The organism is Streptomyces sp. NBC_00984 (genome assembly GCF_045162475.1).
Taxonomy (GTDB): Bacteria; Actinomycetota; Actinomycetes; order Streptomycetales; family Streptomycetaceae; genus Streptomyces.
In genome coordinates, this window is the sequence record NZ_CP108734.1 from 6753939 (window position 1) to 6982705 (window position 228767).

Here is a 228767-nt window from a genome sequence, read left to right on the forward strand (position 1 = left end):
CGCCGGACGAGGAGTGCGGCGGTGGAGACCGGACCCCGGGTCCGCCGCGGCTCCACGGCTCAGAGGCTGTCGGGTGACCTCCGATCGGGAAGCGTGCGTGCCAGACCGTGGCTGCCCGATTGGAGGTCACCCGACAGCCTCTCAGGTGCTGCAGTCCAGGACCGTCCGGCACAGCCCGCAGCGCGCCCGCACCCGGCCGCGTACCGGAACGCGGATGCGCTGGTGGCAGGTGGGGCAGGCGAAGGAGACGCGCAGTCCGTCCGGGCCGCCCTCGAAGGTGTACGGAACACCGGGGGCCGCGGGGGCGCCCGGATGGTCCCGGGCCTGCCGCCGGTCCTTCGCGTAACGGCGGCGGCCCGCCCAGCCCGCCGCCGCGAGCGGCGGCTGCCGGGTGTCCTGGAGGGCCTGTGCGCGCCCCTTCGTATAGGCCTCGTAGGCCTGCGGGCTGGTGAACCAGGGGGACGGGTCCTCGTCGAAGGCCGACGCCCGCTTGGCGAGGACGTATCCGAACTCCTCCGGGGTGAGATAGCCGAGCTTCTGGCTGGAGACCTGGTCCTCGCGGAAGGCGTCGAGCAGCAGCCAGCCCGCGCCCAGGTACGTGGTCACGGTGTCGGTGAGGATCTCGTTGTCGCGCGTACCGGGGAACTCCAGGCCGAGGCGGTGCAGCAGCACGTGGGTGACCTCGTGCGAGAGCGCGGCGCCGATGTCCCTGCGGTGGGTGCGGAAGCGGTCGTTGAGTTCGACGAAGTACTCGGGCCCCGCGGCCAGTTCGACACCGGCGGCGTGTTCCATCGCCCGGAAGCCGACGATCATGCGGGCGTCCGGCAGATGCAGATGCTGGACCACCGCCCGCGCCACCCGCTGGGCGCCGAGATGCAGATCGTCCTGGTCGGAGAAGGCGGCGTCGACCGGGGCGAGGCTCGTGGCGTAGCCGCGGACACCGTCGTACGAGAGCCGCCGGTACAGCGCGGTGATCGCGGACCGGACCGTTTCGAGATGCGGGAAGCCGTGGACCACCGGACTGCTGGTGCTCCGGCCGTGGTTCCGGTTGTCGTCCGCCATGTCCCACCCCCGTCCGCGAGGATCGACCGGCTTTCACTGTAGCCGCAACGCCGTGGGTGATCTTGGCCGGAAAGTGATCCTTGTGGGGGTCGTGATCATTTCCCGATAATCCGAACCATGCCTTTGTCGGGGGCATGACCATCGGTGCGGTGCTGTGCCGTCCGTGGTCAGAACCCGGCTCGGGCGCAGGTACTCCCCACAAGCGCACACGTACCCCCCACAAGCACCCCCCACGAAAGAAGGCAGTCCCTTGAAGCAGCTTCTGCGTGCCGTGAAGAGATGTTCCGTCATAGCCGCCGTCGTCCTCGCGGCCGTCAGCCTCCAGCCCGCCGGAGCGTCCGCGGCCCCCCAGCCGGTCGTCGGCGGGACCCGCGCCGCCCAGGGTGAATTCCCGTTCATGGTCCGGCTGTCGATGGGCTGCGGCGGCGCTCTCTACGCCAAGGACATCGTCCTCACCGCAGCGCACTGCGTGGACGGCTCGGGCAACAACACCTCCATCACCGCCACCGCGGGCGTCGTCGACCTGCAGTCCTCCAGCGCGATCAAGGTCAAGTCCACCAAGGTCCTCCAGGCTCCCGGCTACACCGGCGCGGGCAAGGACTGGGCGCTCATCAAGCTCGCCAAGCCGATCGACCTGCCGACCCTGAAGATCGCCACCAACACCACGTACAACAACGGCGACTTCACCATCGCCGGCTGGGGCGCGGCCAGCGAGGGCGGCGCCCAGCAGCGCTACCTGCTCAAGGCCTCCGTACCGTTCGTCTCCGACGCCGACTGCCAGGCCGCGTACGGCAGCGACCTCGTCCCCGGTGACGAGATCTGCGCCGGGCTGATCGACACCGGCGGCGTGGACACCTGCCAGGGCGACTCCGGCGGCCCCATGTTCCGCAAGGACAACGCCGGAGCCTGGATCCAGGTCGGCATCGTCAGCTGGGGCCAGGGCTGCGCCGAGCCCGGCTACCCCGGTGTGTACAGCGAGGTCTCGACGTTCGCCGCGAACATCGCGTCCGCGGCAGCCACGCTCTGACCCCGGCCCCGGCCGGGGCAGCCGTCCCGGCCGGTACCTGAGTCACACCTGAACATCCCCGGGGGTGCCCGTCCGGACGGGCACCCCCGCACCCAGCTCCGCGTACGGCGCGCCCGCACCCTCCAGCTCCAGCACCCACACCTCGTTGACACCCTCCCGCAGCACCGGCCCCGGCACGTACAGCGTCCGCTGCGCACCCACCGACCAGTACCGTCCCAGGCAGAAGCCGTTCACCCACACGAACCCACGCGTCCAGCCCGGAAGTTCGAGCCCCGCGTGCCCGGTACCGCCCACCCCGGCGACCTCGAACGTCCCCCGGAACAGACCGGTGGGCCCGGCCTCCCCGGCACTGCCGAACGCCACCTTCGCCACCGCGTCCGCCTCCTCGAACGCATCGAGACGCAGCGCCCGCGCCCGCACCCCGTGCAGGTACTGCCGCTCGTGCCGCACCCCGCCCGTGATCCCCTTGGGCTCACCGAGCCGCGGCCCGTAATTGACCCGGCCCAGCGACTCCACCCACAGCTCGACCTCCGCGGGCCCGGCCACCGGCTCGTCCAGGGCGCTGTCCTCCTCGGTCAGCACACCCTCCCGGACCCCGTTCACATACACCACGGCCCGGTCCCGGAGCCCCGTCACACTCAGCTCGTACGGCCGGCGCGGACCGGGCACCCCCACCCGGTAGCGCACCAGACCCCGGTCGACACCCAGCTCCTCGAAGGTCGGCGGAACACCGGACGGCGCCGCCTCCTCGTCACCCAGCGCCTCCAGCACGGCATTCAGCGGCGCCCACTCCGTCAGCTCGGCCCGCACCGGAACCGCAAGCCCGGCAGGCTCGGGCGGCAGCTCCGGAAGCGGCCCGTCCGCGTACTCGGCGAGCACCTCGCGGAACAGCCGGAACTTCTCCGTGGGACGGCCGTACTCGTCGATCGGAGCGTCGTAGTCGTACGAGGTCACCGTCGGCAGGAAGTCCTGGTCCTGGATCGGACCGGACCGGTTCGCCCCCGCCCACCCGGCGAAATTCGTCCCCCCGTGCGCCATGTAGATGTTCACCGACGCCCCGCACTCCAGGACCTCCCGCAGCGCCTCGGTGGCCTGCTCCGGCTTCCGCACGATCGGCTCGGCACCCCAGTGCTCGAACCACCCGCACCAGAACTCCATGCACATCAGCGGCCCCTTCGGCTGATGGCGGCGCAGCACCTCGAACGCCTCCCGCGCACCCGACCCGAAGTTCGCCGTGGCCAGCAGCCCCGGCACGGAACCGCCCGTGAGCATGTGGTCCTCCGGCCCGTCGGAGGTGAACAGCGGCACGGTCACCCCGCGCTCACGCAACATCCCGGCCACCCGCTGGAGGTAGACCTGATCGGAGCCGAAACTCCCGTACTCGTTCTCCGCCTGGACCATGATCACCGGCCCGCCGCGCCCGATCTGCCGCTGCACCACCTGCGGCAGCAACGCCGTGAACCACCGCTCCACGGCACCCAGGTACTCCGCGTCACGGGACCGCACCCGCCGGCCGAACCGCCCCGTCACCCAGGCCGGCAGACCACCGTTCTCCCACTCGGCACAGATGTACGGTCCCGGGCGGACGATCGCCCACAGCCCGGCCCGCTGCGCCGCGTCCAGGAACCGGCCGAGCGCCGCCACGTCCCGGAACCGGCCGGGCCGCGGCTCATGCAGATTCCACGGCACATACGTCTCGACACAGTTCAGCCCCATGGCGCGCAGCATCGACAGCCGGTGATCCCACTGGGCCTCGTGCACCCGGAAGTAGTGCAGGGCCCCGGACAGCAGCCGTACGGGCTTCCCGTCGAGCCGGAAGTGGTCGTCCCCCACGGTGAAGTCAGCCATCGTGCTCGTACTCTCCTGTGCGTGCGGTCCCCCGGAGCCGCACGGCCCCGGGCCCGTACGACGGCACGCACCACGGAGCGGGCGAACCCGGGGGGAATGTTGCGTCCCACCTTCGCCCCCTGGCGTCCTGCCGGTCCATGGACAAAGATCACTGCTGTTTGGACACAATTGTTCGGTTGAACTGTCCGGACCCACGCAAGGAGGGTCCGGACCCACGCAAGAAAGGGGAGGAAGGAAGCCCGATGTACCACACCTGGATGCGTTTCTTCACCCCCAGCCCGCTCCACCACCGGCTGGGCCTCGTCTGCCTGGGCGTGGGACTCCAGCACGGCGCACTGCCGACGGTCGGCCCGCGCACCCTGGACCACCACGTGGCCGTCGTCATCAGCTCCGGCAGCGGCTGGTTCACCGGCCCCGACGGCCGCCGGGTCCCCGTCGTCGCGCCCAGCCTGATCTGGCTCACCCCCGGTACCCCGCACCACTACGGAGCCGACCCCGGCACCGGCTGGGACGAGAGCTTCGTCGACTTCACCGGCCCCGCCACCACCACCTACACCGAACTCGGCTACATCGAGCCCGACCGCCCGCTCGTCCCGCTCGCCGACACGGCGGGCCCACGCGCCGCGATCGGGCGCATGGTGCGCGCGGCACGGCGCGGCAACCCGCTGCTGGAGGTCGAGACCGGCGCCGCCGTCCATGAACTCCTCGTCGCCCTGCGCCGGGCCCGTGCCGATGTCAGCCCCGACGGCGACCCCGTCCTGCAGGCCCTCGCCCGGGACGCCTTCCAGCCCCTGTCCGTCGCCGAGCACGCCGCCCGGCACGGCATGACACCCGCCGAACTGCGCACGGCGGTGCGGCGGGGCGCCGGGTGCAGCCCCAAGGACTACCTCCTCGGCATCCGGCTCGGCCGCGCCAAGGAACTCCTCGCCGCCACGGACCTGCCGGTCGCCGCCGTCGCCCGACGCGTCGGCTACGACGACCCGGCGTACTTCTCCCGCCTCTTCGCCCGCCGGGTCGGCACCGCCCCGGTCCGCTTCCGCGAACAGCAGGGCCGCAACGTACCGGGCGGCTGGAGCGACCAGGTCCCCGACCCGGAACACCCACCGACGATCACCCCGCTGGGCCCGGCCGTCCAGGGACCGACCGGCGGACCGGGGCCGGACAGGCCCTGAGGGCCGTCCGACCCCTAAGCTCGCTGACCATGACGACGAGGGACATCGACGAGTCCGTGAACGCGGAACTGAACCGGCTGCGCGAGAGCATCGACAACATTGACGCCGCTGTTGTCCACATGCTCGCCGAGCGCTTCAAGTGCACCCAGCAGGTCGGCCACCTCAAGGCCGCCCATCACCTCCCCCCGGCCGACCCGGCCCGCGAGAGCAGGCAGATCGCCCGCCTGAGACAGCTCGCGGAGAGCGCGCACCTGGATCCGGCCTTCGCCGAGAAGCTGCTGAACTTCATCGTGGCGGAGGTCATCCGCCACCACGAACGGATCGCGGAGGAATCGGCTACGAACGCGGAGGCGTGAGCGCCGGAGACCGGAGCTCCCCCGACCGGCGCGGCCTGCGCCACGACCACACCACCCAGGCACTCACCAGCAGCCCGAGCCCCGTGGCCAGTACGACGAGCCCGGCCGCCGCCGACTCGTCGACATGATCGCCGTTGCCCCGGGGCTCGGGCAGCCCGGCCGCCGCATAGTGGGGGAGGACCAGAAGGCCCACCCCCACCAGGGCCGGCACCACCCAGCCGAACCGCTCACGGCGCGAGGACCGGACGGACACCAGAGCACCCGCGGCCAGCAGCACCGCACAACCGAGCGCCGGCAGCACCGTGCAGGTCAGCCACTCGGACAGCAACGGCCGCCAGTACCACTCCGATTCCGGCCTCGGCCCGTCGAAGTAGTACAGGGTCCGCGGCTGCGGCTCACCCATGAAATCCCGCACGGTCCCCGGCACCAGGCCACCCAGCAGCCCTCCCGCGAAGACGAGCCCCGACAACCGCGCCGCCGCCCCACCGCCCTCCCTCCACCAGGCCACCGGGGCGACCCGAACCACCACCACGGCACACCAACCCGCCAGCAGCCCCAGGAACACCCCCTTGACCGCTCCGTAACCGACCGGAGTCCAGACGTTCCAGGGATAGTTCTCCAGGTGCGCGGCCCGCCAACTCCCCACAAGACACCAGGCGACCGCACCCCCGACCACACCCCACGGCGCGACCCCCACGACCCACCGCCGCTCACCGCCCGAGCCCCGCAGACCCGTCACCGCTCCGACACCCCCACCCGTCACCGGCCCGCACCACCCGTCGCAACGCGGGACGCGACAACCGCACGTACGGTTGCACGGGCCGGCCGGGTTGCCGGCGGCCCCGCGTACTGTCCAGCCATGCCGGTCGTCCGCCGACTGCCCGGAGCGGTCCGGTACCGGTCCTTCTGGGACCTCATGAACGACGAGTACCGGAGCTTCCGCGGCGACCAGGAGTGAGCGCCGTGCGAAGAGCCCCCGCGCACAACCCCCACGGAGAGAACGCCCCGCCGCCGCCCGGTCGTAGGAGAACCCGCCTGCGGCCCGGCCACCGCGTACGGCAGCATGGACGCATGTCCGTACTGACGCGCGACGAAGCGCAGACCCGAGCCCGGTTCCTCGACGTACACCGGTACACGATCGACCTCGACCTGACCGCGGGGGAGGAGACCTTCGACTCCCGCACCGTCATCCACTTCACCGCAGCCGCGGCCGGAGACACCTTCGTCGAGCTCAAGCCGGCCACCCTGCGCTCGATCAGCCTCGACGGACACCCCCTCGACCCCGCCGACCTCGCCGAGAACCGCTTCCCGCTCACCGCACTCACCCCCGGCACCCACGAACTGCGCATCGACGCGGCCATGAGCTACTCCCGCACCGGCGAAGGCATGCACCGCTTCACCGACCCGACCGACGGCGAGACATACGTCTACACCCAGCTCTCCATGGAGGACGTCCAGCGCGTCTTCGCCGCCTTCGACCAGCCCGACCTCAAGTCCGTCTTCGAACTCACCGTCACCGCCCCCGAAGGCTGGACCGTCCTCGGCAACGGCATCGCCGAACACCGCGGCGACGGCCACTGGACCCTGGCCGCCACCCCGCTGATCTCCACCTACCTCGTCGCCGTCGCCGCCGGCCCCTGGCACTCCGTGACCACCGAACACGCCGGACTGCCCTTCGGCATCCACTGCCGCCGCTCACTGGCCCCCCACCTCGACACGGACGCCGACGAGATCCTCGACATCACCCGGGCCTGCTTCGACCGCTTCCACGAGAAATTCGACGAGCCCTACCCCTTCGACTCCTACGACCAGGCCTTCGTCCCCGAGTTCAACGTCGGCGCCATGGAGAACCCCGGCCTCGTCACCTTCCGCGACGAATTCGTCTACCGCTCCGCCGTCACCGACACCGAACGCCAGACCCGCGGCATGGTCATCGCCCACGAAATGGCCCACATGTGGTTCGGCGACCTCGTCACCCTCGCCTGGTGGGACGACATCTGGCTCAACGAGTCCTTCGCCGAGTACATGGGCTACCAGACCCTCGCCGAAGCCACCCGCTTCACCGACACCTGGGTCGACTTCGGCGTCGCCCGCAAGGGCTGGGGCTACGACGCCGACCAACGCCCCTCCACCCACCCCGTCGCCCCCGACCCGGCCGCCGTCCCCGACACCGCGTCCGCGCTGCTCAACTTCGACGGCATCTCCTACGCCAAGGGCGCATCCGCCGTACGCCAACTCGTTGCCTGGCTCGGCGAGAAGGACTTCCTGGCCGGCATCAACACCCACTTCGCCCGCCACAAATTCGCCAACGCCACCCTCGCCGACTTCATCGACAACCTCGCATCGGCCACCGACCGCGACGTCCACGCCTGGGCCGACGCCTGGCTGCGCACCACCGGAGTCGACACCCTCACCTCCCACATCGAGGAATCCGACGGCACCTGGACCCTCCACGTCGACCACGACGGCAGCCGCCCCCACCGCATCGCCGTCGGCGCCTACGACCACACCCCGGACACCCGCACCGGCACCGACCGGCTCGTCCTGCGCGACCGGTTCGAGATCGACGTCCCCCTGGACGGCACACCCCAAGCACGCCCCGGCCACCGCCCCGCACTCCTCGTCCTCAACGACGGCGACCTCGGCTACGCCAAGATCCGCCTCGACGCCCGGTCCTGGGAAACCGCCGTCACCGGCCTCTCCGGCATCCCCGACGCCCTGACCCGCGCCGTCGTCTGGAACACCGCCCGCGACATGGTCCGCGACGGCGAACTCGCCCCCGCCACCTACCTCGAAGCGGCCCGCACCCACCTCCCGCACGAAACCGACCTCGCCCTCGCCCAGGGCGTACTCGCCTTCGCCGACACCCACATCACCCGCCGCTACCTCACCCCCGAGAACCGCCCCGCCGCCCTCGCCACCCTCACCGCCCTCTGCCGCGACCTCATCCGCCGCACCGAGGACGGCCACAACCCCGGCCTCCGCCTCATCGCCGTACGCCACCTCATCGACGCCGCCACCCAGCCCGACACCATCCAGGACTGGCTCAGCAACGGCACCGTCCCCGGCGGACCCGAACTCGACCCCGAACTGCGCTGGCGCATCCTCACCCGCCTCGCCGTCCTCGGCGCCATCGACGAAGCCACCATCACCGCCGAACTCGAACAGGACCCCAGCGCCACCGGACAGGAAGGCGCCGCCCGCTGCCGCGCCGCCCTCCCCACCCCCGAGGCCAAGGCCACCGCCTGGAACACCCTGTTCAACGACGACAGCCTGTCCAACTACCTCTTCACCGCCACCGCCCAAGGCTTCTGGCAACCCGAACAAGCCGACCTCGTACGCGACTACGTACCCCGCTACTACCCCGAGGCCACCGCGCTCGCCGCCCGCCGAGGCCCCGCCATCGCGGCCGCCGCAGGAAGCCACGCCTTCCCCGCGTACGCCGTCGACACCGACAACCTCCACCTCGGCGAACAAGCCCTGAACGACACGGCCCTCACCCCCGCCCTGCACCGCAAACTCACCGACCAGATCGACGACCTGCGCCGCACCCTCACCGTACGCAACACCCACTGACCCACACCCCGCACCCGCACCACCCGTGCCCGGCGCCACCCCCACCACACAGGGGGACGCCGGGCACAGCCATATCCGACGCCACGCCTATACCACCGGAACCCCCAACAACGCCCCCCACCCCACCACCCATCCCCCTTTCGAGTTCACATCGCCCCGCTCCACGGTCGCGCCCCCGGAAACCCGGACAAGCTGGCATGTCCACCCATGCCCCGCCACGCGCACCCGAAGGGCCCCACACCATGCCCACCCCACCCCCACCACGCGCACCCGAAGGGCCCCACACCATGCCCACCCCACCCCCACCCCTCGCCGGAACCACCACCGGCCCCACCGCCCTGCGCCCCCTCATCGACACCGTCCTCACCGCACTCCACGACGGAGCCCACCGACGCGACGGCCCCCTCCCCGCAGGCGGCCCCGACGCCGTCACCCCACGGACACGCACCGCCACCCACCCCGTCATCCCCGACCACGGCACCGGCCCCCACCACGCCCTGCGCACCCTCGTCACCGCCCTCACCGAAGGCGCCGCAGACCCCGCGGACCCCCTCTGCACAGCCCACCTCCACACCCCACCCCTCGCCCTCGCCACCGCCGCGGACCTCGCCGCCTCCGCCCTCAACCCCTCCATGGACTCCTGGGACCAGGCCCCCGCCGCCTCCGCCCTCGAAGCCGACACCACCGCCGCCCTCGCCGCCGAGATCTACCCCCACCGACCCACCCCCGACGCACTCATCACCACCGGCGGCACCGAAGCCAACCAACTCGCCCTCCTCCTCGCCCGCGAACGCAACGGCCCCGTACAGACCATCTGCGCCGCCAACGCCCACCACAGCATCACCCGCGCCGCCTGGCTCCTCGGCCTCCCCGCACCCATCGTCATCCCCGCCCCCACCGGCGTCATGGACCTCACCGCACTCGACGAAGCCCTCACCCGACACCAGCGCCCCCTCCTCGTCACCGCCACCGCCGGCACCACCGACACCGGCCAGATCGACCCACTCGCCGACATCGCCGACCTCTGCACCACCCACGGCGCCGAACTCCACATCGACGCCGCCTACGGCGGACCCCTCCTCTTCAGCCCCACCCACCGAGCCAAGGTCCACGGCCTCGACCGCGCCCACAGCGTCACCCTCGACCTGCACAAACTCGGCTGGCAACCCGCACCCGCAAGCATCCTCGCCGTCCCCCACCGCAACCACCTCGACCCACTCCACCACCAAGCCCCCTACCTCAACGCCGACGACGACACCGAAGCCGGCCTCCCCGACCTCCTCGGCCGCTCCCTGCGCACCACCCGACGCCCCGACGCCCTCAAGATCGCCGTCACCCTCCAGGCACTCGGCCGCACCGGACTCGCCGACCTCATCGACCGCACCCTCACCACCGCCCACCACCTCGCCGACCTCATCGCCGAAACCCCCACCCTCGACCTCTACGACCGCCCCACCATCAGCACCGTCCTCTTCCGCCCCACCGGCGCCGACGACAAGACCGTCGCCACCATCCGCCGCACCCTCCTCACCCGAGGCCAAGCCGTACTCGGCCGCGCCCACACCAGCGACCGCCTCTGGCTCAAAGCCACCCTCCTCAACCCCCACACCACCCCCGACCACCTCCGCACACTCCTCGACCTCGTCAACCGACTCACCAACGACCTCGCGGAAGGCAACACCCCCCGATGACCGACCTGCCCACCCCCGACACCGACCAGCCACACGACCTCATCGGCATCGGCATCGGCCCCTTCAACCTCTCCCTCGCCGCCCTCGCCCACGGCATCCCCGCCAACCCCCGCCCCCTCACCGCCACCTTCTACGAACAACGCCCCGCCTTCCACTGGCACCCCGGCCTCCTCATCGACGGAGCCAGCCTCCAAGTCCCCTTCCTCGCCGACCTCGTCACCCTCGCCGACCCCGCCAGCCCCTGGACCTTCCTCAACTACCTACGCAGCCGCGACCGGCTCTTCCCCTTCTACTTCGCCGAACGCTTCCACATCCAACGCGCCGAATACGACGCCTACTGCCGCTGGGTCACCGACCAGCTCCCCGGCCTCCACTTCAGCCACCAGGTCGACGCCGTCCGCTGGAACAACCAACGCGGTCTCTTCGAAATCGACTTCACCCAACTCGACAACGAAGGCGAAGCCGAAGCACTCGGCCGCGCCCACACCCGCCACATCGCCCTCGGCATCGGCACCGAGCCCTACATCCCCGAACCCCTCAAACCCCTCATCGAAGCCGAGAACGTCCCCGTCATCCACTCCGCCGACTACCTCCACCACCGACAAGAACTCCTCGACGCACCCCACATCACCGTCATCGGCTCCGGACAATCCGGCGCCGAAATCTTCCTCGACCTCCTGCGCGCCCGCCCCACAGGCCACGAAAACCTCCACTGGCTCGCCCGCACCCAGGCCTTCGCACCCATGGAGTACTCAAAACTCGGCCTCGAACACTTCACCCCCGACTACAGCCGCTACTTCCACGCCCTCCCCGAATCCGTACGCGACGAACTCGTCCCCCACCAATGGCAACTCCACAAAGGCATCGACGCCGACACCATCGCCGCCATCCACGACGAGCTCTACCGCCGCACCCTCCACGGCGGCTGGCCCGACACCACCCTCACCCCCGGCGTCTCCGTACGCACCGCAGGACGCATCGCCAACACCCGCATCGAACTCCACCTCGAACACACCCAGCAGAACACCCGCACCCGACTCACCACCGACGCCGTCATCCTCGCCACCGGCTACCGCGAACGCTCCCTCGACCGCATCCTCACCGGCCTCGACCCCTACCTGCGCCGCGACGCCTCCGAACGCCCCCGCATCGACGACCGATTCCGCCTCGTCCTCGACCCCACCGTCACCGGCAACGTCTACGTACAGAACGCCGAACGCCACACCCACGGCGTCGGCGCCCCCGACCTCGGACTCGCCGCCTGGCGCAGCGCCACCATCCTCAACGACCTCACCGGCACCAACCCCTACCCCCTCCCCGAACGCACCGCCTTCACCACCTTCGGCCTCACCCCCCACAACCCCCGCGTCCCCACCCAAGGCCCCGACCTCATCCCCCTCGCCCAGAACAACTGACCACCACCACACACAGAAAAGGCGGCCGCCCCTCCACGAGAGAGAACGGCCGCCCACCACAACACCGCCTAGAACACCGGCGTGCCCTCACGCGTCAGACGCCAATCCACCGACGCGAACTGCGAACCGTCCACCGAACCCTTCGCCTGCACCCAAGCGATGATCGTGTTACGGATCTCCTCCGAATTCGCCCACAACTGCTTGGCACCCGCCACATGCGGGAAATTCCCCCCACCACTGGCCCGATAATTATTCACCGCCAACACGAACTGCGCCGCCGGATCGATCGGCTTCCCCTCGAACGCAAGATTCACGATCCGCGAACCATTCGGCTTCGCGATATCGATCTCATACGTCAGACCCGACACCGCGTCATAGTTGTAATCCGGAGTGTTGTCCGCATTCGTCAACTTCGCCGTGTCCACCGGCGCACCCGCCGCCGTCTGCACGTAATACCGCGCCGAGAACTCCAGATAATCCTTCAGCTGCGCACCCGTCAGCAAACGCGCCTCAAGCGTGTTCTCGAACGGATACAGACCCGCCGCATCCTTGATCGTCACATCACCGGCCGGAATCTGCGCCGTACGCGAGAAGCACGACGCCTGCGAAAGCACCGGAAGCGCCGCATACGCACCACCCGCCAGAGCCGCCTTCACCGTCTCCGCCTGAACGACATTGATCAGATCGATGATCGGCTCGTCCTTCCACGCCGCCTCCGCCGTCGTCATCGCCGCCGTCGACGTACCGATCACCTGATTGACGTACGCCACAACCTTCTTGTGCTCGTCCGCCAACATCCTCGTGATCTTCGGGTCCTCTGCCACGGTGTTCGAGTTCAGCACCTGCGAACCCGCCTTCTCCACCACCCAGCGACCCTTCTCCCACACCAGATCGAAGTCGAACAGCGTCAGCCGCTGCCCCCACTTCAACGGCTCCGAGAGCACCACCTTCTTACCGGTCTGCTTGTTCTCCACGAAATACTCGGGGATCTCCAGATGCGCATGCCCGACCAGAATCGCATCGATACCCGGCACCTGCTCGGCCACCAGACCCGCCGCATTCTCCACATACGGGATCTGATCACCGTACGACGACGTACCACTGTTCCCCGAATGCGCCGAAACGATCACCACATCCGCACCCATCGAACGAAGCCGCGGCACAAACTTCGCCGCCTGCTCCTCCAGCCCCGGGAACACCATCTTCCCACCGACATTCGCCTTGTCCCAGATCGCAATACCCGGATTGGTCAGCCCCAGAATCGCCACCTTCACATCCCGGCCATGCGGAGTACGCAACCGCTTGATGACATACGGAGCGAACGCCGGCCGCAACGTCTTCGCGTCCAACGCATTCGCACCCAGCAGCGGGAAGTCGCACTGCTCCTCGAACTTCCGCAGCACCGGAATACCGTAATTGAACTCATGGTTGCCCAGCGCCGCCGCGTCGTACCCGATCGCATTCATCGCCTGCGCCATCGGATGCACCGGACCACGCTTCGCCGTGATCGGATCGATCTTCGCGTAGTAGTACGACAACTGAGTGCCCTGGATCGTGTCACCCGCATCGATCATCAACGTGTTACGACGACCCTTCTCCCGGCGCACCTGGTCCACCAGAGTCGAGATCTTCGCCAGACCGACATCGTTGTGCGCCTTGTCGTCGAACTCCTTGTCGGTGAAGTAGTCCCAGTTGAAGACATTCCCATGCAGGTCCGTCGTCCCCATCACGGTGAACGAGTACCGCTTCGGCGGACGCCCGTGGCCATGCCCATGACCATGGGCCGCGGCAGGCGCCGCGGAACCCCCCGCGATCGCCACACCCGCACCGGCGGCCGCCGATGTGCCCAGGAACGTCCTACGGTTCAGCGGCATTTCGTCTCCCACATCTCAGTTCTCACGCAGCTCGGTTCTCGTACGACACAGCACCCGCACAACAGGGCCCGCCGCACACAACGCGCGTAGATAATGACCCAGGAGCCGCGCCCGGCAACACCCCCTGCGGGTTTCGATCTGATGACCACCCGCTGTCGGCCCCGGATGCGACAGTGAACCCATGACCCACACCCCACCGCCCTACGGCACCCCCGAACACCCCCGCGTCGCAGTCCGCGGCGAAGCCCGCCTCGAAGTCGACCCCGAGACCGCCCGCATCACCATCACCGTCACCGCCCGCGGCAAGGACCGCCGTAACGCCCTCGAAGACCTCACCCGCCGCAACAACCACGTACTCGAACTCGCACGCTCCTACGGACAAGCCATGGAAGAACTCGAAACCGGCGCAATCTCCATCACGCCCGAACTGACCCAGAAAGGCCGCAACGAACAAATCCACGCCTACCACGGCCGCGTCCACGTCACCGCCGTCCTCAACGACTTCACCGCGCTGGGCGAATTCACCACCCGCATCGCCGACCTCGACATGACCCGGGTCAACGGCCCCTGGTGGGACCTGCGCCCCGACTCACCCGCCCACGCAACCGCCCGCCGCCAAGCCGTCCACGAAGCCGTCCAACGCGCCCGCGAATACGCCGACGCCCTCGGCGCCCAGCTCACCGCCCTCGTCGAACTCGCCGACCTCGGCGCCGAGAACACCGCCCCGCCCGCCCTCCCCGCCCCCGGCACCATGCGAGGCCGCGCCGCCTTCGGCGGAGCAGCACCCGAACCCGCCCCCGCCCTCGACCTCGAACCACAACGCCAGACCGTCTACGCCCAGGTCAACGCCCGCTTCATCATGTCACCGCCAAAACTATAGAAAACAATGCTCATCCGAGCACCCCGCCGCACAATTCAACACTTGTCAATAACCCTTCATCCAAAGGTCGTTGAGCAGTCACGGCACGCCAAATAACTACCCGTAGGTAAGGTCTAGGCTCGAACCATGCGCCGAGCAAAAATCGTCTGTACCCTGGGCCCCGCCGTCGACACATACGACCAGATCAAGGCATTGGTCGAAGCGGGAATGGACATCGCCCGCCTCAACCTCAGCCACGGCACCTACGCCGAACACGAAGAGCGGTACCACCGCGTACGCAAGGCCTCCGACGAGAACGGACACAGCGTCGGCATCCTCGCCGACCTTCAAGGCCCGAAGATCCGCCTCGGACGCTTCCGCGAAGGCCCCGTACTCCTCGAACGCGGCGACAGCTTCACCATCACCGTCGAACCCGTCGAAGGCGACCGCCACACCTGCGGCACCACCTACGACGGCCTCGCCGCCGACGTCACCACCGGCGAACGCATCCTCGTCGACGACGGCCGCGTCACCCTCGAAGTCACCGAAGTCGACGGCCCCCGAGTCCACACCACCGTCATCGAAGGCGGCATGGTCTCCGACCACAAGGGCCTCAACCTCCCCGGCGTCGCCGTCTCCGTCCCCGCACTCTCCGAGAAGGACATCGAAGACCTCCGCTGGGCCCTGCGCACCGGCGCCGACATCATCGCCCTCTCCTTCGTACGCAGCGGACGCGACATCGAGGACGTCCACCGCATCATGGACGAGGAAGGCCGCCGCCTCCCCGTCATCGCCAAGGTGGAGAAACCCCAGGCCGTCGAGAACATCGACGGCATCGTCGCCGCCTTCGACGGAATCATGGTCGCCCGCGGCGACCTCGGCGTCGAAATGCCCCTGGAGCAGGTGCCGATCGTCCAGAAGCGCGCGATCAAACTCGCCAAGCGCAACGCCAAACCGGTCATCGTCGCCACCCAGATGCTCGACTCGATGATCGACAACTCCCGCCCCACCCGCGCCGAGGCCTCCGACGTCGCCAACGCGGTCATCGACGGCACGGACGCGGTGATGCTCTCCGGCGAGACCAGCGTGGGCAAGCACCCCATCGAGACGGTCCGCACGATGTCCCGCATCGTCGAGGCCGCCGAGGAGGACATCCTCACCAAGGGCCTCCCGCCCCTGACCGACCGCAACAAGCCCCGCACCCAGGGCGGCGCGGTCGCCCGAGCGGCAGCCGAGATGGGCGACTTCCTCGGCGCGAAGTTCCTGGTCGCCTTCACCCAGAGCGGCGACACGGTCAGGCGCCTCTCCCGCTACCGCTCACCCATCCCGCTCCTCGCCTTCACCCCGGACCCGGCGACCCGCTCCCAGCTGAACCTGACCTGGGGCGTCGAGACCTTCCTCGGCCCGCACGTGGATTCGACGGACGCGATGGTCGCCCAGGTCGACGAGGAGCTGCTGAAGATCGGCCGCTGCCAGAAGGGCGACGTCGTGGTCATCACGGCCGGCTCCCCGCCGGGGGTCCCGGGCTCGACGAACCTGGTGCGGGTGCACCACATCGGCGAGGACGACAGCCCGAAGTAGGCCGGTCGTCAGTACTTCGGCCCGACGTGGGCGTCCATCAGCGCGACGGACGCCCGTCGGGCGACGGAGATGTTCCGGCTGTTGGCCTGCTTCCAGTGAACGCCGACGAAGTCCAAGGCGTCGGTGAAAAGCCGCAGGATGTCGGCCGACAAGTTGGTGAAGAAGTACCGGGGGTATTCGTAGCGCTTCTGCTCGTCGCCGATGAGTCTCGTGGTCCAGTTGGTGACTCGGCATCCGTCGGAGTGGACCAGACCGCGGATGAACTCCCAGGGGTGGGTACGCACGATCTGCTGCTGCCAGGGTTCGAGAGAGATCGTGCGCTCGTGCTTCTTGCCGGGGCCGTGCTGGGGGAAGAAGCACGGCCAGTGCTTGCTGTAGCAGGTCACGTTCTGGCAGCCCTGACGCTGAACTCGGAACACCTTGTTGCCGGGGCGCACGAGCTGCATGGCTTCGGCGCAAGCGTCGATGAGACCGGGCCAGCTGTCGGCGCAGGCGATACGGAGGAAATGCACGCCCCTCTTGCTGGAGCTGATGCAGCCGTCGCCGAGATAGAGGCCCAGCAAGTAGGCGTACGCAGCGGGGACTTCAGGATCACTCGGCATGTCGCTGCATCGCGGACAGCCCGCAGCGCGCCCCCTGCCGAGGGGATCTGTTCGTGTCTGCCACGAACGGATTGCGGCGCGCGAGATGCCGGTCTGTCTGCTTACGGAGTTCTGGCTGAAACCCTGCGCGACGAGGGCCAGAGCGCGCTTGCGCGTATCAAGGTCGTACACCAGGCCGAGCCTGTCCGGTATCCAGGCAACCTGGAGGCGGAACAAGCTGGCATTCACACGTTCACGTGAAGCCTAGCCATTCTTCGGCGGCCTTGGAATCGAAGGAAAAGTACCCCGAGTCGGACTCGAACCGACACTGTATGGGTTTTGAATCCATTGTCTCTAACCAATTGGACTACCGGGGCTCGCTGAATCGTAGGTTTCCCTCGACCCGCTGCCCGACCACCTTACCGCAGCTGGGTAGGCTCTTGGCAGCAGTACCCCTGCCTTGATCAAGGAGCCCCGTGACCACGCCCGAGTCGCCCCAGCCCGCCGCCGACGACGACAAGTCGCACGTTCCGCCGCTGACGACCCGCGTCGTCATCGCCGAGGACGAGGCGCTCATCCGTCTCGACCTCAAAGAGATGCTGGAGGAAGAGGGCTACGCGGTCGTCGGCGAGGCCGGGGACGGGCAGCGGGCCGTCGAGCTGGCTCGGGAGCACCGGCCGGACCTGGTCATCCTCGATGTGAAGATGCCGGTCCTGGACGGGATCTCCGCGGCGGAGAAGATCGCCGAGGAGTCCATCGCGCCGGTCCTGATGCTGACCGCGTTCTCGCAGCGCGATCTCGTCGAGCGGGCCAGGGACGCCGGGGCGATGGCGTATCTGGTGAAGCCGTTCAGCAAGAGCGACGTGGTGCCGGCCATCGAGATGGCGGTGTCGCGGTTCGCGGAGCTGAAGGCGCTGGAGTCCGAGGTCGCGGATCTCGCGCAGCGGCTGGAGACGCGGAAGCTGGTGGACCGGGCGAAGAGCATTCTGCAGACGGATTACGGGCTCTCCGAGCCGGCCGCGTTCCGGTGGATCCAGAAGACGTCGATGGACCGTCGGCTGTCGATGCAGCAGCTTGCGGAGGCGTTGATCGAGGATGCCGAGGAGAAGAAGAAGGCGGCCGAGTAGGCCGTACGCGAGTACGAGGAAGGCCCGCGTCCCGGATGTCCGGGACGCGGGCCTTCCTCGTGTGTGTCAGTCCTCGCCGAGGTAGGCCTTGCGGACGGACTCGTCGTGGAGGAGGTCCGCGCCGGTGCCGGAGAGGACGATCTTGCCGACCTCCATGACGTGGCCGTGGTCCGCGAGCGAGAGCGCTGCCTGGGCGTTCTGCTCGACGAGCAGGATGGTGGTGCCCTGGGCCTTGAGTTCGACGATGGTCTCCATGATCTTCTGCATCATGATCGGGGAGAGGCCCATGGAGGGTTCGTCGAGCATCAGGAGTTTGGGCTGGCACATGAGGGCCCTGCCCATGGCGAGCATCTGCTGTTCGCCGCCGGAGAGGGTTCCGGCGGCCTGCTTCCGGCGTTCCCCGAGGATGGGGAAGAGGTCGTAGGCGCGCTGGATGTCCTTTTCGATGCCTGCCTTGTCGTTGCGGAGGTAGGCGCCGAGCTGGAGGTTCTCGGTGATGGTCAGCCGGGGGAAGATGTGGCGTCCCTCGGGGGAGTGGGCGAGGCCCAGGGAGACGACCTTGTGCGCGGGGATGTCGGCGAGCGGTTTGCCGTCGAAGACGATGCGGCCGCCGACCGGTTTGAGGAGGCCGGAGAGGGTGCGCAGGGTGGTGGTCTTGCCGGCGCCGTTGGTGCCGATGAGGGTGACGACCTGGCCGGCTTCGACGGTGAAGGAGATGCCCTTGACGGCTTCGATCTTGCCGTAGGCGACGCGGAGGTCCTCGACCTCTAGCAGTGCGGTCATCGGGTGTCCTCCTCCTCGGTGCTGGTGCTGGTGCTGGTGCTGGTGTCGGTGGTGGCCGCGGTCCTGGCGGTGCTCGCTTCGGCGGCTCCGGCTTCTGCGGCTTCGACCTCGGCGGCTTCTTCGGCGCCGGGGGCGCCTTCGAAGGGGGTGCCGAGGTAGGCCGCGACGACGCGTTCGTCGCTCTGGACGATGTCGGGGGTGCCTTCGACGAGCTTTTCGCCCTGGACGAGGACGGCGACGCGGTCGCAGAGGTTGAAGATGAACCGCATGTCGTGCTCGATGACGAGGACGGCGATGCCCTGGTCACGGATGGCGAAGATGAGTTCTTCGGTGACGCGGGTCTCTTGCGGGTTCATGCCGGCGGTGGGCTCGTCGAGGAGGAGGAGTCCGGGGTCGCTGGCGAGGGCGCGGGCGATTTCCAGCTTGCGCTGGTCTCCGTAGGGGAGGTTGCGCGCGAGGTGGTCGGCCTTGTCCGCCAGGCCGATGAAGTCCAGGAGTTCCATGGCGCGTTCGCGGCTGGCGTTCTCGGCCCTGGTGAAGCCGGGGAGGCGCAGGAGGGCGGACCAGAGGCCTTCCTTGGTCCTGGTGTGGCGTCCGACGAGGACGTTTTCCAGGACGGTCATGTTGGCGAAGAGCCGGATGTTCTGGAAGGTGCGGGCGATGCCTGCCTGGGTGACGAGGTGGGGCTTGGGCGGCAGGACGGTGTCCTTGTAGCTGACCTTGCCCTCGGTGGGGACGTAGAGGCCGGTGAGGCAGTTGAAGAAGGTGGTCTTGCCGGCGCCGTTGGGGCCGATGAGGCCGACGATCTCGCCCGCGTTGACGGTGAGGTCGACGTCGCGTACGGCGGTGAGGCCGCCGAAGCGCATGGTGACGCCGCTGGCGTCGAGGACGGTGGTGGCGGTCTTCGTGGTGGTGGTCATGGTGGTCACGCCCCCGCCTTGGCGATGCCGGCGCCGGTCTCTTCGGACTGCCGTGGTTCCGGTACGTCGGGCTCGTCGTTCTCGTGGAACTCGAGCTGCTTCCTGCGGTCGGCGACCAGTCCTTCGGGGCGCAGGCGCATCAGGAGGATGAGTGCGATGCCGAAGAGGAAGAGCTGGTAGTCCTGCATGAACTGGAGTTTGGCCGGGATGAGGTAGAGCAGTGCGGCGCCGACGAGGGGTCCGCTGAGGGTTCCCATGCCGCCGAGGATGACGGCGGCGAGGAGGAAGGCGGAGTTGGGGGGTACGGAGCCGGCGAACTGGTACTGCTCGGGTGTCACGGTGTAGTTGACGTGTGCCTGGACGGTTCCGGCGAGTCCGGCGAGGGTGGCGCCGAGGGCGAAGGCGAGCAGTTTGAGCCGGAAGGCGTTGATGCCCATGGCGGTGGCTGCGGTTTCGTCTTCGCGGATGGCGACCCAGGCGCGGCCGATGCGGGATTCTCCGGAGCGGCGGAAGACGAGGACGACGACGGCGGTGAAGACGAGCATCAGCAGGTAGTAGTTGGCGGACCTGCCGAGGTCGAAGCCGAGGATGTTGTGCTTGAGGCCGAAGTCGAATCCGAAGAAGTTGAGGTCGGGGATGCTGGGGATGCCTTGGGAGCCGTTGGTGAGGTCGGGTCCGCTGTTGCCGTTGAGGTTGTTCACGGTGAGGCGGAAGATTTCACCGAAGCCGAGGGTGACGATGGCGAGGTAGTCGCCGCGCAGTCGCAGGGTGGGTGCGCCGATGAGTACGCCGAAGACGAGTGATGCTCCGGCGCCGGTGAGGACGGCGGCCCAGAAGGGGAATTCGACGCCGATGGCCGACATGGTGGAGCCGGAGACCAGAGCGGCGGCGTAGGCGCCGACGCCGAGGAAGGCGACGTATCCGAGGTCGAGGAGGCCGGCGAGGCCGACGACGACGTTGAGGCCGAGTGCGACGGTGCCGAAGATGAGGATGTTGGCGCCGATGAGCGCGTATTCCTCTTTCTGCTGGGTGAAGGGGAAGCAGACGGCTGCGACGAGGGCTGCGGCGAGGGTGATGTTGCGGTGCTTCGCGGTCAGTGCGGTGAGGCGGGAGATGAGTCCGGCTCGGTGGAGTGCGGTGAAGGCGAAGCCGACGGTGATGAGGAAGCCGATGAAGAGTTCGGTGTAGTCGGTGTCGATGCCGTAGGCGAAGACATGGAGGCCGATGCCGAACGCGGCGACGATGATGAGGATTTCGGCCCAGGAGGGGAGGGCTTTGGCGCGGGGGGCCTGGGGGGCGCCGAGGCTGTTGCGGAAGCGCTGCCAGGCGGTGGTTCCGGTGTCGAGTGGGTGGTCGCCGGGGAGTCCGAGTGCGGTGATGGTGGCGATGAGTGCGCCGATGCCGCTGACCCAGGCGCCGGGTTCCAGGTTGACGACGCCGCCGAGGTCGTAGGCGATGGCGCCGAGGGTGTAGCCGGTGGTGCCGAGGGTGCCGAGGGCGAGGAGGCGGACGGGGCTGTTGGTGCCGCCGGGGGTGAGCCAGCGCAGGCCTCGGATGCCGTATCCGGACAGTGCGAGGAGCAGGGTGAGTGCGGCGCTGATGAGGGTGAGGACCTGGAGGCCGCCGGGGTAGCCGGTGACGGTGAGGTCGCCGGGGAACTGGTCGGTCCAGGTCCAGGCGAGGAAGGTGCCGGCGAGTGTGACGGTGGCGCCTGCGACGGTGCCGATGCGGGCGGCTGCCGCGGGGATCGGCAGGAAGGGGGCGGGTGCGGGTGTGGTGGTGTGGTTGGTGGTCATCCGTATCACGCCCGATCCGCGACGCGTTCGCCGAGCAGGCCCTGGGGGCGGAGCAGCAGGACGATGATGAGGAGGACGAAGGCCCATACGTCCTTCCAGGCGCCGCCGCCGAAGAGTTCCATGCCGGGGACGTTGCTCATGTAGCCGGTGGCGAGGGATTCGGCGATGCCGAGTACGACGCCGCCGAGCATGGCGCCGTAGATGTTGCCGATGCCGCCGAGTACGGCTGCGGTGAAGGCCTTGAGGCCCATGATGAAGCCCATTTTGAAGCCGATCTGGCCGTTCTTGAGCCCGTAGGCGACGGCGGCGACGGCGGCGAACGCGGCACCGATGGCGAAGGCCATGACGATGATGCGGTCGGTGTTGATGCCCATGAGCTTGGCGGTGTCGGGGTCCTGGCTGGTGGCTTGCATGCCGCGGCCGGAGCGGGTCTTGGAGACGAAGAGTCCGAGGGCGAGCATGCAGATGGGTGCCGTGATGAGGACGAAGAGGTCACCGCGTTGGATGTGGGCGCCGAAGATGTCGATCGCTTCGCCCTTGAACTGGGGGAAGGAGCGGTCCTTCTTGGCGTCGGGGTACCACTTCCAGATGGCCTGCTGGAGTGCGAGGGAGAGTCCGATCGCGGTGATGAGCGGGGCCAGTCTGGGGGCGTTGCGCAGGGGCCGGTAGGCGAAGCGTTCGGCGGCTGCGCTGACGGCGACGGAGCATATGACGCCGCCGATGATCATGAGTGGGATGATTGCGAGGAGGGAGACACCGGCCGGCATCCAGAGGTACACGGTGAGAGCTCCGAAGCCTCCGATCATGAAGATCTCGCCGTGGGCGAAGTTGATGAGCTGGATGATTCCGTAGACCATCGTGTAGCCGATCGCGATGAGTCCGTACATCGCGCCGAGGATGAGTCCATTGGCCAGCTGTTGCGGCAGTTCGTTCACCGCAGGGCCTCCGTGGAGTGGTTCGGATATGGCACCGCGCGGGAGGGCTGGTAGCGCTCCCGCGCGGTCTGGTGTGGGTCAGGCGTGGGCCGGGGAGCTTGTTACGGCTTGTAGGCCTCGCTGAGCTTGGAGGTCCACTTGCCGCCGTCGACCTGGTAGGCGGTCATCATGGTGTTGGTGGTGTCGCCGTACTCGTCGAAGGAGACGGGGCCGGTGACGCCGTCGAACTTGACCTTGGCCATGGCTGCGAGGACCTTGGCGCGGGCGTCGTCGCCGCTGGGGAGCTTGCCGCCGTTGTCGGCGACGGCGATCTTGACGGCTTCGATGATCGACCAGGTGGCGTCGTAGGTGCCGCCGCCGTAGGCCTCGTAGGCGTCCTTGTATCCGGCGGTCTTGTAGTCCGCGATGAACTTCTTCGCCGAGTCGAGTTCCTCGACGGGCTTGCCGACGGAGGTGGCGATGTCGCCCTGGGCCTTCTTGTTGAGCTTGATGAAGTCGGCGCTGTACATGCCGTCGCCGCCCATGAGGGGGATCTGGACGCTGTCCTTGAGCTGCTGGCTCAGGGGTGCGCCGGCGGGGTATTCGCCGCCGTAGTAGACGGCCTTGGCGCCGGACTTCTTGACCTTGGTGACGACGGCGTTGAAGTCGCGGTCGTCGGGGTTGACGTGGTCGGAGCCGACGATCTTGCCGCCGAGGGTGGTGAAGGTGTTCTTGAAGGAGGCGGCGAGACCGGCGCCGTAGGGCTTCTGGTCGTCGATGAGGTAGACCTGCTTGATCTTCGCGTTGTTGAAGAGGTACTTCGCGGCGAAGGCGCCCTGGATCTGGTCCGTGGTGGCGGTGCGGAAGTAGGTCTTGAAGGGGCGCTTCTTGTCGCCGGTCTTCCAGTTCTCGCCCTGGGTGAGCTCGGTGCCGGTGTTGGCGGGGGAGACCTGGGTGAGGCCGGCGTCGTTGAGCGGCTTCTGCATCGACTGGGAGACGCCGGAGTTCAGGGGGCCGACGACGCCGACGACGGTGTCGTCGTCGATGAACTTCTGGGCGTTCTGCTGGCCGACGGAGGGCTGTGCCTGGTCGTCGAGCGGCTTGACCTCGAATTTGATGCCGGGGACGGTCTTGTCCTTGTTGGCCGTCTGGGCGGCGAGGTCGGCGGAGTTCTTGATGCCGAGGCCGAGGGCGGACAGGTCGCCGGTGATGGGCGCGTCGACGCCGATGACGACGGTCTGGGTGCCGCCGCTGTCGCTGCTCTTCTTGTTGTCGTCGCGCGACCCGCAGGCGGTGAGGGTCAGTGCTCCGGTCGTGAGCACGGTGGTGAGGATGAGCAAAGAACGGTGTCGCACGAAAGGTCCTTTCCCTGGCGCGGCCTCCTCTGCTTGAGGTGCCGTGTCGTTCGCCGGGCCGTACTGGTTGGTACAGGGCCGTGCTGCAGACGCGCCCGGCGGCGCGGTGACTGGCGGTGACTCTAGGCGCAGGTGTGGGGGTCGGGGATGGGTCCGCCGCAGGATGTGACTCTCTTGTTATGCCCTTGAGGAAGGCTTGAGGTGGCTGTGCGGACATGTACGGCTTTTTTACCGGACGGCGAAGTGACCGCATTCTGAGAACGCGCAGCTCTGCTAAGGGGCTTGAGCCGATCATGGTGCTGTCGCACGAGGTGGGGCGGGGTGGGGTGCGCGAGGGCTTGGTGAGGTGCCCGGCGGCTGTGGGGGCCGGGTCGGTGGGGCCGCGTGAGGGCGTCCGCGTATCGGATAGTGGTTACGCAGTGTCACATCGAGGGTGATGTGGTCGACGCGGTGTTGTGTGTGGGGGGTGCGGGGTCGGTGTGTGCGGGGTGCCGAGTGGGTCACACAACAAGGTTGCCGGTCAAGGGAGTTGGCGGGTTCGATTGTCAATCGTGAGTGGCGCGTGGGTGGTTGTGGACGGGTATGGCGATGCCCGGCCGGATTGTGTTCCGGCCGGGCATCGGTGTCGGGCGGTGGTGCCGCGTGGTGTGTGCGGTGTGTTTCCGGCCCGTCAGGCGGCGTCGGGCCGGGGGGCGTCGCGGAGCATGCAGGTGAGGCGTGCGGTGCAGACCCGCTTGTCCTGTTCGTCGGTGATGGCCATCTCGTACGTGGCGGTGGAGCGGCCGCGGTGTACGGGGGTGGCGACGCCGGTGACGAGTCCGCTGCGTACGCCGCGGTGGTGGGTGCAGTTCAGGTCGACGCCGACGGCGAGTTTGGTGGCGCCGCCGTGGAGCATGGAGCCGATGGAGCCGAGGGTTTCGGCGAGTACGGCGGAGGCGCCGCCGTGGAGCAGTCCGTAGGGCTGGGTGTTGCCTTCGACGGGCATGGTGCCGACGACGCGGTCCGCGGAGGCTTCGACGACGGTGACGCCCATGCGTTCGCCGAGGTGGCCGGCGGAGAAGAGGGCGGGCAGGTCGACGCCGAGTGCGGCGTATTCGTCGATGATCTCCTGGGGGAACTTGGGTGCGGTGTGCTCGCCCATGGGCCGGCTCCGATCGTCTGCGGTGGTTCACGGCTTCGTTGCTGTGTGCATCGTTCTTATCAGACGACTGAGCGGACGCTTAGGGCCTGTCCGTCGTGATCACGCGACGGTGTTCTCGAAGCGGACGACGACGGACTTGCTGGCCGGGGTGTTGCTGGTGTCGGCGGTGGAGTCGAGGGGGACCAGCACATTGGTCTCCGGGTAGTAGGCGGCGGCGCAGCCCCGGGCGGTCGGGTAGTGCACGATGCGGAAGCCGGGCGCGCGGCGCTCCACGCCGTCCTTCCATTCGCCGACGAGGTCGGTGTACGCGCCGTCGGGCAGGCCGAGGGCGTGGGCATCGTCGGGGTTGACCAGGACGACGCGGCGGCCGCCCTTGATGCCGCGGTAGCGGTCGTCGAGGCCGTAGACGGTGGTGTTGTACTGGTCGTGGGAGCGCAGGGTCTGCAACAGCAGCCTGCCTTCGGGGAGTTCGGGGTACTCGACGGGCGCGGCGGTGAAGTTGGCCTTGCCGGTCGCGGTGGGGAAGCGGCGTTCGTCGCGGGGGGCGTGCGGGAGGGCGAAGCCGCCGGGGTGCGCGACGCGGGCGTTGAAGTCCTCGAAGCCGGGGACGACGCGGGAGATGCGGTCGCGGATCGTCGCGTAGTCCTTCTCGAACTCCTCCCAGGGGGTGGTCGATCCGGGGCCGAGGACGGCGCGGGCGAGGCGGGCGACGATGGCGGGTTCGGAGAGCAGGTGGGGGCTCGCGGGGGTGAGGTTGCCGCGTGAGGAGTGGACCATGCTCATGGAGTCCTCGACGGTGACGAACTGCTTGCCGCTCGCCTGGACGTCCTTGTCGGTGCGTCCCAGCGTCGGCAGGATCAGTGCGCGGGTGCCGGTCACGGCGTGCGAGCGGTTGAGTTTGGTGGAGACGTGGACGGTGAGGCGGGCGCGGCGCATCGCGGCCTCGGTGACGTCCGTGTCGGGGGTGGCCGCGACGAAGTTGCCGCCCATGGCGAAGAAGACCTTGGCGTCGCCGTCGCGCAGGGCCTGGATGGAGCGGACGACGTCGTAGCCGTGGTGGCGCGGTGAGGTGATCCCGAATTCTTGGTCGAGGGCGTCGAGGAAGGCGGGGGCGGGGCGCTCGAAGATGCCCATGGTGCGGTCGCCCTGCACGTTGGAGTGGCCTCGGACGGGGCACACTCCGGCGCCGGGGCGGCCGATGTTGCCGCGCAGCAGCAGGAAGTTGACGACTTCGCGGATGGTCGGCACGGAGTGCTTGTGCTGGGTGAGGCCCATGGCCCAGCAGACGATGGTGCGCTTCGAGGCGAGGACCATGGTGAGCGCCTTCTCGATGGCGCCGCGGTCGAGGCCGGTGGCGGCGAGGGTCTGGTCCCAGTCCGCCTCGCCGGCCGCTCGGGCGAACTCCTCGTAGCCGTGGGTGTGCTCCCGTACGAAGGCTTCGTCGACGGCGCCCTCGGTCTCCAGGATCATTTTGTTGAGGAGGCGGAAGAGGGCCTGGTCGCCGCCGATCCGGATCTGGAGGAAGAGGTCGTTGAGCGCGGCGCCCTTGATCATGCCGAGCGGGGTCTGCGGGTTCTTGAACCGTTCCAGGCCCGCCTCGGGGAGCGGGTTCACCGAAATGATCTTGGCGCCCGCCGATTTGGCCTTCTCCAGGGCGGAGAGCATCCGGGGATGGTTCGTGCCGGGGTTCTGTCCGGCGACGATGATCAGGTCCGCTTGGTGGAGGTCCTCCAGGGAGACGCTGCCCTTGCCGATGCCGATGGTCTCCGTCAGTGCCGAGCCGGAGGACTCGTGGCACATGTTGGAGCAGTCGGGGAGGTTGTTGGTGCCGAATTCGCGGGCGAACAGCTGGAGCAGGAACGCGGCCTCGTTGCTGGTGCGGCCCGAGGTGTAGAAGAGAGCCTCGTCGGGGGAGCCGAGCGCGCCCAGCTCCTCGGCGATGACGGCGAAGGCGCGCTCCCAGGTGACCGCCTCGTACCGGTCGGCGCCCTCGGGGAGGTACATCGGCTGGGTGATCCGGCCCTGCTGGCCCAGCCAGTACCCGCTGCGCGAGGCGAGGTCGGCGACCGGGTGCGCGGCGAAGAAGTCGGGGGTGACCCGGCGCAGCGTCGCTTCCTCGGCCACGGCCTTGGCGCCGTTCTCGCAGAATTCCGCCGTGTGCCGCTTGTCGCCCTCGGGCCAGGCGCAGCCGGGGCAGTCGAAGCCGTTCTTCTGGTTGACCTTGAGGAGGGTCTGCGCGGTGCGCCGCACACCCATCTGCTGCTGGGCGATGAGCAGGCTGTGGGCGACGGCGGGCAGCCCGGCGGCGGCGTGCTGCGCCGGCTCGATTCGCGGCGCGTTCTGGACCGGATCTCCGGTGGGCGGCTTGGTGGCCATTTCGTGCTCCCCTTTGAGCCGACTGCGAGGCTGCGCGGTGCGTGGTGCGCATCGATGCTGTCCGTGTTTCTCTGCCGATCCTGTCACGCGGCACCGGCACGCGGCACCGGCAGGGAGGACGGCGAGCGAGGCCGGTCGGGAATGTCAGTGGTCCGTGGCAGGATCGGGGGCGTGGCTGAGACGGCATCGAAAAAGACGGCAGACAACCGACCGCGCCTGCTCCTGATGGACGGGCACTCCCTGGCGTACCGGGCGTTCTTTGCGCTGCCTGCGGAGAATTTCACGACAGGGTCGGGGCAGCCGACGAACGCGGTGTACGGCTTCGCGTCGATGCTCGCGAACACGTTGCGTGACGAGGCGCCGACGCATTTCGCGGTGGCGTTCGACGTCTCCCGCAAGACCTGGCGCTCGCAGGAGTTCCCGGAGTACAAGGCGAACCGTTCGAAGACCCCGGACGAGTTCAAGGGGCAGGTCGAGCTGATCGGCGAGCTGCTGGACGCGATGCACGCGGACCGTTTCGCGGTCGACGGCTTCGAGGCGGACGACGTCATCGCCACGCTGGCCACGCAGGCCGAGGCGGCCGGTTTCGAGGTGCTGATCGTCACCGGTGACCGGGATTCGTTCCAGCTGATCACGGACAACGTCACCGTGCTGTACCCGACCAAGGGCGTCTCGGAGCTGACGCGCTTCACCCCGGCGAAGGTCGAGGAGAAGTACGGGCTCACACCGCAGCAGTACCCGGACTTCGCGGCGCTGCGCGGTGACCCGTCGGACAATCTCCCGGGCATCCCCGGTGTCGGTGAGAAGACCGCCGCGAAGTGGATCAATCAGTTCGGTTCGTTCGACGAGCTGGTCGAGCGTGCCGAGGAGGTCAAGGGCAAGGCCGGTCAGAATTTCCGGGACCACCTGGACGCGGTGCGGCTGAACCGCAGGCTGACCGAGATGGTCCGTGACGTGGAGCTGCCGAAGACCCCGCAGGACCTGGAGCGCGCCCCGTACGACCGCACCGCGGTGACGGGTGTGCTGGATGTCCTGGAGATCCGTAACCCGAGCCTGCGCGAGCGGCTGCTGGCCGTCGACCCGGGGGCGGCCGAGGACGAGGCCCAGGCGCCCGCCGCGGGCATCGAGCTGGACGGCGCGGTGCTGGGCGCGGGCGAGCTCGCGCCCTGGCTCGCCGAGCACGGCGGGCAGCCGCTCGGCGTGGCCACGGTCGACGCCTGGCTGGTGGGCAGCGGCACGGTCACCGAGATCGCGCTGGCCGCGGCGGACGGCGCGGCGGCCTGGTTCGACCCGGCCCTGCTCGACGCGGGCGATGAGCAGGCGTTCGCCGCCTGGATCGCCGACGCGGACCGGCCCAAGGTCATGCACAACGCGAAGAGCGCCATGCGGGTCTTCCCCGAGCACGGCTGGCAGGTCGACGGCGTCACGATGGACACCGCGCTGGCCGCTTATCTGGTCAAGCCCGGCCGTCGTTCCTTCGCGCTGGACGCGCTGGCGGTGGAGTACCTGGGCCGTGAGCTGGCCCCCGCGGCGGCGTCCGACGGCCAGCTGGCCTTCGGGGCGGACGACCAGGCCGAGGCGGAGTCCCTGATGGCGCAGGCCCGCGCGGTCCTGGATCTGGGCGATGCGTTCACCGCCCGGCTGGCGGAGGTCGGCGCGACCGATCTGCTGCACGGCATGGAGCTGCCGACGTCCGCTCTGCTGGCCCGTCTGGAGCGGCACGGCATCGCCGCCGACCGGGCCCATCTGGAAGGCATGGAGCAGCAGTTCGCCGGTGCGGTGCAGCAGGCGGTGAAGGAGGCGCACGCCGCCGTCGGCCGCGAGTTCAACCTCGGTTCGCCCAAGCAGCTCCAGGAAGTCCTCTTCGGCGAGCTGGGCCTGCCCAGGACGAAGAAGACGAAGACCGGGTACACGACGGACGCCGACGCGCTGGCCTGGCTCGCCGCGCAGACCGAGCACGAGCTGCCGGTGATCATGCTGCGCCACCGCGAGCAGGCCAAGCTGCGGGTCACGGTCGAGGGCCTGATCAAGACGATCGCGGCGGACGGCCGTATCCACACCACGTTCAACCAGACGGTGGCGGCGACGGGCCGGCTCTCCTCCACCGACCCCAACCTGCAGAACATCCCGGTCCGTACGGACGAGGGCCGGGCCATCCGCCGCGGCTTCGTCGTCGGCGAGGGCTTCGAGACGCTGATGACGGCCGACTACAGCCAGATCGAGCTGCGGGTGATGGCGCACCTCTCCGAGGACGCGGGCCTGATCGAGGCGTTCACCTCCGGCGAGGATCTGCACACCACGGTCGCCTCGCAGGTCTTCGGCGTCGACAAGTCGGCCGTCGACCCGGAGATGCGCCGCAAGATCAAGGCCATGAGCTACGGACTCGCGTACGGGCTCTCCGCGTTCGGTCTCTCCCAGCAGCTGAACATCGAGGCGGGCGAGGCGCGCGGCCTGATGGACACCTACTTCGAGCGGTTCGGCGGGGTGCGCGACTATCTGCACCGGGTGGTGGAGGAGGCCAGGGCCACGGGGTACACGGAGACGGTCTTCGGCCGCCGCCGTTACCTCCCCGACCTCAACAGCGACAACCGCCAGCGCCGTGAGATGGCCGAGCGGATGGCGCTCAACGCACCGATCCAGGGCACGGCCGCGGACATCGTCAAGGTCGCCATGCTCCAGGTCGACCGGGCGCTGACCGAGGCGAAGCTGAAGTCCCGGATGCTGCTCCAGGTCCATGACGAAATCGTGCTGGAGGTCGCCGAGGGCGAGCGGGCACAGGTGGAGGAGATCCTCCGCCACGAGATGTCCACGGCCGTGCAGTTGCGCGCCCCGCTGGATGTCTCGGTGGGCGTCGGTACGGACTGGGAGTCCGCGGCGCACTGACCCGCCGACGGTGCCGGACGGGCCCGGGACGCGATGTTCCCGGGCCGTCCGGATTCCCGGGCCGTCCGGACCCCTGTGGCCTAGAGCGTGTCCGTTAAATCCGGGCCCAGACCAGCACCGCCGCGAGGACCGCAGCGGAGCGGTAGACGATCGCGAGCTTGTCGAACCTCGTGGCCAGGCCCCGCCACTGCTTGAGCAGGGCGAAGGATCGCTCGACGACGTTGCGGTTCTTGTAGGTCGCAGCGTCGAACTGTCGAACTTCGGTGGGCGGCCGCCCGCTGAACCACGGCGGCGACGGTGTTCCTGCTGGTCACGTCGTTCAGGGATGACTGCGGTGATCCCTCGGGCTTTCAACGTCCTGCGGATCGCCTGGGAGGAGTACGCCTTGTCCCCGAGCAGCATGGACGGGGTCGTGCGCGGGCGACCTGCCCCAGTCCTCGGGATGTGCAGGTCGCCCAGCAGTAACGGCAGGGATTGCCCGTCGTGGGCCTGCCCGGGTGTCACAACCACAGCCAGGGGGCGGCCTCGGCCGTCGACGGCGTGGTGGACCTTCGTGGTCAACCTGCCACGAGAGCGCCCGATCGCGTGCCCGACAGGCTCGCAGTGGGCACCGGGACCGCGGCGTGGGCCGCAGCCCGGCACGATTCAGGACGGTGGGTGTTCGTGGCGTGCTGGTGGGCCCGGTTGATCGTGGAGTCCACCGCGACCCGCCGGTCGACCTGCCCGGCAGCGTCCGCATCAGCGAGCAGCACGCCCAGGATTCGGTCCCAGGTCCCGTCCCCGGCCCACCGACGGTGGCGGGCCCACACGGTCTTCCACGACCCGAACCTGCTCGGGAGGTCTCGCCAGGGGATGCCGGTGCGGTACCGGTAGACGATCGCCTCCACCACACGGCGGTGATCAGCCCAGGGCCGGCCCCGCCTCCCGTTGCTGGTCGGCAGCAGCGGACGAATGCGGTCCCACTGCTGGTCGGTCAGCCGGGCGTGATGGGGCATCAGGATCAGAGTGCTGACGTGCTGCTCGCCCCGGGCCGGCGGCCCGGCCGGGCTCCGTCAATCGTCTTGATGGCCTGGGCGGGAACTCCCGCGACCAGGGTGCGGGGAGGAACATCACGAGTGACCACCGCGCCGGCAGCGACCACCGCGCCGGCACCGATAGTCACTCCCTGCGTGATCGTTGCTCCCGCACCGATCCAGACGCCGTCTTCGATGACGATCGGGGCGAGGGAGAGGTACTCGCGGCGCTCGGCGAGAGGCAGAGGGTGCCCCCCGGTGATGAGATTGACCTTCGGGGCGATCATGACACCGTTGCCGATGCGGATCCCGCCCCTGTCCATGAACGTGCATCCCTGGTTGACGAAGACGTTCTCCCCGAACGTCGTGTTCAGCCCGCACTCGGTGAAGAACGGCGGGTAGATCGTCACCGACTCCGGGAGCGGACCACCGAACACAACAGAAAGTAGTTCAGCACGACCTTTGCCGTCGTTGAACGGCAGCACGTTCAGCCGAGACGTCGCGTCGGTCACCTCCACGACTCGTTCCATATGACGCGCGAACTCGGGCTTCTGGACATACATGATCTGATCTGTGCGAGTAGACATGCGCTGATCCCACCACTCTGAAGAACCCGCAATCAAACAACCTCGAGACCAGCCAGCGACAACCAACCGTTGTGAAATTAGGGTGGGAGTGTGGATGTTGAAGCGATGCGGACGTTCGTGACCGTCGCCGAGACCGGCCAGTTCCAGGCGGCGGCGGACGAGCTCGGGATCAGCCAGCAGGCGGTCTCCAAGCGGATCGCGACCCTGGAGAAGCACCTCGAGGTCACGCTCCTGGTGCGCACCTCCCGCGGCTCCCGGATGAGCATGGACGGGCAGGTCTTCCTGCCGCACGCCAAGAAGGTCCTGACTACCATCGAGCAGGCCGAGCAGGCCGTGCGCCCCGGCAGCCGGCCCTTGCGCGTCGACGTCCTCAACCGGCGCATCGCTCCTGCCCAGGCCGTCTACCGGTTCTACCGCTCCCATCCCGAGATGAACCTCGACGCCGTCACACTGAGCAAGGAGAACGCCGCCCAGGCCACCCACGCGGTGCTCGATGGGACCGTCGACGCGTCCTTCCGCGCTCTGCCGGCAGGCCAGGTCCCGGCCGGGATCAGCGCCGAACGACTCCTGGACGGACCCCTGGAGCTCCTGGTCGGCCCCGGCCACCCGTTGGCGGACGCGCCCCGGGTCAGGCCTGCGGACCTGGCCGGCCACCGCATCTGGATCCCCGGGATCAGGCCCGGCACGGAGTGGGCGGCGTTTTACCAGGCGCTGTCCGAGGCCTTCGGTCTGAGCATCGACGCGCTCGGCCCCAACTTCGGGGACGAGGCCCTGATGGACGCGCTGGCCGACTCGGCCTCGCTGGCCACCCTCGTCGGCAGCGGGGACCGGTACGTGTGGCCCCAGACCCACGACCTGCGACGCATCCCGTTGCGCGAACCGACCCCGGTGTACACGCACGTGCTGCTGTCCCGCACCGGAGACCAGCACCCCGTGCTGACCGCGCTGCGCGACCATCTGCGCACCTCAAGGCTGCGCACCCCGGACGACGTGTGGGCACCGGACTGGATAGACCGCTGACCAGACGACCGATTTGACGGACAGACCCTAGGCCCGTCCGGCGACCGCGGGTGCGGCCGTGCGCGGTCGCCGCAGCCGCATCCACGCCCCGTACAGCACCAGGCCCACCGCCAGCCCCGCCCCGGCGCCGAAGCAGGCGGTCGGGATGATGTCCAGCGGGGTGTCGATGTGCCCGAAGTACGCGTACCAGCGTGCGCACCGGTGGGCGACGCCGAGCAGTACGCAGACGCTCAGCAGCACCCCCGCCGACCACCGTCCCCGGCGGTTCAGTACTGGCACGGACGGGGGGACCGGGCGCGCCCCGGTCCGCCGCAGCCCCGACGCCGTGAACCACGCGAGCACGGCCAGGGCCATCGCCGAACTGCCGTACTGCACCAGCTGGAACACCGGAAATCCGCCGACGCTCCCGTCGAGCAGCGGCACCAGGCGCACACCCCACCGGTCGTGGTGGGTGAAGGCGTCCCAGACGACATGGGTGGCGGCCCCGATCACCGCCGACAGCACGAACCCGGCGGCCTCCCGCACGCCCCGGGCGGTCCCGCGCCGTCCTCGTACGAACGCGTGCACCCGCCCCTGCCAGGCTCTCGGCAGCAGCGCCACCAGTGGTTCGCGCAGCAGCAGCCACAACGCCACCACGGCCGCGGTGATCAGCACATCGACCGTGAACACACCCCACACCGAGTGGGTGACCCGGCCGAACTCCATGGCGCCGGGAACCGCGGTGTCCGCGTAGTACGTCATGTCGGGGGCGAACGAACCCGAGACGAGGGCCGAGGCGAACAGCGGCCCATGTGCCGTCCCGTCCCGCCGCATCCCCGGGAGAACGGCGGCGGCATGACTGAGTGTGAACGGCATGGCGGCAAGTATGCGCGAGCCACCGTCGCCCGCCCGACCACTGCCGTACAACTTGCTGTCCGGAACATGAAAAACAGGTAAGAACCGGTCAGTGCACGGTGTCTTGGCGGCACAAGTTGCCGTAGGGTCGCCTGAGTCCTGCTGCTGGGGAGCGTGGACAGTCGTCGAAGGGGAGGGGCCAGAGGTTATGGCAGCGCAATTCGGTCGTCGGCTTCGCAAGGGGGCGACCACCACTGCTGTGGCCGCCGTCGCCGTGGCGGCGCTCTCCGCCTCGGGGGCCCCGGGCACATCGCTGGTCACCGAGAGCGGCGACCAGCAGTCCACCGGGTCGACGCCTCCGCCCGACGGCAGCGCGGCCACCGGCAACTCGCCGTACTACACGGACCTGCCCCCGCTGAACACCCCCGACAAGCCGGGCACGTCCACGAATCTGCCCGTCACCGGCAGTGCGGAATCCGGCATTCCGGCTTCGATCCTGGCCGCGTACAAGAAGGCCGAGCAGACCCTCGACGACACCGACGCCGCCTGCCGGCTGCCCTGGCAGCTGCTCGCCGCGATCGGCAAGGTCGAGTCCGGCCAGGCCCGCGGCGGCAGGGTCGACGCGAACGGCACCACGTTCTCGCCGATCCTCGGCCCGGTCCTCGACGGCCGGGGCTTCGCCATGATCAAGGACACCGACAACGGGGCGTACGACGGGGACTCGACCCACGACCGCGCCGTCGGCCCGATGCAGTTCATCCCGTCCACCTGGGCGACCTGGGGCCAGGACGGCAACGGCGACGGCCGCAAGGACCCCAACAACATCTACGACGCGGCGCTCGCCGCCGGACGCTACCTCTGCGCCGGCTCCCGCGATCTGTCCCTCGCCGCGGATCTCGACCGGGCGGTCCTGAGCTACAACCACTCGGACGCCTATCTGCGCACCGTCCGCTCGTGGTTCGACTACTACAACCGCGGGACCCACGAGATCCCCGACGGAACCGGCACCGTCCCGCCCGGCCTCGGCGGAGGCAGGGACCACAGCTCCGGCAGCCCGAGCCCGTCCCCCTCGCCGCACGGGACGACCAAGCCGAAGCCCGAGCCGAAGCCGAGCCCGGACCCCACGAAGCCGGGTGACGGCGGATCGACCGGCCCGACCTCGCCGACGACCCCGCCCACGACTCCGCCGGCCCAGACCCTCGCAGGCGTGGAGAACGCCGGTACCGGCACGCTGACCGCCACCGCGGGCGACGCCTTCGCCGAGCGGATCAAGGTGCGGGCCAGGAACAGCCTCGGCGGCCCGCTCGCCAAGGTGTCCGTGACCTTCACCATCGCCGGTGACACCGACGCCGCCTTCGACGGCGGGAAGAACGCGGTCACCCTCCTCACCGCAGCCGACGGCACGGTCACCGCCCCGGTGCTGAAGGCGGGCGAGAAGGCCGGGAAGTTCACGGTGCGGGCCACCGCCACCGGCCGTTCGCTGCCCCCCGTCGCCTACACCGCGACCGTCACCGCCCGTCGGGCCGACGAGATCGCGAGGACCGACGACAAGGCGCTGACCGCGGCACCCGGCACCGAGTTCGCCGACACCGTCGAGGTCGAGGCCACCTACAAGGACGCGGTCGCGGCCGGTGTCGCCGTCACCGCCACCATGATCACCGACGCCGAGGAGCCGGCCGAGAACGACAAGGGCCCCTACTTCAAGGACGCCGACGGCAAGACGGTCCGTACCCTCACGGAGCTGAAGACCGACGCCGACGGCGTCCTGAAGCTGCCCAGGATCTACGCCGACGACACCGCGGGCACCTACAAGCTGCGCCTCACCACCGAGGGTGGCGCCACGATCGTCATCGAGCTGAAGGTCGAGGCCCCCGAGGCATCCGAGACCCCCGAGGCGTCCGAGACCCCCGAGGCGCCCGCCGGCTGACCCCGCCCGTCCGCACGTCGGAGCAGCCCCTTTGCCACCACCCGGCAGAGGGGCTGTTCTACGTGTTCTCATCTCGCGCCCGCATTGCTACGGTGCCCCAACCCTGACGACCCATCAGATCCATGCTCTCCGGGAGGACCGGCATGCGTGCTCTCGTCGCCGCCGCCATCGGGCTGGCCGCAGCCCTCGCGCTCGTCCTCACCATCAGCGCGATCGGCGCCCCGCCGGGAGAGACCTCGCCCAAACCCCTGCTGACCACCGTGCCGGGCCCCAAGAACTAGTTCCGGAAAGCAGAAGCCGAGGGAGGGCACCACATGCGCCGCCGAGCCAGCCTCGTACTCCTGGCATTCGCCGTCTTCTTCGCCGCCATGTCGCCACTGCTGCGCTGGTACGCCTTCCCGAGGCTGGCGAAGATCCCGCCCAGTCAGTACCAGGAGACGGTGCTGGAGGCGAAGCCCGCCACCCTCCTCGACTACAACGACAACATGAAGGTGAAGACGGTCCCCAAGGTCACCATCGTGCAGACCCTCAAGGGCAACGTCGAGGAGTCCGAGAAGATCGAACGCAGCGCCGGCCGCGACGTCGTCGTCTGGGACGCCCTCAGCTACGTGGTGGGCCCGGACGGCAAGATGGTCTCCGAGATCCCCGAGCGCTACATCTTCGACGCCCACAGCCAGGCCCCCGTCCACGCCACCGGGGAATCCGTCGACGGCGACCCGGTCAGGCGCGAGGGCATCGAGTTCAAGTGGCCCTTCCTCACCCAGAAACGCGACTACGAGTACTTCGACGCCCAGGCCCGCACCAGCTCGCCCATCCACTACAAGGGCACCCGCACCTTCCACGGCATGGACGTCTACTACTTCGAGCAGACCATCCCGTGGACCGAGGTCCCGATGCCGAAGAAGATGCCGATCAAGGGCGTCACCCCGGAACAGATCGCGAAGACGGGCATGACCCGCTGGTACACCACCAAGCGGATGTTCTGGGTGGACCCGGTCACCGGAGCGCCGGTCAACGGCGAGGAGATCCACAAGGAGGAGCTGCGCAACGCCAGGAAGATGGGGATGCCCCAGGACACCATGACCGTGTTCGCCGGGCATGTGAAGATGCGCCCGGACTACGTCGAATCGATCGTCGACCTGGTCAAGTCCCAGCGCCTGCTGGTCCTGCTGCTCACCTCGTACCTGCCCTGGGGCTTCCTGGTCCTCGGTGTCGGACTGCTCGGGCTCGCCCTGTGGCTGGAGGCCCGCTCCCGCCGCCCGCACGGGCCACCGGCATCCTCGCCGGAACCCGCCCCTACTCCCGCTTGAGCCGAGCCTTCGTGAACCGGGTCGCCTCCACCGTCGTGGGGTCCTCCGGCCACGGATGCTTCGGGTAGCGGCCGCGCAGCTCCGCCCGCACGGCCCGGTAGCCGTCCCGCCAGAACGACGCCAGATCCGCGGTGACGGCTGCGGGCCGGCCGGCCGGGGAGAGGAGATGGACCAGGACCGGCACCCCGGCCACCCTCGGGGTCTCCCGCAGACCGAACAACTCCTGGAGCTTCACCGCGAGTACCGGCTGCTCCCCGCCGTACTCCACCCGGATACGGGAACCGCTCGGCACCTCGATCCGCTCCGGCGCCAGCTCGTCCAGCCGCACCGCCTCGCCCGTCGCCCACGGCAGCAGCCGCCGCAGCGCCTGCCCCGCGTCGATCCGCGCCAGATCGGAGCGCCGCCGGGCCCGTGACAGCTCGGGCTCCAGCCACTGCTCGGTACGCTCCAGCAGCGCGCCCTCCGACACATCCGGCCAGGGCGCCCCCAGCTCGCGGTGGAGAAAGGCGAGCCGCTCCCGCAACTGCTCGCTCTCCCGCGTCCAGGGCAGCAGCCCGAGCCCTTCGCGCCGCAGACCCTCGACCAGCGCCTCGCGCACCGGCCCGGGTGCCGGCTGCTTCAGCGGGCGCACCGACAGTTCGACGGCACCCAGCCGCTCCACCCGACGGGCCACCACATCGCCGCCGGCCCAGTGGACCTCCTCGCCGCCGCGGAGCAGATGCCCGGCGGCCGTTCGTGCCGTGTCCTCGTCGATGACGGCAGCGAGCCGCACCCGTGCGGACGCCGCGTGCGCCGGCCGGTCGGCGACCGCGACCGCCAGCCAGGGCGCACTGCGCAGCCCCGAGCCGTCCCGCAGCTCCGCGCCCGTCCCCGACGCCATCAGGAACGCTCCCTCGCCGCGGGCCCGTGCCACCCGCTCCGGGAACGCCAGCGCGGCCACCAGACCGACGGCCGCGTCGTCCGGACCGGAACCGCCGGCCGCGTCCTTCACCGACGAGGACAGCCGCCGGACCTCCTGCCGCCAGCGCGCCGCGTAGCCGTCCCCGCCCCGCCGCGCGGTACGCAGCGCGGCCGCCAGATCGTCCCCGTACTCCCGCGGCGGCTCCTCGCTCAGCAGCGCCACCACCTCGGCCGCCCGCCGACCGCCCACCTCGGCGGCGCCGTCCAGCAGCGCCCGCGCCAGCCGCGGATGCAGGCCGAGACGGGACATCCGTACGCCCCGGTCGGTCGCCCGCCCGTCCGTGTCCACCGCGCCGACCGCCGTCAGCACCTCGCGCGCCGCACTCATCGCACCCGCGGGCGGCGGGTCGAGCAGCGCCAGCCCCGACGCGTCCGGATCGCCCCAGCACGCCGCCTGCAACGCGAACGCCGCCAGATCCGCGACCTTGATCTCCGGGGACGGGAACCGGGCGAGCCGCCCGTCCTCCGCCTGCGCCCAGCACCGGTACACAGCCCCGGGCGCCTCCCGCCCGGCCCGGCCCGCCCGCTGCCTCCCCGCCGCCTGCGAGGCCCGCACCGTCGTCAGCGCGCTCAGCCCCCGCGCGTGATCGGTGCGCGGCTCCCTGGCCAGCCCCGAGTCGACCACGACCCGCACCCCGGGCACCGTGAGGGACGACTCCGCCACCGAGGTCGCCAGCACCACCCGCCGGCCGTCCGACGACCCGGCCAGCACCGCGTCCTGCACCGCCGCCGGAGCCCGTCCGTGCACCTGGAGCACCTCGGCGGCCACCCCGGCCAGTTGCCCCGCCACCCGGCCGATCTCGCCGACCCCGGGCAGGAAGCACAGCACGTCGCCGTCCCGCTCGGCGAGCGCCCGGCGCACCGTCGCGGCGACATGCGTCAGCAGCACCGGATCGACGCGCATCCCGTGCGGCGGCCGCACCGGAGCTGCGGGCGGCGCCCAGACCACCTCCACCGGATGCGAGACGCCCTGCGCCTCGATCACCGGGGCATCGCCCAGCAGCCGCGCCCAGCCCTGCGCGTCCGTCGTCGCGGACGCGGCGACCAGCCGCAGATCGGGCCGGATCGCCTCGCGCACATCGAGCAGGAACGCGGCGACCGTGTCCGCGTCGAGGTGCCGCTCGTGGCACTCGTCGATGATCACCGCGTCGACCCCGGCCAGCTCCTGGTCGCGCTGGAGCCGCTGGAGCAGCACACCGGTGGTCACCACCTCCACCACCGTGTCGCGCCCCATCACCCGCTCCCCGCGGACCGTGAACCCCACCCGGCCGCCGGCCTGCTCGCCGATGAGCCACGCCATCCGCCGCGCCGCCGCCCGCGCGGCGATCCGCCGCGGCTCGGCGACCAGCACCCTGCGTACCGGACCGCCCCCGGCCAGACCGGCCAGGACCAGCGGTACGAGAGTCGTCTTGCCGGTGCCGGGCGGCGCGCACAGCACCGCGACACCGCGGTCGTCGAGCGCCCGCTCCAGGGCGGGCACGGCGGTGCGTACGGGCAACTGGGCCAGGGCGTCGGTACGGATCACGCCCCCAGTCTCGTACGACGCGCCCCCGCCGGGCCCGGGGCCCCCGTGTGCGGGACCGTCAGTCCCGTTCGCAGACGAAGATCGCCGTGCCGGGGATCAGGTTTCCGCGCAGCGGGGACCAGCCGCCCCACTCCTGGTGGTTCCAGGCGGGCCACTCCGGTTCGACGAGGTCGACCAGCCGGAAGCCGCCGGCCACCACGTCCCGCACCCGGTCGCCCAGCGTGCGGTGGTGCTCGACGTACACGGCGTCGCCCCGCTCGTCCTGCTCGACATAGGGAGTGCGGTCGAAGTAGGAGGCCGCGACCGAGAGGCCCTCCGGCCCCGGCTCGTCCGGGAACGCCCAGCGGACCGGATGCGTCACCGAGAAGACCCAGCGGCCCCCGGGACGAAGCACCCGGTGGACCTCGCGGAACACCTGCACGGGGTCGGCGACGAAGGGCACCGCGCCGTAGGCGGAGCACGCCAGGTCGAAGGAGCCGTCGCGGAACGGCAGCACCCCGGCGTCCGCCTCCACCAGGGGGACCTCGTCGCCGATCCGCAGCGCGTGCTGCAACTGCCGGTGCGAGAGGTCCAGGGCCACCGGACGGGCGCCCCGTGCGGCGAGCCAGCGCGAGCACTGCGCGGCGCCCGCACCGATCTCCAGGACGTCCAGGCCCCGCAGCGACGCGGCGGGGCCCAGCAGACCGGCCTCCGCCTCGTCGAGCCCCTCCGGCCCCCAGACGAAACGGTCGTCGCCGAGGAAGGCGCCGTGGTCGCTCTGGTACTCGTCGGCGTTCCGGTCCCACCAGCCGCGACTGGCCCGGCTGCTCTCGGCTTCCGACGCGTCGCGGCGGGTCGCTTCGGGTTCGGCCGCGTAGATCTCTTGGCTCATCGTGTCCGTCGTTGTAGTTTGCCTTCACCCCGCCGCACGCGGTACGTACCGGGGGGTACCTGTGAGTACGGCTCCCGTACCCATGGATTGTCTCCTGGGGCCGATCTGGCCTCGGGGAACACGAGTTGTGCCGGATATGAGCCGTTGCGCCCCCGGTGTGCGCCTTCGCGCATTGACCGTGCCCGGCTGCCCCCGTATGCTACAAGTTGCGCTGCGAGCCTGCGCGCCTCAGACCTAGCAGGCCGCGCTCGCATCTGCTGTATGTCCCCTCGGTTCACGAGGCGCCTCCCGGTCCAGCGGGTTGGGTGTTTCCCGAGCTGTCCGGCTTCTGCAGAGGTGATACGGGCTCCCGGCGTAGCAGTACCTACGACTCACTGTCCGTACCGGAGCCCTTTCCCACATGACGAGCAGCACCGAGACCACCGCCACCACTCCGCAGGTTGCGGTCAACGACATCGGCGACGCGGACGCGTTCCTCGCGGCGATCGACGAGACGATCAAGTACTTCAACGACGGCGATATCGTTGACGGTGTCATCGTCAAGGTTGACCGGGACGAGGTTCTCCTCGACATCGGTTACAAGACCGAAGGTGTCATCCCGAGCCGCGAGCTCTCGATCAAGCACGACGTCGACCCGAACGAGGTCGTCAAGGTCGGTGACGAGATCGAGGCCCTGGTCCTCCAGAAGGAGGACAAGGAAGGCCGCCTGATCCTCTCGAAGAAGCGCGCTCAGTACGAGCGTGCCTGGGGCACCATCGAGAAGATCAAGGAAGAAGACGGCATCGTCACCGGTACCGTCATCGAGGTCGTCAAGGGTGGTCTCATCCTCGACATCGGCCTCCGCGGCTTCCTGCCGGCGTCGCTCGTCGAGATGCGTCGTGTCCGCGACCTTCAGCCCTACGTGGGCAAGGAGCTCGAGGCCAAGATCATCGAGCTGGACAAGAACCGCAACAACGTGGTCCTGTCCCGCCGTGCCTGGCTGGAGCAGACCCAGAGCGAGGTCCGCCAGACGTTCCTCACGACCCTGCAGAAGGGCCAGGTCCGCTCCGGCGTCGTTTCCTCGATCGTCAACTTCGGTGCGTTCGTGGACCTCGGCGGCGTCGATGGTCTCGTGCACGTCTCCGAGCTCTCCTGGAAGCACATCGACCACCCCTCCGAGGTTGTCGAGGTCGGCCAGGAAGTCACCGTCGAGGTTCTCGACGTCGACATGGACCGCGAGCGCGTCTCCCTGTCGCTCAAGGCGACGCAGGAAGACCCGTGGCAGCAGTTCGCCCGTACGCACCAGATCGGGCAGGTCGTTCCCGGTAAGGTCACCAAGCTCGTTCCGTTCGGTGCGTTCGTGCGCGTCGACGAGGGCATCGAGGGTCTGGTCCACATCTCCGAGCTGGCCGAGCGCCACGTGGAGATCCCGGAGCAGGTCGTCCAGGTCAACGACGAGATCTTCGTCAAGGTCATCGACATCGACCTCGAGCGCCGTCGCATCAGCCTCTCGCTGAAGCAGGCCAACGAGTCCTTCGGTGCCGACCCGGCCTCGGTCGAGTTCGACCCGACCCTGTACGGCATGGCCGCGTCCTACGACGACCAGGGCAACTACATCTACCCCGAGGGCTTCGACCCCGAGACCAACGACTGGCTCGAGGGCTTCGAGACCCAGCGCGAGGCGTGGGAGGGTCAGTACGCCGAGGCGCAGCAGCGCTTCGAGCAGCACCAGGCCCAGGTCATCAAGTCCCGCGAGGCCGACGAGGCCGCTGCTGCCGAGGGCGCTGCCGCCCCGGCCGGTGGCGCCCCGGCTGCCTCCGGCGGCAGCGGTGGCGGCTCGTACTCCTCGGAGTCCGCGGACAACTCCGGCGCCCTGGCGTCGGACGAGGCCCTGGCTGCCCTGCGCGAGAAGCTGGCGGGCGGCCAGAGCTGACGCTCTGCACCCCCTCCGGTCGATGATCGACCGCAGTAGCTGAAAAGTGAGGCCCGCTCCCTCCGGGGAGCGGGCCTCACTCGTTCTCGCGGCGCGGCTACGGCGTGACGGTGATGTTGGTCAGGCCCTTCCCGCCGGTCACCGTGTTGCTGCTGTAGACGGTGGCCGGGCAGCTCGCACCGTAGTTGGTGACGTTGATCGCGATCTGCTTGTCGCCCTTGGAACCGGTCAGGTCCGAGGTGTTGCCGCGGAAGACGGTGCCGCAGCCCCAGCCGCTCTGCTGGGTGTGGGTCTCATAGCCGTTGTTGGTCGTACGGGAGCCCTTGTTGCCCTCGACCAGGACGTCATTGCCCTTCACGTCGACCCAGGAGTCGTCGTAGTTGGCGCCGGTCAGCCCGCTGCCGTCGAAGGTGTTGCCGACGATCTTCGCCCCGGTGGTGCCCTCCTTGATGTCGACGTTCTCGCCGCCCACCCCCGGACCGATCGTGTTGTCCAGGATCTGGACCCGGTCGCTCCGGTCGGAGAGATCGCCGGCCGTGCCGACATAGACGCCCTCGCCCATGCCGCGGCCGTCGTGCCCGGTGTCGTAGATCCGTGAGTTCTTGATGACACCGTCCTTGCTGGATTTGCGGAAGTGGACGCCCTCCATGTCCAGATCGTGCACGGTCACCGAATCGATGACGACGCCGGTGGCGGTGTCGGCCATGATGCCTTTCTGGCCGCCGGTGACGGTGATGCCCTTGACGGTCAAGTAGGAGGCGCCGTCGAGGTGCAGTCCGTATCCCCCGCCCGCCGTGAGGATCGCCTTGGCGGAGCCCGTGAGGGTGATTCGGGCGGAAGCGGTGCCGGGGACGGTCGCCTTGAAGTTGCCGGTGTAGGTGCCGTCGGCGAGCCGGATCGTGTCGCCGGGGGCCGCGGCGGTGAGGGCGGACTTGAGCTGGGCGGCGGTGCTCACGTCGATGACCGTCGCCGCACCCGCCGCGGTGGCGGAGGCGAGGGCGAGACCGCCGGTGGCGAGCGCGGTGGCCAGCAGGGCCGGGAGCAGCGTGCGGGTGCGCATGGGGGTGCCTTCCCGTCGAAGGAGTTCGAGGTTCTCGTACATGAATGTGGGGCGAGTCCCTGAACTTGCTGCCCAGTGACGGTAGGGACGCGGTGTGGCCGTGTCAATGTCTGGGCCATTGCCCGTGAGGCGGGGGCGACGGGCCGGGCGAACGGGGGAACACCTGTGGGATGCACGGGAAACTGACGGCCCGTGACGCGTCCCGGCGAGGATCTCGGGGACCTCGGGCCCGTCGTGAACTCGGCTTCCCCGCCGAGGTGTTCACCGACATGAACGTCAACGCCCTTGTCCTCGGCGCGGATGCCGGTGCCTTCGAGGGGAGGGCGGGCGCCCGTCGCTGTGGTCGCACCCCGGGTTCTCGCGTGGCTTCCGGCATGAACCGGTGGCTGAAAGGGCACAGTCCGGGAATGCATGTCCCCTGCCGGACGTTCTTCTCGACGAACACGAGGAGGAGCGGTAACCGTGCCTGATCCGCAGAGTTTGTACGAATGGGAGCCGAAGGGCCTGGCCGTCGTCGACATGGCGCTCGCCCAGGAGTCGGCCGGCCTGGTTATGCTCTACCACTTCGACGGATACATCGACGCGGGCGAGACCGGCGAGCAGATCGTGGACGGCCTGCTCGAAACGCTGCCGCACCAGGTCGTGGCCAGCTTCGACCACGACCGTCTCGTCGACTACCGCGCCCGGCGTCCGCTGCTGACCTTCCGGCGCGACCGGTGGGCCGCCTACGAGACCCCGACGCTCGACGTCAGGGTCGTGCAGGACGCCACCGGAGCGCCCTTCCTGCTGCTGTCCGGGCCCGAGCCCGATGTGGAGTGGGAGCGCTTCGCCGCCGCCGTCGAGCAGATCGTCGAGCGCCTCGGCGTCCGCCTCGCGGTGAATTTCCACGGGATCCCGATGGGTGTCCCGCACACCCGCCCCGTCGGCATCACCCCGCACGGCAACCGCACGGACCTCATGCCCGGCCACCGCAGCCCCTTCGACGAGGCGCAGGTGCCCGGCTCCGCGGAGGCCCTGGTGGAGTACCGGCTGATGGAGGCGGGACACGACGTCCTCGGTGTCGCCGCCCATGTGCCGCACTACGTCGCCCGCTCCGCCTACCCGGACGCGGCACTCACCGCACTGGAGTCGATCACGGCCGCGACCGGCCTGGTCCTGCCGACCGTCGCCCACGCGCTGCGCACGGAGGCGCACCGCACCCAGACCGAGATCGACCGGCAGATCGGCCAGGGCGACGAGGAGCTCGTCTCGCTCGTCGAGGGCCTTGAGCACCAGTACGACGCGGTCGCCGGATCCGAGACCCGGGGCAACCTGGTCGCCGAGCCGGTGGACCTGCCGTCCGCCGACGAGATCGGCCTCGAATTCGAGCGGTTCCTCGCCGAGCGCGAGGGGGACGCCTGACCGGCTCCCGCCGCCCACCCGCGTACTAGGCTGCCAGGCATGCTGAAAGTGGGCCTGACCGGTGGGATCGGCGCCGGCAAGAGTGAAGTGTCACGGCTGTTCGTCGGATACGGAGCCGTGCTGATCGACGCGGACCGGATCGCCCGCGAGGTCGTCGAGCCGGGGACACCCGGGCTCGCGGCCGTCGTCGACGAGTTCGGCGCCGACGTCCTCACCGCGGACGGCACCCTGGACCGGCCGAAGCTCGGCTCGATCGTCTTCTCCGACACCGACCGGCTCGCCGCACTCAACGCGATCGTCCACCCGCTGGTCGGCGCCCGTTCCGCCGAGCTGGAGCGGGCCGCGGGGCCGGACTCGGTCGTCGTCCACGACGTCCCCCTCCTCACCGAGAACGGCCTGGCGCCGCTCTACGACCTGGTCGTCGTCGTGGACGCGCGCCCCGCGACCCAGCTCGACCGGCTGGTACGGCTGCGCGGCATGACCGAGTCCGAGGCCCGCGCCCGGATGGCCGCCCAGGCCACCCGGGAGCAGCGGCGGGCCGTGGCCGACCTGATCATCGACAACGACGGACCGCTGGAGGACCTGGAACCGCAGGTCCGCAAGGTCTGGTCGGAGCTGACCGAGCGGGCCGCGGCCGGCTGAACCCGGCACCGGGGGAGGGTCCGGGCGCCGCGCCCCGGGACACCGGTCCCGGTGCGGAATACCGGACCCCGGCCGGACGTTGGGGACCCGGTGAAGAAGGGAAGGATGAGACCGTGCCCGAGAGGACCCCGGAGACCGACGTCATCGACTTCCGCGCTGCCGAACACCTGCTGGCGGCGCGCGACCCCCGTGGCGCGGTGAAACTGCTGGATGCGGTGATCGCGGCCCATCCGGAGAACACCGCGGCCCGGCTGCTGCGTGCCCGCGCGTTCTTCGCCGCCGCCCAGCTGCGCCCCGCCGAGCTCGAATTCGAACTCGTCCTGGAACGCGAACCGGACAACGCCTTCGCACACTTCGCGCTGGCCCGTACTTTCGAGCGCTCCGGCCGCACGGACCGGGCCGCCCGCCACTTCCGGCTGGCCGCCGCGCTCGACCCGAACCCGGAGTATCTGAAGGCGGCCCGCTTCCCGGCCCCGGACTGACGTCCGGCGCCGGGCGGGGACGCCCCCGGCCCGGTTCAGTGCCCGTACCTGCCGCGCCCGCCGTGGTCGGGTTCGTACGGCGGGACATCGCGGCCGGGCTGGTAGTGCGGTCCCTGGTGGATGTGGTGGACGATCACTGTCAGGTCCACGAGGACCAGCACGAGCAGCAGGCCGCAGGCGGCGGCCCAGCCCGGTCGGTCGGTCATCGTGAAGGCGGCCAGGCCGAAGACGGCCCAGGCCAGCCCCCATAGACTCAGCCAGAGCCGCAGCCGCAGTGGACTGCGGGCAGTCGTCGGTTCATTGCCGGTACGCATGGCGATCGCCTCTCCTACCAGGATGGACCCGCGACGGCGTTTTGGGACATGTCGACGTCGGATTGAGGGGATCGTGCGTGAACGGCACATCGTGGGAGGACCGCACACGCCGCAGGGCGAGGGTCCGGGGCTGTCTGCTGGGCGGGGCGATCGGGGACGCGCTGGGGAATCCGGTGGAGTTCCTGTCCCTGGCCGGTATCCGCCGCGCGCACGGTGAGTACGGCGTACAGGGACTTCTCCCGGACGAGGAGGGGGTAGTCGGACGGGTCACGGACGATACGCAGATGACCCTGTTCACGGCCGAAGGGCTGATCAGGGCCCATTCCCGCGCGATATCGAAGGGCGGCGGCACCGAGGACGGCGGCGCCGAGGCCCGGATCGTGCGGAACGCCTATCTGCGCTGGCTGGACACCCAGAACCACCCCGCACCGCCTGCCCGCGGCGGCGACAACCCGGTGCGTACCGGTTGGCTCAGGCAGCAGCCCTGGCTCTACGCGCGCCGGGCCCCCGGCAATGCCTGCCTGACCGGGCTCGCGACCGGCCACGTTCCCGAGCCGACGGGCCGGCTCGGTGAGCCCGGACCCGTCAACACCGGGTCCAAGGGGTGCGGCACGGTGATGCGGTCCGCCCCCTTCGGACTGGTCGCGGAGGACGCCGAGGCGGGCTTCCGGCTCGCCTACTGGTGCGCGCAGATCACCCACGGCCACCCGACCGGTGCGTACGCGGCCGGCGCCCTCGCCGCGATCGTCGCGCACCTCCTGGAGGGCGACTCGACGGCGGGCGCCGTACTGAGGGCCATGGAGCTGCTGCGCCGCCACCCGGGGCACGAGGAGACGACCGCGGCGCTGCGAGCCGCCGTCGACCTGGCCGCCGGGGGTGCGCCCACCGGCGAGAAGGTGGAGACGCTGGGTGCGGGCTGGGTCGCCGAGGAGGCCCTTGCCATCGCCGTGTACTGCGCCCTCGTGTTGCCCGGCGCCGATCAGGTGGCCCGGTCGCTGCTGCTCTCGGTCAACCACTCGGGCGACAGCGACTCCACCGGCGCGATCTGCGGCAACCTGCTCGGCGCACGCCACGGGGACGTACACCTTCCGCCGTCCTGGCTGGTGTCGACCGAGGGCCGGGCCGTGATCACCGAGGTGGCCGACGATCTGTGCGTGGAGTTCGAGCACGCGGTCGACTGGCCGGCCGGCCGCTACCCGGCGTACTGACGGCGGGCCGTCCGCCGGTGAACGACGGGGCCACCACCGGTCAGTACACCGAATGTTGACGGTGCGTCAGTCCGTCAGCAGCCTGTTGCGCAGTGCGGCCACCGTCGCGTCGTCGAGCTTGAGGCCCTCGCGTACGTAGGTGCCGAAGTCGCCGTACAGATGGTCCACCTCGTCGAACGCCGCGCGCAGCCAACTCAGTTCGACGGCCTTCGGGTTGCCCAGGTAGTCGTTGCTGGCGAGGAAGTCCGCCTCGACGGTCTCGCGCGGGACGCCGAGCAGGGTGAGCAGGACGGCCGTGCTCCAGCCGGTGCGGTCCTTGCCCGAGCTGCAGTGGAAGACCGTCGCGCCGGAGTCGTTCGTCGCGACGGCCGTGAGCAGGTCGCGGAAGGCGTAGTCGGCGCCCACGAAGTTGACCATGAACGGGTAGCCGATGGACTGGCCGAGGTCGGACGAGCCGGAGAACAGCCCGGCCGCGATGGCCTCGGCCAGTGTCATCAGGGCCGAGTCGTGGAAGCGGACGCCGTGGCTGAGCGACACCACGTCGGCGACCTGGTACTTCACACCGGCGGGCACCCGGTCCGGGTCGTCGTGCCGCTCCACCGCGTTGCGCAGGTCCACGTCGAGGGTGAGGCGCTGGGAGAGCAGGCGCTGCTGCTCGGCGTCGGTGAGGCTGTTGATCTTGTTGGAGCGGTAGGCGAGACCGGGGCGCACCCAGCGTCCGTCGGTGGTGCGGTAGCCGCCGATGTCCCGGAAGTTGCGGGCGGACTCGATCCCGAGCGAGCGTTCGGCGACGACGAGCGGGGAGCCGCTGTCCGGCACCAGCCGAAAGTACCAGCGTCCCGTGTCGGCGAGGGTTCCGGCGGGGACGGTCAGCGAACCGGTGCCGGGGGCGGTGCCCACCGGGGTGCCGGTGGTGGCGTCGGGGGAGGTGGCGGCGGTGACGGTCACCGAACCGGCGGCGGAGGACCAGGAGAGCGTGTAACCGCCGTCGGCGGCGCGCCGGGCGGTGGCCGCGGTGAACGGCACGGCGGCGGCCCGCGCGGTGTCCCCGGCGCTCGCCGCGGGTGCGTCGGCGGGGGTGGCGGCGAGGGCGGGCGGGACCAGGACCGTACCGGCGAGCAGGGCGGCCGCGACGGCTGCCTGGGTGATGCGGTGCGTGCGCATGGTGCTCCTTGTCTGCATCCCTGTCGGGGAGTGGGGGGTGTCAGGAGGTGGGGGCGGCGGTGCACGGCATGGTGCCGCAGACATTGATGACACGGCCGGTGGTCAGGAAGGTGGCCTTCTGCTGACGGGCGGCCGACGAATTGCGGGGGTCCGAGTGCGGGTCGTGGCCGTACTGCGGCCCGACGGGCGGGGTGTTGGTCAGCGGCGGGGTGGGCGTGCCGCTGTCCCACACCGTCATCGCGGAGCCCCGGTACGGCAGTCGGTCGGGTGCGAGGGTCCCGATGCCCCAGTACGGGACGGTGTCCGGGCTGCGGCCCGGTGCGAGCGCGGGGGTGATCAGCCGGGCGCCGATGGTGCGCGCCTCCACGTCGGCCGCCGCGTTCGCGACCTGGTGGTCCCCGTACGCGATGTGCATCAGTACCTGATGGCGGTCGGTGAGGTGGTTCGCGTACGCGTCGGTCTCGCCGCGGTCCCACACCATCTGGAACAGCTGGAGGACGATCTGCTGGCGCAGCTTGTCCGGGTAGGAGACGTCCAGGACCTGCTGGAACGGTGCGAAGTCGACGCTGCGGTCGAGGAGCAGGCCGTAGTTCATGCCGGTGACGCCGAGGACCCCGCGCCGGATGTCGGGGGAGGCGGCGACCAGGGCGCCGCCGAGGATTCCGCCCTGGCTGTTCCCGTCGTACCCGATGCCGTGCCGGATGTCGACGAGCGGGCGGCCGTTCGCGTCGCGGAAGGCCGCGTCGGTGGTCAGCCCGTCGGCGTGGATCAGGGCGCGGGCGAGGAAGAGGGCGTTCAGCATGCCCTGTTCGCTGCGTTCGGGAACGGCGGGGAAGAGGGTCGGGTCGGCGAGCGCCCCGAGCACCACGGGGATGTCCTCCTCGGCCATCCCGATCCAGTCCGTCGCGCAGAACGTGAAGTCGTGCTCGGCCGCCATCGCCTTGACGTTGCCCGCGCCGACCTCGGAGCGGCGGCCGAGGAGGCCGTGCCCGTAGAGGGCGGGGTGCGAGGGGGCGCGGAAGGCGGAGTGCGGTATCTCGCAGCGGAACGTGGCGAGTCGGGTGCTCCCCGGGAGCCGCCGGGGCAGGCCGTCGCGGCCGCGGTGCAGTACGGAGCCGGGCGGGCCGCCGGGCAGGTCCAGATAGCCGGGCACGCTGATCTCGCCGGTGACCTCACGGGCGATCCGGGGGTCCTGATCGGCCGTGAAGTCGGTGACACCGGTGACGGCGAACGCGGGCGAACGGCCGCCGAGGCGGCGGAACGCGTCGTCGCGGACGGTGAAGAGGTCGCTGGTGAGACTGCGGGTGCTCGCGACGGTGAAGTCCCAGGCGAGGTACAGCCCTTCGGTCCGCACTCCGGCCCTGTGCAACGCCTTCAGGGCCGGACGGAGCCGTTGCTGGCGGGTGCGCAGCGGATGCCCGGCGGGCAGCGGCTGCCCGGCGACGGCGGCGAACGGCGCGGCGGCCGGGATCGTGCGCCCCGACGCGTCCTTGAGGTGTCTCAGCGCGACGGCGTAGTGGTGGCCGTCGCGGAAGTTGCGCGCGGGATGGATCAGCAGGGCCCGGCGCGCGGGGTCGGTGGCGTTGGCGTCCGCTTCGGCCCAGTACGGCCACCGCTCCCCGGTCCGGGTGTCCAGCAGTACGACGGGGGCGTCCGGGGCGAGGGAGCGGCCGATGTCGGTGAGCGGGGCGGTGCCGGTCGCCGCCGGGTCGAGGCCGGGGACGTGCGCGATCAGCGTCGAGCCGGGAGAGAAGCCGTCGGACCGGTTCCAGGCCGTCGGGTCGACGGGCCGGCCGGCCGTGGCGCGCGGCAGCGTGGTGGCACCGAAGGACACCCGGCGGCCGGTGTCGGTGGCCGGGTCGGGCCGGGTGTACCAGTCGTTCGGGAACGGCAGCAGGCACTCGACGGGCGCCAGCGGGTCGCAGCCGGGCCCGGACTGCCCGGCGGCCCGTGCCGCGGGGGCGTCCGGGACGAGCACGGCGGCGGCGCAGAGCGCCGCCGCCAGTACCCCGCGCAGCAGGCGGTGGCGCAACGGGGTCAGCTCCCCTGGAGGTGCGCGCCGATGACGGCGGCGTAGTTCGCCTCGCCGTTCCGGTTGGGGTGCAGCGGGGCGGCGGCCGCGGTCGGCACGTAGCCCTCGACCCACTTGTCCGACGGGGCCTGGCAGGAGTCGTGCCCCTTGCTGGGCGTGGCGAGATCGATGTACTCGGCGCCGTGCGCCGCGCTCTGCTCGGCGATCACCGCGTTCATCCGGTCGACGCTGCCCTGGAGGAAGTCGGCGTCCACCGGGAGGACCGGCTGCAGCGGCCAGCAGCCGCCGGGCTTGATGTAGAGGCCGTAACCCGTGACGATCACCCGGGCGTGCGGCGAGCGCTGGTGGATCGAATCCAGCACGACCCCCAGCTTCGGCGCGAACTCCGCGATGCGCTGACCCACCTGGTCCACGCCGCCCTCGTTGTACTTCTCCTTGCACGGGGTGGCGTTCGGGTCGAGGGTGGTGCACTTCTGCGCGATGCCGACCAGACCGGCGTCGTTGCCGCCGATGGTCAGCGTCACCAGGTCGGTGTCCGGGCGCAGCGCGTCGAACTGGGGCGGGGCCGAACCCATCGGGATGTCGAGCAGGGACAGCGACTGCTTCTCGGTCATGTGCTTGGACGCGGCACCGCTGCAGGTGACGTCGCGCAGCGACGCGCCGAGGCGCTCGGCGAGCTCGTGCGGGTAGTTGTGCGTCGAGCGACCGCAGGCCACCGGCCCCGTGATGTCCGGAATGAGCGGCCCGGAGGCCATCGAGTCGCCGAGCGCGACATAGGACGTGGTGCCGTCCTCGGCGGCGGCGGATGCCGGAACCGCGCCGGTTCCCACGGCCAGACCGGCCAGGGCGAGCGTGCCCACGGCAGTCCTGACGAATCGACAGAAGCCTTTGTTCTGCGGCAAGTTCACGAAATCCTCCGACGGTGGGGGGCGTACGTGGATGGCGTGTGACGCCGGTCATCATGCAGACTCAAGTGCCGTCGTTTAACTGGTGGGTAACGCAGACTTCTGCGGGGGAACTTGTGACGCGTGACAACCGGCCGCTCGTCATCACGGGGGAGCACGGTGTCCCGGGACGGCCGCAGGACCGGCCGCTGTCCATCGCCGGGCGCCCGGTGGCCGCGCATCTGCGCGCCCGTGTCCCGGCCCTGACCGGCCGTGTCGTCGCCCGGCTCCTGGCGGATCTGCCGGTCTACGCCGAACTGCCGCACGAGGAGATCTCCGGCGACATCGCCGACATCGTCCAGCACAATCTGCGGCTCTTCGCCGACGTCGTCGAGCACCGCCGCCCCGCCACCGACGCCGAACTCGACCAGCAGCGCGACTCCGCCGCCCAGCGCGCCGAGGAGGGCGTGCCGCTGGACGCGATTCTCACCGCCTACCAGGTCGGCACGGCGATGTGCTGGCAGGAGACCGCGAAGGGGGCGCTGCCCGGCGATCTCCCCACCGTCCTGGAGATCGTGGAGCGCATCATGGTCCTCCAGCAGCAGCTGACCTCCGCCGTCAGCAGCGCGTACCTGGAGGCCCGGCAGATCCTCGACAGCCAGGAACACGGCGGCCGGCACGCCCTGATGGCCGCCCTGCTGACCGGTGAACCCCTGGACCGCTTCACCCACCGCACCGGACTGCGCCCGGCCGCCCGGTACCTCACGATGACGCTCGCGCTGGCCCCGCACCCCGACGAGCTGGGCCAGTCACCGGGGCCGGGCGCCGGTGTGGCGGCCCGGCGCAAGATCCGGCGCGTCCGCACGGCCCTCGACCACTTCGCCGGTACGCCGGTGCTCACCGCCCTCGACGCCTCCGGCGGCACGGTGCTGCTGCCCGCCGCCGAGCCACCGCCGCCGTGGCGCGGACCGGGGGGTCTGTGCGCACTGGTCGAGGAGGCGGCCCGCGCGGCCGGTGTGCCCATCACCGCCGCCGCGGAGACCGCCGAACCGGAGGCGGTGCCCGCGGCCGTGGCCCGTAACGCCGAGATCGTCGGTCTGGTCGCCCGTACGGGCCGGCCTCCCGGCCTGTACCGGCTGGCCGATGTCCTGCTGGAGTATCAGCTCAGCCGGCCCAGCGAGGCCCTGCACGGGCTCGCGCAACTGCTGGGGCCGCTGGAGGTGAAGCCGGAGCTGCTGCGCACCCTGGAGACCTATCTCGAACTGGGCCTGGACCGGCGGGCCACCGCCGCCGCCCTGCACATCCACCCCAACACCGTCGACTACCGCATACGCCGCATCGACCGGCTGACCGGCCTCTCCCCGGCCCGCCCGGCCGACCTCCAGCACATCAGCGCGGCACTGGTCGCCCGTCGCTCGGTGTGAACGGGAAGCGGAGTCCGGTGCCGGTCACGGTTTCGCGGCCGGAACCACCGTCAACGGCTGGTCGTTCGTCCGTACATGAGCGGACAACTGGTGCGTGAGGGTTATTCAGGAACGGGCCCCGGCGCGATCACGCCGGACGGCTGCGCGGTCGAGCTGTACCGACGGCTGCCCGTCGGCGACGAACCGGAGGTGATCGCGGCCGCGGTGCCCGCCGGGGCGAGCATTCTGGAGCTGGGCTGCGGCGCGGGCCGGGTGACCCGTCCGCTGATCGAGCGCGGCTTCGAGGTCACCGCCGTGGACGAGTCGGCACAGATGCTGGAGCACATCCGGGGTGCCCGCACCGTGCAGAGCCCCATCGAGTCGCTGGACCTCGGCGAGGAGAGGTTCGACGTGGTGATGCTGGCGTCGTTCCTGGTGCACGCGAGCGAGGACCGGGTGCGTGACGGGTTGCTGCGGGCCTGCCGGAAGCACGTCAAGGACGGCGGCGTCGTACTCATCCAGCGCGAGGGCGCCGACTACCACACGAATCTGCCGCGGGAGAGGTCGTATCCGAGTGGACACACCGTACGGATCGTCTCGGCGGAGCCCGTGGGGAACGGGGTGGACTCGGTACATGTCGAGTACGTCTTCGACGACGCGCGATGGACCCAGACGTTCCTGTCGCGGGAGCTGTCGAAGGAACAGTTCGAGGGGCATCTGGAGGCGGCGGGCCTGACCGTCGACCGGTATCTCACGGACGACGGGGTCTGGGTGCGCGCCGTGCCCGAGCACCCCCGGAACGAGGCGCCGTCGCGGGCCGGCGGGCCGTGCTGATCGCGGCGGCCGGTCAATCGCGGCGGCCGGTCAGTGGACCGTGGTGTAGCTGCGCCACGGCAGGGCGGAGGTCCCGTTGACATCGCTGAACGACCTCGCGAGGTAGGTCGTGCCCGGACCGGTGCAGTCGCGCGTGCGGTACAGGATGATGTCGACCAGGGTGCCGTTGTCCACCGCCTTGGCGCCCGCGGGGGCGAGCCGGTGGCAGCCCTTCACGGACGGGCTGTTGACCATGATCACGGCGTCCCGTTCCGTCGTGTAGGTGATCGGCCCGACCGCGGTCCGGCCGAGGCCGGAACAGCCTGCGACGGTGAGGGTCAGGAGCGCGGTCCCGGCTGCGATGCCGAGACGGCGGCGTCGATGGGCGATCACGGGCATGGGCGGGTCCTCGTCTGTCTCGTCCGGCTCGTCGCACCGGGCACCGGTGCTGCGTATGCCACGGAGTACGTACGGCGTACGTGCTGACGCTGGTCACCCTGCCCCCTCCCCGGCGCCCCGGCATCCGGTGCGCCGCCGGGCGGGGGACAGTCATGACGGCACGGGGCCGATCCGTGTTCATATCGATTGATACTGGGCATACCGTGGTAGTAGCGTCTGATTCATCCGGTTCAGGCGGTACTGGGTATTTCCGGCTTTCAGGGGGCCGTCATGGTCCAGGAGCTCGTGATCGCGATAGTGGCGGCGGCCTCGGCGGGCGCGCTGTACACGGCGGCGGCGGCCAAGATCGTCAAGCAGTACGAGCGGGGCGTCGTGCTGAGGCTCGGCAGGCTCCGCGACGACGTACGGGGGCCCGGCTTCACCATGGTGCTCCCCGGCGTCGAGCGGCTGCGCAAGGTCAACATGCAGATCGTGACGATGCCGGTGCCGGCGCAGGACGGGATCACCCGGGACAACGTCACGGTGCGGGTGGACGCGGTCATCTACTTCAAGGTCGTCGACGCGGCGAGCGCCGTGATCCAGGTCGAGGACTACCGGTTCGCGGTGTCGCAGATGGCCCAGACCTCACTGCGGTCGATCATCGGCAAGAGCGATCTGGACGATCTGCTGTCCAACCGCGAGAAGCTGAACCAGGGCCTTGAGCTGATGATCGACAGTCCCGCGGTCGGATGGGGTGTGCAGATCGACCGGGTGGAGATCAAGGACGTGTCGTTGCCGGAGACGATGAAGCGCTCCATGGCCCGCCAGGCCGAGGCCGACCGTGAGCGGCGTGCCCGGGTCATCAACGCGGACGCCGAGCTGCAGGCATCGAAGAAGCTCGCCGAGGCGGCGAAGGAGATGTCCGCCCAGCCGGCCGCGCTCCAGCTGCGCCTGTTGCAGACGGTGGTGGCGGTCGCGGCGGAGAAGAACTCCACGCTGGTGCTGCCGTTCCCGGTGGAGCTGCTCCGCTTCCTGGAGCGGGCGCAGCAGCCCGTGCAGCAGCAGATGACGCCGCCACCGCAGGCGGTCCAGCCGCCGCAGCCGACGCAGCCGCCGCGCCATGCCCAGGCACCTCGCCCCGCACAGCCGCAGCGCCCCGCGCAGGCCCAGCGCCCCGCGTCGGCCCAGCCACGGCCGCCGCGGCCGCCGGCCGTGGCACCCCCGCCCGTGCCCGCGCCCCCGACCGCCGTTCCCGCACGGCCCTCCCCTTCGAAGCCGCTGGCCAAGCACTGAGGCGCACCGCCCGTTCATCGTTTCCCGCCTCGGTCCGGCAGGCACGGACCGAGGCGTTCCATATCGTGCCTGACCTGCTGAAATGCGGCCGGGCGACCGGCTGTCAGACCCCCCGCCTAGACTCGCAGGAGTCATGAGGATCAAGGCGATCAAGAGGACCGGGGCGGGAGGGGAGCGGGACCGATGACCACGGCACAACAGCAGCAGGACGCCTCCGCTGCCCGTCTCCTGCGCTGTGCCACCGTGTTCCTGCCCGCACCGCTGCCGCGGGGCGGGAGCGTCGCCTTCTGGGATCCCGACGGCGGTCCCCTCCCGGAGCCGGGCGAGGTCTGCGGACACCCCGTGGACCCGGGAAGCCCCGCACCCGGTGCGCGTACGGCCGAGATCACCGTCGTCCGTCGGCACGGGCAGGGGGACGACATCCGCAGGCGTACGGTGCCCGCGGTCCTGCTGCCCGTCGCCGATGCGCTGCCGTTGCTGGTCCGGGCCCGGCACCAGGAGTCCGCCCACCCCGCCACGCGATGCTGGGGCGCCGCCGCGCTCCACGCGCTCAACCTCGCGGCGCGCGGCAGACTGCTCCCCGGCCTGACGGGCGACGACCACGACGCCTGGCGGGCCGGGCCGCGCGACGCCGAGGACATCGCCCATCTCCGGGCGGTCGCCGCCGCCATGCCGGCCGAGGGGCACGCGGTCCCGCTGCCGGATCGCACACCGCTCCGGCTCCCCGACCCCGAGTGGCTGCTCGGGTCGTTCCTCGACGCGGTGGCCGACACCCTGCCCCGTACGCCCGCCGCGGCGTACGCGATGGGGGCCCCCTTCGCGGCCCGCGAGGCCCAGCACCTGCCGGGGGTCCGCGACTGGGCGGTCGAGGTCGCGGCCGGGCTCGACGCGGGCGTGCGGGTGTCGCTGCGCCTCGACCTGTCGGCGTACGAACTCTTCGACACGGCCGATGCGTACGACACCTCCGACGCCACCGGCTCCGCAGGGACCGATGCCACCGGCCCCGGCGGCCGCACCGGAGGCGCCGCGCGGCACGCCGCCGCGGCCGTCACCCAGGTGCACAGCCTCGCCGACCCGACCTATGTCACCGACGCCGCCGCGCTGTGGAACGGCGGGGCGGGCGAGCCGTTCGGCCCGCGGGCCAAGGTCGACGCCGTGCTCGCCCTGCGCCGCGCCGCCCGCGTCTGGGCGCCGCTGGAGCGGTTGCTGGACCAGCCGGTGCCCGATGTGCTCGCCCTGGCGGAGGACGAGCTGTACGAGCTGCTCGGCGACGCCGGAGTCCGGCTGGCGGCGGCCGGAGTGAGCGTCCACTGGCCCAGGGAGCTCGTCCGCTCGCTCACCGCCTCCGCCGTCGTGCGGCCCGCGCCCGGCTCGGCCACCGACGGCACCTCGTTCTTCGACGCCGAGCAGCTCTTCGCCTTCGACTGGCAGCTCTCGCTGGGCGACGAGCAGCTCACCGAGGCGGAGATGGACATCCTCGCGGAGGCCCACCGGCCGGTGGTGCGCCTGCGGGACCAGTGGGTCGTCGTCGACCCCGCGCTCGTACGCAAGGCACGCAAGCGGGAGCTCGGCCTGCTCGATCCGGTCGACGCCCTCGCCGTCGCCCTGACCGGCACCGCCGAGGTCGACGGCGAACAGGTCGAGGCCGTGCCCGTCGGGGCGCTGGCCGCACTCCGCGCGCGCATCACCGACGACCACACCGCCATCGCCCCGCCGCCCGGCCTCGACGCCACGCTCCGCGACTACCAGCTGCGCGGCCTGGCCTGGCTGGACCGGATGACCTCGCTCGGCCTCGGCGGCTGCCTCGCGGACGACATGGGCCTGGGCAAGACGATCACCCTCATCGCCCTCCATCTGCACCGCGCCCATCCCGCGCCCACCCTGGTGATCTGCCCCGCCTCCCTCCTGGGCAACTGGCACCGGGAGATCAACCGCTTCGCCCCCGGTGTCCCCGTGCGCCGCTTCCACGGCACCGATCGCACGCTCGCCGAGCCCGACGGCGGCTTCGTCCTCACCACGTACGGCACGATGCGTTCCAGCGCCGCCCAACTGGCCGGCCACAGCTGGGGACTGATCGTCGCCGACGAGGCCCAGCACGTGAAGAACCCGCAGTCCTCCACGGCGAAGGCGCTGCGCACCATCCCGGCCCCGGCCAGAGTCGCCCTCACCGGCACCCCGGTGGAGAACAACCTCTCCGAGCTGTGGGCCCTGCTCGACTGGACCACTCCCGGTCTGCTCGGCCCCCTCAAGGCCTTCCGCGCCCGGCACGCCCGTATCGTCGAGAACACCGGTACGGCTGCCGGGCTCGCCAACGACGAAGCGGTCGAACGGCTCTCCCGCCTGGTCCGGCCCTTTCTCCTGCGCCGCAAGAAGTCCGACCCGGGCATCGCCCCCGAACTGCCGCCCAAGACGGAGACCGACCACCCCGTCTTCCTCACCCGCGAGCAGGTCACGCTGTACGAGGCGGCGGTCCGCGAGACGATGGCGTTCATCGAGGCCTCGGAGGGCATCGCCCGGCGCGGCCTGATCATGAAGCTGCTGGCCTCGCTCAAGCAGATCTGCAACCACCCCGCGCAGTATCTGAAGGAGGAGCCGACCCGCCTCGTCGGCCGTTCCGGAAAGCTCGCCCTGCTCGACGAACTCCTCGACACGATCCTCGCCGAGGACGGTTCCGTCCTCATCTTCACCCAGTACGTGACCATGGCCAGACTGCTCTCCGCCCACCTCGCCTCGCGTGCCATCCCCTCCCAGCTCCTGCACGGCGGTACGCCGGTCGCCGAGCGGGAACGGATGGTGGACCGCTTCCAGTCCGGCGAGGTCCCGGTCTTCCTGCTCTCCCTCAAGGCGGCGGGCACCGGACTCAATCTGACCAGGGCCGCCCACGTCATCCACTACGACCGCTGGTGGAACCCGGCCGTCGAGGAACAGGCCACGGACCGGGCGTACCGCATCGGCCAGACGCAGCCCGTGCAGGTTCACCGGCTGATCGCGGAAGGCACCGTCGAAGACCGGATCGGCGAGCTGCTGGAGGCGAAGCGCGCCCTGGCCGACACGGTCCTCGGGACCGGCGAGACCGCACTGACCGAGCTCAGCGACCACGACCTGGCCGATCTCGTCTCGCTCCGGAGGCCGGCATGAGCCCCCGCCCGCACAGCGGTCACGACCCCCGTTCCGCCGCCCGCCCGCGCCCCGGCCCCGACGACCTGCGGCGCACCTTCGAGGCCGTACCACCCCGCACCTCCGACGGCGACGAACCCTTCGCGGACAGCTGGTGGGGCCGTGCCTGGGTGGCCGCCCTGGAATCCCTCTCGATGGACGAGGGCCGGCTCTCCCGCGGCCGTACGTACGCCGACAGCGGCAAGGTCGCCGCGATCACCGTCACCCCCGGACGGGTCGTCGCCTACGTCCACGGCAGCCGCCCCCGCCCCTACCGCTGCGAACTGCGGCTGCGGACCCTCGCCGACCCCGACTGGGACACCTTTCTCGACGCCGTCGCGGCCCGGCCCGGCCACCTCGCCGCGCTGCTCACCAAGGAGATGCCGCACTCGCTGGCCGACACGGCGGCCGAGGCCGGCGTCGGGCTGCTGCCCGCCGCGGGAGACCTCGACCCTGGCTGCTCCTGCCCGGACCACGGTTGGCCCTGCAAGCACGTGGCCGCGCTCTGCTACCAGATGGCGCGGCTCCTGGACACCGACCCGTTCGTCCTTCTGCTGCTGCGCGGCCGAGGGGAACGGGAGCTCCTCGAAGAGCTGGGACGCCGCAACGCCGCACATTCCGCCCGGGAACGTCCCACGGCCCCCGCCGCCCCCTCGGTACCGGCCCGCGCAGCCCTCGCCGACCGCTATCTTCCGCCGCTCCCCGCCCCACTGCCGGTGCTGCCGTATCCCGCACAGCCACCCTCGTACCCGAGCCTGCCCGGGGCGCGCGACCCGCTCGCCCTCGACCACCTCGCCACGGACGCGGCGGCCCGCGCGCACGCGCTCCTCACCACCGGCCGCGACCCGCTCGCCGGACTCACCCCCTGGCAGGACGCGGTTCGGCTGGCCGCGTCCCGTCCCACCGCCGGGCTCACCGCCACCACCCGCGCCCTCTACCGCGAGCTGGCATACGCCACCGGCCGCACCACCACCGACCTGGCGCGGGCGGTCGCGGCCTGGCGCCAGGGCGGCGCCGGAGGGCTCGCCGTCCTCGAAACCCCCTGGGACCCCCCGGCCGGCCCCTTCGACCGGGCCCGCCCCGCACTCTCGGCAGCCGGCTTCCCGCGCTTCCAGCCCCGGCGCAACCACCTCACACACCCCGGCGGCACGCTCCAGCTCCGCTTCGGCCACGACGGCCGTTGGTACGGCTACGAATCCGAGCCGGGCGAGGACGACTGGTGGCCCCGCGCGACCCCGGACACCGACCCGGTGAGCGCGCTCATGGAGCTCAGCGGGGGCTGAGTCCGGCCGGCACCGGTAACACCCTGCTCTCAGGAGTTCTGCAGATAGACGAAGAGAGCGATCAGCAACACGGCGGTGATCGGCAGCATGATCAGCCCTGCTTTGCGGTACCCCTCGTTGTCCTGCTGGGACAGGCCCTGGTCGGCACCGTGAACCGATGCCAGATGTTCCCCGGCCATGTCGACGATCTTCTTCATGGTCAGCAGTGACGGCGACCAGTCGCAGTGGGTGCAGACGAGGAAGTCGCGGTACGGGTCGTACCGGAAGTCCCGCTCGATATTGACCGTGAACACCTGACCGTCCGGTGTCGTGGCTGTGAAGTGACGTACTGGCGTGCCCATGTGGATCGTTCCCCGTCCCGTGCGTGTGTACGGTCCCGTACCCGGCCGCGGCACAGTACCCGAACGGACCGCTCCCGCTCCCGGCGCCGTCAGCGAGGCAGCACGGCATCGACGACATCCCGGGCGAAGTCCGGCGGTACCGGTTCGCGGCGGAGCAGCACCCGCATCCAGACCGCCCCCGCGATCAGGTCCAGCAGCAGCATCGGGTCGGCGCCCACGGGGAGTTCGCCGCGGGCGGCGGCGCGGGTGAAGACCGGCTGTTCACGGGAGAAGCGATCGGCGAAGAAGTCGCGGGTGAGCGCGGCGAGTTCGTCGTCGGGCAGGCCGGTGCCCGAGGTCATGGCGCGGGCCACGGGTTCCGTGCGCCCGTTGGTGAGCAGGCCGGTGATCTGTTCGGTGAGGGCGATCAGATCACCGCGGAGGCTGCCGGTGTCGGGGATGTCGATGTCGAGGACTCGGGCATGGATCAGTGCCGCCCGCAGGAGCGCCGGTTTCGAGGGCCACCAGCGGTAGATCGTCGTCTTGTTGACCCCGGATTCCTGGGCGACGGCCTCGATGGTGAGCCGGGCGTAGCCGCGTTCCGCGAGATGGCGCAGCGTGGTGTCGAAGATCGCCTCCGCGGCGCGGGGGCCCCGGCCCGGACGGCGGTTCACGGTCGGGTCGGGCATGAGCACTCCAGAGAAAAGCAACGCAACGTTGCGTTGCGCTGTAGGGTGCTGTCATCGTACTGCGACGCAGGAGGCCCGGTATGGCGGAGGCGACGGTTTCCAAGGCGGTGACCTGGGGGCTGCTCGCCGCCTGGGTGGCCAACGACCTGGAGGAACTGGCCACCATGGCCGGCTGGGCGCGGGCCGCCCGGCCCGTGCTCCAGGAGCGGTTCCCGGGGGTGCCCGAAGCGGTCTGGAAGCGGATGGAGCTCTCGCAGCGGGACGTCGGTGTCGCGATCGGCCTCATGGGTGGGGTCATGGTGGCGGCGTCGGCGGACGGGGCGCGCACCGGCGGCCGCAGCCCGTTCTTCCGGAGCGTGCTGGTCGGCTTCGGGGTGCACGGTGTCGCGCACCTGGCGCAGTCGCTGGCGTACCGGGGCTACACGCCGGGGGTGGTCACGGCGCCGACGGTCGTCATTCCGTACTCGGTCTGGGCCCTGCGGCGGCTGAAGGCGGCCGGTATCAGGAGCGGCGGCGCCGGCGCGACCGCTGCGGCACTGGCGCTTCTTCCGGTGACCGTGGCGGGAGTTCACGCGCTGGCGCACCGGATCAACCGGCCGCGCGGGCGCAGGGCCCGCGCGGCGGTGTGACCGGGCGGTGGCCGGGTGTCAGAAGTCGGCGGTCGTGCGCTCCTCGAGCCGGGCCACCGATTCCTGGGCATAGGCCTTCTCGTAGGCGTCGCGGATCCGCTCGATCCGGGCGTCGCGCACACGGGCCTCGGACGCGGGGTAGAGCAGGGTCAGTTCGTAGCTGCGCTCCCGTTCGATGACTCCGTTGGAGTCCCGCCACTGCCCCCGGCCGTCCTGGATGGTCAGTCCGTTCGGGAAGCGCGGTGTGACCTCCTCGTCGATGAAGGCCAGGAATTGACGATCGGTCACATCGGGTCCGCCGTCGGGGCGTTCGGTGCCGAAAAACAGCCGGGTCTCGATGTAGGCCTTCCCGCGCGAGGCGAGGGCCGACGCCGGGGGCCGCGAGGCCGCGGGGGCTTCGTCGCCGAGTGTGGCGTACGCGACGGGCGTTCCCACGGTCAGTACGGCCAGGGCGGTGGCCGTCGCGGTGAGCGCGGTGTGATTCCTGGGGCCGGTGAGGCCCTTCGGGACGGCGAAGCGGGGGAGACGAGGCAAGGCAAGGACCTTCGTTCGGCGCCTGGGGGAGGCGGTGACGGGTGGTGTCCGGACGCGACTGGGGGAGAGGCCCGCGAGGACGGAGTCCGTGCGCGAGCGCGGAGCCTGCGGGCCGGTGGTGCGGATGCGCGGGCCTCACTGTGACAAGCGGTCCCCGCCGGGCAGCGGCAGGGACATGGGCATCCGGCGGAAACCACCCGTACGGGTCGGTCCGGGGCGCTGTCGAAATCCCGCTGCGCCCCGCGGCCCAAGTCGGTCGGTGATCCACGTGGTCGGCGACGACGTCACGGTCCCTGGGGGTCGCCTGGGGCCGCCGGGGGCCGGCTCACCGGATCGGTCATCGGGCCCGCGTTCACCACCGCGAGCACGCTCCTCGAAGTCGTGCGGTTCGGCTTCCCCGGACAGCTGACCGAGGTCGACCTCACTGCGGCACTGCCCGCCTGACATCCGGGGGCATTCGAAAAGTCGTTTGTCCCGGCCGACTTGACGTTGCTAGCGTCCTCGACGTGGCGAAACTCAATCAGATCATCGCAGTGGAGAAGGGCGTCAAGTCCAAGGCTCACCAGGACCTGACGGCGGCGCATCACGGCCTCCAGAAGACCGGCCTGCTGGCCGGGATCTCCCGGACGTACCAGCCGAAGGACGAGGAGGGCGAGCAGCTGCCGCCCGAGTCGACGCTGGTGCAGATCAAGGCCGAGGACGTGCTGCGGGAGACCGCGGCGACCCTGACCCGGCTCTTCGATGTGACCGCCACGAAGGACTGGGCCAACTGCACGGCCCGCGCGGACGTGAAGGTCGACGGACGGGTGCTCGTGAGCGAGGTGCCGGTCTCGTATCTGCTCTTCCTGGAGAAGCAGTTGACGGACCTCAACACCTTTGTCCGCAAGCTGCCGGTGCTCGACGCCGCGGAGGCCTGGACCCAGGACCCGTCGACGGACTCCTGGAAGACCGAGCCGGTGCGGACCCTCCGTACGAAGAAGGTGCCCCGCAACCACGTGAAGGCGGAGGCCACCGACAAGCACCCGGCGCAGGTCGAGGTGTACTACGAGGACATCCCGATCGGGTACTGGACGACGGTGAAGTTCTCCGGCGCCCTTCCCGCGCGGCGCGTCAACGAGCTGCTGGACCGGGTGGAGAAGCTCCAGCAGGCCGTGAAGTACGCCCGCGAGGAAGCCAACGGCGCGGACGTCACCGACCAGCGGGTGGGTGATGCGGTATTCGGTTACCTCTTCGGGTGACCGACCATTGACGGCCGACTCATTTCGGCCGGGGTGCGCGAGGAGCGCAAGCTGAAACTGAAGCTTGTCGTGACGACGCGGTTCCAGTGGAGGTTCGAGTCCTCCCCCCGGCATTCCGTGCCTCCCGCACACGAACGGGCCGGGGTAGCCCAAATGGAAGAGGCAGACCGCGATCAATCTCAGACTCTTGCTCCAGACTCAGCATTCGCCACCCATCGCCGAATCAAATGGGCCCGTGCCCATGGGCGTCGAGATGCCGGTTCGACTCCGGCTCGCAGAGCTTCGATCTGCGGTCGTCTAAAGGCAGGACGCGGCGACATAAACCTGACACGGGTCCTTAAAAGTGTCGGCGTGCCGAATGGGTGGCACACCAGGGCTCGGGGGCCGGCTACGCCCCCGGGCCCGCTCCCGTCTCCGGCGACGTGCGGTGCGGTCCCGCGACGCACCGCTCAGAGGCTGTCGGGCGGCCGGTTGATTACGCTGCGATGAGGTCCTCGACGGTCTTGGCTCGGGCGGTCTTGGCTCGGGCGGTCTTGCGGTGGGATTCATGGCTCCACCGCGATGGCTGACCGGCCGGCCCGAACTTCGCTCCACCATCCAGCGGCGGGGCAGGACCTTGAAGCCCTTGACGTCGTCGGTCCGCTTCGCGATCTCGACAACGATGTTCAACGCATCCCGGGTCCACGAAAGAAGCGTGGAATCAACGGAGTTGGCGTACCCTCCGTCGGCCCGCACCAGACTGATCGTGCGGAATCCGGCGGCGAGCCGGGCCGGGACGGTGCGGCCTCCGGTCCGGTCCTGCACGGAAGCGGAGGTGACGGCGACGACCAGCAGCCCTCAGGCCTTCCGCGCCTTCCACGCCTTCCACGCCTTCCGCGCAGTCCAAGAGGTCCAGACGGGGGCCGGGCCCCGGTCACGGGGCTCGCGCGATGCTCCGTGCCACAATGCCGCGCATGAACGATTCGGTCACGACGGCCATGGCCCGGCAGGTGCGCCGGCGATGGCGTGACCGGGAGGCGCCCGACGGGGACTTCATCGTGTTCGCCGACGGCTCTCTCACGGTGATGGATCTGCTGTGTATGCAGTCGCCCGACCGGCTCGACGTCCCGTCGAGGGCCTCATCGCAGCGCAATCAACCGGCCACCCGACAGCCTCTCAGCCGCTCGCGGGCAGCGACACCCCGCGCCCCGCGAAGAAGCGCTCGAAGTCGGGCAGCGCGAGCTCCGCGGTCCGCGTTCCCGCCGTCGTGCCCGACGGGTTGTGGAAGTGGAAGCCCGTGCCGTCGGCCGTACGGGACGTCAGCAGCACCAGATGCCCGCCCCGTCCGGGAGCCGGCCGCCCGGGGTACCGGATGCCGTAGTGCACCGAGGCCATCACCGTCCGGCCGCCGTCCAGCAGGCCGAGGATCTCCTCCGGCGCGAGATGGCGGTGCACCGTGGCGTCCACACCGTGCACCTCGCGTGCGTACTCGGCGAAGGGGGCGTAGATCAGACCCCGGATCTCGCCCTGTGCGTCCTCCGTGTACGCGCCGTACCGGAGTGCCCCGTCGCGCAGCGCGAACAGGGACGGGGCCCCGGCGCCGAGTGCCATGCGCAGGCAGGTCATACCGCACAGATGACCCGACCAGCGCGCGTACTCGGCCGGTGACGCCGCCCCCGACTCGGCCCAGGCCGGGTCGGTGGCCGGATCGAGTCCGTCCTCCACGATCGGGCCGACGAGCCCGGACGAGGCGAACTGGGTATGGACGGGAAAACGGCAGGTGGAGCAGGTCACCGGGGGCATCCGATCACTGGCGGTATCCGGTCAGGAAGCGGCCGATGCGGCTGATCGCCGCGTCGAGATCGTCAGCGTACGGGAGCGTGAGGATCCGGAAGTGGTCGGGCCGCGGCCAGTTGAAGCCGGTGCCCTGCACGACCTGGATCTTCTCCCGCAGCAGCAGATCCAGCACGAACTTCTCGTCGTCGACGATGCGATGCACCTTCGGGTCGAGACGCGGGAACGCGTACAGCGCCCCCTTCGGCTTCACGCACGACACCCCGGGGATCTCGTTCAGCTTTTCCCAGGCCCGGTTGCGCTGCTCGTACAGCCTGCCGCCCGGTGCGACCAGCTCCCGGATCGACTGCCGGCCGCCGAGCGCGGCCTGAATGGCGTACTGCGCGGGCGCGTTGGGGCACAGCCGCATGGAGGCGAGCGTGGTCAGCCCCTCCAGATAGTTGCGGGCGTGCTGCTGCGGGCCGGAGACCACCATCCAGCCGGAGCGGAAGCCCGCCACGCGGTACGTCTTGGACAGGCCGCTGAAGGTGAGGCAGACCAGGTCGGGGGCGAGGGCCGCCACGCTGTGGTGCTCGGCGTCGTCGTACAGGATCTGGTCGTAGATCTCGTCGGCGAACACCATCAGGCCGTGCCTGCGCGCCAGATCGAGGATGCCTTCGAGGATCTCGCGCGGGTAGACGGCGCCGGTCGGATTGTTCGGGTTGATGATCACGACGGCCTTGGTGCGGTCGGTGATCTTCGAAGCCATGTCGGCGAGGTCCGGGTTCCAGTCCGACGCCTCGTCGCAGGTGTAGTGCACGGACTTGCCGCCCGCGAGGGTCACCACCGCGGTCCACAGCGGGTAGTCGGGGGACGGGACGAGCACCTCGTCGCCGTCCTCCAGCAGCGCCTGGACGGCCATCGAGATCAGCTCGGAGACACCGTTGCCGAGGAAGATGTCGTCGACCCCGACGTCCGGCAGCCCCATCGCCTGGTAGCGCTGCGCCACCGCCCGGCGGGCGGACAGGATGCCGCGCGAATCCGTGTAGCCGTGGGCCTGCGGAAGCATCCGGATCATGTCCTGGACGACCTCCTCCGGCGCCTCGAAACCGAAGAGCGCGGGGTTGCCCGTGTTGAGCCGGAGCACGCTGTGGCCCGCCTCCTCCAGGGCGTTGGCGTGCTCGATGACCGGGCCCCGGATCTCGTAACAGACCTCGTTGAGCTTGCTGGACTGCCGGAATTCCATGCGGTGGCCTCCCCGACCTGATTGCGATACTTGGTTTTACCAAGCTCGGGCTTGGAATGTCCAACAACATGTCTAGACTGCGTCGCATGCCACGTCAGCAACAGCCCGCAACGCGTCCGGTCCGCCGCCGGAGCTACGACCAGTTCTGTGCCACCGCACGGGCCCTCGATTCCGTGGGCGACCGGTGGACCCTGCTGATCGTCCGTGAACTGCTGGCGGGCCCCCGCCGCTACACCGACCTCCACGCCGACCTGCCGGGCGTCAGTACGGACGTGCTCGCCTCCCGGCTCAGGGACATGGAGCAGAGCGGCCTCGCCACCCGCCGCCGGCTCCCGCCGCCCGCCGCCGCCTCGGTCTACGAACTGACCGGCCGCGGCCACGGTCTGATGCCGGTGCTCGCCGCGCTCGCGGAGTGGGGTGCGCCCGAGCTCGCCGAACGGCGGCCCACCGACGCGGTGCGGGCCCACTGGTTCGCCCTCCCGCTGCTGCGTGCGCTGGACGGGCTGACCTACGCCGGGGTCGTAGAAGTGCACCTGGAAGAGGGCGAGTTCCACGTGCGTGCCGGTGCTGCGGAGGACGGGGCGGCTGTCTACGGGGATGGTCCCGCCGCCCGTGCCGATGCCCGCATCGCACTCGACGTCGAGGTCTGCCTGGAGCTCGCGCAGGGCGGGCTGACCCTCGCGGAGGCCGTCGAGGACGGGCGCGTCGAGGTGTCGGGCGACGGGCCGCTCGCCGCCGAGCTGCGCGGCGACTGACGGAGCGGCCCGAAGGCTTCCCGCGCCGACTTCCCCGGGGACCGTGGGTGTTGATCGGTTCGGGGCGATCTCCGGGCGCCGACGCGGTGGGCCGGTCGTCAGTCGGCGAGCGTCTCCCCGTACGCCCCGATGCGGTGGGCCGGTTGTCAGTCGGCGAGCGTCTCCCCGTACGCCCCGAAGCCGGAGATCACCAGCCCGTCGCGGAAGGTCAGCACCTCGCTGACCCGGCCGCCGATCTGATTGCGGTAGTCGATCACCAGGGCATGGACGCTCACCCGGACGTCCACCAGCTCGAACCGCAGCTCGGGGATGCGCTCCAGGCCCGTCGCCCAGTACGCCCGCAGCGCCTCCTTGCCGTGCACCGTGCTGGACGCGTCGCCGGTCATCTGCGCGATTACGGGTGAACTGAACGTCACGTCGTCGTGATAGGGCGTCAGAATGCGGTCCAGATCATGGGAGTTCCAGCCGTCCAGCCACTCGGCGGCGAACGTACGGGCGAATTCGAGGTCCATGGGGACGATCGTAGGAGGCGAACCCGCCGGGAACGGAGCATTTTTCTGACGAGAGGAGAGAGGCCATGAATGCGGAGGACCCCTGGGACCGGACGAGCGCGTGTGAACTCGACCCGGTGCGCCGCGCCGCGTTCGCACAGGACCTGACGCGGGCGCTCACCGCGCACTGCCCCGGTTCGCGGGCGGAGCTGCGGGGCTCGCTCGCCCGCGGAACAGCGGACGCGTACAGCGACATCGACATCGCCTGGACCGTGCCCGGCGACCGGTTCGACACCTGCCTCGCCGCCGTCCCGGGCGTGCTCGAAGCGGTTTCGCCCCTGGACTCCCTGCGTACGGATCCCGAGTCGCGGAACTCCCGCGAGCGGCGGCTGCTCTTCGCCGCCTTCCGCGGGCTTCCGCTGTTCTGGCGCGTGGACCTGGAGATCGGGGCGTCACCGGGCGCCCACCGGTCCGGCCACGGCCAGGACGGCCCCGCGACGGACGGCGACGACTGGTCGCGGCCGGCGAGCGCGCTGGCCAACGCGGTCGCCGCGACGAAGGCCGTACTGCGCGGACAGCCGCAGAACGCCCAGGGGCTGCTGGAGCGCGGCCTCCGGCGCATCGACGCACCGGACGGCGTGTCCGGACGGTGGTTCGACGACATCCGCCGGCTCGCCGATACGGCGGCCGACCGCGAACCCGGCCTGCGCCCGCTCGCCGACCGTGTGCTGCGCCTCGCCGAGGGCCACCGGGCACAGCTCATGTGGTGGACGTTCCCCGCCGACGTACGCGAGCGGGTCGACGCGCTGGTCCTGGCGGGCCGGACCATCCAGGCCGTCCACGCGATGCGGGAGTGCGGCATCGAGCCCCGTCCGGAGCTGCACACATGCGTGGACGTGCTCGAAGGGCGCCACGGCCGGCACTGAGCACCGGAGCCGGGGCGATGATGGGCGGGTGCGATTCGAAGCGATCACCTGGGAGCGGCTGGCCGAAGCCTTCGCCGCACGTGCCGACGCCCTCGAACCCGCCGACGGCGGGCCCTGGCTGAAGGTCGCCGTCGACGGTGCTCCGGCGGCCCGTACCGGGGAGCCGGCCGAGCGCGTCGCACAGGCGTTGCGGGTCCGGGGCCGTGCGGTGCTGGTCGTGTCCACCCAGGGATTCCTGCGGCCGGCGAGTCTCCGGTACGAGTACGGCAAGGAGGACCCCGACTCGTACTACGACAGCTGGTTCGACACGGGCGCGCTGTGGCGCGAGGTCTTCGGGCCGCTGGAGGCCGGCGGGAGCGGGCGGGTGCTGACCGATCTCTGGGATCCGGTGACCGACCGGGCCACGCGCAGCCCGTACCGGCCGCTGCCCGAGGGCGGAGTGCTGGTGATGCACGGCCCGTTGCTGCTGGGGCACTGGTTCCCGTTCGATCTGAGTGTCCATCTGCGGTTGTCGCCGGGCGCGCTGCGGCGGCGCACCGAGGAGGGCGAGCGCTGGACGTTGCCCGCTTTCGCGCGGTACGAGGACGAGGCGGCGCCCGGCGAACGTGCGGACGCGGTCGTGCGGGCCGACGATCCGCTGCACCCGGCCTGGACCGGGTGGGGCGGGGCGGCGACCTGACGTCCTGGTCAGGGGCCGGGGCGGCCGCCCACGGTGGTGACCGCCTCCGCCCCCGCCCGGCATCCCGCCGCCGCGGCCGAGGCGGCGTCCGCCCCCGCCAGGTGCGCCGCGAGGAATCCGCCGGTGAACGCGTCGCCCGCCCCGGTCGAGTCCACCGCTCCGCGCACCTGAACGGCCGGGACGCGCCGGGTCACCGCGCCCGCGGCGGCAAGCAGCGCCCCGCCCTCGCCGAGCGTGACGACCACCCGGCCCGCCTGGAGGCTCAACTTGGCTGCGGCGTCCGCCGGTTCGGGCAGTCCGGTGAGCAGCCGGGCCTCGTCCGCGTTGGGCAGCAGCAGATCGACGCCCTCCACGGCGGTCAGGAACCGGTCGGCGCCCAGCTCGGCGAGGAAACCGGCCGAGGCCGGGTCGACGCTCACCGGGATCCGTCGCCGCCGCGCCTCCCGCAGGGCGAGCAGGGCCGTCGCACGGCTCGTCGCGGCGAAGAGCAGATAGCCGGAGAGGTGGAGATGGGCGATGCCGTCCAGCATCGACGGTGACCAGTCGTCGGGGGAGAGGCGGAGCACGGCGCCGCTGTCGGTGAGGAAGGTGCGCTCGGCGGCGGAATCGACGAGCGCGACGACGGTGGCGGTCGGCGCGTCGTCGTCCACGGCCAGCAGGCAGCGCACCCCCGCCCGCCGCAGTGCGTCCCGGTGCCAGTCCGCGCTGTCGGCGCCGACCCTGGCCACCAGTCGTACGTCGGAACATCCCGAACGGGCCGCCCAGCAGGCGACGTTGGCCCCCGCGCCGCCGGGCAGGGTGCGGATCCTGGCCGGGGTGTCCGTGCCGTGGACCAGCGCCGTTCCGTGCCGGGCCACCACGTCCGTGACCACGTCCCCGATGACGAGCAGGCCGCCGTCGGTCATGCTCCGGCCGCCGGGTCCCGGGGCGTGGCGGCCCACGCGCCGGAGATCCGCGCGGCAAGCGATACGTTTCCGCGGACGGCCGCCAGATTGGCTTCCAGCGAAGCGCCCCCGGTTCCCCGCATCAGCCGGTCCAGCAGGAACGGTGTGACGGCCTGGCCCACGATGCCGCGCTCCCGGCATTCCTCCAGGGCCTCGGCCAGCACGCGGTCGTGGAGCGCGGGATCCAACTGGTCCGCCACGGGCACGGGGTTGGCGACGATCAGCGCGGAACCGGGGCCGCCGAGCACGTCCTGGGCCCGCATCACACCCGCGACCTCCTCGGGCGTCCGCACCGTCCAGTCCACCGGCTCGCCCGAACTGGTCAGATAGAAGCCGGGGAAGCGATCGGTGCCGTAGCCGAGCACTGCGACGCCGAGTGTCTCCAGGCGCTGCAGCGTGGCCGGGACGTCCAGGATCGACTTCACCCCCGCGCACACCACGGTGATGCCGGTCCGTGCGAGGAGCCGGAGATCCGCGGACTCGTCCTGGGTCCGGGTCCATTCCCGGTGTACGCCGCCGAGTCCGCCGGTCGCGAAGACGCGCAGGCCCGCGCGCGCGGCCAGGAACGCCGTCGCGGACACGGTCGTCGCCCCGCTCGCGCCCGTCGCCAGGGCCGGCGCGAGGTCCCGGTGCCCCAGCTTCCGCATCGCGGGGTCCGCGGCGACCCGCTCCAACTGGGCCTTGTCCAGGCCGATATGGGCCCTGCCGTCGAGTACGGCGATCGTCGCAGGCACCGCGCCCGCGGACCGTACGAGCCCTTCGAGCTCCTCGGCGACCCGCAGATTGCGGGGGCGCGGCAGACCGTGGGCGATGATCGTCGACTCCAGGGCCACGACGGGGTGGTGCGTGGCGAGGGCCGCCCGTACCTCGGGGGAGAGGGCGGGGGCGCAGGGATGTGCGCTGTGCGAGGCGTTGGATGACATGTCCACATCCCTGTCGCGGGCGCACCCGCCTCAAACGTGCGACCGGAGTGGCGGGTGCGTACGGGGCGGGCCGGACGGGCCGGGGCCGTGCCGTCCCCTCCCGGCGCATCCTGCTGCGGAGTCGCTTTCCGGCGGTCGCTAAGGTGACCGGCCATGACCACATTTGATCAAGCTCCTGCCTCGTTCGCCGTGCACATTCCGGACGCCGAACTCGAACCGGAACCGCTCGACCCCGCGCAGATCGTCTCGGGCGAGCCCGTGGTGACCGGCAAGGTGCTCTGGGAGTCGCCCGACGGCAAGCAGCTGCGCGGAATCTGGCAGATCACGCCCGGCGTGGTCACGGACACCGAGGCCGACGAACTCTTCGTGGTCGTCAGCGGGCGCGCCACCGTCGCGGTCGAGGGCGGTGCGACGCTGGAGGTCGGCCCGGGGGACGCCGCCGTGCTGCGCGAGGGCGACCGTACGACGTGGACCGTGCACGAGACGCTGCGCAAGGCGTACCACATCAGCCTCTGAAGCCTCTGGGGCCTCTAGGGCCTGTCCGGCGGATCAGGGTCGGACAGGGCGCGGCGGCTGGTGCGGTGCATCGCAAGGCGCCGGAGCGTCCTAATAGCGGAGCTATTCGGACGTTTCGGCAACGCTGCGAGGTGCCGTGTCAGCCGCCGCGACCCCGGCCATGATCCGCCGGACAGGCCCTAGGGCCTCAGAGGCCGCGTGGAGACGCCGGTGCCGTGGGCCGGGCGAGGGCCCGGCGCAGGGCCAGCGCCGCCATCGGCAGCAGCAGACATGCTCCGACCACGTTCAGCCAGCCGTAGCTCGCCCGCGCGACGATGACGCCGGCGACGGCTCCGCCGATGCCCGCCGCCGTGTTCATGGTCAGATCCGACAGACCCTGCACGGCGGCGCGGGCCGCCTGCGGCACGGAGTCGGTGAGCAGCGCCGAACCGGCGACCAGCCCCGCCGACCAGCCGAGACCGAGCGTGAAGAGACCGGCCGCCGTCTGCCCGTGGCTGGGGCCCGCGGTTCCGGCCAGCAGCGCGGCGCAGGAGAACAGCCCGACCGCCAGACCGATCACGGCGAGCCGGCCGAAGCGGTCCGACAGCCAGCCCATCACCGGGGAGAACGCGTACATCCCCGCGATATGGCCGCTGATGACCAGGCCGATCAGCTGGAGACCGGCGCCGTGGTGGCCCAGATCGACCGGGGTCATCACCATGATCGAGACCATCGCGGTGTGCGAGACGGCCACCGTCACCAGCGCCAGCCGTGCCATCGGCGACGCCCGGACCGCCGCGACTCCGGCACGCAGTGAACGGCCGGCCGGGGACCCGTCGCCCTGCGGCGCCAGCGCCCGCGCCGTGAGCAGCGGGTCCGGCCGCAGCAGCGCCCCGACCACCACGGCGGCCAGCAGGAAGATCCCGGCCGCGAAGACGAAGGGACCCGCCTTCTCGGATATCGCGGTGCCGCGGAAGACACGGCCCACCGGGGCGGCGATGTTCGGCCCGAGGACGGAACCGATGGTGGTCGCCCAGATGACGGTGGAGATCGCCCGGCCGCGCCGGTCGGGCTCGGCCAGATCCGCGGCGGCGAACCGGGCCTGCAGATTGGCCGAGGACCCCGCACCGAACCCGGCCATGCCGAGCAGCAGCAGCGGGAAACTCTCCACGAGGGTGGACAGGACCACGAGCCCCGCGCCGAGCGCACCGATCAGATACGCCAGTACCAGACCGGGGCGCCGGCCGCGCGCGGTCATCAGTGCGGCCAGCGGCAGCGAGAGCAGCGCGGTCCCGGTCACCGAAGCGGTCGGGGCCAGACCGGACAGCGCCTCGGAGCCGCTCACCTCCGTGGCCAGCACTGGGGCCAGGGCGATACCGATGGGCACGCCGAGGCCGCCGAGTATCTGGCTGCCGATGAGCACCGCCGACGTTCTGCGCCGCAGCCCCGGAAGCTCGGCCGCCGGGACCTGGGCGGCGGGACCGCCGGGCCCGGTGGGGGTGTCAGGTGCGTCAAAGGTGTTGGTCACTGGCGCAGTGTGCCAGTCCGTACACAGGTACGAAACCGGGTTCGGGACGGACATGGCCGGCACGCCCCGGCGCGCAGGACTCCGGGATCGCCCCGGCGCGAAGCCTCCGGCGACCGGCTCAGAACAGCGGCCGGGGCAGCACGCCCTCCAGCGCCAGCAGTTGCCGCTTGGTCTCGACACCCCCGCCGAAACCGCCGAGCCCGCCGTCGCTCTCCACCACCCGGTGGCACGGCACCACCACCGGCAGCGGGTTGGACGCCATGGCCACCCCGACCGCCTGCGCGGCTCCCGGCTGTCCCACGCGACCGGCGAGATCCCCGTACCCGACGACCGTCCCGTACGGCACGCCCGTCGCCAGCTCGCGGAGCACCTGGCGGTTGAAGCCGGAGGTCAGCGACCAGTCCAGGTCGAGCGAGAACTCCCGCGACGAGCCCGCGAAGTACGCCGCGAGCTGGCGTATCGGCTCGGCGAGCCGGGCGGAGCCGGGACTCTCCACCGGCTCCGCGCCGAGCCGCGTCCGCAGCTGTCCCACCGCCTTCTCCCGCACCTCGGGACGGGCGTGGAAGGCCACGCTCACCAGGCCCGTGCCGGTCGCGGCAAGGAGCAGCGGGCCGATGTCGCTCCCGACGACGGCCCACTCGACGACCCCGTTGCTGTTCATGGGAACCACCGTACGGCCGCCCACTGACAACCGGCCGCGGCCCCGGGTCAGCCCGTGGCCTCGCGCACCACGTCGGGGTTGTTGGTGATGATCCCGTCCACGCCGAGGCCCGCCACCTTCTGGGCGCCCGCCGCGTCGTTGACCGTCCAGGTGTTGACCCGGAGCTTCTTGCCGTGCGCGCCCTTCAGCGCGTGGACCGCGTTCACGTAGTCGGCCGAAATGGATGTGGAGGAGGGGTTGATCTGGTCGGTGAAGGCCGCGTACGACGGCAGATCGGCCACCGCGGGGGTGCCGAGGAAGCCCGTCGTGATGTCCGGGCGCAACTGGTGCACCTTCTTCACGCTGTCCGCGCCGAAGCTCTGGATGACGAGCCGGTTCTTCACATGGGCGCGGTCGAGCCACCCCTTCTGGCGCAGCACCCGAAGGGTCTCCTTCTCGATGCCCGGGTAGATCTCGGGGCTCTTGATCTCCAGCAGCAGCTTCTGCCGGTTGCGCTCGATCCGGTCCAGGTACTGCTTGAGCGTGGGCACCCGGGTCCCGGCGAACTGCGGACCGAACCAGCTGCCCGCGTCCAGCCGGGCGATCTCCGCCGCCGTGAAGTCCTTGACCGCCCACGAGGTCCGGTCCGGGAAGACCTCCTCGACATCGGTGGTCCGCTTCAGATCGGTGTCGTGCACGACCACCAGCACGCCGTCCTTGGTGAACTGGACGTCGTTCTCCACCCAGTCGAAGCCGAGGACGTCGGTCTTGTCGACGGCGGCCAGGGTGTTCTCCGGCGCATAGGCCGAAGCGCCCCGGTGGGCGAAGACGACGGGTGCGGTCCGCTTCGCGTCCGTGGTCCGGGCGCTCACCGTGCTGACGCCGGTGACCGCGGTCACGTGCCCGGCGCCGGCCGTGGCGCTGTCCGGGGTCCGCGTATCGGCGGTCGACATCAGAAAGGCGCCGGTACCCGTCAGAGCGGCGGCGGCCAGAGCGGCGGTTGCGGTGCGTGCGTACACGTGTACTCCTTGCGTCAGAAGTTGCGGACGGGCCGAGAGTGACAGCCACGCCCCAACGGGGGACAGGCGAAGGATGGCCACAACGTGAACGCGGCCGCCGATGCCGGGTCACGGGCCGGATTCCCGCTCGATAAAATGCAGCTCTTCTGTTTGTTTGCCGGGACTCGCGCCTTAGGGTCACCCCGAACCCGGGCTTCCGCGAAGGGCGTACGAGCATGCAGGGCACGATCGACGGTTTCAGCTACGGAGCGGTGACGCCCGTCGCGGCCTTCCTCATGGCCTGCCTCGGTGCGGCCCTCGGACTGCGTTGCACGAACCGCTCGCTGCGCACCGAGCGTTCCTTCAAGGCAGGCTGGCTGGCCCTCGGTGCGACGTCCATCGGCTCCGGCATATGGACGATGCACTTCATCGCGATGATGGGCTTCTCCGTCGACGGGGTGACCATCGGCTACGACAAGCCGATCACCTTCGCCAGTCTCGCGGTCGCCGTCGGCATGGTCGGCGTCGGCATCTTCATCGTCGGATACCGCGGCGCCACCAGAATGGCCCTGGTGACGGGCGGCACCATCACCGGACTCGGCGTGGCCACCATGCACTACCTGGGCATGGCCGGAATACGTCTCGAAGGACAGCTCGAGTACGACACGTTCACCGTGGCCCTCTCCGTCGTCATCGCCGTGGTGGCCGCCACGACCGCGCTCTGGGCGGCCGTCTCCATCAACGGGTTCCTGCCCAGCCTCGGGGCCAGCGTCGTCATGGGCGTCGCGGTGAGCGGCATGCACTACACCGGCATGGCCGCGCTCAGCGTCCACCTGCACCCCGGCTCCCTTCCCGACAACGCTCCGGCCGACGGGGCGACCGCACCGCTCGTGCCGCTGCTGATCGGCCCCGGCTGCTTCCTGCTCCTCGCCGCGGTGGTCGTGATGTTCGATCCGCTGATGGTGATGGGCACCCCGGACTGGAACGACCCCAGGGCCCTGAAAGGGGCCGGCCGGCCGCCCGGAATCCCGGCCCAGCGGCAGGTGCCGCGGTTCGGAACGCATGCCGACCCGGCGTCGTTCCACTCCCGGCCGCGCGACCACGCGCCGCCGGGAGAATGGTGACCCCGGCCCGGTACGCAGGCTGACCCGGCCCGGTTGTCAGTGGCGGGTCGTACGGTGGTTCCATGCGGCCCGTTTCGAAGATCGAACGTTCGGTGGCGCCTTTCGAGGTCGTCAGTCCCTACCAGCCCAGCGGCGACCAGCCCGCGGCCATCGCCGAGCTGGAGCGGCGCATCCGCGCGGACGAGAAGGACGTCGTCCTGCTCGGCGCGACCGGCACCGGTAAATCGGCGACCACCGCGTGGATGATCGAGAAGCTGCAGCGCCCCACGCTCGTGATGGCGCCGAACAAGACGCTCGCCGCCCAGCTGGCGAACGAGTTCCGCGAGCTGCTGCCCAACAACGCCGTCGAGTACTTCGTCTCGTACTACGACTACTACCAGCCCGAGGCGTACGTCCCGCAGTCGGACACCTACATCGAGAAGGACTCCTCGATCAACGAGGAGGTCGAGCGGCTGCGCCACTCCGCGACGAATTCGCTGCTCACCCGGCGCGATGTCGTCGTGGTCGCCTCCGTCTCCTGCATCTACGGCCTCGGCACGCCCCAGGAGTACGTGGACCGGATGGTCCAGCTCAAGGTCGGCGACGAGATCGACCGGGACCAGCTGCTGCGCCGTTTCGTCGAGATCCAGTACACCCGCAACGACCTCGCGTTCACCCGGGGCACCTTCCGGGTCCGCGGCGACACCATCGAGATCTTCCCGGTCTACGAGGAGCTCGCCGTCCGCATCGAGATGTTCGGCGACGAGATCGAGGCGCTCTCCACCCTCCACCCGCTCACCGGCGAGGTGATCAGCGAGGACCAGTCCCTCCATGTCTTCCCCGCCAGCCACTACGTCGCGGGCCCCGAGCGCATGGAGAAGGCGGTCAGCGGCATCGAGCAGGAGCTGGAGCAGCGCCTCGCCGAGCTGGAGAAGCAGGGCAAGATGCTGGAGGCCCAGCGGCTGCGGATGCGCACCACGTACGACATCGAGATGCTCCGGCAGATCGGCACCTGTTCCGGTGTCGAGAACTACTCGATGCACTTCGACGGCCGCTCGCCCGGCACCGCCCCCAACACTCTCCTCGACTACTTCCCCGAGGATTTCCTCCTCGTCCTCGACGAGTCGCATGTCACCGTGCCGCAGATCGGCGCGATGTACGAGGGCGACGCCTCCCGCAAGCGCACCCTCGTCGACCACGGCTTCCGGCTCCCCTCCGCGCTCGACAACCGCCCGCTGAAGTGGGAGGAGTTCCTGGGCCGGATCGACCAGACCGTCTACCTCTCCGCCACCCCCGGGAAGTACGAGCTGTCCCGGGGCGACGGCTTCGTGGAGCAGATCATCCGCCCCACCGGACTCGTCGACCCGGAGGTGGTCGTCAAGCCCACCGAGGGCCAGATCGACGACCTGGTGCACGAGATCCGCACCCGCGCCGAGAAGGACGAGCGGGTCCTGGTCACCACCCTCACCAAGAAGATGGCCGAGGACCTCACCGACTACTTCCTGGAGCTCGGCATCCAGGTCCGCTATCTGCACAGCGACGTCGACACGCTGCGCCGCATCGAGCTGCTGCGCGAGCTGCGCTCCGGTGAGTACGACGTACTGGTCGGCATCAACCTCCTGCGCGAGGGCCTCGACCTGCCCGAGGTGTCGCTCGTCGCCATCCTCGACGCGGACAAGCAGGGCTTCCTGCGCTCGGGGACGTCCCTGATCCAGACCATCGGGCGAGCCGCCCGAAACGTCTCGGGACAGGTCCACATGTACGCGGACAAGATCACCCCGGCGATGGCGCAGGCCATCGACGAGACCAATCGCCGCCGCGAGAAGCAGATCGCCTACAACACCGAGCGCGGCCTCGACCCGCAGCCGCTGCGGAAGAAGATCAACGACATCGTCGCGACGATCGCCCGCGAGGAGGTCGACACCGAGCAGCTGCTCGGCACCGGCTACCGCCAGGCCAAGGGCGCCAAGGCCCCCGTTCCCGCGCTGGGCACCAAATCGGCCGGGTCCAAGAAGGCCAGGAGCGGCGGCGAAGCGGTCACCGACCGGCCCGCCACCGAACTCGCGGGAATCATCGAGGAGATGACCGACCGGATGCGGGCGGCCGCCGCGGACCTCCAGTTCGAGGTGGCGGCACGACTGCGCGACGAGGTCGGGGAGTTGAAGAAGGAGCTGCGCCAGATGCGGGAAGCGGGTCTCGCCTGAGCCCGCCGTACCTGGTGTGTTGCAGGACCGACACGAAACGGCCCCGAACGGTCGCGCCACCGGCGTGACTGCGTAGGGTTCTGGGAAACCGCGCACGGAACGGTTGCGGGGAAAGCGGAGAGGGGACAGCGCGTGACGGTCAATATGACCAAGGGTCAGGCCATCAGCCTGCAGAAGAGCGACGGGGGGACCCTGACCGCGGTGCGGATGGGGCTCGGCTGGCAGGCGGCGCCGCGCCGGGGGCTGTTCGGTTCACGTACACGGGAGATCGACCTCGACGCATCGGCGGTGCTCTTCGCCGACAAGCAGCCGGTCGACGTGGTCTTCTTCCGCCACCTTGTCAGTGACGACGGCTCGGTCAAGCACACCGGGGACAACCTGGTCGGCGGCGCCGGTTCCGGTGGCGACGACGAGGCGATCCTCGTCGACCTGCAGCGGGTGCCGGTCCACATCGACCAGATCGTCTTCACGGTGAACTCCTTCACCGGCCAGACGTTCCAGGAGGTGCAGAACGCCTTCTGCCGCATCGTCGACGAGACCAACGGCCAGGAGCTCGCCCGCTACACGCTGGACGGCGGCGGGCAGTACACCGCCCAGATCATGGCGAAGGTGCACCGCTCGGGGAACGGGTGGCAGATGACCGCCCTCGGCAACCCGGCCAACGGCCGCACCTTCCAGGACCTGATGCCGGCGATCCTGCCGCACCTGTAGGCAGAGCCCGACCAAGGAGGGCACTGAAGATCTTCAGCACTCTCCGAGCCGGTACACATCGGTACCCGCAGCTCCCGGAGGCATCGGCCGCCGGGAGCTGCACCGCATGGCGCCGCACCGCATGGCGCCGCAGCGCGCGCGGCGCACCACGCAGCAGCGAATCGTCGAGGGGACAGGGCAATGACGGCCGAGCTGGTCCGGGGGCAGAACCACACCTTGCCCCAGACCCGTCTGGAGATCCGGGTTTCGGCCGGCACGCCCGTCGTGGCCGGCGCCACGCTCGGTGACGAGAACGGCACGGTGCACGGCACCGAATGGATCGCCCACCCGGGATCGCCCCAGCTCCCCGGGCTCGAAGTGTCCAAACAGGCCGCCGCCGACCACCGGCTCGCCGTGGACCTCGACGCCCTGCCCGCCTCGGTGCACCGGGTCACCGTGCTGCTGGCCCTGCCGACGGGGGCCGGCGGCCCGGTCCGGTTCGGCGCGGTCGCCTCCCCGTTCGTCGCCGTCACCGGGCTCGACGGCACCGAGATCGCCACCTTCACCCTCACCGGCCTGGACACCGAATCCGCGGTCGCGGCCCTGGAGCTCTACCGCCGCCAGGGCGCCTGGAAGGTACGCGCCGTCGGCCAGGGCTACGCGGGCGGCCTCGACGCCATGCTCGCCGACCAGGGGCTGCCCCGGGCCGCCGAGCTGGCCCGCTCGATCCAGGACGCGGTCACCCGGGCGACGGCCCGCTCGGTCACCCCGCCCCCGCCGCGCACCCCGGACGCCGACCGGGTCGGATCCGGCGCCGGCCCCGTACCGCCCCGGGACGGCCGCCGGCCCGCCGCCCAGCCGCCGCAGCCGCTCACGGAGCCCGCCACCCCGCCGCCCGCCGCCCCGACCGGCGGTCCCATCAACTACGCGCACCCGCGCCGCCAGGCCGCCGCACCCCCGCCGCCCCCTCCCACCGCGCCGCCCGCCGAGCCGGGCCGCCCCGCACAGCCCGTGGCCGGGGACGCGACCGGCTGGTCCATGGACGAGCGCCTCTACAACCAGATCTGGGGCATGTTCGAGGATCTGGCCCGCACCACAGCCGCCTACCGCAGCGCCGTCGACTTCGCCGAGTCCCGCATGGAACAGGAGCTCGACCGCGCCCTGTCCGACCCGCGCAGCCGGATCGGCGGCGCGGGGGACCGGGCTCGCGAGGAGGCCCGTGCCAAGCGCGACGAGCTGACCTCCCGGGCCCGCGAGGCCCTCGACCGCGATCTCGCCCAGCTCGTCGCCGAGGCCGCCGTGGTGGAGCCCGCCCTGCCCGCCGCGTTCGCGGGCTGGGACAACCCCGTCTGGCACGCCTACCGCGTCCCGATGGAGATCCCCATGGCGCTGCGCATCGGCGACCTCCACCTGCCCGAGAACCCCGGCCTGCACATCCCGCTGCTGGTCCGGCTGCCGCTGGAGCGCGGGATCTGGATCGACAGCGGCCGCACGGCGTCCGAGGCCGCGGCCCTGGTGGACGGCGCCCGGCTGCGCGGCCTCGCCATGGAGAGCGCGGTCGCGCACGCGGCCCGGCTGCTGGCCGTCTACCCGGCCGACGAGTTCTCGGTCCATGTCATCGACCCCGCGGGCTCGGCGGCCGGGGCGCTCGCTCCCCTGGTCCGGTCCGGGGTGCTCGCCGGGCCGCCCGCCTCCGGAGCCGGGGGCGTGGCCTCGGTCCTCGCCCGTCTCACCCGGCGCGTCGACCTGGTGCAGATGGCGATCCGGGCCGGCGCCGCCGACTCGCTTCCGCCGGACGTGGACACGGGCGAGCAGCTGCTGATCGTCAACGACTTCCCGCACGGCTTCGACGACCGGTCCGTCACCCAGCTGCGCTACCTCGCCGACGAGGGGCCCTCGGTCGGCGTCCATCTGATGATGGTCGCGGACCGGGAGGACGCCAGCGCGTACGGGCCGGTGCTCGACCCGTTGTGGCGCTCGCTGCTCCGGCTCACCCCGGTCGCCGACGACCACCTGGCCGATCCCTGGGTGGGGCATGCCTGGACGTACGAGCCGCCGCGGATGCCGCCGGGCAGCCGCGTTCTGGAGCAGGTGCTCGCCGCGGTGGCCGCGGCCCGGCGCCCCCGGCGTCCCTGAGCCCGGCGTACCGGCACGCATCCCGGCCGGGCACACCGGCACCGAGCCCACACCACTCTGACCTGCACTTTTGAATGATCTTTACCCTCTCCTTTACCTTTCCTTGGTGTTTCCTGTACTGTTCTTTGGGCGGAGGGGAGTACTCCCATACGCGGCGTTCCCGTCAATACGGACCATGACCGGTCCCGGGGCGCCGGCCCGTGGCGCGCATCCCGTGCGCCCGGGTGGAAGAGACCTCCGGCAGCGACGACGCTGATCAGTAGCCGTAGCGAACTGCCGGAGGCGCAGTGGACGTTTCATGGACCCTCTGGGTGCTGACCATTCTTGGTCTGTCAGCCCTTATCGCCGTCGACTTCTTCATCGGGCGCAAGCCCCATGACGTGACGACCAAGGAAGCCGGAATCTGGACGATCGTCTGGATCGCGCTGGCCGCCCTCTTCGGGCTCGGCCTGCTGCTCTTCGGCGAGAGCCAGGCATCGGGCGAGTTCTTCGCCGGCTTCATCACCGAGAAGTCGCTCAGTGTCGACAACCTCTTCGTCTTCGTCCTGATCATGGCGAAGTTCTCGGTCCCCTCGCACCTCCAGCAACGGGTACTGCTGGTCGGTGTGCTGATTGCGCTGGTGCTGCGGGCGATCTTCATCGCTGCCGGCGCCGCCGTGATCGCCAACTTCTCGTGGGTCTTCTACATCTTCGGCGCGTTCCTGATCTACACCGCCTGGAAGCTCATCCAGGAGGCGCGGGCCGACGAGGAAGAGGAGGAGTTCGAGGAGAACCGCCTCCTCAAGACGATCGAGCGCCGCTTCGGGGTGGCCGACCGCTACCACGGCACCAAGCTCTTCATCCGGAACAACGGCAAGCGCGTCCTGACACCGCTGATGGTCGTCATGCTCGCCATCGGCACCACCGATGTGCTGTTCGCCCTGGACTCCATCCCCGCGATCTTCGGTCTGACCCAGGACCCGTACATCGTCTTCACCGCCAACGCCTTCGCCCTGATGGGGCTGCGGCAGCTGTACTTCCTGATCGGCGGGCTGCTGAAGAAGCTGGTCCACCTCAGCTACGGGCTCTCGGTCATTCTCGGCTTCATCGGGGTGAAGCTGGTGCTGCACGCGCTGCACGAGTCCGGGGTGCACGTCCCCGAGATCTCCATCCCGGTGTCGCTCGGCGTCATCTGCGGCGTGCTCGTGATCACCACGATCACCAGCCTCGTCGCCAACAAGAAGCAGGCCCGGACGGAGTCGGTCGAGGACGAGGCCGCCGGCAAGGGCGCAGGCATCGACGCCTGATCGCGGCGGACGGCCCGGCGGCCGTCCGCCCGGACGGCAACCGGCCCCGGCCGGGGCGGGCGACGGTTCGTCGCCCGCCCCGGCCGGTGTCCTTCCGTACGGTGGCTCCCCGGTCCGGGGAGACGGTGGCCGACCGGGCGGCGCTCACCTCATGCGCGCGGGCCCGGTGCGGGCCGGTGTCACCAACCGCGGGCGCGCCACTGCGGCAGCTGCGGACGCTCGTCGCCGAGCGTGGTGTCGTGGCCGTGGCCCGGGTAGACCCATGTCTCGTCGGGCAGCTGGTCGAAGAGCTTGGTCTCCACGTCGTGGAGCAGGCTCGCGAAGGCCTCGGGGTCCTTGTGCGTGTTGCCGACCCCGCCGGGGAAGAGGCAGTCCCCGGTGAACAGGTGCGGGGCGCCGTGCGGGTCGTCGTAGACCAGCGCGATGGAGCCCGGGGTGTGACCGACGAGGTGAAGGGCGGTCAGGGAGACCTCGCCCACCCGGACCGTGCCGCCGTCGTCGACGAGGACGTCGGTCGGGACCGGGATGCCCTCGGCGTCGTACCGCCCGGCGTAGGTGCGCGCTCCGGTGGCCGCCACCACCTCGGCCAGCGCCTGCCAGTGGTCGCCGTGCCGGTGGGTGGTGACGACGGACGCGATGCCGTCGTCACCGATCAGCCGCAGCAGCGTCCCGGCCTCGGCGGCCGCGTCGATCAGGAGCTGCTCGCCGGTGGCCCGGCAGCGCAGCAGATACGCGTTGTTGTTCATCGGGCCGACGGCGACCTTGGAGATCATCAGATCCGTCAGCTCGTGCACATCCGCGCGCCCGCCGACCTTGACCGCTCCGCTGTACGTCATGAGTCTCAGCCTATAGCGGGGGCAGTACGGGAAGCGGGCCGCCTTCGACGGTCAGCGCCGCCCCGTCGCGGCGCCCGCAGAGCCAGCCGAGGAGGTCGGGGGCCGCGCCGCGGACCGTGACGGGGCCGCCCTCCGCGCCGCCGCCGGTCGTTCTGATCGGTCCCCGGCCGTCGGCCAGCCTCGTGGACACGACATCGGGGTGCCCGTCGAACCGCTCGGCGAGGAACTCGATCTCCCGGGAGACGAACTCCTCCGGCAGGTCCTCCAGCTCGTAGCCGATCCCCAGGTCGACATGGTGCAGCTCGACCTCGACGCGGCGGCGGAAGGGGATCCGGGAGGCGGAGTCGGTCACTCCGTTGCGCAGGGTGACCGTGCGGGACCAGTCGGCCGGGACGGAGGCGGCGGCCACGAAGCGGTCCGCGCTCCCGGCCAGGTCGGCCAGCTGCTCCGCCTGCGGCCGGGGGGCGTCGCGCTCGATGTCGCGGTCGCGGGTTTCGCTGTCTGCGTACATGGGCCGGCCCTGGAGAACATTTACGAGCGCGTCGGCGTTACGAGAGAGGTGCGCAACGACATGGCCGCGGCTCCAGCCCGGCAGCCGCGACGGCTCGGCGAGTGCGGCAGCGTCCAATTTTCCGGTGGCGCTGAGCAGTCGGTCGGTTGCTTCACGTACGGCGTCCAGGTCGCGCGCATGATCAATCATGAGGTTGAGCCTAGCCTCGCCACTCATTCGGGTGAAGGAGTCCATGGTCGTCCATAAATCGAATGTGCGTGCTATACGCTCGGAGTCGAAAGCTTCGTACATCGCTGTGGCGCCCCCCATACCCTGGGACAGGGGCTCAGTTCCCCCACTTCTCTCCAGAAAGGTGCGGACCGGCGTGGCCGACCGTCTCATCGTCCGTGGCGCTCGCGAGCACAACCTCAAGAACGTCTCGCTCGACCTCCCCCGCGACTCCCTGATCGTCTTCACCGGGCTCTCCGGGTCGGGCAAGTCGTCCCTTGCGTTCGACACAATTTTCGCCGAGGGCCAGCGGCGCTACGTGGAGTCCCTCTCCTCGTACGCCCGCCAGTTCCTCGGCCAGATGGACAAGCCGGACGTCGACTTCATCGAGGGACTCTCGCCCGCAGTCTCCATCGACCAGAAGTCGACCTCGCGCAACCCGCGCTCGACGGTCGGCACGATCACCGAGGTCTACGACTACCTCCGGCTGCTCTTCGCCCGGATCGGCAAGCCGCACTGCCCGGAGTGCCGCCGGCCCATCTCGCGCCAGTCGCCGCAGGCGATCGTCGACAAGGTGCTCGGCCTGCCCGAGGGCAGTCGTTTCCAGGTGCTCTCGCCGCTGGTGCGCGAGCGCAAGGGCGAGTTCGTCGACCTCTTCGCCGATCTGCAGACCAAGGGTTACAGCAGGGCCCGGGTCGACGGCGAGACCATCCAGCTCTCCGAGCCGCCCAAGCTGAAGAAGCAGGAGAAGCACACCATCGAGGTGGTCATCGACCGTCTCACGGTGAAGGACAGCGCCAAGCGCCGGCTGACCGACTCGGTCGAGACCGCGCTCGGGCTCTCCGGCGGCATGGTCGTGCTCGACTTCGTCGACCTCGCCGAGGACGACCCCGAGCGTGAGCGGATGTACTCCGAGCACCTCTACTGCCCGTACGACGACCTCTCCTTCGAGGAGCTCGAACCGCGCTCCTTCTCCTTCAACTCGCCCTTCGGTGCCTGCCCCGACTGCACGGGTATCGGTACGCGGATGGAGGTCGACCCGGAGCTGATCGTCCCCGACGAGGAGAAGTCGCTCGACGAGGGCGCGATCCACCCCTGGTCGCACGGCCACACCAAGGAGTACTTCGGCCGGCAGATCAACGCGCTCGCCGACGCCCTCGGATTCCGTACGGACATCCCCTGGGCCGGTCTGCCGCAGCGGGCCAGGAAGGCGCTGCTCCACGGCCACAAGATCCAGACCGAGGTCCGCTACCGCAACCGCTACGGGCGGGAGCGCGCGTACACCACCCCGGCCTTCGAGGGCGCGGTGCAGTTCGTCAAGCGGCGGCACTCCGACGCCGAGAGCGACTCCAGCCGGGAGCGTTTCGAGGGCTACATGCGCGAGGTGCCCTGCCCGACCTGTGAGGGCACCCGGCTCAAGCCGATCGTCCTCGCGGTGACGGTGATGGAGAAGTCCATCGCCCAGGTCGCCGCGATGTCGATCAGCGAGTGCGCCGAGTTCCTCGGCCGGATGAAGCTCAACGCCCGCGATAAGAAGATCGCCGAGCGGGTGCTGAAGGAGGTCAACGAGCGGCTGAAGTTCCTGGTCGACGTCGGCCTCGACTACCTCTCGCTCAACCGCGCGGCCGGCACCCTGTCCGGCGGCGAGGCCCAGCGCATCCGGCTCGCCACCCAGATCGGCTCCGGCCTGGTCGGTGTGCTGTACGTGCTGGACGAGCCGTCCATCGGCCTGCACCAGCGGGACAACCACCGGCTGATCGAGACCCTGGTCCGGCTCCGCGACATGGGCAACACGCTCATCGTCGTCGAGCACGACGAGGACACCATCAAGGTCGCCGACTGGGTCGTCGACATCGGCCCCGGCGCCGGTGAGCACGGCGGCAAGGTGGTCCACTCCGGATCGCTCAAGGAGCTGCTGGCCAACGCCGAGTCGATCACCGGCCAGTATCTGACCGGCGCGAAGTCGATCCCGATGCCCGGCGTCCGGCGCCTCGTCGACCCGCAGCGCATGCTCACGGTGCACGGCGCCCGGGAGAACAACCTCCAGGACATCGACGTCTCCTTCCCGCTCGGCCTGCTCACGGCCGTCACGGGCGTCTCGGGTTCGGGGAAGTCGACGCTGGTCAACGACATCCTCTACACCCACCTGGCACGCGAGCTGAACGGCGCCAAGTCGGTTCCCGGCCGGCACACCCGGGTCGACGGCGACGATCTGGTCGACAAGGTGGTGCACGTCGACCAGTCGCCCATCGGCCGCACGCCCCGGTCCAACCCGGCCACGTACACCGGCGTCTTCGACCATGTCCGCAAGCTGTTCGCGGAGACGATGGAGGCGAAGGTGCGCGGCTATCTGCCGGGCCGCTTCTCCTTCAACGTCAAGGGCGGCCGCTGCGAGAACTGCTCCGGCGACGGCACCATCAAGATCGAGATGAACTTCCTGCCGGATGTGTACGTCCCGTGCGAGGTCTGCCACGGAGCGCGCTACAACCGGGAGACCCTGGAGGTCCACTACAAGGGCAAGTCCATCGCCGAGGTGCTGGACATGCCGATCGAGGAGGGCCTGGAGTTCTTCGAGGCCGTTCCGACGATCGCCCGCCACCTCCGCACGCTCAACGAGGTGGGCCTCGGATATGTGCGGCTCGGCCAGTCCGCGCCGACGCTCTCCGGCGGTGAGGCGCAGCGCGTGAAGCTCGCCAGCGAGCTGCAGAAGCGCTCCACCGGCCGCACGGTCTACGTCCTGGACGAGCCGACCACGGGTCTGCACTTCGAGGACATCAGCAAGCTCATCAAGGTGCTCGCCGGGCTGGTCGACAAGGGCAACTCGGTGATCGTCATCGAGCACAACCTCGATGTGATCAAGACCGCGGACTGGGTCATCGACATGGGTCCCGAAGGCGGCAGCGGCGGCGGTCTGGTCATCGCCGAGGGGACTCCGGAGGAGGTCGCCGGGGTTCCGGCCAGCCACACCGGCAAGTTCCTCCAGGGCATCCTGGACCCGGACCGGGTGAGCGAGGCCGCGGTGCCCGCGGCCCGCAAGCCGGTGCGGAAGGCGGCCGCGAAGAAGGCGGTCGCCGCGAAGTCCGCCCCGGCGAGGAAGACGGCCACGGCCAGGACAGGCGCGGGCAGGACCGCGAAGTCCACCACGGCCGAGACCGTCAGGACGGCCGCGGCGAAGAAGCCCGCGGCGAAGAAGGCGACCCGCGCGCGCAAGGCCTGACACCCCCGCGTCGCGGCGGCGGCCCCCGGACCTCCGGGGGCCGCCGCTCGCGTTCTGCCGCTGCTGAGCTGCTTAGCTGCTGAGCCGCCGAGCCGCTGACCAGGAACAACCGGTCTCGGGTGGCCCGGCCGCAGGGCCGTCGGTCTCCGCCGGTATCGTCGGTTCTGTCACCGGTGGCACCGATGGCTCTGACGGCTCCGATGCCCGCGGTACTCCTGGTACTCGCGGCGCCCCGGTCGCGCCCGGTGCCCATCCGCCCCTTTGACCAGTGGAGACCGCATGTCCGGCCAGCCCGCCGCCCGCCGTACCGTGCTGAAGGGTGCCGCTCTCGCCGGCGCCGCCGGGCTGGGAGTGGCCGCCTGCTCGACCGAATCGAAGCTCGGCCACGCCGAGACGCCGACGCCGACCGCTCCCGTCGAGCTCGGTGCGCCGGACGAGATTCCGGTCGGCGGTTCCAAGCTCTTCCGCAACGAGCGGGTCATCGTGAACTGCCCGGCCAAGGGCCAGTACAAGGCGTTCAGCGCCCAGTGCACCCACGCGGGCTGCCTGCTGGACAAGGTCGAGGACAACGTGGGGAAGTGCCCCTGCCACGGCAGCCACTTCGACACCACGACCGGCAAGGCGATGCGCGGCCCGGCGACCGCGCCGCTGCCCGCGGTCCCGGTCAGGGTCGAGGGCGGAAAGCTGATCGCGGGCCCCGACGCCTGACACCGGCCGCGGACCGGTTCACTCCCGGTCCCGGTCGATTTCAGTCCCAGTCCCAGTCGATGCCGACCAGACCGGGCCGTACCCCTTGCTCCACGAGGTGAACGGTCCGGTGCCGGCCGGTCAGCGTGAGATCCGTACGGGCGCCGCGCGACGCGCCCGCCGAGACCTGCGCGAAGCGCCGGCACCGTACCGGCAGCGCGGCCTCGTCGAAGGCCACCTGCAGCACGTACTGCCCACCGCCGAAGCTGAACCCCCGCACGTACTCGCCGCACGGACCTCCCGTGCCGTCGTCGAAGCCGTAGCCGAAGAGGAACGTGTCGCCCGCCCTCAACCGGGTGTCGAAGAGCAGCTCGGCGACGAGCACCCCCGTCCCGCGGTCCCATCGGACCCGCCCCGTCCGGCAGTTCTCCCGTGCCGTCACCGTCACCCGCGCCGGATCGCAGCCCGGATCGCCCCGGTGGACGGCGAGGTAGCGGTCGATGTCGTCCCGGTGGGCACGCACCACATGCTGCGACTCACGCTGCCGCAGCTCCCGGCCGGGACCGATCCGTACCCGCTCGTGGTGCCCCACCGTGTGCAGTCCGCCGTCCACCGGTGACCCCATGGCCGCCAGCAGCCGCTCCACGGTGCCGGACGACTCCATCAGGGAACGGTACGAACGCGCGGCCGGACGGTCGGCTTCCGGTCGTGCGCTCCCGGTTCCCAGCAACCGGAGGAGCGAGTTCCGCGGCAGCTCCAGCACCTCCTCCAGCGCCTTCACGGCCCGCAGGGACTCGGCGCGCTGCGGGCGCCTGGCCCCCTGCTGCCAGTAACTCAGGCTCGTCACCCCGACCTTGACCCCGCGGTACGCGAGATGGTGCTGCACCCGCTGGAGCGGCAGCCCCCGCACCGACAGCGCGGTGCGCAGTGCCAGATGGAACGGGCCGGTGTGCAGCACCTGCGCCAGTTCGGCCTCGGTGTGCTGCATGAGGTCCTCCAGGTGAACGTTCACGACGCGGCGTGGGAGACCGCGGTGGTGGGGGCGGTGCCGCAGGTGGCCGGGGGAGTGCCGTTCACGTATCCGCCACGCCGTTCACACCGCGATGTTTCCCCGCATTGAAGCGTGTTGACCCGTCCCCGACAACGGTTGATGCTCCTCGGACAGCGTCCGGACGCGCTCCTCCGATCCCACACCCCCCGCCCCGGGAGGAACGTCATGCGTAACCGAAGAATCCGAACGGGACTGCTCCCGGCCCTGGCCGCCCTGGCCGCCGCACTCCTCGCCGTACCGACGGCGACCGCCACGGCGGCGCAGCACCCCACCCCCGCCGCCGCCACGGCGCGAAGCGCCACCGCCGGCAGCTCCGTCGCCGCCACCCAGCGTCTGAACATCACCATGCAGGCCCAGGAGAAGACCAACTGGTGCTGGGCGGCCTCCGGCAACACCGTCGCCACCTGGTTCGGCCGGAACTACTCGCAGAACCAGTTCTGCAACGCCGCCTTCGGCCGCGCACAGGGCTACGAGTGCCCCAACTCGCAGGCCACGCTCGGCAATGTCCAGGACGGTCTCCACTGGGCCGGCATCAACCCCGGTTCGTACGTCACCGGCTGGCTGCGCTACCCCACCGTCCAGGCCGAGATCGCCGCGGGCCGCCCCATCGAGACGCGCATCCAGTGGTCGGCGGGCGGCGGCCACATGCATGTCCTGTACGGGTACGACGACGCGAACAGCTGGGTCTACTGGGGCGATCCCTGGCCCTCCAGCAACCGCTACAACTGGGCCTCGCACGCCTGGTACGTGAACAACAACGAGTTCTCCTGGACCCACTCTCTCTACCGGATCGGAGCGTGACGGAATGATCCACGAGACCGCACGCGCCGCACACGGCATACGGTCCCCACGGGCCGCCCGGTCCGCGGCCGCCGCCCTGGCAGCCACCGGCGTCCTGGCTGGTGCCGCCCTGCTCACCGTCGCGGCCCCCGGGACGGCCGCCGCCACCGGACCCACCGCCGGTCCGGCCGAACTGGCGGCGGCCCGACAGGCGGCCGGCGCCCCCGCGACCCTGAACACCCTGGCCCGGTTCTTCGCCCGCGAGGGCACGATCACCAGGTCGGCTGCGGCCCCACGCATCGAGGGCGCCGCCGTTCCCGTACACACTCTCGATCCGGACTTCGTGGCCGGGAAGCCGGGAGCGCCCGTCGCGAGGCTGGACTACCTCGCCAGCACGGCCGTCTCCTCGGACGGCCAGAAGGCGTCGCTGTGGACCCTTCCGAAGGAAGGGAAGGACGGCGGCTGGCAGGTGGTGAACATCGCGACCGGCGACGACGAGACGAGGTACGCCGCCGCGGGCGCCCGCAAGCTGCCCGGCGGCACGGTGTTCCGTGAACCACAGGTGGACGCCTGGTACGTCCAGAAGGGGACCAAGGTGCTCCCGCTGGACCAGGACGCGGTCCGCGCGGTCGGCGCCCGGGGCACCACGCTGGCCGCCTATCGCGCCCGGGTGCGCGCCGCCTACGGCGACAAGCTCCCCGGCTCCGGATACGCGCGCTCCGGCAAGGCGGGCGGCTACTCCCCGTCCACCGCCGCCGCGCCCGGCAGCCGGGAAACCCGCACGGTCGCGGCGAGCACGGGCTCCGGCACGGCGCTGACCGCCACCTCGACCGTCGCCGGAGCGGGCGCCCTCGTCGTGCTCGTCCTCAGCGGCCTCGCCGTCCTGCGCAACCGTCGCCGCCACCGGGAGACCCCGTGACCGGCAACGGAACCCCCTGATCCCGTGCTCCGGGGCGCGCTCCCGCGATCCGCGCCCCGGAGCACGGCACCCCCTCCGGCCCGGCCGCACTGTCACTGCCCGCAAGTAGGGTGGGACACATGGCAGACCCCTCCAGCTACCGCCCCAAGCCGGGACAGATCCCCGACTCCCCGGGGGTCTACAAATTCCGCGACGAACACCGCCGGGTGATCTACGTCGGAAAGGCCAAGAACCTGCGCCAGCGCCTGGCCAATTACTTCCAGGACCTGGCCGCGCTCCACCCGCGTACGCGCACGATGGTCACCACGGCCGCCTCGGTGGAATGGACGGTCGTCGCCACGGAGGTCGAGGCCCTCCAGCTGGAGTACTCCTGGATCAAGGAGTTCGACCCGCGGTTCAACGTCAAGTACCGCGACGACAAGAGCTATCCCTATCTCGCGGTCACGCTCGACGAGGAGTTCCCGCGCGTCCAGGTCATGCGCGGAGCCAAGAAGAAGGGCGTGCGCTACTTCGGTCCTTACGGGCACGCCTGGGCCATCCGCGAGACGGTCGACCTGATGCTGAGGGTCTTTCCGGTGCGTACGTGCTCCGCCGGAGTCTTCAAGAACGCCGCCAGGACCGGCCGCCCGTGCCTCCTCGGCTACATCGGCAAGTGCTCGGCCCCCTGCGTCGGCCGCGTCACCCCCGAGGAACACCGCGAACTGGCCGACGACTTCTGCGACTTCATGGCCGGCCGGACCGGTACGTACATCCGCCGCCTGGAGAAGGACATGATGGCGGCGGCCGAGGAGATGGAGTACGAGCGGGCGGCCCGGCTCCGCGACGACGTGGAGGCCCTCAAGCGGGCCATGGAGAAGAGCGCCGTCGTCCTGGCCGACGCCACCGACGCCGACCTGATCGCGGTCGCCGAGGACGAGCTCGAAGCCGCCGTCCAGATCTTCCATGTGCGCGGCGGCCGGGTGCGCGGCCAGCGCGGCTGGGTCACCGACAAGGTCGAGAACGTCGACACCTCGGGTCTGGTCGAGCACGCGCTCCAGCAGCTGTACGGCGAGGAGACGGGCGACTCCGTCCCCAAGGAGGTCCTCGTCCCGGCCCTGCCGGAGGACCCGGACGCGGTCTCCCAGTGGCTCGCCGGCCGCCGGGGCTCCCAGGTCAGCCTGCGCATCCCACAGCGCGGCGACAAGAAGGACCTGATGACGACGGTCCAGCGCAACGCCCAGCAGGCCCTGGGGCTGCACAAGACCAAGCGCGCCTCCGACCTGACCACCCGCTCCCGCGCCCTGGAGGAGATCGCCGAGGCGCTCGGCCTCGACACCGCCCCGCTGCGCATCGAGTGCTTCGACATCTCGCACCTCCAGGGCGACGACGTGGTCGCCTCCATGGTCGTCTTCGAGGACGGCCTCGCCCGCAAGAGCGAGTACCGCCGCTTCCAGATCAAGGGCTTCGAGGGCCAGGACGACGTCCGGTCGATGCACGAGGTCATCGGCCGCCGCTTCAAGCGGTATCTGCAGGACAAGGAACGGACGGGGGAGTGGGAGGAGACCCCCGCCCCGACCGGACCGGTCCCGGCGGCCCCGACCGACCCGGCGGCCCCGACCGGCCTGGCGGCCTTGACCGATCCGGCGGCCCCGACCGGCCCGGACGCCGTCCCCGGCCCGGACGCCGTCCCTGATACGGACGCCGTCCCTGATACGGACGCCGTCCCCGATCCGGATGCCGAGCCCCGTGAGGACGACGGGCGTCCCAAGCGGTTCGCCTATCCGCCGCAGCTCGTCGTGGTCGACGGCGGCCAGCCGCAGGTCGCCGCGGCCAAGCGGGCCCTCGACGAGCTGGGGATCGACGACATCGCCGTCTGCGGCCTCGCCAAGCGCCTCGAAGAGGTCTGGCTGCCCGATGACGACGACCCCGTCGTCCTGCCCCGCTCCAGCGAGGGCCTCTATCTCCTCCAGCGCGTCCGCGACGAGGCCCACCGCTTCGCGATCACCTATCAGCGCGCCAAGCGGGCCAAACGCATCCGTTCCAGCCCCCTGGACGCCGTCGCCGGTCTCGGCGAAACCCGGAAACAGGCGTTGATCAAGCATTTCGGCTCCGTGAAGAAGCTGAAGCAGGCGACAATCGACGAGATCTGCGAGGTTCCGGGGATAGGCCGCAGGACGGCGGAATCAGTGGCTGTCGCCCTCGCCTCGGCCGCCCCGGCCACGCCCGCCGTGAACACGGCGACAGGAGAGATCATTGAAGAGGACGACGGGGGCAGCACGACATGACCGAGCGTGAAAACGAACACGAAGCCGAGCGCGAGCAAGAAGTCGAGCACGACGGCACCGACCGAGCAGACGGAGCAGGACACGTGAGTACGGGCACCACGATCGAGACGAGCGACGGGAATGCGGCCATTCCCGAGCTGGTGATCATCTCGGGGATGTCGGGCGCCGGGCGCAGCACGGCGGCCAAGTGTCTGGAGGACCTCGGCTGGTTCGTCGTCGACAACCTGCCGCCCGCCCTGATCCCCACCATGGTCGAGCTCGGTGCCCGATCGCAGGGCAACGTGGCGCGGATCGCCGTCGTCGTCGACGTCCGCGGGCGCCGCTTCTTCGACAACCTCCGCGAATCCCTCGCCGACCTGGAGGCCAAGCACGTCACCCGGCGGATCGTCTTCCTGGAGTCCTCCGACGACGCCCTCGTCCGCCGTTTCGAATCGGTCCGCCGCCCGCACCCCCTCCAGGGCGACGGCCGGATCGTCGACGGCATCGCCGCCGAGCGCGACCTGCTGCGCGAGCTCCGCGGCGACGCCGACCTGGTGATCGACACGTCCAGCCTCAACGTGCACGAACTGCGCGCCAAGATGGACGCCCAGTTCGCCGGCGACGAGGAGCCGGAGCTGCGCGCCACGGTGATGTCGTTCGGCTTCAAGTACGGCCTGCCGGTCGACGCCGACCTGGTGGTCGACTGCCGCTTCCTGCCCAACCCGCACTGGGTCCCCGAGCTGCGCCCGTTCACCGGGCTCAACGAGGAGGTCTCCGCCTACGTCTTCGACCAGCCCGGCGCCAAGGAGTTCCTCAACCAGTACACGGAGCTGCTCCAGCTCATCGCCGCCGGGTACCGCCGCGAGGGCAAGCGCTATGTGACGATCGCCGTCGGCTGCACGGGCGGCAAGCACCGTTCGGTCGCCATGTCCGAGAAGCTGGCTGCCCGGCTCGCGACCGAAGGCATCGAGACCGTTCTCGTCCACCGGGACATGGGGCGCGAGTGACCAGCCGCAATCTGCGCCTGCGGCGGCTGCGCAGGGCCACCTCTGCGCTGTCCGGCCGCAAGCGCGGCGCGCAGCCCAAGGTTGTCGCCCTCGGCGGCGGCATGGGCCTGTCCGCGTCGCTCGCGGCGCTCCGCCGGATCACCGGCGATCTCACCGCCGTGGTCACCGTCGCCGACGACGGCGGCTCCAGCGGCCGGCTCCGCGAGGAGCTCGGCGTCCTGCCGCCCGGCGACCTGCGCAAGGCGCTCGCCGCCCTGTGCGGTGACGACGACTGGGGCCAGACCTGGGCCCGGGTGATCCAGCACCGCTTCCAGTCCAAGGGCGATCTGCACGAGCACGCGGTAGGCAATCTGCTGATCGTCGCCCTCTGGGAGCAGCTCGGCGACCATGTACAGGCTCTCGACCTGGTCGGCAGGCTCCTCGGGGCGCACGGCCGGGTGCTGCCCATGTCCGCCGTGCCGCTGGAGCTCCAGGCGCTCGTCCGGGGACACGACCCGGCCCGCCCGGACGACGTGGACACCGTGCGCGGGCAGGCCACCGTGGCGCTCACCCCCGGCGAGGTGCAGTCCGTCCACCTCGTCCCGCACGACCCGCCGGCCGTCCCCGAGGCCGTCGCCGCGGTCCTCGACGCCGACTGGGTGGTGCTCGGCCCGGGGTCCTGGTTCTCCTCCGTGATCCCGCACCTGCTCGTCCCCGAACTGCTCGACGCGCTCGTCGAAACCAAGGCCCGCAAGGTCCTCTCGCTCAACCTCGCACCGCAACCCGGTGAAACTGATGGCTTCTCCCCGCAGCGTCATTTGGAGGTTTTGGGACGACACGCCCCTAAACTCGCCCTGGACGTGGTGTTGGCCGACGAAGCCGCCGTGCCCGATCGTGAGTCCCTCGCCGATGCCGCCAAGCGGCTCGGCGCCGCGGTCGAGCTGGCGCCGGTGGCCTCACCCGACGGCGTTCCGATTCATGACCCGGAGCTGTTGGCCGCCGCGTACGACCGTATTTTTCGGATGCATGGAAGGATCGGCCCATGGCGATGACGCCGGCGGTGAAGGACGAAATTTCCCGGCTTCCCGTGACCCGGACCTGCTGCAGAAAAGCAGAGGTCTCGGCGATTCTTCGGTTCGCGGGTGGACTGCACCTGGTGAGCGGCCGGATCGTGATCGAGGCGGAGCTGGACACCTCGATGGCGGCGCGCCGGCTGAAGCGGGACATTCTCGAGATCTTCGGGCACAGCTCGGAGCTGATCGTGATGGCGCCCGGCGGGCTGCGGCGCGGCTCCCGCTACGTCGTACGCGTCGTGGCGGGCGGCGACCAGCTGGCCCGCCAGACCGGTCTGGTGGACGGCCGAGGCCGTCCCATCCGGGGCCTGCCCCCGCAGGTGGTCTCGGGGGCCACCTGCGATGCCGAGGCCGCCTGGCGCGGTGCCTTCCTGGCCCATGGCTCGCTGACCGAACCGGGCAGGTCCTCCTCCCTGGAGGTGACCTGCCCCGGCCCGGAGGCGGCGCTCGCCCTGGTCGGCGCCGCCCGCCGGCTCTCCATCGCGGCCAAGGCCCGCGAGGTGCGCGGGGTGGACCGGGTCGTCGTCCGCGACGGCGACGCGATCGGTGCCCTGCTCACCCGGCTGGGCGCCCATGATTCGGTGCTGGCCTGGGAGGAGCGGCGGATGCGCCGCGAGGTCCGCGCCACCGCCAACCGCCTGGCCAACTTCGACGACGCCAACCTGCGCCGTTCCGCGCGGGCCGCGGTCGCCGCGGGCGCCCGGGTGGGGCGCGCGCTGGAGATCCTGGGCGAGGAGGTGCCCGAGCACCTCGCGGCCGCCGGCCGGCTGCGCATGGAGCACAAGCAGGCGTCCCTGGAGGAGCTGGGCGCGCTCGCCGACCCGCCGCTGACCAAGGACGCGGTCGCCGGCCGGATCCGCCGGCTGCTGGCGATGGCCGACAAGCGGGCCCAGGACCTGGGGATCCCGGGCACCGAATCCACCCTCAGCGAGGAGCTCGCCGACGGCCTGGTGGGCTGACCCGCGACGGCGGTGAATCCGGCCGGATCCGGGACGCGCGGCGCTCCACGGGATGTTGACGCTGCGTAATTTCCGCTGTGTGTACGGCCGAGTGTTCGGGGGCCCGTACTCCTACCGAGGAATACGGGCCTCGGCGGTTCCTACGGCCCCGCTCGATGTCACCCCGGGGCCGTCGGAGAGGTAGGGTCGGAGGCGGTCGGGGACATCTCATACAACTCGCCGGGGTGAAAGCCCCGCGTACCTAACGAGGAGATCGGTTCGTGACGATCCGCGTAGGCATCAACGGCTTTGGCCGCATCGGTCGTAACTACTTCCGCGCGCTGCTGGAGCAGGGTGCGGACATCGAGATCGTGGCTGTCAACGACCTGGGTGACACCGCGACCACGGCCCACCTGCTGAAGTACGACACCATCCTGGGTCGTCTCAAGGCAGAGGTCAGCCACACCGCCGATACCATCACCGTCGATGGTCACACGATCAAGGTGCTCTCCGAGCGCAACCCGGCCGACATCCCCTGGGGTGAGCTGGGCGTCGACATCGTCATCGAGTCGACCGGCATCTTCACGAAGAAGGCCGACGCCGAGAAGCACATCGCCGGCGGCGCCAAGAAGGTCCTCATCTCGGCTCCGGCCAAGGGCGAGGACATCACCATCGTGATGGGCGTCAACCAGGACAAGTACGACGCGGCCAACCACCACGTCATCTCCAACGCCTCCTGCACGACCAACTGTGTCGCGCCGATGGCCAAGGTTCTGGACGAGAACTTCGGCATCGTCAAGGGCCTCATGACGACGGTCCACGCGTACACGAACGACCAGCGCATCCTGGACTTCCCGCACTCGGACCTGCGTCGCGCCCGCGCCGCCGCCGAGAACATCATCCCGACCACCACCGGTGCCGCCAAGGCCACCGCCCTGGTGCTCCCGCAGCTGAAGGGCAAGCTGGACGGCATCGCCATGCGCGTCCCGGTCCCGACCGGCTCGGCCACCGACCTGGTCGTGGAGCTGCAGCGCGAGGTCACCAAGGACGAGGTCAACGCCGCGTTCAAGAAGGCCGCGGACGACGGCGACCTCAAGGGCATCCTGTACTACACCGAGGACCCGATCGTGTCCTCGGACATCGTCGGCGACCCGGCGTCCTGCACCTTCGACTCCTCGCTGACGATGGTTCAGGAGGGCAAGTCGGTGAAGATCCTCGGCTGGTACGACAACGAGTGGGGTTACTCCAACCGCCTCGTCGACCTGACCGTCTTCGTCGGCAACCAGCTCTGACCGTCGAACCGGCAGGCACCTCGATGTGAGCACGGGGCTCGAACAGCGCAACGCCGCGCTGTTCGAGCCCCGTCGCATGCTCTCCCGCCCTCCAAGGAGTCCAGCAAGATGAAGACGATCGACGAACTGATCGCCGAAGGGGTCACCGGCAAGCGCGTATTCGTCCGCGCCGACCTCAACGTGCCGCTGAGCGGCACCACCATCACCGACGACGGCCGCATCCGCGCCGTCCAGCCGACCGTGGAGAAGCTCGTCGCGGCCGGCGCGCGGGTCGTCGTCGCCTCGCACCTGGGCCGCCCCAAGGGCGCTCCGGACCCGGCCTTCTCCCTGGCGCCCGCCGCCGCCCGCCTCGGTGAACTCATCGGCACGGACGTCGCCTTCGCGACCGACACGGTCGGCGAGTCCGCCCGCGCCACGGTCGCCGCGCTGGGGGACGGCGAGGTCGCCGTCATCGAGAACCTCCGCTTCAACCCCGGCGAGACGTCCGAGGACGACGCCGAGCGCGGCGCCTTCGCCGATCAGCTCGCCGAGCTCGCCGACCTGTACGTGGGCGACGGCTTCGGAGCCGTGCACCGCAAGCACGCCTCGGTCTTCGACCTCCCGGCCCGGCTGCCGCACGCCGCCGGTGACCTGATCGCCACCGAGGTCGGCGTCCTGAAGAAGCTCACCGAGAACGTCGAGCGTCCGTACGCCGTGGTGCTCGGCGGCTCCAAGGTCTCCGACAAGCTCGGCGTCATCGACCACCTCCTGGAGCGCGCCGACCGCATCCTGATCGGCGGCGGCATGGCGTACACCTTCCTCAAGGCCCAGGGCCACGAGGTCGGCAGCTCGCTCCTGCAGGAGGACCAGATCCCGGCGGTGCTGGAGTACCTCGAGCGCGCCGAGGACAAGGGCGTGGAGTTCGTGCTCCCCGTCGACGTCGTGGTCTCCGCGCAGTTCCCGGACCTCAAGGCCAAGGCCCCGACCGAGCACCGCACGGTGCCCGCGGACGCCATCCCGGCCGGGTTCATCGGCCTGGACAACGGCCCCGAGACCAACACGCTGTACGCATCGAAGCTCGCCGACGCCGCCACCGTCTTCTGGAACGGCCCCATGGGCGTCTTCGAGCACCCCGACTACGCCGAGGGAACCCGGGCCGTCGCCCAGGCCCTCGTCGACTCCTCGGGCTTCAGTGTCGTCGGCGGTGGCGACTCCGCCGCGGCCGTCCGCACCCTGGGCTTCGACGAGAACGCATTCGGACACATCTCGACCGGTGGCGGTGCCAGCCTCGAATACCTCGAGGGCAAGACGCTTCCCGGCCTCGCCGCACTGGAGGACTGACCTTTCATGACCACTCGTACCCCGCTGATGGCGGGCAACTGGAAGATGAACCTCAACCACCTCGAGGCCATCGCACACACCCAGAAGCTCGGCTTCGCGCTGACCGACAAGGACTACGACACCGTCGAGGTCGCCGTCCTGCCGCCCTTCACCGACCTGCGCTCCGTGCAGACCCTGGTCGAGGGCGACAAGCTGAAGATCAAGTACGGCGCCCAGGACATCTCGGCGCACGACTCAGGCGCGTACACCGGTGAGATCTCCGGCCCGATGCTCGCCAAGCTGCGGTGCACCTACGTCGCCGTCGGCCACAGTGAGCGCCGCCAGTACCACGGTGAGAACGACGAGATCTGCAACGCCAAGGTGAAGGCCGCGTACAAGCACGGCCTGACCCCGATCCTCTGCGTCGGCGAGGGCCTGGACATCCGCAAGGCCGGTGACCAGGTCTCCTACACCCTCGCGCAGCTCGACGGCGGTCTGAAGGACGTACCGGCCGAGCAGGCCGAGTCCATCGTGATCGCGTACGAGCCGGTCTGGGCCATCGGCACCGGCGAGGTCGCCACCCCCGAGGACGCCCAGGAGGTCTGCGGAGCGATCCGCCGCCGGCTGGCCGAGCTGTACTCGCAGGAGCTGGCCGACGCCGTCCGCATCCAGTACGGCGGCTCGGTGAAGTCCGGCAATGTCGCCGCGATCATGGCGCAGCCCGACGTGGACGGTGCGCTGATCGGCGGCGCCGCGCTGGACGCCGACGAGTTCGTCAAGATCGTCCGCTTCCGCGACCAGTGAGTATGCGGTAGCGCGGATCCGTCGTACCCTTGCGGGGGCCGTGGAGGGTGTAGCCTCCCGGCCCCCGTTGTTCGCACATGCAGTCCAGAGGATTTCCGGAAAGTAGGGACCAGCCGTGATTTTGGCGTTCGAGATCGCCCTGATCGTCTTCAGCCTGCTGCTGATGCTGCTGGTGCTGATGCACAAGGGAAAGGGCGGCGGCCTCTCCGACATGTTCGGTGGCGGCATGCAGTCGTCGGTCGGCGGCTCCTCGGTCGCGGAGCGGAACCTCGACCGGATCACCGTGGTCGTCGGCCTGGGATGGTTCGCGTGCATTGTTGTGCTTGGCCTGCTGATCAAGCTGGACAACTGACCCGCCGTACGCGATTCCCGGTGATGGTGTAACTCCTTTCACTGGACGCGCGTTGGTCCTTACGTAGACTGGGGCATCTTCGAGCACCATCACGCAGGGAGTTACGACCGTGGCAAGTGGCAACGCGATCCGGGGAAGCCGGGTCGGAGCGGGGCCGATGGGGGAGGCCGAGCGCGGCGAGTCCGCGCCGCGCCTCCGCATCTCCTTCTGGTGCTCGAACGGGCACGAGACGCAGCCGAGCTTCGCCAGTGACGCGCAGGTACCGGAGACTTGGGACTGCCCGCGCTGCGGCTTCCCGGCCGGCCAGGACCGGGACAGCCCGCCGGACCCGCCGCGCACCGAGCCGTACAAGACGCACCTCGCGTACGTACGGGAGCGGCGCAGCGATGCGGACGGCGAGGCCATCCTCGCCGAGGCCCTCGCGAAACTCCGGGGCGAAATCTAGAAGTTCACCGGCCGGGCACCCACAAGGTGCCCGGCCGGTCTGCTTTTGCCGTGCCGCAGGTCTTCGTTGTCTCGTCGGCCCTTCTGATCAATTAGGTTGGAGGTGCAGCGGGGCATCTGCAGGCACGAGAAGAATTGGGCTGATATCCGGGATGAATACACGTAGCCGAACCAGGCTCAACCAGACGCCCGAGTGGACCGCTCTGGGCAAGCACCGCGAGCAGCTCGGAACGACACATCTGCGACAGCTCTTCGCGGACGATCCGCAGCGCGGTACCGGATACACCCTCCGGGTCGGCGATCTGTACATCGACTACTCCAAGCACCTGGTCACCGACGAGACGCTGCGGCTGCTGCGCGAACTCGCCGCGGCCACCGGGGTGGCCGAGCTACGGGACGCGATGTTCCGCGGCGAGAAGATCAACACCACCGAGGACCGCGCCGTCCTGCACACCGCGCTGCGTGCCCCGCGCGACGCGGTGATCGAGGTCGACGGCGAGAACGTGGTGCCGGGTGTGCACGCCGTGCTCGACAAGATGGCGGCGTTCTCCGACCGTGTCAGGTCGGGGGAGTGGACCGGTCACACCGGCAAGCGCATCAAGAACGTCGTCAACATCGGCATCGGCGGTTCCGACCTCGGCCCCGCCATGGCGTACGAGGTGCTGCGCTCCTTCACGGATCGCGAACTGACCGTCCGCTTCGTGTCGAACGTCGACGGCGCCGACCTCCACGAGGCGGTGCGCGATCTCGACCCGGCCGAGACGCTCTTCATCATCGCGTCGAAGACCTTCACCACGATCGAGACCATCACCAACGCCACCTCCGCCCGCAACTGGCTGCTGACCGGTCTGGGGGCCGGCCAGGACGCGGTCGCCAGGCACTTCGTGGCGCTGTCCACGAACGCCGAGAAGGTCGCGGACTTCGGCATCGACACCGCCAACATGTTCGAGTTCTGGGACTGGGTCGGCGGCCGCTACTCGTACGACTCCGCCATCGGTCTCTCGCTGATGATCGCCATCGGCCCGGACCGGTTCCGCGAGATGCTCGACGGCTTCCACCTCGTCGACGAGCACTTCCGCACCGCCCCCGCCGAGGACAACGTCCCCCTGCTGATGGGCCTGTTGGGCGTCTGGTACGGCGCGTTCTTCGACGCCCAGTCGCATGCCGTGCTGCCGTACAGCCACTATCTGTCCAAGTTCACCGCGTACTTGCAGCAGCTGGACATGGAGTCCAACGGCAAGTCCGTGGACCGGGACGGAAATCCGGTCGACTGGCAGACCGGACCGGTCGTCTGGGGCACCCCCGGCACCAACGGACAGCACGCCTATTACCAGCTGATCCACCAGGGCACCAAGGTCATCCCGGCCGACTTCATCGGCTTCGCCGAGCCGGTCGCCGACCTGCTGCCCGGCCTGGTCGCCCAGCACGATCTGCTGATGGCCAACTTCTTCGCCCAGACCCAGGCGCTGGCCTTCGGCAAGACGCCGGACGAGGTCCGTGCCGAGGGCGTCGCCGAGGAGCTGGTGCCGCACAAGACCTTCCGGGGCAACCACCCGACGACGACGATCCTCGCCGACCGGCTGACCCCGTCCGTGCTCGGCCAGCTGATCGCGCTGTACGAGCACAAGGTCTTCGTCCAGGGCGCCGTCTGGAACATCGACTCCTTCGACCAGTGGGGCGTCGAACTCGGCAAGGTCCTCGCCAGGAGGATCGAGCCGGTGCTCACCGAGGGCAAGGGGGGCGAGCAGCTGGACAGCTCGACCGCCGCGCTCGTCGAGGCGTACCGCGCCCGCCGGGGGCGCTGAGCCGATGACCACGGGGGAGGGGACGGTGCGGCTGCGGCCGCCGAACAATACGCTGGACGCGAGGGCCGTGGGATGGTGGCGGGCCCAGTGGCTGCTGCTGACCGCGGCCCCCGTGGTCGTCCTGGCCGTGCTGGGCGTACTCATCGAGCCCGCCCGGTTCTGGCTGCTGCTGCCCGCCGCGATCCTCGCGGTCCTCGGCACCGGCTGCGCCGTCCTCCTCCCCGCCTGGTGGTTCCGCACCCATCGCTGGGAGGTCACCGACGAAGCGGTGTACGTCAGGACCGGGGTCTTCCGGCAGGAGTGGCGGATCGCCCCGATGTCCCGGATCCAGACCGTGGACACCGTGCGCGGACCGCTCGAACAGCTCTACCGGCTCGCCACCGTCACCGTGACCACCGCGTCGGCCAAGGGCGAGGTGCGGATCGAGGGCCTCGACCACGAAACGGCGGCCGAACTGGCCGAGCGGCTGACCCGGATCACCCAGGGCACCCCCGGGGACGCCACATGAGCTCCGAGGCGGCCGTCTCCCCCTCCCCGGACGCCGGGGGCGAGCAGAGCCGGGCCCAGGGCCCCGGCACGGCCACCGCCGCCGACTGGCGGCACCTGGACCGGCGCACGGTGCTCGTCAGCGCTCTCGTCACGGCCGGAGTGGCCGCCGGTGCGGCCGTGCCCACCACGCTCGGCCTGTCCGGACGGTTCGGCTTCGGGGCCGCGGTCGCCTGGGTCCTCGCCGGCTCGATCCTGCTGATCGGCTCCGCGGCGGCCGGCGACCACGTACGGTGGCGCCGCACCCGCTACCGCGTCGGCGCCGACCGGGTCGAGCTCCACACCGGGCTGCTCCTGGTCAAGAAGCGCTCACTGGCCCGGGAACGCATCCGCAGCGTCGACCTCACCGCCCATCTGCTGCAACGGGTGCTCGGCCTGGTCACCGTCCGCATCGGCACCGGCGAGCACTCCGGCAACGACTCCACCCTCGAACTTGACCCGGTCACCCGGCGCGAGGGCGAACGGCTCCGCCGCGAACTGCTGGAACGCACGGCCACCGGCGTCCCGGGCACCCATCGCGAGGGCGAGCTCGTCGCCCTCGACCCGCGCTGGATCCGCTACGCGCCGGTCTCGTTCGTCGCCCCCGCGCTCGGTGGTGCGGCGGCCGGCGCGGTGATGCAGGTCAGCGACTGGTTCGGGGCGCAGGGGCGGGTGATCGAGTGGGTCGGCGACCGGTTCCGGGACACCTCGCTGCTCGCCATGATCGTGATCCTCGCCCTCGCCGCGGTGCTTGCCGGTGTCGTCGGCGCGCTCGGCCTGTGGGTCGAGATGTGGTGGAACTACCGGCTGGAGCGCGAACCCGGCGGCACCCTGCGGATCCGCCGCGGACTGCTGACCTCCCGCTCCGTCTCCATCGAGGAGCGCCGGCTGCGCGGCGTCGACCTCGTCGAACCGCTCGGCATCCGTACCTTCGGCGCGGCCCGGGTCGACGCGATCACCACCGGACTCGCCAAGGACGACGAGGAGCAGCACGGCGACCACAACACCCTGCTGCCCGCCGCGCCCAGGACCGTCGCCGACGCGGTGGCCGCCGACGTCCTGCGCGAGACCACGTCCCCGACCGGCGCCCCGCTGACCGGGCATCCCCTCGCGGCCCGTGGCCGCAGGCTGCGCCGGGCGTTCGGGGCCGTCGCGGCCCCGGCGCTGGTCCTGGCCCTCCTGGGCGTGCTGCTGACACCCGTCCTGCTCTGGATCGCGCTCGCCTGGGCCGTCGTGGCGCTGCCCGCCGGGGTGTTCCTGGCCCGGGACGCGTACCGCGGCCTGGGGCACGCCCTCAGCGGCGACTACCTGGTGGTGAGGTCCGGCAGCGTCAGGCGCTCGACCGCCGCGCTGGAGCGGGCCGGAGTCATCGGCTGGACGGTCCGGCAGACGTACTTCCAGCGGCGGGCCGGGGTGCTGAGCGTCACCGCGACGACGGCTGCCGGAGCGGGCGCGTACACGGCGTACGACACGGACGCGAGCGAGGGCCTCGACTTCGCCTCCGAGGCCGTGCCCGGCCTGCTGGAACCCTTCCTGGAGCGCGTCCCGCCCACCGGCTGACCCCGGTCCCCAGTCGTCCTTCGACGGCTCATGCTCCACGTAGCCGAGCGCCGCCTTCCAGAACTCCGCCGCACGCCGTACGTCCGACGCACCCGTCACCACGGTCCCGATACGCGCCATGGCCCGAGTCCTTCACGCCCGCACGCAGCAGGCCCGGCCGCTCCGAGGAGCGAACCGGGCCTGTGCGCAACGGTACTGACGGTCAATCAGGCAGAGGCCGGTGGATACAGCGCGCGCGGCAGCCGGGAGGCCGCCGCCGCGTCCAGCAGCCACAGGGTGCGGCTGCGTCCGTACGCACCGGCCGCCGGGGCCTGGATCTCCCCGGCCCCCGAGAGCGCGATCTCCGCGGCCTCCGCCTTGTCCTCGCCCGCGGCGAGCAGCCACACCTCGCGCGCTGCCCGGATCGCGGGCAGCGTGAGCGAGACGCGGGTGGGCGGCGGCTTGGGGGCGCCGTGCACACCGACGACGGTGCGCTCGGTCTCCCGTACCGCGGGCAACTCCGGGAAGAGCGACGCGACATGCGTGTCCGGGCCGACGCCCAGCATCAGCACGTCGAACGTCGGCACCGGGCCGTGGTCCTCGGGACCGGCCGCGGCGGCCAGTTCCTCGGCGTACGCGGCCGCCGCCGCGTCGGCGTCGTTGCCGAACGGGCCGTCCGAAGCGGGCATCGCGTGCACCCGGGACGGGTCCAGCTCCACCGAGTCCAGCAGGGCCTCGCGGGCCTGCGTGACATTGCGCTCCGGATCGCCCTCCGGCAGGAACCGCTCGTCGCCCCACCACAGATCGAGCCGCGACCAGTCGATCGCGTCCCTGGCGGGCGCGTCGGCGAGCGCGGCCAGCAGGCCGTTGCCGTTGCGCCCGCCGGTGAGGACCACCGAGGCGTAGCCGCGTGCGGCCTGGGCGTCCACGATCTTCGTGATCAGCCGGGCCGCGGCGGCCTGCGCCATCAGCTCCTTGTCGCGGTGCACCACGAGTTGAGGGGCACTCACTTCGCCGTCGCCTTCTTGGCCGCGGTCTTCTTCGCGGCGGCCGGGGCCGCGGCCGGGGCGGGCTCGGCCGGCTGCGGACCGGCCGGTCCGCCGAGCTTCGACACGCCGAACTTCACCGTCGCCTCGTAGGTGTTGTCCGGGTCCAGACGGCGCAGCTCCTCGGCGAGCAGCTCGGCGGTGTCCCGCCGCTTGAGCGCCACCGCGCGGTCCGGCTGGCCCTGCATCGAGAGCGTGGCCAGCGAACCGTCGGGACGGTCCAGGACGATGACGCCGTTCTTGGTCTCCATCCGCACGGCCGTCAGACCGGGACCGGCGGAGACGGTGCGCTCCACCGGCACCTTGAGCCGGTCCGCGAGCCACATGGCGAGCAGCTCGCAGCTCGGGTTCTCCGACTCGCCCTCGACCGTCGCCGAGATGACCTCGACGTGCTGCTGGTCGAGCGCGGCCGCCAGCATCGAGCGCCACGGCGTGATGCGGGTCCAGGCCAGATCGGTGTCGCCCGGGTTGTACGAGTCGGCGCGCGCCGCCAGCTCCTTGCCCGGGTGCTCCGCCGAGTACGCGTCCGTGATCCGGCGCTGGGCGAGCGCGCCCAGCGGGTCCTTCGCCGGGTCGACGGGTGCGCCCTCGGGCCACCAGACCACGACCGGGGCGTCCGGCAGCAGCAGCGGCAGGACCACCGACTGGGCGTGGTTGACCAGCTCGCCGTGGAGACGCAGTACGACCGTCTCGCCGGTGCCCGCGTCGGAACCGACCCGCACCTCGGCGTCGAGCCGGGCGTCCCGGCGGCTGCGCGGCGAGCGGCTGACCCGCTTGATCACCGCGATGATCCGCGAGGGATGCTCGCGCGAGGCGTCACCGGCCGACTTGAGCGCGTCGTACGCGTTCTCCTCGTCGGTGACGATGACCAGGGTGAGCACCATGCCGATGGCCGGGGTGCCGATGGCCCGGCGGGCCGAGACCAGCGCCTGGTTGATCTTGCTGGAAGTGGTCTCCGTGAGATCGATCTTCATGGCCGGCGCCAGCTCCGTCCGTCTCGTGCGAGCATCTCGTCGGCCTCGGCCGGGCCCCAGGTGCCCGCCGGGTACTGCGCGGGCTTGCCGTGCTTGTCCCAGTACTGCTCGATCGGGTCGAGGATGTTCCAGGAGAGCTCGACCTCCTGGTGCCGGGGGAAGAGGTTGGCGTCGCCGAGCAGCACATCGAGGATGAGCCGCTCGTAGGCCTCCGGGCTGGACTCCGTGAAGGACTCGCCGTAGGCGAAGTCCATCGTGACGTCCCGGACCTCCATCGAGGTGCCGGGCACCTTGGAGCCGAACCGCACGGTCACGCCCTCGTCCGGCTGGACCCGGATGACCAGGGCGTTGCCGCCCAGCTCCTCGGTGGCGCCGGACTCGAAGGGCAGGTACGGAGCCCGCTTGAAGACGACCGCGATCTCCGTGACCCGGCGGCCGAGCCGCTTTCCGGTACGGAGGTAGAACGGCACGCCCGCCCAGCGGCGGTTGTTGATCGTCAGCTTGATCGCGGCGTAGGTGTCGGTCTTCGACTTGGGGTCGATGCCGTCCTCGTCGAGGTACCCGGGGACCTCCTCGCCGCCCTGCCACGCGTGCACGTACTGGGCGCGCACCGTGTGCTTGCCCAGGTCCTCCGGCAGCTCCACCGCCGTGAGCACCTTGAGCTTCTCGGCGACCAGGGCCTTCGGGTGGAAGGAGCCGGGCTCCTCCATCGCGGTCAGCGCCAGCAGCTGGAGCAGGTGGTTCTGGATGACGTCGCGGGCGGCGCCGATGCCGTCGTAGTAGCCGGCCCGGCCGCCGATGCCGATGTCCTCGGCCATCGTGATCTGGACGTGGTCGACGTACGACCTGTTCCAGATCGGCTCGAACATCGTGTTGGCGAACCGCAGCGCCAGGATGTTCTGGACGGTCTCCTTGCCCAGGTAGTGGTCGATCCGGAAGACCTCGTTGGGCGGGAACACGTCGTGCACGATCTGGTTGAGCTCCTGCGCGCTCTTCAGGTCGTGGCCGAAGGGCTTCTCGATGACGGCACGCCGCCAGGAGCCCTCCTTCTGGTCGGCGAGTCCGTGCTTCTTGAGCTGCTGGACGACCTTGGGGAAGAACTTCGGCGGCACGGACAGGTAGAAGGCGAAGTTGCCGCCCGTGCCCTGCGCCTTGTCCAGCTCCTGGATCGTGGTCTTCAGCTGCTCGAAGGCCTCGTCGTCGTCGAAGTTGCCCTGGACGAAGCGCATCCCCTGGATGAGCTGCTGCCAGACCTCTTCGCGGAACGGCGTACGGGCGTGCTGCTTGACGGCGTCGTGGACCTCCTGTGCGAAGTCCTCGTCCTGCCACTCGCGGCGTGCGAAACCGATGAGGGAGAAGCCCGGCGGCAACAGGCCGCGATTGGCCAGGTCATAGACGGCGGGCATCAGCTTTTTGCGGGACAAATCGCCCGTGACCCCGAAGATCACCAGGCCCGACGGTCCCGCGATGCGCGGGAGCCGTCGGTCCTGGGGGTCACGAAGCGGGTTGGCTCCGGGAACACCAGACAAGGTGGTCAGCCCTCCGAAGGGGCGAGGCGCTTGAGCTCCGCCTCGGTCGAGTTGAGCAGGTCGATCCAGGCCGCCTCGAACTTCTCGACGCCCTCGTCCTCGAGGAGCTGGACGACGTCGTCGTAGGAGATCCCGAGCTTCGCCACCGCGTCGAGCTCGGCGCGGGACTGCTCGTAGGTGCCGGTGATGGTGTCGCCCGTGACCTGACCGTGGTCGGCCGTGGCGTCCAGGGTGGCCTCGGGCATGGTGTTCACCGTGCCGGGGGCGACCAGGTCGACGACGTACAGGGTGTCCTTGTAGGCGGGGTCCTTGACGCCGGTCGAGGCCCACAGCGGACGCTGCTTGTTGGCCTGGGCCTTGTCGAGGGCGGCCCAGCGGTCCGAGGAGAAGACCTCCTCGTACGCCTGGTAGGCGAGCCGGGCGTTGGCGAGCGCCGCCTTGCCCTTGAGCGCCTTGGCCTCGTCGGTGCCGAGGGCGTCGAGGCGCTTGTCGATCTCGGTGTCCACGCGGGACACGAAGAACGAGGCCACCGAGTGGATCTTGGACAGGTCCAGGCCCGCGGCCTTCGCCTTCTCCAGGCCCGCCAGGTAGGCGTCCATGACCTCGCGGTAGCGCTCCAGCGAGAAGATCAGCGTGACGTTGACGCTGATGCCCTTGCCGATGACCTCGGTGATCGCCGGGAGACCGGCCTTCGTCGCCGGGATCTTGATGAGCGTGTTGGGCCGGTCCACCAGCCAGGCCAGCTGCTTGGCCTCGGCGACGGTGGCCGCGGTGTGGTGGGCCAGACGCGGGTCGACCTCGATGGAGACCCGGCCGTCCTGGCCGTCCGTGGCGTCGAAGACCGGACGCAGGATGTCCGCCGCGTCCCGTACATCGGCCGTCGTGATCATGCGGATGGCCTCGTCGACCGTGACCTTGCGGGTGGCGAGGTCGGTGAGCTGCTGCTCGTAGCCGTCCCCGTGCGAGATCGCCTTCTGGAAGATCGACGGGTTGGTGGTGACGCCCACGACGTGCTGCTGGTCGATCAGCTCGGCGAGGTTGCCCGAGGTGATCCGCTTGCGCGACAGGTCATCGAGCCAGATCGCCACGCCCTCGTCGGAGAGGCGCTTGAGTGCGTCTGTCATGAGAATTGCATCTCCTACTAGTCGTATAACGGCGTCAGCGCGTGGCTGCCGCGAGAGATTCCCGCGCGGCGGCGGCGACGTGCTCGCCGGTGAAGCCGAACTCGCGGAAGAGGACCTTGGCGTCGGCCGAGGCACCGAAGTGCTCCAGCGAGACGATCCGGCCGGCGTCACCGACGTAGCGGTACCAGGTCAGGCCGATGCCGGCCTCGACGGCGACGCGTGCCTTCACGGACGGCGGCAGGACGCTGTCCTTGTACGCCTGGTCCTGCTCCTCGAACCACTCGACCGACGGCATCGAGACCACCCGGGTCGGAATGCCGGCCGCCTGCAGCTCCTCACGCGCCTCGACGGCGAGGTGCACCTCGGAGCCGGTACCGATGAGGAGGACCTGAGCCTCGCCGCCTTCGGCCTCGAAGAGCACGTAGCCGCCCTTGGCCGCGTCCTCGTTCGCCTCGTACGTCGGAACGCCCTGGCGGGTCAGCGCCAGACCGTGCGGGGCGCCCTTGCCGAACACCTTGGTGTAGCGGCGCAGGATCTCGCGCCAGGCGATGGAGGTCTCGTTGGCGTCGGCCGGGCGGACGATGTTCAGGCCCGGGATGGCGCGCAGCGCGGCCAGGTGCTCCACCGGCTGGTGGGTCGGGCCGTCCTCGCCGAGACCGATCGAGTCGTGCGTCCACACGTAGGTCACCGGCAGGTGCATCAGCGCGGACAGGCGCACGGCGTTGCGCATGTAGTCGGAGAACACCAGGAAGGTGCCGCCGTAGATACGGGTGTTGCCGTGCAGCGCGATGCCGTTCATGGCCGCGGCCATGGCGTGCTCGCGGATACCGAAGTGGATCGTGCGGCCGTACGGGTCCGCGCCCGGCAGCGGGTTGCCCGCCGGGAGGAACGACGACGTCTTGTCGATCGTGGTGTTGTTCGAGCCCGCGAGGTCGGCGGAGCCGCCCCACAGCTCGGGGATGATCTCGCCGAGCGCCTGGAGCACCTTGCCGGAGGCGGCACGGGTGGCGACACCCTTGCCCGGCTCGAAGACCGGAAGCCGGTCCTCCCAGCCCGCGGGCAGCTCGCCGGCGGCGATCCGGTCGAACTCGGCGGCGCGCTGCGGGTTGGCGGTGCGCCACGCGGCGAAGGTCTTCTCCCACTCGCCCCGGGCCTCACGGCCGCGGTCCAGCGCCTCACGGGTGTGGGCGATGACCTCGTCGGCGACCTCGAAGGTCTTCTCCGGGTCGAAACCGAGGACCTTCTTCGTGGCGGCGACCTCTTCGTCACCGAGCGCCGAGCCGTGCGAGGCCTCGGTGTTCTGGGCGTGCGGCGCGGGCCAGGCGATGATCGAGCGGGCCGCGATGAACGACGGGCGCCCGGTCTCGGCCTTGGCGGCCTGCAGCGCGCGGTACAGACCCGCCGGGTCCAGGTCGCCGTTGGGCAGCTGCTCGACGCGCTGGACGTGCCAGCCGTACGCCTCGTACCGCTTCAGGGTGTCCTCGGAGACCGCGGTCTCCGTGTCGCCCTCGATGGAGATGTGGTTGTCGTCCCACAGCAGGACCAGGTTGCCCAGCTTCTGGTGTCCGGCCAGCGAGGACGCCTCCGCGGAGATGCCCTCCTGGAGGCAGCCGTCACCGGCGATGGCCCAGACCATGTGGTCGAACGGGGAGGTGCCGGGGGCCGCCTCCGGGTCGAACAGGCCGCGCTCGTAGCGGGCGGCCATCGCCATGCCCACGGCGTTGGCGACACCCTGGCCCAGCGGGCCGGTGGTCGTCTCGACGCCGGTGGTGTGGCCGTACTCCGGGTGGCCGGGGGTCTTCGAGCCCCAGGTGCGGAAGGCCTTGAGGTCATCGAGCTCCAGGCCGTACCCGGCCAGGTAGAGCTGGATGTAGAGGGTCAGGCTGGTGTGACCGGCCGAGAGCACGAACCGGTCGCGCCCGGCCCAGTCCGCGTCGGCGGGGTCGTGGCGCATCACCTTCTGGAAGAGGGTGTACGCGGCGGGAGCGAGGCTCATGGCCGTACCAGGGTGGCCGTTTCCGACCTTCTGTACGGCGTCCGCTGCAAGGACACGGACAGTGTCCACGGCCCGCTGGTCCAATTCGGTCCACTGGAGATCTGTGGTGGTCGGCTTGGTGCTCACCCTGAGTCAGGGCTCCTCTCCACTGTTGTAAACCGGTGACTGTGACCGCACCGGGCGTTGTCGAGCCTACCCCCGTCGGAACATGCATTTTCCGCTGCTTTCCAGGGTGCAGGCGGCCCGCGGAGTTCGCCTCCCGTATGAGCGCGACGGCTCACTTCTGCGCTACTCCGATGAGCGCTTCTCCTTACTTATGGGCCCTGTGGCGAGCGCGTCCCGATACTTCTGTTCCGCTCCGGTGAGCGGTACCCCCCCAGCTCATGGGCCCCGCTTCCGCGCCGCTCCAACACGACCCACCCCCGCGAAGGACGGCCTGTCCCCAACGTCTACAGTGGTCTGGTTCGCGCAAGTCTTTACCGGGCCTTCACGCCCGGAGCTTGCTGGGATTTCTCTGTCAGGGGTGTGCGTGACGGCCGTCGAGTCCCGACCCGCAGGGGTCGCCTTGACTCCCAGCCCAGGGGGCCATCGCCCGTTCGGGGCCCGTGTCAAGGCTTTCGTGGCGCTGACCAAGCCGCGGATCATCGAGCTGCTGCTGATCACCACTGTTCCGGTGATGTTCCTCGCCGCTCAGGGTGTACCCGACCTGTGGCTCGTTGTCACCACCACCATCGGCGGATACCTCTCCGCCGGCGGTGCCAACGCACTGAACATGTACATCGACCGCGACATCGACGCGTTGATGGACCGTACGTCGCAGCGTCCGTTGGTCACCGGCATGGTGAGCCCGCGTGAGTGCCTGGTCTTCGGCTTCGCCCTCGCGGCGATCTCGACGGTCTGGTTCGGCCTGCTGGTGAACTGGCTCTCGGCGGCGCTGTCGCTCGGCGCGCTGCTGTTCTACGTCGTCGTCTACACGATGCTGCTCAAGCGCCGTACCTCGCAGAACATCGTCTGGGGCGGCATCGCGGGCTGCATGCCCGTTCTCATCGGCTGGTCGGCCGTGACGAACTCGATGTCCTGGGCCGCGGTGATCCTCTTCGCCGTCATCTTCTTCTGGACGCCGCCGCACTACTGGCCGCTCTCCATGAAGGTGAAGGAGGACTACGCCCGGGTCGGCGTCCCGATGCTTCCGGTCATCGCGTCCAACCGGGTGGTGGCCCGCCAGATCGTCATCTACAGCTGGGTGATGGTGGCCGTCTCGCTGCTGCTCACGCCGCTGGGCTACACCGGCTGGTTCTACACGGCGGTGGCGCTGGCGACCGGCGGGTTCTGGCTCTGGGAGGCGCACGGCCTGCAGAGCCGGGCCAAGGCCGGAGTGACCGGAGGAAAGCTCAAGGAGATGCGGCTGTTCCACTGGTCCATCACCTATGTCTCGCTGCTCTTCGTCGCCGTGGCGGTCGACCCCTTCCTCAGGTAGTCCCGCTCCTCGATCCCTGCCGACGGGCGGGGTACGTGGCCCAGGCCACGTACCCCGCCCGTCGCACGTTGCGCTACCCGTCGGTAGCATCCTGAGCATGGCTGAGACGGCAGAGACCCAGGTGGAGAGCGGCAAGCAGGCGGCCCGCGCGGAGCGCAGGGCGGCGAAGCTCGCCAAGGAGATCGGCGCCTTCTCCAAGGCGCACGGCGGTGCGGAGGGACAGCTCGCCTACATGGGGCAGATGGGCACCCGCATCGTGCTCGTGGGTGAGGACGGCGGCTGGGGCGACCTGGTCGCCCCCTCGTACGAGGTCGCCGAGAGCGCCACGCGGAAGGCCGGGATCACGATGCACGAGTCCTTCGACGGGGAGTTCGCCGCGAAGGTCCGCACCGGCCCGTACGAGTGGACGCGGATGGCCGGCATCCAGGTCGGCGGCCCCTCCAACAAGGCCTGAGCGCGCGTGGTCCGGGCGCGTGAGGTCTGAGCGCGCGGTGCCCTTCATACGCCGATCGCCGGACGGTTCCGAGAAGGAACCGTCCGGCGATCGGCGTACGGGGGAGGGAGGCCGTCCTCGGTCAGCCCGCCGCTGCGGGCTCCGGCTGCTCGATGGCGGCGCCGGGCACCGCGGCCACGGTCACGGGACGCTCACGCAGCGACAGGAGCACCCGCACGACCGCGATCCAAACCAGGCACGAGCCCAGCATGTGCAGGCCGACCAGGATCTCCGGCGTGTCGGTGAAATATTGCACGTACCCGATCACGCCCTGCGCCATCAGCACCAGGAAGAGGTCGCGGGCGCGGTGCAGCGGGCCGATCGGCGCGTCGACGGCCTTCAGCACGAACCAGAGCGCCACGGTCAGGGCCACCACGACCCAGGCCAGATCGGCGTGCAGCTGCGTGATCATCTTCCAGTCGATCGGAATGCGGTGCACGTCGCTGGAGTCGCCCGCGTGCCGTCCGGCGCCCGTGACCGCCGTGCCGACCGCGATCAGCAGCCCCGCGGCGACCGCGAGCAACCAGGTCAGCTGGGACACCGCCTTGCCGACCAGCGGCCGGGGCTCCTCGTCGCCCTCGCGGACCCGCTGCCAGGTCACCATCGCGACGGTCAGCAGCGCCGTGGAGAGCAGGAAGTGCGCCGCGACGGTGTACGGGTTGAGGCCGACCAGCACCACGATGCCGCCGAGCACGGCATTGCCCATGACCACCCAGAACTGCACCCAGCCGAGCCTGGTCAGGCTGCGTCGCCAGGGTTTGGCGGACCGGGCGGCGATGATCGCCCATCCGACGGCCGCGCACAGGACGTACGTCAGCATCCGGTTGCCGAACTCGATGACGCCGTGGAAGCCCATCTCGCTCGTCGCCGTGAGGCTCTCGTCGGTGCACTTGGGCCAGGTCGGGCAGCCGAGGCCGGAGCCGGTCAGCCGTACCGCGCCGCCGGTCACGACGATGACTACGGCCATGACGACGGCCGACATGGCCGCACGGCGGACCGTGCGGGGGCTGGGGGTCCATCGCTCGGCGATGTACAGGAGCGGGTTCCGCGCGGCTTGAGCGACTTCGGCTCGGGTCAGCTTGGGCACGCGCACCATCGTAGGCGGCGGCTTGTGCAAGCTTTCACGAGGGGGACGAGTTACCCGAAACGTCGACGGAGCGCGTTCGCGGCCTCACTCCCAGGGGCCGCGCTTCCGGCGGCCTCACTCCCAGCGGAAGAACTTCGCCGCCGCGCCCAGCCCGAGGACCGCCCACACCGCCAGGATGCCGAGGTCGCCCCACGGCATCGACGCCCCGTGCTGGAGCACCTCGCGCAGACCGTCCGACAGGGCCGCGATCGGCAGCAGCCCGAGCACCGACTGCACCGCGTCCGGGAACTTGTCCAGCGGCACGATGACCCCGCCGCCGACCAGCAGCAGCAGGAAGACCAGGTTGGCCGCGGCGAGCGTCGCCTCCGCCTTGAGCGTCCCGGCCATCAGCAGCCCGAGCCCGGAGAAGGCCGCCGTGCCGAGCACGAGCAGCAGCAGGACGGCGAAGGGGTTGCCGTGCGGCGACCAGCCCAGCGCGAACGCGATCACCGTGAGCAGCACCACCTGCAGCACCTCGGTGACCAGCACCGCGAGGGTCTTGGCGGTCATCAGCGCCCAGCGCGGCAGCGGCGAGGCGCCGAGCCGCTTCAGCACCCCGTACCGCCGCTCGAAACCGGTGGCGATGGCCTGGCCCGTGAAGGCCGTGGACATCACGGCCAGCGCGAGGATGCCGGGGGCCAGGAAGTCGACGGACTCGCCCGCGCCGGTGTCCACGATGTCGACCGCGCTGAACAGCACCAGCAGCAGCGTCGGGATGATCACGGTCAGCAGCAGCTGCTCGCCGTTGCGCAGCAGCATCCGCGTCTCCAGGGCGGTCTGCGCGGTGATCATGCGGCCCAGCGGGGCTGCGCCCGGCTGCGGGGTGTACGTACCGGCGCTCATGCGCGCAGCTCCTTGCCGGTCAGTTCCAGGAAGACGTCCTCCAGCGTGTGCCGCTCCACGGAGATGCCGGACGGCATCACTCCGTTCTGCGCGCACCAGGAGGTGACGGTGGCCAGCAGCTCCGGATTGACGTCACCGCTGATGCGGTACGCGCCGGGGGTGAGCTCGGCCGCCTCGGTGCCGTCGGGCAGCGCCTTCAGCAGCGACCCGACGTCCAGACCGGGGTGACCGGTGAAGCGCAGGGTGTTCTCGGCGCCGCCGCGGCAGAGCGTCTCGGGACTGCCCTGGGCGATGACCTTGCCCGCGTCGATGACGGCGACGTCGTCGGCGAGCTCCTCGGCCTCGTCCATGAAGTGTGTGGTGAGGACGACCGACACCCCGTCGGTGCGCAGCTCGCGTACGAGCTCCCAGGTGGAGCGGCGGGCCTGCGGGTCGAGACCGGCGGTCGGCTCGTCGAGGAAGACCAGTTCGGGGCGGCCGACGACGGCCATCGCCAGGGCGAGCCGCTGCTGCTGGCCGCCGGAGAGCCGCCGGTAGGTCGTACGGCCGCAGCTGCCGAGGCCGAGGCGCTCGATCAGGGTGTCGACGTCCAGCGGGTGGGCGTGGAGCTTCGCCATGTGGCGGAGCATCTCGTCGGCGCGTGCTCCGGAGTAGACACCGCCCGACTGGAGCATCACGCCGATCCGGGGGCGGAGCTTCGCGGCGTCGGTGACCGGGTCGAGGCCGAGGACCCGTACCGTCCCGGCGTCGGGGCGGCGGTAACCCTCGCAGGTCTCGATGGTGGTGGTCTTGCCGGCGCCGTTGGGGCCGAGGACAGCGGTGACGGCCCCGGTGCGTACACACAGGTCGAGGCCGTCCACGGCGGTCTTGCGGCCGTACCGCTTCACCAGGCCGCGGACCTCTACGGCCGACTCGCTCTTCATGGCCGGTAAGTCTAGGCAGGGGCGGAATGACCCCGTCTCCCGGGGCCGAATTAGGTAACCCTAAGTGATGAATGGCACCGTAGATCGTTTCGGACCGTGGTTGTCAGGGCCGGATGAATTACGCAACAATGGCGTTGTGAAATACGTTGGCGAGGCTCCGCAGGAGGAACTCGCGACTGGTGAGCGTTCGACGCGCAACCGGGTCGCGCGCTCCATCCTGGACCACGGCCCGTCCACCGTCGCCGAGCTGGCCAAGCGCCTCGGCCTCACCCAGGCCGCGGTCCGCCGCCATCTCGACGCCCTCGTCTCCGACAGTGTCGTCGAGGCCCGTGAGCAGCGGGTCTACGGGGCGCGGACCCGTGGCCGCCCGGCCAAGGTGTTCGCCCTCACCGACTGCGGCAGGGACGCCTTCGACCAGTCCTACGACAAGCTCGCGGCGGACGCCCTGCGCTGGATCGCCGAGACCGCGGGCGAGGAGGCGGTCACCGCTTTCGCCCGCGCCAGGATCGCGGCCCAGTCCGAGGCGTACCGCACGGCGGTCGAGGCCGCGGACCCCGAGGCCCGCACCGAGGCGCTGGCCAAGGCCTTGTCGGTCGACGGGTACGCTGCTACGGCGCGTGGCGCGCCCGGTCCGCAGCAGGGCGAGCAGCTGTGCCAGCACCACTGCCCGGTCGCCCATGTCGCCGAGCAGTACCCGCAGCTGTGCGAGGCGGAGACGGAGTTCTTCTCCAGCCTCCTCGGGACGCATGTGCAGCGTCTGGCCACCATCGCCCACGGCGACGGTGTGTGCACGACGTACATTCCGCGCAGCGGCCACTCAGCACCACAGACCACCAATTCAGCATCTGCAAGCACGGCCGGGAGGAACCCCGCATGACGCTCCCTACGGAGACTGCCCACCCTGAGCTCGAGGGTCTGGGCACGTACGAATTCGGCTGGGCCGACTCCGACGCGGCGGGCTCCGCAGCCAAGCGCGGGCTCTCCGAGGAGGTAGTCCGCGACATCTCGGCCAAGAAGAACGAGCCCGAGTGGATGCTGAAGCTGCGCCTCAAGGGCCTGCGGCTCTTCGACAAGAAGCCCATGCCGAACTGGGGCTCCGACCTCTCGGGCATCGACTTCGACAACATCAAGTACTTCGTGCGGTCCACCGAGAAGCAGGCGGAGTCCTGGGAGGACCTGCCCGAGGACATCAAGAACACCTACGACAAGCTCGGCATCCCGGAGGCGGAGAAGCAGCGACTGGTCGCCGGTGTCGCCGCGCAGTACGAGTCCGAGGTCGTCTACCACCAGATCCGTGAGGACCTGGAGGAGCAGGGCGTCATCTTCCTCGACACCGACACCGCGCTGAAGGAGCACCCGGAGCTCTTCAAGGAGTACTTCGGCACCGTCATCCCGGTCGGCGACAACAAGTTCGCCTCGCTGAACTCGGCCGTGTGGTCCGGCGGCTCGTTCATCTACGTGCCCAAGGGTGTCCGCGTCGACATCCCGCTGCAGGCCTACTTCCGTATCAACACGGAGAACATGGGCCAGTTCGAGCGGACGCTGATCATCGTCGACGAGGACGCCTACGTCCACTACGTCGAGGGCTGCACCGCCCCGATCTACTCCTCCGACTCGCTGCACTCCGCGGTCGTCGAGATCATCGTGAAGAAGGGCGGCCGCTGCCGCTACACGACGATCCAGAACTGGTCGAACAACGTGTACAACCTGGTCACCAAGCGCGCCGTGGCCTACGAGGGCGCGACCATGGAGTGGGTCGACGGCAACATCGGCTCCAAGGTCACCATGAAGTACCCGGCCGTCTACCTGATGGGCGAGCACGCCAAGGGCGAGACCCTCTCCATCGCCTTCGCGGGCGAGGGCCAGCACCAGGACGCGGGCGCCAAGATGGTCCACATGGCGCCGAACACCTCCTCCAACATCGTCTCCAAGTCGGTGGCGCGAGGCGGCGGCCGCACCTCCTACCGCGGCCTGATCGAGATCGGCGAGGGCGCGCCGGGCGCGAAGTCCAACGTTCTCTGTGACGCGCTGCTGGTCGACACGATCTCCCGCTCCGACACCTACCCCTACGTCGATGTCCGTGAGGACGACGTGTCGATGGGGCACGAGGCGACCGTCTCCAAGGTCTCCGAGGACCAGCTCTTCTACCTGATGAGCCGTGGTCTGACGGAGTTCGAGGCGATGGCGATGATCGTGCGCGGCTTCGTCGAGCCGATCGCGAAGGAGCTGCCGATGGAGTACGCCCTCGAGCTCAACCGGCTGATCGAGCTGCAGATGGAGGGCTCGGTCGGCTAGCACGGCCCGACGACCGAATCCCCCGACTTTTGACAGAGAAAGCGAGCACTACGACAGCCATGGCTGAGGCTCAGAACATTCCGGCGGGGTCCACCACCACCGGGTCCATCGCGGTGGCCGCCGAGTCGACCGTCGCCACGCGCATGAGCGCCCCCCCCTCCTTCGACGTCGCGGACTTCCCGGTCCCGCACGGCCGCGAGGAGGAGTGGCGGTTCACGCCGCTGGAGCGGCTGCGCGGGCTGCACGACGGCACGGCCGTCGCCAACGGCGGCGGTGTGAAGGTCGCGATCGAGGCCCCCGAGGGCGTCACGGTCGAGACCGTCGGCCGCGACGACGCCCGGCTCGGCAAGGCCGGCATCCCGGTGGACCGCGTCGCCGCCCAGGCGTACACGTCCTTCGAACAGGCGTCCGTCGTCACGGTCGCCAAGGAGGCCGTGCTCACCGAGCCGATCCGCATCGCGGTGCACGGCGAGGGCGGCGTGGCCTACGGCCACCAGGTCATCGAGCTGGGTGCCTTCGCCGAGGCCGTCGTCGTCATCGACCACACCGGTGACGCGGTGCTCGCCGCCAACGTCGACTACGTCCTCGGTGACGGCGCGAAGCTCACCGTCGTCTCCGTGCAGGACTGGGACGAGACCGCCGTCCACGTCGGCCAGCACAACGCGCTGGTCGGCCGGGACGCCTCGTTCAAGTCGATCGTCGTCACCTTCGGCGGTGACCTCGTCCGTCTCCACCCGCGCGTCAGCTACGCGGGCACCGGCGGCGAGGCCGAGCTCTTCGGTCTGTACTTCACCGACAAGGGCCAGCACCAGGAGCACCGCCTCCTGGTCGACCACAACACCCCGCACTGCAAGTCCAACGCCGCCTACAAGGGCGCGCTCCAGGGCGAAGGCGCACACGCGGTGTGGATCGGTGACGTCCTCATCCGGGCCAGGGCCGAGGGCACCGACACCTACGAGATGAACCGCAACCTCGTCCTCACGGACGGCGCGCGGGTCGACTCGGTGCCCAACCTGGAGATCGAGACCGGCGAGATCGTCGGCGCCGGCCACGCCTCCGCGACCGGCCGCTTCGACGACGAGCAGCTCTTCTACCTGATGTCCCGTGGCATCCCGGCCGAGGAGGCCCGTCGGCTCGTCGTGCGCGGCTTCTTCGCCGAGCTCGTCCAGCAGATCGGTCTGCCGGACGTCGAGGCGCGGCTGCTCGACAAGATCGAGACCGAGCTGAAGGCTTCCGTCTGATGGCCTTCGTCAAAGCCTGTGCGCTGAGTGAGCTGGAGGACGACACCCCGAAGCGGGTGGAGCTCGACGGCGTCCCGGTGTCCGTCGTCCGTACCGAGGGCGAGGTGTTCGCGATCAACGACATCTGCTCGCACGCGAACGTCTCACTGTCCGAGGGAGAGGTCGAGGACTGCATGATCGAGTGCTGGCTGCACGGCTCCAGCTTCGACCTGCGCACCGGCAAGCCGTCCGGCCTTCCCGCGACGCGCCCCGTCCCCGTATACCCCGTCAAGATCGAAGGGGACGATGTGCTCGTCTCCGTCACCCAGGAGTCCTGAGTCACCCATGGCAACGCTTGAAATCCGCGACCTGCACGTTTCCGTCGAGGCCGACAACGCCACGAAGGAGATCCTCAAGGGCGTCGACCTGACCGTGAAGCAGGGCGAGACCCACGCCATCATGGGCCCCAACGGGTCCGGCAAGTCCACCCTCGCGTACTCCCTCGCGGGTCACCCCAAGTACACGATCACCAGCGGTTCGGTGACCCTGGACGGCGAGGACGTCCTGGAGATGACCGTCGACGAGCGCGCCCGCGCCGGTCTGTTCCTCGCGATGCAGTACCCGGTCGAGATCCCTGGTGTCTCGGTCTCCAACTTCCTCCGCACCTCCGCCACCGCCGTCCGCGGCGAGGCCCCCAAGCTGCGTACCTGGGTGAAGGAGGTCAAGGAGACGATGGCCGGGCTCCAGATGGACCCGGCGTTCGCCGAGCGCAACGTCAACGAGGGCTTCTCCGGCGGTGAGAAGAAGCGCCACGAGATCCTTCAGCTGGAGCTCCTCAAGCCGAAGGTCGCGATCCTCGACGAGACCGACTCCGGTCTGGACGTCGACGCCCTGCGCATCGTCTCCGAGGGCGTCAACCGGGTCCGCGAGACCGGCGAGGTCGGCACCCTGCTGATCACGCACTACACGCGGATCCTCCGCTACATCAAGCCCGACTTCGTGCACGTCTTCGCCAACGGCCGCATTGCCGAGTCCGGCGGCGCCGAGCTCGCCGACAAGCTGGAGAACGAGGGCTACGAGGCATATGTGAAGGGTGGCGCTTCCGCGTGACACAGCTGCCGGGCCTCCTCGACACCGAGGCGATCCGCAAGGACTTCCCCCTGCTGGATCGTACGGTCCACGACGGGAAGAAGATCGTCTACCTGGACAGCGCCGCGACCTCGCAGAAGCCGCGCCAGGTGCTCGACGCCCTCAACGAGTACTACGAGCGGCACAACGCCAACGTGCATCGCGGTGTGTACACGATCGCGGAGGAGGCCACGGCGCTGTACGAAGGCGCCCGTGACAAGGTCGCCGCGTTCATCAACGCGCCCAGCCGCAACGAGGTGATCTTCACCAAGAACGCCTCCGAGTCGCTCAACCTCGTGGCCAACATGCTCGGCTGGGCCGATGAGCCCTACCGGGTGGACCACGACACCGAGATCGTCACCACGGAGATGGAGCACCACTCCAACATCGTGCCGTGGCAGCTGCTCTCGCAGCGCACCGGCGCGAAGCTGAAGTGGTTCGGCATCACCGACGACGGCCGGCTCGACCTGTCCAACATCGAAGAGATCATCACGGAGAAGACGAAGATCGTCTCCTTCACCCTGGTCTCCAACATCATGGGCACGATCAACCCGGTCGAGAAGATCATCCGCCGGGCCCAGCAGGTCGGCGCGCTGGTCTGCATCGACGCCTCGCAGGCCGCCCCGCACATGGTGCTCGACGTGCAGGCGCTGCAGGCCGACTTCGTGGCCTTCACCGGTCACAAGATGGTCGGCCCGACCGGCATCGGCGTGCTCTGGGGACGGCAGGAGCTCCTGGAGGACCTGCCGCCGTTCCTCGGTGGCGGCGAGATGATCGAGACCGTGTCGATGCACTCGTCGACGTACGCCCCCGCGCCGCACAAGTTCGAGGCCGGTACGCCCCCGATCGCCCAGGCCGTCGGCCTCGGCGCGGCCGTGGACTACCTCTCGGCGATCGGCATGGAGAAGATCTACCGGCACGAGCACGCGATCACCGAGTACGCGGTGAAGCGGCTCCTGGAGGTCCCGGACCTCAGGATCATCGGTCCGGCGACGGCCGAGGACCGTGGCGCCACGATCTCCTTCACGCTCGGCGACATCCACCCGCACGACGTGGGCCAGGTGCTCGACGAACAGGGCATCGCGGTCCGGGTCGGACACCACTGCGCACGGCCGGTCTGCCTGCGGTACGGAATTCCTGCGACGACGCGAGCGTCGTTCTATCTGTACTCCACGCCCGCCGAGGTCGACGCCCTGGTGGACGGACTGGAACACGTACGGAACTTTTTCGGTTAATTGGCAGAGCGGCTGAGGGTTGACTGGTGAAGCTTGATTCCATGTACCAGGAAGTGATCCTGGACCACTACAAGCACCCCCACGGGCGCGGCCTGCGGGACGGCGACGCCGAGGTGCACCACGTCAACCCGACGTGCGGCGACGAGATCACTCTCCGGGTGAAGTACGACGGCGAGACCATCGTCGACGTGTCGTACGAGGGCCAGGGCTGCTCCATCAGCCAGGCCAGCGCCTCCGTTTTGAACGACCTGCTGGTCGGCAAGGAACTGGGCCAGGCGCAGAAGATCCAGGAGACCTTCCTGGAGCTGATGCAGTCCAAGGGCCAGCTGGAGCCGGACGACGCGATGGAGGAGGTGCTGGAGGACGCGGTCGCGTTCGCCGGCGTCTCGAAGTACCCGGCCCGGGTGAAGTGCGCGCTGCTGAGCTGGATGGCGTGGAAGGACGCGACGGCGAAAGCGCTGTCCGAAGGGAAGACGGCATGAGCGACAACGAGACTCTCACCACCAAGCCGGCCTCCGAGGAGGAGGTCCGCGAGGCGCTGTACGACGTGGTCGACCCCGAGCTGGGCATCGACGTCGTCAACCTGGGCCTGATCTACGGCATCCACATCGACGACGCCAATATCGCCACGCTCGACATGACGCTGACGTCCGCGGCCTGCCCGCTGACCGATGTCATCGAGGACCAGGCGAAGTCCGCGACCGACGGCATCGTCAACGAGCTGCGGATCAACTGGGTCTGGATGCCGCCGTGGGGCCCCGACAAGATCACGGACGACGGGCGCGAGCAGCTGCGCGCCCTGGGCTTCAACGTCTGAGCCCACCGCCGACGACGAACGGCCCCCGGCCCGGGGGCCGTTTTTCGTCGTTGCTTCGTCTGCCGTACGCATGATGTGTGTCTCTTGTTGGCATGGGTACCGGAACGTACCCGCGACACCACGCCGACGAGAGGCATGCCGTGCTGCATCAGTTTTCGCTCCCCGACCGCAGGGCGGCCGCCGCCGCGAGCGGCGTGCTCCTGCTGGCCGCCCTGGGGATCAACACCCCCGCGCACGCCGCGAGTTACGGAACGCCGACGATCGGGCTCTCGGTCTCCTACCTCTCCGGCGCCGTCGGCGCGACCGGTGACCCGGTGGTGACCGTCACCGTCGCGCAGAGCGGGGCCGAGGCGACCGCGCTCGGCGTGGCGGCGTCCGCCAGCTCCAAGCCGTCCGTCGCCGGGACCGGTGACGTGACCGTGACGGGGACCGGGAGCACCCGGAAGCTCACGGTCGCCGCGCACGGGCGCGGCTACACCGACCTCACGATCAAGGTCACCGGACTCGGCGGCAAGACCGCCACCAGGACGCTGCACTACGCCGCCTCCGCCGCCGTGCAGAACGCCGCCGACACCCGCTACCTCACCGGTTCCTCGGACTCCTCGGCCGCCGTCGACGTCGGTGGCGGCTACGTGGTCGTGGCCGACGACGAGTCCAACACGCTGCGCCTGTACGACCGTTCCGCCTCCGGTGCGCCGGTGAAGACCTGGGACGTCGGCTCGAAGCTCGGGGTGTCGAAGGAGATCGACATCGAGGGCGCGGCACGGGCCGGCAACACCATCTACTGGACCGGTTCGCTCGGCAACAACAAGGACGGCGAGTACAAGTCCGGCCGCAACACCGTCTTCACCACGACGGTGACCGGGTCGGGCGCCGCCACCCAGCTGACGGTGGGCGGCTTGTACAAGAAGCTCCGTGACGACCTCGTCGCCTGGGACGAGGCGAACGGCGACCGGCTCGGCTTCGCAGCGGGGACGGCGGACGGTGAAGCGCCCAAGCAGATCGACGGGTTCAACATCGAGGGCCTGGAGTTCGCGCCCGGCTCGACGACCACCGCGTACCTTGGCTTCCGGGCGCCCCTGGTGCCGCCGAAGTCGGGAGGCAAGGCCCTGATCGTGCCCGTCACCAACTTCGACAAGGTGGCCGGCAGCGGGGCGAAGGCGGTCATGGGCGCGCCGATCGAGCTGGACCTCGGCGGGCTCAGCATCCGGGACATCCGGAAGAACGCCGCCGACCAGTATCTGATCGTGGCCGGTTCCTGGGCTGCCGACGACAACTCCGACCCGTACGCCCTCTACACCTGGGACGGTGTCGCCGCGCACGCGCCGGTCAAGCGGGCCGATCTGCCGACGGCGGACCCGGGTGGCTGGGAGGCCGTCGTGGAGGTGCCGGACCTGACGGTTCCGGGCACCCGGGCGCAGCTGATCACGGATGCCGGATCGGCCGATCTGTACGGGGACGGCACGGAGGCGAAGGACCTCGACCACGCCGAATGGAAGAAGTCCCGGGCCGTCTGGTTCACCGTCGGCGGCTGATGGGTCGAACGCCCTTGTGATGCGATGTTGTGCACGGCCATGCCCGCCGGACAGACTGGCGGGCATGGCCGTTTCCTTTTACAGCATCGTCGTCGACACCCACGATCTGCCGTCGCTCGCCCGCTTCTGGTGCCAAGTGCTCGACTGGCAGCTGCTCTTCGAGGCCGAGGACGAGATCGTCATCGGTGCCGACAAGTCCGCCTGTCCCGGTATCACCTTCGTTCCCGTACCGGAGGGGAAGACGGTCAAGAACCGGCTGCACATCGATCTCGCCCCCGACGACCTGGACGCCGAGGTCGAGCGCATCATCGGGCTCGGGGCGCGGCGGGCCGACATCGGGCAGCAGCCGGATGTGTCCTGGGTGGTGCTGGAGGACCCCGAGGGGAACGAGTTCTGTGTGCTGACGCCGAAGAACTCGCTCATCGACTGAGAGCGGGACCGGGCGGGCCTTCGCGGGCCCGTCCTAGGGGCCGTACTGCGGGCCGTACTGCGGGGGTACGGCTGCCGCCTCGGCGAGGGCCGGGCCCAGGTTCTCCGTACGCATGCGCCGGTCGACGTAGAGCAGCCCGGTCACCAGCTGCGGGAACGTCGCCGAGATGAACTGACCGATCAGCTGTCCCAGTGCCATGATCACCAGGTAGCCGCTCATGGCGAAGATGATCGCGGCGGGGTTCGGGTCCTCGTCCAGGGTCGAGCCGCCGATGATGCCGGAGAACATGCCGAGGAACGAGAACGGAATCTGGATGATGTAGTTCGCCACGGCGGCCAGGGCGAAGGCGAGCAGGGTGATCCCGAGGACCCGCCACCAGTCGCCGCGCACCAACTGCGAGGAGCGTCGCAGCGCGGCCACCGGGGACTGCCCCTCGAACACCGCGGCCGAGGGCGCCAGGCAGAACTTCACCCAGAGCCAGATCGCGAGCGGGGCGGTGGCCAGGGCGCCCAGGAAGCCGAGCGCGGCCCACAACGCGACATCGCCCCCGTGCGCCAGGGTGATGGCGCCGATCATGAACGCGAAGAAGCCGACCACCACGAGCACCGTCGGGATCATCGCGATCAGGAAGGTCAGGACCACCGTTCCGAACACCGCCGGTACGCGGGACCAGGCCCGGCGCCAGATGACGGAGAAGGTGGTCGGCCTGCCCAGCACCGCCTCCTGCAGAATTGCGGGAACGGTCGCGTACATCATGGCCGTTCCGACCGCGAAGACGATCAGGGCGAGCAGCCAGACGACACCGAGACCCACCACGATCGGCACCACGTCGGACGACGCCGGGTCCTCGTCCGCGCTGAGCGCGATGATCCGGTGCAGATGACCGCTGACCGCCGAGTACCCGATCAGGACCACGGCGGCCATGAACACCAGCGACCCGCCGTACACGGCCGCGCCGATGCCGAACAGCTGCTTCCAGTAGCGCCCCAACGTGCTGAAGGCGCCGCTGAATATGTCCCCGAGCTTCAGGGGCACCAGCGGTATCACCCCGGGCTTCGGCGGTGGCATCCAGCCGCCCCATCCCGGGGGTCCCGGGGGCCCTCCGTACGGTGCTCCGCCGCCCCACCCTGCGTCCTGCGCCACTGCTGCTCCGTCGTATGTCGTTGTCCGGTGTGCTGGTCGGGACACCGTAGCGTCCCGGCCGGCGGGAAGCGCCCGTACCGTCACGCGGACGGCGATGCGTACACTCGTACACATGGGATACGGACTGCTGGCCGCGGCGATCGCGGCGGAGGTGGCCGGCACGACGGCCATGAAGTACAGCGAGGGCTTCACCCGGCTCTGGCCCTCGCTGATCACCGTCGCGGGATACCTGGTGGCCTTCGGGCTGCTCGCCCAGACGCTGAAGACGCTGTCGGTGGGCACCGCCTACGCCATCTGGGCCGGGATCGGCACCGCGGCGGTCGCCGCCATCGGCATCCTCTTCATGGGGGAGTCCGGCGGCCCGGTCAAGCTGGCGGGCATAGCGCTGGTCATCGCCGGAGTGGTGGTACTGAATCTGGGCGGGGCCCACTGATGGCGCGCCGCTACGACCCCGAGCGGCGCGACCGGATCATCGACGCCGCGATCAGGGTGGTCGGCGCCGGGGGCATCGCAGGGCTGAGCCACCGCTCCGTCGCGGCCGAGGCCGATGTGCCGCTCGGCTCGACGACATATCACTTCGCCTCGCTGGACGAGCTGTTGATCGCCGCGCTGCGCCGGTCGAACGAGAACTTCGCCGAGGTCATACGGGCGAGCGAGGCCCTGACCGACCCGGAGTCCGACCTCGCCGCGGAGCTGGCCGGGCTGCTGGGGGCGTACTTCTCCGGCGGGCGCGGACGGGCCGAGCTGGAGTACGAGCTGTATCTCGCCGCACTCCGCAGGCCCGCGCTGCGGCCCGTCGCCGCCGAGTGGACCGACGGCACCGCCGAGCTGCTGTCCCGGCGGACCGATCCGGCCACGGCGCGGGCGCTGATCGCGCTCATGGACGGGATCTGTCTGCAGGTGCTGCTCACCGGCGGCGAGTACGACGAGGCGTACGCGCGCGAGATGCTGGGGCGGATCGCCGGATGACGGCTCCGCCCGCGCGTGCGGACCGATGCCCGGGGCCGCACCCCCGGACGCCGGGGTGACCGCGACGCGCGGGCCGCTCCGCCCGCGGGCGTCCCTCAAGCGCCGGACGGGTCCCCGCTCCGTACCGCCGTCAGGGCCGCCCGGACGCTCGCCTCGATGTCCGTGATCGGATACAGCGCCTCGCGAACCGTCCGGTCGCGGTCCACCACCAGCGTCAGCCGCTTCATCCGGCTGGTTCCCCCCGCGCGGAAGGTCGGCAGGCGCAGCGCCGCCGTCAGTTCCAGCTCCGCGTCGGACAGCAGCGGGAACCGCAGCCGCTCCGCGTCCGCGAAGGCCCGCTGCTCGTCCGGGCGTTGGGTGGAGACCCCGTGCACGGTCGCGCCGGCCGCCGTGAACTCGGCCAACTGGTCGCGATACGTGCAGGATTCGAGCGTGCAGCCGCTCGCCCCCGGGATCTCGGACCAGCCCGGCGGATAGGCGTCCCGGCGGGCATAGGCGCCGGGGAAGAAGTACAGGACGGTGTACGGGGTGTCGGCGACCGGGTCGCGCGGCGCGCCGTCGTGGTCCAGCAGCCGCAGTGCGGGCAGGCGGGTGCCCACCAGGGCGTGCACCCGGGCCGCCTCCTTCGAACTCTCCGCGGCCGTCGCCATCGTTTCCCCTTCCCCCAGCACCCAGGTGTCGCCCCAGTCCTGGAGCGCGATCAGTACGGGCAGCAGTGCGCGGCCCCGCCGGGTGAGCCGGTACTCGTACCGGGGCGGCCGGTCCTGGTACGGCTCCCGGGAGAGCACCCCCGCGTCGACCAGCAGCCGCAGCCGCTCGGTCAGCACCTTGCGGGACACGCCCAGCTCTTCCTGGAGCGCGTCGAAGCGATGCACCCCGCGCGCCGTGTCCCGCACGATCAGCAGGGTCCACCAGTCGCCCACGACATCGAGCGCCTGGGCGATCGCGCAGTCGGCGTCGGCCAGGCTGGTGCGCTGAGGCATGGGCTCCTCCGTCGGTCTCCGTATCCGCCTCTTACCGGATTGACCAGCAGGAAAGCATGATGTCATAGTCGGTTCCCAAAAGAAACTTACTGGGGAGGGTGCTGGGGATGAGTTTCTTCGGGGTCGTGCGGGACGTACCGCGCACGGTGCGGCTGCTGGCCTTCGGCTCCTTCCTCAACGGAGTCGTCAGCTTCACCTTCGTCTATCTCTTCGTCTATCTGACCGGCCCGCGCGGGCTGAGCGTCCCGCAGGCCGGGGTCGTCGCGGGCATCGGCGGCATCGGCCTCGTCGCGGGGAACTTCACCGGCGGCTGGTTCGGCGACCGCTACGGCCACCGCCGGATGCTCCTGACCGGCGCGCTGGTCAGCGGGGCGGCGCTCGCGTCCCTGCCGGTCCTTCCGATCGCGGCGATGTACGGGGTGCTGCCGCTCGCGCAGTACGCCGCGGGCGTCGTGCGCGCGGCCAACTCCGCACTCGTCGCGGTCTCCGTCCCCGAGGGCGGACGGCGCCAGAGCTTCGCCCTCGTGCGGGCCGCGGGCAATGCCGCGTTCGCCGTGGGACCGCCGCTGGGCGCGCTGATCGCCGCCCGCTTCTCGTACGACTGGCTGTTCGTCGCCGACGGCCTCGGGACCCTGCTCTTCGCCGGGTACGCGGCGACGGTGCTCCCGGCGCACGGCACCGCGCACGGCCGGCCGGCCCACGACCCCGGTGCGCCCGGCCTCTGGCGGGAGCTGCGGGCCAGGCCCGCCGTGCTGGTCCTGCTCGCCGCGATCCTCTGCGTCGACCTCGTCTACCGGCAGCAGTACTCGACCCTGCCCGTCTTCCTCACCGAGCACGGCCACGGCGCCCAGTTCTACGGCTGGCTGCTGGCGGTCAACGGCGGCGTCATCCTGCTGCTGGAACTCCCCGCGGCGCACGCGCTGCGCCGACGGGCGCCGCTGGGCATCGTGGGCACCGGGCTGCTGCTGGTGGGGCTGGGCTACGCGGTGCTGATCCCGGGCGCCGGGGCGCTGTTCGCCATCACCATGATGGCCTCGCTGACCGCGGGCGAGATCCTCTACAAGACCACTGCGACGGCGTACGTCGCCGATCAGGCTCCCGCCCATGCGCAGGGCCGCTTCCAGAGCCTGTACGCGGGCGCCTCCATCAGCGGCCAGGTGCTGGCGCCGCCGCTCGGCGGTGCGCTCTACGTCCACGCGCCCGGACTGCTCTGGCCCGCGTGCGCGGTACTGGCCTGTGGCGCGGGGGCGGCGGTGCTGGCGGCGCGGCGGCTGCGGGGGCCGGTACGCGAGCAGGCTCCCGCGCGTACCCCCGAACGGCAGGCGCAGCCCGGCTGACCGGGTGGCCGGGGGCGCCGGGTGCCACGTCGCGACCATCGGGCGGGCTCCGGGGCCCGCGCCGCGACCATCCGGCGAGACCGGTTGGCTCCCGCGGTGCCTCGCCGGTTAGGTTTCGTGTCATGACCGACACGACTCCTGCTCGCACCACCGGCGCCGTCGCCGCCGGCCTCGCCACCATCGCCGGCGACGGTTCCGTTCTCGACACCTGGTTCCCCGCCCCCGAGCTCACCGCCGAGCCCGGCCCCGCCGGAACCGAACGGCTCACCCCCGACCAGGCCGTCAACCTCCTCGGCGAGGGGGCCGCCAAGGCCATCGGCGTGGACGCCCGCCGCGGTGTCGAGATCGTCGCCGTACGTACGGTCATCGCCTCGCTCGACGACAAGCCGCTCGACGCCCACGACGCGTACCTGCGCCTGCACCTCCTCTCGCACCGCCTCGTCCAGCCGCACGGCCAGAACCTGGACGGACTCTTCGGCCTGCTCACCAACGTCGCCTGGACCTCGCTCGGCCCGGTCGCCGTGGACGACGTGGAGAAGGTGCGGCTGAACGCCCGCGCCGAGGGCCTGCACCTCCAGGTCACCTCGGTCGACAAGTTCCCCCGGATGACGGACTACGTCGCGCCGAAGGGCGTCCGGATCGCCGACGCCGACCGGGTCCGCCTCGGCGCGCACCTCGCCGCCGGCACGACCGTCATGCACGAGGGCTTCGTCAACTTCAACGCGGGCACCCTCGGCACGTCGATGGTCGAGGGCCGCATCTCCGCGGGTGTCGTCGTCGGCAACGGCTCCGACATCGGCGGCGGCGCCTCCACCATGGGCACCCTCTCCGGCGGCGGCAAGGAGCGCATCGTCATCGGCGAGCGCTGCCTGATCGGCGCCGAGGCCGGCGTCGGGATCGCGCTCGGCGACGAGTGCGTCGTCGAGGCCGGGCTCTACGTCACGGCCGGTACCCGCATCACGCTGCCGGACGGCCAGATCGTCAAGGCCCGCGAGCTCTCCGGCGCCTCGAACATCCTCTTCCGCCGCAACTCGGTCTCCGGCGCCGTCGAAGCCCGCCCGAACAACGCGGTCTGGGACGGCCTCAACGACGTCCTGCACAGCCACAACTAATCCGCGGCGGAAAGCAGTTCCTCGTAGATCCTCCGCAGCCCGTCGGTCGCCTCGCGCCCGGCGGGCTGCAGCGGTTCGCGGACCGGTCCGGCGCCGAGCAGCGCCTTGGCCGTGACCGTGCCGGGCAGCCCGGACGCCATCATCGCCTCGGCGAGGGGGAGGACCAGCCGGTTGAGCCGGGCGGCCCCGGCGGTGTCCCCGGCGTCGAACGCGTCCAGGACCGCCCTCAGCCGACGGGGCGCCACATTGGCGACCGTGCTGACATAGCCCGCCGCGCCCACCGCGTACAACGGCAGATTCAGCTCCTCGCAGCCCGAGTAGTACGCCAGCGAGGTCGCGCCGATCACCTTCGTGGAGCCGAGCAGGTCGTACGCGCAGTCCTTCACGGCCGCGACGCGGGGGTGCTCCGCGAGCCGCAGCAGGGTCTCCGGCTCGATGCGGGTGCCGGTGCGGCCGGGGATGTCGTACAGCATCAGCGGAAGGCCGGTCGCGTCGGCGACGCGCCTGAAGTGCGCCTCGACGGCGGCCTGCGGCGGCCGGCTGTAGTACGGCGCCACCACCAACAGGCCGTCCGCGCCCGCCTGTTCGGCCTGCTGGGCGAGGTCCACGGTGTGCCGGGTGTCCGCGCTGCCGACCCCGGCGACGATCGGCACGCCGTCGCCGACCGCCGCCCGCAGCAGCGCGGTCTTCTCGGCGTCGGTGGTGGTCGGCGACTCGCCGGTGGTACCGCTCAGCACCAGGCCGTCGCAACCATCGGCGACCAGGGCGGCGGCATGCTTCCCGGCGGCGTCCGGGTCCAGCTCGCCGGCGGCGGTGAACGGCGTGATCATGGCGCAGAGCGCGCGGCCGAAGGGGGCTGTGGGTGCGGTCATACCCGAAGTCTCGGTCGACCGGACCGTGAAGGTCCACTTAGATCTGCTTGGGGTGAGGGGGAAGCAGCACTCAACAGTCGCCGGGGCCGGGCCGAGCGCTCTGGCATGATCGAACGTCTATGCGGCAGGCCGAGACCGGGGTGGGTGCGTGAGCGTGCGAGGACTGGCAGGGGCGGGGACCGGAACGGGGCACGGGAGACGAAGGCCGGTGACGGCGGTGCTCCTGACCGGGGTGCTGGGGCTCTCGCTCTCCGGATGCGCCGGGTTCCTCGTACCGGCGGGCGAGGGCGAGCCGGAACCGACGCCGAACGTGCCCCGGCTGCCCGGCGGAGTGCACGCCGACAAGCTGCCGACCCCGTTCCCCGCCGACAAGCTGCCGACCCCGTTCCCCAGCGTCTCCACCAGACTTCCCGACCGTCCTCCGGCCGCGCAGGGGCCCGCCCCCACACCCACCGTCCCGGCGGGCTGCCCGTCCTCCGGCGTCGTCGTCGGCATGGGCGAGGTGGAGGCGGCGCTCGGCCACCGGGCCGTCGGGCTCACCCTCACCAACTGCGGCAGCAAGCCGTACCGGGTCCACGGCTACCCGTCCGTCCGGGCCCTGGACGAGGCCGGCGACCCGCTGCCCGTCCCGGTGAACCCGGGCTCCTCCTACATGGGCAGCGACCCCGGGCCGAAGGAGGTCATGCTGAAACCGGGAGAGACCGTGCGCTCGCTCCTGGCCTGGGTCTCCACCCCGACCGGCGGCGACCTCATCGAGGGCGACGCCCTGGAGATCGCACCGGCCCCCGGCCTGGAGGCGCGCACCTTCCCGCTCAAGGGCAGCGACGTACGGCTGCTCGACGAGCTCAACATGACCGCGTGGCGGACCGGCCCCGCGTAGCAGCACCACGGCGGCGCGGAGTCAGAGGGCGAGCTTGAAGCCCTCGTGGCTGCGGGCGAAGCCCAGCGACTCGTAGAACCGGTGCGCGTCCGCGCGCGGCTTGCCGCTGGTCAGCTGCATCAGCCCGCACCCCCGCAGCCGGGCCCGGCCGACGGCCTGCCTCATCAGCTCCCGCCCCAGCCCGCCGCCCCGCCGGTCGGCCCTGACCCGTACCGCCTCGATCAGCACCCGCTCCTCGCCGTTCCTGCCGAGCCCCGGTATGTACGTCGCCTGGGCGCAGCCCAGCACGGTGTCACCGTCCACCAGCACCAGCATCTCGTTGCGCGGGTCGCTCTCGATGGCGGCGAAGGCCCTCTCGTACGCGTCGTCGACCGCGACCGAGGCCGGTTCGACGACCCGCTCCTCGTCGGCGAGCAGGGCGAGGACGGCCGGCAGGTCGGCCCGGGTGGCGGTGCGAAGGATCATGTTCCCGAGTCTGCCACGGGCGCCGCGCCGCTCAGCGGCGGGCCATGTAGAGGGTGAAGGCCTTGTGGAGCACCTTGTTGATCGGGTAGTCCCACTCGCCGATGTACTCCGCGGCCCGGCCGCCCGTGCCGACCTTGAAGCGCAGCAGGCCCACCAGATGGTTGCTCTCGTCCAGGGTGTCGGTGATGCCGCGCAAGTCGTAGACGGCCGCGCCCCGTTCGTGCGCGTCGCTCATCATGCGCCACTGGATGGCGTTGCTGGGCTGGACCTCGCGCCTGCGGCCGGTCGAGGCGCCGTAGGAGTACCAGACGTGGTTCCCCACGGTCAGCATCGTCGCCGCGGAGAGCGTCTCCCCGTCGTGCTGGGCGAGGTAGAGCCGCATCCGGTCGGGGGCCTCGGCCCGCAGCACGGTCCACATGCGCTGGAAGTAGGCGAGCGGACGAGGGATGAAGCGGTCGCGTTCGGCCGTCTCGCGGTACAGCTCGTAGAAGGCCGGGAGGTCCTCGTAGTCGCCCTCGACGACCTTGACGCCCGCCTTCTCCGCCTTCTTGATGTTGCGGCGCCACTGCTGGTTCAGATTGCCCCGGATCTCCTCCAGCGACAGCCCGGCGAACGGCACCTGGAAGACGTACCGGGGCTGTCCCGCGCTGAAGCCGTCCTCGCTCTCCTCCTCGCCCCGCCGCCAGCCCAGCCCGCGCAGCCGCTCCACGACCTCGGCGGCCCGCGGCTCCTCGGCGTCCGGCGGCACGTCGCGCAGGCGCCCCGAGGCCGGGTCGGCGATGGCGTCCTTGACGGTCCGGGCGTCCCAGCGCCGGGCGACCACCGGCGGGCCCATGCGCACCGAGAAGGCGCCCTGTGCCTTCAGGTGCGCCAGCATCGGCTCCAGCCACTGCCCCAGCTCCGCGCCGTGCCAGTCGATGACCGGGCCCTCCGGCAGATAGGCCAGATAGCGCTTCACCCGGGGGATCGGCCGGTACAGGACGAGCCCGGCCCCGACGATCCGTTCCCCGCCCGCACCGTCCCGCTCGAACCAGCCGATGCTCTCCGCGCGCCAGTCGGGCTTCACATCGCCCCATGACGGAACCTGCATATGGCTCGCGGCCGGACGGCTCGCGACGAACGCCAGATGCTCCTCGCGGCTGATCGTCCTGAGATGGGGTGCCATGCGGTACTCCGTTCGTTGTGCTGTCGGTGGGCCTGACGGTGTCGACAGGGCGTGCTGTTGACCTCAAGCGCGCTTGACCTACCAGGGTGGCCGACAGCGGCGCACCACCCGGGCGCCCCGGTCAGGAGGACCCGTCATGAGCGTGCGATTCCAATCCCGTCCCGATCTTGCCCGAAACGACGTCGGACTCGTCAAGGCGAGCACCTGGGATGTCGGCACCCCGGAGCGCATGCGGCGGACGATCGGGGCCATTCGTGAGGCGTGGGACGGCCGGGACTGGCCCCATCCGGGACTTCTTTCGTACACCGTCCATGCCGGTGAGGACGGGAAGACCCTGTTCCACTACAGCCAGTGGAGTGGTGAGCAGGCATACCAGGACTTCTTCCGGCACGGCAGGGACGAGCGCAACGCGGACATCGACGCCGCGGTGCCGGGCACCCGGCGGCTCGGACTGCACACCCTGGAGCTCTACCGTTCCGTGTCCCTGGGTGAGGGCGACGGGCGGGAGCCGGGCTGCGTCGTGATCGTCGACGTCGAGTTCGAGGGTGCGGACAAGGCGCGGCAACGGGACTGGGTGGACACCGTGTTCGAGGCGCTGGGGACCGACCCGGCGCACGCCCCCGGCGGCATCTCCGGGCACTTCCATGTGAGCACCGACGGGACGCGCGTGCTCAACTACGCCGAATGGGAGAGCGCCGAGGCCCACATCGACGCCCTGGCCGCGCCCGGTGCCGGGATCGGGTCGGTCACGCCGCAGTGGGAGCGGGTGCGGTCGTACCCGGGGGTGACCGGCGGCGGGGTGCACCGGTACACGCCCGCCCTCAGCATCCGGCCGGGGGCGGGCGCGTAGGGCCGCCGCTACGGGCGGAAGCGGAGCACCTGCGGGTCGTGGTCGCTGTTCTGGTCGGCGAACTCGGCGTTGATGTGCACGCTGTCGTAGTGGTAGTCGTGGATCGACGGGCTGGTCAGGATCTGGTCGAGGACCTGGCTGTTGCCCTGGTAGACGTAGCTGTAACGCTCCGAGCGCGGCAGGGACTTGATCGCCGGGTACAGCACGCCCCCGGCCGTCAGCGCCTTGGCCGTGCCGGAGAACTCGAAGTCGTTGATGTCGCCGACGACCAGGACGTCCGCGTTCTTCTGGACGCTCAGCAGCTTCTTGACGAAGGTGTTGACCGCCTGGCCCTGCGTGTGCCGCTGGACCTCCGAGGAACGGGACGGCGGCTGGTGCTCCGAGAAGATGGACTCGTCGCCGCCCTTGGACGCGAAGTGGTTGGCGACGACGAAGACCGGACGGCCGCGGAAGCCGAACTCGCCGACGAGCGGCTTGCGGCTGTTCTCCCACGCCGCGTTCGCCGGGTCGATGCGGCCGGGGGAGAAGGTCAGGGCGGCGCGGCCCCGCTCCCGTACGACATCGGCCGCCGTCGTCGCGTCGCCGCCGGCCCGGTCGGTGAACGAGACCCGCTCCGGGTTGAAGAGGAACACCTGGCGGATGTTGCCGCCGGGCTCGCCGCCGTCCTTCTTGTCCTGCGGGTCGATGGAGCGCCACTCGTACGCCGGGCCGCCCGCCGCCACGATCGCGTCGGTGAACTTCTTCACCGTCAGGTCGGCGGCGACCGTGCCGTCGCTCTTCGCGCCGTTGTTGTCCTGGATCTCCTCCAGCGCCACGATGTCGGGCGAGGCGAGGTTGTCGACGACCGCGGCGGCGAGCGCGTCGAACTTCTCCTGCGGGTCGGTCGGGTCGAGGTTCTCGACGTTGTACGTCGCCACGGCCAGCTCGCCACCGCGCTGCTTGCGGGTGACCTCCCGCCGCAGGCCCTTGGCGGTGACCGTGCCCATGGTGCGGGCGGTCAGCGTGTAGCCGCCGTACTGGTTGAAGTCGAGCGGGCCCTCGGTCGTACCGGACAGCACGTCGCCCACGTCGGCCTTGGGGAAGGGCTGCTCGGCGAGCGGCACCAGGGACTGGATCTGCAGCCGTCCGGTGTTCTGCGAGTCGTACGAGCCGTAGACGGTGCCGCCGCGGCGGGCGTCGTTCTCGCGCGGCTTCACCGTCACCCACAGCTCGGCGTGCGCGTCGGTGGCGCCGACCACCCGCGAGGTGCCGACGCGGATGTTCATGCCTTCGATCGACTCGTAGTAGTCGAGGGCGTAGCGGGACGGCCGCAGGGTCAGCGCGTTGACGGAGCCGCCCGCGGCGGGATCACCCTCCGGGGCGTACCGGGAGGGGACCGAGCGCTCCGAGACCCGCACCGGCTCGGGCAGGGCGTTGCCGGAGGACACCACGGCGACGGTGGGCTTGCTGATCTGGGTGAGCGACTGGTTGCCCGAGTCGAGGCCGCCCGGGACGTACTCGGTGACCGTGCCGGAGACGGTGACCGCGTCACCGACCGCGACGGTGGGCGCGGAGCCGGTGTAGACGAAGACGCCCTCGCTGGTGGCGGGGTCGGCGTCGGGGTTCAGGTCCTGGAACCAGAAGCCCTTCGAGCCGTACGTCCGCACCCCGGTGACGATGCCCGGCACCTCACCGACCTGCCGGCCGACGAGCGGGGATATCCGGGTGGAGCCCTGGATGTCGTGGATCCGGACCTGGCCGTCCACGGTCCGGTCGGGGGTGGTGGAGGCGGACGCGGGAGTGGTGGCGGCGCCGGTGAGCAGACCGGCGGCGAGCGCGGCGGTGACTACGGCGGAGACGGCGGTCGTTCTGGACGATGCGGCAGGCATCACGAACTCCGGGGGTATCGAGGGTCTGAGTGGAGGTCTACGCGCGTCAATCTCTTGTGTGCGCAAGGCCGTTGTCAAGGTCTCCCGGGTGGACTGCTGTTGTCCGTTGCATGAACCGGGCGGCATGGGGCGAAATGCGTCTACGCTTGGGTCGCCCGACCCGTACGCCCAGTACGCCCGATCCGTACGCCCGGCACGCCCCGAGGAGAATCACCTGATGTCCGCAGAGCGCCCCACCCTGCCGCCCGTACGGCTGCACACCGAGGCCGAGCTGGCACGGGACGCGCTCGCCGCACCGCTGCTCGCCCGCGCCGTCCGGCTCGCCCGCTGGGCGGGCGACGGGACCCGGGTCGGCGCCGGCGGCGAGCTCGTCGACGCCCAACTGCCCGCGGCGGCCGAGCACCTCGGCCTGGCGGCCGACGAGGACGGTGCGGCGGAGGCGAGCGAGGCGTGGCGGCTCGCGGTCGACGCGGGGCTCATCGACGTCGAGGACCCCGACGAGGACGCCGGGCCGGACGCGGAGGGGACCGCGACCGCCGGTGAGAACCTGGCGCTCGTCACCGGAGGTTCGCCGAAGGACGTCCTGTCGATCTGGCTCGACGGCCTGGAGGCCGTCCACGCCGACGCCACCGCGCCCGTCTTCGACGACCTCGCCGAACTCGTCGGCGAGGACGGCTCGATCGACTTCGAGTCCCTGGACTGGGACCCGGAGGTCGAGGCGGAATTCCTCGACGGGGTCCTCGGCAATCTGTATCTGCTCACCGTCGGCGACGGCCACGGTGGCACGGACCCCGTTCCCGTGCCGCTGCCCGCTCTCGCCGCCTCGGTGATCGTGCCCGACGACATGGGCGAACCCACCGACGACGTCCTGGAGCTGGTGTCCGAGGCGATGATGCGCCTCGACGACCAGTTCCGGGTCCTCGAACCCATCGGGATCGTCGAATACCGCCCGGTGGACGAGGCGTTGCTGGTCGAGGAGGGCGAGGAGGCCACCCCGCCGGCCGACGACGAGGACGTCACCCGGTACGGGATGGTGAAGCTCACCCCCCTCGGTCTGTACGGCCTGCGGACCCGGATGCTGGAGGCCGGGGTGGACGCCCCGGCCATCGGCGACCTGGCGGACAAGGGCGCCGACGCACTGCTCGGTGGCATCGCGTACTACCCCGAGGCGGCGGCCGGCAGTGAGGTCGAGCTGTGGCTCGCCCGGCGCGGCGGTGCGGACGGTGCGGCGGCCGAACTCCTCTCGGCGGCACGCGGAACGGACCAGCAGGCACCCCTGCGCAGGCTGCACTGCCAGCAGGCGCTCGCCCTGGTCGGCGCGGAGGCGGAGCCCGCGGTGCGCGCGGTGCTGGAGGACCCCGAGCTGGGCGGCCTCGCCCGGGTCTGGCTCGCGGAGCTGGGCGCGGCCGGTGTACCCGCACCGCCGGAATCGATGATCTTCTGGCTCGCCATCGACACGATCGCGGCCCAGCTGGAGGCCGACGGCGATCTGGACGAACTCCAGGGCCTGGTCGAGGGCCTGGCGGGTCAGCACAGCGGCTTCTTCGACGAGGCCTGGCGGGTGGAGCACCCGGCGACCGCGGACGTCCTCGAAGCGATGGGCCGGCTGCACAGCGACAAGAAGAAGGCCAAGGAGGCCCGCAAGGCGGCGTTCAAGGCCCGGTCGCGCAAGGGGTCCTGACCTCCCGGCCAGGCATGACGCGGGCGGCGCGAACGGGTCGGTCGACGGCGAACGGCGACTTCAGGGCATTCATTCCGGCCAAGTGCACAGGAAGGATGCCCCTCGGCGTCGCCCGCAGTTCAACTGGTGTTGGCACGGGGGCGCGACTGTGGGCGCGCCAACAACCCGCCAGTCGCCCCAGGAGTACGTGATGTCTTTCACTCGCAGGGAATTCACCAGACAGTCCGCCCTCACCGGTGCCGGCATCGCGCTGACCGGTACCGTCGCGGCGCTGGCCACGGCCCCGGGCGCCCTGGCCGCCGGGGACCCGAAGCACGGTCACGGCCACGACGGCCACGACGGCCACGGGCACGACCACGGTCACGGGCACGGCCGCGAGCCCGGCTACGGGCCGCTGATCGCCGACCCCGAGGGCATACTCGCGCTCCCCGCCGGCTTCTCGTACAAGGTCATCACCCACAGCGGTGTCACCAAGCTGGAGTCCGGCGAGTACACCCCCTCCAACCACGACGGCACGGCCACCTTCGAGGGCCCGCGCGGCGTCACCCTGCTCGTCAACAACCACGAGCTCAGCGGCACCCGGGCCGGCTGGGAGCACCCGGTGCCGCTCGCCGAGGGCCTCGTCTACGACCCGGTCGCGGCCGGCGGCTGCACCGTCGTGGAGACCCGCCGCGACGGCCGCACCGCCGAGTGGGTCGGCATCGCCGGTACGTCCACCAACTGCGCCGGTGGCGCCTCCCCGTGGGGCACCTGGCTCACCTGCGAGGAGACCGAGGACAAGGCCGGCAAGAACGGCCTGCTCAAGGACCACGGCTATGTCTTCGAGGTCGACCCGTACGACCGGCACGCCAACCGCGACCCGCACCCGATCAAGGCGTTCGGCCGGTACGCCCACGAGGCCGTCGTCATCGACCCCAAGCGCGGCCACGCGTACCTGACCGAGGACGCCTCCGGTCCCAACGGACTGCTCTACCGCTGGGTCCCGCCGCACGGCTTCCGGCACGGCCGCGGCAAGCTGCGCACGCTCGCCGACGACGCCGGTGTCCTCCAGGCCACCAAGTGCTTCGACAGCAGCGGCAAGTTCGTCGACGACCTGTCCCGCGCCACGAAGATCGGCACGGTGTACGGCGTGGACTGGGTCGACGTGCCCGACCGTGACGCCAGGACCGTCTCGGTGCGCAAGCAGTTCACCGACGGCGAGGTCACCCGCGCCCGCAAGCTCGAAGGCATGTGGTGGGGCGACGGCGGCACCTACATCGTCTCCTCGTTCGCCCGTTCCGAGAGCCCCGTCCAGCACGACGGCCAGGTCTGGTTCTACGACCCGAAGCGCCGCACGCTGACGCTCAAGGTGCTCCTCGGCGTGAACGCCGACCCGTCGAAGGACGGCGCCTTCGACGGCCCGGACAACATCACCGTCTCGCCCTACGGCGGCCTGGTCATCGCCGAGGACGGCGACGGCATCCAGCACCTCTTCGGGGCGACCGGGAGCGGCCGGACCTACCCCATCGCGCGCAACGAGCTGAACATCGGCAGCGAGGCGGAGCCGGAGTACAGCGAGTTCACCGGTGTCACGTTCTCGCCCGACGGCCGGACGCTGTACGCCAACATCCAGACGCCGGGCATCATGCTCGCCATCACCGGCCCGTGGAAGCGCCAGCCGCAGAAGTAGCGGCAGCTCGTACGGGTGCCCCCGGCGCGGGAGCCCGCGCCGGGGGCCGGCGGCGGCGGCCGGACACGCCCCGGCGGGGGGCGGGATGCGCCACACCTTCGGGGGTCTTTCGGACGCGGCGTCGCGCTTGATGTCGCTGCCGGAGACGGGCCGGGGCGCGGAACCGCTCGCCTCCGGCGGGTCACGAATCCGGCATCAGTGCGCCCCCAGGGGCGAACGGGCATGGCGTCGGGCGTTCCCAGGGCGCATACTCAAGGTAATGAAACAGTCAGCCGGTTCCCGGCGCCACCTGCCGTCCAGTCCCTTCAACCGCCCGGCCCAGGCGGCCCCACCGGTCGAATTGTTCGATGTGGGCGACAGGGTGTCGCACGACCAGTTCGGTCTCGGCCGCGTCCTTGCCGTCGAAGGCGACAACGACGCGGTGCTCATCGACTTCTCGGGGCGACAGGGGAGGATCCTGAGCCCGTACTCCAAGCTGACCAAGCTCTGAGAGCCGACCAAGCTCTGAGAGCCGACCGGGCTCGGAGAGAGGCGGCGAGTACGCGCAGCGTCCGCGTCCCCGTCACGCTCTCCGGTTTCAGGGGCACCTGCACCCGCAGGTGCCCCTGAAGCCGTATCGGGAGGTCTACGCCCCGCTCACAGCGCCTGGGCGGCAGGCTTCACCATGCCGCGGACGGTGCGCGACTTCACGAAGTCGCCCATGGCCGTCATCTCCCACTCGCCGGAGAACTGCTTGATCAGCTTGGCCATCATCACGCCGGTCTGCGGCTCGGCGCCGGTCAGGTCGAAGCGGACCAGCTCCTCGCCGGTGGCCGCGTCGACCAGTCGGCAGTAGGCCTTGGCGACCTCGGTGAACTTCTGGCCGGTGAACGAGTTGACCGTGAAGACCAGGCCGGTCGCCTCCGCCGGGATCCGGCCCAGGTCCACGACGATCACCTCGTCGTCACCCGCGCCCTCGCCCGTGAGGTTGTCGCCGGAGTGCTTGATCGCGCCGTTCAGGATGGAGAGCTTGCCGAAGTAGCAGCTGTCCAGGTGGTTCCGGTTGGGGCCGTAGGCGATCACGGAGGCGTCGAGGTCGATGTCCTTGCCCCGGAACGCGGGCTCCCAGCCGAGGCCCATCTTGACCTGGGAGAGCAGCGGTCGGCCGCCCTTGACCAGGGAGACCGTCTGGTTCTTCTGGAGGCTGACCCGGCCCTTGTCGAGGTTGATCTTGCCGCCGGCGGGCGCGGGCGGGGCGGCGGGCGGAGCCGGCGGGGCGGCGGGGACCGGGGGCGCGGCGATCCGGGGGTCCACCGGGGCGGCGGCGGGCACCGGGGGCGCCACGGGCGCGGGGGCCGGCGCGGCGGCGGGCTCCTCCTCGACCGAGACGCCGAAGTCCGTGGCGATACCGGCCAGTCCGTTCGCATAGCCCTGGCCGACCGCGCGGGCCTTCCAGGCGCCGTTGCGGAGGTAGACCTCGATGACCACGAGCGCCGTCTCGGCACCCAGCCGGGGCGGGGTGAACGTGGCGAGCACGCTGCCGTCGTCGGCGTTGCGCACCGTCGCGGTGGGCTCGATGCCCTGGAAGGTCTGGCCCGCCGCGTCCGGGCTCGCCGTGACGACGATCTTCTCGATGCCGGGCGGGACCGCGGCGGTGTCCACCACGATCGCGTCCGGCGCGGTGCCGCCGCCGGAGCGGTAGGTCACGCCGGGGCCGTTGGGCTGGTTGTAGAAGATGAAGTCGTCGTCGGAGCGCACCTTGCCGTCGACGGTGAGCAGCAGGCCCGAAACGTCGAGCCGCACCGGTGCGGAGACGTCCACTGCCACGCGGGCCGCGGAGAGAGGGATGTTCGAGCCGGGGGTCATAGCGGTCATGCTCGGGGTAACGAACGACTTCGCTTTGCCGTTCCCTTACCTTCGCCGGCCTTCGCGTGCCTTCGCGTGCCTTCGCGTGCCTTCGCGGGCCTTGGCGGCTCTTCGGCCGACCTCCGTGGATCTTCGTGGATCCTCGGCCGTGCGAGGCGGCCCGCCCGTACGCCCTGGACGCGCGGATTTCCCCGGACCCGCGGATCTCCGCGGCCCCGGGCCGTCGTCAGCGCGGCCAGATCGGCGGGTTGGTGCAGAAGTGGCCGCCGAGGTGGGCGTGGTCGGGGTTGTCCGGGTCCAGTTCGCCCTGTTCGGCGATGAGCCGGGCCGCGTACGGCTCCGAGTCGTCCCGCGGCTCGTATCCCAGGGAGCGGGCCGTCGTCAGGTCCCACCACAGCCGGGTGTTGTCGGACGAGCCGTGGACGACGGTGTGTCGCACGTCCTCGGCGGTGAGGGCGGCGTGGAAGAGCCGGGCGCCGTCCGCGGGGCTCATCCAGACCGAGAGCATCCGTACCGATGTCGGCTCGGGGAAGCAGGAGCCGATGCGCACCGAGACGGTCTCCATGCCGTGCCGGTCCCAGTACAGCTGGGCGAGGTCCTCCCCGAACGACTTGGACAGGCCGTAGAAGGTGTCGGGGCGGCGCGGGGCGCCGATGGGGATCAGCGGGTCGCCGGGCAGCGGCCGGGGGGTGTAGCCGACGACATGGTTGGAGGAGGCGAACACGATGCGCCGCACGCCCTCGTCACGCGCTGCCTCGTAGAGGTTGTACGTGCCCTCGATGTTCGCCCGGAGAATCTTGTCGAAAGAGGCTTCCAGGGAGATGCCCGCGAGGTGGATGATCGCGTCGACACCCCGCACGGCCTCGCGCAGCGCCTCCCGGTCGCCGAGATCGGCGGTGATCGCGTCCGGCTCGCCCTCGACGGGGACGACGTCGAAGAGGCGGAGCGTGTAGCCGTACGCGGGCAGGAGCCCGCGCATCAGGGTGCCGAGGCCGCCGGCGGCGCCGGTGAGCAGGACGGTGCGGGGAGCGGGCATACGCGGATCTCCTCGGTACGTAGGTGCCCACGCGCGGCCTGGGCGCGCGGCACGGCCCCTGCGGTACCTGCGACACCTGCCCGCGGGACATCAAATCCATGGACGACATTCATATGCGTGGACAAGCTAAGAAGTCCTGGCGTACGGAGTCAAGTGGGCGGCCCAGGGGTGGGTGCCGCTCGCCCGGAGCCGGTGACTCCGCCTCAACTCCGCCTTCGGGGTCGGCTGTCTCGCGCGTTCCCCTCCTTGACCTGCGCCGGACGGCTGCCTTAGCGTGAAGGTGTTCATGAATATGGACACCGATCAGAATTGTGCACGCCTGAACCCGCTCAGGGAGCGCCAGTGACCTCAGCCCCTCTTGCCGCCCGACTCGGCCGTGTCGCCGGGCCGCTCTTCTTCCCCGTCACCGCGTACGGACCGGACGGCGCCGTCGACCTCGATGCCTTCCGCGCGCATGTGCGGGCCGGTGTCGACGCCGGCGCGGCGGCGGTCTTCGCCTGCTGCGGCACCGGTGAGTTCCACGCGCTCACGCCGGAGGAGTTCCGCCGTGTCGTCGCCGCGGCCGTCGAGGAGACCGCCGGAGAGGTGCCCGTCGTCGCGGGGGCCGGATACGGCACGGCGCTCGCGATCCAGTACGCGAAGCTCGCCGAGGAAGCGGGCGCGGACGGGCTCCTCGCCATGCCCCCGTATCTCGTCGTCGCCGACCAGGAAGGGCTGCTGGGCCACTACGCCGCGCTCGCCGCGGCCACCTCCCTGGAGACGATCGTCTACCAGCGCGACAACGCCGTCTTCACCCCCGAGACCGTCGTCGCACTGGCCGGGACGCCCGGCGTCATCGGTCTCAAGGACGGCTACGGCGACCTCGACCTGATGCAGCGCATCGTCAGTGCCGTCCGCACCGAACTGCCGGGCCGGGACTTCCTGTACTTCAACGGGCTGCCCACTGCCGAACTCACCGGCCCGGCCTACCGCGGCATCGGCGTCACGCTCTACTCCTCCGCCGTCTTCGCCTTCGCGCCCGACATCGCGCTCGCCTTCTACCGGGCGATGGACTCCGGCGACGACGAACTGACGGGCGCCCTGCTCGACCACTTCTACCGCCCGCTCGTCGAACTGCGCGCCAAGGGCCGCGGCTACGCCGTCTCGCTCGTCAAGGCGGGAGTCCGGCTGGGCGGCCTGGACGTCGGCGAGGTCCGCACCCCGCTCACCGAGCCGCCCGCCGTCCACGTCGAGGAGCTCGCCGCGATCATCGCGCGCGGCCGGGCCCTGCTGGAGAAGTACGGGCAGGAGCGGCGCGGGTGAAGACCTCGGCCTTCCTCTACCCCTGGGACGTCATCGGCGACCCGGACGCGGCCGCCCGCGTCGCGGACCTGGGTGTCCAGCAGGTGACGCTCGCCGCCGCCTACCACTCCACCCGGGCGCTGACCCCGCGTCACCCCGCCCGCCGCATCGTCACCGCCGAGCACGCCGCGGTGCTCTACCCGCCGGACCCCGCCCGGTGGGCGGGGCGCGAACTGCGTCCCCACGCGCAGTCCTGGGTGGCCTCGGACGATCCGTTCGCCGAGGCCGCCGAGGCGCTCACCGGCGCCGGTCTGGAGATCCACACCTGGGTGGTCCTGGCCCACAACTCCCGGCTGGGCGCCGAACATCCGGACACCTCCGTGGTCAACGCCTACGGCGACCGGTACCCCTGGGCCCCGTGCATCGCCCGGCCCGCGGTCCGCGAGTACCTGGTCGCACTGGCGGCGGAGGCGGCGGTGCGCGCCGGTGCGCGCGGCACCGAACTGGAGTCCTGCGGCTGGTACGGCTTCGCGCATCTGCACGCCCACGACAAGATCGCGGGTGTCGGGCTCGGGGACGCGGCGCAGTACCTGATGTCGCTCTGCTTCTGCTCCGACTGCCGGACCGGCTATGCCGAACACGGCCTGGACGCCGACGGGCTGGCCGCGGCCGTACGCGCGGCGCTGGAACCTGTCTGGGCCGGCTCCGGCTCCCCGGAGGCCGGCCGGGCGGGCATCGGGAAGCTCCTCGGCGCCGACCTCGCCGCCGCCACCCTCCAGTGGCGCGGCAGGGCCGCCCGTACGCTCCAGGAGTCCGCGGTCGCCGCCGTGCGGGCGGCGGCGGAGCCGGGGTTCCAGGTGCTGCTGCACGCCGACCCCGCACCCCATCGCACCGGTGCGAACGTCGGTGTCGACCCGGAGCACATCCTGTCCGTGGCGGACGGCGTGGTGCTGCCCTGCACCGGCGGCGACGTGGCGCGCGAGGCCGTACTCGGCCCGTTCGCCGGGCGCGACGGGGTGCTCGCGGCCAACTTCTCCGTGGTCACGGGGATGGGCGGCAGCCCCGCCACGCTGGAGCGGGACGCCGCGCACGCCGCGTCGCTCGGCGCGGACCAACTGCGGCTGTACCACGCCGGGCTGGCATCCGACCCCGACCTCCGGGCCGTCGCCGGAGCGCTTTCACGCCTCCGCCGATGAAGGAGGCGGGCCGGTGGGGGCGTCCGTCAGCCTCCCCCGCCGGCCCGTCACCAGCAGGGTCGCGGTCAGCAGTCCCGCCGCGCCGGCCAGCGGCAGCAGCACCCGGATGTCCACCAGCGCGATCAGGCCCGCGCCGAGTGCCAGTGCCACCGCGTTCGGCACCATCATCATCGTGTTGGCGGTCGCGGCGGTGCGGCCCAGCACGGCCTCCGGGGTCTCCCGCTGCACCGCCGTCATCGCGGCGATCAGCACACACGGCAGCCCGGCCCCGACGGCCGCGCTCGCCACCAGCGCCACCGCGTCGTACGGCAGTGCCCGCACCCCCACCGCCACCGCGAACAGCGCGATCCCGGCCGCCGTGAACACCCGCTCCGGAAGCCGCCGCAGCAGTGGACCGGCCAGCAGCCCGACCACGACGGACCCGGCGCCCTGCACCGCGTACAGCACACCCGCGTACGTGGGGGAGTGGCCCAGAACGGTGTCGATGACGGCGTAGACCGCGGCCCCGTTGAGCCCCGCGCACAGCATCGTCACCGAGCCCGCCAGCACGAGCGGCCGCAGCACCGGCGAACCCCACACCTGCCGTATGCCCGCGGTGAGTTCGCCCCGCCGGCCGGCCGGCGCGGCCTCGGCGGGCTCCCGGGCCGGCAGCAGCATGCAGACCCCGGCCGCCAGCGCGAACGACGCCGCGTCCAGCAGCGCCACGGCCCCGCCCCCGAACCGCGCGTACAGCCCGGCACCGGCCAGCGGCGCCAGCAGCTTCATGCCCTCGCTCGCCATCATCCGCAGCCCGTTGAAATCACCCAGCAGCCGGGTGTCGACGGCCCCGGCGATCAGCGCCGACTCGGCCGCGCCCATCAGGACGAAACTCGCGCCGTACAGGACGAGCACGACGAAGAGGATCCAGATCCGGCCCGCCGAATCGACCGTCGTCAGCGAGGTGAGCAGCCCCGCCATGACGAGATTCGACCCGACGAGGAGCGGCTTCGCCGGGATCCGGTCGGCGATCGTCCCGAGCGCCGGCCCGACCAGCACCGGCAGCCACATGGCGAACACGGCGAGCGCCGCCAGACTGTCCGACCCGGTGAGGGACTTGACCCAGACCCCGGCCGCGAGCCACATCGCGGAGGTCCCGAAACCCGAGACGACCACCACCACCAGAAACAGTCCGGCCGTACGGTCGCGCAGCACCCGCGCCGTCGCCGACCCCGTCACCGTACCCACCGCACCCTCCCGACCAGCGCCTTCGTCATGGGTCCAGGCTGCTGACCGAGGTGCCCCGGCGGCATCGGGAGGATGCCCTATTCCGCACCCGGCGCGAGGAGTCGGCCCCGCGCGGGGGGTAGGGCACATGCCGGACGTCCGTGAACAGGTCCGGCGCGGGTGCGGGCCCGGGGCCACGCGCCCGCGCCGGATCCGGCGTACGGCTCCCGCCGCCCTCTCAGTCCGCCAGTGCCGCCTTCATCATCTTCTGGGCGATCGGCGCCGCCAGACCGTTGCCGCTGACCTCCGAGCGCGCCGCGCCCGAGTCCTCGACGACCACGGCGACCGCGACCTCCTTGCCACTGGACGCGTCCTTCGCGTACGAGGTGAACCAGGCGTACGGGGTCTTGCTGTTGCCCACGCCGTTCTGCGCGGTGCCCGTCTTCCCACCCACCTCGGCCCCGGCGATCCGGGCGTTGGTGCCGGTGCCCTGTTCGACGACGGTCACCATGGCGCTGCGCAGCTGCTCGGCGGTGGACTGCGAGACCACCCGCTCGGTGTCGCCGTCCGCGAATTCCTGAAGCGTGCCGCCCTTGGAGTCGGTCACCGCGGACACCATGTGCGGCGCGGCCAGTTCGCCGCCGTTGGCGAGGGCCGCCGAGACCATGGCCATCTGCAACGGCGTCGCGGTGACCTCGAACTGGCCGATGCCCGTGAGCGCCGTCTGCGGCCTGTCCATGCCGGACGGGTAGACGCTCGTGGACGCCCGTACCGGCACATCGAGCTTGTCGGTGTTGAAGCCGAATTTCTCCGCCATCGCCCTGACCTTGTCCTGGCCGAGGTCGACGGCGGCCTTCGCGAAGACGTTGTTGCAGGAGTACTGGAGCGCGGTGCGCAGCGTGGCGTTCTCGCAGGGCGCCGACGCGCTCTCGTTCCGCAGGACGGTGCTGGTGCCGGGCAGCGTGTACGGATTGGGGCTGTCCGTGCGCTCGTCGACCGAGCCGTACAGCCCGTCCTCCAGTGCCGCGGCCGCCACCACCAGCTTGAACGTGGAGCCGGGCGCCAGCGGCTGCCGCAGCGCGCGGTTGACCATCGGCTTGTCCTCGTCGTCGAGCAGCTTCTGCCAGGCCTCGCCGTCCATCGTCCCGCTGATCGCCGACGGGTCGTACGAGGGGGTCGAGACCATGCCCAGGATCCGGCCGGTCTTCGGGTCGATCGCGACCGCCGCCCCCTTGTCGTCGCCGAGCGCCTCGTACGCGGCCTTCTGCACGTCCGGGTCGATCGTCGTCAGGACGTTGCCCGGGGCCGCCTGCTTGCGCGTCAACGCGTCCATCGGGTTCTTCAGCCGGTCGTCGGTGCCGTCCAGTACATGGCTGTAGATCCCTTCGAGCTGCGTGGCGCCGTATGCCTGCGAGCTGTAGCCGGTGACGGCCGAGTAGAGCTCCCCCTGGGTGTATGTGCGCTTGTACGCGAGGTCGCTGCCCACCGTCCCCTTCGATCCGGTGACCGGGTTTCCGGCCACGATGATGTCGCCGAGCGGCTGCGCGTACTGCGCGATGATGTTCCGCCGGTTGTGGTCGTCGTCTGCGAGCGCCTGTGCCTGGTACGCCTGCACCCAGGTCGCCCGCCCCAGCAGGGCGAGGACCAGCAGCAGGCAGAAGACCGAAACGTGCCTGATCGTTCTGTTCATCCCGCCCGAGGGACGAGCGGGGCGCCGCGCACCGTTCCCGAATGCGGCGATTCTCACCGGTTTCTCATGGCGGGCCGGGTCGCCCGGGGGCGATGAAACCCCACTCGTACGCCGCTGTCACCGCCTGGGTGCGATCCCGCGCACCGGCCTTCGCGAGCACCGCCGCCACATGCGTCTTCGCCGTTGCGGGCCCCACGGAGAGCCGCCCGGCGATCTCCGCGTCGGTCAGCCCCGCCGCCCTCAGCCGCAGCACCTCCGCCTCCCGGTAGGTGAGCCGGGACGCCCACCGCGGCGGGTCGGGCGCCCGTTTCCGGTACTCGGCCAGGTGGTGACGACGACGATCCTCGGGGGCGCGTCGAGCGTGCCGGGGATCTGCTCGGTGGCCCGGATGCCGTCGGTCTCCGGCATCCGTACGTCCATCAGCACCACGTCGGGGCGCAGTTCCCGCACCACGGACCGCCGTCCGGTCATCCCGGCAGCGTGAACAGCAGCTCGTCGGTCTCCTCGCCGCGGGCGTGCGCGTACCCGTGGTCCTTGCCGGTGACGGCGAATCCGCACTTCTCCAGCACCCGGCGCGAGCCGGTGTTGTCGGCCGCGGCCCGTGCGTGCAGCGGGCGTTCCGGTACGGCGTCGAGCAGCGCCGACAGTGCGGCCGTGGCGAGCCCGCGGCCCCACTGCGCCCGGTCGATCCAGTAGGTGACCTGGCGGTCGCCCGGGGGCCCGTACACCCCGGCGTTGCCGACCACCGCGCCGTCCGCGACCACCGTGCGCATCACCACGGAGCCGTCGGCCAGGATGCGCCGCCAGTGGGCGTCGAAGGCCGGCCGGTCGGTGGGGTCCTCGCTGGTGAAGGCGGCCGTCCTGACCGACTCCGGGTCGGACATGAACGCGAAGAACAGCGGCAGATCGCTGTCGTGCACCTTGCGCAGGGCGATCCGCACGGTCAGAGCCTCCGGGTGGCGAGCGTCATCCGGTCCCGGGCGTCGAACAGCGCGTCCTTCACCATCTGTTCGTGCGCGGGCGTGAGCCGGGCGACCGGCACCGAGCAGCTGATGGCGTCGCGGGCGGGGGTGCGGTACGGGACGGCGACGCCGAAGCAGCGCAGTCCGAGGGTGTTCTCCTCGCGGTCCACCGCGTACCCCTGTTCGCGGATGAGGTGCAGCTCCTCGATGAGCTTCTCGCGGTCGGTGATGGTGTGCTCGGTCAGCGCGGGCAGCGTCTCGGGGAGCAGCTTGCGGACCTGCTCGTCGCTGTGGGTGGCCAGCAGCGCCTTGCCGAGCGAGGTGGAGTGGGCGGGCAGCCGGCGGCCGACGCGGGTGAAGGGGCGCAGATAGTGCTGGGACTGGCGGGTGGCGAGGTACACCACGTTCGTCCCGTCGAGACGTGCCAGGTGGATGGTCTCCGTGGTGTCGTCGGAGAGCCGGTCCAGGGTCGGCCGGGCCGCCGCGACGACCTCGTCGCCGTCGATGTACGAGGTGCCGACGAGCAGGGCCCGTACGCCGATCCCGTACCGCGTGCCCGTCGCGTCGGTCTCCACCCAGCCCAGCTCCACCAGCGTGCGCAGCAGCATGTAGAGACTGGACTTGGGATAGCCGACGGCCTCCTGCACCGCGGCGAGCGAGTGCATGCCGGGCCGCCCCGCGAAGTATTCGAGCAGCTCCACCGTCCGTACGGCGGACTTGACCTGTGCCCCACCGGATTCGGCAACCGACATCGCCCTACGCCCCTTCCAGCCCACTTGCGAAACCCTGAGACTTCTTGAACCGGCGACTTCTTGCCAACACGGAACGCCCGGAAATAGAGTCGCTTCATATTCACGATCAGGAACAATGTTCAGAATACCGAACAACTTCTGATGTGTGGCAGTGAGCGGAAGGAATCACGGTGGCAGCAGCACCAGTCTGGAGCGTCGACCCCCGCACCGGGAACCCGCGTGAGCAGGTTGCGGTGGAGGCTACAGCGGAGGAGGTCGACCGTGCGGTCCGGGCCGCACACGCGGTACGTGAATCGCTCGCCGACCGCACCGTGCGCGCCGCCTTCCTGCGCACCGCGGCCGATCTGCTCGCCGAGGCCGGGGAGCACGTCATCGAGGCCGCCGACGCGGAGACCGCGCTCGGACCGGCCCGGCTGACCGGTGAACTCGCGCGCACCGCCGCCCAGTTGCGGGCCTTCGCGGAGGTCGTCGACGAAGGTGCCTTCCTCGACATCCACATCGACCACGCGGACGCCACCCGGACCCCGCCCTGGCCCGACCTGCGCCGCTACAAGGTCCCGCTCGGTGTCGTCGCCGTCTACGCGGCCAGCAACTTCCCGCTCGCCTTCTCCGTCCCCGGCGGCGACACCGCGAGCGCGCTGGCGGCCGGCTGCCCCGTCGTCGTCAAGGCGCACCCCGACCACCCCGCCACCTCCGAACTGTGCGCCTCCCTGCTGCGCAGGGCGGCGGCGAAGGCCGGCCTTCCCGAGGACGTGCTGACCCTGGTCCACGGCTTCGACGCGGGCATCGAGCTGATCCGGCACCCGCTCGTCGCCGCCGCCGGGTTCACCGGCTCGGTCCGGGGCGGACGCGCCCTGTTCGACGCCGCGGCGGCCCGCCCCCGCCCCATCCCCTTCCACGGCGAACTGGGCTCCCTCAACCCCGTCGTCGTCACCGGGGCCGCCGCCGCCGAGCGGGCCGAGGAGATCGGCGCCGGGCTCGCGGGCTCGATGACCATGGGCGCGGGCCAGTTCTGCACCAAGCCCGGCTTCGTCCTGGCCCCGGCGGGCGAGACGGGCGACCGGCTGCTGAAGTCCCTCACCGACGCGGTCAGCGACACCGAGGCGGCGGTCCTGCTCGACCACCGGATGCGCGACGCCTTCGTCGCGGGCGTACGGACCCGGGCCGAACTCCCCGGCGTGGATGCCCCGGTCACCCCCGGCGCGGGCGGCGACCACACCGTCTCGGCCGGCTTCCTCACCGTACCGGCGCAGCTCCTCGCCACCGAGGGCCCGCACGACGAACTCCTGGAGGAGTGCTTCGGCCCCGTCACCGTCGTCGCCCGCTACACGTCCCACGACGAGATCATCGCCGTGCTCTCCCGCCTCCCCGGCAACCTCACCGCCACCCTCCAGACCGCCACGGACGGTGCCGACACCGACGCCCCCGGACTCCTCGCGGCCCTCACCCCGCTGGCCGGCCGGGTCCTCGTCAACGGCTGGCCGACCGGCGTCGCCGTCGCCCCCGCCCAGCACCACGGCGGCCCCTACCCGGCCGCCACCTCCACCTCCACCTCGGTCGGCGCCACCGCGATCGAACGCTGGCTGCGCCCGGTCACCTACCAGACGACCCCCGAGGCCCTGCTCCCGCCGGAGCTCCGCGAGGACAACCCCCTCGACCTTCCCCGCCGGGTGGACGGCCGACGCGCATGACCCCGCGACTTCCCGAACTCCCCTTCGAGCTCAGCCCGTTCGGCCCCGGCGGCAACTGGACGTACGAGAACGGCACCCTGACCGGCCGCGCCGGCGCCCACCAGGACCGCTTCGTACCGCCGGGCGGCGAAGCCCTCGACTCCGCGAGCGACGCACCCCGCCTGCTCGGCCCCGCGCCCCGGGGCGACTTCCAGCTGCTCGCCCGGGTGAAGGTCGGCTTCGCGGCGGCCTTCGACGCCGGGGTGCTCTACCTGCACGTCGGGGAACGGGAGTGGGCCAAGATCTGCCTGGAGCTCTCCCCGGACCGCCCCACCGTCTGCACGGTCGTCACCCGCGGCCACTCCGACGACGTCAACTCCTTCGTCGTGGACGGCGACAGCTGCTGGCTGCGCCTCAGCCGCACGGGCAACGCGTTCGCCTTCCACGCCTCCGCCGACGGCGAGAAATGGACCTTCGTCCGCGTCTTCGCCCTCGGCACCCCGGAGCGCGTCGCCGAGGCGTCGATCGGCTTCCTGGTCCAGTCGCCGACGGGCGAGGGCTGCGAGGCATCCTTCGACCGGATCGCGTTCCGCGCGACGGGGTTGGCGGATCTGCGGGACGGGAGCTGATGACCGCCCGGAGCGGGGAGACCTTCGGGACCGGCCGCGCGGTGTCCGACATCGAGGCGCTGCTCGCCGGTCCCGTACCCGCCACGGGCCCGACGGCCGACGAGGGGGAGCCGGACACCGGGGAGTGGACCGCGACCGCCGGCGAGGGCTTCCGGATCGTGCCGCTCTGGGAGAGCGGAGACCTCGTGGGTGTGTACGAACGCGAGTGGGAGGAGGCCGAGGAGGCCGCAGCGGGTCATCTCGCCGAGCTCGTGGGCGAGCTGGACCGCCGGTGGGGCGCGCACCGTGACGTGGGCATGCGGGTGCCGATCTTTCGTGACCTCGCGGGTGAGCCCCTGCCGCCGCTGTACCGGGCGCTGTGCGACACGGACTGTCTCGGGGATCTGAGGGTGTGGGGGCCGGTGGACGGCCGGTGGGCCGCGGTCTCCCTCAACCAGTGCGACGGCGACGCGCCGATGATCCTGGTTGCCGTGGTCGCCGACCGGCCGATCGTCGAGCTCGACGACGGGGAATAGTGACGACGGGGAATGCGGAGCCAGAGGTTCCGGCGAGACTCCGACCAGAGACTACGCCGGGCCAGCAGGAAGCCCCGCCCATGACCGGCAGGGAGAGTCACAGGCGGGGCGGTCGACACGCTGAGCTGCGCCGCCCGCCGCCGCTCAACGGGCCGGAATCTGTCCGGCACGGGTCACGCGGGCATGGTCTACGTACTCGCGCCGGAAGAGCGTGTGATCCGGGTTCAGGCCCGTGTGCCGCAGCGCCCACTTCTGCGCATCGTTGGGATTTCCTTGAGGGCTGGAGGACTCACCACAGCCGAGCGTCGTGCAGAAGAGCTCCGCTGAGGCACCGCCTTCCGGTGCGTGCGTGATCGTGTGGGGTATGTGCCGGAACACAGCGCGGGTGCTCATCAGTGGCCTTTCGGGTGCCGTCGCATCAGGACGTTGCAGTCGGTCACGGTCGTCTGGTCATGCCCCGCGCGGGCCCATTCGCGGACCCTCGCCAGTTCAGTGCACCCCGCGCAACCCTCAACAGGTGTGGGATCCACCATCTGTTCCCCCAGCGGGAGTTGGACCGGCTGGTTGTCGGGATATCGCCTTGGTTCGGTCATGCGCTGATGGTCGCCCACCTGCACGGACGTTTTCCTGAGCACAGCGGGGACAGTTGGGGCGTTGGCCGCTAGGCTCGGAGAAGGCCCAAAAGGGCAGCGCAAGGGGGTTGACAGATTGAATACCGCGCTCAAATCCGCCATGGATGACGCCGGACTCACCCCGCGTCAACTCGCATACCGGGTGGGGGTATCGTCCAAACAGGTGGAGCGATGGCTCGGCAACCAGGAGCTGACACCCCACGCGAGGAACCGAGCGGACGCCTGCCGGGCACTGGGAGTTGACGAAGACATGTTGTGGCCGAAAGCGGTGCAGGAAAGAGTCAAGACCGGAAATGACAGGGAGCTGATCCACAGCTATCCCTATCGGTCCGCGTGCCCGTCCACCACCTGGACAGAGTTGGTTGAATCGGCTGGCGAAGAGCTGTTCCTCGCCGGCTACACAAACTATTTCTTCTGGACGCAGGTCCCGCACTTTGCTGAGACCGTCCGACGCAAGGCCGAATCGGGATGTCGCGTGCGGTTCCTCGTAGGAGACCCGTACGGGGAGGTGACCCGACAGCGCGAAGAGATCGAAGACGTGGCGCTTTCGGTTTCAACGCGCGTACGCATCACGCTGGAGCATCTTGACCGGCTTGGCTCACCGGGCAACATCGAAGCGCGCTTCTCCGCCCCGCTGGACGCCATTAATCACGTGAGCCTGTCGGTGTTCCGCTTCGATGACGAAGCCCTGGTGACCCCTCACTTGGCGCGTCTGGTGGGCCATGATTCGCCGCTGCTGCATCTGCGCCGACACGGCGAAGGTGGCATGTTCGACCGGTTCACAGAACATGCCGAAGAGCTGTGGGGGCGCGCGATTCACCGGTAAACCTAAAGAACGGCTGACGCGATGGGGTACATAGCCCCTAATGGTCGTGCCTGACGGGGAAATTGGGCGTTAAAAGAAGATGACCCCGCCCACGCCGGCTTTTGAACTTCGCTATCTGGGACTGCACTTAACCGTTGAGTGCATGCCGAAGTTGCTTGCTCTCTGATGGCACTGGCCACCGCCGCAAGCAGTGCGTTCGTCGCGTCGTGTACGTTCACCGGGTGACGTCCAATACGCGTAGGTCGGACAGTGCACCCGCCGCACTGCCAACCTCACGCTGTGGTGCGTCCATCGATCTGGTCCGGTCCGGGCACTCGGGGATGCTGCCGGGGGCTTGATGGACATGCGGCCCGCTTCCCCTGCACTCGCCGACGGAGCCTCGCAGCCAGGAATGGAAGTCTTCGCTCTCGGTGAGCCGGAACGCGCGGCCGACGCGTCGGCCGGCTTCCTGGTCCAGTCACCCCACGGGCGAGGGGTGCGGGGCGTCCTTCGGCCGGATCGCGTTACCTACGACGGCCTGAGCGGCCTGCGGAACGGAAACTGAAGCGTCTCCGGCCTCTGTCGTGCCATCGAACGAATGAGCATGGGCGCGTGGTGGAACCGAGTACCCGTGCTCAATCCTTTGGCCACGCCGGAGGGTTGAGTGATCCGCATGGACATCACTTCCACCCCCGCAGAGCACGCGGACCGCGGTATCCGCAGGGCCTCCTGGTTCGCCCTCGCCATGCTGGTGCCGGTGTTCGTCGGCTCAGGCCTCCTCACACTGACCACAACCCGGGCTTCCGGCTGTGTGACCTACGGCGTGAATTGCGCCGACGTGCCAGACGGCTCGATCCCCGGCTGTTTCTTCGCCGCACTCCTACTCGGCATCCTGGCGGTGGCCTGGCCGAGGAAACTGCTGCCCTTCGCCTCCGTGCGCGGCTGGCTGCTGGGCCTGCACGGCGTGGCCCAGCTCATGATGGCGTCACTGATCCTCAGCTTCGCCTGACGCCTGACGCCTGACGCCTGACGCCTGACGCCTGACGCCGGGGAGAGCGGCGTCGACCCGGCGGCCGGGCTCGCGGGCGAATCCGGTTGATGGTGCTTTCGGGGGCGTGATTTTCTGCTCTGACCTGCGGCAGGGGTTCTGTCGTGTCGTGCGACAGGAGGAGGGGCGGCCGGTGCCCAAGATGTCAAGGTTCGACCAGCGGGCGGTTGCTCTGGTCGAGCTGCGGGGGACGCGGACTGAGTGCGATCTGTTCGAGGAGGCGCTGGCAGACCGAGGGTGGCCGGTGCTGGAGAAGCGTGGCAGTACGGCGAGTGTCGTCACTGACCGCAGGTTCTGGTACACGATCGAAGCGCGATTTCCCGGGAGCCGGATCAACGCGGTCAGGGGCGCGCGCGAGCGGATCGAGCTCATTTCCGACGAGCTGCAGCTGGATCTCAATGTCGAAGTGGCCGACCGTGTGGTCCGGGACCCGGTCGACCGGCCGCAGTGGTACGCGTACGCCCGGCCGGTGACGCATCCACATACGGTCCCGTTGCCTCGGAGGGTGCGTTGGACGGAGCGCTGGAACACGTGGTGTGCGGGAACCCTCGGACTTCGTGACACCGGCCGGTTGATCACCGCTACGTCGTCGTCGGCCGCGCAGAACCATGCTTCCCGGCCGTTGCCCGGAATCCCGCCTCAGCCGCGGCGGGTTGCCGCGCGGAGGTCCGGCGGTGCGACTTGGTCAATACCGGCGGGCGGCGGGACACGGCGCCGCTCACGGCAACAACTCAGCTGGCTATTCGTGCTCGTGGTGGTCTGGTGTTGGTCAGGCGCACGGATGGCCGACCTGGGGGGAGGCGGGTTCGTCTCCTGGGGCGGATTCGGGCTGCTCGCGCTCTGCTTGGTTCCCGCCGGGGCCGCTGTGATCCGTAGGGGCTTTCCGCAGGCATCGGAGGCCGAGGCATTCGTCGGAGCCGGCGTCCTCGGGGCAGTCGGGGTTGGCCTCGGAATGAACATGGTACGTGCGCAGCCGGAGGTCGGGAGCACGTCGCGCGGCCTTGCCTACCTCATGGCCGGTTTCATTGTCTTCAATGGGATTCGTCTCCTCGTCCGCCAGTGGAGCTGGCGGGCCGTGGCTCCCTGGCTGATTCCGGCGATCCTGCCGATCGTCCTCGGTTTCGTCCCGTCGATCGGAGTCGGCCTGCATGCCTCCTACCTGGACGCGTTCGATCTCAATGTCGAGGATGTCGATGTGCCGAATGTCTGGCAGTTCATCGCCTCGGTCAAGTTCATGGCCGTGATGAACCTGTGGCTCGTCGCGCTGGCCGGACTCGGATACATGCTGCATCTGCACTGGCTGGTGCGGGAACGATGGGCAGGGTACGCGTTCCTGCTCGGCCTCTCGGCCGCGCTCTTCCTGACGGGTGTGTGGGGCCGCGGGCTGGAACCGGCAGGCGCGGCAGGCCGCGACGCCGTTGCCGTGGCGAAATCCGGGCGCACTCCCGACCCGTACTTCGGCATCGCCCCCGAGTGGGTGTGTGCTCACCCCATCGGGAAGGTGGAGGCGATCCCGGTCGACGGTGGCGAATTCGTTCCCACCCGGCCGTACCTCAAGGTCGGCGACGCGGGCGGCACCGTGGTGCTGTGGGACGCGGGCAAGGAGCAGGCGCTCAAGATGCCGATGAGCAAGCTCCGTATCGTCCCGGCCGACAAGCGCCCGACGTCGTGCGCGTAGCGCAGGGCGCCTGCGCTTCGCACAGCGCTGCCTCGGCCTCACCCCAGAGCTGCCGCGCGTGGTCGGGGAATGAGGAAGTCCGCTCCCGCGTTGTGCACGGGAGCGGAGGGTGGCTCCGCCACCACTTGAGCTGTACGTACGAGGACACGGAGAGAAGAAGAGACATGCGCGTCGAGATCTGGAGCGACATCGCCTGCCCCTGGTGCTACATCGGGAAGGCCCGCTTCGAGAAGGGCCTGGCCGGGTTCGCCCACCGCGACCAGGTCGAGGTCGTGCACCGGTCCTTCGAGCTCGACCCCGGTCACGCCAAGGGGGACACCGCGCAGGTGATCGACATGCTGGCGCAGAAGTACGGGCGCACCCGTGAAGAGGCGCAGGCCATGGAGGCGAATGTCGCGGCCAACGCGCAGGCCGAAGGGCTCGGCTACCTCACCGAGGGCCGTGACCACGGCAACACCTTCGACATCCACCGGCTGCTCCACCTGGCCAAGGCGCGCGGGCGCCAGGACGAGCTGCTGAGCCTCGCCTACCGGGCGAACTTCGCCGAGGAGCGGTCCGTCTACGACGGCGACGTGCTGGTCGAGCTGGCCGTCGAGGCCGGGCTCGACGCCGACGAGGCGCGCGCCGTGCTCGCCGACCCGGAGGCCTACGCGGCCGAGGTGCGGGCCGATGAGCGGGAGGCGTCCGAGCTGGGTGCCAACGCGGTGCCGTTCTTCGTGCTCGACCGGCGCTACGGGATCTCCGGCGGCCAGCCCGCGGAGGTCTTCGCCCAGGCGCTGGAGCAGGCGTGGAAGGACCGTCCGCTCACCGCGATCGGCGGGGACGCCGCGGCGTGCGACGCCGACGGCGCCTGCGAGGTTCCGCAGGCCGGCGGCAACGCCTGAGGCCCGTCCCCGGCGGCATGCACAAGCAGCGCTTGGGTGTTCCCCTTGACTCTTCGTAATTGACTACGGGTTGAGGGGACCCCCAGGCTGGGCGCATGGAGACTACTTCGCTCAGCCGTGCGGTGGACGCCGAGTTCGCGCCGAGGACGACCTATCTCAACACCTCCACCTGCGGGCTCCTGCCCCGGCGGACCGTGGCGGCCGTGACGGCGCTCGCCGAGGCGATCGCCTCGGGCGTCACGGACGGTTCCGGCGACTCCGAAGTGGTGGAAGCGGCCAGGGCCGGCTTCGCCCGCCTCGCCGGGGTGGACGCCGACCGGGTCGCCGTCGGCAGCTCGGTGTCCGTGCATGTCGGACTGATCGCCGCCTCGCTGCCGCCGGGGGCCGAAATCGTGGCACCCGAGGGAGAGTTCAGCTCCGTCGTCAGTCCCTTCGCGGTCCGCGGCGACCTCAGGATGCGCTACGTCCCGCTGGACCGGCTGGCCGACGCGGTGGGGCCGGGCACCGCGCTCGTCGCCTTCTCCTCCGTGCAGTCGGCCAACGGCCGGATCGCCGACCTGAAGGCGGTGCGCGCGGCGGCCGCAGCCCACGGTGCCCGGACACTGCTCGACGCCACCCAGTCGGCCGGCTGGCTGCCGCTGGACGCCGGGGAGTACGACTACACCGTCACCGGCGGCTTCAAGTTCCTGCTCTGCCCGCGGGGCGCGTCGTTCCTCACCGTCACCGAGGAGGCGCAGCGGGCCCTGCCGCCGGTCTTCGTCGGCATGTCCGCCGCCGACGACCCCTGGAACAGCACGTACGGCCCGGTCGAGCGGCTCTCCCGGACCGCCCGCCGCTACGACGAACCGCCCGCCTTCCTCTCGTACCACGGCGCCGAGCGGTCCCTCGCGCTGCTGGGAGAGATCGGGGTGGAGGCCATCCACGCCCATGCCACCGGGCTCGCGGCCCGCCTGCGGGCGGGGCTGGCCGGGCTGGGGCACGAGACCGTGCCGGGGGAGTCGGCGATCGTGGCCGTGCCCGGACTGGGCGGGCGGGAGCCGGAGCTCGCGCGGGCCGGGGTGGTGGTCTCGAACCGGGCGGGGAGTCTGCGCGCGGCCTTCCACCTGTACAACACGGAGGCCGATGTGGACCAGGTCCTGGACGTGCTCTCCGGCTGAGCCCGCCCGCCGGGGATCAGCAGCGCGCGGGGCAGTCCCCGGACCTCCGGCCGGTCGCGACGGCGGCTACGACGAATCGCGGTGCACCGGCTCGGAGGGGAGTATCACCGGGGCCGGGTCCTCCCCACCGATCCGGGCCGGCCGCATCCCGTACCGTCCTGGCGCCGATCCGGTCCCACGGCTGCCGGATCGTCGTCGGGCCGCCGCGCGGTACCGCCCCCGAGCGAGCCCCGACCGCACGCACCTTCGACCGCGCGGTGTTACAAAGGGCAGTGGGGCCATTCGTTTCGGCCGATTCCGGAGCGCACAGATGCGGTCACTCACGGGCAAGCATCCCCGGAGCCTCGCAGGCCAGGTCTTCGCCCTGCAGGTGGCTGTGGTCGTGCTCCTGGTGGCCGCTTCGGTGCTGGCGCTCGTAGTGCAGGCCCGGTACGACAGCAGTACGGAGGCGAGAAACCGCTCCGTCGCCGTCGCGCAGACATTCGCTCACTCACCGGGCCTCCTGACCGCGCTGAAGGCTCCTGATCCTTCCAGGGTGCTCCAGCCGCTCACCGAGGCGGGGCGGAAGGCGGCCGGCGTCGACTTCATCGTGGTGATGGACACGAAAGGGATCCGCTACACGCACCCGCGGCCGGAGCTGATCGGGAAGAGGGCCGTCGCCACCCTCGCGCCGGCGCTGGCCGGCCACGTGTACACCGAGAGCGTCAACGGCCCGCTCGGCCGCGAGGTGCAGGCGATCGTCCCCGTCCACGATCACGCGCGGGTCGTGGCCCTGGTGATTGCCGGCATGAAGGTCAAGCACGTGACCGGCGTGGTGGCACGGCAGATGCCGATCATCCTCGGTGCGGGAGCGGTTGCGCTCGGAGTGGCCACGACCGGGACGGCGCTGGTGGCCAGGCGGCTGCGGCGGCAGACCCACCGTCTGGGCCCTGCCGAGATGACTCGTATGTACGAGCATCACGACGCGGTGCTGCACGCCGTGCGTGAAGGCGTGCTCATTGTCGGCGAAGGCGGTCGGCTGCTGCTGGCAAACGACGAGGCCAGACGGCTGCTGGATCTGCCGCTCGACGCCGAGGGGCGACACATCCCGGACCTGTCCAGCCTTGATCCTGGCATGGTGGAGCTGCTGACCTCGGGGCGCGCGGCCACGGACGAAGTGCACCTCGCGGGGAGCCGACTGCTCGCGGTGAGCCAGCGGCCGACGGGCCGCCGCGGCGGCCCCCGGGGGACAGTCGCGACCTTGCGTGACTCCACAGAGCTGCGGGCGCTGTCCGGCAGGGCGGAGAAGGCCCGCGAGCGGCTGCGCCTGCTGTACGACGCCGGTCTCGGTATCGGTACCACCCTCGATGTGGTGCGCACGGCCGAGGAGCTGACCAAGATCGCGGTCCCCCGGCTCGCCGACTTCGTCACCGTCGATCTGGCCGAACCGGTCCTCCACGGGGCCGAGCCGACCCATACGGACATGGACATGCGCCGCACCGCTGTACGCGGCATCCGGGACGACCATCCCCTGTACGAAGTCGGTCAGCTGATCAACTTTCTCCCCTCCACGCCACAGGCACGGGCCTTCGCCACCGGCCGGCCGGAGCTGGCGCCCGACCTGTCCGACGAACCCGGCTGGCTCTCCCAGGACCCGGAGCGGACGCGGACGATCGTCGATTACGGCATCCATTCGCTCATCACGGTGCCCCTCCAGGCGCGGGGCGTCATCCTGGGCATGGCCAACTTCTGGCGCTCCGAGAAGCCCCAGCCGTTCGAGGAGGACGACCTGTCCCTGGCCGAAGAACTGGTCGCCCGTGCGGCCGTCAGCATCGACAACGCCCGCCGCTACACCCGTGAGCACGCCATGGCCGTGACTCTGCAACGCAGCCTGCTCCCGCGGGCCCTGCCCGAACAGAGCGCGCTCGACGTCGCCCATCGCTACCTGCCCGCACTCTCCGGGGTGAGCGGCGACTGGTTCGACGTGATCCCGCTCCCGGGCAGCCGGGTGGCGCTGGTCGTCGGGGATGTCGTCGGCCACGGCCTGCACGCGGCCGCCACGATGGGACGGCTGCGCACGGCCGTGCACAACTTCTCCACACTCGACCTGCCGCCCGACGAGATCCTCAGCCATCTGGACGACCTGATCGGGCGCATCGACCAGGAGGAGGCGGAGTCCGACGCCGACGCGGGGATCATCGGAGCCACTTGTCTGTACGCGATTTACGATCCCGTCTCCCCTCACTGCGCCATGGCACGGGCCGGGCATCCCCTGCCCGCACTGGTCCGGCCCGACGGCAGTGTGTCGTTCCCCGACCTGCCGGCCGGCCCGCCCCTGGGCCTGGGCGGTATGCCGTTCGAGACGGCGGAACTGGAGGTGGCGGAGGGCACGCAGTTCATCCTCTACACCGATGGGCTCATCGAGGACCGCACCCGGGACATCGACGTGGGGCTCGGGCTGCTGCGTGAGACCTTGGCGGGCCACCCCGACCGGTCGCCGGAGGAGAGCTGTCAGGCGGTGCTCGACGCGCTCCTGCCCAGTCGGCCGAAGGACGATGTGGCGCTGCTCATCGCCCGGACACGGGCGATCCCGTCCGACCGTGTCGCCGACTGGGACGTACCGTTCGATCCCGCCGCCGTGGCGGGGATGCGTGCTGTCGTGGCCGAGAAGCTCGACGACTGGGGTCTGTCCGAGCTCGCGTTCGCCACGGAACTGGTGCTCAGCGAGTTGATCACCAACGCCATCCGCTACGGCTCCGCGCCCGTCACCGTACGACTGCTGCACGACCGCACCCTGACCTGCGAGGTGGCCGACAGCAGCAGCACCTCGCCCCATCTGCGCTATGCCGCCGCGATGGACGAAGGAGGCCGCGGTCTCTTCCTCGTCGCCCGACTGGCCGAACGCTGGGGCACCCGTTACACCTCCCAGGGAAAGGTCATCTGGGCGGAGATGGCGCTGCCCCGGACCGACGGGAGCGCGGACGGCACGGCGTGGCTGGACATCCTCGACGCGGAACTCTGACCGCTGGACCGGTAAGCCTTCGAGAAGAGCGCTTCCTCGACCATCCCGAGTCACTCCCTGTCCGTCCCCGGGTGCGGTCTCGTTCAGGAGTTCTGCTGGACCGTGGGCCGGGCGTCCGGAAAGAGGTTCCGTACGTCCTCCTGCAGGCTCATGATGTCGGTCATGGCCCAGAGGCCCCTGCCCGGAAGTGGATCGCCACCGTGCGGCGGGTGGGGCTGCTGCGCCTCGACGGGCAGCACCTGGTGGGCGGGGTCGGGCCGGTGGGCCAGCCCCACGACGCCGAAGCGGGCACGCGCGTGCCCGGCGGCCGCGGCGCGGCCCGACAGCTGCGCCCAGGTGGGCGGCTGAGTGAACGTACCGGCATAGAACTCGATCACCGGGAACTCGTTGGCACCGTGCATCGCACGGACGTACGCCGCGTGGAAACGCCCGGAGAGCTCGAAGGAGATCACGTCACCGGCCCGCAGGAACGACAGCGTCCGGGGGCGCGCGGCCGGCGCGTCAGCGGGACCGGCGCCGACTCCAGCAGCTTCTTGATCTCCGGGGACTGCCGCTCGAAGGCGTCGGAGAGCACCACCTGACGGTTGAGCTCGTCCACCGCCGCCAGGGCGCCGGCCGTGGTGCCGGGGTCCTGGAAGCCGTATTTGTGCAGCAGCGTGGCGAGCGCGACCCGGGTGACGTTCTTCGTCGCCGCGCCGATGTCCTCGGCGTCGAGCAGGCAGCGCCACCTCAGCAGGACCGGGGGGATCACGCCCCGCTCGACCTCGGCCCGCGACCGGCCCGGGTAGAGCATCTGATGCTTCACCCAGCGGGCGAGCTCCTCGTCCATCGCCCGGACGAGTCCCCGGGCGGCCAGCTTGTCCAGGATCTGTTGATGCTTCACGGCATCGATTCTGGCAGTTGCCACGGCCGGCCGGCCGCCCGGACCCCGCCTCGCGCTACGCCCGGCCGGACTCGTCCAGCGGCGCGCTGTGCCACTTCCACGAGGTGACGCGGGGGCGGCCGGGCAGCTCGGCGCGGCCGGTGGCCCAGCACAGCACGGCCCACCGGTCGGCGTCCTCGGGGGCGTCCGGGAACAACCGGGCCAGCACCCGGTCGCAGAGGCCGGCGGGCGGCGTCCAGGCGACACCCAGGCTCGCGGCGAGATCGTGCGTGTGCACCAGGGTCTCCACGATCCCCATCGCGGCGAAGCCCTCCGGGTCGGACACCCCGTAGGAGTGGTACGAGCGGAGTTCGGGCGAGGCTGTCCGTACCATCGCGGCGAGCAGTGCGCCGCTCGCCTCCAGCGTCCGGAGCAGCCCGGCGGGTCCGGCGGACCGGTCCGCGAAGACCGCGTTCCACGGACCTCCCTCGCGCTCGGGACTCCAGCGGTACGGGACGTACGCGTCCAGCGCCGGCCGCTGCGGGCCCAGCTGGGTCGCGTAGGAGAAGAGGTCGTCGCTCAGGTGCTCCGCGGTCTCCCAGCAGCTCCACTCCAACGACCCTGCCGGGACGTCCCAGTTCTCCACCGGGGACTCCTGGAGCGCGGCGACCGCGAGCCGTACCGCGGTGGTGACGTCGTCCGCCGTGACCGGCAGCCGGGTCCCGGTCAGGGCCGCCCGTTCCGCCGCACCGCACTCGACGCAGAACTCGTTGCCCTCGGGGTCCGCGAGCGTTGCCCAGCCCCGCCCGTCCGGCCTGCGGTGGTCGGCGACGAGGGTGGCACCCAGGCCGAGCAGCCGCTCGACCTCCTCGTCCCTGGTCCGGTCCTGCGGCTGGATGTCCAGGTGGACACGGTTCTTGGCGCTCTTCGGCTCCGGCACCGAGATGAAGAGCAGCGCGGCACCGGGGGACTCGACGAGCGCCTCGGGATCACCGGGGGCGTCCCCGTCCGAGATCCGCGCGCCGAGCACTCCGGCCCAGAAACCGGCCAGCCCGTAGGCGTCGGCGCAGTCGATCGTGATGTGACGTACGAGTGAGGTCATGGGCCCCACTGTCTCCGGGCGGGGCCGTCGTGGTCCACCGGCTTTCGGCGGAGGCGGGCGGTGCGACACCGCCGCACCGCCCGCCCGGTCCCGATTCGGCCCGGCAGTTCCTCACCTCACCGGCGTGAAGTCCCGCGCCCCGATGAACTCCGGCCGCCGCGCCGGTGCCGAGAACGGCTCCCCGGCGGCGTTCTTCACGCTGTTGAAGACGATGAAGACATTGCTGCGGGGGTACGGAGTGATGTTGTCGCCCGAGCCGTGCATGCAGTTGCAGTCGAACCAGGTCGCCGAACCCGCCTTGCCCGTGAAGAGCTTGATGCCGTGCCGGTCGGCCATCTTCGTCAGCGCCTCGTCGGACGGGGTGCCGGCGTCCTGCATCTTCAAGGACTGCTTGTAGTTGTCCTCCGGTGTCTCACCCGCACAGCCGAGGAACGACTTGTGCGAGCCAGGCATGATCATCAGCCCGCCGTTGGTGTCGTGGTTCTCGGTCAGCGCGATCGATACGGACACCGCCCGCATGTTCGGCAGACCGTCCTCGGCGTGCCAGGTCTCGAAGTCCGAGTGCCAGTAGAACCCCGAAGCGCCGAAGCCCGGCTTGACGTTGATCCGGGACTGGTGGACGTACACGTCCGAGCCGAGGATCTGACGGGCCCGGCCCACCACCCGCTCGTCGCTCACCAGCCGGGCGAAGACCTCGCTGATCCGGTGGACCTCGAAGACCGACCGCACCTTCTGCGACTTCGGCTCGATGATCGAGCGCTCGTCGGCCCGGACCGCCGGGTCGGCGATCAGACGTTCCAGTTCGGTGTGGAGGACGGCCACCTCGTCGGGCGTGATCATCCGGTCCACGGAGAGGAAGCCGTCGCGTTCGAAGGCCTGGAGATCCTTCACGCCCACCGGCCCCGGGGCGCCGGGCGCGGACCAGATCACCGGGTCCTGACGGGGGGTTGTCATCTCGGCGGTGCCGCGTGTCGGGTAAAGGTCGGCGCGCACATCGGTGGTCATGGCTCAGCCCTCCTCGGTGAGCAGCGGGTAGACACCGTTCTCGTCGTGCTCCTCCCGCCCGGTGACCGGTGGGTTGAAGACACAGACGCAGCGGAAGTCGGTCTTCGGCCGCATGGTGTGGTGTTCATGGCCGTTCAGCAGATACATCGTGCCGGGGGTGATCCAGTGCTTCTCGCCGGTCTCGTCGTCGGTGAGCTCGGCCTCGCCCTCGACGCACAGGACGGCCTCGATGTGGTTCGCGTACCACATCGACGTCTCGGTGCCCGCGTACATCGTTGTCTCGTGGAGGGAGAAGCCCACCTTCTCCTGCGCGAGCACGATGCGCTTGCTCTCCCAGGTGCCGGAAGCGGCCTTCACATGCCGGTCGGTGTTCTCTATGTCACGGAACGATCGGACGATCACGGTGGGTCGGTGCCTTTCTCTCTGCAGCGGTGTTTCTCGTCGGACCCGCGTCGGGGCGGGCCCGGGATCAGGCGGTGTCGCGGACCGCGCGGGCCAGCGTGCGCAGCCCCTCGTCCAGCTCCTCGGGGGTGACGGTCAGCGGCGGCAGCAGCTTCACGACCTCGCTCTTCGGGCCGGAGGTCTCGACCAGGAGGCCCAGCTCGAAGGCACGGGCGCAGATCGCGGCGGCGCGCGACGCGTCGGTGAACTCCATGCCCCACACCAGGCCGCGGCCCCGGAACCGCGCACCGAGCCGGGTGTGTTCGTCGCAGATCGCGAGCAGCGTCTGCTCGACCTGCTCGCCCCGGGCCAGGGTCTGCTTCTCCATCTGGCCGTCCGCCCAGTAGGCGTCCAGCGCGGCGGTGGCCGTGACGAACGCCGGGTTGTTGCCGCGGAAGGTGCCGTTGTGCTCGCCCGGTGCCCAGATGTCCAGCTCCGGGTTGAACAGGCAGAGCGACATCGGCAGGCCGTAGCCGCTGATGGACTTCGACAGGGTGACGATGTCGGGGGTGATGCCGGCCTCCTCGAAGGAGAAGAACGCCCCGGTACGTCCGCAGCCCATCTGGATGTCGTCGACGATCAGGAGCATGTCGCGGCGGTGGCACAGGTCGGACAGCGCCCGCAGCCACTCGGGGCGCGCCACATTGATGCCGCCCTCGCCCTGCACGGTCTCGACGATCACCGCGGCGGGCTTGTTGAGGCCGGAGCCCTGGTCCTCCAGGAGCCGCTCGAACCAGAGGAAGTCGGGTACCCGGCCGTCGAGGTAGTTGTCGAACGGCATCGGGGTGCCGTGCACCAGGGGGATGCCGGCCCCGGCCCGCTTGAAGGCGTTGCCGGTGACGGCGAGCGAACCCAGCGACATGCCGTGGAAGGCGTTGGTGAACGAGACGATCGACTCGCGCCCCTTCACCTTGCGGGCCAGCTTCAGCGCGGCCTCGACCGCGTTGGTCCCGGTCGGTCCGGGGAACATCACCTTGTACGGGAGGTCGCGCGGACGCAGCACGTTGTTCTGGAAGGACTCCAGGAAGGCGCGTTTCGCGGTGGTGGCCATGTCGAGGCCGTGGGTGATGCCGTCGCGCTCGATGTAGTCGATCAGCGCGCGCTTCATGACCGGGTTGTTGTGGCCGTAGTTGAGCGATCCCGCGCCGGCGAAGAAGTCCAGGTAGGTGTGGCCGTCCTCGTCGGTCAGCCGGGCGCCCTGCGCACGGTCGAACACCGCGGGCCAGCCGCGGCAGTAGCTCCGTACCTCCGACTCCAGGGTCTCGAAGACACTCAGGGCGGGCGGGGTGATGGTCACAGGGGATCTCCTGCTTGCGGGGGGTGTGTGACGGGCGGCGGTGCGGGCGGGCTCGGGCGTGGAACGGGGCGGTGCGAAGGCGCTCACGCGTGGAACGGGCCGATGCGGTACAGGACTTCGGGCAGGTGCGTGTCCTCGGGGAACAGCCCGCCGTCGAAGAGCACCTTGCGTTCCAGGGACACGCCGTGGCGCTGTGCGTAGGAGGTGAACAGCCGGTCCGACGCGGTGTTGTCCGGGGTGACGGTCGTCTCGACCGAGGCCAGGCCCTGTTCGGCGGCGACCCGCGAGGTCAGCGCGTCCAGCAGCTTGCCCGCCAGGCCGGTCCCGCGGTGGCCTTGGTCGACGGCCACCTGCCAGACGACGAGCGTCCCGGGACGGTCCGGCCGGAGGTATCCCGTCACGAAGGCGATGGGCTCGCCGGCCTCGTCGCGGGCGACCACGGAGGTCGCCGCGAAGTCACGGCACCACAGCAGGTAGCTGTACGAGGAGTTGAGGTCCAGGACCTCGGAGTCGCGGGCTATGCGCCAGATCGCGGCCCCGTCCTCCACTCGTGGGGTGTCGATGGTGATGAATTCGTTTCGGGCACGTGCAAAATCTGCTGGTGCGGCGGTCATGCGAATTGAATTTACCCAGCAAATTCTGAAATTGCATCGACGTGAAGGGTTGGGTGGAGCGGTCCTCTGTGTTATCAGGCGGGCGCGTGCCCTGGCGCGAGCCCGATGTGTTTTATCCCGTTTCGTATCTCATTTATCCGTCATAACGGTCGCAGTGTGGAGTCGGTCACATGGACGTAACTCGGGGGCGACGCAACGGAATTGTGTGGAAGGGGCTCCTGGAAACCGGGGTGTTTAGGGTCCGGGAAAGCGGGCAGAAGAATGCGGGGAGCTGCTCTGAATAAGGCAGCTCCCCGCATTTATGCAATATTGGCGTGCCGGTGCGTATTTATTCGCTCGGCCAGGTTTCCGAGACGGCCTTGCGGGCAGCTTCGAAGTCGACCTGCCGGCCCGCATCGGCCAGCGCCGCCCCCAGTGCCGCGAGCGAGGACAGCACCGCGCCCCGCGTCGCGTCCACGCCGTAGTGATTGACCCGGATCATCTCCTTGGACAGTGCGCCCCCGCCCGCGATCAGCGGCAAGGACGGGTCGGCCGCGAGCGCCCGTGCGACCAGTTCGGCGGCGTCGACCCCCTCGGGGGCGCGCAGCGTCGTCGCGACCGGCGCCGCCTCCCCGGCCGCGTGCACGTACGGCGAGAGGCCGCCGCCGAGCGCCACCGCGCCCGCACGCGTCGCCGCGGCGGCCGCGGCGTGACGGGCCATCAGCGCGTCCAGGCCCTCGGCCTCGATCCGCTCCACACAGGCCTCCAGCGCCAGCATCTCCAGCTGGGCGGGGGCGTGCAGCAGGGCCTTGCGGCCACCGTCGATCCAGCGCTCCTTCCAGTCCAGGAGCGAGAGGTACGAGCGGCGCGGAGCCTCGGGGTTGGCGGCGATCCGCTCCCAGGCGCGCCCGCTCACCGACACCGCCGACACCCCGGCCGGGCCGCCCATCGCCTTCTGTGCGCCGATCACGCAGAGGTCGACGCCCCACACGTCCGGCAGCAGCGGCTCGGCACCCACCGAGGCGACGGCGTCCAGCATGAACAGTGCCCCGTGCGAACGGACCACCTCGCCGATCTCGGCGACCGGATTGGTGTTGCCGGTCGCCGCCTCCGCGTGGACCAGGGAGACGAAGTCGATCTCCGGGTGCTCGGCCAGCGCCCGCGCGACCTGGTCGGCGGTGACCGCCGTGTGGAAGGGGACCGCCAGGTCGACCACATGGGCACCGCAGTCCCGCAGCCAGTTCCCGAAGGTCTGCCCGTACGGCCCGGTGACGACGTTCAGCGCGGTCGAGCCGGGCCGGGTGGCGCCCCGGATGCAGCCTTCGAGGGGGAGCAGCGCCTCACCCTGCATGATGACGACGTCCTGCTCGGTGGCGAGGAGGCCGGCCACCCGCCGCTCGATGGCCGCGAAGTGCGCGGCGGTGAGCGGGGCGAGGTCGAGGAAGGGGTGCGTCACGGTGGTGCTCTCTTCGGGTCGGGGCGGGTCGGTGCGCGGTGGCGCGTACGGGCGGTGCTTCCGTCGAAGCGTACCCAGGGCCCCGCGCGCCGCCTCGTACAGTGCTGCCCATGAGTGATCACAAGGCATCGCAGGTGCTGCACGTGAAGGGGCGGGTGCTCGTCGGTCCCGAGGACGTACGGGACGAGCTCTGGGTGGTCGACGGACGGATCTCGTACGGGAGACCGGCCGGCGCGGACGGGGCGGTGACCCTCACCGGCTGGGCGCTGCCGGGTCTGGTGGACGCCCACTGCCACGTCGGGCTCGACCACCACGGCGCCGTCGACGCGGCGACCAGCGAGAAGCAGGCCCTCGCCGACCGGGAGGCGGGCGCGCTGCTGCTGCGGGACGCGGGTTCACCGGCCGACACCCGGTGGATCGACGACCGCGAGGACCTGCCGAAGATCATCAGGGCCGGCCGGCACATCGCCAGGCCCCGCAGGTACACCCGGAACTACGCCCATGAGATCGAGCCGGAGGAGCTGGTCGCGTACGTCGCGCAGGAGGCGCGCCGCGGCGACGGCTGGGTGAAGCTGGTCGGCGACTGGATCGACCGGGAGGTGGGCGATCTGACCGCCCTCTGGCCGCGCGACGCGGTCCAGGCGGCCATCGCCGAGGCGCACCGGCTCGGCGCCCGGGTCACCGCGCACTGCTTCGCCGAGGACTCGCTGCGCGATCTCGTCGAGGCCGGGATCGACTGCATCGAGCACGCCACCGGGCTCACCGAGGACACCATTCCGCTGTTCGCCGAGCGCGGGGTCGCGATCGTCCCCACCCTGGTCAACATCGCCACGTTCCCCTCGCTCGCGGCGGGCGGCGACGCCAAGTTCCCCCGCTGGTCGGCCCATATGCGGCGGCTGCACGAGCGGCGCTACGACACGGTGCGCGCCGCGTACGACGCCGGGGTCCCGGTCTTCGTCGGCACCGACGCGGGCGGTGTGCTCGCCCACGGACTGGTGGCGGACGAGGTCGCCGAGCTGGTGAAGGCGGGCATCCCGGCCCTGGACGCGCTCTCCGCGACGACCTGGGGCGCCCGGCAGTGGCTGGGGCGGCCGGTGCTGGAGGAGGGCGCCCCGGCGGACCTGGTGGTGTACGACGAGGACCCGCGGGCGGACGTACGGGTGCTCGCGGCGCCGCGGCGGGTGGTGCTGAACGGGCGGGTGATCGGCTGAGTCCGGCGGCCCTCCGGCCGGGGTGCGCCGTGTTGACGGGAAGTTACCGAACCCCTGCCCCGTCGTTGAAACACCTTCGCGCGCACCCCGGCGCAGTCGGCTCCGGCGCCGACCGCGCTCAGTGGATCGGGTGACCCGGAGGAACGAACGTCCCGAGATAATCGAATACAGGCACGGAAACCCCCCTTTGGGGTGAACTCACGTCAGGTGTCCGCAAGTTCACCCTCCGTGCGTAAAGCTTTCGGGGTCGAGGCCACCGGAGCTCTCGATGTCCCCCATTGGACGGCACCGGTGGCTCCATGTCTCTTGTGGGGGTTCCACCACTTTGAACAGCAACACCTTCCGCCTGGCCGCCCTGGCGGTCGCCGCCGCTCCCGTCGCCCTGCTGGTCGCCGTGCCGGCGCAGGCCGCCACCGCGACCACCACGACCACCGGCGACGGGAAGGCGAGCGCGGTCGTACTCCGTGCCGCGCTCGACGTCTCGCTCCTGAACAAGACGGTCGACGTGCCGCTCAGGGCCACGCTCAACGAGGTGAAGGCGCCCGCCGACGCCAAGGAGACCGCGCTCAGCGTGCGGCTCGACGGGGTGGACGGCGGCCGGCCGGTCAGCGTGCTCGCCGCCGATGTGGCCACCGCGAACGCGACCGTCGACAAGCACCGGGCCGAGGGCTACAGCAATGTGGCGAAGGCCCGGGTCCACGTCCCCGGACTGCCGCTGCTCTCACTGATCGAGGTGGAGAAGGTCACGTCCAAGGCGGTCTGCGAGGTGGGCCGGAAGCCGGTCGCCGAGTCGAACGTGCTGGGGCACGTGTCGGTCCTCGGTAAGCGGATCGATCTCAGCGCGGGCGGCACCACGCAGGTCGGCGTTCCCGGCGTCGGCGAGGTGACCCTCGACCTCTCGAAGACGCACACCACCTCGCGCACCGCCGCGGCGACCGCGCTGCGGCTGAAGGTCTCCGTCAACCCGCTCAAACTGAACGTGGCCGATGTGCAGGGCGAGATCACGCTCGTCGAGGCGACCTGCGAGACGCCGAAGTCGACCGGACCGGGCGGCGGGGACAACGGCGGGTCGAGCAACGGCGGGTCGAGCGATGGCGGCTCCAGCGACGGCGGTTCCGGCAACGGCGGTTCCAGCAGCGGTGGTTCCAGTGACGGCGGCGCCTCCGGCAACGGCGGTTCCAGCGGCAGCGGCGGCAACAGCGACGGCGGTGTGAAGCCGCAGACCGGCACCGGCCACGAACCGGCCGTCGACTCCAACCTCGCCGAGACCGGCGGCAGTTCCGCCACTCCGTACATCGCGGGCGGCGCGGTCGCACTGCTGGCGGCGGGCGCCGGGGCGGTGGTCGTGGCCAGGCGGCGCGCCCAGGGCTGACCCCTTCCGGGGCCCGGGGGAGCGGCGTTCCTGTGACGGGGTGCCGCTCCCCGCGGGCGCCCCGTCAGCGCCTGGCCGCCCCCAGCGTCTGGAGTGCCTGGTCGAATGCCTGCAGGAAGCGGTTGGTCGTGGCCCGGTCGCGCACGGCCAGCCGCAGCCACTCGGGGCCGAGTCCGGGAAACGTATCTCCTCGGCGCGCCGCGAACCCCAGCATCCGCAACCGCTCCCGCACCTCGGCGGCCCGTTCCAGCCGCACCAGGACGAACGGCCCCTCGGCCGGCTCCGCCACCCGCACCTCGGTGAACTCCATGAGCCCCGCCACCAGATGGGCCCGGTCCACCGCGATCCGCTCCGCGGCGGCAGCCGCCTCGGCCAGGGCCCGCGGCTCCATGCACGCCTCGGCCGCCGTCAGAGCCGGGGACGACACCGGCCACAGCGGCTGGGTCTCCTCCAGCGCGCGGACGGTGCCCTGGTCGGCCAGCACGTAACCGATCCGCAGCCCCGCGAGCCCCCAGGTCTTGGTGAGGCTCCGCAGCACGACGAGCCCCGGCACGTCCGTACGCCCGCACAGTGTTTCGCGCTCGCCCGGCACCGCGTCCATGAACGCCTCGTCGACCACCAGCGTCCGGCCGGGACGCGCCAGTTGCTCCAGCACCGCCGCCGGATGCAGCACGGACGTGGGATTGGTCGGATTGCCGACCACCACCAGATCCGCGTCCTCGGGCACCGCCGAGGGGTCCAGCCGGAACCCGTTCTCCGCCCGCAGCAGCACCCGCCCCACCTTGTGCCCGGCCGCGCGCAGCGCCGCCTCCGGCTCGGTGAACTGCGGATGGACCACGACCGGACGGCAGACCGGCAGCGCCCGTGCGATCAGCACGAACGCCTCCGCCGCACCCGCCGTCAGCAGCACCCGCTCCACCGGCAGCCCGTGCCGCTCCGCGACCGCCGCCCGCGCCGGACGGCCGTCCGGGTAGGCGGCGAGCGAGCCCAGTGACGCGGATATCCGCTCCCTCAGCCAGGCCGGGGGAGTACCGGCCCGTACGTTGACGGCGAGATCGGTCAGATCCCGGTCCCGTCCCCGTACTTCCGCGTCACCGTGGTGCCGCAGATCGTGCGTGCCCGCGCCGGTCGCGTCGGGACTTTCCGTGGGAGTGTGCATGGCCGCCGTGGGGTGGTGGTGATGGCCGTCGTGGTCGGGGTGGGAGGCCGGCTGCTGCGGCAGTCCCACGTCGTCCTCGAAGTCCGGCAGAACGACTATGCGCCCGGCACCCGGTTCCACGCAACGGTCGGGACCGGACGGCACGTCCGGCGCCGGGAGCGCGACGGCCGCCGCCCGCCCGCGCGGCTCGCGGCGCGCCACCGCACAGGTCGCCATCGGAGCCCGCCCCCGCGGGGCCGACTTCCGCTTCGGTACGAGAAGCTCACCCCCCGCCGCGAGCGCCGCGGCCTCCGCGACCGACGGCGTTCCGACAGCGGCGAGCGGTGCGCCGGACGGACCGGGCACCTCGATACGGGCCAGCTCCCCGGCCGGGTACGTACGCAGCGGTACGCCGAGCGCGGCGGCGGCGGCGACGATTCCCGGTTCGTCCGCCTTGGCGTCCACGGTCACCAGCTCCGCGATGCCCAGCGGCGAGAGCCCGGCCTCGCGCAGGGTGTCCCGGACCAGCCCGAGGATCTCGTCGACCGGCGCGCCCCTGGACGCGCCGACCCCGACGGCGAGCGACGCGGGGCGCAACACGGCGGCTGCGGCGGCGGCTTCGGACATGGAGCGGGGTCCTTTCGGAATGCGGGGAGAGGGAGGAGCGACGCCGGGCGGGCGGCAGGGCGCGCTGAGATGCGCGCACCGGGGTCAATCGGCTAGCAAGAGCGCATGGCGGTGTTCGTCGCGCTCGGCGCGTTCCTGATGACCCTGGCAGGCGGCTGGGTCGCCCAGCGCGTCACCGACCGCCGCCACCTCGTGCTCGGCTTCGCCGGTGGGCTGATGCTCGGAGTGGTCGGCCTGGACCTGCTGCCGGAGGCGATCGACGCCGCGGGCGGACCCGTCTTCGGGGTCCCGGCCGCCCTGCTGCTGTTCGTGGGCGGCTTCCTCCTCGCCCACCTCGTGGAGCGGCTGCTCGCCGTACGCCAGGCGGCACACGGCGCGGGCGAGGAGCGGGTGCCGCAGGTCGGGCTCACGGCAGCGGCGGCGATGGTCGGCCACAGCCTGATGGACGGCGTGGCACTCGGCGCGGCGTTCCAGGTGGGCGCCGGCATGGGAGCCGCCGTGGCCCTCGCCGTCATCACGCACGACTTCGCCGACGGCTTCAACACCTACACGATCACCAGCCTGTACGGGAACGCCCGCCGCAAGGCCCTGCTCATGCTGTTCGCGGACGCCCTGGCGCCGCTCGTGGGCGCCGCGACGACCCTGCTGTTCACCCTTCCGGCGGAACTCCTCGGGGGTTATCTCGGCTTCTTCAGCGGCGCACTGCTCTACCTCGCCGCCGCCGAGATCCTTCCCGAGGCACACCACGAACACCCGGCCCGCTCCACGCTGCTGTGCACCGTGGCCGGGGTGGGCTTCATCTGGCTCGTGGTGGGCATCGCGGACTGAGCACCGCGCCGGTGCCGGGCCGACCGGCCCGAAGCCGAAACCGACACCGACGCCGGTCGCCCTGCTCGCAGCGCGGCCGCGGTTCATCCCCCGCACCGCTCGACGAACCGGCGGGCCATGCCGGGCTCCGAGGCCCAGTGCGTATGCAGATAGCTGGCGTGCACGCCGCCCTGCACGAACCCCTCGACCCGCCGCTCCGGCTGGTGCATGCCCCACGCCGGAGCGGCCCCCGCGCCCGGCTCCAGCACGGTCCGGTGGAACTCGTGCCCGCGCACCCGTGTGCCGGGCGCCGCCAGCACACTGTCGGAGACCGCCACGGCCTGCCGGTAGCCGAGCGTCAGTCGCTTCGACATCCGCGCCTCGGCATCGAGGACCCCGCACATCGGCAGCCCGTCGAGCGAACGCGCCAGATACAGCAGCCCCGCGCACTCGGCGGAGACCGGAGCGCCCGACTCCGCCAGCTCGACGACGGCCTTGCGCAGCGCCGTGTTGGCCGACAGCTCGGAGGCGTACACCTCCGGGAAACCCCCGCCGATGACCAGCCCACGTGCGCCCCGGGGCAACGCCTCGTCCCGCAAGGGATCGAACGGCACGACTTCGGCCCCGGCGGCGGTGAGCAGCTCGGTGTGCTCGGCGTAGGAGAAGGTGAACGCGGCGCCGGAGGCCACGGCCACGACCGGGCCCCGGCCACCGACGGGGGCGGACAGCGGAACAGGCCCGCCGCAGGCGCCGATCGCCGCCGTCGCGTCCCACACCTCACCCGGCAACGCGGGCGCCGACCCGGCCAACGCCATCAGCGCGTCCAGATCGCACCCCGCCACCACCTGCTCCCGCATCGCCTCGACCGCGCCCACCGCGTCGCCGCGCCGCTCGGCCACCGGCACCAGCCCCAGATGCCGCGACGGCACAGCCACCTGCTCGGCCCGCCGCAACACCCCCAGCACCGGCAGACCGGACTCGTCCAGGGCGTCCCGCAACAGCGCCTCGTGCCGCTGGGAGGCGACCTTGTTCAGGATCACCCCGCCGATCCGCACCTGCGGATCCCACGAGGCGAAGCCGTGCACCAGCGCGGCCACGGAACGCGACTGCGACGACGCGTCGACGACCAGCACCACGGGCGCCCGCAGCACCTTCGCGACCTGGGCGGTCGACGCCAGTTCGCCCTGCCCCGCAGCCCCGTCGTACAGCCCCATCACGCCCTCGACCACCGCCAGGTCGCACCCCCGCGCCCCGTGCGCGAACAGCGGGGCGACCAGATCGGGGCCGCACATGTACGCGTCGAGGTTCCGCCCCGGCCGGCCCGTGGCCAGCGTGTGATAGCCGGGGTCGATGTAGTCGGGCCCGACCTTGTGCGGGGACACGGCGAGGCCCCGCCCCGCGAAGGCCGCCATCAGCCCCGTGGCGACGGTGGTCTTGCCGCTGCCCGACGAGGGCGCGGCGATCACCAGACGAGGAACGTTCACCGCCGGTCCCTCACCATTCGATGCCCCGCTGACCCTTCTGACCGGCGTCCATCGGGTGCTTGACCTTCGACATCTCGGTCACCAGGTCGGCGGCGTCCAGCAGCTTCTGCGGTGCGTTGCGCCCGGTGATGACCACGTGCTGCGCACCGGGACGGTTGCGCAGCACGTCGATCACCTCGTCGGTGTCGACCCATCCCCAGTGCATCGGGTACGCGAACTCGTCGAGGACGTACAGCCGGTACGTCTCGGCGGCCAGGTCCCGCTTGACCTGCTCCCAGCCCTCGCGCGCCGCCTCCTCGTTGTTCAGCTGGTCGTCGCGCTGCACCCACGACCAGCCCTCGCCCATCTTGTTCCAGACGACGGACCCGCCCTCGCCGCTCGCGCCGAGGACCTTCAGCGCGTTCTCCTCGCCGACCTTCCACTTCGCCGACTTGACGAACTGGAAGACGCCGATGGGCCACCCCTGATTCCAGGCGCGCAGCGCGAGCCCGAAGGCCGCCGTCGACTTCCCCTTGCCGATGCCGGTGTGCACCATCAGCAGCGGACGGTTGCGGCGCTGACGGGTGGTGAGCCCGTCGTCGGGCACGGTGGTCGGCTGTCCCTGTGGCATTACGCGGCCCTCCTGTTGGTTTCCTGAACGTCCTTGACGAGCCCGGCGATCGAGTCGGCCCGCAGCTCGTCGAGCGTGACGGCACTGCCCCCGAGATCGTGCGCGAGGCTTCCCGCGAGGCCGAGCCGTACCGGCCCCGACTCGCAGTCCACGACGACGGACGCGATGCCCTCCGCCTCGTGCAGCCGCGCCGCCCGGGTCGCCAGCGCCACCGGATCGGGCCCCCCGGTCGCCCGCCCGTCGGTCACCACGACCAGCAGCGGCCGACGCGACGGATCACGCAACCGCTCCACCCGCAGCACCTCATGGGCCTTCAGCAGCCCGGCCGCGACGGGGGTGCGCCCACCGGTGGGCAGCAGCTCCAGCCGCGCCGCCGCGGCGTCCACCGAGGACGTCGGCGGCAGCGCCAGCTCGGCGTCCTTGCCCCGGAAGGTGATCAGCCCGACCTTGTCCCGCCGCTGGTACGCGTCCAGCAGCAGCGAGAGGACCGCGCCCTTCACGGCGGCCATCCGCCGGCGGGCCGCCATCGACCCGGAGGCGTCCACCACGAAGAGCACGAGATTCCCCTCGCGCCCCTCCCGGGCCGCCTGCCGCAGATCGTCCCGCCGGACCACGAGCCCTCGCCCGGACCGCCCCCGCGCCCGCTGATGCGGGGCGGCGGCCTGCACGGTCGCCGCCAGATGCAGCTTGGTCAGCGCGCCCTGCGGACGCCGCGCACCGGTCGTACGCCCGTGCTCGGTGCGCGCCCGGGACCGCCGCCCCGCCGCGCCCTCGCCCAGACCGGGAACGCTCAGCATCTTCGTGCGGAACGGCTCGGCGGCGCGTACGGGTTGCTGCTCAGCGCCCCCGGAGGACTGCCCCTGCCCCTGTTCCCGCCCCTGCTCGGGCACGGACGGCGCGGGCGTGTCGCCGGCCTCGCCCTCGGGCTGCGGCGGCGTGTCGGGGCCGTCGCCCCGCGGGGGCCGGCCGCCGCCACCGGGGCCGTCCGGGTCCGGGTCCTCGTCCTCGCCGCGGTTCTGCTCCAGCGTGTCGTCGAGCTTGTCCTCGTCGAGCCCCGGCGCGTCGAACGGATTGCGCCGGCGCCGGTGGGGGAGCGCGAGCAGAGCCGCCTGCCGCACGTCCTCGGCGAGCACATCCGTACGTCCCGCCCAGGCGGCCAGTGCGGTGGCCGTCCGCGCCATCACGATGTCCGCGCGCATCCCGTCCACCTCGAAGGCCGCGCAGGTGGCCGCGATCTGCCGCAACGCCGCGTCCCCGAGCCGCACTTCGGGCAGCAGCGCACGCGCGGCGACGATCCTCGCCCGCAGCGCGTCCTCCTCGTCGGCCCAGCCGGCGGCGAAGGCCGCGGGGTCGTCGTCGTACGCGAGACGCCGCCGCACGACCTCGACCCGCTGATCCGTCTCCCGGGACGCGGCGACCTCGACGGTCAGCCCGAAGCGGTCGAGCAACTGCGGTCGCAGTTCGCCCTCCTCGGGGTTCATCGTCCCGACGAGCAGGAAGCGCGCCGCGTGCCGTACCGAGACGCCTTCGCGCTCGACGTACGAGGCACCCATGGCGGCCGCGTCCAGCAACAGGTCCACGAGGTGGTCGTGGAGCAGGTTGACCTCGTCGACGTAGAGAATCCCGCGATGCGCGTCGGCGAGCAGGCCCGGCTCGAACGCCTTCACGCCCTCCGCGAGCGCCCGCTCGATGTCGAGCGCCCCGACGAGCCGGTCCTCGGACGCGCCGACGGGCAGCTCAACCATCCGGGCGTCCCGCGACACACCGGTCCCCGCCTCATGGGGACCGTCGGGACACGCCGGGTCCGGCGACGCGGGGGCGCAGGAGAAACGGCACCCGGACACGACGTCCACCCCCGGCAGCAGCGCCGAGAGCGCGCGTACGGCGGTGCTCTTCGCGGTGCCCTTCTCTCCCCGTACGAGCACGCCACCGATGTTCGGTGCGACGGAGTTGAGCAGCAGGGCGAGTTGCAGGTCCTGCTGCCCGACGACGGCGGTGAACGGGAAATGCGTGCTCACGAGGCGATCCTTCCTGCGGGTGAATGGGCATGAACAAGGCGGCCTCGGCCGGCGCCCGGGGTCATCGGCGGCCTCCGGGGGCTCCGGGCGCTCCGGGTGCTCCGGGTGCTCCGGGTGCGATGAAGGGAAGCCCCGGCGGCGCGCCCGACTCTATGAGCCGCAGCAACGCGTCGGTGTCCGCGTGCTCTTCGACGAGATCGCCGAGGCGGTCGAGCTGCTCCTCGCGCAGCGCCGCGAACCCGGTGTCGGGAGCGGGGACGAAGCGCCGGCCGGCGGCCCGCGCGACCTCGGTCAGGAAGCGGCGGCGGAATTCGTCGCTCTCCAGCGAACCGTGCCAGTGGGTGCCCCACACGGCGCCGACCCGGCAACCGTCCAGGAACGCCTCTCCGCCGCGTACGTCCGCCACGCCGTGGTGGATCTCGTACCCCTCGACCGGCGCGCCGAGCGCCTCGCCGACGGGCCGGGCCAGGGTCTTCTCGCGGTCGAAGCGGATGCGTACGGGGAGGAGGCCGAGGCCCTCGACCAGCCCGGCCCGGGACTCGACCTCGTCCTCGATGTGCTCGCCGAGGAGCTGGAATCCGCCGCAGATGCCGAGGACCGGCCGGCCCTCGGCCGCGCGCCGCGCCAGCGCGTCGGCGAGGCCGCGCTCGCGCAGCCAGGCCAGCGCCTTCACGGTGCCGCGGGTGCCCGGCACGACGACGAGGTCGGCGTCGGACAGCTCCTCGGCGCGGTCCACGAACCTGACGACGACGCCGGGCTCGGCGGCCAGCGCGTCCACGTCGGTGAAGTTCGACATCAGGGGCACCGCGCACACCGCGACGCGCAGCACGTCCTCGCCGTGCGGCGGTGCGACGACCGACTCGCGCACGGCTCCGCGCAACGAGACCCGCAGACCGTCCTCCTCGTCGATGCCGAGGCCGTGGGCGAAGGGCAGCACGCCGTACGTCGGCCGCCCGGTGAGGTCCCGCAGCATCTCCAGACCCGGCTCCAGCAGCGACACGTCGCCGCGGAACTTGTTGACGAGATAGCCGGCGATCAGCGACTGGTCCTCCGCGGCGAGCAGCGCCGTCGTACCGAAGAACGAGGCGAAGACACCGCCGCGGTCGATGTCGCCGACGACCACCACCGGGAAGCGCGCCGCCCGTGCGATGCCCATGTTCACGATGTCCGTGCGCCGCAGATTGATCTCGGCCGGGCTGCCCGCCCCCTCGCAGATCACCGCGTCGTACGTGCCCCGGAGCTGCTCCAGGCAGTCCACGACCGTGGAGAGGAGCGCTTCCTGCCTGCCCCCGTGGTAGCCGCGCGCGCTCATCTCGCCGACCGGCTTCCCCATCAGGACGACCTGGCTGGAGCGGTCGCTGCCGGGCTTGAGCAGGACCGGGTTCATCAGCGCGGTCGGCTCGACGCGGGCGGCCTGGGCCTGCATGGCCTGGGCGCGCCCGATCTCGGCACCTTCGCGGGTGACGAACGAGTTCAGCGACATGTTCTGCGCCTTGAAGGGCGCCACCTTCACGCCCCGGCGCACGAGCCAGCGGCAGATGCCTGCCGTCACGACGCTCTTGCCCGCGTCGGAAGTGGTTCCGGCGACCAGCAGTCCGCCGCTCATGTGCTTCTCCGTCCTGCGCTGCGAGGTGCTGCCGTCCGGCGCCCCGCGATCCGTCGTGCGGCGAGGGCCGCGCCGATCCGTCCCGCCACGCACACGCCGAGGGCCAGCGCGCCCACCCGGCGCGACAGCCGGACCGCGCGCTCGATGTCCTCGGTCTCCACGGCCCGGCCCGTCTCCCCGTTGAGCACGGGGCGGTGCTCGACCCGGCCGCCGTACGCGAGGGTTCCGCCGAGGCGTACGCCGAGCGCTCCCGCGAACGAGGCCTCCACCGGGCCCGCGTTGGGGCTCGGGTGCTTGGCGGCATCGGCCCGCCAGGCGCGGACCGCTCCGCCCGGCCGCCCCCCGGCGGCCACGGCGAGCAGGGCCGTGAGCCGGGCGCCGGGCCAGCCCGCGAGGTCGTCGAGGCGGGCCGAGGCCCAGCCGTAGCGCCGGTGGCGGGGCGACTTGTGACCGACCATCGCGTCGAGGGTGTTGGCGGCCCGGAAGCCGGCCAGCCCGGGGACCCCGGCCAGCGCGCCCCACACCAGGGCGCCGACCACGGCGTCCGAGGTGTTCTCCGCCACGGACTCCACCACGGCGCGGGCGATCTGCGGCCCGTCCAGGGACTGCGGGTCGCGCCCGCACAGATGCGGCAGCCGCTCGCGGGCCAGGTCGAGGTCACCGGCCGCCAGGGCGCCGCCGATGGCCCGCGCCTCGCGCCCCAGGGACGTACCGCCGACGACGGACCAGGTGACGGCCGCGGTCAGCGCGACGGAGGCGGCGGGGCTGCGGCGTACGGCGCGGGTGATCAGCGCGGCACCACCTGCGGCGCCTCCGGCGCAGACGAGGGTGTGCAGCGCGCCCCACCCGCGGTGGTCGCGCCACAGACGGCGTTCGACGCCCGCCGCGGCCCGCCCGAAGGCGGCGACCGGGTGTCCCCTGCGGGGGTCACCGAGCAGCAGATCGCCGATCAGACCGGCCGTGGCGCCGTACGCGAAGATGCGGTCGGCTCGCACGGCTCAACCGGCCGTCGCGCCTCGGAGGACCTTCGTACAGGCGGCTCTCGTCGAGAGCGCCGGAACAGCGGACGCAGGGCGGCCAGGCATGGCGATATGTCCTCACTCAGGGTCCGCGCCCTGGTTCGACGTGACCGGCGACGAGAGTCTCCTGGCTCCCGGATCCGCGGTTCCCCCGGCCTTCCAGCCCGCTCGCGCGTGCCGTGACTTCCGGTGTGGGGGACCGCTCCCCGGTGACAGTGGCGGGACCGCGCCGGATTCGCACCGGCTTCCTCTGCTGTCGCCGTAATTGGCTCCGGCAGTCCACCACGCTCTGCGAACGCCCGTCAACCTGCCGTTGACCTGCGACGGCGCAGTGTGCTGAGACCCACATCGGGCCGGACACCTCTGGTGTCCGGCCCGATGGGAGGGCGTGCGCGGGAGTGGCTCAGGCGACGATCAGATAGATGCCGTACGCGACGGCCGCCGCGCACAGCGTGAAGCAGACGTACGCGCCGGCGCGGGCCAGCAGCAGCGAGCCGCCGGAGCCGCCCTGCGCCGCCGGTTCCGGCTGCTTGGAGAGGCCGACGATGCCCAGGGTGAAGAGGCCCACCAGCGCGACGGTGACAACGAGGGAGACGCCGAATACGGAGCCGAGGGCTGCCCAGTCGATGTTCATGCTGAATCCTTAGACGGCCGGGTCAGACGGTGGCGGGTCGCGCCGGGTCCTGGGTGGTTCCGGCCGGGGCCGGAATGGTGGTCATGAGGTTCTGGGCCGTCGCCTGGGCCGCGGTGGGCGGCGGGCTGACGGCGGCGATGGCCGTGGTGACGACACCCGCGGGCTCGATGTCGACGTCCGCCGGCGCGACATCGTCGTGGCCGACCGGCTTGCGGCGCGACACCAGCCAGATCGCACCGGAGCCCGCGACCAGCAGCACCGCGACGACCACGACGCCCCAGGTGCCCTGCTTGGTGAGGAGTTCCGCGCCCGCGCCGACCAGACCCGCGGCCGGCAGGGTCAGACCCCAGGCGACGAACATCCGGGTGGCGGTGGACCAGCGGACCACACCGCCCTGGCGGCCGAGGCCCGCGCCCATCACGGCGCCGGAGCAGGACTGGGTGGTGGAGAGGGAGAAGCCGAGGTGCGAGGAGGCCAGGATGACGGTGGCCGCGCTGGTCTGGGCGGCGAAGCCCTGCGGCGGCCTGAGGTCGGTGAGGCCGCTGCCCATGGTGCGGATGATGCGCCAGCCGCCCAGGTAGGTGCCGAGCGCGATGGCCGTACCGGCGCAGACGATGACCCAGACCGGCGGGTTGGCGCCCGGGTGCAGGACGCCGCCGGTGACCAGGGCCAGGGTGATGATGCCCATGGTCTTCTGCGCGTCGTTGGTGCCGTGGGCGAGGGAGACCAGTCCGGCCGAGGCGATCTGGCCCGCGCGGTAACCCTTGGCGGTGGCCTTCTCCTGGGCGTCGTTGCGGACCTTCCCGCCGATCCGGTACGTCAGCCTGGTGGCCAGCAGCGCGGCCAGACCGGCGACGATCGGGGCGGCGAGGGCGGGCAGCAGCACCTTGGTGACGACGGTGCCGCCGTTGACGGACGACCAGCCCGCCGACATCACGGCCGCGCCGATCAGACCGCCGAACAGGGCGTGCGAGGAGCTGGACGGCAGTCCGACCAGCCAGGTCAGCAGATTCCACAGAATGGCGCCGACGAGTGCCGCGAAGATGACTTCTGTTCGCAGCCCGTCCTCGTTGATGATCCCGCCGGAGATCGTCTTGGCGACCTCCACCGACAGGAACGCGCCGACGAGATTGAGAACGGCGGACATGGCCACCGCTGTCTTCGGTCTGAGTGCACCGGTCGAGATGGTCGTCGCCATCGCGTTCGCGGTGTCGTGGAAACCGTTCGTGAAATCGAACACTAGAGCTGTCACGATCACAATCGCGAGTAGCAGCGTGATGTGTTCCATTTACCCAGGCAATCGTTCGACGTCATTGGCATGTGGACCGTAGGCAACCTGGGTGAACGGAAGATGAACTGGGCAGGGCGTTGGGGTGTTCCAAACCGGAGTGTGAGCATTCCGCTTGTGTCCGGGCGAGGCGTGGCCCGGTTTTCCGGCGGGGCGCGGCTGTGGCCGATCGCATACCCGTTCGCCTCCGGGGCTGACAGGATCGGCGTATGAGCGAGCAGCAGCGGGACGCGATCGGACGCGCCTGGGACGGTGTCGTCACCACCGCCCGGCGGACGGCGGCCGAGGGCCTCGTCGTCGGGACCTCGGGAAACGTGTCGGCACGGGTCGGCGACACCATCCTGGTCACGCCGAGCGGAGTGCCGTACGACCGGCTGGGCCCCGAGGACGCAGTCGGCGTCGATCCGGAAGGCAACCGCGTACTCGGCGAACTGGCCCCGACCAGCGAACTGCCGCTCCACCTCGCCGTCTACCGGAACACCGACGCGGCCGCCGTCGTGCACACCCACGCGGTGCACGCCACGGCCGTCTCCACACTGGTCCCCGAGGTCCCGTCGATCCACTACGCCGCCGCCGTGCTGGGCGGCCCCGTCCGCGTCGCGGCCTACGCGCGCTACGGCACCGCGGAACTGGCCGAGAACATGCTCGCCGCCCTGCGAGGGCGTACGGGCTGTCTGCTCCAGAACCACGGAACCGTCACCTACGGAGCCACTTTGGACGAGGCGTACGACCGGACCGCCCAGCTGGAATGGCTCTGCCGGCTCTGGCTCACCGCGAGCTCCGTCCCCGGACACACTCCGAACCTGCTCTCGCCGGAGCAGCTGCGCGATGTGCAGGAGGCGCTCAAGGGGTACGGACAGCCGGGCCGACCCGGCCCGGCTGTCCGTACGCCGCGCCCTGTCCGGCCCTGATCCGCCGGACAGCCCCCGTCCGCTGGCAGGGTCCCGCACCCCCCACGACACTGGAGCAGTGCGCCCGGCAACAGTTACGGCAGCAGCCGTCACCACGATCCTCGGCGTCGGTGCGGCAGCGGTCGCGGCCGGCCGGTTCGCCAGCGACGCCGCCCTCAGGGCGCCGTCCGGACGACCGCTCCCCGCCGACCGCAGACTCACCGTGCACGCCACGGCGGCCGGGCAGGTCACCCTGACCCGCTCCTTCACCGCCCTGCGGCCCGGCATGTACGGACTGGTGAGCAAGGACGTCCATGCCGTGGTCGGCCCGGTGATCGAGCACGCCCACCACGCCCCCGACACCGTCGTCCGCAGACTGGAACGCGTCGACCGCGGCAGCCTGGAGACCGGCGCCAAGGTCCGCGTCACCCCGCAGCTGCACAGCGGCGACCCGTTCTCGGCGCTCGGCCTCCACCACCGGGAGGTCGAGATCCCCGGCGAACTCGGCACCCTGCCCGCCTGGTTCCTGCCCGGCCCCCGCGACACCTGGGTCATCACGGTGCACGGCCTCGGCACCACCAGGGAACACCCCATGAACGTCATGAGGTTCCTGCACGACCTGCGCCTGCCCGTGCTCGACCTGGCCTACCGCGGCGACGCCGGAGCCCCGCGTTCCCCCGACGGCCTCGCCCATCTCGGCGAATCCGAATGGCGCGACCTGGACGCCGCGATCCGCTTCGCCGTGCGGTACGGAGCCGAGAAGGTCGTCCTGCACGGCTGGTCCACCGGCGCCTCGATGGCGCTGCACGCGGCCGTCAACTCCGCGCTGCGCGACCGGATCTGCGGTCTCGTCCTCGACTCCCCGGTGCTGGACTGGGTCGCCACGCTGCGCGCCCTGGCCGTCGCGCGGGGCGTCCCAGCCGCCCTGCTGCCGCTCGCCGTCCGCGCCGCCGAGGGGCAGACCGGACTGCACGGCGCCCGGCTGCTGGACGGCTCCTTCGCACCGGCCCTGCACGCCCCGACCCTGATCTTCCACGGCCCCGACGACCGGCTCGCCCCCTGGCAGCCGTCCCGCGATCTCGCCGCCCGCCGCCCGGACCTGATCGCTCTGCACGCCGTGCCGCAGGCTCCGCATGCGGCGATGTGGAATGCCGACCCGGCCCACTACGAAGAGACCCTGCGCCGCTTCCTGACGCCCCTGATGTGACCTGATGAGGGGGATCGGCCGTTTGGTCCCGGGCCCCGTCCACCGGCCCCTCCACCGGGAATTCGGGTTCCGTTTGGGCTTTCGGGCCGTCAGGAGCAAGACTGCTCCCCGTGACGTCCCGTAACCCGCGCGACTCCAGGCTGCGACTTGTCCGCCCGCGACCCCTTGCCACCGCTCGCAAGGCCGTGACCACCCGGCGCACCAGGCCGGCCCCCCGCCCTCCGGAGGGCACCCCGCCCCGGTCGGAACTGGCCCGGCAGGCCAGGACGGCCCTCGCCGACGCCGTACGGATCGCCCACTGGGCAGCCGACGGCGCGATCCCCGGCGCACCACCGCTCGCCGCCCAGGCGCTCCAACGGGCCGCGACAGCTCTGGAATTGTCCCCGGCCCAGGTGCGCTCCGGCTGGGACCGGGCCAGGCTCGCCGGCCTCGTCGAACTGCACGGCGACACCGCGCGCCCCGGGTGGCGGCTGCGCGCCTGGGACCGCGACGACTCCGCCGTGCTCCGCGGCTGGGTGGCGCTCTTCGACGCCTGGTCGCTCGTCCACCCGGCGCCCGCGGACATCGAGTCCACCGCGGTCGCCGAGGCCGTCGAGGCCGTGCCGCAGGTCCTCTCCCTCCTCCAGCTCTCGGCGGGCCCGGTCACCGTGCCCGCCCTGCTGGACCTGCTCGGCCAGCGCGTCGCGGAACTCCGCGAGGAGCGTTGCGAAGTGCCCTACGGGCCCCAGTCGCTGCCGGTCCCGGCCGAGTCCGCTCCCGCCGTGCACCCGGCCGCCCTGGTGGCGCTGCTGCTGGACTGGGCACTGGAGGGGCTGGCCGCCGTCGGCGCACTCACCCTCGGCGCCGGACACGCCACCCTCACCCCGCTCGGCAACTGGGCGGTCTGGGTCAAGCTGGAACAGATCTGCGTCGCGGCCCAGAGCCCGGCCGGGAACATCGAGCAGTCCGCCGCCGACATGCTGCTCGGCTGCGCCCGGCTCACCCCCGGCCCGGCCCGCGACGAATACCGGGCCTGGCTGGCCGCCCGCCCGGTCGGCAGCGCCGTCGCCGAACTCCTCGCCGTCGCCCGCGGAGAGGACGCGCTCCTGCGGGGGCTCGCCTTCGAGGCGCTCCGGGTCGTCGGCGCCCCCGCCGAGCCCGAGGTGCGCTCCGTCGTCGCCGACCCCTCGCTGCGCCCCTACGCGCTGCTCTGGCTGGCCGAGTACGACGGAGCCGACCCCGAGGACGCCCAGGACGTCCTCAGCCGGGAGGAGGCCACCTGGCTCTGGGTCGACACCGCGGCGGCCGTCGCCGACCACGGCGAGACCGGGCTGCTGGTCCGCCATCTCGACTCGGCCGTCCAGGGCACGGTGCCGGCCCTGCTGGACGAGGTACGGGCCGTCGGCCACCCGCGCACCGTGCAGGTGCTGGTGGCCCTGGCCGCCGCGCACCCGGACCCGGCGCTGGCCAAGGCGGTGCGCCGGGCCGCGTTCCAGGTGCACACCGGCGGCGCCTGACACCCCGCGCCGGACGGGCCGCCCCGGCCCGCCCGGCCGTCAGTCCGCCGACCCCGGCGCGTACGTACCGAAGCTCCACACATTGCCCTCGGCGTCCCGCGCCATGTAGTCACGCGAGCCGTAGTCCTGATCGGTGGGCGGCATCAGGATCTCCACCCCGTGCTCCACGGCTCTGGCATGGTGCGCGTCGACCTCGTCGACCACGACGTAGACGCCGGCGGGACCCGCTCCCTGCATCGCCTTGGCGAAGACGCCCTCGCGGCCCCTGGAGCCCAGCATCACCCTGCCGTTGCCGCAGGACAGCTCGGCATGGAGCACCTGGCCGCCCTCGCCCTCGTACACCGCTTCCTCGGTGAAGCCGAGGCCCTCCGTCAGCGTCCTGATCGCGGCCTTCGCGTCGTCGTACAGAATCGTCGGATAGATCGTCGGAACGCCGGCCTGTGCGCCTGCCATGGCGCTCACCTCTTCTCGTACTCCCGTGACCCGCTTCTGTGATCTGTGTCTCAGTCTTCCATCGGCCACTGACAACGGCCCGGCGCGGCCCCGGGGTCCGGGGCTCAGCGGAAGGTGTTGCAGTCGGCCATGTCGCCGCTGCGGAAGCCGGTGGTGAACCACTGCTGTCGCTGCGCGGCCGAACCGTGCGTCCAGGACTCCGGCGTGACCCGGCCCTGGAACTTCTCCTGGATCCGGTCGTCGCCGACCGCGGCCGCCGCGTCGAGCCCGTCCCGGATGTCCCCCTGCGTCAGTGAGGTGATCAGCGGCCGCCCGGTCGACTCGTCGGGTGTGGTCGTCGCGTGATGCGCCCAGACCCCGGCGTAGCAGTCCGCCTGCAGCTCCACCCGGACCGCGTTGCTGTTCGCGCCGGTCCGGCCGTCCTGGGACCGGTCCAGCGTCCCCATCAGGTCCTGCACATGGTGTCCGTACTCATGGGCGACGACATAGGCCTCGGCGAACGGGCCGCCGCTGGAGCCGAACTTGGTCCGCAGTTCGTCGAAGAACCCCAGATCCAGGTAGACCTGCCGGTCACCCGGGCAGTAGAACGGCCCGACCGCCGAGGTCGCGGAGCCGCACGCGGTGCCGATCCGGTCGCTGAACAGGACCGTGCGCGAAGGCGTGTACGTGCCCTGACGCCGCCGGAACTCCTGCCGCCAGAAGTCCTGCACGCTGTTGACCACCGCCACGGTCCGGCAGTCGTCCCTGGTGTTCGCATCCCGCCCGGTCCGGCAGGACTGCTCCACCTGTGCCGCCGTCGACGCGGTCGCGGTCGTGTCCGGTCCGCCGGACGAGAGGCCGAGCTGATCGGGGCCGACACCGAAGAGCAGCCCCAGGATCAGCGCGATGATGCCGACGATGCCGCCGCCCACGGTGGCCCTGCCGCCCGGGATCCGGCTGCCGCGCGCATCCTGGACCTCGGACGTGTCCAGGTCGGCGTCGTCGTCGAACTGCATGGGGCACCACCCTCCGCTCCGGCCGCGGTGGTCTTGCCACCTCCGCCGAGTATTGGGTAGTTCACACCGTGATGCCCTTTTTGGTCGCACGGTGGAGTGGGGCGGCGACGCCGGGCGACGGCCGGGCACCTTCCATGCAGGTATCGGGCACGTGCCATGGGTGCATGCGGAAAAGCAGTTGCACACCGCCAGTAGAATGGCCCGTATGGCAATTCTCCTTGTGCATTAGCGGCGTCGAGACACCTCCGCCCTCGTCCCGTCAGCCGTCCAACCGCCCTGGAGTTTTACCGTGATCACCGCTTCCGGCATCGAGCTGCGTGCCGGCGCCCGCATCCTCATCGAGTCCGCCTCCTTCCGCATCGCCAAGGGCGACCGCATCGGCCTCGTCGGCCGCAACGGAGCGGGCAAGACCACGCTCACCAAGTGCCTCGCCGGCGAGGGCAACCCCGTCGGCGGCACCATCACCCGCTCCGGCGAGGTGGGCTACCTCCCGCAGGACCCCCGCACCGGCGACCTCGACGTGCTGGCCCGCGACCGCATCCTCTCCGCCCGCGGCCTCGACGAGATCCTGCGCAAGATGCGGGAGAACGAGGAGCGGATGGCGACCGGCAAGGGCGCCACCCGCGAGAAGGCGATGAAGAAGTACGAGCGCCTGGAGACGGAGTTCCTCACCAAGGGCGGATACGCCGCCGAGGCCGAGGCCGCCACCATCGCCGCCGCGCTCAGCCTGCCCGACCGGGTGCTCGGCCAGCCGCTCCACACGCTCTCCGGCGGTCAGCGCCGCCGTGTCGAGCTGGCCCGGATCCTCTTCTCGGACGCCGACATCCTGCTGCTCGACGAGCCGACCAACCACCTCGACGCCGACTCGATCGTCTGGCTGCGCGACTACCTCAAGACCTACCGCGGCGGCTTCATCGTGATCTCCCACGATGCCGAGCTCGTCGAGACGGTCGTCAACAAGGTCTTCTACCTCGACGCCAATCGCTCGCAGATCGACATCTACAACATGGGCTGGAAGCTCTACCAGCAGCAGCGCGAGGCCGACGAGAAGCGCCGCAAGCGCGAGCGGCAGAACGCCGAGAAGAAGGCCGCCGCCCTCAACTCGCAGGCCGACAAGATGCGCGCGAAGGCCACCAAGACCGTCGCCGCGCAGAACATGGCCAAGCGCGCCGAGCGGCTGCTCTCCGGTCTGGAGGCCGTCCGGGTCTCCGACAAGGTCGCCAAGCTCCGCTTCCCCGAGCCCGCTCCGTGCGGCAAGACCCCCCTGATGGCGGAGGGCCTGTCCAAATCGTACGGTTCCCTCGAAATCTTCACCGATGTGGATCTCGCCATCGACAAGGGCTCCCGGGTCGTCATCCTCGGCCTCAACGGCGCGGGCAAGACCACACTGCTGCGGCTCCTCGGCGGCGCCGAGAAGCCCGACACCGGCGACGTGATCGAGGGCCACGGCCTCAAGCTCGGCTACTACGCCCAGGAGCACGAGACCCTCGACCCGGACCGCACCGTCCTGGAGAACATGCGCTCCGCGGCGCCCGACCTCGACCTCGTCGAGGTCCGCAAGACGCTGGGCTCCTTCCTCTTCTCCGGCGATGACGTCGACAAGCCCGCCGGTGTCCTCTCCGGCGGCGAGAAGACCCGCCTCGCACTCGCGACCCTGGTCGTCTCCTCCGCCAACGTCCTGCTCCTCGACGAGCCGACGAACAACCTCGACCTCGCCAGCCGCGAGGAGATCCTCGGCGCGCTGCGCACGTACAAGGGCGCCGTCGTCCTCGTCACGCACGACGAGGGAGCGGTCGAGGCCCTCCAGCCGGAGCGCATCATCCTGCTGCCGGACGGCGTCGAGGACATGTGGGGCGCGGACTACCGGGACCTGGTCGCACTGGCCTGATCCCGTCCCGCTGTCCGTCTGATCCACTCCGTCTGGATCATTCGGCCTACCCGTGATCCATCATCTGCGTGAGTACGTCTCGTACCCCGGCGCGGCGCCCGGCAGATACCTGCCGGGCGCACCCATATGGGGGCCGCGCACCCCGTGTGGCCCTGACCTGCCGGTTCTTCCGGGACCCAGCCCCACCGGCCGCCACAACCCTGCGGAATGCGAGATTCCGGTCGTGTGGAGCCCTTCCCCGGCCGGGAACCGGGTTGCACGGACCTTGCCGAATGGGTGGCCAGGAAGCTCCCGAGGGGTGATCATGAGAGTCCAGAGCGCACTTCCCATGAGGAGGCACGGGTGGCCGAGACTCTGAAGAAGGGCAGCCGGGTTACCGGCGCCGCGCGTGACAAGCTCGCGGCAGACCTGAAGAAGAAGTACGACTCCGGTGCGAGCATCCGGGCGTTGGCCGAAGAGACCGGCCGCTCCTACGGATTCGTCCACCGGATGCTCAGTGAGTCCGGAGTCACGCTGCGGGGACGCGGCGGAGCGACACGGGGCAAGAAGGCCGCAACGGCCTGACGCCCCAGGCCGTCGGGGCAGGTCGTCCGGCCTGTCCCGGGGCTCACCGGTTTCGGCGGTGGCCACCCGGTCGGCAGTGATGCCGACCGGGTGGTTACTGTTCAGTCACTTAGCTCTGCGTGCTGACTGAACCGATCCGGAGGCGCCTCATGACCTCGCTCGACTCTGTGCTCGACAAGGACGGCGTACGACTCACCGTCGACGACGCGGTCGCCACGGTGACCCTCACCAATCCGGCCAAGCGCAACGCTCAGTCCCCCGCTCTGTGGCGGGCGTTGACGGAGGCCGGCCGGGCACTGCCCGGAAGTGTGCGGGTCGTCGTGCTCCGCGGCGAGGGCAAGTCCTTCTCCGCGGGACTCGACCGGCAGGCGTTCACCCCCGAGGGGTTCGACGGCGAGCCGTCCTTCCTCGACATGGCGCGCGGCCCGGAGGCCGAGCTCGACGCGACCATTGCCGAGTACCAGGAGGCGTTCAGCTGGTGGCGCCGCAACGACATCGTGTCGATCGCGGCCGTCCAGGGACATGCGATCGGTGCCGGCTTCCAGCTCGCCCTCGCCTGCGATCTGCGGATCGTCGCCGAGGACGTGCAGTTCGCCATGCGCGAGACCAGCCTCGGTCTGGTGCCCGACCTCACCGGCACGCACCCCCTGGTGAACCTGGTGGGGTACGCCCGCGCGCTCGAAATCTGCGCCACGGGCCGCTTCGTGCACGCCGAGGAGGCCGAGCGCACCGGCCTGGCCAACCTCGTCGTCCCCGCCGGTGAGCTGGACGCCGCGGCCCGCGATCTGGCCGGCGCGCTGCTGGCCGCCCCGCGCGACGCCGTCGTGGAGACCAAGGCGCTGCTGAGCGGTGCCGTCTCCCGTGGTTACGAGGAGCAGCGCGTCGCCGAACGCGCCGCGCAGGGCCGTCGGCTGCGCGATCTGGCGGGCATCACCGACTGAGCGCCCGTCCCACGACCGCGGGCGGGCCCGGCGCCCCGGGCCCGCCCCGCGCTCAGCCCCGCTCCACCACCGCGGTGACCAGCACCGCGACCGAGGGGTGCCCCTCCACGGCGTTCGCCACGGCGCCCCGCACCGCACGGGCCACGTCGAGCGCCCGGTGGCCCGGATCCGTCGCCAGCTCGACCCGCACCCGGTCCGGGCCCGTGTGCACCGCATGGCCCAGCACCCGGGTCAACGTCACCACACCCGGAACACCCGCAGCCGCGGTCGCCGCCACCCCCTCCGCCCGTGCCCCGCGCACCTCGGCCGGGACGGGAGCAGGCCGATCGGGCGGTGTGTCCAGCAGCTCCGTCACCCGGACGTCCACCGTGGCCACCACCAGGCCGAGCCGCTGCGAGGCCGCCGTCAGCAGCGCCGAGCGCAGCGCCTCGGCCGCGGCGGGCAGCGGCTGACCGGACACGGCCGACATGGTCGCCTCGATCCGCAGCGGCCCCGGCGGCAGTGCGCTGGGCGGCGGCTCCACCTCCGCGTCCGGTGCCCCGTCCGGATCGGCCACCGAGATCCTGAGCTCCCCGAGCACGGGGCCGGGGCCCGGTCCCGCCACCACGCCGCGCAGCACCGTGACCGCGGCCCGCTCGGAGATCCAGGCCCCGTCCGCCGGACCGCCCAGCGGAAGCAGCCGGCCGAGGCCGAGCCGTTGCCGGACCGCCGCTGTCCATCCGTCGGCCCCGCGCGGGCCGTCAGCCGTCGTCATTTCCCCAGCCTGCCGCATCCACGGCGCGGTACGGGGCAAGCGCACCTAATGTGGGCAAAGAGGGCCTTTCATTTGGATCAGGGCGGAACGGGGCGCAGTGCCAGACCCCGCGAGCCCGGTCTGGTCCGGACGAGAGGCCCTGGGTCCCAACCTGCCCCGAAGGGAAGAATGGCGATGACCGACACCACACAGCGGAACCGGCCCGAGAGCCCCGACAAGGAGTCGAGCCCGCTCACCAAGCGCGGCGGGGGAGCCCCCGCCACCCGTGGCCGTACGACCATCGCCGACGGAGTGGTCGAGAAGATCGCGGGAATGGCGGCACGCGACGTGGTCGGCGTCCACGCGATGGGCAGCGGTTTCTCGCGCACCTTCGGAGCGGTGCGCGACCGGGTACCCGGTGGTGGCAAGTCCGTCACCCGCGGGGTGAAGGCGGAGGTCGGTGAGTCGCAGACCGCTCTCGACCTGGAGATCGTCGTCGACTACGGCGTTGCGATCTCCGACGTCGCCCGTGACGTACGGGAGAACGTGGTCGCGGCGGTCGAGCGGATGACCGGTCTGGAGGTCGTCGAGGTCAATATCGCGGTGAGCGACGTGAAGCTGCCCGACGAGGCCGATGACGACGACCAGCCCGAGCCACGTCTCCAGTAGGCCTCCGGCGCGAGGCAGTTGAGGAGCGCACGATGAGCATGGCTGTGGTCGGCATGGTGGCCGGCATGGCACTCGGATTCGCCGGGTACTTCGGCGGTTTCGGGGCCTTCCTGCTGGTGGCGGCCCTGGGAGCGGTCGGCTTCGTCGTCGGCCGCCTCCTGGAGGGCGACCTGGAACCCGGCGACTTCTTCCGGAGTCGCGAGCGCGGCGACCGACGGCGGTGACGGCGTTGTCGGGGGCGAGCGGCCGGATCGCCGCAGGTGAGCGCGGGGAGACCCGGATCGCCGACCGGGTGGTCGCGAAGATCGCCGCACAGGCGGCGAAGGAGGCGATCGACGAGCCGCCGGAGGAGGGCGCCGCACCGCACGCCACGGTCACGGTGCACCGGGACACCGCCCGGGTCCGGGTGAGCCTGGAGCTCGGATACCCCTCCGACATCGGCCGCCAGTGCGGCGGGGTGCGTCGGCATGTCGCCGAGCGGGTAAAGGCGTTGGCGGGGATGGAAGTGCCCGAGGTGGCCGTACAGGTCGAGCGCCTGCATCCGACGGGAGCGAGCATCGCGGCACAGGGGAGGATCCGATGACCGAGCCCCATGAACCCGAGCACCCTACGCGACGGCTGCCCACCACCGGCCCGGTCGAAGAGGCCGGGAAGGGGGATGCGCCCGAAGAGAAGGGGGATGTGCTCCCACTCGACCAGTCCGCCTCGTCCGCCGCGTACGACCCGGTGCCCGCACAGCGGGAGGGCGGCGGCAGGGCGGGCCGCTTCTGGTCCGCGCGCCGCGTCCCCGCCGCGGTCCTCGCGCTCGTGGTCCTCGGCGGCAGTGGCCTGCTGCTCTACGACGTGGTGGCGGTGCGGGCCGACCGCCCCGCGATGCGGTGGCGAAGGGCGCTGGCCGACGAGCTCGCCCGGCGCCCGCTGGAGAGCGCCTGGCTGCTCGGCGCCGCGGCGGTCGCCGTGGCGATCGGCCTGTGGCTGCTGGTGCTCGCCGTCACCCCCGGGCTCCGCGACCTGCTGCCGATGCGCCGCGACCGTCCCGGCGTACGGGCCGCCCTCGACCGGTCCGCGGCCGCACTGGTCCTGCGCGACCGGGCCGTCGAGGTGTCCGGGGTGCAGTCGGTACGGGTCCGGATGGGGCGGAGCAGGGCGGTGGTGCGCGCCGTGTCGCACTTCCGTGAACTCGACGACGTACGGGCCGATCTGGACACCGTGCTCGGGACCGGCATCAGGGAACTGGGGCTGGCCAGGCCGCCGAGCCTGTCCGTGCATGTCCGCCGGCCCGCGAAGAAGGGGTGAGCCCGTTGCTCAGGACCGTCAACCGGGTACTGCTCGGCCTGGCCGGGCTGGTACTGATCTGCGGCGGCGGCGCGGTGCTCGCCACCGGTCTCGGCCTCTCCGTACCGTCCTGGTGGCCCTGGTACGGCAAGCGCGATGTGCTCATCAGCGAGGCCGACCGGGACCGCTGGCGCGACCAGGGCTGGTGGTGGCCGACGGTCATCGCCGTTCTCGCCGTCGTGGTCGTCCTCGCCCTGTGGTGGCTGCTGGCCCAACTGCGTCGCGCCCGCCTCGCCGAGGTGCTGGTGGACAGCGGCGACGGCGAGGGGGCGCTGCTGCGGGGCCGGGCCCTGGAGACGGTGCTCGCCGACGAGGCGGGGACGCTGGACGGGGTGGCCCGCGCCCAGGTCGCGCTGACCGGCCGGCGCAGCTCGCCGCATGCCCGGATCCGCCTGCTGATGGAGCCGCACGCGGCGCCGGACGAGGCGCTCGGCCGCCTCACCGACGAGGCGCTGGCCCATGCGCGGGATTCGGCGGGGCTGGCCGAGCTGCCGGCCGAGGTACGGCTGAGGGCGGTCAAGCACCGCGCGGAGCGGGTGAGCTGACAGCCGGTCGCCGGACGGGTCGGCCGGCGACCGGGGGACGGACCCGGTTCAGAAACCGTGCCGGGAACCGCCGTCGACCGGCACCATGACGCCCGTCAGATACGACGCCGCGGGCGAGAGCAGGAACGCCGCGGTCCGGCCGAACTCCTCCGGCGTGCCGTAGCGCCGCAGCGGGATCCGCGCCTCGTTGGCCGCCCGGGAGGCCTCCGCGTCGCCCGCGAGGGCGTCCAGTTCACGTACCCGGTCCGTGTCGATCCGGGCCGGCAGCACGCCCACCACCCGGATGCCGCGGGGACCGAGCTCGTCGGCCAGGGACTTGGCGAAACCGGCCAGGCCGGGACGCAGACCGTTGGAGATGGTCAGCCCGGCGATCGGCTCGTACACGGAGCCGGAGAGCACGAAGCCGATGACACCGCCCTCGCCGAGCACGGCCGCCGCGGCCCTGGCGAGACGTACCGCGCCCAGGAACACCGACTCGAAGGCCGACTGCCACTGCTCGTCGGTGTTGTCGGCCAGGAAACCGGGAGCCGGTCCGCCGACGCTGATGAGAATGCCGTCGAGCCGCCCGAACCGCTCGTGCGCCGCGTCCACCAGGCGCTGTGCGGACGCGGGGTCGGCGTTGTCGGCGGCGAGGCCGACCGCGTCCGGCCCCAGTTCGGCGGCGGCGGCCTCGGCACGCTTCTTGTCCCGGCCGGTGACGATCACCCTCGCGCCGTCGTCGGCGAGCACCCGCGCCGTGGCGTTGCCCAGCCCCCGGGTCGCTCCGGTGACGATGTACACACGGTCCTTCAGTCCAAGATCCATGGCCCCTATCCTGCCGCGTCGGGCTCCAGCGTGTCCTCCCCGGCCAGTGCCATGGCGGTGCCCACGAGGCCGATGTGGCTGAACGCCTGCGGGAAGTTGCCCAGCTGACGGCACCCGGCGGTGTCGTACTCCTCGGCGAGCAGCCCCACATCGTTGCGGAGCGCCAGGAGCTGCTCGAAGAGATCTCTGGCCTCTTCGGCGCGCCCGGTCAGGAGCAGGGCGTCGGCCATCCAGAACGAGCACGCCAGAAAGGCGCCCTCACTGCCGGGCAGCCCGTCGATCGAGGAGCCGTCCGTGCTGTAGCGGCGGACCAGGCAGCCGCTGCCGAGCTCGGCCCGGACCGCGTCGACCGTTCCGATCAGCCGGGGATCGTCCGGCGGCAGGAAGCCCGTCCGGGCGATCAGCAGCGTCGCGGCGTCCAGGTTCCGGGAGCCGTAGGACTGCGTGAAGGTGTTCCGTTCCGGGTCGTAGCCCTTCTCGCACACCTCCCGGTGCACGGCGTCCCGCATCGCCCGCCACCGGTCGGGGTCGCCGGTCAGCGCGGGATTGTTCTCCAGGGTGTGTACGGCACGGTCGGCGGCGACCCAGGCCATCACCTTGGAGTGCACGAAGTGGCGGCGCTGGCCGCGGATCTCCCACAGCCCCTCGTCCGGCTCGCGCCAGGTGGATTCCAGGAAGCCGAGCAGGCTGAGCTGCAGATTCCAGGCGTGCGGCTTGTCGTCCAGACCCGCCTCGCGCGCGAGCCGCAAGGAGTCGATGACCTCCCCGTACACATCGAGCTGACGCTGGCGGACCGCGGCGTTGCCGATCCGGACCGGGGCGGAGCTCTCGTATCCGCGCAGCCACGGCAGCTCCGCCTCGGGCAGTCTGCGTTCGCCCGCGAGGCCGTACATGATCTGCAGGTCGGCCGGGTCGCCGGCGACCGCCCGCAGCAGCCAGTCCCGCCAGGCGGCGGCCTCCTCCAGGTAGCCGGCCGAGATGAGGGCGCCGAGGGTCAGCGTGGAGTCCCGCAGCCAGCAGAAGCGGTAGTCCCAGTTCCGTACGCCCCCGATCTCCTCCGGCAGCGAGGTGGTGGGCGCTGCCACGATGCCGCCGGTCGGGCCGAAGGTCAGCGCCTTCAGCGTGATCAGCGAGCGGATCACCGCTTCCCGGTAGGGGCCCCGGTACTTGCACCGCGAGGACCACTCGGCCCAGTCGGACAGGGTGGTCTCCAGGGCCTGGTGGGGATCGACGAGCTCGGGGCGGGGCGAGTGCGAGGGGTGCCAGGTCAGTACGAACGCCACCTTCTCGCCCGCGGAGACGGTGAAGGACGAGCAGGTGGAGAACTGCTGGCCCCAGGTCTTGACCGGCGGCTCGCTGCGCAGCCAGGCCGAGTCCGGCCCCGCGACCGCCACCCGGTGCCCCTGCGAGCGGCGCACCCACGGCACGACCGAGCCGAAGTCGAAGCGCAGCCGGATCACGGAGCTCATCTCGACCGTGCCGCTGATGCCCTCGATGATCCGCATGACGTCGGGTTCCCGGTCACGCTGCGGCATGAAGTCGATGACCTTGACCGTGCCGGTGCGGGTCTCCCAGAACGTCTCCAGGACGAGGGACTCACCCGCGTAGCCGCGCCGGGTGCAGGTCTCCGCCCCCTTCGGGGCGATCCGCCAGTGGCCGTTGTCCTCGTCGCCGAGCAGGGCGGCGAAGCAGGCGCCCGAGTCGAAGCGGGGCAGACAGAGCCAGTCGACAGAACCGTTTCTGCCGACCAGGGCGGCTGTCTGGAGATCGCCGATGAGGCCGTAGTCCTCGATGCGTGGAGTCACGTTCTGGCGTGTTCCCGAACCTGGGCCTCGTTAAGCAAACCCGGACGGCGGGGGTCACCCGGCCGGAACGCCCCGGCCCGCATCCGGCGGACACGGCGTCACGCCGTGGCGGGCTCCGGCTTCTCCGGCTTTTCCGGTTCGGAGGGCTGCTGCGCCCCGGCGGCGTCCTTGGCCGCTGCCTCCACCCGGTCGCGCTTCTCCCGGCGGGCCAGGACCACGAACCCGACCGGGACACCGGCGGCGAAGAGCCACCACTGCACGGCGTACGCCATGTGCGGGCCGATCGAGCTGTCGTCCGGGGCCTCGATCAGTTCCGGGGAGCCACCTGCGGACTCGGGCGCGGTCTGCTCGATGTAGCCGCCGAGCACCGGCCGGGAGAGCCGCTTGGCCTCCTGGGCGCTGTTGATCAGCATCACCTGGCGGTCCGGCAGGTCCGAGATGTCCTTGATGCCGCTGGCACTCGTCGTCTCGTCGGCCTTGAGCCGTCCGGTGACGGTCACTTCGCCGCCGGGCACGGCCGGCACATCGGGGAAGGCGCGCTGACTGTCGGCGGAGGGCACCCAGCCGCGGTTGACCAGGACCGTGCCGCCGCCCTTGAGGTCGAGCGGGATCAGCACATGGACGCCGATCCGGCCGTCGGTGGAGGTCCTGCGGCGTACGACCACCTGATGGGCGGTGTCGTACGTACCCGTGGCCGTCACCGTCCGCCAGTAGTCGGAGCGCGGGACCGTGTGCCCCGGAGCGGTGAGCGAGGAGACCGGAACCGGCTTCGCCTTGAGGTTGCGGGAGATCAGGGAGTTCTGCGCGACCTTGTGCTCATGCCGGTGCAGCTGCCAGAAGCCCAGCTCGACCATCGTGGGAATCAGGACGAGGGCGAGGAGGGCGAGGATCAGCCACTGCCGGGTCAACAGGAAGCGGTACACCCCACGACGGTACAACTGTGCCGTGGGGTGCATCGCGCAGGGGGTGGGGGAAGGAGTCGCGGCGGCCGCTGCTCAGACTTTGTCGATGATGCCCACCTTCCCCTCGGCGCGGGCGCAGTGACCGCCGCAGAACCAGTGCCCGTCGACCTCGACGCCCTGGCCGATGATCTGGACCCGGCAGTGCTCGCAGATGGGCGCCATGCGGTGAATGGCGCAGGAGAAGCAGTCGAAGACATGCATCGCGCCCTGCGCGTGCACCTCGAAGGACATGCCGTAGTCGTTTCCGCAAACCTCGCAACGTGCCATGCGCCACAGGGTGGGACGCGGTGGCGGCGGCGGGCGAGCGGCGGGCGGGCGAGTCGCCGCCGGTTCACTCCGATGACGTCGCGGGTACCTCGGGGTTCTCCGTTCGGATCAGGCCGACGCGGGTGCCACGTCGCGCAGCAGATGGGTGAAGGCGCTCTCGTCCAGGATCGGTGTGCCGAACGACTTGGCCTTGACCGTCTTCGACGTCGCCGCGTCCGGGTCGTTGGTGACCAGGAGGCTGGTCAGCCGGGACACGCTGGTCGCCACATGCAGTCCGGCCTCCACGGCCCGGTCCTCCAGCAGCTCGCGGTCGACGGAGGTGTCCCCGGAGAAGGCCACCCGCATGCCCTGCATGAGGGGTTTGTCCTTCTCGTACCGCCCGGGGTTCGGATACGGACACGCCGGGCGCTTGCGCGAGGCGCGCCAGCTGTTCTGACCGTACGAGGGCTGGTAGCCGATCCGCGGTGTGACGGGGGAGTCCGACCACTCGGTCAGCGGCCGGCACTCCAGCAGCGGCAGCCGCACCCCGCCCCGCGCCGCCGCGTGCAGGCTCGGCCGGAACGCCTCGGCCAGCACCCGGGCGTCGTCCAGGGCGTGGTGGGCGCGCTGCTGCACGACGCCGAAGTGCGCGGCCAGCGACTCCAGCTTGTGGTTGGGCAGCGGCAGCCGCAGTTCCTTGGAGAGCGCGATGGTGCACAGCCGCTGTTCGACGGGGGCGACGACCGAGGCCCGTGCGTACTCCCGGGCCAGCATCGACCAGTCGAAAGCCGCGTTGTGCGCGACGAGGACGCGGTCCGTGAGCCGCTCGGAGAGCTGGGCGGCGACCTCCGGGAAGAGCGGGGCGCCTTCGAGGACATCAGTGGTCAGCCCGTGGATCCAGACCGGGCCGGGATCGCGTTCGGGGTTGACGAGGGTGTACCAGTGGTCCTCGACATTGCCCTGTGCGTCCAGGCGGTAGACGGCGGCGGACACTATCCGGTCGTCCCGTGCGAGTCCGGTGGTCTCCACGTCGACGACCGCGTACCCCTGCGGGTAGGCGGTCGGCCACGGTGCTGCGGTCTGGCGGTCGTCGAGCATGGTCACAGAGAATACGGGCCGCGACCGACAGTCTCCTATTCGGCCGCCTCCCGCTCCTGTGCACCGGTTCCGCTGCCCGCCCCTTGTTACGGGCGGCCTGCCAGCAGTCCTTCCACCAGGGCCCGCACGGAATCCTCGAACAGCCGGTCCGGGTCGGCGGGCCGGGCCAGCGCGCGGGCCAGCGCCGGATCGTCGTCCGCGGCGGACGCGGTCCACAGGTCGCCCTCGCCGGGTGACTGGACGGGGGACCGTTCCCGGTTGCGTTCGACGAGCAGGAAGCCGACGGTCTGGAACTGCACCGCCCGTACCGCTGCCGCCGCCCGTGTCCCGCGCAGCCCCGCGGCGTGCACCTCGTGGACGAGGGCCTGCTGCGCGGGCAGGAACATCCGCTCGGTGAGCCCTCGTTCGTGGACCATCGCGATCAGATGCGGCCTGGCCCGCAGTTGGCGGCGCAGGCCGCGGGCGACGGAGACGATGCGGGCCGCCGGGGTCCGGCCGGCCGGGCGGATGGTGCCCATCTCCTTCACGGTGCGCTCGACGAGGGCGTCCAGCAGCGATTCACGATTGCCGACGTGCCAGTAGATCGACGTCACCGCGGTGCCCAGTTCCGCGGCGAGCGCGCGCATGGTGAGGGCCTGCGGACCGTGCCGCCTCACCAGGGCGGCGGCCGTGTCCAGGACCTCTTCGCGGGTCAGCGACGATCGCGCCACAGCACTCCTTGATTCTCGAACTCCGTTACGTGCATGCCTATTTACCCTTCATCCTCGTCGGTGTAACTGTGTTACAGAACCCGGCACGGAGAACCGAGACACGGAGAACCGATTCACGGACGACCCGAAGGGTGGTACGGCATGGCACGCGTACGGTACGGCGCGCGCACCGAGGCCGAGATCGCGGCGGCCCGCGCGGCCCGCTCCACACTCCCCGACATCTGGTCCACCGGTGTGGTGGCCCTCTGGGAGACCGACCCCGACGCGGTGGCGGCCGTCCTCCCGCCGCCCCTCGAACCCGCACAGCGCCCGCTCGTCCGGGCCGGCATCAGTACGGTCGAACTCCCCGGCTACCCGCTCGGCGCGGGCTCCGTCGCCGTCGCCGCCGTCCACGACGGCCACGAGGGCTGGTATCCGCTCGTCATGCCGATGACCCATGAACGGGCGCTGACAGGCGGCCGTGAGGTGTTCGGCGAACCGAAGAAGCTCGGCGAGGTGACCGTCGAACGCGACGGCCTCGTCGTCCGGGCCGCGCTCGCCAGGCACGGCATCGAGTTCGTCGAGGTGCGCGGCGCGGTCAGCGGATCGCTACCGCTGCCCCGACCGACGGCCAAGCTCGACTTCTACTTCAAGTTCCTGCCCGCGGTGGACGGCGAGGGCTTCGACTCCGACCCCGTCCTGATCCACTGCACCCGGCACGAGAAGGTCCGCAGACTGGAACGCATCTCGGGCGATGTGGTGCTGCGCGAGTCGTTGTACGACCCGGTCGCCGATCTCCCCGTACGACGGCTGGTCGACCTCACCATCGGCGAGAAGACCAGCGACCAGCAGGGCAGGGCCGTGGAGCGGGTGAGCGCCGAGGCCCTGCTGCCGTACATCCACCAGCGTTACGACGACCCGCAGCAGATCCACGACGGCCCGCCGGAAGGGAGCGTCCGATGAGACTGGAGGAGGGTCAGGTCGCCGTCGTCACCGGCGCCGCGAGCGGCATCGGCCTGGCGATGGCGCGCAGGTTCGCCGCCGAGGGGCTGAAGGTCGTCCTCGCCGATGTGGAAGAGGACGCGCTCGACAAGGCGGCGGGCGCATTGCGCCAGGACGGTGCGCAGGTACTGTCCAGGGTCGTCGACGTCGGCGCACGCGACTCCGTGCAGGGCCTGGCCGAAGCCGCGTACGACACCTTCGGTGCCGTGCATGTGCTGTGCAACAACGCCGGCGTCGGCTCCGGGGCCGAGGGCCGGATGTGGGAGCACGAGCCGAACGACTGGAAGTGGGCGTTCGCGGTCAACGTCTGGGGCGTCTTCCACGGCATCCAGGCGTTCGTGCCGCGCATGATCGCGGGCGGCGGCCCCGGCCATGTCGTCAACACCTCGTCCGGGGACGGCGGGATCGCCCCGCTGCCGACCGCCTCCGTCTACGCGGTCACCAAGTCCGCGGTCGTCACGATGACCGAGTCGCTGTACGCACATCTGAAGGCCGAGGGCGCGCCGGTCGGTGCCTCGGTGCTCTTCCCCGGCCCGCACATGCTCCGTACCGGGCTGTGGGAGTCGCACCGCAACCGGCCGGAACGGTACGCCAAGGAGCGCCCGCGCAGAACCCCGTACCGCAGCCTCGACCAGTGGGAATCCGCCATGCGGGCAGCGGGCCACGAGGTGGAGTTCACCCCGGTGGAGGACGTCGCGGGGACCGTCGTGGACGGGATACGCGCCGACCGGTTCTGGATGCTGCCCGACAGCGAGCACAGCGACCAGCAGATCCGTGCCAGGTCGCAGTCGATGCTGGAGCGGGCCAACCCGTCGTACCTGGAGAGTTTCATACTCGACTGAGGAGCGAGCGATGACCGACGACCCGTACCTGATCATCTCCTCCGACTGCCACGCCGGGCTGCCCACGGAGGAGTACCGGCCCTACCTCGATTCCCGCTTCCACCAGGACTTCGACGACTTCCTCGCCGGGCGCGACCGCCGCCGCGAGGAGATGACCCGCCTCGGTGTGCGCAACGAGGCCTTCGCCGACAAGTGGTTCCACGACAACGAGGAAGGACTGAAGGGCGGTTGGGACGCGGCCCGGCGCCTCAAGGAACTGGACGGCGACGGGGTGGCGGCCGAGGTCGTCTTCCCCGACGCGGACGCCGTCGACAGCCGGACCGCCGCCCCGTTCGGCGTGGGCCTCGGGCTCTCCGGCGACCAGGACCCCGAACTGGGCATGGCGGGTGCGCAGGCCCACAACCGCTGGCTCGCCGACTTCGTCTCGCAGAACCCCGAACGCCACTGCGGGGTCGCCCTGTTGCCCGTCACCGGCGACGTCGGCCGAGTCGTCGCGGAGATCCACCGGGCCAAGGAGTCCGGACTCGGTGCGCTCATGATCCCCGCCATGTGGGTGGACAAGGCCCCGTACCACGACCGCCGTTACGACCCCGTGTGGGCGGCCGCCGCCGAGACGGCGATGCCGGTGGTCACGCACTCCGGGGCGGCCCCGCGCCACGAGTACGGTGACCACCTCGGGATCTACGTCTCCGAGGTCACCTGGTGGCCCTCCCGCCCGCTCTGGTTCCTGCTCTGGTCGGGCGCCTTCGAACGCCACCCCGGGCTGAGGTTCGGCGTCGCCGAGTCCGGCTGCTGGTGGCTGCCGAACCTCCTCTGGTTCATGGACCGGCTCTACCTCGGCGCCCACGGCGGCAAGAAACTCTCCCCGTTCGCCGAACTGAAGCGGCCCCCGCACGAGTACCTCGACCGCCAGGTCTTCATCTGCGCCACCAATACCAAACGCCGCGAGCTCGCCCAGCGGTACGAGATCGGCGTCGACAACATCCTGTGGGGCAGCGACTTCCCGCACCCCGAAGGCACCTGGCCGAACACCGCCCAGTGGCTGCGCAACACCTTCCACGACATCCCCGTCGCCGAGACCCGCCGCATGCTGGGCCTCGCCGCAGCCGAGGTCTTCGGCTTCGACACGGCGAAGCTCGCCCCGATCGCCGAGCGCATCGGCCCCACACCCGAGGACCTCGGCCAGAGCGCCGACCAGACGGCGGTCGAGGCGTCCTGGGCCAGGTCGCGCGAAGTGGGCCGGCACTGGCTGACCGACCACGACTTCCCGGTCCTGGGGGTTCGGTGATGGACCGCTACACGGTCATTTCCGCCGACTGCCATGCCGGAGCCGATCTCCTCGACTACAGGCCCTACCTGGAAGCGAAGTACCACGACGACTTCGACGCGTGGGCGGCGACCTACGTCAATCCGTACGAGGACCTCCTCGCCGACACCGCCGACCGCAACTGGAACTCCGCACGCCGCGTCGCCGAGCTGGAGGCGGACGGCATCGTCGCGGAGGTCGTCTTCCCAAACACCATCCCGCCGTTCTTCCCCTCCGCCTCCCTGATGGCGCCCGCGCCGTCGCGGACGGAGTACGAACAGCGCTGGGCCGGCCTGCGCGCCCACAACCGCTGGCTCGCCGACTTCTGCGCGCAGGCCCCGGGCCGGCGCGCGGGCGTGGCGCAGATCCTCCTCAACGACCCGGCGGAAGCGGCCCGCGAGGTCCGCCGCACCAAGGCCGCGGGCCTCACCGGCGGCATCCTGCTGCCCGGCGCACCGCCCGGCTCCGGCATTCCTGAGCTGTACTCGCAGGTGTACGACCCGCTGTGGGCGGTCTGCGAGGAACTGGACGTACCCGTGAACCACCACGGCGGCTCGGCCTCCCCGCCGCTCGGCGACGAACCGGCGGCGCGCGCCGTCTTCATGGTGGAGACGACCTGGTTCTCGCACCGGGCGCTGTGGCACCTGGTCTTCGGCGGAGCGTTCCGTCGCCATCCCGGACTGAAACTGGTCCTCACCGAACAGGGCTCCGGCTGGATCCCCGGCGTCGTGGAGATGCTGGACTACTACCACGGCCGCCTGGTCGCGGCGGCGAACCGGGCAGCCACCGCCGAGTCCAGATTCGGCGCGGGGCTCGCCGCCTCGATGGGCGCGAGCCCCGGCGAGGTCTGGCGCGACAACTGCTACGTGGGCGCCAGCTTCATGCGGCCCCATGAGGTGCCGTTGCGCGACCGGATCGGCCTCGACAAGATCATGTGGGGCAGCGACTACCCGCACGACGAGGGCACTGCCCCGTACTCACGGGAGGGCCTGCGGATCGCGTACGCGGGCCTGCCGCCCGAGGAGATCGCAGCGATGACCGGCGGCAACGCGGCCCGCGTCTACGGGTTCGACCTGGCGGCGCTCGACCGCATCGCGGCCGGGGTCGGCCCGACGGTCGAGGAGATCGCCGAGCCGCTGAAGGAGGTTCCGCCCGACGCGACCAGCCCCGCCTTCGCACCGGGCGGGTCGGTACGCGTCTGGTGACCGCGTGGGGTGAGACCATCCCCGGGTGACGGATATCCGGACGCACGACGAACCGCACGGCAATGGCCTCGGCGCACGGCTGAACTGGCTGCGCGCCGCGGTCCTCGGCGCCAACGACGGTGTGGTCTCCACCGCGGGCCTGGTCGTCGGCGTGGCCGGCGCCACCGGCGAGCGCGGTGTCCTGCTCACGGCGGGCCTGGCCGGACTGCTGGCCGGGTCCATGTCGATGGCCGCGGGCGAGTACGTCTCGGTCTCCACCCAGCGCGATTCGGAGCAAGCCGCCCTCGCGACGGAGAAACGGGAGCTGACGGAGGCCCCGGAGGCGGAACTCGCCGAGCTGACCGGCCTGTTGGAGGGCAAGGGGCTGAGCCGGGACGTCGCCCGCGAGGCCGCCCTCCAGCTCACCGAACGCGATGCGCTGCGCGCCCACGCCGAGGTCGAGCTGGGCATCGACCCGGACGAGCTGACGAACCCGTGGCACGCCGCGGGCGCGAGCTTCCTGGCGTTCACGGTGGGCGCGCTGCTGCCGCTGCTGGCGATCGTGCTGCCGCCGTCGTCGCTGCGGCTCCTGGTGACCGTGCTGTCGGTACTGGCGGCGCTCGCACTCACCGGCTGGTGGAGCGCGCGGCTGGGCGAGGCGAGGGTGGGGCCGGCGGTGCTGCGGAACATGGGCGGGGGAGCGCTGGCGATGGCGGTCACCTATGGGGCGGGGGAGTTGCTGGGGGCGGTGGGGGTGTAGGGCAGCGCGCAGCCGCGTTTGGCAGAAGTCGCCAAAAACTGCTGACACCGTGTCTCGCATACTTGTTGGTAACTACGTCTGGCCCCCGGCCGACCTGCGGCTCTACGGTGCTCGTATGCCGCCGAACCTGCCCGATGTCGTGCTCTGGTCCATACCGGCCTTCGTCCTGCTCACTGTTCTGGAAATGGCCCTCCACCACTTCCACCCCGACGAGGACGCCGCCGGATACGAGACGAAGGACACCGTCACCAGCATCAGCATGGGGCTGGGCAGCCTGGTCTTCGACCTGCTGTGGAAAGTGCCCATCGTCGCGATCTACACCGCGGTCTACGAGCTGACCCCGCTCCGCGTCCCCGTGCTGTGGTGGACCGTCCCGCTGATGCTGCTCGCACAGGACTTCTTCTACTACTGGTCCCACCGCGGGCACCACGTCATCCGGATCCTCTGGGCCTGCCACGTGGTCCATCACTCCAGCCGGAAGTTCAACCTCTCCACCGCGCTGCGCCAGCCCTGGACGTCGCTGACCGTCTGGCCGTTCTACCTGCCGATGATCGCGTGCGGGGTCCATCCGGCCGCGCTCGCCTTCTGCTCGTCGGCGAACCTCGTCTACCAGTTCTGGGTGCACACCGAACGCGTCGACAAGCTCCCCAGGCCCTTCGAGTACGTACTCAACACGCCCTCCCACCACCGGGTGCACCACGCGTCGCAGGGCGGCTACCTGGACCGGAACTTCGGCGGCATCCTCATCCTCTGGGACCGGCTCTTCGGGTCCTTCACCGCCGAGACCGAGCGGCCCGTGTTCGGTCTCACCAAGAACATCGGCACCTTCAACCCGCTCCGGGTCGCCACCCACGAGTACGCCGCCATCGCCCGTGACGTGCGGGCGGCGGGCAGCTGGAGCGAGCGGGCCGGGCGGATCTTCCGCGGGCCCGGCTGGCAGCCGGCCGGAACGGCCGCCCGTACGGCCGCCCCCGCCGCGGAGCGCACCGGATGAGCGCCGACGCCGCCCCGGACCGGCGGGAGCGTCTCGTACGCCCGCTGTTCATCGCCTTCCTCGTGGCCTCGGCCGTCGACCTCGTCGGTGTGCTCGCCGACATCCCGGTCGCCCACCTCGTCGCCAAGCCGCTGCTGATGCCGCTGCTGGCCGGGTACGCCGCCGCCCGGCGCGGCCCCCGGCTGCTCATCGCGGCGCTGCTGTTCGGCTGGGGCGGCGACACGCTCCTGCTGCCCGACGCCGATGCCGCCTTCCTCATCGGGATGGCCTCCTTCGCCGCGGGGCACGTCTGCTACCTGTGGCACTTCGGACGGGCCCGCGGCTCGCTGCCCGCCGGGCTCGTGTACGCCGCCGTCCTGGCCGGCTTCATCGCACTGCTCTGGCCCGGACTGCCCGCTGAGATGCGGATCCCGATGGCCGGCTACAGCCTGCTGCTCACGGCGATGGCGTACCGCGCCGGTACCCTCGGCCGGTACGCGGCCGCGGGCGGGACGCTCTTCCTGCTCTCCGACGCGCTCATCGCCACCGGCATCGCGGACTGGCCGCAGCTGCCCGCCCCCGACTTCTGGGTCATGCTCACCTACATCGCGGCGCAGTTCCTGCTGACCGCCGGAATCCTCGCCCCGGGGCCGACATGGGCCGGTGCCACCCCCGGGGCGTACCGTGAACGGAGTATCAGCAGCTGAGACCGGCAAGGACCCCCACGCATGCGCGCCACCGTCATCCACGCCCCCCACGACATACGCGTGCAGGAGGTGCCCGACCCGTCCGTGCAGCAGCCCACCGATGTGGTGCTGCGGGTCCTGAGGGCCTGCATCTGCGGCAGCGACCTGTGGGCGTACCGCGGCGAGTCCGCCCGGCAGCCCGGCCAGCGCATCGGGCACGAGTTCCTCGGGATCGTCGAGGAGGCGGGTTCCGAGGTGGCAGGTTTCGCCGTGGGCGACCTCGTCGTCGCCCCCTTCGTCTGGTCCGACGGCACCTGCGCCTACTGCGCCGAGGGCCTGACGACCTCCTGCCCGCAGGGCGGCTTCTGGGGCTCGGTCGGCTCCGACGGCGGGCAGGGCGAGGCCGTGCGCGTCCCGTTCGCCGACGGCACGCTGATCAAGCTCCCCGCCGCCGCGGCCGCCGACGACCACCTGCTCACCGCGCTCCTCGCCCTGTCCGACGTGCTCGGCACCGGACACCACGCGGCCGTCGGCGCGGGCGTGCAGCCCGGTTCCACCGTCGCGGTCGTCGGTGACGGAGCGGTCGGGCTGTGCGGCGTCATGGCCGCCAAGCGGCTCGGCGCCGAGCGGATCATCGCGCTCGGCCGGCACCGTGCGCGCACGGACATCGCCCGCACCTTCGGCGCCACGGACGTCGTCGCCGAGCGCGGCGAGGCGGCCGTCGAAGCCGTACGGGAACTGCTCGGCGGCGAGGGCGCGCACGCCGTGATCGAGGCCGTCGGCACCGAGCAGTCGATGCGTACCGCCGTCGGGATCACCCGCGACGGCGGCTCCATCGGCTACGTCGGCGTGCCGCACGGCAGCGGCACCGGACTGGACCTCGGCGTCATGTTCGACCGGAACATCGCCCTGCGCGGCGGCGTCGCCCCCGTGCGCACCTACATCCCGGAACTGCTCCCCGACATCCTGGCCGGCACGATCGACCCGTCGCCCGTCTTCGACCTGGCCGTGGGCCTCGACGACGTCCCCGCCGGTTACCGGGCGATGGACGAGCGCACCGCCCTGAAGGTGCTCATCAAGCCGTGAGCCAGGCGGCGGCGTCCGCCCCCAGCGGGCCGGGCGGGCGCGACCAGTCGGCGGGCGAGCCGTCGAAGGCGACCGGTGGCACCGCGTGCCGCAGCCGGCCCAGCGGGCTGTCCGTCTCCGTGATCCACTTCTCCGGGTCGTACGAACCTCCGGCCGCCGCGCCGGGTTCCTGCCGGGCGGGCAGCTCGTCGAGCAGCCAGGCGGCGGTACGGGCGAGCGAGAGCGTCGCCAGCCGGGAGCCGCCCTCGTCGTGCTGCTCGGTCAGCGCCCGCAGCACGGCGGCGGCCAGCAGATAGCCGGTGCCGTGGTCGAGCGCCTGGGCGGGCAGCGCACCGGGCCGCCCGCCGGGCCCGGCGTCGGCCTCGACCGACGCGATGCCGGTGGCCACCTGGACCAGGCTGTCGAAGCCGCGCTGCCCGGCCCACGGACCGTGCCCCCAGGCCGAGAGCCGCCCGATCACCAGCCCCGGCCTGCGCGCGGCCAGGGACCGGGGCGTCAGCCCGAACCGCTCGACCGCACCGGGCCGGTAGCCGATGACGACCACGTCCGCGTCGGCCAGCAGCCCGTCGAAGGCGGCCGCACCGGAGCGGCCGGAGAGATCCAGGTCCACCGACCGCTTCCCGAAACCGGTGTCGCTGTGCGCGTCCGGGCTCTCCGGGAGCTGCGGCGCGTCGATCCTCAGGACGTCCGCGCCGAGCAGCGCGAGCGTACGGGTGGCGACCGGCCCCGCGATCACCCGGGTGAGGTCCAGGACCCGCAACCCGGCGGCGGGCAGCAGCGGTTCACCGCTGAGCGGCGCGGTCCGGCGCGCCGGTGCGCCGTCGATGCGGTCCCGGGCCACCAGCGGCGTGCCCGCGACCGCGGCGCCCCGCGGATCGGCCGCCCACTCCTCGGGCGTACGGGCGGCCACGGCCAGGCCGCCCGCCGCGTACACCGTCCGCTCGATCTCGTCGCCCCGGCGCCCGGCGAACGAGGCGGCGGCGGCCGCCACGGCGACGTCGTCCGGGGTGTCCGCGGGCAGCTCCAGTGTGGCGAGCAACCGGGCCCGGTGGTGCGGGTAGTTGGCGTGCGTACGGACCCAGCCGTCCGCGGTGCGCCAGAACCGGGACAGCGGGGCGAAGTTGGTCGGTGCGCGTCCGTCGATCCGCAGATGGCGCTCGCTGGTGAACGCCGTGGCCACCGCGCCCGCGTCGATCCGGACCCGCGGCACGGGACGCCCGGTGCGGCGCGCGGCCAGCTCGGCGGCGGCCAGCGAGCAGACCGCGACGGCGGAACGGGCCAGTTCCAGGACGGGCAGCCGGGCGGGGAGCAGTCCGTCGGGACCGTCCGTCCCGAGGTGCGCGAGAAGTGCGGGATCACCGCCGAGCGCCGCCCAGGCCTGTTCGGTTCCGGACATTCGTGCGTCAGTCATCCCCACACTATGGCACTGAGTGCCACCAGGCGGGAGGGGCCGCCCGAAGACTCCGGCCCCTCCCGCCGCGCGGCGTTCCCGCTACCAGCGGACCGCGTTCAGCGCGTTCACCACACCGGCACCGTAGAAGCCGTTGCGGTTCTTGCCGCCCTCGCAGACGGCGTCGATCTTGCCGTCACCGTCGATGTCGTACGGGGCACCGCACGCGGTGGCGTCGGCCTCCGCGAGCAGCAGCGCCTTCACCGCGGCCGCCGAGGCGTGCGGGTGCGTCGACTTGATCAGGGCCGCGACACCCGCGACATGCGGGGAGGCCATCGACGTACCGGCCTTGTAGCCGTACTCGCCGTTCGGCAGCGTGGACAGGATCAGACCGCTGGTGGCCGGCGGTGCGGGCGTCTGGTAGGCCGTGGAGTCGCCGCCCGGCGCCGCCACGTCGATGACGCCGTTGCCGTAGTTCGAGTACGAGGCCTTCAGTCCCTTGGCACCGGTCGCGGAGACCGTCACGACGCCCGGCAGCTGCACCGGGATGTCCAGGCACTCGCGCGGGTTGATCGTCCGGGTGACGGCCGTGCTGTCGTTCGGGCTCTGCGTGTCCTCGATCGCGTCGGAGGCGAGGTCGAAGCTGCTGTTGCCGGACGAGGCGATGTTGACCGTGCCCTTGCGCTCCGCGTACCGCGTGGCACGCGCGACGGCCTCGACCAGGGCGCCCTGGTCGGGGTCGTTCTTGCAGTTGAACATCCACGGGTCGGTGAAGTAGCTGTTGTTGGTGACATCGACACCGTGCTCGGCGGCCCAGACGAAGCCGCAGACGATCGACTCCGTGTAGAAGAACCCGTCCGGGTTCGCCACCTTGATCCCGGCGACCTTGACGCCCGGCGCGACGCCCGTCACCCCGATGCCGTTCTTCGCGGCGGCGATGGTCCCCGCGACATGCGTGCCGTGGTTGCTCTCGCCGGTCTTCGGCCGCCAGGCGCCGTCCGTCGTGTCCGGCGCCCCGGAAGCACAGCTCGCCGACGCCCCGCGGTCGAAGTTCGGCGCCAGGTCCGGATGGGTGTCGTCGACACCCGTGTCGATGACCGCGACCGTGACCTTGCTGCTGCCCAGCGTCTTCTTGTGCGCCTGGTCCGCCTTGATGGCGGGCAGATCCCACTGGAGGGGCTCCATCGGATCCTGGCCCGCCGTCGCCTCCGCCGCCGCGGCCGTCGCCTGCGCGGCGGTGAGCGGCTGCTCGTCCCCGGTGTCCGTGGTGGCCTGCGGAACGATGGGGTTGGTGCGGGTGGCCCCTGCCGAATCGACCCCCTTGACCCGGCGGACCGTCTTGGCGAAGTCCGGGTTCTGCGAGTGGACGACGATGACGCCGATCTGCTCGTAGGCGACCACCACCGTGCCACCGGCCTCGGCTATCGCCTTCTTCACCTGCTTGACGGTCCCGTGACCGCCCCGCGTGTTGACCACGTACGAGAGCTTCGGGCCGTCCGTCGACACCGCAGCCGTGGGCTGCGCGTCCATGGGTGCGGCAGAGGCGGCACCCGTCGGCAGGAAGCCGAGCGAGGCCGTGAGTGCCAATCCGACGGGCAACGTGAGTGCGCGCGTCCGTCTGGATCCCAGATGAGCCATGGGGTCTCCACATCATCCGTACCGGTCGACCGGACACGGGCGTGTCCGGTCGCGTACATGACCAGTGAAGTTATCGCTGATCATCCCCGCTCATCAATGAGTTCGCAGGGCCGGGTTCGGCCGGACGGGCGCGAAACGGCGCGCGGGAGAAGTACGGAGCCGCGGTGAACCGCTTCGCCGTGCTCTCCGTGCCGTTGTCGGGGGAGGTGCACCGACACCCCCGATACCGGACCTTCCCAGTGAGATCCACCGTCACCGACACCACCGCACCCGCGTCGCGAGGAGATTCCGTGGCTACCGATGCACCGCCGCCGACCGAGGCCAGTACGGACACCCGCCCTGCCCCGCCCACGACCGAGGCGTTCGTCGCGATGCAGGAGAGCGAGGAGTTCGGCGAACTGCGCCGCTCGTACCGCTCGTTCGCCTTCCCGCTGACCATCGCGTTCGTCATCTGGTACCTGCTCTACGTGCTGCTGTCCAACTACGCGGGCGGCTTCATGGGCGCCAAGGTGTACGGCAACATCAACGTGGCCTTCGTCTTCGGCCTCGCCCAGTTCGTCACCACCTTCCTCATCGCCTGGTTCTACTCCCGGCACGCGGCCGCGAAGCTCGACCCGAAGGCCGAGGCCATCAAGTCCCGTATGGAGGCCGACGCATGAGCGCCGCGTACCACTCGCACCCCGCCGTCCAGCTGGCCGCCTCCTCGACCACCGAGCACCGGCCGCTGATCATCACGCTCTTCGCCGTGTTCGTCGCCGCGACCCTGGGCATCACCGTCTGGGCCGGACGGCAGACCCGGAGCGCCTCCGACTTCTACGCGGGCGGCCGCCAGTTCACCGCCTTCCAGAACGGACTCGCGGTCTCCGGCGACTACATGTCCGCCGCGTCGTTCCTCGGTATCGCCGGCGCCATCGCCCTCTTCGGCTACGACGGCTTCCTGTACTCCATCGGCTTCCTCGTCGCCTGGCTCGTCGCCCTGCTGCTGGTCGCCGAACCACTGCGCAACTCGGGCCGCTACACGATGGGCGACGTCCTCGCCTACCGGATGCGCCAGCGCCCGGTCCGTACCGCCTCCGGCGTCTCCACCATCGTCGTCTCGATCTTCTACCTGCTGGCCCAGATGGCGGGCGCGGGCGTCCTGGTCTCGCTGCTCCTCGGCATCACCAGCGACGCGGGCAAGATCCTCATCGTCGCCCTCGTCGGCGTACTCATGATCGTGTACGTCACCATCGGCGGGATGAAGGGCACCACCTGGGTGCAGATGGTCAAGGCCGTACTGCTCATCGCCGGTGCCCTCCTGATGACCTTCCTGGTGCTGCTGAAGTTCGACTTCAACATCTCCGACCTGCTGGGCACGGCCGCCTCGAAGAGCGGCCACGGAGCGGCGTTCCTGGAGCCCGGCCTCAAGTACGGCGCCACCGGCACCTCGAAGCTGGACTTCCTCTCCCTCGGCATCGCCCTGGTCCTCGGCACCGCCGGCCTGCCGCACATCCTGATCCGCTTCTACACGGTGCCGACCGCCAAGGCCGCCCGTAAGTCCGTCAACTGGGCCATCGGCATCATCGGCGCCTTCTACCTGATGACGATCGCCCTCGGCTTCGGCGCCGCGGCCCTCATCGGTCCCGACGAGATCAAGGCGAAGAACCCGGCCGGCAACGCGGCCGCCCCGCAGCTCGCCGAATACCTCGGCGGGGTCGGTTCCACCGGCGGCGCCGTGCTGCTCGCGGTGATCTCGGCGGTGGCCTTCGCCACCATCCTCGCCGTCGTCGCGGGACTCACCCTCGCCTCCTCGTCCTCCTTCGCGCACGACATCTACGCCAATGTCATCCGCAGGGGGAAGGCCACCGAGAAGGAGGAGATGCGGGCCGCCCGCTGGGCCACCGTCCTCATCGGCGCGGTCGCGATCGTCCTGGGCGCCTTCGCCCGTGACATGAACGTCGCCGGACTGGTGGCGCTCGCGTTCGCCGTCGCCGCCTCCGCCAACCTGCCGACCATCCTCTACAGCCTCTTCTGGAAGCGGTTCACCACCCAGGGCGCGCTGTGGTCGATCTACGGCGGCCTGGCCGGCTCGGTGCTCCTGGTGCTGTTCTCGCCCGTCGTCTCCGGCAACCCGAAGACGTCGATGTTCAAGGGCGTCGACTTCGCCTGGTTCCCGCTGGAGAACCCCGGCCTGATCTCCATTCCGCTGGGCTTCCTGCTCGGCTGGATCGGCTCCCTCCTCTCGAAGGAGGAGCCGGACAAGGGCAAGTACGCCGAGCTGGAGGTCAAGTCCCTCACCGGTGTCGGAGCGCACTGACCGGGCGCCGTCCCGGGCGGCCCTCCCGCTCCGTGGCCGTGTCGTAGAGTCCTACGACACGGCCACGCCGCTCCTCGTGTCAAACGGGCCCCGCCGTTGTCACCGCTCTCGCGTAGTCTCGGAGGAGTCAGCCGGAAGAGCCGGCCGGAAGAGCGGACTCGGCACCCGGGAAGCAATGGGGGGAGGGGGTCCACGTGCTCATCGACACGTACGACCGGGTGGCCACCGACCTGCGCGTCTCGCTGACCGACCGGTGCAATCTGCGGTGTACGTACTGCATGCCGGAAGAGGGCCTGCAATGGCTGGCCAAGCCCGACCTGCTCAGTGACGACGAGATCGTCCGGCTGATCCGTATCGCCGTCACCCGGCTCGGCATCACCGAGGTCCGCTTCACCGGCGGCGAGCCGCTGCTGCGCCCCGGGCTCGTCTCCATCGTCGAGCGCTGCGCGGCCCTCGACCCGCGTCCCAGGATGTCACTCACCACCAACGGCATCGGTCTCAGGCGCACCGCCGCCGCACTCGAGGCCGCAGGTCTTGACCGGGTCAACGTCTCGCTGGACACCCTGCGCCCCGACGTCTTCAAGACCCTCACCCGCCGCGACCGCCACCACGACGTGCTGGCCGGCCTCGAAGCCGCCCGCGACGCCGGGCTCACCCCGGTCAAGGTCAACACCGTCCTGATGCCGGGGCTCAACGACGACGAGGCCCCCGAGCTGCTCGCCTGGGCCGTCGAGCAGGGCTACGAGCTCCGCTTCATCGAGCAGATGCCGCTCGACGCCCAGCACGGCTGGAAGCGCGACGGCATGATCACGGCAGGCGACATACTCCGGTCGCTGCGCACCCGCTTCACCCTCACCGAGGAGGGCGACGGGGAGCGCGGCTCCGCCCCGGCCGAGCGCTGGATCGTCGACGGCGGCCCCCACCGGGTCGGCGTCATCGCCTCCGTCACCCGCCCCTTCTGCCGGGCCTGCGACCGGACCAGGCTCACCGCCGACGGCCAGGTGCGCACCTGCCTCTTCGCCCGAGAGGAGACCGATCTGCGCGGCGCCCTGCGCTCGGACGCGCCGGACGAGGAGATCGCCCGGATCTGGACCCTCGCGATGTGGGGAAAGAAGGCCGGATCCGGTCTGGACGACCCGTCCTTCCTGCAGCCCGACCGGCCCATGTCGGCGATCGGCGGCTGACGCCGGTCCGGCCCTACCCCCGGTCGGCGCGGGACTCCCACTCCGCCAGCGTCACGACATCCTTGAGGAAACCCCTGACGTCGAGGAACGAGGAGAGGTGCTCCCGGTGTTCCTCGCAGGCCAGCCAGGTCTTGCGACGCTCCGGGGTGTGCAGCTTCGGGTTGTTCCAGGCGAGCACCCATACGGCGTCGGCCCGGCAGCCCTTGGCGGAACAGATGGGTGCGGCGGCAGCGCTCTCGGCCGCGGATTCAGGGGAGTTCACGGACTCAACCCTAGGTCAGCACCGGTGCGGGCCCCTGGCCCGGCCCACGAGGCCGACGCCCGACCGCATCCCCGGCCGGAGAAAAACGACGCCGAGCAGCCACGGGGGGAGCTGCCCGGCGTCGGTCCGTCGCTCCGACGGGGGATGCGGAGCGCTTACGAAGTATGTCACGCAGACCGGGGTGCGGTGCACCGTAACTTCATGATTGATCTGAGGTTTTCTTGAGGATCGAGTGCCGTGCGCACCCGACCGGGCTCAGACCGATTCCCCGCCGCGGCGGACCCCGTCACCCTCCGGGCCGGATTCCGCGGCACCGGCCGCAGGCGCCGCGTCGAGTTCCGGCCGCATAGGTGCCGGTACGAAGGTGGAGGGAAGCGAAGGGGTGTTCTCCCGGCCCGCGTTGGCGATGACCACCGCCACGTACGGGAGCAGCACACCGAGCGCGAGCGCCACGACCGCGACATACCGCTCGACGTTCCACAGCACCGCGGCCAGGACCACCGAAACCGTCCGTACGGACATCGAGATCACATAGCGCCGCTGCCTGCCGCGCACATCGTCCGCGAGCCCCTGCCGGGCCCCCGTGATCCGGAAGACCTCGCCACCGCTCTGCTTCCGCATCACGTCTCCCTCACCCTTCCCCCAGCGCCTCGGGTCTCTCGTTCGAAAGACCCTGGCGGGCCGGGGGACACCTCATTCCTGCGCCGGACACTCCCCGGACCGGACCGGATCCACGGTACGCCCGGCACCCGACGGCTTCGAGACCGGGGCACGCCCTGTTCGTACATATCGGTACCCGCGCCGCACGTACGGACCCCTCCGGCATGCGGTGCGCGGCCCGCGGGCCGAGACTGGGCGCACATGCGCGACATCGCGTCGCACGAGGAGGCGACATGGGCTGGTTGTGGGCAATCATCGTGGGCCTGGTGCTCGGTCTGATCGCGAAGGCGATCCTGCCCGGCAAACAGAGCATCCCACTCTGGCTGACGATCATTTTCGGCATCATCGGCAGCGTCCTCGGCAACGCCGTCGCCACCTGGATCGGTGTCAACGACACCAAGGGCATCGACTGGATCCGCCATCTGCTCCAGCTGATCGGTGCGGTGGTGGTCGTCGGCGTCGGCGACATGCTGTGGGCCTCGTTCCGCGGTTCCAGGCACAAGACCTGAGCCACCGGGCACGACGCACTGCGGCCGGACACGCGTGACGCGTGTCCGGCCGCAGTGCGTGTACGGTCCGGGATCAGCCGGTGACCTCGACGGCGGCGAGGTTCTTCTTGCCCCGGCGCAGCACCAGCCAGCGCCCGTGCAGCAGTTCCTCGCGGGCCGGTGCGCTCTCGCCGTCCGTGACCTTGACGTTGTTCACGTACGCACCGCCCTCCTTCACCGTGCGGCGGGCGCCCGACTTGCTCGGCGCCAGGCCGACCTCCACCAGGAGATCCACCAGCGGGCCGAGCTCGGTGACCCGGGCGTGCGGCACCTCGGACAGCGCGGCACCCAGTGTCGCCTCGTCCAGCTCGCCGAGCTCGCCCTGACCGAAGAGCGCCTTCGACGCGGCGATGACCGCGGCGCACTGGTCCGCGCCGTGCACCAGCGTCGTCAGCTCCTCGGCCAGCGCGCGCTGTGCCGTCCGGGCCTGCGGACGCTCCTCGGTGACCTTCTCCAGCTCCTCCAGCTCGGCAGGGCTCTGGAAGCTGAGGATGCGCATGTAGCGGGAGACGTCGCGGTCGTCCACGTTCAGCCAGAACTGGTAGAACGCGTACGGCGTGGTCATCTCCGGGTCGAGCCAGACGGCGCCGCTCTCGGACTTGCCGAACTTGGTGCCGTCCGCCTTCGTCATCAGCGGGGTCGCCAGCGCGTGCACCTCGGCGCCCGGCTCCAGGCGGTGGATCAGGTCGAGACCCGCGGTGAGGTTGCCCCACTGGTCGCTGCCGCCCTGCTGGAGGGTGCAGCCGTGGCGCCGGTACAGCTCCAGGAAGTCCATGCTCTGGAGCAGCTGGTAGCTGAACTCGGTGTAGCTGATGCCCTCGTCGGACTCCAGCCGCCGGGCGATGGACTCCTTGGTGAGCATCTTGTTGACCCGGAAGTGCTTGCCGATGTCCCGCAGGAACTCGATCGCGGACATGCCCGCGGTCCAGTCCAGGTTGTTCACCATGACCGCCGCGTTCTCGCCCTCGAAGGACAGGAACGGCTCGATCTGGGACCGCAGCCGCGACACCCAGGCGGCGATCGTCTCCGGATCGTTCAGCGTGCGCTCCGCGGTCGGCCGCGGGTCACCGATCTGACCGGTGGCCCCGCCCACCAGGGCGAGCGGACGCAGACCGGCCCGCTGGAGCCGGCGCATGGTGAGCACCTGCACCAGATGGCCGACGTGCAGACTCGCCGCGGTGGGGTCGTAGCCGCAATAGAAGGTGACGGGACCGTCCGCGAGAGCCTTGCGCAGTGCGTCCTCATCAGTGGACTGGGCGAACAGCCCACGCCACTTCAGCTCGTCGACGATGTCCGTCACGGTTCCATGTCTCCTCAGCTACGTGTATCGAAAGGCAACAGTCAGTCTAGGCGGGTCACACGCCCGGGCTCACCGAGCTCATGTTGAAGTCCGGGATCCGCAGCGCGGGCATGGCGGCCCGGGTGAACCAGTCGCCCCACTCGCGCGGCAGCGTCTTCTCCGTACGGCCCGCTTCCGTGGCCCGCGACAGCAGATCCACCGGCGACTCGTTGAACCGGAAGTTGTTCACCTCGCCGACGACCTCGCCGCCCTCGACGAGATACACCCCGTCGCGGGTCAGCCCGGTCAGCAGGAGTGTCGCCGGATCGACCTCCCGGATATACCACATGCAGGTCAGCAGCAGCCCGCGGCCGGTCGTCGCGGCCACCATCTCCTCCAGGGACTGCTCACCGCCGCCCTCCAGCACCAGGTTGTCGATCGTCGGCGCGACCGGCTGCCCGGTCAGCCCCGCCGTGTGCCGGGTGGTCGTCAGGTGCTCCAGCCGGCCGTCCCGGATCCAGTCGGTCGGCGTCAGCGGCAGACCGTTGTCGAAGACGGAGGCGCTGTCCCCGGAGGCATGGGCGATCACGAACGGCGCCGACTCCAGGCCCGGTGCGTGCGGGTCGCTGCGCAGCGACAGCGGCAGCTCGGACAGTGTTTCGCCGATCCTCGTCCCGCCGCCCGGCTTGGAGAACACCGTCCGGCCCTCCGCGGCGTCCCGTGCCGTCGACGACCACAGCTGGTAGATCAGCAGATCGGCCACGGCGGTCGGCGGCAGCAGCGTCTCGTACCGCCCGGCGGGCAGCTCGATACGGCGTTCCGCCCAGCGCAGCCGCTGCGCCAGCTCCGCGTCGAGCTCGGCCGGATCGACATCCTTGAAGTCGCGCGTGGAGCGGCCCGCCCAGGTCGAACGGGTCCGGTCGGGCGACTTGGCGTTGAGCTCCAGCGTCCCGGTCGGCTGGTCGTGGCGCAGCCGCAGCCCCGTCGACGTACCGAGGTAGGTCGAGGTCAGCTGGTGGTGGGCGAAGCCGTACAGCTCACGGCCGCCGGAGCGGGCGCGGGCGAAGGCGTCGCCGAGCGCCGGGGCGAACTCCGCGAAGACGTCCGAGTCCGTCTCGGCCGGTGCGTCCGTGAAGCCGGGCGACGTGGGCACCCCGGTGACCAGCGGCTGTGCGTCTTCCGCCGGACCGGCCCCGCGCGCCGCGGCCTCGGCGGCCCGCACCAGCGGCTCCAGGTCGTCAGCGGTGACCGCGGACCGCGACACCACCCCGGACGCGGTCCCCTGCGCACCGTCGACGGTCGCGATGACGGTCAGGGTCCGCCCCCGCGTCACCCCGTTCGTGGTGAGCGCATTGCCGGCCCAGCGCAGGTTCGCGGACGACTCCTCGTCGGCGATGACGACACAGCCGTCGGCGGTGGACAGTTCGAGCGCCCGCTCGACGATCTCGTGCGGCTTGCTGTTTTGCCTGCTCATCGACTGTCTCCAGTGCAGTGTGGACATGAGAGTTCCCTTGGCCGGGCCGTCGGGTCGCGGTCAGTCGACGGCGCCCGGGTGCGCCGTGTCGATGATGGCAAGGCATCAGCTGAGAAAAGAGAGCTTATCCGCCGCGGACCTGACAGTCTCGGCCTGCTGGGCGCAGCGATTCGAGACTGCTGTGTCGTAGTCATGTTCGATATGAACTCTGTTGAGTGAATGGCGAGTTGGGGATGCGGTGGCGTGTGCTTAGCTTCGTTGCGCACGTGTAGCCAATCGACATGCATGGGGTGAATTCGTGTGGCGGCCATCAAGCACGAAGACTGCGACTGCCCAGGGCGCAGGAAGCCGGACTGCGCTCACTTGACGTATCGCGTGGCATACCGCCAGGCCGGCGAATTGCGTGAGGTTCCTTTCAAGCGGCTCGAGGATGCGGAATCCTTCGCGATCGGGGTCGAACGACGTAAGGACCTGGGAGCACGGCTCGACCCCGAGGCGGGGCGGAGGGTCTTCGCAGATGTCTGGCGCGAGTGGGTCGAGGCCGGAGCTCTCGAAGAGTCGACGAAGCGGAACTACCAGAGTGTCTATGACAACCACTTCGGGCGGACATTCGGATCCATGGAGATGGCCGACATCGCACCCGCGGATATCGAGCGGTGGGAGGCGTACCAACGGGGACGCGGCTATGCGGAGAACGGTGTCAACGGTCGCAAGAACGTGCTCTCGTCCGTGTTCAACTACGCGGTGACGGCCGAGATCATTGGTCGGAACCCTTGCCGCAAGGTGAATCCTCACCGGCGTGCTGGGAGGCCGCTGACGCCGATCGGCGACGACGATATCCCGGCCATGGAGGAGGTGATGGGGATCATCGCAGAGGCCCCGAAACTGATCCGTGCCGGATTTTGGGCGATGGCGGGATGCGGGCTGCGTCCAGGCGAGGCCTTGGCGATCTCGAGTGCGTCGATGAACTGGGATCGCGGCATCCTCGCGGTGGACCATCAGGTGTCGGCGTACGGGTGCCAGGAGATCTCTGGCTCTCGCCGCGGTGTGAAGCGAGGAACCAAGAGCCGTGGCTCGGGCGAGGCGCGGAGGACCCCCGTCCCCCACTCCATCCGTCAGGTCTTCAACGATCACGTCGACGCGTTCGGGATGTGGGGTGACAGGGGATGGTTCTTCGAATCTCCGCGTCAGAACGACCGGCACCCGTCGTACGACTGGTTCCTGGCCCAGTTCAAGGTGGCGACAACGGCTGCGGGGACCCCGCGGTACACCCCCAAGAGCTTCCGGCACTTCTTCGTCTCCGAGGCGATCCACTCTGGTATCCCGCTCTTCGAGATCGCGGCGTGGGTCGGGCACCGCACTACCCGCACGACGGAACTGATCTACGGACACCTGGTGCGAAGGTCGATGCACCAGGGGGCGCTCGTCATGCACAACCGCCTTGGGCTGGATCTCGCGCCTCTCCAGGGGAGCATTCCGTTGCCGAGTCTGCATCCGTCCGGCGAAGCCGCCGACGACCAAGACGATGCCGCATGATTGCATGTCGCACCGCCGCGTCAGGAGCGTCCTGACTCGCTCGAGGTGTTGAGGATGTTCACACCCCGGAACAGAGCCGTTGGGCAGCCGTGCGAGACGGCTGCGACTTGGCCGGGCTGAGCCTTCCCGCAGTTGAAGGCTCCACCGAGCACGTACGTCTGGGGGCCGCCGACTGCTGTCATGGAGCCCCAGAATTCCGGGGTCGTCCCCTGGTAAGCGACATCCCGGATCTGGCCGACGAGACGGCCGTCCCGGATCGCGTACGCCCGTTGCTGAGTGAATTGAAAGTTGTACCTCTGCATGTCGATCGACCATGACCGGTCGCCGACCACATAGATCCCGCGCTCCACCCCGCCGATCAGATCCTCCGTGGACAGCCCGCCCGAATCCGGCTGCAGCGACACGTTAGCCATCCGCTGCACGGGGACATGGCCCGGCGAGTCCGCGTACGCGCAGCCGTTGGAACGGCCCAGCCCCGTCAGCTTCGCGATCCGCCGGTCCAGCTGGTACCCGACCAGCGTCCCGTCCTTGATCAGGTCCCAGGACTGCGCCTCGACCCCTTCGTCGTCGTACCCGATGGTCGCGAGCCCGTGCTCGGCGGTGCGGTCGCCCGTCACATTCATCACGGGGGAGCCGTACGTCAGCTTCCCCAGCTGGTCGAAGGTGGCGAACGAGGTCCCGGCGTACGCCGCCTCGTAGCCCAGCGCCCGGTCCAGCTCGGTGGCGTGGCCGATCGACTCGTGGATGGTCAGCCAGAGGTTGGACGGGTCGACGACCAGGTCGTACGTCCCCGCCTCGACGCTCGGCGCCCGCATCTTCTCGGCCAGCAGCCCGGGAATCCGCTCCAGCTCGTCGTCCCAGTCCCAGCCGGTCCCGGTCAGGTACTCCCAACCGCGGCCCACCGGCGGGGCGATCGTCCGCATCGAGTCGAACTCACCGGTGGTCCCGTCCACGGCGACCGCGGTGAACTGCGGATGCAGCCGCACCCGCTGCTGGGTGGTCACGGTGCCGGCCGTGTCCGCGTAGAACTTGTTCTCGTGGACGGTCATCAGCGAGGCGTCCACATGCGCGACGCCCTCGGCGCCCAGGAGCCGACCGCTCCAGTCGGCGAGCAGCGCCGCCTTCTCCTCGGCCGGTACATCGAACGGGTCGACGTCGTACGCCGAGACCCAGGTCCGCTCGCCGTGCACCGGCTCGTCCGCCAGCTCGACCTGCTCGTCGGAGCCGGCCGCCGCGATCACCTTGGCCGACAGCTTCGCCATGGCGACGGCCTGCGAGGCCACCTTCGCCGCGGCGTCCATCGTCAGATCCACGCCGGACGCGAAGCCCCACGCCCCGCCGTGCACCACCCGCACCGCGTACCCGAGATCGGTGGTGTCCGAGGACCCGGCGGGCCGGGCGTCCCGCAGCCGCCAGGACGCGCTGCGCACCCGTTCCAGGCGGAAGTCGGCATGCACGGCACCCAGCGCACGCGCGCGGGCGAGCGCCGCGTCGGCGAGGGCCCGCAGCGGCAGGGCCAGGAATGACTGATCTACCTCGTGGGGCACAGGGAATTCCCTTCTCGATACACCACGGAAGTGAATCACGCCGGACGGTGACCGCACCGGGGGTTAACCGGACACCGCCGCCGCGGGCCGGACGCAACGTGGCCCGACGGACGACCCTCTGTAGGAATCCCACAGTGCCCGGGGGAAGGCGCTGTCAGGGGCCGATTGCTCGTGGAGCACCTGGTACCGATAGGTTTTCGAGGTACCAGACCGCTATCGAAAGGGTGATCCGTTGAGCCGCTCGGTTCTCGTCACCGGAGGAAACCGGGGCATCGGCCTCGCCATCGCCCGCGCTTTCGCCGACAACGGCGACAAGGTCGCGATCACCTACCGCTCCGGCGAGCCGCCCGCGGCGCTCACCGAGGCCGGTGTTCTCGCGGTCCGTTGCGACATCACCGATGCCGAGCAGGTGGAGCAGGCCTACAAGGAGATCGAGGAGAAGCACGGTCCCGTGGAGGTGCTGGTCGCCAACGCCGGTATCACCAAGGACCAGTTGCTGATGCGGATGTCCGAGGACGACTTCACGTCCGTCGTCGACACCAACCTCACCGGCGCCTTCCGGGTCGTCAAGCGCGCCAACCGCGGCATGCTGCGCGCCAAGAAGGGCCGCGTCGTCCTCATCTCCTCCGTCGTCGGGCTCCTCGGCTCGGCCGGGCAGGCGAACTACGCCGCGTCCAAGGCGGGTCTGGTCGGCTTCGCCCGGTCGCTGGCCCGCGAGCTCGGTTCCCGGAACATCACTTTCAACGTCGTCGCGCCCGGTTTTGTCGACACCGACATGACGCAGGTGCTCACCGAGGAGCAGCGCAAGGGCATCGTGTCCCAGGTGCCGCTCGGCCGCTACGCGCAGCCCGAGGAGATCGCCGCCGCGGTGCGCTTCCTCGCCTCCGACGACGCGTCGTACATCACTGGAGCCGTCATCCCCGTTGACGGCGGATTGGGCATGGGTCACTGATCACCATGAGCGGAATTCTCGACGGCAAGCGCATCCTCATCACAGGTGTGCTGATGGAGTCGTCCATCGCTTTCCATGCCGCGAAGGTGGCCCAGGAGCAGGGCGCCGAAGTCATCCTGACCGCGTTCCCCCGGCCCACGCTGACGGAGCGCATCGCCAAGAAGCTGCCGAAGCCGGTCAAGGTCATCGAGCTGGACGTGACCAACACCGAGCACCTGGACCGCCTGGAGGGCCTGGTCCGTGACGAGCTCGGCTCGCTCGACGGCGTCGTCCACTCCATCGGCTTCGCGCCGCAGGACGCGCTCGGCGGCAACTTCCTCAACACCCCGTTCGAGTCCGTCGCCACGGCGATGCACGTCTCGGCGTTCTCGCTGAAGTCGCTCGCCATGGCCTGCAAGCCGCTGATGAGCGAGGGCGGCTCGATCGTCGGCCTCACCTTCGACGCGCAGTTCGCCTGGCCGCAGTACGACTGGATGGGCCCGGCCAAGGCCGCGCTGGAGGCCACCTCCCGCTACCTCGCCCGCGACCTGGGCAAGGACGACATCCGCTGCAACCTGATCTCCGCCGGACCGATCGGCTCCATGGCCGCGAAGTCCATCCCGGGCTTCTCCGAGCTCGCGGACGTCTGGAACACCCGCTCCCCGCTGTCCTGGAACATGGCGGACCCGGAGCCGGCCGGCCGCGGCGTCGTCGCCCTGCTCTCGGACTTCTTCCCGAAGACGACGGGCGAGATCATCCACGTCGACGGTGGCGTGCACATGATGGGTGCCTGATCTCGTACGACAGGCTCTGACGCAGCCGCGTACCGCCTCCGAACAGGCGGTACGCGGCTGCGTCGTGTCCGCGCCCGGCTCCGGCCCGCTCGAGTCGAAAAGATGGTCGATCCACCGCAGAATGTGGTGAACCGGACTTCGGGTCGGGCTACGGGGAGGAGGTCGCCATGCGCTCCACACGTCGCCGGACCGGGATACTGCTGGCGGCCTCCATAGCCGTCGCCGGACTCGCCGCCCCGGTGGGGATATCCGTGGCGGGGCGGGCGGGAGCCGGGGCATCCACCCCTGACGCTCCCGCCTCGACGGACCCCGCCGGATCCGAGTGCCGTACGTCGGTCCGGGGCTCCAGCGTCGTCGCCTACTGCCACAACCCGTACCCCTCCACCGACCGCGTGCAACTGCACACCGAATGCCGCCGCTGGTGGGACATCGACGCCGACGCCCCCCCGGTCGACGTGGGCCCCGGGCGGACCGTGCGGCTCGACGACCGCTGCTGGAAGGAAGTCGGCTCCGTCTGGGTCACGCACCGGGTGCAGGGCTCGGTCTAGGTGTGCCGGACGGACCTCAGGCCCGGTCCACCAGACAGCTCAGCGCATGGCCCGCGGCCTCGGCCGCCGCCGTCTCCCCGTCCCCGGCCCGGATCGCCTCGACCAGCCTGCCGTGGTCCATGTGGTTCTCCGGCCGCAGCTCATGACCGATGTCGCCCCTGAGATAGTCGCGCAGCAGATCGCCCAGGTCGGCGTAGAGGCCGGTCAGCACGTCGTTGTGCGAGGCCGCGACCACGGCCAGGTGCAGCGTCGCGTCCGCCGCGACGAACGCCTCGGCGTCACCCGCGGCCCAGGTCTCCTCCCGGCGCGCCATGAGCGCGTCCAGCTGCTTCAGATCCCGCTCGGTGCGCCGGGCGGCGGCCAGCCTCGCCGCCGACGACTCCAGGGTGGAGCGCAGCTCGGCGACATGGCGCGGATCGGCGGAGGCGAAGCGGCGGTGCATCACCCCGGCCAGCTCGCTGGTGGCGACGACATAGGTGCCCGAACCCTGCCGGATGTCCAGCAGCCCGTTGTGCGCGAGGGCGCGCACGGCCTCCCGGACGGTGTTGCGGGCCACCCCCAGCTGCTCCACCAGCTCGGGCTCGGTGGGAATGCGTGACCCCACGGGCCACTCGCCCGAGGTGATCTGATTCCTGAGCTGGGCAATCACCTGGTCGGCGAGTGCCGAACGCCGCGGAGACGTCAGCGCCATGGTGCTCCTTGGTCGGGTTGCTGGGGTGATGAGTCGGGTTGCCGGTGCGGTGAGGAGTGACGGGAGTTGCTGTGCCTGGAGCGAATGGTCTCAGAGGGACCCTCGCGTGATTGGACAATCAATCATCCCATGATTCTATGATGGGCCTCATGCCCGACGACGAGACCCGGACCCTGAGCCCCGCCACCACGGTGGACGCCCCCACGAAACCCACGACCACGCAGACCCCGCAGGACCCGCGGACGGCACGGACCGCCGACGGGCCCTCTCCCTGGCTGCTCCGGCTGGTCGTCGTCGGGCTGGTCCTCACCGCGCTCAACCTCCGCCCCGCCATCACCAGCCTCGGCGCCCTCCTCGAAGAGGTACGGGACGGGCTGCACATGAGCGGCAGCGTCGCCGGCGTCCTCACCTCCGTACCGCCGCTCTGCTTCGCGGTCTTCGGCATCATGGCGCCGCGCCTCGCCCGCCGCTTCGGCCCGGGGGCGGTCGTCTGCGCCGGGATGATCGCCATCACCGCCGGTCTGGCGATCCGGCCGCTCGTCGGCGGGACGGCCGGCTTCCTCGCCGCGAGCGCCCTCGCCCTCATGGGCATCGCCGTCAGCAACGTCCTGATGCCGGTGATCGTCAAGCGCTGGTTCCCGGACCGGGTCGGCTCCATGACCGGGCTCTACTCGATGGCCCTGGCCCTCGGCACCTCGCTCGCCGCCGCGGTGACCGTGCCCATGACCAGCGCGCTGGGCGGCAGCTGGCGGCTGGGACTCGGCGTCTGGGCCGTGCTCGCCGCCGTCGCGATCCTGCCCTGGATCCCGGTGGTACGGGAGCGGAGCGGCGCCCCGGGACAGCCCGCCGCCCGGCACCCGGACACCCCGGCCCTCAGGATCACCCGCAGTCGTACCGCCTGGGGCCTCGCCTGCTTCTTCGGCCTGCAGGCCACCGCCGCGTACATCACCATGGGATGGATGCCGCAGATCTTCCGCGACGCCGGGGTCTCGGCCGGTACGGCGGGTGTGCTGCTCGCCGTGACCATGGCGATGGGCGTGCCGCTCGCCTTCGTCATCCCGAGGGTGGCGGCCCGGATGAAGAACCAGGGCCCCATCGTCGTCCTCCTCGGCAGCTGCGGCCTCATCGGCTACGCGGGCCTCTACTTCGCACCGGCCGGCGGGGCCTGGGCCTGGGCGCTGCTCCTCGGCATCTCGAACTGCTCCTTCCCGCTCGCCCTGACCATGATCGGCATGCGCTCGCGCACCGGCGCGGGAGTGGTCCGGCTGTCGGCGTTCGCCCAGTCCGTCGGCTACCTGATCTCGATCCCGGGACCGCTGCTGATCGGTGTGCTCTACCAGCACAGCGGCGGCTGGGAGCTGCCGATCGCACTGATGGCGGGCTTGATGGTGCCGCAGATGGCGGTCGGAATCCTGGCCGGACGGGACCGGACGATCGAGGACGAGTGCTGAGGTGCGAGACTGGGGCCATGTCTCCTGTGCTCGACCCGAATCCCCAGAACGGCCAGAAGAAGCTCCTCGTCGTACTCGGCGCGATGCTGCTGATCACCGTGATCGTCGCGGTGATCGCCTCGATCGCGTCCCCCTGAGCCGCGCGGCCGCGGTCGCCGATGGTGGGGTTAACCCCCGCGTCCCCTAGGGGGTCAGGGTCAGGGTGAAGTGGGTGGGTCGCCGGATGGGGCCCCCGGCCCCGGATCCGTAGGTTTTCGGTATCAGTACCGATGACCCTCGGAGGCGGACATGTCGGCCCGAACGCACACCCGGACCACCCACCCGGCCACGGGCGGTGTCGAGGTGCGGCTGCCGTGGTGGGCCATCGCGCTGCCCGCGCTCGCGTTTGCCGCACTGCTGCTGCTGATCGTGGGACCCGGCGAGGCGCACGCCGCGACCACCGACCCGGCGATCAGCCGGTTGCTCGCGCGAATCACGGCCCTGGTGACCGGCTGACGGTGTCCGCGCACCCCGCACGGGCCCTTCAACACCCTGCGCCGGGCGGCACATTTCGTGCGAAGCTGAGGTGTATGAGCGTCGATACACCTCGCAGGATCGTCCTTCTCAGGCATGCAAAGGCGGAATGGTCGCAGGACTCCGACCACGAGCGGCCGCTCGCGGAACGTGGCCGCAAGGATGCCCCCGTCGCAGGCCGCAAACTCGTCGACTCCGGGATCGACCTCGATCTGGCCCTCTGCTCCACCGCCACCAGGACGCGCGAGACGTGGAAGCTGGCCGTCCACGAGATGCCGCACCGCCCCAGGACGGTGTACGAGGAGCGGCTGTACGAGGCGTCCCTCGGTGAGCTCATCGCCCTGATCAACGAGACCCCCGACGATGTGCACGACCTCCTGGTCATCGGTCACAACCCCGGCATGCACGCGGTCGCCGACGCCCTCTCGGAATCGGCCGAGGGCGACGCCCTCACCCGGATGACCCGCGGCGGATTCCCCACCGCCGCGTTCGCCGTCGTCGAGTTCACCGGCTCCTGGAAGGGCGTGGAGCACGGAGTGGGCAGGCTGGTCGAGTACTGGACGCCCAACGACTGATCCCGCTGTCGTACGAGCAGGGCCCCGGTGCGGAAAGCACCGGGGCCCTGCTTCGTATGCGCGAATACGTCAGTGCCGGTACGCGCGAGCGCGTGAGCGCCGGTATGCGCGAGCGTGTGAGCGCCGGTATGCGCGAGCGCTCAGCGCCCGTACGCGCGAACGCCTCAGTCGACGAGACCGTCGGCGGCCTCGACCTCCTCGCGGGTGATGCCGAGCAGATACAGCACGGTGTCCAGGAACGGCACGTTCACCGCGGTGTGCGCGGCCTCGCGGACCACCGGCTTGGCGTTGAAGGCCACCCCGAGCCCGGCGGTGTTCAGCATGTCCAGGTCGTTCGCACCGTCACCGATCGCGACGGTCTGCGCCAGCGGCACCCCGGCCTGCGCGGCGAAACTGCGCAGCAGCCGGGCCTTGCCGGCCCGGTCGACGATGTCGCCGACGACCCGGCCCGTGAGCTTCCCGTCGACCACTTCCAAGGTGTTGGCAGAGGCGAAGTCGAGCCCGAGCCGTTCCTTCAGATCGTCGGTGACCTGGGTGAACCCGCCCGAGACGACACCCACTTGGTAGCCGAGCCGCTTCAGCGTACGGATCAGGGTGCGCGCGCCCGGCGTCAGCCGCACCTCGGCGCGCACCTTGTCCACCACCGACACATCGAGCCCGGCCAGCAGCGCCACGCGTGCGTGCAGCGACTGCTCGAAGTCGAGTTCGCCGCGCATCGCCTGCTCGGTCACCTCGGCGACCTTGTCCTCGCAGCCCGCGTGAGCGGCGAACAGTTCGATGACCTCGTCCTGGATGAGCGTCGAGTCGACGTCCATGACGACCAGCCGTTGCGCCCGGCGGCTCAGCCCGGCCGACACCACCGCGACATCGACACCGATGCCGGCGGCCTCCGTCGCCAGTGCGGTCCGCAGCTCCTCGGTCCCGGTACCGGACACCGCGAACTCGACTGCCGTGACCGGGTACTTCGCGAGCCGGAAGATCCGGTCGATGTTGCCGCCGGTGGAGGTGATCGTGGCCGCTATGGCGGCGGTCGACTCCGCGGTCAGCGGGTGCCCGAGCACCGTCACATGGGAACGCCCGTCGCCACGCGGCCGGTTGTCGCCCGTACCGGAGATGATCTCGGCCTGAAGCCTCAGCGAGTCGGCCCAGCTGTGCACGGTCGCCCGCAGGTCGCCCTCGGTGGTGCCGCCCGCGGTCGGGGCGGTGACCAGCGCGCACAGGACGATGCGGCCACGGGTGACGACCTGCTCGATGTCGACGACATCGACCGAGTAGGCGGCGAGGGTGTCGAAGAGCCCGGCGGTGATGCCGGGGCGGTCCTTCCCGAAGATCTTGACGAGAAGGGTGGGTGTGTCGGTGCCCCGACGGGACTCAGGGGGCTCAGGGGACTCAGGAGACGAGGAGGACCGAGGTGGCTGAGATGCGCTCATGGTGCTTCCACCGTATCGGTCCGCTCCGAGGCGCCGAAGGCCCGTCCCGAGGACCGGACAGCGCGTCGGCCCCGTACCCCCGCCCGGAGCACACGCGCGGTGACGGACCGCGCGCGTCCGGATCCGTCCGGTGGCCGGCGGACGGAATACGGGGGTCGGGCCGCCCTGGATGTCCCTTTTGCTAGCGGTTCGCGTGCACTCGGGGTACTTACCGCGCGCTGCTCCCTCTATTCGTGTCAGCACCGTAACGATGCAGGTCTCGGCAGGGTCTTCACCCCGCCCGACTTTCGTATCCGGGACTGCTCCTGGAATAGTTCCTCACGATGTTCAGCATCCCTAGGCTCCCTGTGATGGGGGCAATTCGGGGGACAACTAGTGGGGCGCGGAGTGCCGGAACTCGTACTGGAATTGAATGGAAGGACCTGGACGCTCGATCCGTCCAGGTCGTACACCCTCGGGCGCGATCCGCAGGGCGACCTGACGATCGACGACGCCAGGGTGTCGTGGCGGCATGCCACGATCAGCTGGGGGGGCCGGGGTTGGTTCATCGAGGACCACGGCAGCACCAACGGCACCTATGCGCAGGGCAGCCGGATCCAGCAGCTGGAGATCGGCCCCGGCTCCGTCGTGCATCTGGGCAATGCCACTGACGGCCCGCGGTTGAGCATCACCGCCGCGGCGGGCGCCGATGTGTACAGCGGGCAGGGCGCGGGCGCCCAGCAGGCCCCCGCCCAGCCCCAGCAGGGCGGCCCCGGCTGGCCCGGCCAGCAGGCACCCGCTCCGCAGCAGCCGCAGCCGCCGCAGCAGGGCTGGCAGCAGCAGGCCCCCCAGGGCCCGCCGCCGCAGCAGCCCGCGCAGCCGCAGGTTCCGCAGCAGCAGGGCATGGCGAGGACACCCGGCGCGGGCGGTCCCGGCGGGGCCGCGGGGGCCCCGCCGGTGTACGGCGACCGCAGTCCGACCACGTTCCACCGGCTGGACCTCGGCCGCGTGATGCGCATCGGCCGTGCGCTGGAGAACGAACTGGTCGTCTCCGACCTCCAGGTCTCGCGCCACCACGCCGAATTCCACGCGACCCCCGACGGCCGCTTCGAGATCCGTGACCTCGGATCCCACAACGGCACGTACGTCAACGGTCAGCCGCTCTCCAAGTCCGGCTCCGCGCTCATCGGCCCCAACGACATCGTCGGTGTCGGTCACTCGACCTTCCGCCTGGTCGGCGACCGGCTGGAAGAGTTCGTCGACACCGGTGAGGTCTCCTTCTCCGCCCGCCACCTCACGGTGACGGTCGACGGCGGGAAGCAGATCCTCAAGGACGTCTCCTTCGGCGTCCCGGAGAAGTCGCTCGTCGCGGTCATCGGTCCGTCGGGTTCCGGAAAGTCCACCCTGCTCAAGGCGCTCACCGGCTACCGGCCCGCCAACCAGGGCGACGTCCTCTACGACAACCGGAACCTGTACAAGCAGTTCGCCGAACTGCGCCAGCGCATCGGTCTGGTCCCGCAGGACGACATCCTGCACAAGGAACTCACCGTCACCAAGGCCCTCAAGTACGCGGCCAAGCTCCGCTTCCCCGCGGACACCACCGAGGCCGAGCGCCAGGCC

Annotated in this window: 209 protein-coding genes, 1 tRNA gene, 4 pseudogenes and 1 riboswitch (1 of these 215 only partly in view); of the genes and pseudogenes, 120 read left to right on the forward strand and 94 right to left on the reverse strand. The window is 70.9% G+C overall.

The window, feature by feature from the left end; translation table 11 throughout:
• Positions 1 to 141 precede the first annotated feature (141 nt).
• Positions 142 to 1062, reverse strand: a complete 921-nt coding sequence (locus tag OG520_RS30180) for a hypothetical protein (protein WP_399325770.1) — start codon at positions 1060 to 1062, stop codon at positions 142 to 144.
• 250 nt (positions 1063 to 1312) lie between these two features.
• Here OG520_RS30180 and OG520_RS30185 point away from each other — a divergent pair, with 250 nt between their 5' ends.
• A complete protein-coding gene (locus tag OG520_RS30185; protein WP_266420652.1) occupies positions 1313 to 2089 on the forward strand; it encodes a trypsin-like serine protease in 777 nt (258 codons plus the stop codon).
• Between the two features lie 42 nt (positions 2090 to 2131).
• Here OG520_RS30185 and OG520_RS30190 read toward each other — a convergent pair whose 3' ends face one another.
• A complete protein-coding gene (locus OG520_RS30190; RefSeq protein ID WP_406015262.1) occupies positions 2132 to 3937 on the reverse strand; it encodes a glycoside hydrolase family 35 protein in 1806 nt (601 codons plus the stop codon).
• A 242-nt stretch (positions 3938 to 4179) separates the two neighbouring features.
• Between OG520_RS30190 and OG520_RS30195 the strand changes: the two genes are divergently transcribed.
• A complete protein-coding gene (locus OG520_RS30195) occupies positions 4180 to 5109 on the forward strand; it encodes a helix-turn-helix domain-containing protein (protein WP_406015263.1) in 930 nt (309 codons plus the stop codon).
• A 29-nt stretch (positions 5110 to 5138) separates the two neighbouring features.
• Positions 5139 to 5465: a chorismate mutase gene (locus tag OG520_RS30200; protein WP_385326881.1), complete on the forward strand. Its 327-nt coding sequence runs from the start codon at positions 5139 to 5141 to the stop codon at positions 5463 to 5465.
• Here the strand turns inward: OG520_RS30200 and OG520_RS30205 are convergent.
• The gene (locus OG520_RS30205; protein WP_406015264.1) at positions 5446 to 6204 is read right to left on the reverse strand and encodes a hypothetical protein; all 759 of its coding nucleotides are present in this window, start codon (positions 6202 to 6204) and stop codon (positions 5446 to 5448) included. The genes OG520_RS30200 and OG520_RS30205 overlap by 20 nt on opposite strands.
• 332 nt (positions 6205 to 6536) lie before the next feature.
• On the opposite strand from OG520_RS30205, the gene pepN reads away from it, so the two are divergent.
• The 3 genes from pepN (at position 6537) to OG520_RS30220 (ending at position 12147) form a co-directional block, all read left to right on the forward strand.
• Positions 6537 to 9041, forward strand: a complete 2505-nt coding sequence (pepN, locus tag OG520_RS30210) for an aminopeptidase N (RefSeq protein WP_406015265.1) — start codon at positions 6537 to 6539, stop codon at positions 9039 to 9041.
• Between the two features lie 287 nt (positions 9042 to 9328).
• Complete coding sequence (locus OG520_RS30215) at positions 9329 to 10732, forward strand: pyridoxal phosphate-dependent decarboxylase family protein (protein ID WP_399325759.1); 1404 nt, start codon at positions 9329 to 9331, stop codon at positions 10730 to 10732.
• Positions 10729 to 12147, forward strand: coding sequence for a lysine N(6)-hydroxylase/L-ornithine N(5)-oxygenase family protein (locus OG520_RS30220; protein ID WP_406015266.1), 1419 nt, complete (start codon positions 10729 to 10731; stop codon positions 12145 to 12147). Before OG520_RS30215 ends, OG520_RS30220 begins: the two co-directional genes overlap by 4 nt.
• 68 nt (positions 12148 to 12215) lie before the next feature.
• On the opposite strand, the gene OG520_RS30225 is transcribed toward OG520_RS30220, so the two are convergent.
• Positions 12216 to 14021, reverse strand: a complete 1806-nt coding sequence (locus OG520_RS30225; protein WP_399325756.1) for a bifunctional metallophosphatase/5'-nucleotidase — start codon at positions 14019 to 14021, stop codon at positions 12216 to 12218.
• 181 nt (positions 14022 to 14202) lie between these two features.
• Here OG520_RS30225 and OG520_RS30230 point away from each other — a divergent pair, with 181 nt between their 5' ends.
• Positions 14203 to 14901 (forward strand): SIMPL domain-containing protein, encoded by a 699-nt coding sequence (locus tag OG520_RS30230; RefSeq protein WP_406015267.1) that lies wholly within the window; start codon positions 14203 to 14205, stop codon positions 14899 to 14901.
• A gap of 126 nt (positions 14902 to 15027) precedes the next feature.
• The gene (gene pyk / locus OG520_RS30235) at positions 15028 to 16461 is read left to right on the forward strand and encodes a pyruvate kinase (RefSeq protein ID WP_399325752.1); all 1434 of its coding nucleotides are present in this window, start codon (positions 15028 to 15030) and stop codon (positions 16459 to 16461) included.
• A gap of 8 nt (positions 16462 to 16469) precedes the next feature.
• Here pyk and OG520_RS30240 read toward each other — a convergent pair whose 3' ends face one another.
• On the reverse strand, positions 16470 to 17234 hold the full coding sequence (locus OG520_RS30240; RefSeq protein ID WP_406016600.1) for a transcriptional regulator: 765 nt from the start codon (positions 17232 to 17234) through the stop codon (positions 16470 to 16472).
• A gap of 110 nt (positions 17235 to 17344) precedes the next feature.
• A tRNA-Leu gene (locus tag OG520_RS30245) sits at positions 17345 to 17419 on the reverse strand.
• 99 nt (positions 17420 to 17518) lie between these two features.
• Between OG520_RS30245 and OG520_RS30250 the strand changes: the two genes are divergently transcribed.
• Entirely contained in the window at positions 17519 to 18169 is a 651-nt protein-coding gene (locus tag OG520_RS30250) for an ANTAR domain-containing response regulator (protein ID WP_266420680.1), read from the forward strand.
• A gap of 66 nt (positions 18170 to 18235) precedes the next feature.
• Here the strand turns inward: OG520_RS30250 and OG520_RS30255 are convergent, their stop codons facing one another.
• The 7 genes from OG520_RS30255 to OG520_RS30285 all read right to left on the reverse strand — a co-directional run bounded on the left by OG520_RS30255 (position 18236) and on the right by OG520_RS30285 (position 27454).
• A complete protein-coding gene (locus OG520_RS30255) occupies positions 18236 to 18952 on the reverse strand; it encodes an ABC transporter ATP-binding protein (RefSeq protein WP_266420683.1) in 717 nt (238 codons plus the stop codon).
• Positions 18949 to 19872, reverse strand: coding sequence for an ABC transporter ATP-binding protein (locus tag OG520_RS30260; protein WP_406016601.1), 924 nt, complete (start codon positions 19870 to 19872; stop codon positions 18949 to 18951). The genes OG520_RS30255 and OG520_RS30260 overlap by 4 nt, the downstream gene beginning before the upstream one ends.
• Before the next feature lie 5 nt (positions 19873 to 19877).
• Complete coding sequence (locus OG520_RS30265) at positions 19878 to 21668, reverse strand: branched-chain amino acid ABC transporter permease (protein WP_406015268.1); 1791 nt, start codon at positions 21666 to 21668, stop codon at positions 19878 to 19880.
• Positions 21669 to 21673: 5 nt separating this feature from the next.
• On the reverse strand, positions 21674 to 22603 hold the full coding sequence (locus OG520_RS30270; protein WP_266420688.1) for a branched-chain amino acid ABC transporter permease: 930 nt from the start codon (positions 22601 to 22603) through the stop codon (positions 21674 to 21676).
• 101 nt (positions 22604 to 22704) lie between these two features.
• Complete coding sequence (locus OG520_RS30275; RefSeq protein ID WP_406016602.1) at positions 22705 to 23922, reverse strand: branched-chain amino acid ABC transporter substrate-binding protein; 1218 nt, start codon at positions 23920 to 23922, stop codon at positions 22705 to 22707.
• A gap of 685 nt (positions 23923 to 24607) precedes the next feature.
• Positions 24608 to 25078 (reverse strand): PaaI family thioesterase, encoded by a 471-nt coding sequence (locus OG520_RS30280; RefSeq protein ID WP_406015269.1) that lies wholly within the window; start codon positions 25076 to 25078, stop codon positions 24608 to 24610.
• Positions 25079 to 25177: 99 nt separating this feature from the next.
• Positions 25178 to 27454, reverse strand: coding sequence for an FdhF/YdeP family oxidoreductase (locus tag OG520_RS30285; protein ID WP_406015270.1), 2277 nt, complete (start codon positions 27452 to 27454; stop codon positions 25178 to 25180).
• A gap of 171 nt (positions 27455 to 27625) precedes the next feature.
• Here OG520_RS30285 and polA point away from each other — a divergent pair, with 171 nt between their 5' ends.
• The gene (gene polA, locus OG520_RS30290; RefSeq protein WP_406015271.1) at positions 27626 to 30337 is read left to right on the forward strand and encodes a DNA polymerase I; all 2712 of its coding nucleotides are present in this window, start codon (positions 27626 to 27628) and stop codon (positions 30335 to 30337) included.
• A gap of 94 nt (positions 30338 to 30431) precedes the next feature.
• On the opposite strand, the pseudogene OG520_RS30295 reads toward polA, so the two are convergent.
• Both OG520_RS30295 and OG520_RS30300 read right to left on the reverse strand, forming a co-directional pair.
• Positions 30432 to 31332 (reverse strand): annotated as a pseudogene (locus tag OG520_RS30295) (IS5 family transposase).
• Between the two features lie 5 nt (positions 31333 to 31337).
• Positions 31338 to 31913: a DapH/DapD/GlmU-related protein gene (locus tag OG520_RS30300; protein WP_399326766.1), complete on the reverse strand. Its 576-nt coding sequence runs from the start codon at positions 31911 to 31913 to the stop codon at positions 31338 to 31340.
• Positions 31914 to 32027: 114 nt separating this feature from the next.
• Between OG520_RS30300 and OG520_RS30305 the strand changes: the two genes are divergently transcribed.
• Positions 32028 to 32957 (forward strand): LysR family transcriptional regulator, encoded by a 930-nt coding sequence (locus tag OG520_RS30305; protein ID WP_406015272.1) that lies wholly within the window; start codon positions 32028 to 32030, stop codon positions 32955 to 32957.
• A gap of 27 nt (positions 32958 to 32984) precedes the next feature.
• On the opposite strand, the gene OG520_RS30310 is transcribed toward OG520_RS30305, so the two are convergent.
• Positions 32985 to 33812 (reverse strand): DUF4184 family protein, encoded by an 828-nt coding sequence (locus tag OG520_RS30310; RefSeq protein WP_406015273.1) that lies wholly within the window; start codon positions 33810 to 33812, stop codon positions 32985 to 32987.
• Positions 33813 to 33999: 187 nt separating this feature from the next.
• On the opposite strand from OG520_RS30310, the gene OG520_RS30315 reads away from it, so the two are divergent.
• The 3 genes from OG520_RS30315 (at position 34000) to OG520_RS30325 (ending at position 37028) form a co-directional block, all read left to right on the forward strand.
• A complete protein-coding gene (locus OG520_RS30315; protein WP_406015274.1) occupies positions 34000 to 35718 on the forward strand; it encodes a lytic transglycosylase domain-containing protein in 1719 nt (572 codons plus the stop codon).
• A gap of 143 nt (positions 35719 to 35861) precedes the next feature.
• Positions 35862 to 35999, forward strand: a complete 138-nt coding sequence (locus OG520_RS30320) for an SPW_0924 family protein (RefSeq protein WP_136330601.1) — start codon at positions 35862 to 35864, stop codon at positions 35997 to 35999.
• A 33-nt stretch (positions 36000 to 36032) separates the two neighbouring features.
• Positions 36033 to 37028: a DUF3068 domain-containing protein gene (locus tag OG520_RS30325; RefSeq protein ID WP_406015275.1), complete on the forward strand. Its 996-nt coding sequence runs from the start codon at positions 36033 to 36035 to the stop codon at positions 37026 to 37028.
• Here OG520_RS30325 and hrpB read toward each other — a convergent pair.
• The gene (gene hrpB / locus OG520_RS30330; RefSeq protein WP_406015276.1) at positions 37015 to 39513 is read right to left on the reverse strand and encodes an ATP-dependent helicase HrpB; all 2499 of its coding nucleotides are present in this window, start codon (positions 39511 to 39513) and stop codon (positions 37015 to 37017) included. The two genes, OG520_RS30325 and hrpB, sit on opposite strands and share 14 nt — an antisense overlap.
• Positions 39514 to 39571: 58 nt before the next feature.
• Positions 39572 to 40384 (reverse strand): class I SAM-dependent methyltransferase, encoded by an 813-nt coding sequence (locus OG520_RS30335; protein ID WP_399325735.1) that lies wholly within the window; start codon positions 40382 to 40384, stop codon positions 39572 to 39574.
• A 400-nt stretch (positions 40385 to 40784) separates the two neighbouring features.
• On the opposite strand from OG520_RS30335, the gene rpsA reads away from it, so the two are divergent.
• Complete coding sequence (rpsA, locus tag OG520_RS30340) at positions 40785 to 42296, forward strand: 30S ribosomal protein S1 (protein ID WP_266420787.1); 1512 nt, start codon at positions 40785 to 40787, stop codon at positions 42294 to 42296.
• A 97-nt stretch (positions 42297 to 42393) separates the two neighbouring features.
• Here rpsA and OG520_RS30345 read toward each other — a convergent pair whose 3' ends face one another.
• Positions 42394 to 43356: a right-handed parallel beta-helix repeat-containing protein gene (locus tag OG520_RS30345; protein WP_406015277.1), complete on the reverse strand. Its 963-nt coding sequence runs from the start codon at positions 43354 to 43356 to the stop codon at positions 42394 to 42396.
• A gap of 462 nt (positions 43357 to 43818) precedes the next feature.
• On the opposite strand from OG520_RS30345, the gene OG520_RS30350 reads away from it, so the two are divergent.
• The 3 genes from OG520_RS30350 to OG520_RS30360 all read left to right on the forward strand — a co-directional run bounded on the left by OG520_RS30350 (position 43819) and on the right by OG520_RS30360 (position 45881).
• Positions 43819 to 44757 carry a PAC2 family protein gene (locus OG520_RS30350; protein ID WP_266420793.1) on the forward strand — a complete coding sequence of 313 codons (939 nt, stop codon included), beginning with the start codon at positions 43819 to 43821 and terminating at the stop codon, positions 44755 to 44757.
• 39 nt (positions 44758 to 44796) lie between these two features.
• Positions 44797 to 45399: a dephospho-CoA kinase gene (coaE, locus tag OG520_RS30355; protein ID WP_399325731.1), complete on the forward strand. Its 603-nt coding sequence runs from the start codon at positions 44797 to 44799 to the stop codon at positions 45397 to 45399.
• Positions 45400 to 45512: 113 nt separating this feature from the next.
• The gene (locus OG520_RS30360; RefSeq protein ID WP_406015278.1) at positions 45513 to 45881 is read left to right on the forward strand and encodes a tetratricopeptide repeat protein; all 369 of its coding nucleotides are present in this window, start codon (positions 45513 to 45515) and stop codon (positions 45879 to 45881) included.
• A gap of 35 nt (positions 45882 to 45916) precedes the next feature.
• Here OG520_RS30360 and OG520_RS30365 read toward each other — a convergent pair whose 3' ends face one another.
• On the reverse strand, positions 45917 to 46195 hold the full coding sequence (locus tag OG520_RS30365) for a DUF6343 family protein (RefSeq protein WP_266420800.1): 279 nt from the start codon (positions 46193 to 46195) through the stop codon (positions 45917 to 45919).
• Positions 46196 to 46272: 77 nt separating this feature from the next.
• Between OG520_RS30365 and OG520_RS30370 the strand changes: the two genes are divergently transcribed.
• Positions 46273 to 47403: an ADP-ribosylglycohydrolase family protein gene (locus tag OG520_RS30370; protein WP_406015279.1), complete on the forward strand. Its 1131-nt coding sequence runs from the start codon at positions 46273 to 46275 to the stop codon at positions 47401 to 47403.
• Positions 47404 to 47469: 66 nt separating this feature from the next.
• Here OG520_RS30370 and OG520_RS30375 read toward each other — a convergent pair whose 3' ends face one another.
• The 3 genes from OG520_RS30375 to OG520_RS30385 are packed head-to-tail and all read right to left on the reverse strand — an operon-like array spanning position 47470 to position 51507.
• Positions 47470 to 48567 (reverse strand): tyrosine-protein phosphatase, encoded by a 1098-nt coding sequence (locus OG520_RS30375; protein ID WP_406015280.1) that lies wholly within the window; start codon positions 48565 to 48567, stop codon positions 47470 to 47472.
• Between the two features lie 40 nt (positions 48568 to 48607).
• Positions 48608 to 50599: a hypothetical protein gene (locus OG520_RS30380; RefSeq protein ID WP_406015281.1), complete on the reverse strand. Its 1992-nt coding sequence runs from the start codon at positions 50597 to 50599 to the stop codon at positions 48608 to 48610.
• 5 nt (positions 50600 to 50604) lie between these two features.
• Positions 50605 to 51507, reverse strand: a complete 903-nt coding sequence (locus OG520_RS30385) for an SGNH/GDSL hydrolase family protein (protein ID WP_406015282.1) — start codon at positions 51505 to 51507, stop codon at positions 50605 to 50607.
• A gap of 185 nt (positions 51508 to 51692) precedes the next feature.
• Here OG520_RS30385 and OG520_RS30390 point away from each other — a divergent pair, with 185 nt between their 5' ends.
• Positions 51693 to 52907 carry a PucR family transcriptional regulator gene (locus OG520_RS30390; RefSeq protein ID WP_406016603.1) on the forward strand — a complete coding sequence of 405 codons (1215 nt, stop codon included), beginning with the start codon at positions 51693 to 51695 and terminating at the stop codon, positions 52905 to 52907.
• 75 nt (positions 52908 to 52982) lie between these two features.
• Positions 52983 to 53720, forward strand: a complete 738-nt coding sequence (locus OG520_RS30395; RefSeq protein ID WP_406015283.1) for a class I SAM-dependent methyltransferase — start codon at positions 52983 to 52985, stop codon at positions 53718 to 53720.
• Positions 53721 to 53750: 30 nt separating this feature from the next.
• Here OG520_RS30395 and OG520_RS30400 read toward each other — a convergent pair whose 3' ends face one another.
• Positions 53751 to 54098, reverse strand: coding sequence for a hypothetical protein (locus tag OG520_RS30400; protein WP_266420816.1), 348 nt, complete (start codon positions 54096 to 54098; stop codon positions 53751 to 53753).
• Positions 54099 to 54368: 270 nt separating this feature from the next.
• Between OG520_RS30400 and OG520_RS30405 the strand changes: the two genes are divergently transcribed.
• The 3 genes from OG520_RS30405 to OG520_RS30415 all read left to right on the forward strand — a co-directional run bounded on the left by OG520_RS30405 (position 54369) and on the right by OG520_RS30415 (position 59809).
• Positions 54369 to 55370, forward strand: coding sequence for a slipin family protein (locus tag OG520_RS30405; protein ID WP_406015284.1), 1002 nt, complete (start codon positions 54369 to 54371; stop codon positions 55368 to 55370).
• A gap of 183 nt (positions 55371 to 55553) precedes the next feature.
• Positions 55554 to 58508 (forward strand): DEAD/DEAH box helicase, encoded by a 2955-nt coding sequence (locus tag OG520_RS30410; RefSeq protein ID WP_406015285.1) that lies wholly within the window; start codon positions 55554 to 55556, stop codon positions 58506 to 58508.
• Positions 58505 to 59809, forward strand: a complete 1305-nt coding sequence (locus OG520_RS30415; RefSeq protein ID WP_406015286.1) for an SWIM zinc finger family protein — start codon at positions 58505 to 58507, stop codon at positions 59807 to 59809. Before OG520_RS30410 ends, OG520_RS30415 begins: the two co-directional genes overlap by 4 nt.
• Before the next feature lie 29 nt (positions 59810 to 59838).
• On the opposite strand, the gene OG520_RS30420 is transcribed toward OG520_RS30415, so the two are convergent.
• Together OG520_RS30420 and OG520_RS30425 are read right to left on the reverse strand one after the other, a co-directional pair.
• Positions 59839 to 60150, reverse strand: coding sequence for a hypothetical protein (locus OG520_RS30420; RefSeq protein ID WP_266420827.1), 312 nt, complete (start codon positions 60148 to 60150; stop codon positions 59839 to 59841).
• 89 nt (positions 60151 to 60239) lie between these two features.
• Positions 60240 to 60818: a TetR/AcrR family transcriptional regulator gene (locus OG520_RS30425; RefSeq protein ID WP_406015287.1), complete on the reverse strand. Its 579-nt coding sequence runs from the start codon at positions 60816 to 60818 to the stop codon at positions 60240 to 60242.
• 80 nt (positions 60819 to 60898) lie between these two features.
• On the opposite strand from OG520_RS30425, the gene OG520_RS30430 reads away from it, so the two are divergent.
• Complete coding sequence (locus OG520_RS30430; RefSeq protein WP_406015288.1) at positions 60899 to 61447, forward strand: HXXEE domain-containing protein; 549 nt, start codon at positions 60899 to 60901, stop codon at positions 61445 to 61447.
• 18 nt (positions 61448 to 61465) lie between these two features.
• Here OG520_RS30430 and OG520_RS30435 read toward each other — a convergent pair whose 3' ends face one another.
• The gene (locus OG520_RS30435) at positions 61466 to 61981 is read right to left on the reverse strand and encodes a DUF3574 domain-containing protein (RefSeq protein ID WP_406015289.1); all 516 of its coding nucleotides are present in this window, start codon (positions 61979 to 61981) and stop codon (positions 61466 to 61468) included.
• A gap of 306 nt (positions 61982 to 62287) precedes the next feature.
• Between OG520_RS30435 and OG520_RS30440 the strand changes: the two are divergent.
• From OG520_RS30440 to OG520_RS30450, 3 genes and pseudogenes are all read left to right on the forward strand, one after another.
• Positions 62288 to 62425, forward strand: a pseudogene (locus tag OG520_RS30440) (RidA family protein); the annotation flags it as partial.
• A gap of 62 nt (positions 62426 to 62487) precedes the next feature.
• On the forward strand, positions 62488 to 63219 hold the full coding sequence (locus tag OG520_RS30445; protein WP_406015290.1) for a hypothetical protein: 732 nt from the start codon (positions 62488 to 62490) through the stop codon (positions 63217 to 63219).
• Positions 63220 to 63246: 27 nt separating this feature from the next.
• A pseudogene (locus OG520_RS30450) lies at positions 63247 to 63332 on the forward strand.
• A 184-nt stretch (positions 63333 to 63516) separates the two neighbouring features.
• Here the strand turns inward: OG520_RS30450 and OG520_RS30455 are convergent.
• From OG520_RS30455 to OG520_RS30465, 3 genes are all read right to left on the reverse strand, one after another.
• Positions 63517 to 64053, reverse strand: coding sequence for a transposase (locus tag OG520_RS30455; RefSeq protein ID WP_406016604.1), 537 nt, complete (start codon positions 64051 to 64053; stop codon positions 63517 to 63519).
• A gap of 321 nt (positions 64054 to 64374) precedes the next feature.
• A complete protein-coding gene (locus OG520_RS30460; protein WP_406015291.1) occupies positions 64375 to 64992 on the reverse strand; it encodes a peptidase in 618 nt (205 codons plus the stop codon).
• A 13-nt stretch (positions 64993 to 65005) separates the two neighbouring features.
• Entirely contained in the window at positions 65006 to 66217 is a 1212-nt protein-coding gene (locus tag OG520_RS30465; RefSeq protein ID WP_385331450.1) for a pyridoxal phosphate-dependent aminotransferase, read from the reverse strand.
• A gap of 86 nt (positions 66218 to 66303) precedes the next feature.
• Here OG520_RS30465 and OG520_RS30470 point away from each other — a divergent pair, with 86 nt between their 5' ends.
• Positions 66304 to 66972 (forward strand): winged helix-turn-helix transcriptional regulator, encoded by a 669-nt coding sequence (locus OG520_RS30470; RefSeq protein WP_406015292.1) that lies wholly within the window; start codon positions 66304 to 66306, stop codon positions 66970 to 66972.
• A 146-nt stretch (positions 66973 to 67118) separates the two neighbouring features.
• On the opposite strand, the gene OG520_RS30475 is transcribed toward OG520_RS30470, so the two are convergent.
• Positions 67119 to 67484, reverse strand: coding sequence for a nuclear transport factor 2 family protein (locus tag OG520_RS30475; RefSeq protein ID WP_406015293.1), 366 nt, complete (start codon positions 67482 to 67484; stop codon positions 67119 to 67121).
• 65 nt (positions 67485 to 67549) lie between these two features.
• Here OG520_RS30475 and OG520_RS30480 point away from each other — a divergent pair, with 65 nt between their 5' ends.
• Both OG520_RS30480 and OG520_RS30485 read left to right on the forward strand, forming a co-directional pair.
• The gene (locus tag OG520_RS30480; protein WP_406015294.1) at positions 67550 to 68389 is read left to right on the forward strand and encodes a hypothetical protein; all 840 of its coding nucleotides are present in this window, start codon (positions 67550 to 67552) and stop codon (positions 68387 to 68389) included.
• Positions 68390 to 68417: 28 nt separating this feature from the next.
• Complete coding sequence (locus OG520_RS30485; protein ID WP_266420849.1) at positions 68418 to 69068, forward strand: uridine kinase; 651 nt, start codon at positions 68418 to 68420, stop codon at positions 69066 to 69068.
• A gap of 8 nt (positions 69069 to 69076) precedes the next feature.
• On the opposite strand, the gene OG520_RS30490 is transcribed toward OG520_RS30485, so the two are convergent.
• Positions 69077 to 69973, reverse strand: coding sequence for a carbohydrate kinase family protein (locus tag OG520_RS30490; RefSeq protein ID WP_406015295.1), 897 nt, complete (start codon positions 69971 to 69973; stop codon positions 69077 to 69079).
• Complete coding sequence (locus OG520_RS30495) at positions 69970 to 70935, reverse strand: pseudouridine-5'-phosphate glycosidase (protein WP_406015296.1); 966 nt, start codon at positions 70933 to 70935, stop codon at positions 69970 to 69972. The genes OG520_RS30490 and OG520_RS30495 overlap by 4 nt, the downstream gene beginning before the upstream one ends.
• Before the next feature lie 153 nt (positions 70936 to 71088).
• On the opposite strand from OG520_RS30495, the gene OG520_RS30500 reads away from it, so the two are divergent.
• Positions 71089 to 71451, forward strand: coding sequence for a cupin domain-containing protein (locus OG520_RS30500; RefSeq protein ID WP_406015297.1), 363 nt, complete (start codon positions 71089 to 71091; stop codon positions 71449 to 71451).
• Positions 71452 to 71638: 187 nt separating this feature from the next.
• On the opposite strand, the gene OG520_RS30505 is transcribed toward OG520_RS30500, so the two are convergent.
• The 3 genes from OG520_RS30505 to OG520_RS30515 form a co-directional block, all read right to left on the reverse strand.
• Positions 71639 to 72958 (reverse strand): MFS transporter, encoded by a 1320-nt coding sequence (locus OG520_RS30505; RefSeq protein WP_406015298.1) that lies wholly within the window; start codon positions 72956 to 72958, stop codon positions 71639 to 71641.
• A gap of 118 nt (positions 72959 to 73076) precedes the next feature.
• Positions 73077 to 73619, reverse strand: coding sequence for a methylated-DNA--[protein]-cysteine S-methyltransferase (locus OG520_RS30510; protein WP_399325683.1), 543 nt, complete (start codon positions 73617 to 73619; stop codon positions 73077 to 73079).
• A gap of 47 nt (positions 73620 to 73666) precedes the next feature.
• Positions 73667 to 74617: a glycerophosphodiester phosphodiesterase gene (locus OG520_RS30515; protein WP_406015299.1), complete on the reverse strand. Its 951-nt coding sequence runs from the start codon at positions 74615 to 74617 to the stop codon at positions 73667 to 73669.
• Positions 74618 to 74832: 215 nt separating this feature from the next.
• Here OG520_RS30515 and OG520_RS30520 point away from each other — a divergent pair, with 215 nt between their 5' ends.
• The 5 genes from OG520_RS30520 (at position 74833) to OG520_RS30540 (ending at position 82015) form a co-directional block, all read left to right on the forward strand.
• Positions 74833 to 75720, forward strand: a complete 888-nt coding sequence (locus OG520_RS30520; RefSeq protein WP_406015300.1) for an MHYT domain-containing protein — start codon at positions 74833 to 74835, stop codon at positions 75718 to 75720.
• Positions 75721 to 75782: 62 nt separating this feature from the next.
• Entirely contained in the window at positions 75783 to 77903 is a 2121-nt protein-coding gene (gene uvrB, locus OG520_RS30525; protein ID WP_406015301.1) for an excinuclease ABC subunit UvrB, read from the forward strand.
• A 132-nt stretch (positions 77904 to 78035) separates the two neighbouring features.
• Positions 78036 to 78614 carry a TerD family protein gene (locus OG520_RS30530; protein WP_073747806.1) on the forward strand — a complete coding sequence of 193 codons (579 nt, stop codon included), beginning with the start codon at positions 78036 to 78038 and terminating at the stop codon, positions 78612 to 78614.
• A gap of 180 nt (positions 78615 to 78794) precedes the next feature.
• Positions 78795 to 80729: a TerD family protein gene (locus OG520_RS30535; RefSeq protein ID WP_406015302.1), complete on the forward strand. Its 1935-nt coding sequence runs from the start codon at positions 78795 to 78797 to the stop codon at positions 80727 to 80729.
• Positions 80730 to 81016: 287 nt separating this feature from the next.
• Entirely contained in the window at positions 81017 to 82015 is a 999-nt protein-coding gene (locus tag OG520_RS30540) for a TerC family protein (protein ID WP_389977186.1), read from the forward strand.
• Between the two features lie 179 nt (positions 82016 to 82194).
• On the opposite strand, the gene OG520_RS30545 is transcribed toward OG520_RS30540, so the two are convergent.
• Positions 82195 to 82851, reverse strand: a complete 657-nt coding sequence (locus OG520_RS30545; protein WP_266420882.1) for an MBL fold metallo-hydrolase — start codon at positions 82849 to 82851, stop codon at positions 82195 to 82197.
• Between the two features lie 10 nt (positions 82852 to 82861).
• Positions 82862 to 83551: a maleylpyruvate isomerase family mycothiol-dependent enzyme gene (locus tag OG520_RS30550; protein ID WP_406015303.1), complete on the reverse strand. Its 690-nt coding sequence runs from the start codon at positions 83549 to 83551 to the stop codon at positions 82862 to 82864.
• 175 nt (positions 83552 to 83726) lie between these two features.
• Between OG520_RS30550 and uvrA the strand changes: the two genes are divergently transcribed.
• Both uvrA and OG520_RS30560 read left to right on the forward strand, forming a co-directional pair.
• On the forward strand, positions 83727 to 86786 hold the full coding sequence (gene uvrA, locus OG520_RS30555) for an excinuclease ABC subunit UvrA (protein WP_406015304.1): 3060 nt from the start codon (positions 83727 to 83729) through the stop codon (positions 86784 to 86786).
• Between the two features lie 279 nt (positions 86787 to 87065).
• Positions 87066 to 87494 (forward strand): Rieske (2Fe-2S) protein, encoded by a 429-nt coding sequence (locus tag OG520_RS30560; protein ID WP_266736511.1) that lies wholly within the window; start codon positions 87066 to 87068, stop codon positions 87492 to 87494.
• Positions 87495 to 87534: 40 nt separating this feature from the next.
• Here OG520_RS30560 and OG520_RS30565 read toward each other — a convergent pair whose 3' ends face one another.
• Positions 87535 to 88461, reverse strand: a complete 927-nt coding sequence (locus OG520_RS30565; RefSeq protein WP_399325666.1) for a hypothetical protein — start codon at positions 88459 to 88461, stop codon at positions 87535 to 87537.
• Positions 88462 to 88689: 228 nt separating this feature from the next.
• Between OG520_RS30565 and OG520_RS30570 the strand changes: the two genes are divergently transcribed.
• The 14 genes from OG520_RS30570 to OG520_RS30635 all read left to right on the forward strand — a co-directional run bounded on the left by OG520_RS30570 (position 88690) and on the right by OG520_RS30635 (position 103544).
• The gene (locus tag OG520_RS30570) at positions 88690 to 89325 is read left to right on the forward strand and encodes a papain-like cysteine protease family protein (RefSeq protein ID WP_406015305.1); all 636 of its coding nucleotides are present in this window, start codon (positions 88690 to 88692) and stop codon (positions 89323 to 89325) included.
• Between the two features lie 4 nt (positions 89326 to 89329).
• The gene (locus OG520_RS30575) at positions 89330 to 90223 is read left to right on the forward strand and encodes a hypothetical protein (RefSeq protein ID WP_406015306.1); all 894 of its coding nucleotides are present in this window, start codon (positions 89330 to 89332) and stop codon (positions 90221 to 90223) included.
• Positions 90224 to 90342: 119 nt separating this feature from the next.
• On the forward strand, positions 90343 to 92487 hold the full coding sequence (uvrC, locus tag OG520_RS30580; protein WP_406015307.1) for an excinuclease ABC subunit UvrC: 2145 nt from the start codon (positions 90343 to 90345) through the stop codon (positions 92485 to 92487).
• Positions 92484 to 93473: an RNase adapter RapZ gene (gene rapZ / locus OG520_RS30585; protein WP_266420903.1), complete on the forward strand. Its 990-nt coding sequence runs from the start codon at positions 92484 to 92486 to the stop codon at positions 93471 to 93473. The genes uvrC and rapZ overlap by 4 nt, the downstream gene beginning before the upstream one ends.
• Positions 93470 to 94504 (forward strand): uridine diphosphate-N-acetylglucosamine-binding protein YvcK, encoded by a 1035-nt coding sequence (yvcK, locus tag OG520_RS30590; RefSeq protein ID WP_266420905.1) that lies wholly within the window; start codon positions 93470 to 93472, stop codon positions 94502 to 94504. The genes rapZ and yvcK overlap by 4 nt, the downstream gene beginning before the upstream one ends.
• Entirely contained in the window at positions 94495 to 95484 is a 990-nt protein-coding gene (whiA, locus tag OG520_RS30595; protein ID WP_093539665.1) for a DNA-binding protein WhiA, read from the forward strand. The genes yvcK and whiA overlap by 10 nt, the downstream gene beginning before the upstream one ends.
• A gap of 260 nt (positions 95485 to 95744) precedes the next feature.
• Positions 95745 to 96755 (forward strand): type I glyceraldehyde-3-phosphate dehydrogenase, encoded by a 1011-nt coding sequence (gene gap / locus OG520_RS30600; RefSeq protein WP_124718312.1) that lies wholly within the window; start codon positions 95745 to 95747, stop codon positions 96753 to 96755.
• A gap of 108 nt (positions 96756 to 96863) precedes the next feature.
• The gene (locus OG520_RS30605) at positions 96864 to 98075 is read left to right on the forward strand and encodes a phosphoglycerate kinase (protein WP_406015308.1); all 1212 of its coding nucleotides are present in this window, start codon (positions 96864 to 96866) and stop codon (positions 98073 to 98075) included.
• A 6-nt stretch (positions 98076 to 98081) separates the two neighbouring features.
• A complete protein-coding gene (gene tpiA, locus OG520_RS30610; RefSeq protein ID WP_266420918.1) occupies positions 98082 to 98858 on the forward strand; it encodes a triose-phosphate isomerase in 777 nt (258 codons plus the stop codon).
• 115 nt (positions 98859 to 98973) lie between these two features.
• Complete coding sequence (secG, locus tag OG520_RS30615; RefSeq protein ID WP_072483071.1) at positions 98974 to 99210, forward strand: preprotein translocase subunit SecG; 237 nt, start codon at positions 98974 to 98976, stop codon at positions 99208 to 99210.
• Between the two features lie 109 nt (positions 99211 to 99319).
• A complete protein-coding gene (locus tag OG520_RS30620) occupies positions 99320 to 99655 on the forward strand; it encodes an RNA polymerase-binding protein RbpA (RefSeq protein ID WP_072483070.1) in 336 nt (111 codons plus the stop codon).
• Positions 99656 to 99806: 151 nt separating this feature from the next.
• Positions 99807 to 101459, forward strand: a complete 1653-nt coding sequence (pgi, locus tag OG520_RS30625; RefSeq protein ID WP_399325655.1) for a glucose-6-phosphate isomerase — start codon at positions 99807 to 99809, stop codon at positions 101457 to 101459.
• A 4-nt stretch (positions 101460 to 101463) separates the two neighbouring features.
• On the forward strand, positions 101464 to 101967 hold the full coding sequence (locus tag OG520_RS30630; RefSeq protein WP_399325653.1) for a PH domain-containing protein: 504 nt from the start codon (positions 101464 to 101466) through the stop codon (positions 101965 to 101967).
• Positions 101964 to 103544 (forward strand): PH domain-containing protein, encoded by a 1581-nt coding sequence (locus OG520_RS30635; RefSeq protein ID WP_406015309.1) that lies wholly within the window; start codon positions 101964 to 101966, stop codon positions 103542 to 103544. Before OG520_RS30630 ends, OG520_RS30635 begins: the two co-directional genes overlap by 4 nt.
• A 206-nt stretch (positions 103545 to 103750) precedes the next feature.
• Here the strand turns inward: OG520_RS30635 and pgl are convergent, their stop codons facing one another.
• The 5 genes from pgl to tkt are packed head-to-tail and all read right to left on the reverse strand — an operon-like array spanning position 103751 to position 110318.
• Complete coding sequence (pgl, locus tag OG520_RS30640; protein WP_406015310.1) at positions 103751 to 104533, reverse strand: 6-phosphogluconolactonase; 783 nt, start codon at positions 104531 to 104533, stop codon at positions 103751 to 103753.
• Positions 104530 to 105543, reverse strand: coding sequence for a glucose-6-phosphate dehydrogenase assembly protein OpcA (gene opcA, locus OG520_RS30645; RefSeq protein WP_406015311.1), 1014 nt, complete (start codon positions 105541 to 105543; stop codon positions 104530 to 104532). Before opcA ends, pgl begins: the two co-directional genes overlap by 4 nt.
• A complete protein-coding gene (zwf, locus tag OG520_RS30650) occupies positions 105540 to 107072 on the reverse strand; it encodes a glucose-6-phosphate dehydrogenase (protein WP_406015312.1) in 1533 nt (510 codons plus the stop codon). Before zwf ends, opcA begins: the two co-directional genes overlap by 4 nt.
• 5 nt (positions 107073 to 107077) lie before the next feature.
• Positions 107078 to 108196, reverse strand: coding sequence for a transaldolase (gene tal / locus OG520_RS30655; RefSeq protein ID WP_399325642.1), 1119 nt, complete (start codon positions 108194 to 108196; stop codon positions 107078 to 107080).
• 34 nt (positions 108197 to 108230) lie between these two features.
• Positions 108231 to 110318 carry a transketolase gene (gene tkt / locus OG520_RS30660; protein ID WP_266420940.1) on the reverse strand — a complete coding sequence of 696 codons (2088 nt, stop codon included), beginning with the start codon at positions 110316 to 110318 and terminating at the stop codon, positions 108231 to 108233.
• A 397-nt stretch (positions 110319 to 110715) separates the two neighbouring features.
• On the opposite strand from tkt, the gene OG520_RS30665 reads away from it, so the two are divergent.
• Positions 110716 to 111669 (forward strand): heme o synthase, encoded by a 954-nt coding sequence (locus tag OG520_RS30665; RefSeq protein ID WP_385331536.1) that lies wholly within the window; start codon positions 110716 to 110718, stop codon positions 111667 to 111669.
• Positions 111670 to 111766: 97 nt separating this feature from the next.
• On the forward strand, positions 111767 to 112123 hold the full coding sequence (locus OG520_RS30670; RefSeq protein ID WP_399325637.1) for a hypothetical protein: 357 nt from the start codon (positions 111767 to 111769) through the stop codon (positions 112121 to 112123).
• Positions 112124 to 112244: 121 nt separating this feature from the next.
• On the opposite strand, the gene OG520_RS30675 is transcribed toward OG520_RS30670, so the two are convergent.
• From OG520_RS30675 to OG520_RS30685, 3 genes are all read right to left on the reverse strand, one after another.
• On the reverse strand, positions 112245 to 113258 hold the full coding sequence (locus tag OG520_RS30675; protein WP_406015313.1) for a COX15/CtaA family protein: 1014 nt from the start codon (positions 113256 to 113258) through the stop codon (positions 112245 to 112247).
• Positions 113259 to 113363: 105 nt separating this feature from the next.
• A complete protein-coding gene (locus tag OG520_RS30680; protein WP_399325633.1) occupies positions 113364 to 114131 on the reverse strand; it encodes an ABC transporter permease in 768 nt (255 codons plus the stop codon).
• The gene (locus OG520_RS30685) at positions 114128 to 115054 is read right to left on the reverse strand and encodes an ABC transporter ATP-binding protein (RefSeq protein WP_399325631.1); all 927 of its coding nucleotides are present in this window, start codon (positions 115052 to 115054) and stop codon (positions 114128 to 114130) included. Before OG520_RS30685 ends, OG520_RS30680 begins: the two co-directional genes overlap by 4 nt.
• A 136-nt stretch (positions 115055 to 115190) precedes the next feature.
• On the opposite strand from OG520_RS30685, the gene OG520_RS30690 reads away from it, so the two are divergent.
• From OG520_RS30690 to OG520_RS30735, 10 genes are all read left to right on the forward strand, one after another.
• Entirely contained in the window at positions 115191 to 115931 is a 741-nt protein-coding gene (locus tag OG520_RS30690; protein ID WP_266420955.1) for a metalloregulator ArsR/SmtB family transcription factor, read from the forward strand.
• Positions 115928 to 117349: a Fe-S cluster assembly protein SufB gene (sufB, locus tag OG520_RS30695; protein WP_399325628.1), complete on the forward strand. Its 1422-nt coding sequence runs from the start codon at positions 115928 to 115930 to the stop codon at positions 117347 to 117349. The genes OG520_RS30690 and sufB overlap by 4 nt, the downstream gene beginning before the upstream one ends.
• 59 nt (positions 117350 to 117408) lie before the next feature.
• The gene (sufD, locus tag OG520_RS30700) at positions 117409 to 118590 is read left to right on the forward strand and encodes a Fe-S cluster assembly protein SufD (protein ID WP_399325627.1); all 1182 of its coding nucleotides are present in this window, start codon (positions 117409 to 117411) and stop codon (positions 118588 to 118590) included.
• Positions 118590 to 118907 (forward strand): bifunctional 3-phenylpropionate/cinnamic acid dioxygenase ferredoxin subunit, encoded by a 318-nt coding sequence (locus OG520_RS30705; RefSeq protein WP_093539686.1) that lies wholly within the window; start codon positions 118590 to 118592, stop codon positions 118905 to 118907. The genes sufD and OG520_RS30705 overlap by 1 nt, the downstream gene beginning before the upstream one ends.
• A gap of 7 nt (positions 118908 to 118914) precedes the next feature.
• On the forward strand, positions 118915 to 119679 hold the full coding sequence (gene sufC / locus OG520_RS30710; RefSeq protein ID WP_124718331.1) for a Fe-S cluster assembly ATPase SufC: 765 nt from the start codon (positions 118915 to 118917) through the stop codon (positions 119677 to 119679).
• Positions 119676 to 120932, forward strand: a complete 1257-nt coding sequence (locus OG520_RS30715) for a cysteine desulfurase (RefSeq protein WP_399325626.1) — start codon at positions 119676 to 119678, stop codon at positions 120930 to 120932. Before sufC ends, OG520_RS30715 begins: the two co-directional genes overlap by 4 nt.
• Before the next feature lie 26 nt (positions 120933 to 120958).
• Positions 120959 to 121414 carry a Fe-S cluster assembly sulfur transfer protein SufU gene (gene sufU, locus OG520_RS30720; RefSeq protein WP_189541171.1) on the forward strand — a complete coding sequence of 152 codons (456 nt, stop codon included), beginning with the start codon at positions 120959 to 120961 and terminating at the stop codon, positions 121412 to 121414.
• Positions 121411 to 121749 carry a metal-sulfur cluster assembly factor gene (locus OG520_RS30725; RefSeq protein ID WP_093539690.1) on the forward strand — a complete coding sequence of 113 codons (339 nt, stop codon included), beginning with the start codon at positions 121411 to 121413 and terminating at the stop codon, positions 121747 to 121749. The genes sufU and OG520_RS30725 overlap by 4 nt, the downstream gene beginning before the upstream one ends.
• A 140-nt stretch (positions 121750 to 121889) precedes the next feature.
• Complete coding sequence (locus tag OG520_RS30730) at positions 121890 to 123284, forward strand: hypothetical protein (RefSeq protein ID WP_406016605.1); 1395 nt, start codon at positions 121890 to 121892, stop codon at positions 123282 to 123284.
• 64 nt (positions 123285 to 123348) lie between these two features.
• Entirely contained in the window at positions 123349 to 123714 is a 366-nt protein-coding gene (locus OG520_RS30735) for a VOC family protein (protein ID WP_399325621.1), read from the forward strand.
• A 33-nt stretch (positions 123715 to 123747) separates the two neighbouring features.
• On the opposite strand, the gene OG520_RS30740 is transcribed toward OG520_RS30735, so the two are convergent.
• On the reverse strand, positions 123748 to 124782 hold the full coding sequence (locus tag OG520_RS30740; protein WP_406015314.1) for a hypothetical protein: 1035 nt from the start codon (positions 124780 to 124782) through the stop codon (positions 123748 to 123750).
• 187 nt (positions 124783 to 124969) lie between these two features.
• On the opposite strand from OG520_RS30740, the gene OG520_RS30745 reads away from it, so the two are divergent.
• Together OG520_RS30745 and OG520_RS30750 are read left to right on the forward strand one after the other, a co-directional pair.
• Positions 124970 to 125290 (forward strand): multidrug efflux SMR transporter, encoded by a 321-nt coding sequence (locus tag OG520_RS30745; protein WP_266425973.1) that lies wholly within the window; start codon positions 124970 to 124972, stop codon positions 125288 to 125290.
• Complete coding sequence (locus OG520_RS30750; RefSeq protein WP_406015315.1) at positions 125290 to 125826, forward strand: TetR/AcrR family transcriptional regulator; 537 nt, start codon at positions 125290 to 125292, stop codon at positions 125824 to 125826. Before OG520_RS30745 ends, OG520_RS30750 begins: the two co-directional genes overlap by 1 nt.
• Positions 125827 to 125921: 95 nt before the next feature.
• Here the strand turns inward: OG520_RS30750 and OG520_RS30755 are convergent, their stop codons facing one another.
• On the reverse strand, positions 125922 to 126809 hold the full coding sequence (locus tag OG520_RS30755; RefSeq protein ID WP_406015316.1) for a winged helix-turn-helix transcriptional regulator: 888 nt from the start codon (positions 126807 to 126809) through the stop codon (positions 125922 to 125924).
• A 107-nt stretch (positions 126810 to 126916) separates the two neighbouring features.
• Between OG520_RS30755 and OG520_RS30760 the strand changes: the two genes are divergently transcribed.
• Together OG520_RS30760 and dapD are read left to right on the forward strand one after the other, a co-directional pair.
• Complete coding sequence (locus tag OG520_RS30760; RefSeq protein ID WP_406015317.1) at positions 126917 to 128146, forward strand: MFS transporter; 1230 nt, start codon at positions 126917 to 126919, stop codon at positions 128144 to 128146.
• A 122-nt stretch (positions 128147 to 128268) separates the two neighbouring features.
• Complete coding sequence (gene dapD / locus OG520_RS30765; protein ID WP_399325611.1) at positions 128269 to 129258, forward strand: 2,3,4,5-tetrahydropyridine-2,6-dicarboxylate N-succinyltransferase; 990 nt, start codon at positions 128269 to 128271, stop codon at positions 129256 to 129258.
• Here the strand turns inward: dapD and dapA are convergent.
• The gene (dapA, locus tag OG520_RS30770; RefSeq protein ID WP_406015318.1) at positions 129255 to 130130 is read right to left on the reverse strand and encodes a 4-hydroxy-tetrahydrodipicolinate synthase; all 876 of its coding nucleotides are present in this window, start codon (positions 130128 to 130130) and stop codon (positions 129255 to 129257) included. The two genes, dapD and dapA, sit on opposite strands and share 4 nt — an antisense overlap.
• Before the next feature lie 217 nt (positions 130131 to 130347).
• On the opposite strand from dapA, the gene OG520_RS30775 reads away from it, so the two are divergent.
• A complete protein-coding gene (locus OG520_RS30775) occupies positions 130348 to 131010 on the forward strand; it encodes a DUF4232 domain-containing protein (RefSeq protein ID WP_406016606.1) in 663 nt (220 codons plus the stop codon).
• Positions 131011 to 131031: 21 nt separating this feature from the next.
• Here OG520_RS30775 and OG520_RS30780 read toward each other — a convergent pair whose 3' ends face one another.
• Both OG520_RS30780 and OG520_RS30785 read right to left on the reverse strand, forming a co-directional pair.
• Positions 131032 to 131475 (reverse strand): GNAT family N-acetyltransferase, encoded by a 444-nt coding sequence (locus tag OG520_RS30780; RefSeq protein ID WP_406015319.1) that lies wholly within the window; start codon positions 131473 to 131475, stop codon positions 131032 to 131034.
• Positions 131476 to 131506: 31 nt separating this feature from the next.
• Positions 131507 to 132640, reverse strand: a complete 1134-nt coding sequence (locus OG520_RS30785; protein WP_406015320.1) for a lipid II:glycine glycyltransferase FemX — start codon at positions 132638 to 132640, stop codon at positions 131507 to 131509.
• Positions 132641 to 132776: 136 nt separating this feature from the next.
• On the opposite strand from OG520_RS30785, the gene OG520_RS30790 reads away from it, so the two are divergent.
• Complete coding sequence (locus OG520_RS30790) at positions 132777 to 133490, forward strand: antibiotic biosynthesis monooxygenase (protein WP_406015321.1); 714 nt, start codon at positions 132777 to 132779, stop codon at positions 133488 to 133490.
• An 8-nt stretch (positions 133491 to 133498) separates the two neighbouring features.
• Here OG520_RS30790 and OG520_RS30795 read toward each other — a convergent pair whose 3' ends face one another.
• Positions 133499 to 135358 carry an endonuclease/exonuclease/phosphatase family protein gene (locus tag OG520_RS30795; protein WP_406015322.1) on the reverse strand — a complete coding sequence of 620 codons (1860 nt, stop codon included), beginning with the start codon at positions 135356 to 135358 and terminating at the stop codon, positions 133499 to 133501.
• A 217-nt stretch (positions 135359 to 135575) separates the two neighbouring features.
• Between OG520_RS30795 and OG520_RS30800 the strand changes: the two genes are divergently transcribed.
• From OG520_RS30800 to OG520_RS30810, 3 genes are all read left to right on the forward strand, one after another.
• Complete coding sequence (locus tag OG520_RS30800) at positions 135576 to 137039, forward strand: hypothetical protein (RefSeq protein ID WP_406015323.1); 1464 nt, start codon at positions 135576 to 135578, stop codon at positions 137037 to 137039.
• 190 nt (positions 137040 to 137229) lie between these two features.
• Positions 137230 to 138708, forward strand: coding sequence for an alkaline phosphatase PhoX (locus OG520_RS30805; RefSeq protein WP_406015324.1), 1479 nt, complete (start codon positions 137230 to 137232; stop codon positions 138706 to 138708).
• Between the two features lie 259 nt (positions 138709 to 138967).
• The gene (locus OG520_RS30810) at positions 138968 to 139198 is read left to right on the forward strand and encodes a hypothetical protein (RefSeq protein WP_037711258.1); all 231 of its coding nucleotides are present in this window, start codon (positions 138968 to 138970) and stop codon (positions 139196 to 139198) included.
• A 146-nt stretch (positions 139199 to 139344) separates the two neighbouring features.
• On the opposite strand, the gene OG520_RS30815 is transcribed toward OG520_RS30810, so the two are convergent.
• Together OG520_RS30815 and OG520_RS30820 are read right to left on the reverse strand one after the other, a co-directional pair.
• A complete protein-coding gene (locus OG520_RS30815; protein ID WP_266421008.1) occupies positions 139345 to 140562 on the reverse strand; it encodes a TerD family protein in 1218 nt (405 codons plus the stop codon).
• Between the two features lie 217 nt (positions 140563 to 140779).
• Positions 140780 to 141589 (reverse strand): NAD-dependent epimerase/dehydratase family protein, encoded by an 810-nt coding sequence (locus OG520_RS30820; RefSeq protein WP_406015325.1) that lies wholly within the window; start codon positions 141587 to 141589, stop codon positions 140780 to 140782.
• 342 nt (positions 141590 to 141931) lie between these two features.
• Between OG520_RS30820 and OG520_RS30825 the strand changes: the two genes are divergently transcribed.
• The gene (locus OG520_RS30825; protein WP_399325591.1) at positions 141932 to 142891 is read left to right on the forward strand and encodes a 5-dehydro-4-deoxyglucarate dehydratase; all 960 of its coding nucleotides are present in this window, start codon (positions 141932 to 141934) and stop codon (positions 142889 to 142891) included.
• Entirely contained in the window at positions 142888 to 144066 is a 1179-nt protein-coding gene (locus OG520_RS30830; protein WP_406015326.1) for a hypothetical protein, read from the forward strand. Before OG520_RS30825 ends, OG520_RS30830 begins: the two co-directional genes overlap by 4 nt.
• On the opposite strand, the gene OG520_RS30835 is transcribed toward OG520_RS30830, so the two are convergent.
• The 5 genes and pseudogenes from OG520_RS30835 to OG520_RS30855 form a co-directional block, all read right to left on the reverse strand.
• Entirely contained in the window at positions 144049 to 145281 is a 1233-nt protein-coding gene (locus tag OG520_RS30835) for an MFS transporter (protein ID WP_406016607.1), read from the reverse strand. The two genes, OG520_RS30830 and OG520_RS30835, sit on opposite strands and share 18 nt — an antisense overlap.
• A 226-nt stretch (positions 145282 to 145507) precedes the next feature.
• Positions 145508 to 146959, reverse strand: a complete 1452-nt coding sequence (locus OG520_RS30840) for a peptidoglycan D,D-transpeptidase FtsI family protein (RefSeq protein WP_406015327.1) — start codon at positions 146957 to 146959, stop codon at positions 145508 to 145510.
• A gap of 64 nt (positions 146960 to 147023) precedes the next feature.
• Positions 147024 to 147415 (reverse strand): annotated as a pseudogene (locus tag OG520_RS30845) (response regulator transcription factor); the annotation flags it as partial.
• Positions 147416 to 147426: 11 nt separating this feature from the next.
• On the reverse strand, positions 147427 to 147900 hold the full coding sequence (locus OG520_RS30850) for a GNAT family N-acetyltransferase (RefSeq protein WP_399325585.1): 474 nt from the start codon (positions 147898 to 147900) through the stop codon (positions 147427 to 147429).
• Positions 147901 to 147902: 2 nt separating this feature from the next.
• Positions 147903 to 148673 carry an IclR family transcriptional regulator gene (locus tag OG520_RS30855; protein ID WP_399325584.1) on the reverse strand — a complete coding sequence of 257 codons (771 nt, stop codon included), beginning with the start codon at positions 148671 to 148673 and terminating at the stop codon, positions 147903 to 147905.
• Between the two features lie 170 nt (positions 148674 to 148843).
• Between OG520_RS30855 and OG520_RS30860 the strand changes: the two genes are divergently transcribed.
• The 9 genes from OG520_RS30860 to OG520_RS30900 all read left to right on the forward strand — a co-directional run bounded on the left by OG520_RS30860 (position 148844) and on the right by OG520_RS30900 (position 160692).
• Positions 148844 to 150364, forward strand: coding sequence for an aldehyde dehydrogenase (NADP(+)) (locus OG520_RS30860; RefSeq protein ID WP_406015328.1), 1521 nt, complete (start codon positions 148844 to 148846; stop codon positions 150362 to 150364).
• Complete coding sequence (locus tag OG520_RS30865; RefSeq protein ID WP_406015329.1) at positions 150361 to 150972, forward strand: DUF1349 domain-containing protein; 612 nt, start codon at positions 150361 to 150363, stop codon at positions 150970 to 150972. The genes OG520_RS30860 and OG520_RS30865 overlap by 4 nt, the downstream gene beginning before the upstream one ends.
• Complete coding sequence (locus OG520_RS30870) at positions 150972 to 151487, forward strand: hypothetical protein (protein WP_406015330.1); 516 nt, start codon at positions 150972 to 150974, stop codon at positions 151485 to 151487. The genes OG520_RS30865 and OG520_RS30870 overlap by 1 nt, the downstream gene beginning before the upstream one ends.
• 882 nt (positions 151488 to 152369) lie before the next feature.
• Positions 152370 to 152945 carry an XRE family transcriptional regulator gene (locus tag OG520_RS30875; protein ID WP_399326757.1) on the forward strand — a complete coding sequence of 192 codons (576 nt, stop codon included), beginning with the start codon at positions 152370 to 152372 and terminating at the stop codon, positions 152943 to 152945.
• Between the two features lie 652 nt (positions 152946 to 153597).
• A complete protein-coding gene (locus tag OG520_RS30880) occupies positions 153598 to 153933 on the forward strand; it encodes a hypothetical protein (protein ID WP_399325576.1) in 336 nt (111 codons plus the stop codon).
• Positions 153934 to 154081: 148 nt separating this feature from the next.
• Positions 154082 to 155650, forward strand: a complete 1569-nt coding sequence (locus tag OG520_RS30885) for a hypothetical protein (RefSeq protein WP_406015331.1) — start codon at positions 154082 to 154084, stop codon at positions 155648 to 155650.
• A 164-nt stretch (positions 155651 to 155814) separates the two neighbouring features.
• Positions 155815 to 156534, forward strand: a complete 720-nt coding sequence (locus OG520_RS30890) for a DsbA family oxidoreductase (RefSeq protein ID WP_406015332.1) — start codon at positions 155815 to 155817, stop codon at positions 156532 to 156534.
• Positions 156535 to 156629: 95 nt separating this feature from the next.
• The gene (locus OG520_RS30895; protein ID WP_399325571.1) at positions 156630 to 157691 is read left to right on the forward strand and encodes an aminotransferase class V-fold PLP-dependent enzyme; all 1062 of its coding nucleotides are present in this window, start codon (positions 156630 to 156632) and stop codon (positions 157689 to 157691) included.
• 310 nt (positions 157692 to 158001) lie between these two features.
• A complete protein-coding gene (locus tag OG520_RS30900) occupies positions 158002 to 160692 on the forward strand; it encodes a SpoIIE family protein phosphatase (RefSeq protein WP_406015333.1) in 2691 nt (896 codons plus the stop codon).
• 83 nt (positions 160693 to 160775) lie between these two features.
• Here OG520_RS30900 and OG520_RS30905 read toward each other — a convergent pair whose 3' ends face one another.
• From OG520_RS30905 to OG520_RS30940, 8 genes are all read right to left on the reverse strand, one after another.
• Positions 160776 to 161144, reverse strand: coding sequence for a hypothetical protein (locus tag OG520_RS30905; protein ID WP_406015334.1), 369 nt, complete (start codon positions 161142 to 161144; stop codon positions 160776 to 160778).
• Entirely contained in the window at positions 161141 to 161575 is a 435-nt protein-coding gene (locus OG520_RS30910) for a hypothetical protein (protein ID WP_406015335.1), read from the reverse strand. The genes OG520_RS30905 and OG520_RS30910 overlap by 4 nt, the downstream gene beginning before the upstream one ends.
• A 55-nt stretch (positions 161576 to 161630) precedes the next feature.
• Positions 161631 to 162656, reverse strand: a complete 1026-nt coding sequence (locus OG520_RS30915; protein ID WP_406015336.1) for a VOC family protein — start codon at positions 162654 to 162656, stop codon at positions 161631 to 161633.
• Positions 162657 to 162767: 111 nt separating this feature from the next.
• Positions 162768 to 163661 carry an ectoine hydroxylase gene (gene thpD / locus OG520_RS30920; RefSeq protein WP_406015337.1) on the reverse strand — a complete coding sequence of 298 codons (894 nt, stop codon included), beginning with the start codon at positions 163659 to 163661 and terminating at the stop codon, positions 162768 to 162770.
• A 3-nt stretch (positions 163662 to 163664) separates the two neighbouring features.
• A complete protein-coding gene (locus OG520_RS30925) occupies positions 163665 to 164063 on the reverse strand; it encodes an ectoine synthase (protein ID WP_389977370.1) in 399 nt (132 codons plus the stop codon).
• 67 nt (positions 164064 to 164130) lie between these two features.
• The gene (gene ectB / locus OG520_RS30930) at positions 164131 to 165399 is read right to left on the reverse strand and encodes a diaminobutyrate--2-oxoglutarate transaminase (protein ID WP_399325561.1); all 1269 of its coding nucleotides are present in this window, start codon (positions 165397 to 165399) and stop codon (positions 164131 to 164133) included.
• 83 nt (positions 165400 to 165482) lie between these two features.
• Positions 165483 to 165947: a diaminobutyrate acetyltransferase gene (gene ectA / locus OG520_RS30935; protein ID WP_406016608.1), complete on the reverse strand. Its 465-nt coding sequence runs from the start codon at positions 165945 to 165947 to the stop codon at positions 165483 to 165485.
• Positions 165948 to 166341: 394 nt separating this feature from the next.
• A complete protein-coding gene (locus OG520_RS30940; protein WP_406015338.1) occupies positions 166342 to 167448 on the reverse strand; it encodes a pyridoxal-phosphate-dependent aminotransferase family protein in 1107 nt (368 codons plus the stop codon).
• Positions 167449 to 167582: 134 nt separating this feature from the next.
• On the opposite strand from OG520_RS30940, the gene OG520_RS30945 reads away from it, so the two are divergent.
• Together OG520_RS30945 and OG520_RS30950 are read left to right on the forward strand one after the other, a co-directional pair.
• Positions 167583 to 168659 (forward strand): amidohydrolase family protein, encoded by a 1077-nt coding sequence (locus OG520_RS30945; RefSeq protein ID WP_399326755.1) that lies wholly within the window; start codon positions 167583 to 167585, stop codon positions 168657 to 168659.
• Positions 168660 to 168984: 325 nt separating this feature from the next.
• A complete protein-coding gene (locus tag OG520_RS30950; protein WP_406015339.1) occupies positions 168985 to 170031 on the forward strand; it encodes an SCO1860 family LAETG-anchored protein in 1047 nt (348 codons plus the stop codon).
• A gap of 64 nt (positions 170032 to 170095) precedes the next feature.
• On the opposite strand, the gene cobC is transcribed toward OG520_RS30950, so the two are convergent.
• Positions 170096 to 171796: an Rv2231c family pyridoxal phosphate-dependent protein CobC gene (cobC, locus tag OG520_RS30955; RefSeq protein ID WP_406015340.1), complete on the reverse strand. Its 1701-nt coding sequence runs from the start codon at positions 171794 to 171796 to the stop codon at positions 170096 to 170098.
• A gap of 105 nt (positions 171797 to 171901) precedes the next feature.
• On the opposite strand from cobC, the gene OG520_RS30960 reads away from it, so the two are divergent.
• The gene (locus OG520_RS30960; RefSeq protein WP_406015341.1) at positions 171902 to 172624 is read left to right on the forward strand and encodes a ZIP family metal transporter; all 723 of its coding nucleotides are present in this window, start codon (positions 171902 to 171904) and stop codon (positions 172622 to 172624) included.
• A gap of 83 nt (positions 172625 to 172707) precedes the next feature.
• Here OG520_RS30960 and OG520_RS30965 read toward each other — a convergent pair whose 3' ends face one another.
• The 7 genes from OG520_RS30965 to OG520_RS30995 form a co-directional block, all read right to left on the reverse strand.
• Complete coding sequence (locus OG520_RS30965) at positions 172708 to 174087, reverse strand: cobyrinate a,c-diamide synthase (RefSeq protein ID WP_406015342.1); 1380 nt, start codon at positions 174085 to 174087, stop codon at positions 172708 to 172710.
• A 10-nt stretch (positions 174088 to 174097) separates the two neighbouring features.
• Positions 174098 to 174697, reverse strand: a complete 600-nt coding sequence (cobO, locus tag OG520_RS30970; protein ID WP_356481425.1) for a cob(I)yrinic acid a,c-diamide adenosyltransferase — start codon at positions 174695 to 174697, stop codon at positions 174098 to 174100.
• Positions 174697 to 176715: a putative cobaltochelatase gene (locus tag OG520_RS30975; RefSeq protein WP_406015343.1), complete on the reverse strand. Its 2019-nt coding sequence runs from the start codon at positions 176713 to 176715 to the stop codon at positions 174697 to 174699. The genes cobO and OG520_RS30975 overlap by 1 nt, the downstream gene beginning before the upstream one ends.
• Positions 176716 to 176776: 61 nt before the next feature.
• The gene (locus OG520_RS30980) at positions 176777 to 178321 is read right to left on the reverse strand and encodes a cobyric acid synthase (protein WP_406015344.1); all 1545 of its coding nucleotides are present in this window, start codon (positions 178319 to 178321) and stop codon (positions 176777 to 176779) included.
• Positions 178318 to 179316 (reverse strand): cobalamin biosynthesis protein, encoded by a 999-nt coding sequence (locus tag OG520_RS30985; RefSeq protein WP_406015345.1) that lies wholly within the window; start codon positions 179314 to 179316, stop codon positions 178318 to 178320. Before OG520_RS30985 ends, OG520_RS30980 begins: the two co-directional genes overlap by 4 nt.
• A 144-nt stretch (positions 179317 to 179460) precedes the next feature.
• Positions 179461 to 179592, reverse strand: a riboswitch (cobalamin riboswitch).
• A 151-nt stretch (positions 179593 to 179743) separates the two neighbouring features.
• Positions 179744 to 179974 carry a hypothetical protein gene (locus OG520_RS30990; RefSeq protein ID WP_266421086.1) on the reverse strand — a complete coding sequence of 77 codons (231 nt, stop codon included), beginning with the start codon at positions 179972 to 179974 and terminating at the stop codon, positions 179744 to 179746.
• Positions 179975 to 179996: 22 nt separating this feature from the next.
• A complete protein-coding gene (locus tag OG520_RS30995; RefSeq protein ID WP_399325541.1) occupies positions 179997 to 181262 on the reverse strand; it encodes an anion permease in 1266 nt (421 codons plus the stop codon).
• Positions 181263 to 181471: 209 nt separating this feature from the next.
• On the opposite strand from OG520_RS30995, the gene OG520_RS31000 reads away from it, so the two are divergent.
• The 3 genes from OG520_RS31000 to OG520_RS31010 all read left to right on the forward strand — a co-directional run bounded on the left by OG520_RS31000 (position 181472) and on the right by OG520_RS31010 (position 184855).
• Entirely contained in the window at positions 181472 to 182173 is a 702-nt protein-coding gene (locus OG520_RS31000) for a class II aldolase/adducin family protein (protein ID WP_406015346.1), read from the forward strand.
• A 58-nt stretch (positions 182174 to 182231) separates the two neighbouring features.
• Positions 182232 to 183359: an alpha/beta hydrolase gene (locus tag OG520_RS31005; protein ID WP_399325537.1), complete on the forward strand. Its 1128-nt coding sequence runs from the start codon at positions 182232 to 182234 to the stop codon at positions 183357 to 183359.
• A 185-nt stretch (positions 183360 to 183544) separates the two neighbouring features.
• Positions 183545 to 184855 carry a hypothetical protein gene (locus OG520_RS31010; protein WP_406016609.1) on the forward strand — a complete coding sequence of 437 codons (1311 nt, stop codon included), beginning with the start codon at positions 183545 to 183547 and terminating at the stop codon, positions 184853 to 184855.
• Positions 184856 to 184894: 39 nt separating this feature from the next.
• Here OG520_RS31010 and OG520_RS31015 read toward each other — a convergent pair whose 3' ends face one another.
• Both OG520_RS31015 and OG520_RS31020 read right to left on the reverse strand, forming a co-directional pair.
• On the reverse strand, positions 184895 to 185308 hold the full coding sequence (locus tag OG520_RS31015) for a VOC family protein (protein ID WP_266421097.1): 414 nt from the start codon (positions 185306 to 185308) through the stop codon (positions 184895 to 184897).
• A gap of 104 nt (positions 185309 to 185412) precedes the next feature.
• Positions 185413 to 186303 carry a neutral zinc metallopeptidase gene (locus OG520_RS31020; protein WP_406015347.1) on the reverse strand — a complete coding sequence of 297 codons (891 nt, stop codon included), beginning with the start codon at positions 186301 to 186303 and terminating at the stop codon, positions 185413 to 185415.
• A gap of 289 nt (positions 186304 to 186592) precedes the next feature.
• Between OG520_RS31020 and OG520_RS31025 the strand changes: the two genes are divergently transcribed.
• From OG520_RS31025 to OG520_RS31035, 3 genes are all read left to right on the forward strand, one after another.
• Positions 186593 to 188191 carry an ABC-F family ATP-binding cassette domain-containing protein gene (locus tag OG520_RS31025; protein ID WP_399325532.1) on the forward strand — a complete coding sequence of 533 codons (1599 nt, stop codon included), beginning with the start codon at positions 186593 to 186595 and terminating at the stop codon, positions 188189 to 188191.
• Positions 188192 to 188533: 342 nt separating this feature from the next.
• Entirely contained in the window at positions 188534 to 188755 is a 222-nt protein-coding gene (locus OG520_RS31030) for a helix-turn-helix domain-containing protein (RefSeq protein ID WP_018518904.1), read from the forward strand.
• Between the two features lie 149 nt (positions 188756 to 188904).
• On the forward strand, positions 188905 to 189696 hold the full coding sequence (locus OG520_RS31035) for an enoyl-CoA hydratase/isomerase family protein (RefSeq protein WP_389977415.1): 792 nt from the start codon (positions 188905 to 188907) through the stop codon (positions 189694 to 189696).
• 52 nt (positions 189697 to 189748) lie between these two features.
• On the opposite strand, the gene OG520_RS31040 is transcribed toward OG520_RS31035, so the two are convergent.
• On the reverse strand, positions 189749 to 190450 hold the full coding sequence (locus tag OG520_RS31040; protein ID WP_406015348.1) for a hypothetical protein: 702 nt from the start codon (positions 190448 to 190450) through the stop codon (positions 189749 to 189751).
• A 174-nt stretch (positions 190451 to 190624) separates the two neighbouring features.
• On the opposite strand from OG520_RS31040, the gene OG520_RS31045 reads away from it, so the two are divergent.
• The 5 genes from OG520_RS31045 to amaP are packed head-to-tail and all read left to right on the forward strand — an operon-like array spanning position 190625 to position 192978.
• Positions 190625 to 191098, forward strand: coding sequence for an Asp23/Gls24 family envelope stress response protein (locus tag OG520_RS31045; RefSeq protein WP_399325527.1), 474 nt, complete (start codon positions 190625 to 190627; stop codon positions 191096 to 191098).
• A gap of 32 nt (positions 191099 to 191130) precedes the next feature.
• On the forward strand, positions 191131 to 191322 hold the full coding sequence (locus OG520_RS31050) for a hypothetical protein (protein WP_389977424.1): 192 nt from the start codon (positions 191131 to 191133) through the stop codon (positions 191320 to 191322).
• On the forward strand, positions 191319 to 191681 hold the full coding sequence (locus OG520_RS31055; protein WP_385331710.1) for a hypothetical protein: 363 nt from the start codon (positions 191319 to 191321) through the stop codon (positions 191679 to 191681). Before OG520_RS31050 ends, OG520_RS31055 begins: the two co-directional genes overlap by 4 nt.
• Complete coding sequence (locus OG520_RS31060; RefSeq protein ID WP_399325525.1) at positions 191678 to 192394, forward strand: DUF6286 domain-containing protein; 717 nt, start codon at positions 191678 to 191680, stop codon at positions 192392 to 192394. Before OG520_RS31055 ends, OG520_RS31060 begins: the two co-directional genes overlap by 4 nt.
• A gap of 5 nt (positions 192395 to 192399) precedes the next feature.
• Positions 192400 to 192978 carry an alkaline shock response membrane anchor protein AmaP gene (gene amaP, locus OG520_RS31065; protein WP_399326749.1) on the forward strand — a complete coding sequence of 193 codons (579 nt, stop codon included), beginning with the start codon at positions 192400 to 192402 and terminating at the stop codon, positions 192976 to 192978.
• Positions 192979 to 193026: 48 nt separating this feature from the next.
• On the opposite strand, the gene OG520_RS31070 is transcribed toward amaP, so the two are convergent.
• From OG520_RS31070 to OG520_RS31095, 6 genes are all read right to left on the reverse strand, one after another.
• A complete protein-coding gene (locus tag OG520_RS31070) occupies positions 193027 to 193782 on the reverse strand; it encodes an SDR family oxidoreductase (protein ID WP_399325524.1) in 756 nt (251 codons plus the stop codon).
• A 5-nt stretch (positions 193783 to 193787) separates the two neighbouring features.
• On the reverse strand, positions 193788 to 195587 hold the full coding sequence (locus OG520_RS31075) for a glycoside hydrolase family 15 protein (RefSeq protein ID WP_406015349.1): 1800 nt from the start codon (positions 195585 to 195587) through the stop codon (positions 193788 to 193790).
• Positions 195588 to 195685: 98 nt separating this feature from the next.
• Positions 195686 to 196510, reverse strand: a complete 825-nt coding sequence (locus OG520_RS31080) for an SURF1 family protein (RefSeq protein ID WP_399325520.1) — start codon at positions 196508 to 196510, stop codon at positions 195686 to 195688.
• A 72-nt stretch (positions 196511 to 196582) separates the two neighbouring features.
• Complete coding sequence (locus OG520_RS31085) at positions 196583 to 196816, reverse strand: hypothetical protein (RefSeq protein ID WP_266421122.1); 234 nt, start codon at positions 196814 to 196816, stop codon at positions 196583 to 196585.
• A gap of 108 nt (positions 196817 to 196924) precedes the next feature.
• Complete coding sequence (locus OG520_RS31090; RefSeq protein WP_406015350.1) at positions 196925 to 197899, reverse strand: DEDDh family exonuclease; 975 nt, start codon at positions 197897 to 197899, stop codon at positions 196925 to 196927.
• Positions 197900 to 197979: 80 nt separating this feature from the next.
• A complete protein-coding gene (locus tag OG520_RS31095; protein WP_399325515.1) occupies positions 197980 to 198603 on the reverse strand; it encodes a TetR/AcrR family transcriptional regulator in 624 nt (207 codons plus the stop codon).
• 141 nt (positions 198604 to 198744) lie between these two features.
• On the opposite strand from OG520_RS31095, the gene OG520_RS31100 reads away from it, so the two are divergent.
• The 8 genes from OG520_RS31100 (at position 198745) to OG520_RS31135 (ending at position 206421) form a co-directional block, all read left to right on the forward strand.
• Positions 198745 to 199545, forward strand: a complete 801-nt coding sequence (locus tag OG520_RS31100) for an acetoacetate decarboxylase family protein (protein ID WP_406015351.1) — start codon at positions 198745 to 198747, stop codon at positions 199543 to 199545.
• The gene (locus tag OG520_RS31105; RefSeq protein ID WP_406015352.1) at positions 199542 to 200426 is read left to right on the forward strand and encodes an SDR family NAD(P)-dependent oxidoreductase; all 885 of its coding nucleotides are present in this window, start codon (positions 199542 to 199544) and stop codon (positions 200424 to 200426) included. Before OG520_RS31100 ends, OG520_RS31105 begins: the two co-directional genes overlap by 4 nt.
• A gap of 10 nt (positions 200427 to 200436) precedes the next feature.
• Positions 200437 to 201714, forward strand: a complete 1278-nt coding sequence (locus OG520_RS31110) for an amidohydrolase family protein (protein ID WP_406015353.1) — start codon at positions 200437 to 200439, stop codon at positions 201712 to 201714.
• Positions 201714 to 202937 (forward strand): amidohydrolase family protein, encoded by a 1224-nt coding sequence (locus OG520_RS31115; RefSeq protein WP_406015354.1) that lies wholly within the window; start codon positions 201714 to 201716, stop codon positions 202935 to 202937. The genes OG520_RS31110 and OG520_RS31115 overlap by 1 nt, the downstream gene beginning before the upstream one ends.
• Positions 202938 to 202962: 25 nt before the next feature.
• Positions 202963 to 203676: a VIT family protein gene (locus OG520_RS31120; protein WP_406015355.1), complete on the forward strand. Its 714-nt coding sequence runs from the start codon at positions 202963 to 202965 to the stop codon at positions 203674 to 203676.
• 115 nt (positions 203677 to 203791) lie between these two features.
• Positions 203792 to 204670: a sterol desaturase family protein gene (locus OG520_RS31125; protein ID WP_406015356.1), complete on the forward strand. Its 879-nt coding sequence runs from the start codon at positions 203792 to 203794 to the stop codon at positions 204668 to 204670.
• A complete protein-coding gene (locus OG520_RS31130) occupies positions 204667 to 205356 on the forward strand; it encodes a lysoplasmalogenase (RefSeq protein WP_406015357.1) in 690 nt (229 codons plus the stop codon). The genes OG520_RS31125 and OG520_RS31130 overlap by 4 nt, the downstream gene beginning before the upstream one ends.
• 21 nt (positions 205357 to 205377) lie before the next feature.
• Positions 205378 to 206421 (forward strand): zinc-dependent alcohol dehydrogenase family protein, encoded by a 1044-nt coding sequence (locus tag OG520_RS31135; protein ID WP_406015358.1) that lies wholly within the window; start codon positions 205378 to 205380, stop codon positions 206419 to 206421.
• Here the strand turns inward: OG520_RS31135 and OG520_RS31140 are convergent.
• Both OG520_RS31140 and OG520_RS31145 read right to left on the reverse strand, forming a co-directional pair.
• Entirely contained in the window at positions 206411 to 207817 is a 1407-nt protein-coding gene (locus OG520_RS31140) for a CoA transferase (protein ID WP_406016610.1), read from the reverse strand. The two genes, OG520_RS31135 and OG520_RS31140, sit on opposite strands and share 11 nt — an antisense overlap.
• A gap of 96 nt (positions 207818 to 207913) precedes the next feature.
• Positions 207914 to 209449: a S8 family peptidase gene (locus tag OG520_RS31145; protein ID WP_406015359.1), complete on the reverse strand. Its 1536-nt coding sequence runs from the start codon at positions 209447 to 209449 to the stop codon at positions 207914 to 207916.
• A gap of 290 nt (positions 209450 to 209739) precedes the next feature.
• Here OG520_RS31145 and OG520_RS31150 point away from each other — a divergent pair, with 290 nt between their 5' ends.
• The 3 genes from OG520_RS31150 (at position 209740) to moaA (ending at position 212929) form a co-directional block, all read left to right on the forward strand.
• Positions 209740 to 210108: a DUF485 domain-containing protein gene (locus OG520_RS31150; protein WP_399325495.1), complete on the forward strand. Its 369-nt coding sequence runs from the start codon at positions 209740 to 209742 to the stop codon at positions 210106 to 210108.
• Positions 210105 to 211745, forward strand: a complete 1641-nt coding sequence (locus OG520_RS31155; protein WP_385331749.1) for a cation acetate symporter — start codon at positions 210105 to 210107, stop codon at positions 211743 to 211745. Before OG520_RS31150 ends, OG520_RS31155 begins: the two co-directional genes overlap by 4 nt.
• A 194-nt stretch (positions 211746 to 211939) precedes the next feature.
• Entirely contained in the window at positions 211940 to 212929 is a 990-nt protein-coding gene (gene moaA / locus OG520_RS31160) for a GTP 3',8-cyclase MoaA (RefSeq protein WP_406015360.1), read from the forward strand.
• A 13-nt stretch (positions 212930 to 212942) separates the two neighbouring features.
• On the opposite strand, the gene OG520_RS31165 is transcribed toward moaA, so the two are convergent.
• A complete protein-coding gene (locus OG520_RS31165; protein WP_266421154.1) occupies positions 212943 to 213191 on the reverse strand; it encodes a hypothetical protein in 249 nt (82 codons plus the stop codon).
• A gap of 255 nt (positions 213192 to 213446) precedes the next feature.
• On the reverse strand, positions 213447 to 213812 hold the full coding sequence (locus tag OG520_RS31170; protein ID WP_406015361.1) for a DUF3099 domain-containing protein: 366 nt from the start codon (positions 213810 to 213812) through the stop codon (positions 213447 to 213449).
• Positions 213813 to 214084: 272 nt separating this feature from the next.
• Here OG520_RS31170 and OG520_RS31175 point away from each other — a divergent pair, with 272 nt between their 5' ends.
• Entirely contained in the window at positions 214085 to 214360 is a 276-nt protein-coding gene (locus OG520_RS31175; protein WP_266421159.1) for a GlsB/YeaQ/YmgE family stress response membrane protein, read from the forward strand.
• A gap of 73 nt (positions 214361 to 214433) precedes the next feature.
• Here the strand turns inward: OG520_RS31175 and tyrS are convergent, their stop codons facing one another.
• Positions 214434 to 215699: a tyrosine--tRNA ligase gene (gene tyrS / locus OG520_RS31180; RefSeq protein WP_399325490.1), complete on the reverse strand. Its 1266-nt coding sequence runs from the start codon at positions 215697 to 215699 to the stop codon at positions 214434 to 214436.
• A gap of 55 nt (positions 215700 to 215754) precedes the next feature.
• Positions 215755 to 217152 carry a metallopeptidase TldD-related protein gene (locus OG520_RS31185; RefSeq protein ID WP_406016611.1) on the reverse strand — a complete coding sequence of 466 codons (1398 nt, stop codon included), beginning with the start codon at positions 217150 to 217152 and terminating at the stop codon, positions 215755 to 215757.
• A 300-nt stretch (positions 217153 to 217452) separates the two neighbouring features.
• On the opposite strand from OG520_RS31185, the gene OG520_RS31190 reads away from it, so the two are divergent.
• On the forward strand, positions 217453 to 218688 hold the full coding sequence (locus OG520_RS31190) for a tyrosine-type recombinase/integrase (RefSeq protein WP_406015362.1): 1236 nt from the start codon (positions 217453 to 217455) through the stop codon (positions 218686 to 218688).
• Positions 218689 to 218708: 20 nt separating this feature from the next.
• Here the strand turns inward: OG520_RS31190 and OG520_RS31195 are convergent, their stop codons facing one another.
• Entirely contained in the window at positions 218709 to 220235 is a 1527-nt protein-coding gene (locus tag OG520_RS31195) for a TldD/PmbA family protein (RefSeq protein WP_406015363.1), read from the reverse strand.
• Between the two features lie 232 nt (positions 220236 to 220467).
• On the opposite strand from OG520_RS31195, the gene fabG reads away from it, so the two are divergent.
• The 3 genes from fabG to OG520_RS31210 all read left to right on the forward strand — a co-directional run bounded on the left by fabG (position 220468) and on the right by OG520_RS31210 (position 222508).
• Positions 220468 to 221187, forward strand: a complete 720-nt coding sequence (gene fabG, locus OG520_RS31200; protein ID WP_406015364.1) for a 3-oxoacyl-[acyl-carrier-protein] reductase — start codon at positions 220468 to 220470, stop codon at positions 221185 to 221187.
• Between the two features lie 5 nt (positions 221188 to 221192).
• On the forward strand, positions 221193 to 221960 hold the full coding sequence (gene fabI / locus OG520_RS31205; protein WP_266421172.1) for an enoyl-ACP reductase FabI: 768 nt from the start codon (positions 221193 to 221195) through the stop codon (positions 221958 to 221960).
• 167 nt (positions 221961 to 222127) lie between these two features.
• Entirely contained in the window at positions 222128 to 222508 is a 381-nt protein-coding gene (locus tag OG520_RS31210) for a hypothetical protein (RefSeq protein WP_406015365.1), read from the forward strand.
• A gap of 16 nt (positions 222509 to 222524) precedes the next feature.
• On the opposite strand, the gene OG520_RS31215 is transcribed toward OG520_RS31210, so the two are convergent.
• Positions 222525 to 223199 carry a FadR/GntR family transcriptional regulator gene (locus tag OG520_RS31215; protein WP_389977530.1) on the reverse strand — a complete coding sequence of 225 codons (675 nt, stop codon included), beginning with the start codon at positions 223197 to 223199 and terminating at the stop codon, positions 222525 to 222527.
• 149 nt (positions 223200 to 223348) lie between these two features.
• Between OG520_RS31215 and OG520_RS31220 the strand changes: the two genes are divergently transcribed.
• The 4 genes from OG520_RS31220 to OG520_RS31235 all read left to right on the forward strand — a co-directional run bounded on the left by OG520_RS31220 (position 223349) and on the right by OG520_RS31235 (position 225738).
• Complete coding sequence (locus OG520_RS31220) at positions 223349 to 224650, forward strand: CynX/NimT family MFS transporter (protein WP_399325480.1); 1302 nt, start codon at positions 223349 to 223351, stop codon at positions 224648 to 224650.
• Positions 224651 to 224676: 26 nt separating this feature from the next.
• Entirely contained in the window at positions 224677 to 224787 is a 111-nt protein-coding gene (locus OG520_RS31225) for an SGM_5486 family transporter-associated protein (protein WP_093539771.1), read from the forward strand.
• Positions 224788 to 224938: 151 nt separating this feature from the next.
• Entirely contained in the window at positions 224939 to 225145 is a 207-nt protein-coding gene (locus tag OG520_RS31230; RefSeq protein WP_399325479.1) for a hypothetical protein, read from the forward strand.
• A gap of 74 nt (positions 225146 to 225219) precedes the next feature.
• Positions 225220 to 225738 (forward strand): SixA phosphatase family protein, encoded by a 519-nt coding sequence (locus OG520_RS31235; protein ID WP_389977536.1) that lies wholly within the window; start codon positions 225220 to 225222, stop codon positions 225736 to 225738.
• A gap of 164 nt (positions 225739 to 225902) precedes the next feature.
• Here the strand turns inward: OG520_RS31235 and serB are convergent, their stop codons facing one another.
• Complete coding sequence (serB, locus tag OG520_RS31240) at positions 225903 to 227168, reverse strand: phosphoserine phosphatase SerB (protein WP_385331778.1); 1266 nt, start codon at positions 227166 to 227168, stop codon at positions 225903 to 225905.
• 375 nt (positions 227169 to 227543) lie between these two features.
• Here serB and OG520_RS31245 point away from each other — a divergent pair, with 375 nt between their 5' ends.
• Positions 227544 to 228767: the beginning of an FHA domain-containing protein gene (locus OG520_RS31245; protein ID WP_406015366.1), read on the forward strand. It continues 1356 nt past the right edge of the window; 1224 of the gene's 2580 nt are visible here — the first part of the coding sequence; the start codon lies at positions 227544 to 227546; its stop codon lies off the right edge, out of view.

Excerpts from the sequence above, each read along its gene's own strand:
- OG520_RS30545 (WP_266420882.1), bottom strand. The coding sequence starts at position 82,851 with ATGACGTACAGCGGAGCGGTCAAGGTCGGCGGGCGCGCGGATGTGCAC.
- OG520_RS31115 (WP_406015354.1), top strand. The coding sequence starts at position 201,714 with ATGGACCGCTACACGGTCATTTCCGCCGACTGCCATGCCGGAGCCGAT.
- OG520_RS30425 (WP_406015287.1), bottom strand. The coding sequence starts at position 60,818 with ATGCCCGACCCGACCGTGAACCGCCGTCCGGGCCGGGGCCCCCGCGCC.
- OG520_RS30225 (WP_399325756.1), bottom strand. The coding sequence starts at position 14,021 with ATGCCGCTGAACCGTAGGACGTTCCTGGGCACATCGGCGGCCGCCGGT.
- dapA (WP_406015318.1), bottom strand. The coding sequence starts at position 130,130 with ATGACCGCACCCACAGCCCCCTTCGGCCGCGCGCTCTGCGCCATGATC.
- OG520_RS30685 (WP_399325631.1), bottom strand. The coding sequence starts at position 115,054 with ATGAAGAGCGAGTCGGCCGTAGAGGTCCGCGGCCTGGTGAAGCGGTAC.
- OG520_RS30745 (WP_266425973.1), top strand. The coding sequence starts at position 124,970 with ATGGGATACGGACTGCTGGCCGCGGCGATCGCGGCGGAGGTGGCCGGC.
- OG520_RS30780 (WP_406015319.1), bottom strand. The coding sequence starts at position 131,475 with ATGATCCTTCGCACCGCCACCCGGGCCGACCTGCCGGCCGTCCTCGCC.
- OG520_RS30900 (WP_406015333.1), top strand. The coding sequence starts at position 158,002 with ATGCGGTCACTCACGGGCAAGCATCCCCGGAGCCTCGCAGGCCAGGTC.
- cobC (WP_406015340.1), bottom strand. The coding sequence starts at position 171,796 with ATGTCCGAAGCCGCCGCCGCAGCCGCCGTGTTGCGCCCCGCGTCGCTC.
- OG520_RS30565 (WP_399325666.1), bottom strand. The coding sequence starts at position 88,461 with ATGCAGCACACCGAGGCCGAACTGGCGCAGGTGCTGCACACCGGCCCG.
- OG520_RS30190 (WP_406015262.1), bottom strand. The coding sequence starts at position 3,937 with ATGGCTGACTTCACCGTGGGGGACGACCACTTCCGGCTCGACGGGAAG.
- OG520_RS30180 (WP_399325770.1), bottom strand. The coding sequence starts at position 1,062 with ATGGCGGACGACAACCGGAACCACGGCCGGAGCACCAGCAGTCCGGTG.
- OG520_RS30490 (WP_406015295.1), bottom strand. The coding sequence starts at position 69,973 with ATGACCGACGGCGGCCTGCTCGTCATCGGGGACGTGGTCACGGACGTG.
- OG520_RS30915 (WP_406015336.1), bottom strand. The coding sequence starts at position 162,656 with ATGACCTCACTCGTACGTCACATCACGATCGACTGCGCCGACGCCTAC.
- OG520_RS31155 (WP_385331749.1), top strand. The coding sequence starts at position 210,105 with ATGAGCGCCGCGTACCACTCGCACCCCGCCGTCCAGCTGGCCGCCTCC.
- OG520_RS31130 (WP_406015357.1), top strand. The coding sequence starts at position 204,667 with ATGAGCGCCGACGCCGCCCCGGACCGGCGGGAGCGTCTCGTACGCCCG.
- OG520_RS30200 (WP_385326881.1), top strand. The coding sequence starts at position 5,139 with ATGACGACGAGGGACATCGACGAGTCCGTGAACGCGGAACTGAACCGG.
- uvrC (WP_406015307.1), top strand. The coding sequence starts at position 90,343 with ATGGCAGACCCCTCCAGCTACCGCCCCAAGCCGGGACAGATCCCCGAC.
- OG520_RS30510 (WP_399325683.1), bottom strand. The coding sequence starts at position 73,619 with ATGAACAGCAACGGGGTCGTCGAGTGGGCCGTCGTCGGGAGCGACATC.
- OG520_RS31070 (WP_399325524.1), bottom strand. The coding sequence starts at position 193,782 with ATGGATCTTGGACTGAAGGACCGTGTGTACATCGTCACCGGAGCGACC.
- OG520_RS31105 (WP_406015352.1), top strand. The coding sequence starts at position 199,542 with ATGAGACTGGAGGAGGGTCAGGTCGCCGTCGTCACCGGCGCCGCGAGC.
- OG520_RS30865 (WP_406015329.1), top strand. The coding sequence starts at position 150,361 with ATGACCCCGCGACTTCCCGAACTCCCCTTCGAGCTCAGCCCGTTCGGC.
- OG520_RS30215 (WP_399325759.1), top strand. The coding sequence starts at position 9,329 with ATGCCCACCCCACCCCCACCCCTCGCCGGAACCACCACCGGCCCCACC.
- sufB (WP_399325628.1), top strand. The coding sequence starts at position 115,928 with ATGACGCTCCCTACGGAGACTGCCCACCCTGAGCTCGAGGGTCTGGGC.
- OG520_RS30795 (WP_406015322.1), bottom strand. The coding sequence starts at position 135,358 with ATGCCTGCCGCATCGTCCAGAACGACCGCCGTCTCCGCCGTAGTCACC.
- OG520_RS31085 (WP_266421122.1), bottom strand. The coding sequence starts at position 196,816 with ATGGCACGTTGCGAGGTTTGCGGAAACGACTACGGCATGTCCTTCGAG.
- OG520_RS31140 (WP_406016610.1), bottom strand. The coding sequence starts at position 207,817 with ATGTCCGGAACCGAACAGGCCTGGGCGGCGCTCGGCGGTGATCCCGCA.
- OG520_RS30310 (WP_406015273.1), bottom strand. The coding sequence starts at position 33,812 with ATGCCGTTCACACTCAGTCATGCCGCCGCCGTTCTCCCGGGGATGCGG.
- OG520_RS30325 (WP_406015275.1), top strand. The coding sequence starts at position 36,033 with ATGCGCCGCCGAGCCAGCCTCGTACTCCTGGCATTCGCCGTCTTCTTC.
- OG520_RS30805 (WP_406015324.1), top strand. The coding sequence starts at position 137,230 with ATGTCTTTCACTCGCAGGGAATTCACCAGACAGTCCGCCCTCACCGGT.
- OG520_RS30420 (WP_266420827.1), bottom strand. The coding sequence starts at position 60,150 with ATGGGCACGCCAGTACGTCACTTCACAGCCACGACACCGGACGGTCAG.
- OG520_RS31175 (WP_266421159.1), top strand. The coding sequence starts at position 214,085 with ATGGGCTGGTTGTGGGCAATCATCGTGGGCCTGGTGCTCGGTCTGATC.
- whiA (WP_093539665.1), top strand. The coding sequence starts at position 94,495 with ATGGCGATGACGCCGGCGGTGAAGGACGAAATTTCCCGGCTTCCCGTG.
- OG520_RS30220 (WP_406015266.1), top strand. The coding sequence starts at position 10,729 with ATGACCGACCTGCCCACCCCCGACACCGACCAGCCACACGACCTCATC.
- OG520_RS31020 (WP_406015347.1), bottom strand. The coding sequence starts at position 186,303 with ATGCAGTTCGACGACGACGCCGACCTGGACACGTCCGAGGTCCAGGAT.
- OG520_RS30415 (WP_406015286.1), top strand. The coding sequence starts at position 58,505 with ATGAGCCCCCGCCCGCACAGCGGTCACGACCCCCGTTCCGCCGCCCGC.
- OG520_RS31060 (WP_399325525.1), top strand. The coding sequence starts at position 191,678 with ATGACCGAGCCCCATGAACCCGAGCACCCTACGCGACGGCTGCCCACC.
- OG520_RS30495 (WP_406015296.1), bottom strand. The coding sequence starts at position 70,935 with ATGTCATCCAACGCCTCGCACAGCGCACATCCCTGCGCCCCCGCCCTC.
- OG520_RS30260 (WP_406016601.1), bottom strand. The coding sequence starts at position 19,872 with ATGACCACCACCACGAAGACCGCCACCACCGTCCTCGACGCCAGCGGC.
- OG520_RS30810 (WP_037711258.1), top strand. The coding sequence starts at position 138,968 with ATGAAACAGTCAGCCGGTTCCCGGCGCCACCTGCCGTCCAGTCCCTTC.
- OG520_RS30815 (WP_266421008.1), bottom strand. The coding sequence starts at position 140,562 with ATGACCGCTATGACCCCCGGCTCGAACATCCCTCTCTCCGCGGCCCGC.
- OG520_RS30870 (WP_406015330.1), top strand. The coding sequence starts at position 150,972 with ATGACCGCCCGGAGCGGGGAGACCTTCGGGACCGGCCGCGCGGTGTCC.
- OG520_RS30790 (WP_406015321.1), top strand. The coding sequence starts at position 132,777 with ATGAGCGTGCGATTCCAATCCCGTCCCGATCTTGCCCGAAACGACGTC.
- OG520_RS30990 (WP_266421086.1), bottom strand. The coding sequence starts at position 179,974 with ATGAACATCGACTGGGCAGCCCTCGGCTCCGTATTCGGCGTCTCCCTC.
- OG520_RS30855 (WP_399325584.1), bottom strand. The coding sequence starts at position 148,673 with ATGTCGGTTGCCGAATCCGGTGGGGCACAGGTCAAGTCCGCCGTACGG.
- OG520_RS30480 (WP_406015294.1), top strand. The coding sequence starts at position 67,550 with ATGAATGCGGAGGACCCCTGGGACCGGACGAGCGCGTGTGAACTCGAC.
- OG520_RS30365 (WP_266420800.1), bottom strand. The coding sequence starts at position 46,195 with ATGCGTACCGGCAATGAACCGACGACTGCCCGCAGTCCACTGCGGCTG.
- OG520_RS30995 (WP_399325541.1), bottom strand. The coding sequence starts at position 181,262 with ATGGAACACATCACGCTGCTACTCGCGATTGTGATCGTGACAGCTCTA.
- OG520_RS30470 (WP_406015292.1), top strand. The coding sequence starts at position 66,304 with ATGCCACGTCAGCAACAGCCCGCAACGCGTCCGGTCCGCCGCCGGAGC.
- OG520_RS31135 (WP_406015358.1), top strand. The coding sequence starts at position 205,378 with ATGCGCGCCACCGTCATCCACGCCCCCCACGACATACGCGTGCAGGAG.
- tpiA (WP_266420918.1), top strand. The coding sequence starts at position 98,082 with ATGACCACTCGTACCCCGCTGATGGCGGGCAACTGGAAGATGAACCTC.
- OG520_RS30395 (WP_406015283.1), top strand. The coding sequence starts at position 52,983 with ATGAGCGGACAACTGGTGCGTGAGGGTTATTCAGGAACGGGCCCCGGC.
- OG520_RS30755 (WP_406015316.1), bottom strand. The coding sequence starts at position 126,809 with ATGCCTCAGCGCACCAGCCTGGCCGACGCCGACTGCGCGATCGCCCAG.
- OG520_RS30680 (WP_399325633.1), bottom strand. The coding sequence starts at position 114,131 with ATGAGCGCCGGTACGTACACCCCGCAGCCGGGCGCAGCCCCGCTGGGC.
- OG520_RS30800 (WP_406015323.1), top strand. The coding sequence starts at position 135,576 with ATGTCCGCAGAGCGCCCCACCCTGCCGCCCGTACGGCTGCACACCGAG.
- OG520_RS30265 (WP_406015268.1), bottom strand. The coding sequence starts at position 21,668 with ATGACCACCAACCACACCACCACACCCGCACCCGCCCCCTTCCTGCCG.
- OG520_RS30960 (WP_406015341.1), top strand. The coding sequence starts at position 171,902 with ATGGCGGTGTTCGTCGCGCTCGGCGCGTTCCTGATGACCCTGGCAGGC.
- rapZ (WP_266420903.1), top strand. The coding sequence starts at position 92,484 with ATGACCGAGCGTGAAAACGAACACGAAGCCGAGCGCGAGCAAGAAGTC.
- cobO (WP_356481425.1), bottom strand. The coding sequence starts at position 174,697 with ATGCCACAGGGACAGCCGACCACCGTGCCCGACGACGGGCTCACCACC.
- OG520_RS31040 (WP_406015348.1), bottom strand. The coding sequence starts at position 190,450 with ATGACGACGGCTGACGGCCCGCGCGGGGCCGACGGATGGACAGCGGCG.
- OG520_RS30820 (WP_406015325.1), bottom strand. The coding sequence starts at position 141,589 with ATGCCCGCTCCCCGCACCGTCCTGCTCACCGGCGCCGCCGGCGGCCTC.
- OG520_RS30285 (WP_406015270.1), bottom strand. The coding sequence starts at position 27,454 with ATGGCCACCAAGCCGCCCACCGGAGATCCGGTCCAGAACGCGCCGCGA.
- OG520_RS31210 (WP_406015365.1), top strand. The coding sequence starts at position 222,128 with ATGCGCTCCACACGTCGCCGGACCGGGATACTGCTGGCGGCCTCCATA.
- OG520_RS30400 (WP_266420816.1), bottom strand. The coding sequence starts at position 54,098 with ATGCCCGTGATCGCCCATCGACGCCGCCGTCTCGGCATCGCAGCCGGG.
- OG520_RS30560 (WP_266736511.1), top strand. The coding sequence starts at position 87,066 with ATGTCCGGCCAGCCCGCCGCCCGCCGTACCGTGCTGAAGGGTGCCGCT.
- OG520_RS31125 (WP_406015356.1), top strand. The coding sequence starts at position 203,792 with ATGCCGCCGAACCTGCCCGATGTCGTGCTCTGGTCCATACCGGCCTTC.
- OG520_RS31235 (WP_389977536.1), top strand. The coding sequence starts at position 225,220 with ATGAGCGTCGATACACCTCGCAGGATCGTCCTTCTCAGGCATGCAAAG.
- OG520_RS30840 (WP_406015327.1), bottom strand. The coding sequence starts at position 146,959 with ATGAACAGAACGATCAGGCACGTTTCGGTCTTCTGCCTGCTGCTGGTC.
- OG520_RS30475 (WP_406015293.1), bottom strand. The coding sequence starts at position 67,484 with ATGGACCTCGAATTCGCCCGTACGTTCGCCGCCGAGTGGCTGGACGGC.
- OG520_RS30535 (WP_406015302.1), top strand. The coding sequence starts at position 78,795 with ATGACGGCCGAGCTGGTCCGGGGGCAGAACCACACCTTGCCCCAGACC.
- OG520_RS31000 (WP_406015346.1), top strand. The coding sequence starts at position 181,472 with ATGAGCGAGCAGCAGCGGGACGCGATCGGACGCGCCTGGGACGGTGTC.
- serB (WP_385331778.1), bottom strand. The coding sequence starts at position 227,168 with ATGAGCGCATCTCAGCCACCTCGGTCCTCCTCGTCTCCTGAGTCCCCT.
- fabI (WP_266421172.1), top strand. The coding sequence starts at position 221,193 with ATGAGCGGAATTCTCGACGGCAAGCGCATCCTCATCACAGGTGTGCTG.
- OG520_RS30195 (WP_406015263.1), top strand. The coding sequence starts at position 4,180 with ATGTACCACACCTGGATGCGTTTCTTCACCCCCAGCCCGCTCCACCAC.
- OG520_RS31215 (WP_389977530.1), bottom strand. The coding sequence starts at position 223,199 with ATGGCGCTGACGTCTCCGCGGCGTTCGGCACTCGCCGACCAGGTGATT.
- OG520_RS30760 (WP_406015317.1), top strand. The coding sequence starts at position 126,917 with ATGAGTTTCTTCGGGGTCGTGCGGGACGTACCGCGCACGGTGCGGCTG.
- pgi (WP_399325655.1), top strand. The coding sequence starts at position 99,807 with ATGAATACACGTAGCCGAACCAGGCTCAACCAGACGCCCGAGTGGACC.
- OG520_RS30300 (WP_399326766.1), bottom strand. The coding sequence starts at position 31,913 with ATGTATGTCCAGAAGCCCGAGTTCGCGCGTCATATGGAACGAGTCGTG.
- OG520_RS31045 (WP_399325527.1), top strand. The coding sequence starts at position 190,625 with ATGACCGACACCACACAGCGGAACCGGCCCGAGAGCCCCGACAAGGAG.
- sufD (WP_399325627.1), top strand. The coding sequence starts at position 117,409 with ATGGCTGAGGCTCAGAACATTCCGGCGGGGTCCACCACCACCGGGTCC.
- OG520_RS31100 (WP_406015351.1), top strand. The coding sequence starts at position 198,745 with ATGGCACGCGTACGGTACGGCGCGCGCACCGAGGCCGAGATCGCGGCG.
- OG520_RS30315 (WP_406015274.1), top strand. The coding sequence starts at position 34,000 with ATGGCAGCGCAATTCGGTCGTCGGCTTCGCAAGGGGGCGACCACCACT.
- OG520_RS30465 (WP_385331450.1), bottom strand. The coding sequence starts at position 66,217 with ATGGAATTCCGGCAGTCCAGCAAGCTCAACGAGGTCTGTTACGAGATC.
- OG520_RS31185 (WP_406016611.1), bottom strand. The coding sequence starts at position 217,152 with ATGAGCAGGCAAAACAGCAAGCCGCACGAGATCGTCGAGCGGGCGCTC.
- OG520_RS30890 (WP_406015332.1), top strand. The coding sequence starts at position 155,815 with ATGCGCGTCGAGATCTGGAGCGACATCGCCTGCCCCTGGTGCTACATC.
- OG520_RS30405 (WP_406015284.1), top strand. The coding sequence starts at position 54,369 with ATGGTCCAGGAGCTCGTGATCGCGATAGTGGCGGCGGCCTCGGCGGGC.
- OG520_RS31170 (WP_406015361.1), bottom strand. The coding sequence starts at position 213,812 with ATGCGGAAGCAGAGCGGTGGCGAGGTCTTCCGGATCACGGGGGCCCGG.
- OG520_RS30570 (WP_406015305.1), top strand. The coding sequence starts at position 88,690 with ATGCGTAACCGAAGAATCCGAACGGGACTGCTCCCGGCCCTGGCCGCC.
- OG520_RS31015 (WP_266421097.1), bottom strand. The coding sequence starts at position 185,308 with ATGGCAGGCGCACAGGCCGGCGTTCCGACGATCTATCCGACGATTCTG.
- OG520_RS30280 (WP_406015269.1), bottom strand. The coding sequence starts at position 25,078 with ATGGGCGAGCACACCGCACCCAAGTTCCCCCAGGAGATCATCGACGAA.
- OG520_RS30605 (WP_406015308.1), top strand. The coding sequence starts at position 96,864 with ATGAAGACGATCGACGAACTGATCGCCGAAGGGGTCACCGGCAAGCGC.
- OG520_RS30880 (WP_399325576.1), top strand. The coding sequence starts at position 153,598 with ATGGACATCACTTCCACCCCCGCAGAGCACGCGGACCGCGGTATCCGC.
- OG520_RS30430 (WP_406015288.1), top strand. The coding sequence starts at position 60,899 with ATGGCGGAGGCGACGGTTTCCAAGGCGGTGACCTGGGGGCTGCTCGCC.
- dapD (WP_399325611.1), top strand. The coding sequence starts at position 128,269 with ATGACCGACACGACTCCTGCTCGCACCACCGGCGCCGTCGCCGCCGGC.
- OG520_RS31145 (WP_406015359.1), bottom strand. The coding sequence starts at position 209,449 with ATGGCTCATCTGGGATCCAGACGGACGCGCGCACTCACGTTGCCCGTC.
- pyk (WP_399325752.1), top strand. The coding sequence starts at position 15,028 with ATGCGCCGAGCAAAAATCGTCTGTACCCTGGGCCCCGCCGTCGACACA.
- rpsA (WP_266420787.1), top strand. The coding sequence starts at position 40,785 with ATGACGAGCAGCACCGAGACCACCGCCACCACTCCGCAGGTTGCGGTC.
- OG520_RS30875 (WP_399326757.1), top strand. The coding sequence starts at position 152,370 with ATGTTGTGGCCGAAAGCGGTGCAGGAAAGAGTCAAGACCGGAAATGAC.
- OG520_RS30895 (WP_399325571.1), top strand. The coding sequence starts at position 156,630 with ATGGAGACTACTTCGCTCAGCCGTGCGGTGGACGCCGAGTTCGCGCCG.
- OG520_RS30550 (WP_406015303.1), bottom strand. The coding sequence starts at position 83,551 with ATGATTGATCATGCGCGCGACCTGGACGCCGTACGTGAAGCAACCGAC.
- OG520_RS30740 (WP_406015314.1), bottom strand. The coding sequence starts at position 124,782 with ATGCCACCGCCGAAGCCCGGGGTGATACCGCTGGTGCCCCTGAAGCTC.
- OG520_RS31220 (WP_399325480.1), top strand. The coding sequence starts at position 223,349 with ATGCCCGACGACGAGACCCGGACCCTGAGCCCCGCCACCACGGTGGAC.
- OG520_RS30345 (WP_406015277.1), bottom strand. The coding sequence starts at position 43,356 with ATGCGCACCCGCACGCTGCTCCCGGCCCTGCTGGCCACCGCGCTCGCC.
- OG520_RS30230 (WP_406015267.1), top strand. The coding sequence starts at position 14,203 with ATGACCCACACCCCACCGCCCTACGGCACCCCCGAACACCCCCGCGTC.
- OG520_RS31050 (WP_389977424.1), top strand. The coding sequence starts at position 191,131 with ATGAGCATGGCTGTGGTCGGCATGGTGGCCGGCATGGCACTCGGATTC.
- sufC (WP_124718331.1), top strand. The coding sequence starts at position 118,915 with ATGGCAACGCTTGAAATCCGCGACCTGCACGTTTCCGTCGAGGCCGAC.
- OG520_RS30335 (WP_399325735.1), bottom strand. The coding sequence starts at position 40,384 with ATGAGCCAAGAGATCTACGCGGCCGAACCCGAAGCGACCCGCCGCGAC.
- OG520_RS30500 (WP_406015297.1), top strand. The coding sequence starts at position 71,089 with ATGACCACATTTGATCAAGCTCCTGCCTCGTTCGCCGTGCACATTCCG.
- OG520_RS30410 (WP_406015285.1), top strand. The coding sequence starts at position 55,554 with ATGACCACGGCACAACAGCAGCAGGACGCCTCCGCTGCCCGTCTCCTG.
- opcA (WP_406015311.1), bottom strand. The coding sequence starts at position 105,543 with ATGAAGATCGATCTCACGGAGACCACTTCCAGCAAGATCAACCAGGCG.
- coaE (WP_399325731.1), top strand. The coding sequence starts at position 44,797 with ATGCTGAAAGTGGGCCTGACCGGTGGGATCGGCGCCGGCAAGAGTGAA.
- uvrB (WP_406015301.1), top strand. The coding sequence starts at position 75,783 with ATGCGGCCCGTTTCGAAGATCGAACGTTCGGTGGCGCCTTTCGAGGTC.
- OG520_RS30375 (WP_406015280.1), bottom strand. The coding sequence starts at position 48,567 with ATGCGCACGCACCGCATCACCCAGGCAGCCGTCGCGGCCGCCCTGCTC.
- tal (WP_399325642.1), bottom strand. The coding sequence starts at position 108,196 with ATGACAGACGCACTCAAGCGCCTCTCCGACGAGGGCGTGGCGATCTGG.
- OG520_RS30670 (WP_399325637.1), top strand. The coding sequence starts at position 111,767 with ATGGCTGAGACGGCAGAGACCCAGGTGGAGAGCGGCAAGCAGGCGGCC.
- OG520_RS30750 (WP_406015315.1), top strand. The coding sequence starts at position 125,290 with ATGGCGCGCCGCTACGACCCCGAGCGGCGCGACCGGATCATCGACGCC.
- OG520_RS30520 (WP_406015300.1), top strand. The coding sequence starts at position 74,833 with ATGCAGGGCACGATCGACGGTTTCAGCTACGGAGCGGTGACGCCCGTC.
- OG520_RS30735 (WP_399325621.1), top strand. The coding sequence starts at position 123,349 with ATGGCCGTTTCCTTTTACAGCATCGTCGTCGACACCCACGATCTGCCG.
- OG520_RS31230 (WP_399325479.1), top strand. The coding sequence starts at position 224,939 with ATGTCGGCCCGAACGCACACCCGGACCACCCACCCGGCCACGGGCGGT.
- OG520_RS30980 (WP_406015344.1), bottom strand. The coding sequence starts at position 178,321 with ATGAGCGGCGGACTGCTGGTCGCCGGAACCACTTCCGACGCGGGCAAG.
- OG520_RS30575 (WP_406015306.1), top strand. The coding sequence starts at position 89,330 with ATGATCCACGAGACCGCACGCGCCGCACACGGCATACGGTCCCCACGG.
- OG520_RS30675 (WP_406015313.1), bottom strand. The coding sequence starts at position 113,258 with ATGGTGCGCGTGCCCAAGCTGACCCGAGCCGAAGTCGCTCAAGCCGCG.
- thpD (WP_406015337.1), bottom strand. The coding sequence starts at position 163,661 with ATGACCACCGATGTGCGCGCCGACCTTTACCCGACACGCGGCACCGCC.
- OG520_RS31035 (WP_389977415.1), top strand. The coding sequence starts at position 188,905 with ATGACCTCGCTCGACTCTGTGCTCGACAAGGACGGCGTACGACTCACC.
- OG520_RS30255 (WP_266420683.1), bottom strand. The coding sequence starts at position 18,952 with ATGACCGCACTGCTAGAGGTCGAGGACCTCCGCGTCGCCTACGGCAAG.
- OG520_RS30320 (WP_136330601.1), top strand. The coding sequence starts at position 35,862 with ATGCGTGCTCTCGTCGCCGCCGCCATCGGGCTGGCCGCAGCCCTCGCG.
- OG520_RS30705 (WP_093539686.1), top strand. The coding sequence starts at position 118,590 with ATGGCCTTCGTCAAAGCCTGTGCGCTGAGTGAGCTGGAGGACGACACC.
- OG520_RS31110 (WP_406015353.1), top strand. The coding sequence starts at position 200,437 with ATGACCGACGACCCGTACCTGATCATCTCCTCCGACTGCCACGCCGGG.
- OG520_RS30785 (WP_406015320.1), bottom strand. The coding sequence starts at position 132,640 with ATGGCACCCCATCTCAGGACGATCAGCCGCGAGGAGCATCTGGCGTTC.
- OG520_RS30725 (WP_093539690.1), top strand. The coding sequence starts at position 121,411 with ATGAGCGACAACGAGACTCTCACCACCAAGCCGGCCTCCGAGGAGGAG.
- pepN (WP_406015265.1), top strand. The coding sequence starts at position 6,537 with ATGTCCGTACTGACGCGCGACGAAGCGCAGACCCGAGCCCGGTTCCTC.
- OG520_RS30635 (WP_406015309.1), top strand. The coding sequence starts at position 101,964 with ATGAGCTCCGAGGCGGCCGTCTCCCCCTCCCCGGACGCCGGGGGCGAG.
- OG520_RS30630 (WP_399325653.1), top strand. The coding sequence starts at position 101,464 with ATGACCACGGGGGAGGGGACGGTGCGGCTGCGGCCGCCGAACAATACG.